This is a genomic window from Streptomyces sp. NPDC093109 (assembly GCF_040701725.1).
GTDB lineage: Bacteria > Actinomycetota > Actinomycetes > Streptomycetales > Streptomycetaceae > Streptomyces.
Genome location: NZ_JBFBEZ010000015.1, coordinates 1 through 179197, shown reverse-complemented (window position 1 = coordinate 179197; position 179197 = coordinate 1). Strand labels below are relative to the sequence as shown.

Annotated in this window: 148 protein-coding genes, 1 tRNA gene, 4 pseudogenes and 2 riboswitches; of the genes and pseudogenes, 61 read left to right on the top strand and 92 right to left on the bottom strand. The window is 71.0% G+C overall.

The features are described from left to right. Positions 1–121: 121 nt before the first annotated feature. Positions 122–619: a peptidylprolyl isomerase gene (locus tag AB0389_RS17180; RefSeq protein WP_366396207.1), complete on the bottom strand. Its 498-nt coding sequence runs from the start codon at positions 617–619 to the stop codon at positions 122–124. A 162-nt stretch (positions 620–781) separates the two neighbouring features. Here AB0389_RS17180 and AB0389_RS17175 point away from each other — a divergent pair, with 162 nt between their 5' ends. The 3 genes from AB0389_RS17175 to AB0389_RS17165 all read left to right on the top strand — a co-directional run bounded on the left by AB0389_RS17175 (position 782) and on the right by AB0389_RS17165 (position 2504). Beyond that, complete coding sequence (locus tag AB0389_RS17175) at positions 782–1189, top strand: hypothetical protein (RefSeq protein WP_366396206.1); 408 nt, start codon at positions 782–784, stop codon at positions 1187–1189. Between the two features lie 158 nt (positions 1190–1347). Then, positions 1348–1731, top strand: a complete 384-nt coding sequence (locus tag AB0389_RS17170) for a DCC1-like thiol-disulfide oxidoreductase family protein (protein ID WP_366396221.1) — start codon at positions 1348–1350, stop codon at positions 1729–1731. Positions 1732–1838: 107 nt separating this feature from the next. Continuing rightward, positions 1839–2504, top strand: a complete 666-nt coding sequence (locus AB0389_RS17165) for a TetR family transcriptional regulator (protein WP_366396220.1) — start codon at positions 1839–1841, stop codon at positions 2502–2504. Between the two features lie 21 nt (positions 2505–2525). On the opposite strand, the gene AB0389_RS17160 is transcribed toward AB0389_RS17165, so the two are convergent. Together AB0389_RS17160 and AB0389_RS17155 are read right to left on the bottom strand one after the other, a co-directional pair. Next, the gene (locus AB0389_RS17160; protein ID WP_366396219.1) at positions 2526–3833 is read right to left on the bottom strand and encodes a metallophosphoesterase; all 1308 of its coding nucleotides are present in this window, start codon (positions 3831–3833) and stop codon (positions 2526–2528) included. Between the two features lie 11 nt (positions 3834–3844). Next, positions 3845–4102, bottom strand: coding sequence for a hypothetical protein (locus tag AB0389_RS17155; protein ID WP_366396205.1), 258 nt, complete (start codon positions 4100–4102; stop codon positions 3845–3847). Positions 4103–4187: 85 nt separating this feature from the next. Between AB0389_RS17155 and AB0389_RS17150 the strand changes: the two genes are divergently transcribed. After that, positions 4188–5456, top strand: coding sequence for a D-alanyl-D-alanine carboxypeptidase (locus tag AB0389_RS17150; RefSeq protein WP_366396204.1), 1269 nt, complete (start codon positions 4188–4190; stop codon positions 5454–5456). On the opposite strand, the gene AB0389_RS17145 is transcribed toward AB0389_RS17150, so the two are convergent. Further along, entirely contained in the window at positions 5404–6342 is a 939-nt protein-coding gene (locus AB0389_RS17145) for a YihY/virulence factor BrkB family protein (RefSeq protein WP_366396203.1), read from the bottom strand. The genes AB0389_RS17150 and AB0389_RS17145 overlap by 53 nt on opposite strands. Before the next feature lie 146 nt (positions 6343–6488). On the opposite strand from AB0389_RS17145, the gene AB0389_RS17140 reads away from it, so the two are divergent. Together AB0389_RS17140 and AB0389_RS17135 are read left to right on the top strand one after the other, a co-directional pair. Continuing rightward, a complete protein-coding gene (locus AB0389_RS17140; RefSeq protein WP_366396202.1) occupies positions 6489–7943 on the top strand; it encodes an FAD-binding oxidoreductase in 1455 nt (484 codons plus the stop codon). Between the two features lie 56 nt (positions 7944–7999). After that, a complete protein-coding gene (locus tag AB0389_RS17135) occupies positions 8000–8776 on the top strand; it encodes a decaprenylphospho-beta-D-erythro-pentofuranosid-2-ulose 2-reductase (protein WP_366396218.1) in 777 nt (258 codons plus the stop codon). Positions 8777–8844: 68 nt separating this feature from the next. Here AB0389_RS17135 and AB0389_RS17130 read toward each other — a convergent pair whose 3' ends face one another. Continuing rightward, the gene (locus tag AB0389_RS17130; protein WP_366396201.1) at positions 8845–9432 is read right to left on the bottom strand and encodes a 2'-5' RNA ligase family protein; all 588 of its coding nucleotides are present in this window, start codon (positions 9430–9432) and stop codon (positions 8845–8847) included. An 89-nt stretch (positions 9433–9521) separates the two neighbouring features. Continuing rightward, on the bottom strand, positions 9522–10535 hold the full coding sequence (gene trpS, locus AB0389_RS17125) for a tryptophan--tRNA ligase (RefSeq protein ID WP_366396200.1): 1014 nt from the start codon (positions 10533–10535) through the stop codon (positions 9522–9524). Between the two features lie 247 nt (positions 10536–10782). On the opposite strand from trpS, the gene rocD reads away from it, so the two are divergent. Together rocD and AB0389_RS17115 are read left to right on the top strand one after the other, a co-directional pair. Continuing rightward, positions 10783–11991 (top strand): ornithine--oxo-acid transaminase, encoded by a 1209-nt coding sequence (rocD, locus tag AB0389_RS17120; RefSeq protein WP_366396217.1) that lies wholly within the window; start codon positions 10783–10785, stop codon positions 11989–11991. A 138-nt stretch (positions 11992–12129) separates the two neighbouring features. Beyond that, positions 12130–12951, top strand: coding sequence for a hypothetical protein (locus tag AB0389_RS17115; protein WP_366396199.1), 822 nt, complete (start codon positions 12130–12132; stop codon positions 12949–12951). 34 nt (positions 12952–12985) lie between these two features. On the opposite strand, the gene AB0389_RS17110 is transcribed toward AB0389_RS17115, so the two are convergent. After that, positions 12986–13375 (bottom strand): VOC family protein, encoded by a 390-nt coding sequence (locus AB0389_RS17110; protein ID WP_366396198.1) that lies wholly within the window; start codon positions 13373–13375, stop codon positions 12986–12988. A gap of 109 nt (positions 13376–13484) precedes the next feature. After that, positions 13485–15017: a PLP-dependent aminotransferase family protein gene (locus AB0389_RS17105; RefSeq protein ID WP_366396197.1), complete on the bottom strand. Its 1533-nt coding sequence runs from the start codon at positions 15015–15017 to the stop codon at positions 13485–13487. Positions 15018–15064: 47 nt separating this feature from the next. On the opposite strand from AB0389_RS17105, the gene AB0389_RS17100 reads away from it, so the two are divergent. Beyond that, on the top strand, positions 15065–15553 hold the full coding sequence (locus tag AB0389_RS17100; protein ID WP_366396196.1) for a carboxymuconolactone decarboxylase family protein: 489 nt from the start codon (positions 15065–15067) through the stop codon (positions 15551–15553). A gap of 269 nt (positions 15554–15822) precedes the next feature. On the opposite strand, the gene AB0389_RS17095 is transcribed toward AB0389_RS17100, so the two are convergent. The 6 genes from AB0389_RS17095 to AB0389_RS17070 all read right to left on the bottom strand — a co-directional run bounded on the left by AB0389_RS17095 (position 15823) and on the right by AB0389_RS17070 (position 20255). Next, on the bottom strand, positions 15823–16431 hold the full coding sequence (locus AB0389_RS17095; protein ID WP_366396195.1) for a hypothetical protein: 609 nt from the start codon (positions 16429–16431) through the stop codon (positions 15823–15825). Next, positions 16428–17738, bottom strand: coding sequence for a hypothetical protein (locus tag AB0389_RS17090; RefSeq protein WP_366396194.1), 1311 nt, complete (start codon positions 17736–17738; stop codon positions 16428–16430). Before AB0389_RS17090 ends, AB0389_RS17095 begins: the two co-directional genes overlap by 4 nt. Continuing rightward, positions 17735–18475, bottom strand: a complete 741-nt coding sequence (locus AB0389_RS17085; RefSeq protein ID WP_366396193.1) for an ATP-binding cassette domain-containing protein — start codon at positions 18473–18475, stop codon at positions 17735–17737. The genes AB0389_RS17090 and AB0389_RS17085 overlap by 4 nt, the downstream gene beginning before the upstream one ends. Before the next feature lie 225 nt (positions 18476–18700). Then, positions 18701–19102: a hypothetical protein gene (locus tag AB0389_RS17080; protein ID WP_366396192.1), complete on the bottom strand. Its 402-nt coding sequence runs from the start codon at positions 19100–19102 to the stop codon at positions 18701–18703. Positions 19103–19548: 446 nt separating this feature from the next. After that, on the bottom strand, positions 19549–19791 hold the full coding sequence (locus AB0389_RS17075) for a hypothetical protein (RefSeq protein ID WP_366396191.1): 243 nt from the start codon (positions 19789–19791) through the stop codon (positions 19549–19551). Between the two features lie 8 nt (positions 19792–19799). Further along, entirely contained in the window at positions 19800–20255 is a 456-nt protein-coding gene (locus AB0389_RS17070) for an ATP-binding protein (RefSeq protein ID WP_366396190.1), read from the bottom strand. Positions 20256–20521: 266 nt separating this feature from the next. Between AB0389_RS17070 and AB0389_RS17065 the strand changes: the two genes are divergently transcribed. Together AB0389_RS17065 and AB0389_RS17060 are read left to right on the top strand one after the other, a co-directional pair. Beyond that, complete coding sequence (locus AB0389_RS17065; protein WP_366396189.1) at positions 20522–21403, top strand: helix-turn-helix transcriptional regulator; 882 nt, start codon at positions 20522–20524, stop codon at positions 21401–21403. A gap of 4 nt (positions 21404–21407) precedes the next feature. Next, on the top strand, positions 21408–21605 hold the full coding sequence (locus AB0389_RS17060) for a DUF397 domain-containing protein (protein ID WP_366396188.1): 198 nt from the start codon (positions 21408–21410) through the stop codon (positions 21603–21605). Positions 21606–22169: 564 nt separating this feature from the next. Here AB0389_RS17060 and AB0389_RS17055 read toward each other — a convergent pair. Continuing rightward, positions 22170–22931, bottom strand: a complete 762-nt coding sequence (locus AB0389_RS17055) for a GntR family transcriptional regulator (RefSeq protein WP_366396187.1) — start codon at positions 22929–22931, stop codon at positions 22170–22172. Between the two features lie 197 nt (positions 22932–23128). Between AB0389_RS17055 and AB0389_RS17050 the strand changes: the two genes are divergently transcribed. Both AB0389_RS17050 and AB0389_RS17045 read left to right on the top strand, forming a co-directional pair. Then, positions 23129–23266: a hypothetical protein gene (locus AB0389_RS17050; protein ID WP_366396186.1), complete on the top strand. Its 138-nt coding sequence runs from the start codon at positions 23129–23131 to the stop codon at positions 23264–23266. Positions 23267–23277: 11 nt separating this feature from the next. Continuing rightward, positions 23278–24576 (top strand): asparagine synthase-related protein, encoded by a 1299-nt coding sequence (locus tag AB0389_RS17045; protein ID WP_366396185.1) that lies wholly within the window; start codon positions 23278–23280, stop codon positions 24574–24576. Between the two features lies 1 nt (position 24577). Here the strand turns inward: AB0389_RS17045 and AB0389_RS17040 are convergent, their stop codons facing one another. The 11 genes from AB0389_RS17040 to AB0389_RS16990 all read right to left on the bottom strand — a co-directional run bounded on the left by AB0389_RS17040 (position 24578) and on the right by AB0389_RS16990 (position 38289). Beyond that, complete coding sequence (locus tag AB0389_RS17040; RefSeq protein ID WP_366396184.1) at positions 24578–25390, bottom strand: GNAT family N-acetyltransferase; 813 nt, start codon at positions 25388–25390, stop codon at positions 24578–24580. 302 nt (positions 25391–25692) lie between these two features. Then, entirely contained in the window at positions 25693–26220 is a 528-nt protein-coding gene (locus AB0389_RS17035) for a VOC family protein (protein WP_366396183.1), read from the bottom strand. 74 nt (positions 26221–26294) lie between these two features. Then, positions 26295–27260, bottom strand: coding sequence for a glycine betaine ABC transporter substrate-binding protein (locus tag AB0389_RS17030; RefSeq protein ID WP_366396182.1), 966 nt, complete (start codon positions 27258–27260; stop codon positions 26295–26297). A gap of 1 nt (position 27261) precedes the next feature. Beyond that, positions 27262–29244: an ABC transporter permease subunit gene (locus tag AB0389_RS17025; RefSeq protein WP_366396181.1), complete on the bottom strand. Its 1983-nt coding sequence runs from the start codon at positions 29242–29244 to the stop codon at positions 27262–27264. After that, on the bottom strand, positions 29241–30452 hold the full coding sequence (locus tag AB0389_RS17020; RefSeq protein WP_366396180.1) for a betaine/proline/choline family ABC transporter ATP-binding protein: 1212 nt from the start codon (positions 30450–30452) through the stop codon (positions 29241–29243). The genes AB0389_RS17025 and AB0389_RS17020 overlap by 4 nt, the downstream gene beginning before the upstream one ends. Next, positions 30449–32026, bottom strand: a complete 1578-nt coding sequence (locus AB0389_RS17015) for a GMC oxidoreductase (protein ID WP_366396179.1) — start codon at positions 32024–32026, stop codon at positions 30449–30451. Before AB0389_RS17015 ends, AB0389_RS17020 begins: the two co-directional genes overlap by 4 nt. 91 nt (positions 32027–32117) lie before the next feature. Then, positions 32118–33620: an aldehyde dehydrogenase family protein gene (locus AB0389_RS17010; protein ID WP_366396178.1), complete on the bottom strand. Its 1503-nt coding sequence runs from the start codon at positions 33618–33620 to the stop codon at positions 32118–32120. Between the two features lie 229 nt (positions 33621–33849). Next, on the bottom strand, positions 33850–34839 hold the full coding sequence (locus AB0389_RS17005) for a malate dehydrogenase (protein WP_366396177.1): 990 nt from the start codon (positions 34837–34839) through the stop codon (positions 33850–33852). 248 nt (positions 34840–35087) lie between these two features. Next, complete coding sequence (locus AB0389_RS17000; protein WP_366396176.1) at positions 35088–36314, bottom strand: XRE family transcriptional regulator; 1227 nt, start codon at positions 36312–36314, stop codon at positions 35088–35090. 467 nt (positions 36315–36781) lie between these two features. Next, positions 36782–37390 (bottom strand): DUF3017 domain-containing protein, encoded by a 609-nt coding sequence (locus tag AB0389_RS16995; protein WP_366396175.1) that lies wholly within the window; start codon positions 37388–37390, stop codon positions 36782–36784. 32 nt (positions 37391–37422) lie between these two features. Then, positions 37423–38289, bottom strand: coding sequence for a bifunctional methylenetetrahydrofolate dehydrogenase/methenyltetrahydrofolate cyclohydrolase (locus tag AB0389_RS16990; protein ID WP_366396174.1), 867 nt, complete (start codon positions 38287–38289; stop codon positions 37423–37425). Positions 38290–38538: 249 nt separating this feature from the next. On the opposite strand from AB0389_RS16990, the gene AB0389_RS16985 reads away from it, so the two are divergent. After that, on the top strand, positions 38539–39153 hold the full coding sequence (locus AB0389_RS16985) for an RDD family protein (protein WP_366396173.1): 615 nt from the start codon (positions 38539–38541) through the stop codon (positions 39151–39153). Positions 39154–39243: 90 nt separating this feature from the next. Here the strand turns inward: AB0389_RS16985 and purH are convergent, their stop codons facing one another. Together purH and purN are read right to left on the bottom strand one after the other, a co-directional pair. Continuing rightward, on the bottom strand, positions 39244–40806 hold the full coding sequence (gene purH / locus AB0389_RS16980; RefSeq protein ID WP_366396172.1) for a bifunctional phosphoribosylaminoimidazolecarboxamide formyltransferase/IMP cyclohydrolase: 1563 nt from the start codon (positions 40804–40806) through the stop codon (positions 39244–39246). Further along, on the bottom strand, positions 40803–41441 hold the full coding sequence (purN, locus tag AB0389_RS16975; RefSeq protein WP_366396171.1) for a phosphoribosylglycinamide formyltransferase: 639 nt from the start codon (positions 41439–41441) through the stop codon (positions 40803–40805). Before purN ends, purH begins: the two co-directional genes overlap by 4 nt. Positions 41442–41728: 287 nt before the next feature. Between purN and AB0389_RS16970 the strand changes: the two genes are divergently transcribed. Beyond that, a complete protein-coding gene (locus AB0389_RS16970) occupies positions 41729–42736 on the top strand; it encodes a hypothetical protein (RefSeq protein ID WP_366396170.1) in 1008 nt (335 codons plus the stop codon). Here AB0389_RS16970 and AB0389_RS16965 read toward each other — a convergent pair. Further along, the gene (locus AB0389_RS16965) at positions 42726–44459 is read right to left on the bottom strand and encodes a DUF6350 family protein (RefSeq protein WP_366396169.1); all 1734 of its coding nucleotides are present in this window, start codon (positions 44457–44459) and stop codon (positions 42726–42728) included. The two genes, AB0389_RS16970 and AB0389_RS16965, sit on opposite strands and share 11 nt — an antisense overlap. 125 nt (positions 44460–44584) lie before the next feature. On the opposite strand from AB0389_RS16965, the gene AB0389_RS16960 reads away from it, so the two are divergent. Continuing rightward, positions 44585–45934, top strand: a complete 1350-nt coding sequence (locus AB0389_RS16960; RefSeq protein ID WP_366396168.1) for a helix-turn-helix domain-containing protein — start codon at positions 44585–44587, stop codon at positions 45932–45934. Between the two features lie 130 nt (positions 45935–46064). Here the strand turns inward: AB0389_RS16960 and sucD are convergent, their stop codons facing one another. The 5 genes from sucD to AB0389_RS16935 form a co-directional block, all read right to left on the bottom strand. Continuing rightward, entirely contained in the window at positions 46065–46949 is an 885-nt protein-coding gene (gene sucD / locus AB0389_RS16955; RefSeq protein ID WP_366396167.1) for a succinate--CoA ligase subunit alpha, read from the bottom strand. A 21-nt stretch (positions 46950–46970) separates the two neighbouring features. Continuing rightward, complete coding sequence (gene sucC, locus AB0389_RS16950) at positions 46971–48146, bottom strand: ADP-forming succinate--CoA ligase subunit beta (protein ID WP_366396166.1); 1176 nt, start codon at positions 48144–48146, stop codon at positions 46971–46973. Positions 48147–48384: 238 nt separating this feature from the next. Further along, complete coding sequence (locus tag AB0389_RS16945; protein ID WP_366396165.1) at positions 48385–49629, bottom strand: VWA domain-containing protein; 1245 nt, start codon at positions 49627–49629, stop codon at positions 48385–48387. Beyond that, positions 49626–52109 (bottom strand): DUF5682 family protein, encoded by a 2484-nt coding sequence (locus AB0389_RS16940; protein ID WP_366396164.1) that lies wholly within the window; start codon positions 52107–52109, stop codon positions 49626–49628. Before AB0389_RS16940 ends, AB0389_RS16945 begins: the two co-directional genes overlap by 4 nt. Then, on the bottom strand, positions 52106–53254 hold the full coding sequence (locus tag AB0389_RS16935) for an AAA family ATPase (RefSeq protein ID WP_366396163.1): 1149 nt from the start codon (positions 53252–53254) through the stop codon (positions 52106–52108). Before AB0389_RS16935 ends, AB0389_RS16940 begins: the two co-directional genes overlap by 4 nt. Positions 53255–53423: 169 nt before the next feature. Between AB0389_RS16935 and AB0389_RS16930 the strand changes: the two are divergent. Further along, positions 53424–54371 (top strand): annotated as a pseudogene (locus tag AB0389_RS16930) (SWIM zinc finger family protein); the annotation flags it as partial. 36 nt (positions 54372–54407) lie between these two features. Beyond that, positions 54408–56093, top strand: coding sequence for a DUF5691 domain-containing protein (locus tag AB0389_RS16925; protein ID WP_366396162.1), 1686 nt, complete (start codon positions 54408–54410; stop codon positions 56091–56093). Positions 56094–56260: 167 nt separating this feature from the next. Here AB0389_RS16925 and AB0389_RS16920 read toward each other — a convergent pair whose 3' ends face one another. Then, on the bottom strand, positions 56261–56674 hold the full coding sequence (locus tag AB0389_RS16920) for a cobalamin B12-binding domain-containing protein (protein WP_366396161.1): 414 nt from the start codon (positions 56672–56674) through the stop codon (positions 56261–56263). 402 nt (positions 56675–57076) lie between these two features. On the opposite strand from AB0389_RS16920, the gene AB0389_RS16915 reads away from it, so the two are divergent. Beyond that, complete coding sequence (locus AB0389_RS16915) at positions 57077–58813, top strand: peptidoglycan DD-metalloendopeptidase family protein (RefSeq protein ID WP_366396160.1); 1737 nt, start codon at positions 57077–57079, stop codon at positions 58811–58813. A 97-nt stretch (positions 58814–58910) separates the two neighbouring features. On the opposite strand, the gene pcrA is transcribed toward AB0389_RS16915, so the two are convergent. Beyond that, on the bottom strand, positions 58911–61424 hold the full coding sequence (gene pcrA, locus AB0389_RS16910) for a DNA helicase PcrA (protein ID WP_366396159.1): 2514 nt from the start codon (positions 61422–61424) through the stop codon (positions 58911–58913). Positions 61425–61712: 288 nt separating this feature from the next. Beyond that, a riboswitch (cyclic di-AMP (ydaO/yuaA leader) is annotated at positions 61713–61885 on the top strand. Here pcrA and AB0389_RS16905 point away from each other — a divergent pair. From AB0389_RS16905 to AB0389_RS16895, 3 genes are all read left to right on the top strand, one after another. Beyond that, entirely contained in the window at positions 61884–63350 is a 1467-nt protein-coding gene (locus AB0389_RS16905) for a C40 family peptidase (protein WP_366396158.1), read from the top strand. Its footprint overlaps the riboswitch before it by 2 nt. Before the next feature lie 258 nt (positions 63351–63608). Further along, positions 63609–64685 (top strand): NlpC/P60 family protein, encoded by a 1077-nt coding sequence (locus AB0389_RS16900; protein ID WP_366396157.1) that lies wholly within the window; start codon positions 63609–63611, stop codon positions 64683–64685. 170 nt (positions 64686–64855) lie between these two features. After that, the gene (locus AB0389_RS16895) at positions 64856–65236 is read left to right on the top strand and encodes a hypothetical protein (RefSeq protein WP_366396156.1); all 381 of its coding nucleotides are present in this window, start codon (positions 64856–64858) and stop codon (positions 65234–65236) included. 26 nt (positions 65237–65262) lie between these two features. On the opposite strand, the gene AB0389_RS16890 is transcribed toward AB0389_RS16895, so the two are convergent. From AB0389_RS16890 to AB0389_RS16880, 3 genes are all read right to left on the bottom strand, one after another. Continuing rightward, a complete protein-coding gene (locus AB0389_RS16890; protein WP_366396155.1) occupies positions 65263–68427 on the bottom strand; it encodes a glycoside hydrolase family 2 TIM barrel-domain containing protein in 3165 nt (1054 codons plus the stop codon). A 134-nt stretch (positions 68428–68561) separates the two neighbouring features. Further along, on the bottom strand, positions 68562–69287 hold the full coding sequence (locus AB0389_RS16885) for a response regulator transcription factor (protein WP_366396154.1): 726 nt from the start codon (positions 69285–69287) through the stop codon (positions 68562–68564). Between the two features lie 284 nt (positions 69288–69571). Continuing rightward, positions 69572–70870, bottom strand: coding sequence for a PspC domain-containing protein (locus AB0389_RS16880; protein ID WP_366396153.1), 1299 nt, complete (start codon positions 70868–70870; stop codon positions 69572–69574). A 157-nt stretch (positions 70871–71027) separates the two neighbouring features. On the opposite strand from AB0389_RS16880, the gene AB0389_RS16875 reads away from it, so the two are divergent. Beyond that, positions 71028–72401: a PspC domain-containing protein gene (locus tag AB0389_RS16875; protein ID WP_366396152.1), complete on the top strand. Its 1374-nt coding sequence runs from the start codon at positions 71028–71030 to the stop codon at positions 72399–72401. Then, on the top strand, positions 72388–72651 hold the full coding sequence (locus tag AB0389_RS16870) for a hypothetical protein (RefSeq protein WP_366396151.1): 264 nt from the start codon (positions 72388–72390) through the stop codon (positions 72649–72651). Before AB0389_RS16875 ends, AB0389_RS16870 begins: the two co-directional genes overlap by 14 nt. Here the strand turns inward: AB0389_RS16870 and AB0389_RS16865 are convergent. The 4 genes from AB0389_RS16865 to guaA form a co-directional block, all read right to left on the bottom strand. After that, positions 72558–73085, bottom strand: a complete 528-nt coding sequence (locus AB0389_RS16865; protein ID WP_366396150.1) for a DoxX family protein — start codon at positions 73083–73085, stop codon at positions 72558–72560. The genes AB0389_RS16870 and AB0389_RS16865 overlap by 94 nt on opposite strands. A 141-nt stretch (positions 73086–73226) precedes the next feature. Beyond that, positions 73227–74492: a hypothetical protein gene (locus AB0389_RS16860; protein WP_366396149.1), complete on the bottom strand. Its 1266-nt coding sequence runs from the start codon at positions 74490–74492 to the stop codon at positions 73227–73229. A gap of 138 nt (positions 74493–74630) precedes the next feature. Next, positions 74631–75242 (bottom strand): Uma2 family endonuclease, encoded by a 612-nt coding sequence (locus tag AB0389_RS16855; RefSeq protein WP_366396148.1) that lies wholly within the window; start codon positions 75240–75242, stop codon positions 74631–74633. A gap of 134 nt (positions 75243–75376) precedes the next feature. Next, positions 75377–76960, bottom strand: a complete 1584-nt coding sequence (gene guaA / locus AB0389_RS16850) for a glutamine-hydrolyzing GMP synthase (protein ID WP_366396147.1) — start codon at positions 76958–76960, stop codon at positions 75377–75379. Between the two features lie 378 nt (positions 76961–77338). Between guaA and AB0389_RS16845 the strand changes: the two genes are divergently transcribed. Together AB0389_RS16845 and AB0389_RS16840 are read left to right on the top strand one after the other, a co-directional pair. Next, positions 77339–77632: a chorismate mutase gene (locus tag AB0389_RS16845; RefSeq protein ID WP_366396146.1), complete on the top strand. Its 294-nt coding sequence runs from the start codon at positions 77339–77341 to the stop codon at positions 77630–77632. A 366-nt stretch (positions 77633–77998) separates the two neighbouring features. Further along, complete coding sequence (locus AB0389_RS16840) at positions 77999–79129, top strand: LPXTG cell wall anchor domain-containing protein (protein WP_366396145.1); 1131 nt, start codon at positions 77999–78001, stop codon at positions 79127–79129. A 145-nt stretch (positions 79130–79274) separates the two neighbouring features. On the opposite strand, the gene AB0389_RS16835 is transcribed toward AB0389_RS16840, so the two are convergent. The 6 genes from AB0389_RS16835 to AB0389_RS16810 all read right to left on the bottom strand — a co-directional run bounded on the left by AB0389_RS16835 (position 79275) and on the right by AB0389_RS16810 (position 92417). Continuing rightward, positions 79275–81128: a GMC family oxidoreductase gene (locus AB0389_RS16835; RefSeq protein ID WP_366396216.1), complete on the bottom strand. Its 1854-nt coding sequence runs from the start codon at positions 81126–81128 to the stop codon at positions 79275–79277. A 36-nt stretch (positions 81129–81164) separates the two neighbouring features. Beyond that, the gene (locus AB0389_RS16830; RefSeq protein ID WP_366396144.1) at positions 81165–82832 is read right to left on the bottom strand and encodes a succinic semialdehyde dehydrogenase; all 1668 of its coding nucleotides are present in this window, start codon (positions 82830–82832) and stop codon (positions 81165–81167) included. An 81-nt stretch (positions 82833–82913) separates the two neighbouring features. After that, complete coding sequence (locus AB0389_RS16825; RefSeq protein WP_366396215.1) at positions 82914–84566, bottom strand: serine/threonine-protein kinase; 1653 nt, start codon at positions 84564–84566, stop codon at positions 82914–82916. Between the two features lie 169 nt (positions 84567–84735). After that, positions 84736–87975: a protein kinase gene (locus AB0389_RS16820; protein WP_366396143.1), complete on the bottom strand. Its 3240-nt coding sequence runs from the start codon at positions 87973–87975 to the stop codon at positions 84736–84738. Positions 87976–88249: 274 nt separating this feature from the next. After that, positions 88250–90208, bottom strand: coding sequence for a protein kinase (locus AB0389_RS16815; protein ID WP_366396142.1), 1959 nt, complete (start codon positions 90206–90208; stop codon positions 88250–88252). 502 nt (positions 90209–90710) lie between these two features. Then, positions 90711–92417 carry a glycerol-3-phosphate dehydrogenase/oxidase gene (locus AB0389_RS16810; RefSeq protein ID WP_366396141.1) on the bottom strand — a complete coding sequence of 569 codons (1707 nt, stop codon included), beginning with the start codon at positions 92415–92417 and terminating at the stop codon, positions 90711–90713. 292 nt (positions 92418–92709) lie between these two features. On the opposite strand from AB0389_RS16810, the gene AB0389_RS16805 reads away from it, so the two are divergent. Continuing rightward, entirely contained in the window at positions 92710–93972 is a 1263-nt protein-coding gene (locus tag AB0389_RS16805) for a nucleotide sugar dehydrogenase (protein ID WP_366396140.1), read from the top strand. 72 nt (positions 93973–94044) lie between these two features. Here AB0389_RS16805 and AB0389_RS16800 read toward each other — a convergent pair whose 3' ends face one another. From AB0389_RS16800 to AB0389_RS16785, 4 genes are all read right to left on the bottom strand, one after another. Beyond that, positions 94045–95169, bottom strand: coding sequence for a GuaB3 family IMP dehydrogenase-related protein (locus AB0389_RS16800; protein ID WP_114661101.1), 1125 nt, complete (start codon positions 95167–95169; stop codon positions 94045–94047). A gap of 120 nt (positions 95170–95289) precedes the next feature. Next, positions 95290–96792, bottom strand: a complete 1503-nt coding sequence (gene guaB / locus AB0389_RS16795) for an IMP dehydrogenase (protein WP_366396139.1) — start codon at positions 96790–96792, stop codon at positions 95290–95292. Between the two features lie 118 nt (positions 96793–96910). After that, entirely contained in the window at positions 96911–97486 is a 576-nt protein-coding gene (locus AB0389_RS16790) for a sigma-70 family RNA polymerase sigma factor (RefSeq protein WP_366396138.1), read from the bottom strand. 256 nt (positions 97487–97742) lie between these two features. Beyond that, the gene (locus AB0389_RS16785; protein WP_003948568.1) at positions 97743–98354 is read right to left on the bottom strand and encodes a response regulator transcription factor; all 612 of its coding nucleotides are present in this window, start codon (positions 98352–98354) and stop codon (positions 97743–97745) included. A gap of 403 nt (positions 98355–98757) precedes the next feature. Between AB0389_RS16785 and AB0389_RS16780 the strand changes: the two genes are divergently transcribed. The 3 genes from AB0389_RS16780 to AB0389_RS16770 all read left to right on the top strand — a co-directional run bounded on the left by AB0389_RS16780 (position 98758) and on the right by AB0389_RS16770 (position 100683). Then, positions 98758–99093 (top strand): WhiB family transcriptional regulator, encoded by a 336-nt coding sequence (locus AB0389_RS16780; protein ID WP_366396137.1) that lies wholly within the window; start codon positions 98758–98760, stop codon positions 99091–99093. A gap of 60 nt (positions 99094–99153) precedes the next feature. Further along, positions 99154–99834: an MOSC domain-containing protein gene (locus AB0389_RS16775; RefSeq protein ID WP_366396136.1), complete on the top strand. Its 681-nt coding sequence runs from the start codon at positions 99154–99156 to the stop codon at positions 99832–99834. A gap of 75 nt (positions 99835–99909) precedes the next feature. After that, positions 99910–100683, top strand: a complete 774-nt coding sequence (locus AB0389_RS16770; protein WP_366396135.1) for an SDR family oxidoreductase — start codon at positions 99910–99912, stop codon at positions 100681–100683. 71 nt (positions 100684–100754) lie between these two features. Here the strand turns inward: AB0389_RS16770 and groL are convergent, their stop codons facing one another. The 3 genes from groL to AB0389_RS16755 form a co-directional block, all read right to left on the bottom strand. After that, positions 100755–102380 carry a chaperonin GroEL gene (groL, locus tag AB0389_RS16765; protein ID WP_366396134.1) on the bottom strand — a complete coding sequence of 542 codons (1626 nt, stop codon included), beginning with the start codon at positions 102378–102380 and terminating at the stop codon, positions 100755–100757. Between the two features lie 98 nt (positions 102381–102478). Then, entirely contained in the window at positions 102479–102787 is a 309-nt protein-coding gene (gene groES / locus AB0389_RS16760) for a co-chaperone GroES (RefSeq protein WP_023539274.1), read from the bottom strand. Positions 102788–103095: 308 nt separating this feature from the next. Continuing rightward, positions 103096–104103, bottom strand: a complete 1008-nt coding sequence (locus AB0389_RS16755; protein ID WP_366396133.1) for a polysaccharide deacetylase family protein — start codon at positions 104101–104103, stop codon at positions 103096–103098. A 109-nt stretch (positions 104104–104212) separates the two neighbouring features. Between AB0389_RS16755 and AB0389_RS16750 the strand changes: the two genes are divergently transcribed. Next, positions 104213–105538, top strand: a complete 1326-nt coding sequence (locus AB0389_RS16750) for a class I SAM-dependent methyltransferase (RefSeq protein ID WP_366396214.1) — start codon at positions 104213–104215, stop codon at positions 105536–105538. 26 nt (positions 105539–105564) lie between these two features. Here the strand turns inward: AB0389_RS16750 and AB0389_RS16745 are convergent, their stop codons facing one another. Together AB0389_RS16745 and AB0389_RS16740 are read right to left on the bottom strand one after the other, a co-directional pair. Next, positions 105565–105942 (bottom strand): hypothetical protein, encoded by a 378-nt coding sequence (locus AB0389_RS16745; RefSeq protein WP_366396132.1) that lies wholly within the window; start codon positions 105940–105942, stop codon positions 105565–105567. Between the two features lie 70 nt (positions 105943–106012). Beyond that, the gene (locus AB0389_RS16740; RefSeq protein WP_366396131.1) at positions 106013–106654 is read right to left on the bottom strand and encodes a hypothetical protein; all 642 of its coding nucleotides are present in this window, start codon (positions 106652–106654) and stop codon (positions 106013–106015) included. A gap of 167 nt (positions 106655–106821) precedes the next feature. Between AB0389_RS16740 and AB0389_RS16735 the strand changes: the two genes are divergently transcribed. After that, entirely contained in the window at positions 106822–107331 is a 510-nt protein-coding gene (locus AB0389_RS16735; RefSeq protein ID WP_366396130.1) for a DinB family protein, read from the top strand. Between the two features lie 30 nt (positions 107332–107361). Here the strand turns inward: AB0389_RS16735 and AB0389_RS16730 are convergent, their stop codons facing one another. Beyond that, positions 107362–108012 (bottom strand): hypothetical protein, encoded by a 651-nt coding sequence (locus tag AB0389_RS16730; RefSeq protein ID WP_366396129.1) that lies wholly within the window; start codon positions 108010–108012, stop codon positions 107362–107364. Positions 108013–108110: 98 nt separating this feature from the next. On the opposite strand from AB0389_RS16730, the gene AB0389_RS16725 reads away from it, so the two are divergent. Together AB0389_RS16725 and AB0389_RS16720 are read left to right on the top strand one after the other, a co-directional pair. Further along, positions 108111–108680: a potassium channel family protein gene (locus AB0389_RS16725; protein WP_366396128.1), complete on the top strand. Its 570-nt coding sequence runs from the start codon at positions 108111–108113 to the stop codon at positions 108678–108680. Between the two features lie 69 nt (positions 108681–108749). After that, positions 108750–109181, top strand: a complete 432-nt coding sequence (locus tag AB0389_RS16720; RefSeq protein ID WP_366396127.1) for a hypothetical protein — start codon at positions 108750–108752, stop codon at positions 109179–109181. Between the two features lie 330 nt (positions 109182–109511). Here AB0389_RS16720 and AB0389_RS16715 read toward each other — a convergent pair whose 3' ends face one another. Next, positions 109512–110906, bottom strand: a complete 1395-nt coding sequence (locus AB0389_RS16715) for a cystathionine beta-synthase (protein WP_366396126.1) — start codon at positions 110904–110906, stop codon at positions 109512–109514. Positions 110907–111068: 162 nt separating this feature from the next. On the opposite strand from AB0389_RS16715, the gene AB0389_RS16710 reads away from it, so the two are divergent. The 3 genes from AB0389_RS16710 (at position 111069) to AB0389_RS16700 (ending at position 114714) form a co-directional block, all read left to right on the top strand. Continuing rightward, a complete protein-coding gene (locus AB0389_RS16710; protein ID WP_366396213.1) occupies positions 111069–112166 on the top strand; it encodes an SGNH/GDSL hydrolase family protein in 1098 nt (365 codons plus the stop codon). A 138-nt stretch (positions 112167–112304) separates the two neighbouring features. Then, positions 112305–113525, top strand: coding sequence for an acetyl-CoA C-acetyltransferase (locus AB0389_RS16705; RefSeq protein WP_366396125.1), 1221 nt, complete (start codon positions 112305–112307; stop codon positions 113523–113525). 277 nt (positions 113526–113802) lie between these two features. Next, positions 113803–114714, top strand: coding sequence for a hypothetical protein (locus AB0389_RS16700; protein WP_366396212.1), 912 nt, complete (start codon positions 113803–113805; stop codon positions 114712–114714). Here AB0389_RS16700 and AB0389_RS16695 read toward each other — a convergent pair. From AB0389_RS16695 to AB0389_RS16685, 3 genes are all read right to left on the bottom strand, one after another. Continuing rightward, positions 114698–115033 (bottom strand): hypothetical protein, encoded by a 336-nt coding sequence (locus AB0389_RS16695; RefSeq protein ID WP_366396124.1) that lies wholly within the window; start codon positions 115031–115033, stop codon positions 114698–114700. The genes AB0389_RS16700 and AB0389_RS16695 overlap by 17 nt on opposite strands. Positions 115034–115152: 119 nt before the next feature. Beyond that, positions 115153–116016 (bottom strand): Bax inhibitor-1/YccA family protein, encoded by an 864-nt coding sequence (locus AB0389_RS16690; protein WP_366396123.1) that lies wholly within the window; start codon positions 116014–116016, stop codon positions 115153–115155. 184 nt (positions 116017–116200) lie between these two features. After that, positions 116201–116283: transfer RNA gene (locus tag AB0389_RS16685), tRNA-Leu, on the bottom strand. A 381-nt stretch (positions 116284–116664) separates the two neighbouring features. Between AB0389_RS16685 and AB0389_RS16680 the strand changes: the two genes are divergently transcribed. Next, entirely contained in the window at positions 116665–117435 is a 771-nt protein-coding gene (locus tag AB0389_RS16680; protein ID WP_366396122.1) for an ABC transporter ATP-binding protein, read from the top strand. A 99-nt stretch (positions 117436–117534) separates the two neighbouring features. After that, positions 117535–120099, top strand: coding sequence for an FtsX-like permease family protein (locus AB0389_RS16675; protein WP_366396121.1), 2565 nt, complete (start codon positions 117535–117537; stop codon positions 120097–120099). 64 nt (positions 120100–120163) lie between these two features. Here the strand turns inward: AB0389_RS16675 and AB0389_RS16670 are convergent, their stop codons facing one another. Further along, positions 120164–121459 carry a cyclopropane-fatty-acyl-phospholipid synthase family protein gene (locus tag AB0389_RS16670; protein ID WP_366396120.1) on the bottom strand — a complete coding sequence of 432 codons (1296 nt, stop codon included), beginning with the start codon at positions 121457–121459 and terminating at the stop codon, positions 120164–120166. A gap of 256 nt (positions 121460–121715) precedes the next feature. Next, complete coding sequence (locus AB0389_RS16665; RefSeq protein ID WP_366396119.1) at positions 121716–123101, bottom strand: NAD(P)/FAD-dependent oxidoreductase; 1386 nt, start codon at positions 123099–123101, stop codon at positions 121716–121718. A gap of 413 nt (positions 123102–123514) precedes the next feature. On the opposite strand from AB0389_RS16665, the gene AB0389_RS16660 reads away from it, so the two are divergent. The 3 genes and pseudogenes from AB0389_RS16660 to AB0389_RS16650 all read left to right on the top strand — a co-directional run. After that, entirely contained in the window at positions 123515–123976 is a 462-nt protein-coding gene (locus AB0389_RS16660) for a prevent-host-death family protein (protein ID WP_366396118.1), read from the top strand. A 41-nt stretch (positions 123977–124017) separates the two neighbouring features. After that, positions 124018–124329: a hypothetical protein gene (locus AB0389_RS16655; RefSeq protein WP_366396117.1), complete on the top strand. Its 312-nt coding sequence runs from the start codon at positions 124018–124020 to the stop codon at positions 124327–124329. Between the two features lie 117 nt (positions 124330–124446). Next, positions 124447–125062: pseudogene (locus tag AB0389_RS16650) on the top strand (oxidoreductase); the annotation flags it as partial. A gap of 120 nt (positions 125063–125182) precedes the next feature. Here the strand turns inward: AB0389_RS16650 and AB0389_RS16645 are convergent. From AB0389_RS16645 to AB0389_RS16605, 9 genes are all read right to left on the bottom strand, one after another. Continuing rightward, positions 125183–126139, bottom strand: a complete 957-nt coding sequence (locus tag AB0389_RS16645; protein ID WP_366396116.1) for a Ppx/GppA phosphatase family protein — start codon at positions 126137–126139, stop codon at positions 125183–125185. Then, positions 126136–126690, bottom strand: a complete 555-nt coding sequence (locus AB0389_RS16640) for a DUF501 domain-containing protein (protein ID WP_366396115.1) — start codon at positions 126688–126690, stop codon at positions 126136–126138. Before AB0389_RS16640 ends, AB0389_RS16645 begins: the two co-directional genes overlap by 4 nt. Positions 126691–126746: 56 nt before the next feature. Beyond that, entirely contained in the window at positions 126747–127223 is a 477-nt protein-coding gene (locus AB0389_RS16635; RefSeq protein WP_366396114.1) for a septum formation initiator family protein, read from the bottom strand. Positions 127224–127329: 106 nt separating this feature from the next. Next, on the bottom strand, positions 127330–128619 hold the full coding sequence (gene eno / locus AB0389_RS16630) for a phosphopyruvate hydratase (RefSeq protein ID WP_114661071.1): 1290 nt from the start codon (positions 128617–128619) through the stop codon (positions 127330–127332). Between the two features lie 230 nt (positions 128620–128849). Continuing rightward, positions 128850–129578 (bottom strand): transglycosylase family protein, encoded by a 729-nt coding sequence (locus AB0389_RS16625; protein WP_366396211.1) that lies wholly within the window; start codon positions 129576–129578, stop codon positions 128850–128852. 6 nt (positions 129579–129584) lie between these two features. After that, positions 129585–129758: riboswitch (cyclic di-AMP (ydaO/yuaA leader) on the bottom strand. A 362-nt stretch (positions 129759–130120) separates the two neighbouring features. Beyond that, a complete protein-coding gene (locus AB0389_RS16620; RefSeq protein ID WP_366396113.1) occupies positions 130121–130945 on the bottom strand; it encodes a transglycosylase family protein in 825 nt (274 codons plus the stop codon). Positions 130946–131081: 136 nt separating this feature from the next. Next, the gene (locus tag AB0389_RS16615) at positions 131082–132371 is read right to left on the bottom strand and encodes a cytochrome P450 (RefSeq protein ID WP_366396210.1); all 1290 of its coding nucleotides are present in this window, start codon (positions 132369–132371) and stop codon (positions 131082–131084) included. A 142-nt stretch (positions 132372–132513) separates the two neighbouring features. Beyond that, positions 132514–133521, bottom strand: coding sequence for a nucleoside triphosphate pyrophosphohydrolase (locus AB0389_RS16610; RefSeq protein ID WP_366396112.1), 1008 nt, complete (start codon positions 133519–133521; stop codon positions 132514–132516). A gap of 116 nt (positions 133522–133637) precedes the next feature. Beyond that, the gene (locus AB0389_RS16605; RefSeq protein WP_366396111.1) at positions 133638–134294 is read right to left on the bottom strand and encodes a SurA N-terminal domain-containing protein; all 657 of its coding nucleotides are present in this window, start codon (positions 134292–134294) and stop codon (positions 133638–133640) included. Between the two features lie 211 nt (positions 134295–134505). Here AB0389_RS16605 and AB0389_RS16600 point away from each other — a divergent pair. Then, positions 134506–135591: pseudogene (locus AB0389_RS16600) on the top strand (acyltransferase); the annotation flags it as partial. Here AB0389_RS16600 and AB0389_RS16595 read toward each other — a convergent pair. The 4 genes from AB0389_RS16595 to AB0389_RS16580 all read right to left on the bottom strand — a co-directional run bounded on the left by AB0389_RS16595 (position 135557) and on the right by AB0389_RS16580 (position 140590). Then, positions 135557–136063, bottom strand: a complete 507-nt coding sequence (locus AB0389_RS16595; protein ID WP_366396110.1) for a GtrA family protein — start codon at positions 136061–136063, stop codon at positions 135557–135559. The pseudogene AB0389_RS16600 and the gene AB0389_RS16595 sit on opposite strands and share 35 nt — an antisense overlap. 99 nt (positions 136064–136162) lie before the next feature. Continuing rightward, complete coding sequence (locus AB0389_RS16590) at positions 136163–137773, bottom strand: serine/threonine-protein kinase (protein WP_366396109.1); 1611 nt, start codon at positions 137771–137773, stop codon at positions 136163–136165. Further along, positions 137770–138330: a hypothetical protein gene (locus tag AB0389_RS16585; protein ID WP_366396108.1), complete on the bottom strand. Its 561-nt coding sequence runs from the start codon at positions 138328–138330 to the stop codon at positions 137770–137772. The genes AB0389_RS16590 and AB0389_RS16585 overlap by 4 nt, the downstream gene beginning before the upstream one ends. Positions 138331–138451: 121 nt before the next feature. Further along, positions 138452–140590: an N-6 DNA methylase gene (locus AB0389_RS16580; protein ID WP_366396107.1), complete on the bottom strand. Its 2139-nt coding sequence runs from the start codon at positions 140588–140590 to the stop codon at positions 138452–138454. Positions 140591–140849: 259 nt separating this feature from the next. Here AB0389_RS16580 and AB0389_RS16575 point away from each other — a divergent pair, with 259 nt between their 5' ends. Both AB0389_RS16575 and AB0389_RS16570 read left to right on the top strand, forming a co-directional pair. After that, positions 140850–141677 carry a DUF4190 domain-containing protein gene (locus tag AB0389_RS16575; RefSeq protein WP_366396106.1) on the top strand — a complete coding sequence of 276 codons (828 nt, stop codon included), beginning with the start codon at positions 140850–140852 and terminating at the stop codon, positions 141675–141677. 251 nt (positions 141678–141928) lie between these two features. Beyond that, positions 141929–143206, top strand: a complete 1278-nt coding sequence (locus AB0389_RS16570; RefSeq protein ID WP_366396105.1) for a hypothetical protein — start codon at positions 141929–141931, stop codon at positions 143204–143206. A gap of 21 nt (positions 143207–143227) precedes the next feature. Here the strand turns inward: AB0389_RS16570 and AB0389_RS16565 are convergent, their stop codons facing one another. Next, positions 143228–143983: an HNH endonuclease family protein gene (locus AB0389_RS16565; protein WP_366396209.1), complete on the bottom strand. Its 756-nt coding sequence runs from the start codon at positions 143981–143983 to the stop codon at positions 143228–143230. A 220-nt stretch (positions 143984–144203) separates the two neighbouring features. Between AB0389_RS16565 and AB0389_RS16560 the strand changes: the two genes are divergently transcribed. The 8 genes from AB0389_RS16560 to AB0389_RS16525 all read left to right on the top strand — a co-directional run bounded on the left by AB0389_RS16560 (position 144204) and on the right by AB0389_RS16525 (position 159700). Beyond that, positions 144204–144587 carry a hypothetical protein gene (locus AB0389_RS16560; protein WP_366396104.1) on the top strand — a complete coding sequence of 128 codons (384 nt, stop codon included), beginning with the start codon at positions 144204–144206 and terminating at the stop codon, positions 144585–144587. After that, positions 144584–145114 (top strand): BMP family ABC transporter substrate-binding protein, encoded by a 531-nt coding sequence (locus AB0389_RS16555; protein WP_366396103.1) that lies wholly within the window; start codon positions 144584–144586, stop codon positions 145112–145114. Before AB0389_RS16560 ends, AB0389_RS16555 begins: the two co-directional genes overlap by 4 nt. A gap of 263 nt (positions 145115–145377) precedes the next feature. Continuing rightward, positions 145378–156030 (top strand): LamG-like jellyroll fold domain-containing protein, encoded by a 10653-nt coding sequence (locus AB0389_RS16550; protein ID WP_366396102.1) that lies wholly within the window; start codon positions 145378–145380, stop codon positions 156028–156030. Between the two features lie 75 nt (positions 156031–156105). After that, entirely contained in the window at positions 156106–156705 is a 600-nt protein-coding gene (locus AB0389_RS16545; protein ID WP_366396101.1) for a DUF4265 domain-containing protein, read from the top strand. Positions 156706–156830: 125 nt separating this feature from the next. Next, the gene (locus AB0389_RS16540) at positions 156831–157559 is read left to right on the top strand and encodes an IS701 family transposase (protein ID WP_366396100.1); all 729 of its coding nucleotides are present in this window, start codon (positions 156831–156833) and stop codon (positions 157557–157559) included. A 2-nt stretch (positions 157560–157561) separates the two neighbouring features. Then, positions 157562–158167: a hypothetical protein gene (locus AB0389_RS16535; protein ID WP_366396099.1), complete on the top strand. Its 606-nt coding sequence runs from the start codon at positions 157562–157564 to the stop codon at positions 158165–158167. 271 nt (positions 158168–158438) lie between these two features. Further along, positions 158439–159029, top strand: a complete 591-nt coding sequence (locus tag AB0389_RS16530; protein ID WP_366396098.1) for a hypothetical protein — start codon at positions 158439–158441, stop codon at positions 159027–159029. 353 nt (positions 159030–159382) lie between these two features. Then, the gene (locus AB0389_RS16525; protein ID WP_366396097.1) at positions 159383–159700 is read left to right on the top strand and encodes a hypothetical protein; all 318 of its coding nucleotides are present in this window, start codon (positions 159383–159385) and stop codon (positions 159698–159700) included. A gap of 227 nt (positions 159701–159927) precedes the next feature. Here the strand turns inward: AB0389_RS16525 and AB0389_RS16520 are convergent, their stop codons facing one another. From AB0389_RS16520 to AB0389_RS16510, 3 genes are all read right to left on the bottom strand, one after another. Beyond that, a complete protein-coding gene (locus AB0389_RS16520) occupies positions 159928–160200 on the bottom strand; it encodes a DUF397 domain-containing protein (RefSeq protein WP_366396096.1) in 273 nt (90 codons plus the stop codon). 114 nt (positions 160201–160314) lie between these two features. Beyond that, the gene (locus AB0389_RS16515) at positions 160315–160629 is read right to left on the bottom strand and encodes a hypothetical protein (protein ID WP_366396095.1); all 315 of its coding nucleotides are present in this window, start codon (positions 160627–160629) and stop codon (positions 160315–160317) included. A gap of 111 nt (positions 160630–160740) precedes the next feature. Next, complete coding sequence (locus AB0389_RS16510) at positions 160741–161097, bottom strand: hypothetical protein (protein WP_366396094.1); 357 nt, start codon at positions 161095–161097, stop codon at positions 160741–160743. 225 nt (positions 161098–161322) lie between these two features. Here AB0389_RS16510 and AB0389_RS16505 point away from each other — a divergent pair, with 225 nt between their 5' ends. The 4 genes and pseudogenes from AB0389_RS16505 to AB0389_RS16490 all read left to right on the top strand — a co-directional run. Beyond that, positions 161323–161691 carry a hypothetical protein gene (locus AB0389_RS16505; protein ID WP_366396093.1) on the top strand — a complete coding sequence of 123 codons (369 nt, stop codon included), beginning with the start codon at positions 161323–161325 and terminating at the stop codon, positions 161689–161691. Positions 161692–162560: 869 nt separating this feature from the next. Beyond that, positions 162561–162716: a hypothetical protein gene (locus AB0389_RS16500; protein WP_366396091.1), complete on the top strand. Its 156-nt coding sequence runs from the start codon at positions 162561–162563 to the stop codon at positions 162714–162716. A 150-nt stretch (positions 162717–162866) separates the two neighbouring features. Beyond that, complete coding sequence (locus tag AB0389_RS16495; RefSeq protein WP_366396090.1) at positions 162867–163871, top strand: alpha/beta hydrolase; 1005 nt, start codon at positions 162867–162869, stop codon at positions 163869–163871. Positions 163872–163970: 99 nt separating this feature from the next. Beyond that, positions 163971–164771, top strand: a pseudogene (locus AB0389_RS16490) (MFS transporter); the annotation flags it as partial. On the opposite strand, the gene AB0389_RS16485 reads toward AB0389_RS16490, so the two are convergent. From AB0389_RS16485 to AB0389_RS16455, 7 genes are all read right to left on the bottom strand, one after another. Then, a complete protein-coding gene (locus AB0389_RS16485) occupies positions 164705–165106 on the bottom strand; it encodes a hypothetical protein (RefSeq protein ID WP_366396208.1) in 402 nt (133 codons plus the stop codon). The pseudogene AB0389_RS16490 and the gene AB0389_RS16485 overlap by 67 nt on opposite strands. Positions 165107–165406: 300 nt before the next feature. After that, on the bottom strand, positions 165407–166852 hold the full coding sequence (locus AB0389_RS16480) for an aldehyde dehydrogenase (RefSeq protein WP_366396089.1): 1446 nt from the start codon (positions 166850–166852) through the stop codon (positions 165407–165409). 168 nt (positions 166853–167020) lie between these two features. Beyond that, positions 167021–168052: a 2-dehydropantoate 2-reductase N-terminal domain-containing protein gene (locus tag AB0389_RS16475; RefSeq protein WP_366396088.1), complete on the bottom strand. Its 1032-nt coding sequence runs from the start codon at positions 168050–168052 to the stop codon at positions 167021–167023. 74 nt (positions 168053–168126) lie between these two features. Beyond that, positions 168127–169356 carry a cytochrome P450 gene (locus AB0389_RS16470; protein ID WP_366396087.1) on the bottom strand — a complete coding sequence of 410 codons (1230 nt, stop codon included), beginning with the start codon at positions 169354–169356 and terminating at the stop codon, positions 168127–168129. A 27-nt stretch (positions 169357–169383) separates the two neighbouring features. Further along, the gene (locus tag AB0389_RS16465; protein ID WP_366396086.1) at positions 169384–170592 is read right to left on the bottom strand and encodes an FAD-dependent oxidoreductase; all 1209 of its coding nucleotides are present in this window, start codon (positions 170590–170592) and stop codon (positions 169384–169386) included. Then, positions 170589–170786 (bottom strand): ferredoxin, encoded by a 198-nt coding sequence (locus AB0389_RS16460; protein WP_366396085.1) that lies wholly within the window; start codon positions 170784–170786, stop codon positions 170589–170591. Before AB0389_RS16460 ends, AB0389_RS16465 begins: the two co-directional genes overlap by 4 nt. Before the next feature lie 146 nt (positions 170787–170932). Next, positions 170933–171679, bottom strand: coding sequence for an NADPH-dependent F420 reductase (locus AB0389_RS16455; protein ID WP_366396084.1), 747 nt, complete (start codon positions 171677–171679; stop codon positions 170933–170935). A 143-nt stretch (positions 171680–171822) separates the two neighbouring features. On the opposite strand from AB0389_RS16455, the gene AB0389_RS16450 reads away from it, so the two are divergent. Continuing rightward, positions 171823–172431 carry a helix-turn-helix domain-containing protein gene (locus AB0389_RS16450; protein WP_366396083.1) on the top strand — a complete coding sequence of 203 codons (609 nt, stop codon included), beginning with the start codon at positions 171823–171825 and terminating at the stop codon, positions 172429–172431. 15 nt (positions 172432–172446) lie between these two features. On the opposite strand, the gene AB0389_RS16445 is transcribed toward AB0389_RS16450, so the two are convergent. Together AB0389_RS16445 and mfd are read right to left on the bottom strand one after the other, a co-directional pair. Continuing rightward, entirely contained in the window at positions 172447–172563 is a 117-nt protein-coding gene (locus tag AB0389_RS16445) for a hypothetical protein (RefSeq protein WP_366396082.1), read from the bottom strand. Positions 172564–172810: 247 nt separating this feature from the next. After that, on the bottom strand, positions 172811–176353 hold the full coding sequence (mfd, locus tag AB0389_RS16440) for a transcription-repair coupling factor (RefSeq protein ID WP_366396081.1): 3543 nt from the start codon (positions 176351–176353) through the stop codon (positions 172811–172813). 272 nt (positions 176354–176625) lie between these two features. On the opposite strand from mfd, the gene AB0389_RS16435 reads away from it, so the two are divergent. Continuing rightward, positions 176626–177072, top strand: a complete 447-nt coding sequence (locus tag AB0389_RS16435) for a nitroreductase family deazaflavin-dependent oxidoreductase (protein WP_366396080.1) — start codon at positions 176626–176628, stop codon at positions 177070–177072. 150 nt (positions 177073–177222) lie between these two features. On the opposite strand, the gene AB0389_RS16430 is transcribed toward AB0389_RS16435, so the two are convergent. Beyond that, positions 177223–177531, bottom strand: a complete 309-nt coding sequence (locus tag AB0389_RS16430) for a hypothetical protein (RefSeq protein WP_366396079.1) — start codon at positions 177529–177531, stop codon at positions 177223–177225. A 149-nt stretch (positions 177532–177680) separates the two neighbouring features. Here AB0389_RS16430 and AB0389_RS16425 point away from each other — a divergent pair, with 149 nt between their 5' ends. Both AB0389_RS16425 and AB0389_RS16420 read left to right on the top strand, forming a co-directional pair. Beyond that, positions 177681–178532 carry a helix-turn-helix transcriptional regulator gene (locus tag AB0389_RS16425; protein ID WP_366396078.1) on the top strand — a complete coding sequence of 284 codons (852 nt, stop codon included), beginning with the start codon at positions 177681–177683 and terminating at the stop codon, positions 178530–178532. Between the two features lie 13 nt (positions 178533–178545). Further along, complete coding sequence (locus tag AB0389_RS16420) at positions 178546–178764, top strand: DUF397 domain-containing protein (RefSeq protein WP_366396077.1); 219 nt, start codon at positions 178546–178548, stop codon at positions 178762–178764. The last annotated feature ends 433 nt before the right edge of the window (positions 178765–179197 follow it).

Here is a 179197-nt window from a genome sequence, read left to right as displayed (position 1 = left end):
CCAGCGCGGCGCTTCCATCGTCGGCTGATCCGGGCCCCCCAGCGCCCCGCCCCCCGGATACGCCCGCGCGCCCCGCCGGCCAACGGGCCGCCGCCGGCGCGCGCGCAGTCTGCCGGTACGGTCAGAGCTGGCCGGAGGCGGAGATGGTGATCTTGGCGCTGGTCGCGCCGGAGCCCGAGCCGTAGCCCTCGATCTTCTTGACGAGGGCCATGCTCTCCTCGTCCGCGACCTCACCGAACACGACGTGCTTGTTGTCGAGCCAGCCGGTCACGATGGTCGTGATGAAGAACTGCGAGCCGTTGGTGTTCCGGCCCGCGTTGGCCATCGAGAGCTGGCCCGGCTTGGTGTGCTTGAGCGTGAAGTTCTCGTCGGCGAACTTCTCGCCGTAGATGCTCTTGCCGCCCGTGCCGTTGCCGGCGGTGAAGTCGCCGCCCTGGAGCATGAAGTCCGGGATGACCCGGTGGAAGGAGGACCCGGCGTAGCCGAAGCCCTTCTCGCCGGTGGCGAGGGCGCGGAAGTTCTCGGCCGTCTTGGGCACGACGTCGTCGAACAGGTTGAAGTTGATCCGTCCGGCGGGGACGTCGTCAATGGTGATGTCGAAGTAGACCTTAATCGTCATGTCACCATCCTGACATCTGCGCCTCCCGCCGCGCGTACACCCCCCTCGTCCCGCGCCTGTCACCGCGCGCCGCACGGCCCCCACGCCACTTGAACATGTTCAAAAAGAGGTCTACAGTCCAGGACATCAGCTTTTTGAACACGTTCAAAGGGAGTGTGGGGGATGGACCTCACTGTTGTCGCGTATGTGATCTACCTGCTGATCAGCGTCGCGCTCACCGTGTGGGTGGCCCGGACGCTGAGCAGCAACGGACGGATCTTCCTCGCCGATGTGCTCAAGGGCGACGAGAAGCTCGCGGACGCCGTCAACCATCTGCTGGTGGTCGGCTTCTACCTGGTCAACCTCGGCTTCGTCACGCTGTACCTGAAGGCCGCCGACACCGTGACGACCGCGCGCGGGCTGTTCGAGGCGCTCTCGGTAAAGCTCGGGGTCGTCCTGCTCGTCCTCGGCGTCATGCACCTGGGCAATGTGTACGTACTCAACAAGATGCGCCGGCGCGGGCTCCTGGAGCGCCACCAGACCCCGCCGGTACCGCCGCAGGCGTGGACCACGCCGGCCCCCGGGATGTGAGCCCGATGGCCGCCGAACCCCTGCGGAGCCTGCCCCGGGACCTCATGCCCGCGGTACGGACGCCCGCCGCCCGGCCCCGGGCCAGGACGCAGACCGGGACACCGGCCCGGACACAGGCCCGGACGGCCGGCAGGCCCGTCCCGCACCCGCGGCCCGTCCTGCGGCTGACCGTGCTGTACGACCCGGACTGCCCGCTCTGCGCCCACGTACGGGAGTGGCTCGGCCGGCAGCCCCAGCTCGTCCCGCTCGGCTTCGTACCGGCCGCTTCGCCGGAGGCGCGGCGGCGCTATCCCGACCTCGACCACGCCTCCACGCTCAAGGAGATCACCGTCGTCGGGGACGGCGGCCAGGTCTACCGCGACACCGCCGCGTGGATCGTCTGCCTCTGGGCGCTGGCCGAACACCGGCCCCGGGCGCAGTGGCTGGCCACCCCGGCGGGCGCGCCGTTCGCCCGGGTCAGCGTGCTCGCCGCCGCGAAGTACCGCGCGCTGACGGCCGCTCCCTGCGACGACGCGTGCGAGCTGCCCGCGCCGCCGGATTAGGCTCGGGCACCGTGACGGACGAGAAGGACACGAAGCCCCTCCCGAAGAGCGAGAAGAGCGAGAAGAGCGAGAAGTCTCTTCCGAAGAGCGAGCAGACCCGCACGCTCATTCTCGAAACCGCGCTGCGGCTGTTCAAGGAGCGCGGTTACGACAAGACGACGATGCGGGCCATCGCCAAGGAGGCCGGGGTCTCCGTCGGGAACGCGTACTACTACTTCGCGTCGAAGGAACATCTCGTCCAGGGCTTCTACGACCGGATCGCCACCGAACACCGGCTGGCGATCCGGCCCGTGCTCGACCGCGAGACCGGTCTGGAGGAGCGGTTCGGCGGGGTGCTGACGGGATGGCTCGACATCGCGGAGCCGTACCACGGGTTCGCCGCGCAGTTCTTCAAGAACGCGGCGGATCCCGACAGTCCGCTCAGCCCCTTCTCCCCCGAGTCGGAGCCGACCCGCGAGGCGGCGATCGCGGTCCACCGCGAGGTGCTGGCCGGCTCCCGGACGAAGATCCCGAAGGAGCTGGCCGACACGCTCCCCGAGGTGCTGTGGCTGGCCCAGATGGGGCTGGTCCTGTACTGGGTGTACGACCGCTCGCCGCACAGCGCGCGCACCCGCCGGCTCGCCCTGCGCGGCGCCCGGCTGACCGCCAGGACGATCGCGCTCTCGCGCTTCCGGGTGCTGCGTCCGGTCGTACGCGAAGTGCACGACCTGTTCACGGAGTTCCTGCCGGGGATGGCCGAGACGGCCGCGGCGCGGGCCGGCAGGAACTCCTGAATCGTCGGCTCGTACGCGGGCTCAGGCCCCGCGCGAGGCGAGTTGTACGACGGTGATGTCCGAGGGCGCGCCGACGCGTACGGGCGGCCCCCAGGCGCCGGCCCCGCGCGAGACGTAGAGCTGGGTGTCCTCGTACCGTTCCAGGCCCGCGACGGTGGGGTTGGCGAGTTCGGCGATGAAGTTGCCGGGCCAGAGCTGGCCGCCGTGGGTGTGGCCGGAGAGCTGGAGGTCGACGCCGTGGCGGACGGCGTCGTGGATGACCACGGGCTGGTGGGCGAGGAGTACGGACGCCCTGGCAGGGTCGCGGTCGCCGAGTGCCTTGACGAAGTCGGGTCCTGATCCCTCGCTCTCGCCCGCGATGTCGTTGACCCCGGCGAGGTCGAAGCCCTCGATCTCGACGCGTTCGTTCTCCAGGGGCCGCAGGCCCAGTTCGCGTACGTGGTCGACCCACTCGGCCGCGCCGGAGATGTACTCGTGGTTGCCGGTGACGAAGAACGCCCCGTGCGGCGCTTCGAGGCCGGCGAGCGGCTCGGCGGCCGGGCCCAGGTTCTTGACGGTGCCGTCGACCAGGTCCCCGACGACGGCGATCAGGTCGGGCTTGGTCGAGTTGATCGTGTCGACGATGCGCTGGGAGTGCGCGCGGCCCAGGATCGGGCTGAGGTGGATGTCGCTGACGACGGCGATACGGAACCCGTGCGCGGCGCGCGACAGCTTGGCCAGCGGCACGGTGACGCGCTTGACGCGCGGGCCGCGCAGCACGCCGTACGTGCCGTAGCCGACCGTGGCGAGCGCGGCGGTCGCGGCGGCGCCGCCGACGACGCGGGAGACGAAGAGCCGCCGGGAGGGCGCGAGTACGGACGCGGGCGGCTCCGGCTCGGGCGCGGGCTCCGGCGACGCGGGCGCGGCCTCCGAGGACGCCGGCGCGGGCGCGGGAGGCGACGCGGGCACGGTCACCGGGGCGGGCTCGTCCGCCGGTACCGACTCCGTCGCCCCGTCCGGCTCGCTCTTCGCGCGCCGCTGCGGCAACATCCTGAACAGGGGCCGTACGGCCTCCCCGACCAGCAGTGCCAGCAGCAGATACATCAGCACCGCCAGCCACAGATAGCCGGGCCAGGCCACTATCTGCTGCACCCGGAAGGGCGCCCACCCACGCGCGCTGAGCGCCACGACGGAGAGTAAGGGCAGCGCCACCGCGGCGACCGTACCCGCCTTACGGGCGAGGCCGCCCGGTGACGTGGTGTCGCGTACGAGACGCCGCCACAGATACCAGTGCGCCCCGGCGAGCAGCGCGACCGCCGCGAGTACCAGCAGAACGACGACGACCACCACGGACGAGCCCCTCAATCCTCTTGATCTTTGTTGTGCTCACGGAACGCGCGTACACCCCGGAACCCGATGACGCCAATGGCCGTCCCCAGAAGAAAGGACACGATGGCGAGGGTCAGATGCACCCAGAAGTACGCCGTCGGATCACCGGCGTCGTCGAAGGCGAGTCCGCTGCCGTCCTGCCACAGGTTCTTGATGAAAGTGACCCAGATGAACCAGCTCCACACCCCGAACACGAGCAGGAACCAGGACACGGGGCGGCTGAGCTTCATGGAGTCAGTATCGCGTCCGCCGCTCGCGGGGCGGCGGCGGGGTCCCGCGGACGGGTCGTTGGGCGCGCCCTGTACCTTCACGGGCGTGCCCGCTCTGAAAAAGACCGTCCTGACGGTCCTCGCCGCCGCGCTGCTGCCCGTTCTGACCGCCGTGCCCGCCTCGGCCGCCCCCGTGCCGCTGTACGCGAGGGCCGACGGCGCCGACACGAAGCAGCCGAAGCCGCCCGCCTCGATGTCCACACTCGGCGGGGCGAAGCTGGGGCTCGCGGGTACGCAGGTGAACATGGCGGCGGGGGTGCCGGTACTGCCCAAGAAGCTCAGCGGGCGGTCGTGGATCGTCGCGGACGCGGAGCACGGCGATGTGCTGGCCTCCCACAACGCCCACTGGCGGCTGCCCCCGGCGTCGACGCTCAAGATGCTCTTCGCGGACACACTGCTGCCCCGGATGCCCAAGAGCGAGACGTACAAGGTGGCGCCGGCGGATCTGGAGGGCATCGGCTCGGGCAGCAGCATGGTGGGGATCAAGGAGGATCTGACCTACACAGTCCACGATCTGTGGCTGGGCGTGTTCCTCAAGTCCGGGAACGACGCCGTGCATGTGCTCTCCGCGATGAACGGCGGCGTCAAGAAGACCGTCCAGGACATGCAGAAGCACGCCGACAACCTCCAGGCGCTGGACACACATGTGGTCTCGCCGGACGGGTACGACGAGAAGGGCCAGGTCTCCAGCGCGTACGACCTCACCCTCTTCGCCCGCTCGGGGCTCCAGAAGAAGGACTTCCGGGAGTACGCGGCGACGGCGACGGCCAAGTTCCCCGGTGAGAAGAAGAAGGGGAAGAAGCGCGAGACCTTCGAGATCCAGAACACCAACCGGCTGCTGACGGGCGCCAACGGGGTCGCGCAGTACCAGGGCATCGCGGGCGTGAAGAACGGCAGCACCACCCACGCCGGTACGACCTTCACCGGCGTCGCCGAGCGGAACGGCAAGAAGCTGCTGGTCACCGTGATGAACCCGTCCTCCACCGAGCCGCACGCGGTGTACCAGGAGACGGCGCGGCTGCTGGACTGGGGCTTCGCGGCGGCCGGGAAGGTCGAGCCGGTCGGTGAGCTGGTGCCGCCGAAGAACGCCGTGTCGGACAGCGGCTCGCCGAGCCCCACGCCGGTGAGCGGCGAGTCGGCGCCGGCCACCGCGCCCGCCGAGGCGGTGGCGACCGCGAGCAGCGGCGGGTCGAGCGGGATGGGGATCGCGCTGGCGGTGGCGGGCGGGGTGCTGATCGCGCTGGCGGGGGCGGTGTTCCTGGTCAACCGGCGCTGGCCGCTGCCCGATCTGGTCCGTCGCCGCCCGCGTCCGTAACCGCTTCCGCCTCTTCTGTCTCTTCGACGGAAGACTCCGCGTTCCGCGTCGCCGTCCAGGCGGCGCAGAACAGCAGCAGTTTCGCCGTGAAGTTGATCCACAGCAGCAGCGCCACCGGCACCCCGAACGCGCCGTACATGCTCTTCCCCGCCACGCCCCTCATATAGCCGCCGAGCAGCAGCTTGAGCGCCTCGAAGCCGACGGCCCCGATGAGCGCGGCGACCATCAGCCGGCGGCGCGGCGGCTCGACGCGCGGCAGCAGCGTCAGCACGTACAGGAGCAGCAGGAAGTCCGCGCCGACCGCGACCACGAGCGCGGCGATCTGGAGGAGTACGCCGCCCGCGCCGCCCTCCGGGATGCCGAGCCGCTGGGCGGTCCAGCCGACGGCCGTGGAGCCGAGCCCCGAGACGCCCAGGGAGGCGAGCCCGACGGCGCCGAGGCCGAGGAGGACGAGGCCGTCCTTGCCCTTGAGGACGAGCGGGTTGCCCTGTTCGCCGTCGTCCAGTTCCCAGACGGCCCGCAGGCACTCGCGCATCGAGCCGATCCAGCCGATCCCGGTGAAGAGCAGCAGCGCCCCCGCGACCACGCCGATGGTGCCGGCGTTGGCGACGAGGGTGTTGAGGTCGAGCTGGCCGGAGATGCCGGGAACCTGCTCCTCGATGCTGTGCTGCGCCCGGTCGAGCTGATCCTTGCTGAGCAGCGCGGCCCCGACCGCGGCGCCCACCGTGATGAGCGGGAAGAGCGAGAGGAAGCTCAGGAAGGTGATCGCGGCGGCGAGCCGCGACCAGTGGACCCGGTCGAGTCTCTCGTACGAGCGCCAGGCGTGGGTCCGCATCAGCCGGGCCACGAACGGACCGATGACGGGAAGGTTTTTCAGCCAGTCCATGGCGAAGTCTCTACCCGGCGCCCTGTCCCGGCGGACACCGAACATGCGTGAGCCGCCTCACCCGTTCCGCCGCGTTCATCCAAGCGGAGCAACAAAGGCGACATTGATGACAAAGATTGAGGTATAGGGGCGATACGGTCACCTCCATGTCTGTCGACACCGCCGAGCACGGCTATTACGACGAGGACTCCGTCGTCTCCCTCACCGGCCGGGGGCGCACCTCACCCACGACCGCCCTGCTGCTGCGTCCCCGCTCGCCCGACGAGGTCGCCGCGGCCGTCCGGGGCAGCCTCGCCGGGGAGCGCGGCGCCATCGCCCGCGGGCTCGGCCGGACCTGCGGCGACGCGGCGCAGAACGCGGGCGGTGCGGTCCTCGACATGACGGGTCTTGACCGGATCCGCGCGCTCGACGTGACCGCGGGCGTCGTGGTGTGCGAGGCGGGGCTGAGCCTGCGCCGGCTGCTGGAGGTGCTGCTGCCGCTGGGCTGGTGCCTGCCGGTGACCCCTGTGTCCGGGGGGTACGGGGTGACGGTCGGCGGCGCGATCGGCGCGGACGCCGAGGGCGCGAACCATCCGGCGGCGGGGTCGTTCTCCGCCCACGTATCGGCACTTGAGCTGCTCACGGCGGACGGTGAGCGGCGGACGGCGGTGCCGGGCACCCCGCTCTTCGACGCGACGGCGGGCGGTCTCGGGCTGACCGGGGTGATCCTGTCGGCGACGCTGCGGCTGCGGCGCGTGGCGACCTCGCTGATGGTCGTCGACACGGAGCGGGCCACGGACCTCGACGACCTGTTCGCGCGGCTGACGCTGGGGGACCCGGCGGCTCCCGCCGTGCTGGCGGCGCCGGAGTGCGACAGCGCCCCGGAGTACCCGCGCGGCTACGCGGTCGCCTGGCTGGATCCGCTGGCGCGCGGGGCGGAGCTGGGGCGCGCGGTCCTCGTACGCGGGGAGCACGCGCCGCTGAGCGCCCTGCCCGCGCGGGCCAGGCGGCGCCCGCTCCTCTTCCGTCCCGGGCGCCGGGACGGCCTGTCCGCGCTCGTACCGCCGCCGGGGCTGCCGGGGCGGGCGGCGGCCGGTCTGGTCAACGGGGTCTGGTACCGGACGGCGCCCCGGCTGCGCACCGGTGAGCTGCGGCGCTTCCCGGTGTTCGGCCGGCCGCCGGGGGACGCGGTGCCCTGGCACCGGCTGCCGGGGCCCGGGCGCGGCGGCTTCGTCCGGTACCGGTTCACCGTCGGGTACGGGCGGGAGGAGACCCTGCGCCGGATCGTCGAACGGCTCGCGCTCCACGGCGGCCCGGCCTTCCCCGCCGCGCTCACCCGCTTCGGCACGGCCGGTGCCGGGTGGCTGTCGTTCCCGGCGCCCGGCTGGTCGCTCACCGTGGAGCTGCCGGCGGACCCGGCCGGTCTCGGACCGCTGCTCGACGGCCTGGACGAGGAGGTCGTGGCGGCCGGGGGCCGGGTCGCTCTGGCGCAGGACGCCCGGATCCGTCCTGAGCTGCTGGCCGCGATGTATCCGCGGCTGGCGGACTTCCGGGCGCTGCGGGCCGAGTGGGATCCGCGGTCGGTGTTCACGTCGGACCTGTCGAGACGCCTGTCCCTGTAGTCGTCGTAGTCGTCACGCCGTACTGCCCCCTTCCCCCCACCCAAGGAGCGATGAACGTGAAGGACGCCTTCGGCACCCCGCAGTCCCTGCTGATCCTCGGCGGGACGTCGGAGATCGGGCTGGCCACCGCGCGCCGGCTGATCGCCCGCCGCACCCGTACGGTCTGGCTGGCAGGCCGCCCCTCCCCCGCCCTGGAGACCGCCGCCGAGCGGCTGCGGGCGCTGGGCCCGGCCGGCGTGGACGTCCGTACCGTCGCGTTCGACGCGCTGGATCCCGGCACGCACGAGGAGGTGCTCGGGAAGGTCTTCGCTGAGGGCGACATCGACCTGGTGCTCGTCGCCTTCGGGATCCTCGGCGACCAGGCGCACGACGAGGCGGAGCCGCTCGCGGCGGTGCGGGTGGCGCAGACCAACTACACCGGCGCGGTCTCGGCGGGGCTGGTGTGCGCGGGCGCGTTGCAGTCGCAGGGGCACGGCTCGCTGGTGGTGCTGTCCTCGGTGGCCGGCGAACGGGCGCGGCGCGCCGACTTCATCTACGGATCGAGCAAGGCGGGCCTCGACGCGTTCGCGCAGGGGCTCGGGGACGCGATGCACGGCACGGGGGTGCATGTGATGGTCGTACGGCCGGGTTTCGTACGGACGCGACGGACGGCCGGGCGCCCGGAGACGGCGCCGGTCACGGTCACCGTCACGACGCCGGAGGCGGTGGCGGTGGCCATCGAGCTGGGGCTGCGGCGGCGCGCGGAGACGGTGTGGGTGCCGGGGGCGCTGCGGGCGGTGATGGCGGGGCTGCGGCATCTGCCGCGCCCACTGTTCCGCAGACTGCCGGTCTGAGGCCGGTCCGGTCCGGTCCGGTCCGGGGCTCCGGGCCCCGGACCGGCAGAACCGGGCCCTCAGGGGTCTCAGGGATGCACGGCGGGCCGGTCGGCCGGGGTGGACTGGGAGGGCAGCGACGAGGTCTCCCCGCCGCCCCCGAACGCGTACTCGTGCAGCTTCCGCCACACGAGGTCCGCGCCCTGCTCGTACAGCGCGAAGGAGGTGCAGCTCCACTGCGCCTCGTACTCGGACAGCTCCTCGTACGCCCGGTCCATCGCCTCCTCCGCGATGCCGTGCGCGACGGTCACGTGCGGGTGGTACGGGAACTGCAGCTCGCGCACGAGCGGCCCCGACGCGTCCCTGACGCGCTGCTGGAGCCAGGCGCAGGCCGAGGTGCCCTCGACGACCTGGATGAAGACGACCGGCGAGAGCGGCCGGAACGTACCGGTGCCGGAGAGGCGCATCGGGAACGGCCGGCCCGCCGCGGCGACCGTGGCGAGATGCGCCTCGATCGCGGGCAGGGCCGACGCGTCGACCTCGGTGGGCGGCAGCAGCGTGACATGGGTGGGGATGCTGTGCGCGGCGGGATCACCGAAGCCCGCACGCCGCTCCTGGACGATGCTGCCGTACGGCTCCGGGACCGCGATCGAAACGCCGAGCGTTACGGTCCCCACATCTGCTCCTCAGTAGTCCGTAGGTCGGGTCGGGTGGCTTGCTGGTACGTCGGGACGGGCGGCCTGACGGCCTGGCGGGCCGGGCGGCCTCAGTGTTTGGCGGGCAGGAAGCCGACCCGCTCGTAGGTCTGGGCGAGCGTCTCGGCGGCGACCGCGCGGGCTTTCTCCGCCCCCTCGGCCAGGAGCGCGTCCAGGGTCTCCGGGTCGTCCAGATACTCCTGTGTGCGCGCCCTGAACGGGGTGACGAAGTCGACCATGACGTCGGCCAGGTCCGTCTTCAGGGCACCGTAGCCCTTGCCCTCGTAGCCACGTTCCAGATCGGCGATGGAGGTCCCCGAGAGGGTGGAGAGGATGGTAAGGAGGTTGGAGACGCCGGGCTTCTCCGCGGGGTCGAAGCGAATCTCCGTGCCGGTGTCCGTGACCGCGCTCTTGATCTTCTTCGCGGTGGCCTTCGGCTCGTCCAGCAGGTTGATCAGGCCCTTGGGCGAGGACGCCGACTTGCTCATCTTGATCGCCGGGTCCTGGAGGTCGTAGATCTTGGCGACCTCCTTGACGATGTAGGGCGACGGGAGGGTGAACGTCTCGCCGAAGCGGCCGTTGAAGCGCTCGGCGAGATCGCGGGTCAGCTCGATGTGCTGGCGCTGGTCCTCGCCGACCGGGACTGCGTCGGCCTGGTAGAGCAGGATGTCCGCGACCTGGAGGATCGGGTACGTGAACAGCCCGACCGTGGCGCGGTCCGCGCCCTGCTTGGCCGACTTGTCCTTGAACTGCGTCATCCGGGACGCCTCGCCGAAGCCCGTGATGCAGTTCATCACCCAGCCGAGCTGCGCGTGCTCGGGCACATGGCTCTGCACGAACAGCGTGCAGCGGTGCGGGTCGAGACCGGCGGCGAGCAGCTGCGCCGCGGCGAGCCGCGTGTTGGCGCGCAGCTGGGCGGGGTCCTGCGGAACGGTGATCGCGTGCAGGTCCACGACCGGGTAGAAGGCGTCGTGGGTCTCCTGGAGCGCCACGTACTGGCGCACCGCACCGAGGTAGTTCCCGAGGTGGAACGAGCCTGCGGTGGGCTGGATCCCGGAGAGCGCGCGGGGAAGAGCAGAGGCCATGTTCACCATTCTCTCAGGTGCGACCGACAGGTCCGTGACGTCGCTCCCCTACGGGGAGCACGACGGCGGCAGGGGGAGGATACGACGCCACGAAACGGGGGAATCACCTCAGGAAGGTAATAAATTCCCTGATACGTCCCCGTATGAGCCCCGTACGGGCCCCGTACGAGCGCAACCGATCGGAGGGCTCATGGAGAGCCTCGTGGAGCCCACCCCACCCGTGCGGCCCGTGCCACCCGTGCCGCCCGTGCCGCCCGCGACCGCGCGCGCCATTGCCTCCGTGGAGGCCCACGGCGCGCACAACTACCACCCGCTCCCCGTCGTGGTCGCCTCCGCCGAGGGCGCGTGGATGACCGACATCGAGGGGCGGCGCTTCCTCGATCTGCTCGCCGGGTACTCGGCGCTCAATTTCGGCCACGGCAACCGACGGCTGATCGACGCGGCGAAGACCCAGCTGGACCGGGTGACGCTCACCTCCCGCGCGTTCCACCACGACCGGTTCGCCGAGTTCTGCGCGCGGCTGGCCGAGCTGTGCGGCATGGAGATGGTCCTGCCGATGAACACGGGCGCGGAGGCGGTGGAGACCGCCGTCAAGACGGCCAGGAAGTGGGGCTACCGGGTCAAGGGCGTGCCGGACGGCATGGCGAAGATCGTGGTCGCGGCGGACAACTTCCACGGCCGTACGACGACGATCGTCAGCTTCTCGACGGACCCGGAGGCACGGGCGGACTTCGGCCCGTACACGCCCGGCTTCGAGATCGTCCCGTACGGGGACCTCACGGCCATGGACGCGGCGCTCACGGAGAACGCGGTGGCGGTGCTGCTGGAGCCGATCCAGGGCGAGGCCGGGGTGCGGGTCCCGCCGGCCGGCTATCTGGCCGGGGTGCGGCGGCTGACGCGGGAGCGGAACGTGCTCTTCGTCGCGGACGAGATCCAGTCGGGCCTCGGCCGGACGGGGAAGACGTTCGCCTGCGCGCACGAGGGCGTCGTACCGGACATGTACGTCCTCGGGAAGGCGCTGGGCGGCGGGGTGGTGCCGGTCTCGGCGGTGGTCTCCTCGGCCGCCGTACTCGGCGTGTTCCGGCCGGGCGAGCACGGCTCGACCTTCGGCGGAAACCCGCTCGCCTGCGCGGTGGCCTTGGAGGTGCTTGCCATGCTGCGGACGGGCGAGTTCCAGCGACGGGCCGCGGAGCTGGGCGACCATCTGCACCACGAGCTGGGCCGGCTCCGGGAGACGGGCGCCGTCGTGGAGGTGCGCGGGCGCGGCCTGTGGGCGGGCGTCGACATCGCGCCGGAGCGCGGCACGGGCCGGGAGGTCTCGGAGCGTCTGATGGAGCGGGGCGTGCTGGTGAAGGACACGCATGGCCCGACGATTCGGATCGCGCCGCCGCTGGTGATCGGGAGGGAGGACCTGGACTGGGGTCTGGAGCAGCTGCGGGCGGTACTGGCGGGCTGAGGGGGCGCTGCCGGGCCCGGCGGCTGCCCGCCCGGCGGCCGGCCCGAGACGGCCCCCCACAGACAGCTGCCCACGGACGGCTGCCCGCCGACCCCGCGCCGACGGGACAGGGCCTACAGTCCCCCTGTGCTTCTTGGGATGATTTGCGCACTCGGCTCCGCGGTCTGCTTCGGCACCGCCTCCGTCCTCCAGGCCGTCGCCGCGCGCGCCGCCGAGCCCGGGACGGGCTCCGGGGTGGATCCGGCGCTGCTGCTGCGGGCGCTGCGCCAGTGGCGGTACGCGGCCGGGCTGGGGCTGGACGGGGTGGGGTTCGTCCTCCAGATCGTCGCGCTGCGCTCGCTGCCGATCTACGCGGTGGGCGCGGCGCTGGCGGCGAGTCTCGCGGTGACTGCGGTGGTGGCGGCTCGGCTGCTGGGGGTGCGGCTCAGCCGGGCCGAGTGGGGCGCGGTGGCGGTGGTGTGCGGGGGGCTCGCGCTGCTGGGGCTGGCGTCGGGGGCGGAGGGGCACGGCGCGGGGTCGGCGGCGCTGGGCTGGGTGATGCTGGCGGTGGCGGGCGCGGTCCTGCTGGCCGGTACGGTCGCGGGCCGCCTCCCCGACCGGCCGCGCGCGCTGGTGCTGGGCCTGGGCGCCGGGTTCGGCTTCGGGGTGGTGGAGGTCTCGGTCCGGCTGATCGACGCGCCGGACCCGGCCAACCCCGCCGTCTACGCACTGCTGCTGGGCGGCGGCGCGGCGTTCCTGCTGCTGACGTCGGCGCTCCAGCGCGGCTCGGTCACGACGGCGACGGCGGGCATGGTCCTCGGCGAGACGATCGGCCCGGCGCTGGTCGGCGTGGTCTGGCTGGGCGACCGTACGCGCGGCGGCCTGGAGTGGCTGGCGGTGGCCGGCTTCGCGGTCGCGGTGGCCGGGGCGCTGGCCCTGGCCCGCTTCGGCGAGCCGCCGGTGGCCGAGGACACCCCGTAACGACACGTTGAGGAATGCCCCCGGCAGGGGTCGGCTAGCTGACGAAACCGCCGTACGGCCGGGTGATCGCCTCCAGCGCGTGGCCGGACGGGTCGAGGAAGTAGACGCCGCGTCCGCCGTCGTTGTGGTTGATCTCGCCGGGGTGCCTCTGGTGCGGGTCGGCCCAGAAGTCGAGCCCGGCGTCCTGGATCCGCCGGAAGATCCCGTCGAACTCCGCCTCGGTGACCAGGAAGGCGTAGTGCTGCATGGTGATCGACTCGGCCGGGATGGTCGCGTAGTCGAGAGTGACGCCGTTGCTGAGCTCGACGGGGACGAACGGGCCCGCTTCCCGGCCGACTTCGAGGTCCATGATGTGCGCCAGGAACTCTGCGGATTCCCGGTTGTCCCGGGAGTGGACGATCGTGTGATTCAGCTGAACAGACACAGTGGATTGCCTCCGTAAGGCAGTCTCACGGGCACCTCCATGCCTCACCCGACCGGTGACCGACACGCGATGCCTTACCCGCGAGCCTAGAACGGACCGGCGCCCGCTGTCATGTCGGAAGGACGCGCCGCAGCGTGTCCAGCGCGCCCGCCCACGCGCTGTCGGGCGGCGTCCCGTACCCCACCACCAGCGCGTCGTACGACGCCGACGGGTCGGCCGTGGCGGCCGGAGCGGCCGGAGCGGCCGGGTGCCGGAACCAGGACAGTCCCTCCAGCCGGAGCCCCTGCCGCCGGGCCGCCGCGAGCGTCGGCCGCTCGGTGCCCGGCGGGAGCCGGACGACGGCGTGCAGTCCGGCCGCGATGCCGGTGACGCGGATGTCCGGGGCCAACTCCGCGAGCGCTTCGACCAGTTGGTCGCGGCGGCGCCGGTAGTGCCCGCGCATGGCGCGGATCTGGCGGTCGTACGCGCCCGAGGTGATGAACTCCGCCAGCGTCAGCTGCTCCAGGGTGCTCGACGCCCAGTCCGCCTGCCCCTTCGCCGCCGCCACCTCCGTCACCAGCTCCCGCGGCAGCACCATCCACGCGAGCCGGAGGCCGGGCGCCAGCGACTTGCTCGCCGTGCCCATGAACACCACCCGCTCGGGGTCGAGCCCCTGGAGGGCGCCGACGGACTGCCCGTCGTACCGGAACTCCCCGTCGTAGTCGTCCTCCAGGATCAGCCCGCCGGCCGCGCGCGCCCAGTCGACCGCGGCGGCGCGCCGCTCGGGGTGGAGGGCGCCGCCGGTGGGGAACTGGTGGGCGGGCGTGAGCAGTACGGCCCCGACGCCGGCCGCCGGCCCCGACGCCGCTGCCGGCCCCGCCGCCATTGCCGTCCCCGCCAGCTCCTCCGTACGGCTGCCGCGCGCGTCGAGCGGCAGAGCGGGCGTGCGCAGTCCGGCCGCGGCGAGCAGGTCGCGGTGCACGGGCATCCCGTACGCGTCGACGGCCACCGCCCGCACCCGGCGCGCCCTGAGCACCTTCCCCAGCAGCATCAGCCCGTGGGCCGTGCCGGAGCAGACCACGATCCGCTCCGGCGAGGCGTCCACGCCGCGCGTCCGCGCGAGATACCCGGACAGGGCGGTGCGCAGCTCGATCCGGCCGCGCGTCTCGTCGTACGCGCACCCGAAGGCGTCGTACGGCGCGACGGTCAGCGCACGGCGGGTGGCCCTGACCCACGCCGCGCGCGGGAACGCGGAGAGATCCGGCGAGCCGGGCAGCAGGCTGTACGCGGGCCGGTCGGCGGTGGCCGGATGCGGCGCGGCGGCGCTCGCGGGCGCCCCTCCCGTACCCCGCCGGGGCGCGGGCCGCGCCGGCACGGCCCGCGCGGCGACCCGCGTCCCGGAGCCCTGGCGCGCGGTGAGCCACCCCTCGGCGACGAGCGCGCCGTACGCGTCGGCAACGGTGTTGCGGGCCACGCCCAGATCGACGGCGAGGCTACGGGACGACGGCAGCCGCGTCCCGGGCGCGAGCCGCCCGCCGCGCACGGCCTCGCGCAGCGCGTCCATGAGCCTGGCCCGCAGCCCGGAGCGCGCCCCCGGGCCGCCCCTCAGATCCAGATGGAGATCGACCCCGCCGACGCACGTATTGGCCCAGGATTCCGTCACGGAAGTGGACCATACCCCTGCGCCACTGACGGCGTAGCGTCGTACGTATGACGAACGAATACGCAGCTCCGCACACCCCCCGCCTGGAGTGGACGAAGTCCTCCCCCGCGGTCTACAAGGCGATGGTCCAGCTCGACCGGGCGGCCCGTGAGGGCGTCGATCCGGTCCTGCTCGAACTGGTCAAGATCCGCGCCTCGCAGCTCAACCACTGCGCGTACTGCCTCGACATGCACACGAAGGACGCCCTGGCGGCGGGCGAGACCGTACAGCGCATCGTGCAGCTCAGCGCCTGGGAGGAATCCCGGCACTTCTACACGGCGCGCGAGATCGCGGCCATCGAACTGACCGAGGCGGTCACCGTCCTGACGGACGGCTTCGTCCCGGACGAGGTCTACGAGCGGGCCGCGAAGGTCTTCGACGAGACCGAACTGGCCCACCTGATCGCCTCGATCAACGTCATCAACGTCTGGAACCGCTTCGCCGTGACCACCCGCATGGTCCCGGGCGCCTACGAGGCCGGCGCCTTCAAGCACTGACTTCTACTTCTTGGGCGGCACCGGCTGGACGGGCTTGGTTTCTGCGTGCATTCGGTACGACTGGATCCTGTACGACCGTGCGCCCTATGCGGACCGTGGGTATGGGGAGTTACGTTCGTGGCGCCCTACCAAGCAGCGGCCCGGATGATGGGTGAACTCCCCTACGAGGGGGCGCCGGAGTGACCGAAGCCCAGGGGTGCCAGAAGCGTACTTCTTCGAGATCCCCCACTTGGGCGGCTACGGCCTCGAAGCGGACCTCATGACAGCCGTCACGCGGCCTGTCCTCGCAGGACCCGGTCTCCGACCAACGAGAAGACCCCGGCTCCCGAGGCCCAGAGCAGTGCGGCGACAACGCCCGCGGCAAGGTCGTGGTTCGGAGCGAGGAGCCATGTCCACAGCCATGCGGCAGCCGGCTCGACCCCGAGTGTCAACGCGAGCCCCGCGAGCAACAGAGGCGGCAGCCAGGCTGTCGCCACCCCCGTCACGGCACAGGTCAGCAGACCGATGCCGCACAGGGCGACGACGTTCCGTGCAGCCGCCACGTCGCCCCGGCTGTCCAGGATCTCGTCCGGGAGCGCGATGAGTGCGCCCACCGCGGCCACCACGGTGAGCAGCGCGGCCTGGGCGAACCGGGCTCGCGGGATTCGCCCCGTGTCCAAGCGGTCCCAGATGTACATCGGACTGTGAGCCGATGAGGCCACCAGCGCTCCGGCCGCGGCGGGCAGGAGAAGCAGGGCCGCAGGGATGCTCTGGGCCGTCCCTTGGCCGACCCTGACCAGGTTGCCACTGGTGAGACCGCCGACCGCGGTGAGCAGCATCAGCAGTCCGGACGCCGTGAACATCCTCCGGCTGCGGCAGAAAAGCAGCATCGTCCTCATGACTTCTGGAAGTCTGCCGCGCCGAGCCCGCACTGGGAAAACTTCGTCCACTTGCTTCCCAGCCATCGGCTCGCCTCCTCGTCGGACGCCTGGTTGAAGAAGCGCTCGGCTCGCTTCATCGCGTCAGTCGGCGCGGCGAACCCAGGAATCGACGCTGCCGAGGTTTCGCCCTGGGCGATCCACTGCTGGGCGATGCGCGAAAGTGCCTCGTTCTGTTGATCGGCTTGAATACAGCTCTCCGGGTCGAGCAGGTAGGCGATGAAGTCTCCAAAGGTCTCATCCTGCCATCCGGGCCGCAGCGAGGTGATGTACACGGACCGCGGCTCCCCTGTCTGCCCGTAGCTGCGTTGCACGAGCCGGTCGAAACGTGCCGGAGTCTCCTCCAGACGCTGCCGTATCGGCCCACCGAAGTGCTGTTGCAGCTCAGGAAGGGCGGATCGGTACGCCGGGTGAACGCATACGACGGGCGTTCCCCCTGAGGTGCAGGAGGTGGCGAGGGTCGCCGTGTCGGTCCGCTCACCGACGGGCGCCTGGAGCCGTCCGCCGTGTCCGCCGAGCAGGACGATGCCGACCCCCGCGACAGCGACGGCCGGCACCAGCACCACCGCGAGTGTCTTGCGCCCCGCCGTCCCGAGCAGCGCGACGCAGGCCACGACGAGAATCAACCCGGCGAGCCACGTCGCCTGCGCGGCATAGACACCGGCCCCGGGGACGACATACGGGTCGACGAGTTCGTCGAGGAACGGCGACATCAGGTATGCGATGCCGGACCAGTCATAGCTCAGGACGTAGAAGCCGTAGGGCAGAACGGCGGCGATGGGGGGAGCGAAGCGGCTCGGCCATGCCCGGCCGATGGCGTATCCGACGGTCGTCCATACCAGGATCCCCAGGCACCCCACAGCCAGACCGCTGACACTGAAGTGACCGCTGGGGTCCAGGAAGAGAGTGCGGACGCCCGCGGCCAGCGCCACAACGCCGTACAGGACGATGCTCCACAACCACAGGGCGAAGAGCTGTGCCGCCGGAATCCACCACGCAGGGATGCCGGCCATGCCTCGCAGCGGTATCAGGGACAGCCGTCGTTCTCTTGATCCCGCCCAGGCGGCCAGACCGGCCATACCGCAACTGCCGAGAATGCCGGCCAGGATCAGAGCGTGCACCGTGGCGGGCCAGAAGCCGACTCCTGGGACCAAATTGCCGAAGGCGTTCCAGACTTCGATGAAGATCAGCAGGGGCACGGCCCAGATCTGCCCCCAGCCGGAGAACTCAAGTCTGACACCACGAAGGAAGTCCAGAGCCTGCCTCACGACTCGCCCTCCCCGGACGCGAGCGGGTCGCCTGCGGAAGAATGACGAGGTGCTGTGTCCCGGTCCCGGTACAGGATTGCGTTGTAGCCGCGTTCCAGATCGTTGTCGCCCAAGTCGTCAGCCCTGCCGGTGTCCACGAGCCTCTGCGGCGTCCCCTGGAAAGCGATGTTCCCTTCCGCCAGAACGAGAACCGATCCACACATTGCGGAGACATCATCGGTCAGATGTGTGCTCAGTAACACCGGTGTCGTGTCGGCCAGCCGCCTGATGAGACTGCGGAACTCCGCCCGCTGCCGGGGGTCGAGGCCGACTGTCGGCTCGTCGAGGACAAGCAGCTCGGGGCGGTGAACCAGGGCGGCGGCAATGCCTGCCCGCTGGAGCATTCCGCCGGACAGCTTGCGCATACGGGTTCCCGCGCGCTCGTCGAGATCCACGAGTTTGGTCGCGTCCTCGACGGCCTGCCGTGCCCGCGCCTGCTCCATGCCCTTGGTCCAGGCCACGTACGTGAGGAACTCCGATACGGTGAAACCCGGGTGGTAACCGAACCGCTGTGGCAGGAATCCGATCCGCCTGCGCACCTCTTTGCGGCCCGCCCTGCTGCCCAGCTCTTCCCCGAGGACGGCGACACGGCCATCAGCCGGTGGGAGCAGAGTGACCAGCGTTTCGAGGAGGGTGGTCTTCCCCGCCCCGTTGGGTCCCAGTAGCCCGGTGACTCCGCTGCCCAGAGTGAAACTCACGCCGTGGAGAACAGTGCGGCGGCCTCGCCGTTGCACCAGTCCCTCGACTTGCGCTGTAGCCATGCTCGTATCCCTTTCCCCAGCCTGACGCCGACTGCCGCATCATGACTGAGCGTTGTGCATACCGTCGGCAGACCGGGTGCCTCCCCGCCGATGCTCGCGGGAAGGCACCCGGACCGGCGCCACCACGCTGTGGCGTGGTGGCGCCGGGTGTTCAACGCTCGATCAGCAAGCGGTGATGTGCCGCGGCGTGGTGTCGTGGTACTTACCGCCGGACCAGTAGCTACGGGCGTAGTAGCTGCGCCGGTTACCGTTGTCGCACGTGCCGACCGTGGTGCTCCAGGAGCTGCGCGAACCGGTCTGGCTGTTCTTCGCGGTCAGCGGGTCGGGCAGCAGGTTCTTGTCCCACTTGATCTCGATGTACAGCGTGCCGCTGACAGTTTTGGAGCACGAAGCCGTGCCCTTGCCCGTCAGGTAGCCGGACGACGAGTTGGTGAGACTGACGCTCGGCTCGGGGCAGCCGCTCGGGGTGGCCGCCCAGGCCGGAGCCGCCGCGACGAGCCCACCCAGCAAGGCCGCACTGACCGAGGCAGCGGCTATGCCGCTCTTCTTCCCAAAACGCTTCATGGTGTTCCCCTCCCCATGTGCCTTCGGAAGACACAAAGACAAGCTCCCGCTGTCGCGGAAGCCCTTCAAACACGGCAACCGGCCTTGACGGGCCAGACAGAGAGCTGGTCAGGCCGTGCCGGCGCCATAGCGATGACCGCTGACCAGGTACTGCTGGTCCGGCGGCCACGGCCTCAAAACTCTCACGCCCCACCAACCGCGTCAAACACTCTTTACAAACGGAATTCCCCTCAAGTGGCCAGCCCTCAGGGCTCGTTGGTTGACCCGACCCACCGACCGTGACGGCCCCGACGAACTCACCACCAGCGATTCCGAAGCCACCAGCAACCTGCCCCTTCCACCTCTCCGGCCCGCTCACCCCCTGGAAAGCTCGAAGCACTCCGGACCTCAGCCACCCCGCCGGTCCGGGGACTCGGCGAACACGGCGGCACGCGTCCGGCGCGGCGCTACGGCAGCCAGCGTCCGCGACCGAATATGCGGGGGATCTGGCGGGTGCGGACGGTGATGTGCACGGGGTCGCGGTGGCAGTAACAGGTATAGGAGTACGTCTCCTCCGACTCCACCCACAGGGGCGGCGGCGGCTCGTCCTCACCCGCTCGCGCCCCGGCCGCCGCGTAGAGCACGCCGAGCACCAGCACGGTGAAGCTGACGGCCAGGGCGACCACGCCCCAGAAGGTCCGCTCGTCCATGACGGCGGTCACCGCGTCGGCGGCTTGAGGTCGATCTCGGCGAACACCGTCTTCCCGACCGTACGGGGCTCAACACCCCACCGGTCGGCCAGCCCCGCGACGATGGCCAGCCCCCGGCCGAAGCAGTCCCGGTCGTCCGCAACGCGCGGAACCGGCAGCCGCTCACCACGTGCGTCACTGACCTCGATCCGCAGGACGTCCGTACGAAGGGTGACGCGCACCAGGAAGAGCCGCCCGCGCAGACAGCCGTGCAGCAGCGCGTTGGTGGCCAGCTCGCTGACCAACAGGGCGGCCGACCAGGCGAGTTCGGGCCTCCCCCACTCCGCGACCACCTCCCCGGCCCGCCGCCGCGCGAGCGTGACGCTGCCGGTGACGGGGGCGTAGCTCAGACAGTCCTCATGGAGGACGACCGACGCCGCCTCGGCGAACTCCTGCGGCCCGGAGGCCCCTTGGGCTGCGGTCATGGACGCGCACCTCCTTGTGCGGTGGGTTGTTGCCCGTACGGGGCGCGGTCGGCGGTGGCAGTACCGCGGGGGCCGCTGCGGCTGAGGCAGGGCAGGGCGGTGCACTTCCACCGATCGGCGCCGCCGTGTGAGCGGTTCGTCACCGAAGGTAGCGTCGAAGGTCGTCGTGATTCAAGTCACGCTCAAGAATATGTTCCTGGAATCCGCTCACTTGGTTGCCGCACGTACTCTCTTGCACACTGAGCGACACAGGGAGGTGGGGCCGCGTGGCACCGAGACAGGCTTCTGCGCTGGGAGGGACATCGACTGTCCTCGGCCGCAAGTTGGGCGGCGAACTCCTGCGGTTGCGCGACGCGTCGGGCAGGACACAAGCAGCTGCCGCCGATGAACTCAGCGCGACGGCGACGAAGATCGTCAAGATCGAGCGGGGCTGGGTACCGGTCAGGGACCCGGATATCAAGGCGCTCTGCGAGTTCTACGGCGTGACGGACCCCGCGCTCGTGCGGGGTCTGCTGAACCTCGCCAAGACCGACCGGGAACGCCGCCGGGCCCGCGGATGGTGGGACCAGTACCCGGAGTTGCTCGCACAGGTGGAGTACGTCGCCCTCGAAGACGTGGCCGTACGGGTTCGCACCCTCCAAGTCACGGTGATCCCCGGGCTCTTCCAGACACCGGACTACGCGCGCGCCCTGCACGTGGGAGCGGGGCTCTGGGAAGACCCGGACGAGATCGAGCGCTACGTCGAGACCCGCGTCGCCCGCCAGGAACGGCTCACCGACGACCGGCCCATCCAGATCTGGGCCATCGTCGCCGAGGGCGTCCTGCACCAGGAGGTCGGCGGCCGCGACGCGATGCGGGCCCAGCTCGAACATCTGCTGACGCTGACGGAACGCCCCAATGTGCAGCTCCAGGTCCTGCCTTATGCGGCCGGCGCGCACGCGGGCATGTCAGGCGCGTTCAGCGTCATGTCCTTTGCCGAATCCGGCGCGATGGACGTGGTCAACCTTGATGTGCGCTCATCTATCGTGTGGCTGGAGAGCGAGCGCGACACCGCGCACCACGTGAACATTTTCGACCGCGCCGCGCGGCAGGCACTCGCGCAGACCGACTCCCGGTCGCTCATCCGACGCATCATCAAGGAGAGCTAGGACAGTGCCCCCCTTCACCTTCGTGAAGTCCTCCTACAGCGCGGCGGGCGGCGAATGCGTCGAGGTCGCCACCAACGCCCCCGACACCGTCGCCATACGCGACTCCAAACACCCCACCGGCCCCATACTCCACCTCACCCCCACCACCTGGACCACCTTCCGCGAAGCGGTAGGCGCACCGGCGGACGCACAAGGACTCTGAGTTGCCACTCGTGAGGAAGTCCTGCGAGTGCGACACGAGGTCGCTCCTGCTGAGTGGATGAGAGGGAAGGCTGGACGGGCGAACGCGATTGAACCCTTGATGGCGCATCGCCACTCCCAAGTTGCTCATATGGAAGGGTAGTTGGCGGCTATACGACTTGATTACCGCGACGGAGAACACCGTACGCAACCAGGAATCAGCCCCTGCCAACACGAACACCGCCGACCGCACGAATCGTACTGATCGCCACCTCTGGCGCCGCTACAAGGATCGGCCGCCCCTCGTCCCGGGATGATCTGCGGCTACGAAATCTCACCGGAGCCATCCAACTCCGTACGCCGAGGCTCAGACCCCGGACACTGTCTCGCGGTGGTACTCCCTGGGAGAAGGCGCGTAGGGGGTTCGTCGATGGCGCGTGCGCAGCGGGTGCAGTCTGCTGCGGCGTCAAGCTGAAGCCCCAGTGCCTGAGTCCGTTCTGGCACCGGGCGCTTCCCCCCTCTGCGAGAAGAGGGAGGCACCCACGCGGAACATAGCCGGGACACGACAGGCGGCCTGTTTCCGCAGCTACCTGGGCGGTTCGGCGGAGGGGTGCCGGGTGACGGAGTATCCGATCTCGAATTCGTCGGCCGACATTCGGGTGTCATTGACCTCCAGTACCTGTCCGTCGGGGCTGGTCGTCGTCCGCATGATCCGCAGCAGCGGGACGCCTTTGGGCAGGGCCAGCCGGACGGCCTCGGTCGGGGTCGGCATGCGGGCGCCGACCGATTCTTCCCAGACCAATGGCCCGCGGCCCATGGCTTCCAGGAGGTCGTAGATGCCGCCCGGGCCGGTGTCTTTCTCGGCGAGGCGGCTCCCGCGGGCGAGCGCGGCTGGCAGGAAGCTGGTCGCCAACTGGAGCGGCCGCCGCGTCTGAGGGTCGCCCATGATCCGGTCGCGCACCAGCACTTCCTCTTCCGGCCCGGCGCCGAGGACTGCGGCCACGTCGCGCGGGGCCGGCTCCCAGCCGATGGCAGGCGCCTCCAGCGCGATCCAGGGCTGGGCGGTTGGGTCAAAGTAGTAGCCGCGCTCGTCGCGGAAAACTTGCCGGGCCCGGGTGAGTCTGCGTTTGACCTGGCGGATGCGGACGATGGTTCCCCGGCGGCGGATCACCTCCACCAGGCCCTCGGCCTCCAGTTCGGCGACGGCCTCACGGGCGGTCTGCTTGGCGATGCCGGCGTCGGCCGCGATGTCGGTGATCTTCGGCAGTGCGGTTCCCTGGGGATACCGCCCCCGCTCAATGGCCGCCCGAAGGTCGGCGGCGACCTGCCGGTAGGCGGGGTCGTTCATCAGCGCCCTCCTCGACGTCCCTGGGCTGTTGCCGGACAACTTACTCCTAGCCCTATTGACACGCTCACCCGCCCCCGTGAAGATAGTCCTAGGACTAATGACCTGTCAGGGTCATGAGGCCGCTTGTCCCGGGGTCTCCGGGCAGGAAATGCACAGCGCGGTCCGATCGGGGCCGTGCGACGTTCAGGGGAGGGTTCGTGTCCACCAAGTCCACGCCCGGCGACGGGCAGCACGGCAAGGGCAGCAAGGGTCTGCCGTCCGGTGACGCACAGCTGGGCGCCCGGGAGTTCGCCAAGGGCCTGTTCCGCGGGCTGACGGGGCTTCGCCGCCGGTGATGCTCCAACCCGTGTTCGAGGACGGGGCCGGCACACGGTCAGCGGATCCGCTGGCTCTGTCCGGCCCCGTTCCCGTCGTCGATCTGTCCGCACTCGCCCTGCTGCTGGCTCCGCCGGCCATGCTGGGCGAGTTCGCGCCCGCCGCACCCTGGCGAGGCATCCACCGTGTCCCCTTCACTCCGCCGCCAGCCGAGCCAGGCTCCCTGCCCGACGCCTTCACCACCGCAGTCGCCCAGCAAACCGAGGGCGCCGAGACGATCGGCGTGCTGGTCTCCGGCGGTCTGGACTCCCTGGCCGTCCTCGTCCACGCTCTCCACGTCGCCGCCGGCCGCCGCGTGATCGCCCTGACCACCGACTTGGTCGACGACACGGGCGTCGGCGCCGCCGAGGTCGTGCGCCGACTCCTCGCCGCCCTCAGCCTGCCCGCCGAGCTGGTGGTACTCGACCCGGCCGTCGACCGGGCCGAGCCCGTCTGGTCGGCGGCCGGTCCCCGGCTGGACGCGCTGCCGGAGATCAACGCTGCCGCATCGGCGCGGGCGGCCGAACTCGGCGCCCAGGTGCTGTTATCGGGCGACGGCGCCGATGAGCTCCTCGGCGTCCCTCGTTTCGCCACCGCCGCCGTTGTCCGGCGGCGCGGGCCGACGGCCGCTCTGCGCTATGCGGCCGATGTCGCCTCCTCCGGGCCGGGGCTGCCCGGCGAAGTCGCCGCGCTGGCCGCGCGTCTGCTGCCCCGTCGTGCCCGGGCCCGGGCCTACTGGGCGGCGAACTGGCCTGCCTGGGCCGACCCGGTCGCGCCCGCGGTCCTGGCCGAGCCGTTCCGCCAGTACGCGACCGACTGGGCTCGCAGCTGGGTGGACGAGCAGGTTGCCGGGCACGCGGCCGCCGGCCGGACCTGGGCCGAGGCGGACGCGCACGACGCCCTTTTTCCCAGGGAGGCGATCGCGTCAGCCGGAATCCTGCCCGAGTCCTCGCCGTTCCTGGCCGAGCCCTTCCTCTCCGCGGCCCTCGCCATGCCGGTCGGCGATCGCTACCACCCGCGGCTGCCGAGCGCCTACCTGCGCTGCAAGGCCCAGGTCGTCCGGCTGCTGCCCCCATACGCGCTTGCGGCGCTGCCGCGGCGCAAGCAGTACTTCACCACCGCACTGGCCGGCCAGTCCGCCACCGGGCAGACGGCTCCGGTCTGCGTCGCGGCCGGGCTGATCGACGCGGACGCGCTCACCGCCGAGCGTGATCCGGCGGTGCTGCTGGTGGTCGCCGCGCTCGAACACTGGCTCATCGGGGCTCTGCGGCACGACGCCGACGTCCGCTGATTCAGGGGCGGCGGCTGAAGGAGAACAGCCGGTCGACCTCGGCCAGGCCGGCGCGGTCATACATCCGGTTGGCCGCCGCCCGGCTCCGCTCCGGATCGTCGGCCGGGGCATCGTCGTCGACGAACAGGATCACCTCGCGAGCACCCAGGCCCTGCAACAGGTCCAAGCCGGACCCGAGCAGGGCCGGACCCAGACCGCGGCCACGCGCCGCCGGGGCCACGCTGATCCACCACAGCACGCCGATCCCGGCCACCGGCCGGCCGATGGTCGCCTCGGCGAGCAGTTCACCGTCCTCGCGGACCTCCAGGCACTTGCCCGGCGGATCCTCGCAGTCGCGCACCTCATAGTGGGAGGCATGCGGCAGGCCGACGATCGGCAGCCCGGCATGCATATAGCGCCACAGGTTCCGGCCCGAGAAACCCGCCGCCTCAAGGGCCCGCCGGGTCGCGGGCCGGTGGCCGGCGGGCAGACCTTCCAGGCCCAGCGAGAGGGCTGAGGCGAACTCGAACGCCGACACCGTCCGCTTTCGGCCCATCGTGGCGAGCGCGTGGTCGATCAGGGCACCAACCACGGCCGGGGTCTCTCGGCCATGCATCCACAGGATGAACCCGGTGTCGTCCGATCGCCGCACCGCACAGGAGACAACTCCCAGCACCGTCCCGGCGACGTCGTGAACGACGTCGGTAACCGGAGCGTCGAGTCCGGCCCACCAGCCGGAGTCGACCGGCGAGCGCCCGGCCAATGCCTCGGCCAGCATCGACGATGTCGTCGCCGGCTGCCCTTCGATCCGGTCGGCATTGACCAGAGCGAGCACCGCGGCCCGGTCCCCGGCCTCGTACCGGCGGACCGGCAACTCGATCGCCGGGCCCGTCAAACTCCCCACAGACAGTGCCTCCTCACGCCATCGCCCCCCGTGGACAAGCCTGCCCGTCCCGAACGTTCCACACCAGCACCCCGACACCCCACGAGGCGGAGGTAGGACCGCTCCCGGCCACGGTCGAGAGCGATGCCGTACCGGCCGGAGAACACCTTCTCCGCCGCGGCCACCTGCTGAACGGTCCGCCCAGGCCCACGTCTCCCGAGTGCCCCGACACCGTCGCCGTATGCCGAAGGCGACTACGACGTAACGCCCGGCGCCGGAATGGAAACGCCCACGCCGCCGCGCGTGTCCGCTCCGTACCGGCGGATCTCGCGGTCGAGGTCCAGGGGCTCTATGCGGCTCCGGGCCGCGCGGGCCTCGTCGTCGAGGAGGTGTGCCGGGATGATCCAGGCGACCTCGAACTCCAGGCCGTCCGGGTCGTGCGCGTACAGGCTCTTCGTGGTGCCGTGGTCGCTCGCGCCGACCAGGGCGCCCGCCCCGGCGAGTCTGGCCCGGTACTCCTCCAGGTCGGAGAGGGTCTCGACCTCCCAGGCCAGGTGGTACAGCCCCACCGTGGTGCGCCCGGCGGGGCTGTCGCCGGCCTGGTCGCCCAAGGCGAACAGGCCCAGGTCGTGGTCGTTGGTGGAGCCGGGGGCCTGGAGGAAGACCGCCCGGCCCGCCATGGACATCACCTCGCGGAAGTCCAGCACGTCGCGGTAGAAGGCGGCGCTGCGCTCGACATCGCGCACGTACAGGACTGCGTGGTTCATGCGGTTGATGGCCATGGCGACACCTTTGATCCGACCGGAGATGATTGCTTGAACCTTAAAACTTTATCAGCTCTCCCCGGTCCGGCGCCTCACTTCCCCAGCCACTTCTCCCACGTCGGCCCGTGCGCCTTCACCCACTTCTCCGCCGCCTTCTCCGGCGACAGCTTCTGGTCCGCGATCAGCAGGGCGACCTCGTTCTGGTCCTCCGTCGTCCAGTGGAAGTTCTTCAGCAGCGTCGCCGCGCCGCCACCGCTCTTCGCGAAGTCCGCGTTCAGGTACTTCTGGAGCGGAGTGTGCGGATACGCGCAGGCGACCTTCTCCGGGTCGGCGTCGCAGCCCTCCTTGTAGGCGGGGAGTTTCACCTCGGTCATGGGGACCTTCTGGAACAGCCACTGCGGGGTGTACCAGTACGTGAGGAAGGGCTTGCGCTCCTTGGCGAACTGCTTGATCTGGGTGATCTGCGCCGCCTCCGAGCCCGAGAAGACGACCTGGTAGTCGAGGTCCAGGTTGGTCACGAGCGCCTTGTCGTTCGTGACGTACGACGGTGAGCCGTCCAGCAGTTGGCCCTTTCCGCCGCTCTCCGGTGTGCGCATCTGCCCGGCGTACTTGTTGAGGTTGCGCCAGTCGGTGACATCCGGGTGTTCCTTGGCGAAGTACGTCGGGACGTACCAGCCGATGTGGCCCGTCACCCCGAGGTCGCCGCCGGGCGCGATCGTCTTCTTGTCCTTGACGTAGCGCTGCTCCTGGTCCGGGTGGCCCCAGTCCTCCAGGATGGCGTCGACCCGGCCCTGGCTGAGCGCGTCCCACGCGGGGACCTCGTCGACCTGGACGGTGTCGACGCGGTAGCCCAGCTCGTGTTCCAGCAGATACGCCGCGACCGCGACGTTGGCCTGCGCGCCGACCCAGGACTGTACGGAGAGGGTGACGGTCTTCGCGCCGCCCGCGTTGGCGTACGGGGACGCCTGCTTGGTCATGTCGGCCGCGCCGCAGCCCGTGACGGCGAGCAGCGCGCCCGCCGAGACGAGGGCGGCGGCCAGTTTCGGGTACGTACGCATGTCAGGCTCCCTTCCGTCGTACGCGTTCGGCCGGCTGGGTCACCCGGTCGAGCATCAGCCCGAGGCAGACGATGGCCGCGCCCGCGACCAGCCCGGTCGCCAGGTCGCCCTGCGCCAGCCCGTACACCACGTCGTAGCCCAGCGCCCCGCCGCCGACCAGCCCGCCGATGATCACAACGGCCAGTACGAGGACGACGCCCTGGTTGAGCGCGAGCCGCAACGCCGGTCCGGCGAGGGGTAGTTGGACCTGGCGCAGCTGCTGGACACCGGTCGCCCCGAGGGAGCGCGCCGACTCCAGCGCGGCCGGGTCGACCTGCCGCAGCCCCTGAGTGGTGATCCGTACGACGGCAGGCAGCGCGTAGACGACGGCGGCGGCGACCGCCGGGGCGCGGCCCACGCCGAAGAGCGCGACGACCGGGATCAGATAGACGAACTGCGGGAGCGTCTGGAACACATCCAGCACCGGCCTGAGCAGCGCCTCCACCCGCGCGCTGCGCGCCGCCGCGATCCCCGCCGCGAAGCCGATGACGAGTGTGACGGCGACGGCGGCCAGGACCTGCGACAGCGTGTCCAGCGACGGCTTCCACACACCGAGGACACCGATCGCGGCCAGGGCGAGCACGGCGGTCAGCGCGGTCCGCCACGTACCGATGAGCAGCGCGAGCGCCGCGACCACCAGCAGCAGGACCCACCAGGGCAGCGCCTGGAGGCCGCCGCGCAGCGGGTCGAGGATCCAGGTGGTGAAGTGGCCGGCCCAGTCGGCGGTGCCGCCGACGACCGGGACGCCGGAGTAGAGGTGGTCGGTCATCCAGTCGACGACACGGTTCACCGGCTCGGCGATCGGCACCGTACCGCCCGCGGGCCATTCCAGGCGGCCCGCCAGCCGACCTGCGACGGCCACCAGGAAGACTCCCAGCGCGACCACGGCCCAGCCGCGTCGGCCGCCGCGGATGATGTCAACGCCACGACTCTCGGTGCGTGTACCCGCGCCCGCCGCCGCTGTCGTACGGTCCAGTACCACCGCCAGCAGTACGATCGGCAGCCCCGCCGCGAGCGCCGCGCCGACATCGACCGAGGCCAGCGCCTGGTAGACCCGGTCGCCCAGCCCTGCGGCGCCGATCACGGACGCGATCACGGCCATGGAGAGCGCCATCATGATCGTCTGGTTGAGGCCGAGGAGCAGCCGCGGCCGGGCGAGCGGCAGCCGGGCCGTCAGCAGCCGCTGCTTCGCCGTCGCGCCGAGCGAGGACACGGCCTCCATCACCCCGCCGTCGGCCTCGCGCAGCCCGAGCGCGGTGAGGCGCGCCATCGGCGGGGCCGCGTACACGACGGTCGCGAGGACGGCCGCCGGGACGCCGATGCCGAAGATCAGCACGACGGGCAGCAGATACGCGAACGCGGGCAGCACCTGCATCGTGTCGAGCAGCGGGCGCGTCATGCGGTAAAGCCGGTCGGAGAGCCCGGCGGCGAGGCCGAGCAGCGCGCCGAGCACCACGGACGCGGTGACGGCCACGACCATCAGCGCGAGCGTCTGCATGGTCGGCACCCACATGCCGAGCCCGCCGCACACGGCGAACGCGACGGCCGCGGTGACGGCGAGCCGCACGCCCGCGACCCGCCACGCGATCAGCCCCGCGCCCGCTGTCACGCCGGCCCAGCCGATGGCAAGCAGCAGCAGGTAGACGCCGCGTACGGAGAGCACGACGGCGTTGCTGATGTGCCCGAAGAAATAGAGGAAGAGGGGGTGGTGGTCGCGGTTGTCGATGATCCAGTCGCTGGTGCGGCCGAGCGGACCCGACAGATCGACGGTGAGCGCGTCGGGCCAGGCGGTCGATCCCGACCAGCGGGTGAGCGCGAGGGGGACGAGGACGGCGGCGAAGACGGCGAACGGCAGCAGCTTGCCGAGGACGACCGTACGGTTCGTCAGCAGGCCCGCCGGGAACGGGGTGGCGGCTGTGGCCGTGGCCGGGGATGCGGAGGTCATCGCACGACCCCCGCCGTTCCCAGCTCCGCCGTTCCCGCCCCCGCCGTTCCCAGCTCCGCCGTCCCCGCCACCACACCGAGCAGCCGCTCCCGGTCGACGACGCCCAGGAGGCTCCCCCGGCCGTCGACCACGCGGGCCGCCGCGTCACCGGAGCGCGCGACCGCCTCGATCGCCTCGGAGACGGTCGCGGTCGGCGCCAGCTCCGGGCCCGCGTCGCCGTCGCCCGGCCCGGCGGCGCGCATGGCGCTGCCCACCGTGATGACCTGCTCGCGCGGCACGTCACGGACGAAGTCCCGTACGTACGCGTCGGCGGGCCGGCCGACGATCTCCTCCGGGGTGCCGAGCTGCACGACGCGGCCGTCACGCATCAGCGCGATCCGGTCGCCGAGGCGCAGCGCCTCGGTCAGGTCGTGCGTGATGAAGACCATCGTGCGCCGCTCCTCGCGGTGCAGCCGGATGACCTCCTCCTGCATGTCGCGGCGGATCAGCGGGTCCAGCGCGCTGAACGGCTCGTCGAACAGCAGGACTTGAGGATCCACGGCGAGCGCACGCGCCAGCCCCACGCGCTGCTGCTGGCCGCCGGAGAGCTGGCCGGGCCTGCGGTCCTCCAGCCCTTCGAGGCCGACCTTGCCGACGACCTCGGCTGCCTTCGCCCGGCGTTCGGCGCGGCCCATGCCCTGGATCTCCAGGCCGTACGCGACGTTGTCGAGCACCGAGCGGTGCGGCAGCAGGCCGAAGTGCTGGAAGACCATGGCGGCGCGGTGGCGGCGCAGTTCGCGCAGGCGCGTCCTGTCCATCGACAGGACGTCCTCACCGTCCATGGCGATGGCGCCGGAGGTCGGCTCGATGAGCCGGGTGAGACATCGTACGAGCGTGGACTTGCCGGAGCCCGACAGGCCCATGACGACGAAGACCTCGCCCTTGCGGACGTCGAAGGAGACGTCCCGTACGGCGGCGGTGCAGCCGGTGCGGGCCCGCAGTTCGACGGGGTCGAGGGCGGTGAGGGCGGGGTCGTGGGGGACGGCGTCGGCCTTGGGGCCGAAGACCTTCCACAGGCCGCGGACGGCGAAGACCGGTGGTCGTTCGGCGACTTCGGGGGCTTCTGGGACTTCTGGGACTTCGGCGACTTCGGCGACTTCATCGGGGGCGGGACTCCCACCCGTATCCGCCACGCCTTTGCTTCCGCCGCTCACGCTGTTCTCGGTCATCGGTTCAGCCCCTCGTCGTCGCCGGTCTCGCCGGTCCCACCGGTCAGCAGCTCCGCGCACTTCTCGCCCACCATCAGGACCCCGATCATGGGGTTGACCGCGGGCATCGTCGGGAAGACGGAGGCGTCCGCGATACGGATCGAGTCCAGCCCCCGGATCCGCAGATCGGGCCCCACGACGGCCTGTTCGTCGGTCTCCGCGCCCATCCGGCAGGTGCCCGCCGGGTGGTAGACGGTGTGCGCGCACTTACGGGCGTACTCGCTCAGTTCCTCGTCGGAGGTGACCTCGGGCCCCGGGGCGACCTCCCGTTTCAGCCAGTGCGCCAGCGGCTCGGCCGCCGCGACCCGGCGCGCGATACGGATGCCGTCCACGAGGGTACGGCCGTCGTAGTCGTCCTCGTCGGTGAAGTAGCGGAAATCCAGGGCCGGTTTGACCTCGGGGTCCGCGCTCGTCAGGAAGAGCCGGCCACGGCTGCGCGGCTTGGGGATGTTCGGGGTCATGGACACGCCGTGCGCGGGGCGTTCGTACCCCAGCCGCTCCGGATTGTCCGTGAACGGGATCTGGTAGAAGTGGAACATCAGGTCGGGCCCGTCGGCTGCCGGGTCGCGCCGTACGAAGAGACCCGCGTCGGAGTCCATCGCCGAGTTCTCCGGTATCGGCCCGTCCGTCTCCCACACGATCACCGACTCGGGGTGGTCGAGCAGGTTCTCGCCGACGCCGGGCAGGTCGTGGACGACCGGGATGCCGAGCTTCTCCAGATCGGCGCGCGGGCCGATCCCCGAGTGCAGCAGCAGGCGCGGCGTGTCGATGGCGCCCGCGCAGACGATCACCTCGCGGCGCGCGCGGACCAGCGTCTCGGTGCCGTCTGCCGACCGTACGCGTACCCCGGTGGCGCGCGGGCGCGTGTCCGGCGTGCCGTCGAAATCCAGCCGGTACGCCCACGTCTCCAGCAGAAGGTGGAGGTTGGGGCGGTCGAGGAAGGGGTGGAGGTAGGCGACGGAGGCGGAGGAGCGCTTGTTGTTCTCCGGGTGGTAGGCGAGATCGAAGAAGCCGGCGCCCTCGTGGAAGGGCTCCCGGTTGAAGCCCTCGACGCGCGGGACGTCCAGCGCGCGCAGCGCCGCGTCGACGAAGTCGCGGGCGATGGCGTTGCGGTCGCGCTCGTCGACCGGGACGACGTTGTTCCGCAGCCGGTCGAAGTACGGGTCCATCGCGCCCGCGTCCCAGCCCTCGGCGCCGGCCGCCGACCATTCGTCCCAGTCGGACGGCAGTGGCTTGAACGCGATGAGGGTGTTGTGCGAGGAGCAGCCGCCGAGCACCCGGGCCCGGCTGTGCCGGATGTGCGAATTGCCGCGCGGCTGCTCGGTGGTCGGATAGTCGTAGTCCAGCTCACCGCCGAGCAGCCCCATCCAGCGCCGCAGCGTCAGCACGTCGTCGCGGCCGACGTCGGAGGGGCCGCCCTCGATGACGGCGACGTCGAGGTCCGGATTCTCGGTGAGCCGGGAGGCGATCACCGAGCCCGCTGTGCCGCCCCCGACGACGACGTAGTCGTACTCGTACTCGACCGTGGATCCCATGGGTCTCCTGCTCCTTCGCTGAAGGTGTGCGGTGGATACGTGGGTCTGCGGGGGCGGTGCGGGCGCCCGTACAGCCATGCCGGCGGGCGGCTCAGCCCGCGAACCAGCGCACCGGGCGCGGTTCGAGGTTCTGGTAGATGTGCTTCGCCTCGCGGTACTCGGCCAGCCCGGCCGGTCCCAGCTCCCGGCCGACGCCGGACTTGCCGAAGCCGCCCCACTCGGCCTGCGGGAGGTAGGGGTGGAAGTCGTTGATCCATACGGTGCCGTGCCGCAGCCGCCCGGCCACCCGCCGCGCGCGCCCCGGATCGGCGCTCCAGACGGCGCCGGCGAGGCCGTACTCGGTGTCGTTGGCGAGGGCGACGGCCTCGTCCTCCGTACGGAACGTCTCGACGGTCAGGACCGGGCCGAAGATCTCCTCCCGTACGACGCGCATCTCGCGGTGGCACTGGTCGAGGACCGTCGGCCGGTAGAAGTAGCCGGCCGCCGGGCGTGCGTCCGACGGGTCGGGGCGGACGCCGCCCGCGCGCAGCACGGCGCCCTCGGCGAGCGCGGACGCCACGTACTCCTCGGTCCTGGCGAGCTGCCGGTCCGATACGAGCGGTCCGCACTCCACGCCAGGTTCTGTGCCGCGGCCGAGGCGGATGCGCCCGGCGCGGCGGGCGAGTTCGGCGACGAAGCGCTCGCGCAGGGACTCCTCGACGATGAGGCGCGAGCCGGCGGAGCAGACCTGGCCGCTGTGGATGAACGCGGCGTTCAGGGCCTGGTCGACGGCGGTGTCGAAGCCCTCGTCGGTGGCGCAGGCGTCGGCGAAGACGACGTTGGGGTTCTTGCCGCCGAGTTCGAGCGCGACTTTCTTCACACCGGGCGCGGCGGCCTGCATCACCTTCGTACCGCTGCTCAGGCCGCCGGTGAACGAGACGAGGTCGACGTCCGGGTGCGCGGACATCCGGGCGCCGACCGGGTCGCCCGCGCCGGTCACGAGGTTGGCGACGCCGGGCGGCAGACCGGCCTCGGCGAGCAGGTCCATGAGGTCGACGGTGGAGAGCGGGGTGAGCTCGCTCGGCTTGATCACAAAGGTGTTGCCCGCCGCGAGCGCCGGGGCGATCTTCCAACTGGCCTGGAGCAGCGGGTAGTTCCAGGGCGTGATGAGCGCGCAGACCCCGACGGGTTCATGCACGACCACGCTGTGGACGGTGGCGGAGCCGGCGTCGACGACCCGGCCGCCGCTCTCGTTCATCACGAGGTCCGCGAAGTACCGGAAGGCGTCGGCGACGCAGTCGACGTCGACCCGGCCCTCCTCCAGGGTCTTGCCCGCGTCCCGGCTCTCCAGCAGGGCGATCTTCTCGCGGTTGCGTACGAGCAGCTCGGCGGTACGGCGCAGCAGCGCCGCCCGTTCGGCCACGGGGGTACGGGGCCACGGGCCCTCGTCGAACGCCCTGCGCGCGGCGGCGACGGCCGCGTCGGCGTCCTCGGCCCCGCCCTCGGACACGACGGCGAGCACCGTCGCGTCGGCGGGGTCGAGGATGTCGCGTGTGGCGCCGGACGCGGCTTCACGCCACTTTCCGTCCACATGAATCGTCTGTTGTGCCGACACGTCGCGTATTGCCTTCCCTTACCGGAATCCTTTGCCGGAATCCCGACCGGAACGTTCTCCACCAGCGAGGACTGGGGATTCCGGTGCCTGCCCCGGTGAGCGGAAACCATGCGCATGGCGTGACGGAAAGTGCGCCGGGTCACGCGTGTCGGGGGAACTCGTACGCACGGAGAACGCCCCCGGCGCGGATGCCGGGGGCGTTCTCAGGAAAGGGGAGCGTGCGAAGTGCTCAGATCAGGCCCAGCTCGCGCACCGCGTCGCGCTCCTCGGCCAGCTCCTTGACGGAGGCGTCGATCCGCGCGCGCGAGAAGTCGTTGATCTCCAGGCCCTGGACGATCTCGTACGAGCCGTCCTTGGTGGTGACGGGGAACGAGGAGATCAGGCCCTCCGGCACACCGTACGAACCGTCCGACGGGATACCCATCGAGGTCCAGTCGCCCGCGGCGGTGCCGTTGACCCACGTGTGGACGTGGTCGATGGCCGCGTTGGCGGCGGAGGCGGCGGAGGAGGCGCCACGGGCCTCGATGATCGCCGCGCCGCGCTTGGCGACGGTCGGGATGAAGGTGTCGGCCAGCCACACCTCGTCGTTGACGGTCTCGGCGGCGTTCTTGCCGGCGATCTCCGCGTGGAAGATGTCCGGGTACTGGGTGGCGGAGTGGTTGCCCCAGATCGTCAGCCGCTTGATGTCGGAGACGGCGGCGCCGGTCTTCGCGGCGAGCTGCGAGATGGCGCGGTTGTGGTCGAGGCGCGTCATGGCGGTGAAGCGCTCGGCCGGTACGTCGGGCGCGGCGGAGCGGGCGATCAGCGCGTTGGTGTTGGCCGGGTTGCCCACGACGAGGACCTTGATGTCGTCGGCGGCGTGGTCGTTGATGGCCTTGCCCTGCGGCTTGAAGATGCCGCCGTTGGCGGCGAGCAGGTCACCGCGCTCCATGCCCTTCGTACGGGGGCGGGCGCCGACCAGCAGGGCGACGTTCGCGCCGTCGAAGGCGACGTTCGGGTCGTCGGTGATCTCGATGCCGCTGAGCAGCGGGAACGCGCAGTCGTCCAGCTCCATCGCGGTGCCCTCTGCGGCCTTGAGACCCTGCGGGATCTCCAGAAGGCGCAGCTTGACCGGCACGTCCGAGCCGAGCAGGTGGCCGGAGGCGATGCGGAAGAGCAGCGCGTAGCCGATCTGGCCGGCCGCGCCGGTGACGGTGACATTCACGGGAGTGCGGGTCATGGCGATCTCCGTAAGACAGCTGGCGGTGGCGGGGGTCCCTGCCCCTGGGTGCGGGACATCTCCCCGACTCCGACAACCGGCCCATCGCTGGACTGAATCTTGACGTGAAGAGATATCCAGCGGTCAGGCTATCGGACCCGGGCGAGCCCTCACCCACGCCCCCGTTGTGGCACGGCTCACGCAGGGCTCGCGCGCGGCTTCCGGGGGCGCGCACGCGGGGTACGCCGGGGTGGTGAGCCCCCGGCCGGTCACTCCGCCGTCGTGCACCCCTTCGTACCGTTCACGAGCGTCGCGCAGGCCTTCGCGCTGTCGGCGTCGGGAACGGCGGCCATGGGCGTGTACGCGTCCGCGGTCGTCTCCACCGTGCCGGTCTGCTCCTCGCCGGTGGCCCGGAGCGAGCTGATCCGCACCTCGTCGCCGATCGCCGCCTGCGTGATCCTCGCCCAGGCGGCGCCGCAGGTCTTGCTGTAGCGGACCTCGACCAGGGTCGTACCGACCGTGGCGCTGGAGACGGTCTCGGCGTACTGGCCGCCGCAGCCCATCTCCTCCGGGTCCTTGCCCGTGCAGTCGTCGCCGGAGCACTCCACCCCTTCGGGCAGGACGGGCTTGCTGGCGGACGGGGTGGGGGTCGGGGACTGGGCGACGGTCTTGTCGGTGTCGCCGTCACCGCCGAGGTTCAGCATCAGCAGCGCGCCGCCCGCGACCACCAGCGCGCCGACGATCGCCGCGCCGAAGACCAGCGCACGGCGCCGCGGACGCCCGGGTCCGGGGCCGGCAGGGCCGCCGGGCCCGCCCTGTCCACCGGGACCGCCCGGGCCGCCTTGGCGCGCCGGGCCCTGGACCGCACCGGGGGCTCCGGCGGGGCCGTAACCGCCGTACCCGCCGTACGCCTGGCCGGGAGCGGCCTGTCCGGTCCCCCCGGGGCCCCGCTGCTGCGGTACGGCGCCAGGGCCCTGGCCCAAGCCGGGTCCCTGGACCGGGCCCACGCCCGGCCTGCCGCCGCGCGCGCCGGCGCCGAAGTCGATGGTCGCGCCCGCCGCCCCCGGCGCGCGCCCCCCGCGTCCGCCGGAGCCGGGCTTGGGCTTGGGTCCACCGGAACCGTCCGGGCCACGGGTGCTGCCGGCCGCTCCCGGGCTGAACTCGCCGAGCGCCTGCCGCGCCTGGGAGATCCGTATCGCTTCCATCGTCATGTCGTGCCGCATCTCGGAGCGGCTCCAGGCCCGTTCCGCCAGCTCCCACATGGTGATCAGATGCGCCTGATGCGTGCCGGTGACCTCGGCCAGGGCGACGATCGCGCCCTTGGGCGCGAGCAGCCGGCCGTTGAGATACCGCTCCCACGACGTCTTGCTGTAACCGGTCCTGTCGCCCACCGCGGCGATGCTCAGACCACTGCGGTCGACCAGCCCGCGCAACTGAAGCGTGAATTCGCTGACTTCCGGGTCCAGTTCCTCCGGAAGCGCCTTCCAACGAGGCATTCTGCCTCCCCCTTGTCCCCCCGCACGTGCCTGATGTGCCCCGCGCCGTACATCCCCCTGCCGCCTCCGCGCTCACCGCCCCCGGTTCTCGTCGGCGGAGCCCCACGGCGCTCCGGTCCCCGAGCCGGCCGCGCCGGGACCGACTCGCGTCGGCCCGTACGGATCCACCTCACGGACTACCCACAGGGATGTTCCGAGCCAGGATGCCAGTTCCCTCACCAGCAGCGCATGGAAGCAACCGGAGCCGTCTTCGCGCGCCGTCGCGCGCCCCCGGCTTCGATCACCGCCTCAGTCTCCCATCCGTTCCGTGCCACGGGCCACCTCCTGACCTGGAACGCCCCCTCGCGGTCCGTGACGCTGATCTCACCGCCGTACGGGAACGGCGCCCGTCCTCGTCCCGGGGGAACCCGGAGGAGAGAACGGACGCCGTACGGACGCCGTTACGGACGCCGTGAGGAGCGACCCGGCTACGGCACGGTCGAGTGGACGATGTCCTCCAGGAACGGGATCTCCAGCCACGGCTTCGGCTGCGTCATCAGGGACAGCAGCACGATCGCGACCCCGAGCAGGCCGTACGTCAGCATGTCGGTGAAGCGCGACCGGACGGCGAGCATCCCGACGGACGGCAGGACGCGGCGCAGGACCGCGGCGGCGATCAGGGCGACGCCGATGAGGATCGTGCCGATCCGGACGGCCTCGGCGAAGGGGTGCAGACCGACGATCAGCAGCCCGAGCCCGATCGTGCCGAGCACGGCGAGCAGCGGCCACTGCCGGACCGGCGCGGCGGCATCGCGGGGGGCCGCCCGGCCGCCGCCCTCGGGGCGCGCCGTGTCCTGGGTGAGCGAGAAGCGGCTGCCGGGGTCGTCGGCCGGGTCCGGGCGCGTGTCGGCGCGCGCGGGCACAGGCACGGGCGTCGCACCCGCGGCCTCGGTGCTTTCAGCGTCAGCGCCAGCGCCAGCGCCGGCTCCGGCTTCGCCTTCGCCTTCGGCAGCCTCGGGACCGCCATCCCCGTCGTTCTTCACAAGGGCCTCGTCCGGTTCACCCGGGCCCGGCTCTACGGGCCTACTCGCACCCATGGTGTGGTGCCCCTTTCCGCTTCGGCCCGCGCTCAGCCCGCGTCCGCGGCAACGGTGCGTTCGGCCGCCTCGACGACATTGGCCAGCAGCTGGGCGCGGGTCATGGGGCCGACCCCGCCCGGGTTCGGCGAGATCCAGGAGGCCACGTCCGCGACCCCCGGGTGGACATCGCCGACGATCTTGCCGTCCGCGTCACGGCTGACGCCGACGTCGAGGACGACGGCGCCCTCCTTGACGTCCTCGGGGTTGATGAGGTGCGGCACGCCCGCCGACGCCACGATGATGTCCGCCTGCTTGAGCAGCGCGGGCAGATCGCGGGTGCCGGTGTGGCACTGCGTCACCGTCGCGTTCTCCGTCCGCCGGGTCAGCAGCAGCGGCATCGACCGGCCGACGGTGATCCCGCGGCCCACGACCACCACATGCGCGCCCGCGATCTCGACGCCGTGGTGGCGCAGCAGCTGGATGATGCCGTACGGGGTGCAGGGCAGCGGGCCCTCCTCGTTGAGCACCAGCCGGCCGAGGCTCATCGGGTGCAGCCCGTCGGCGTCCTTGGCCGGATCCATCAGCTCCAGCACGCGGTTGGTGTCGATGCCCTTGGGCAGCGGGAGCTGGACGATGTAGCCGGTGCACTCGGGGTTGGCGTTCAGCTCCGCCACCACCGCCTCGATCTCCTCCTGGGAGGCAGTGTCGGGCAGTTCCCGCTCGATCGAGGCGATGCCGACCTGGGCGCAGTCGCGGTGCTTGCCGTTCACGTACCAGCGGCTGCCCGGGTCGTCGCCGACGAGCAGGGTCCCCAGGCCCGGCGTTATCCCCCGCTCCTTGAGGGCCGCCACGCGGACGGTGAGATCGGACTTGATCGCGGCTGCGGTGGCCTTGCCATCGAGAATCTGGGCGCTCATACCCCCATCCTCGCGGATTACCCCTCCGCTGTTCCAATCAGGCCCGGATCCGGGCCCGTACCGGGGCAGGAGGTTGCACTTGCACAACAGCTGCCGAAAGCCACTGGACAAGAATGTGCCGTTAATACCACCATTACCGCGCAGCGCGCGGCCGGCATGATTTCGGGGGGCAGACCGCTCAGTAGTACCTGAGAAGTTCCTCCATGCGGGCCTCGTCGTCCCCAGCACCACCAACGGAGGAATTTCCCCATGAGTTTCGGCGACCCCAACAACCCGTACGGCCAGCAGGGCCAGCCGGGACAGCCGCAGCCGGGACAGCCGCCCCAGCCCGGTTACGGCTACCCGCAGCAGGCCCCCCAGGGCGTACCGCCGCAGGGTTACGGCTATCCCCAGCAGCCGGGCCAGCCCGGTCAGCCGTACGGCGCCTACCCGCAGGGCCAGCCCGGCTACGGCGGCGGCATGCCGGAACTCGCCCACTGGGGCCTGCGGGTCGGCGGCAAGATCATCGACGGTCTGCTGTACGTGGTGCCGTACTTCATACTCCTCGCCGGCGGCAACTCCGACGGCGGCATCGGTCCGGTCCTCGCCCTTGTCGGCGGGCTCGGCATGCTCGGCATCTTCATCTGGCAGGTGATCCAGGAGGGCTCGACCGGTCAGACGGTCGGCAAGAAGGTCGTGGGGATCCGGCTGCTGCGCGAGAGCGACGGCCAGCCGATCGGCGCCGGTATGTCGTTCGTCCGCGGGCTCGCCCACTTCCTGGACAACATCGCCTGCTACCTCGGCTGGCTGTGGCCGCTGTGGGACCAGAAGAAGCAGACGTTCGCGGACAAGGTCTGCTCGACGGTCGTCGTCAAGTCCAAGTGAGCAACGCCTGATCAACGGCTCGAAGGCCGCGTTCCCCGGAGGGAACGCGGCCTTCGCCGTGGGTGGGCCCGCTCAGTGGCAGGACTGGACTCAGTGGAAGAAGTGGCGCGTTCCCGTGAAGTACATCGTCGCGCCCGCCTTCTTCGCCGCCTCGACGACCAGCTCGTCACGGACGGATCCGCCCGGCTGCACAACCGCCTTGACGCCGGCCGCCAGCAGGATCTCCAGGCCGTCGGGGAACGGGAAGAACGCGTCGGACGCCGCGTACGAGCCGCTCGCCCGCTCCTCCCCCGCCCGCTCGACCGCGAGCTTCGCGGAGTCGACGCGGTTGACCTGGCCCATGCCGACGCCCACCGAGGCACCGCCCTTGGCCAGCAGGATCGCGTTGGACTTGACCGCGCGCGACGCCTTCCACGCGAAGGCCAGTTCGCGCAGCTCGTCCTCGCTCAGCGCCTCGCCGGTCGCGAGGGTCCAGTTGGCCGGGTCGTCGCCGTCGGCCTGGAGCCGGTCGGTGACCTGGAGCAGCGCGCCGCCGTCGATCAGCTTGACCTCGGCCCGCGCCGAAGGGGCGTCGGGGCAGCGCAGCACGCGGATGTTCTTCTTACGGGCGAGCACCTCGACGGCGCCGTCCTCGTAGCCGGGCGCGACGATGACCTCGGTGAAGATCTCGGCGACCTGCTCGGCCATCGCGACGGAGACCGGCCGGTTGACGGCGATCACACCGCCGAACGCGGACAGCGGGTCGCACGCGTGCGCCTTGCGGTGCGCCTCGGCGACATCGTCACCGATGGCGATCCCGCACGGGTTGGCGTGCTTGATGATCGCGACGCACGGCTCGGCGTGGTCGTACGCGGCACGGTGGGCGGCGTCCGTGTCCGTGTAGTTGTTGTACGACATCTCCTTGCCGTGCAGCTGCTCGGCCTCCGCGAGACCGCCCTCGGCGCTGGTGTAGAGCGCGGCGGGCTGGTGCGGGTTCTCGCCGTAACGGAGCACGTTCTTACGGGAGTACGTGGCGCCGAGGAAGTCCGGGAAGCCCGAGTCGTCCGGTGCGGCGTAGTCGTCGGCGAACCAGAGGGCAACAGCCACGTCGTACGCGGCGGTGTGCTGGAACGCCTCCGCCGCGAGGCGCTTGCGGGTCGTGAGGTCGAACCCGCCGTTCTGGACGGCGCCGAGGACGTCCGCGTACCGCTCGGGGCTGGTGACGACCGCGACGGAGGGGTGGTTCTTGGCGGCGGCGCGGACCATGGAGGGGCCGCCGATGTCGATCTGCTCGACGCACTCGTCGGCGGAGGCGCCGGAGGCGACCGTCTCGCGGAACGGGTAGAGGTTCACGACGACGAGGTCGAACGGCTCGATCTCCAGCTCGGCGAGCTGCTCGCGGTGCGAGTCCAGCCGGAGGTCCGCGAGGATGCCCGCGTGGACGCGCGGGTGCAGCGTCTTGACCCGGCCGTCCAGGCACTCGGGGAAGCCGGTCAGCTCCTCGACCTTGGTGACCGGCACGCCCGCGGCGGCGATCTTCGCGGCGGTGGAGCCGGTCGAGACCAGGGTGACGCCCGCCTCGTGCAGTCCACGGGCCAGCTCTTCGAGGCCGGTCTTGTCGTAGACGCTGACCAGAGCCCTGCGGATAGGGCGCTTCGTACCTTCGGCGGTCACTGGATCGTTACCTTTCGTCCCTCAATGCGATAGCCGTGCCGGGCCAGACGCCCCACGACCTCGACGAGCAGCCGTCGCTCGACTTCCTTGATGCGCTCGTGAAGAGCGTCCTCATCGTCCTCGTCCCGTACCTCGACCACGCCCTGCGCGATGATCGGGCCGGTGTCGACGCCGTCGTCGACGAAGTGGACGGTGCAGCCGGTGACCTTCGCTCCGTAGGCGAGCGCGTCGCGCACACCGTGGGCACCGGGAAAGCTGGGGAGCAGGGCGGGGTGCGTGTTGACGGTCCGGCCGGCGAATCGGGCGAGGAACTCCTTGCCCACGATCTTCATGAAACCGGCCGAGATCACGAGATCCGGTTCGTACTCGGCGGTCGCCGCGGCGAGCGCGGCGTCCCACTCGTCCCGCGTTCCGTAGTCCTTCACGCGCCGGACGAAGGTCGGCAGCCCGGCGCGCTCGGCGCGCTCCAGACCGGCGATCGCGTCCCGGTCGGCACCGACGGCGACGACCGCCGCCCCGTAACCGGCGGGGTCGTCGCCGATGGCGTCCAGCAGGGCTTGGAGGTTCGTACCGGAGCCGGAGACGAGAACCACGAGCCGGGCGGGGGCCGTCCGGCCGGAGGGAGGGGAGGCCACAGCGGGCGCCTTTCTTGGAGCTTTGTGCGGTCGTACGAACGAGTCGTGCCCCCCGATACGGGGAACTCTACGAAGAAGCCGACCGGCAGCAACGATACCGGCAGCCGGCCCGGCCCCCTCGGGACGGGGGCCGGGACCCCTGCGGGGCCCGGTGCACGGCAAGGGGCCTGGACGACAAGACCTGGGCCGGGAGGTAGCGTCTGGGGACGGGCCCGTCTCCAGGACGGACCATGACGTGACGAGACAAGACCCCCGCGCGCAGGGTCTGAGGGGAAGACGTTCACCAGATGCCGGACCGACGCCGCCGCACAGCTCTCCACCTCCCGCCGCCCGCTGGACCGGTGCTGCTGCCACGGGAACGCCAGTCCTCCTCCACCGGTTCGCCGGGGGCCTCGGACTCCTCGGATTCCCCGGAGCCCTCGGAGCCCTCCGATTCCGCGCCTTCCGCGCCTTCCGCGCCTTCCGCGCCTTCGGGGAGCACCCGCAAGCCGTCGGGCGCCCCCGAGGACAATCCGTTCGCACCGCCGCCCGAGGGCACGCCCGACCGGCCGTGGCAGCCGCGCCTCCCGGAGAACGGCGGCTCCACCGACGAGGGCTCCGGCCGGAGCGGCTGGGGCAGCCAGTGGAGCAGCCGCCAGCCCGGCCGCTCGTCGGGCGGCTTCGGCAGCCGGCCCGGCACCCCGCAGGGCCAGGGCGGACAGCCAGGGCAGGACGGCGGCCAGGACAGCCCCGACGGCGGTCGCGGCGGGCTGCGCTGGGATCCGACGGACGTGTCCCAGCGCCGTGCCCGGTACGCGCTGCTCGCCGGGATGTGGGCCCTCTTCTTCGTGCTCTTCCGGCTGCCCGAGGCCGCGCTCCTGCTCGGCTCGCTCGCCGTCTACTGGGGCGCCAGCTCGCTCCGTAACAAGCAGAAGGCGACGACGGACAAGCCGGAGGACGCGAAGGGAGACGCGCAGGGGGATGCCAAGGGAGACGCCAAGGGGGACGCGAAGAGCGCGGTCACCGATGGCTCCTCCGGTGCCGTCGGCGCCTCACCCGCTCCGGTGCGTATGACAAAGACCCCGCCGCCGGACAAGGGCGCCGCACCGTCCACCCGGCCGCAGCGGACGGCCGCGGTGACCGGCCTGGTCGCCGCCGCGCTCGCGCTGGTCTTCGTCGCGACGACCTTCGGCGTGCGACTGGCCTACCCCGACTACTACTCCTGTGTGAACGACGCGCTCACCAAGACCGGCCAGCTCTCCTGCAACGAACTGCTGCCGCACTCGGTGGAGCGCCTCTTCGGCGTCAAGGAGTAGGAGCGGGCCCTGCCACCGGCCGCTCGTCCCGCTCGCCCCGCTCACCCCCCGTCAGCTCCGGCCCCGCCGGAGCGGGGGTGAGGGTGGCGGCGGGGGCGGGGGCACCGGAAGGTGCCGGGGCTCCCGGGAAGTCGGCCATCAGCCCGCCCGACGCCTCCTTGAACGCCGCCCACCGCACCTGGCGCGCCCCGCGCTCGTGCCACGCGGCGGCCGGCAGGACGTCGTACGGCACGGAGTCGGGATCGGCGGCCGGTACGCCCGTGCCCGTGCCCGAGCCCGCGTCCGCGTCCGCGACCGCTTCCCTGGGCGTGCGGCGCCGCCAGGGCGCCCGCCGCCGGCCGCCACCCGCCGTCGCCGCCCCCGGATCCCCGGCCCCCGGCACCTCCGTCCCCGGCTCCGTCTCCGCCTCCGTCTCCGTCTCCGGCAGCGCGTCCGCCCGCCGCTCCCGCAGCCGCCAGGCCCGCAGCAGCAGGGCCAGCGGCACCCCGAGGACCACCGTCCAGCCCAGCGCCGCCGCGCCCGTCAGCCACCACACCGGGCCGAAGGCCGCCAGCTCGGCATTGCCCAGCGGCCCGCCCGACAACGCCGCCAGACCCGCCGTCAGCACGGCGCACACCCCGCCGCCGAGCCCCGCCGTCAGCGCTGTCTCGCGTACGCCCCACGCCTCGTCCCGTACGGAGTACGGGGGCGCCGCCGTACGGACCGTGAACCAGGCGACCGCCAGCCCCGCCGCCACCGGGACCGCCCCGGCCGCCCAGTTCACGGCGGTCCCGGGGCCGACGCCCGGCACCGCCGCGAGGAGCGGGAAGGACGGCAGCGCGGGGGTGCCGACGACCCCGAGGGGGGTGGCCGTCGCCGCCGTACCGAGCGCGAAGCCGGGGCCCAGGCCGTACGCCGCGCCCCAGACCGCCGCGTTCGGCACCAGGGCCAGCCCGAGCAGCAGGACGGCGAACCGCCCCGACCAGTCCCCCGCCAGGCTCACGAACGACGCGTGCGCCGGGTCCATGTGCCATCCCAGCGACACCCCGACGAGCAGCGCGCCACCGCCCAGCAGCAGCAGTACGGCCGCGGCCCCCGCCCGCGCCGCCACCGCCGCCCGTCTCCGCGCGCCGGGCGCCCACACCGTACGGACCAGCGCCGTCCGTACGAACCCGGGGAGCCGCCGCGGCAGCGCGCCGCGCCGGTGGCCGCCCGCCCGCCACACCCCGGCCACCGCGGACACCACCGTCAGGACCGGCAGCGCGACGGCCGCGCGCGACGGCGCCCCGATCAGCGGGCCGCGCGCCGCGAAGACCACGGCGGCGGCGCCGACCAGCAGATATCCGCAGCAGACCGTGGACACCGCGCCGAACGCGGTGAGCCGTGGCCGCCCCTCGTCCGGTTCGAGCGTGTCCCGCACCGTCCGGTACACCAGCCAGACCGGCAGCGCGACGAGGAGTATCGGCACGACACCGAGCGGCGCCGGGGTCCCTGACAGGGTGTCGGGACGGATCAGCTCGACTCCGTGCGCCAGCAGCCAGAGCCCTGCCGCCACCCGCAGGGCCCCGCCGGCGCCGCTGTCCGGGTACGGCGAGATGATCCACGCCGCCATCACCAGCACGGCGAGCGCGCCGAGTCCGAGGCCCGCGGCGATGGCTCCGCGGAGGAAAGAGGCGGTCAGCGCGGCGGCCCGGCCCCGCTCCACCGCGGAGGCCGATGACAACGGCGTGCTGCGCTCGGTCATTTGGGTCACAGCTTCATGCTGCCCACGACACGCGCCGTATCCACGTAACAGGCGAATACTCGCCGTGTCGCCCAATATACGTTTATGTGCTTTTTTACCCAGTATCGTGCTGCGGGGAGCCCCACATGACGCAGAACACCACGCAGAGCGCCACCCTGCCGCCTCCCGAGGAACGCCGCAGGCTGCGTGAGGCGAAGCCGATGACGGAGAAGCAGATCGCGACGGCGATGGGGGTCACGCGGTCGACGATCAGGTCCTGGGAGACCGGCCGTACGACTCCCCGGGGCCGTAAGCGGGAGTCGTACGCGAAGCTGCTGGCCGGGATCGAGGCGGAGCTGCGGGAGCGGGCGGAGCTGGCGCTGCGAACGGAGCGCGCGGCGGTGAAGGCCGCTCAGGAACGTACGGCGGCCCGCCTCCTGAGCACCCACGACGCGCCGCTCCAGGACCGCCCGGAGCAGCACGCGGAGCCGGTGGCCGCCGCGGCCGTGCTCGTGGCGCCTCCCGACGGCGGAGCCGACGCGGCGTCAGCGGCCCGGCGCGAAGCGGAGACCGAGGTCGCGGTGGATGCCTCGGATGCGGCGGCGGAAGCGGCGGTGGCCGAGGCCGAGGCAGCCGCGCGGGCCGCCGCCGCGAAGGCCGCCGAGGCAGCCGCCCTCGCCGCCGCGACCACCCCCGAGGAAGCGTTCGACGTGCTGTACACGCACACCGGACCCGCCCTCGCCCGGCAGACGTTCCTGCTCACCGGACGGCGCGCCCTGTCCAAGGAGTCCGTCGAGCAGGCGTTCCACCTGGCCTGGCGGCGCTGGCCCGAGGTCGCCGTCGACCGCGATCCGCCGAGCTGGGTACGGGTCGCCGCGTACGAGTACGCGATGTCGCCCTGGCACTCGATGCGCCGCGCCCACCGGCACCCCGATCCGGCGACCCCCGGCGAACTCCAGGGCCCCGGCGCCCGGGCGCTGCACGAGGCGCTGCTCGCGCTGCCGCCCGCGTACCGCCGCACGCTGCTGCTCTACGACGGTCTGCGGCTCGATCTGCCGGAGACCGCCGCCGAGACCGAGGCGAGCACCCCGGCCACCGTCAACCGGCTGACGTACGCCCGCGACGCGCTCGCCGCGCACCTGCCCGAGCTGGCCGATCCGGCGCTGCTGCACGCGCGCCTCGACGCGCTGGCCGGCGCGGTCACCCCGCCGTCGCTCGCGCCACCGGGGGCCGTACGGACGCGCAGCGAGCGGCGGGTCCGGCTCTGGACGCGGGCCGCCATCTCCTTCACCACGCTGATCGTCGGCGCGACGGCCTTCACCGTGACCACCGCCCCGACCCAGTACCACGCGCCGGTGGCCGCCGGTGAGCGGGTCGGCGGCGTCCCCGCGGCGGCCGGGCCGCAGCGGCTGACCCCGCAGGACGTGAAGCTCCGCGCCCATCTCCGTGCCCAGCCGGCGACCGGCCCGTACCGCCTCGTGCCACGCGCGGAGTAACCGGAGTAACCGGAGTAACCGGAGCGAGCCGTCCGGCACGGCGGACCGCGAAACGCGCGTGGGCCCGTACCCCCCGAAAGGAGTACGGGCCCACGCGCGGGTGCCGTGACCGTTGGTCTTCCGACCGGTGTCAGCCGGCGAGGATGGCGCGGGCGAGCCCGGCCGTCTCGGTCGGGGTCTTGCCGACCTTCACACCGGCGGCCTCCAGGGCCTCCTTCTTCGCCTGGGCCGTGCCGGAGGAGCCGGAGACGATGGCGCCGGCGTGGCCCATGGTCTTGCCCTCGGGCGCGGTGAAGCCCGCGACGTAGCCGACGACCGGCTTGGTGACGTTCTTCGCGATGTAGTCGGCCGCGCGCTCCTCGGCGTCGCCGCCGATCTCGCCGATCATCACGATCAGGTCGGTCTCGGGGTCGGCCTCGAACGCGGCGAGCGCGTCGATGTGCGTCGTACCGATGACCGGGTCGCCACCGATGCCGACGGCCGACGAGAAGCCGATGTCGCGCAGCTCGTACATCATCTGGTAGGTCAGCGTGCCGGACTTGGACACGAGACCGATACGGCCGGGCTTGGTGATGTCGCCCGGGATGATGCCGGCGTTGGACTGACCGGGGGTGATCAGGCCGGGGCAGTTCGGACCGATGATGCGGGTCTTGTTGCCCTTGCTGCTCGCGTACGCCCAGAAGGCGGCGGAGTCGTGGACCGCGATGCCCTCGGTGATGACGACGACGAGACCGATCTCGGCGTCGATCGCCTCGACGACGGCGGCCTTGGCGAAGGCCGGCGGCACGAAGACGACGGAGACGTCGGCGCCGGTCTTCTCGATGGCGTCGGCCACCGACCCGAAGACGGGTACGGAGGTCTCGCCGAACTCGACGGACGTACCGGCCTTACGGGGGTTCACGCCGCCGACGATGTTGGTGCCGTCGGCGAGCATGAGCTTGGTGTGCTTCATGCCGGTGGCGCCGGTCATCCCCTGGACGATGACCTTGCTTTCCTTGGTCAGGAAAATAGCCATGGTGTTGGAGTCCCTGTCCTTTTACTTGGCCGCGGCCAGCTCGGCGGCCTTGTCGGCCGCGCCGTCCATGGTGTCCACGCGCTGCACGAGCGGGTGGTTGGCGTCGGACAGGATCTTGCGACCCAGCTCCGCGTTGTTGCCGTCGAGCCGCACGACCAGCGGCTTCTCGACCTTCTCGCCCTTGCTGGCGAGCAGCTCCAGCGCCTGGACGATGCCGTTGGCGACCTCGTCGCACGCGGTGATGCCACCGAAGACGTTGACGAACACGGACTTGACGTCCGGGTCGCCGAGGATGATCTCCAGGCCGTTCGCCATGACCTCGGCGGAGGCGCCGCCACCGATGTCGAGGAAGTTGGCGGGCTTCACGCCGCCGTGCGCCTCACCGGCGTAGGCGACGACGTCGAGGGTCGACATGACCAGACCCGCGCCGTTGCCGATGATGCCGACCTCGCCGTCGAGCTTGACGTAGTTGAGGTTCTTCGCCTTGGCGGCGGCCTCCAGCGGGTTCGCCGCGGCCTTGTCCTCCAGCGCGTCGTGCTCCGGCTGGCGGAACTCGGCGTTCTCGTCGAGCGAGACCTTGCCGTCGAGCGCGATGATCTTGCCGTCGCCGGACTTGATCAGCGGGTTGACCTCGACGAGGAGGGCGTCCTCCTTGATGAAGACGGTCCACAGCTTCTGGAGCACGTCCGCGACCTGGTCCGCGATCTCCGCCGGGAACTTCGCGGCGGCGACGATCTCGGCGGCCTTCTCGGGCGTGCAGCCCTCGTTGGCGTCGACCGGGATCTTGGCCAGCGCGTCGGGGTTCTCCTCCGCGACGACCTCGATCTCCACGCCGCCCTCGACGGAGGCCATGGCGAGGAAGGTCCGGTTGGTGCGGTCCAGCAGGAAGGAGACGTAGTACTCCTCCGCGATGTCCGCGGTCTGGGCGAGCATGACCTTGTGGACCGTGTGGCCCTTGATGTCCATGCCCAGGATCTGACCGGCCTTCTCGACCGCGTCCGCCGCGTCGGAGGCCAGCTTCACGCCGCCGGCCTTTCCGCGGCCACCGACCTTGACCTGTGCCTTGACGACGGCCTTGCCGCCGAGACGCTCGGTCACCTCGCGGGCGGCCTCAGGCGTTTCGATGACTTCACCGGCCAGCACCGGTACACCGTGCTTGGCGAAGAGGTCCCTCGCCTGATACTCGAACAGGTCCACGCGCGTCCGTCCCTTGTCTTTTAAAACCGCAGCCTGGTGATCGCGGGTTCGTTGTCTGCGTGGGCGTGCCGCGAAGGGCAACGTGACTGCACTGTCACTGAGGGAGGCGTACACGCTGTCCGGTACGCGGCATGTCCGCCTCGCAGGTTATCCCCGTGTGCCGTGGGTCCCTAAATCGCGGATCACACATGAGCGGTGATACCTGTCACAGAGCGGTGATACCCGTCACGTCGCGCCCTCACAGACCGGTGTCAGGCACCGGAATCGGACGTTTCTCCAGTGCCGCCGCCATCACCTCGGGGAAGAGGTCGGGCGTGCACGCGAAGGCGGGCACGCCCAGCGCGGAGAGGGCCGCCGCGTGCTCGCGGTCGTACGCGGGCGCCCCCTCGTCCGAGAGCGCGAGCAGCGCCACGAACTCCACGCCGGACGCCTTCATCTCCGCGACGCGGCCGGTCATGCCGTCGCGTATCCCGCCTTCGTAGAGGTCGCTGATGAGCACGACGACGGTGTCGGCGGGCCGGGTGATGCGGGAGCGGCAGTACGTGAGCGCCCGGTTGATGTCGGTGCCCCCGCCGAGCCGGGTGCCGAAGAGCACGTCGACGGGGTCGGCCAGCTGATCGGTGAGGTCGGCCACGGCCGTGTCGAAGACGACCAGCCGGGTCGCCAGGGACGGCACGGACGCCAGGACCGCGCCGAAGACGGCGGCGTGGACGACGGAGGCGGCCATCGACCCGGACTGGTCGACGCAGAGGATGATCTCCTTGCGCACCGCCCGCGACGCCCGGCCGTGCCCGACGAGCCGTTCGGGAACGATCGTGCCCCGCCGCGTACCCCGGTCCGTGCCCCGCTCCGGCAGCCGGTTCTTGAGGTTGGCGCGGATCGTCCGGTCCCAGTCGATGTCCCGGTGGCGCGGCCGGCTGATCCGCGCGGAGCGGTCGAGCGCGCCGGTGAGCGTGGTGCGGGTACGGGCGGCGAGCCGCCGTTCGAGGTCCTGGACGACCTTGCGGACGACGGCGCGGGCGGTCTCCCTCGTGGTCTCGGGCATGGCTCTGCCGAGGGAGAGCAGGGTGGCGACGAGATGGACGTCGGGCTCGACCGCCGCCAGTGTCTCCGGCTCCAGGAGCAGTGAGGCGAGCCCGAGCCGCTCGATCGCGTCCCGCTGCATGACCTGGACGACGGTGCTCGGGAAGTACGTACGGATGTCGCCGAGCCAGCGCGCCACGGACGGCGCGGAGGCGCCGAGACCACCGGCGCGCCCGCGCCCGCTCCCGCTATCCGCGCCGGCCCGGCCGGCCGCCGCCGTTCCTGCTCCGGTTCCGTTTCCGATTCCGTCTCCGTACAGGGCGGTCAGCGCGCCGTCCATCGCCGCGTCCGTGCCGGCCGGGGTGTGTCCCGTCCCGTCGGCGCCGTCCCCGCCGAGCACCATCCGCCAGCGGCGCAGCCGCTCGCCCTCGGCTCCGCCGGTGTCCGGGTCCGTGGTCATCCCCTCACCTCCGCGAGATCGAGATCGTGGGCCTTGTCGAGGATGAGCGCGAGCACCGGCAGTACGGCGTCGGCGCGGGCCTTGTCGAGTCCGGGGCCGAAGCCCGGCGCGGCGGGCGCGGGCCCGGCCTGACCAGCGCCGCCGCCCGGTCCGCGCCGTACACGCTCGCCCAGGGTGCGGCGTACGCCCGGTTCGTACGCGGAGAACGTACGGCGCAGCAGCGGCAGTACGTCCGTGAAGGCACCGGGCGCCACGCCTGTCAGCCAGGTGTCGACGAGGCCGAGGAGGCGTTCGTCGTGGACCAGGATCAGGCCGCCGCCGGGAGCGCCGCCCAGGAAGCCCTCCATCCAGGCGGCGGCCTCCGGGGGCGGGACGCCGGGTGACAGGGCGAGCCCCATCAGGACGGCGGCCCGGTCCTGGGCGAGGCGCCCGTCGTCCAGGAGCAGCCGGGCGGCCCGGCCGCGGACCGTGCCGGCCACGGTGTCCCGTTCCGCGAGCTTGCGCAGGACGCTCTCCCAGCGCCCGTTCAGCCCCGCATCCCCGGCCTCGGCGGCCTCGGCGGCCTCGCCGGCAGGCGCGGCCGGGCCCCGGCCGCCGGTCAGCAGGCGGATGGCGGTGTGCGCGCGGTCGAGATGGCCGCGCATCTCGGTGGCGCCGTCCGCGTCGAGCCCGGCGCAGGCGGGCGGCAGCCCCACACAGACGCGTTCGGCGAGCCCGGCCGCGACGTCGGCGAGGGCGGCGGCCCCGGTCCTGGTGCCGGTCCCGGTGGCGGTCCTGGTGCCGGTGCCGGTTCCGGTGCCGGTTCCGGTGCCGGTTCCGGTGCCGGTGCCGGTCCCGGTGGTGCGTACGTCTCCGTATCTCGCCGCGCGGGCCAGCGCCGGGAGCGCCCGCGCGAGCCGGCCGACATCGGTGTCGAGGGCGGCGCGGTCGGCGAGGGCCCGCATGACGACGGGGAGGGCGTCCGGCAGTACGGCCGGGAGGCAGCTCTCGGCCAGCTCCGTGACCTCGGCGAGCGTGGCCGCCGAGCGGGCCAGGGACTCGGCCCTGGCGGTCGCGGCGGCGAGCACGGTCGTGCCCCAGACGCCGGCCTCCGCGACCCGTACGGCCAGTTCGGGCTCCCAGCGCAGCCGCCAGCCCTCCCGGAAGGTGCCAGTGCCCGTACGGCCCGCGACGGGCTCGCCCCAGCCGACGCCGAGGAGCCGCAGCCGGTGCAGCAGCGCGCTCTTCGCCGCGTCGCCCTCTTTACGGAGGTCGAGATCCAGCTCGCGCTGCTCCGCCTGCGGCTTGAGGCGCAGGGAGCGCTGGAGCCGGGTGAGATCGCGCTGGAGCGGCACGGCGGGCGCCGTGTCGGGAACCGCGCCGAGCACGTCACCGACGACGAGCCGGTCCCTGATGAGCCCGAGCGGTACGTCGGAGCCCTCGCACAGGACGGCCAGGACCGCGTCCGTGGTCTCGTCGAGCCCGGCGAGCGGCCGGCCGCGCAGGGTGGCGAGGGCCTCGGCGAGCCGTACCGCTTCGATGACGTGCGCGGGCGAGACGGGATGGTCCTCCGCGCGGAGCAGCCCGGCGACCTTGGTGAGCCAGCGCTCCACGGGCCGGTCCTGCGCCTCGAAGAGGTGCCCGTACCAGCCGGGGGCGTCGATGCCCGCGCCGTAACCGCTGTGCCGGGCCAGCCTGCGGTGGGTCCAGGGCACCCAGGTGATGTCGGTCCTGACCTTCGGCAGCCCCTTCAGCAGGGCGCGGTCGGCGGCGAGGGTGGTCCGCTCGCGCAGCGCCGGCACGTGCCAGGCGCCGCAGACGACGGCGACGGCCTCGTCCCCGTACTCCGCGAACTCCTTGCGCGCCGCCCGCAGCTGGAGCCGCATATGGGCCTCGCGGACGCGATCGCGCGGGTCTCCGCCGTCGCCGTACTCCTCGCGCAGCGCGGCCATCGCGTCGGCCACGGCGTCGAACGGCGCGAAGGGGTCGCCGGGCCCGGTCCCCGCCCTCCGGTGCTCGACGACGTCCTCCCACCAGCGCTCGGGGCTGTCGTGACCGGCGGCCTCGGCGAGCGCGGCCAGCGGATCGAACGGATCAGGCTGATCGGGCGGACCGGGCGGATCGCCGTCCGCTGCGGGCCGCGCCGCCAGGGAGTGCGCGGCCGGCAGATCGATGAAGCGGGCCGGTACGCCGTGGTCGAGCGCCCAGCGCAGGGCGACCCACTCCGGGGAGAACGCGGCCAGCGGCCAGAACACCGCGCGCCCCGGATCGTCCACGGCGTGCGCGAGGAGCGCCACGGGAGGCCGCATGGCCCGGTCGGTGGCGAGCGCCAGCAGCGGGTCAGCCTCGGGCGGCCCCTCGATCAGTACGATCCGGGGCGCGCCCGCGTCGAGCGCGGCCAGGACCGCCCGCGCGGAGCCGGGGCCGTGGTGCCTGACCCCGAGCAGCAGCGGCCCGCGCCCGGTCGTCTCGCGCGCGGTGGTCACGCGCCCGGTGGTCACGCGCTCACCTCGCGGCAGGCGCGGTAGAAGTCCTGCCAGCCGTCGCGCTCGCGGACCACCGTCTCCACGTACTCCCGCCAGATCACCCGGTCCGCCGCCGGATCGCGGACGACCGCGCCGAGGATGCCCGCCGCCACATCGCCGGGGCGCAGCACGCCGTCGCCGAAGTGGGCGGCGAGCGCGAGGCCGTTGGTGACGACGGAGATCGCCTCGGCGGTGGAGAGCGTCCCCGAGGGGGACTTGAGCCTCGTACGGCCGTCGGCCGTGACGCCGTCGCGCAGTTCGCGGAAGACCGTGACGACCCGGCGGATCTCGTCGATGCCCTCGGGCCCGCCCGGCAGACCGAGCGAGCGCCCCAGCTGGTCGACGCGGCGCGCGACGATGCCGACCTCGGCCTCCTGGCTGGCGGGCAGCGGCAGGACGACGGTGTTGAAGCGGCGGCGGAGCGCGCTGGACAGCTCGTTGACCCCGCGGTCCCGGTCGTTGGCCGTCGCGATCAGGTTGAAGCCGCGGACGGCCTGCACCTCCTGTCCCAGCTCGGGAATCGGCAGGGTCTTCTCGGAGAGGATCGTGATGAGCGAGTCCTGCACATCGGCGGGGATACGGGTCAGCTCCTCGACGCGCGCGGTCATCCCCTCCGCCATGGCGCGCAGCACCGGGCTGGGGACGAGCGCGGCACGGCTGGGTCCTTCGGCGAGGAGCCGCGCGTAGTTCCAGCCGTACCTGACCGCCTCCTCGGGCGTGCCCGCCGTGCCCTGCACGAGCAGCGTCGAGTCGCCGCTGACGGCTGCCGCGAGATGTTCGGAGACCCAGGTCTTGGCGGTGCCCGGCACGCCGAGGAGCAGCAGCGCCCGGTCGGTGGCGAGGGTGGTGACGGCGACTTCGACGATCCGGCGCGGTCCCACGTACTTCGGTGTGATCAGCGCCCCGCCGGGCAGCGTGCCGCCGAGCAGATAGGTGGCCACGGCCCACGGCGAAAGCCGCCAGCCGGCGGGCCGCGGCCGGTCGTCGGCCGCGGCCAGGGCCGTCAGTTCACCGGCGAACGTGTCCTCGGCGTGCGGGCGCAGGATGTCGCCGCCGCCGGGCAGGGCGTTCTCGGACGTGGTCCCGGTCTCGGTCTCGGTCAGGTTCTCGGTCACGGTCATGGCTCCCCCTCCGGATCGTTCGACCCGATGTGGGTTTCCACGGTGCACCACGCCACTGACAATCGGCCGTGTCCGCAGGTCAGAGCGATTGTCAGTGGGGGGCTCTAACGTCGTGGTCATGAATCGGACGGGGGAACGCAGCATGGTGGAACAGGTGCCGGCCCGGGCTCCTGACGCCGCGTCACGCCGAGCGGAGTCGCGGGCCGCGCGGATCACGGCGGGCACGACGGAGCTGGAGCGGCGGCTGACGGATCTGCTGCGCGGCGGGCTGGCCGCGGGCGAGCAGTCGGGGTACGGGGTGTGGGAGGAGACGGCGGCCCGGATGGTCGACGCGCAGGCGCCCGGTCTGGCGAGCCGGGTGCGGGAGTTGGGGGCGATCCCCGGTTCGGGCCCCGGGTGGCCGGCGCGGCTGCTGGAGGAGTCCGCGATGCTGCATCTGCTGAGCACGGCGTGGCAGGGGCGCGACCGGCTGCCGGAGCCACTGGCGGCCACGGTCCGCACCCGGGTCGGCCTCCCGTCGTCCGCCGGGGGCCCGCCGATCCGGGACCACTGGCTGGTGCTCGCGCAGTACGACACGTCCGACGGCAGGCTCGTCACGCGCAGGATCCGGCTGTACGGGCGGGACTCGGGGCGCTCGGCGCTGGTGCTCTCCTTCGGCGCGGCGGGCCGGGCCCCGGCGCTGGAGCTGCCGGTGGGCCTGGTGGTCGACGCCGAGATCGTGCCGCATCCGGGCGCCGGGCAGCTACGGGCCGACTGGGGCGAGCAGTTCAGTGCGCCGGGCCCCATGGTGGAGCCGCCGCCCGGCGGCTCCACGGAGGCGGCGATCGAGGCGTACGGCGCGGCGCTGCCGGCCGATCCCTGGCTGGACGCTGTGCCGGTGACGCTGTGCCGGGTCGTCCCGGTGCCGGGGGCCGGGGGCGGCTGGCAGGTGGCGGACGCGGCGGGCGGGGCCGCGCTGCCCCTCGCGTCCGCCGGGCTGTCCCGCTCCGGGCTGTGGAAGCTAGCGGCGCTCTCCGGCGGCGAACCGGTCACCGTCTTCGGCGAGTTCGGCCACCGCGGCTTCCTCCCGCTGACGGCCTGGGCGGAGGACATACCGGGCCCGGTGCCGCTCACCTGACCGAGGACCAACCCGCTTACGGAGGAGAAGCCGCCCATGACCACCACGTCCCGTGCGACCAGCGGCGCCGCCACGGCCCTCACCACGTCCTGGGAGCAGCTCGTCGTCTCGGCGCTGCTCGGTACGGACCGCCGCCCTCCGCCGACGGATCCGCCGGCCGACGGTCCTGACGCGCCCGTGGCGCTGCTGGACGCCGCCGCGCTCCATACCGTACGGCGCAGGGCAGGACTGCGCCCCGCGCGGGCCGGGCGGCCTCCCGAGGCCGCTCCGTACGACGGCCGGCGGCCGGTGCCTGAGGCGGCCGGGAGGCGGCTCGTGCAGTTGCTCGCCGACCGGTCGGCGGGGGCCGGCGGGGGCCGCCGGGGCGCGGCGCCGGACCTCGGCGAGCTGCTGCCGCAGTGGCTGGCCGCCGCCAACGAGCGCGGCTACCGCGCGCCCGCCGCCGTACTGCCCGCGCTGCTGGACGCCGCCCGCGCGCGTACCGATCTGCGGCCGGGGGCCCTGCTGTTCGCGGGGGTGCGCGGGCGGTGGCTGGCCCGGCTCAACCCCGAGTGGCGCTTCGCGCTGCGCGACGCGTCGGGGGGCGGCGCCCTGCCGGCGGCCCGGGACGCCGAGTCGGTCCGGCGGCTCTGGGCGGAGGGCCTGTTCACCGAGCGGCTCGCGCTGCTGTCCGCCGTACGGGCCGAGGACCCGGCGGCGGCGCGGGAGCTGCTGGCCTCGGCCTGGTCCACCGAGCGCGCCGAGGACCGGCTGCTGTTCCTCGACTCGCTGCGTACCGGGCTCTCCCCGGCGGACGAAGCCTTCCTGGAGGAGGCGTTGTCGGACCGGAGCCGCAACATCCGTGCCACGGCTGCCGAGTTGCTGTCCGCGCTGCCCAACTCCGCGTTCGCGCGCCGGATGGCGGCCCGCGCGGCGACCTGCGTGAGCATGGACCGAACGGGCGGCGGTCAGGTCGTCGCGGTCGAGGCGCCGCATGAGTGCGACGCGGACATGCGGCGCGACGGTGTGGTCCCGACGGCGCCCGCGGGACGGGGCGAACGGTCCTGGTGGCTGGGCCAGTTGGTGGAGGCCGCGCCGCTGGCCACCTGGCCGGCCAGGCTGGGCGGCCGGACTCCGGCGGAGATCGTGGCGCTGCCCGTCCTGGACGACTGGGCGGACGACCTGCACGCCGCCTGGTGCCGGGCGGCCGTCCGGCAGCGGGACGCGCTCTGGTCCGCCGCGCTGCTGGGGCGTGTCGCGGAAGCGGCACCGCACGCACCGGGCCCGCCCACGGCCGCGCCGGCCACCGGACCGGGCACCTTGTCCCTGGCCGAGCGGGCGCGGCTGCTCGCCACGCTGCCGTCCGCCGAACGGTCGGCATGGATCGCCGCGTTCATTTCGGCGCACGGCCTGTCGGAGGCGTTCCAGCTGCTCGGAGTCTGCGCGGTGCCCTGGCCGGAGCCGGTCGGCCGCGCGGTCGTGGACGCCCTGGGCACCGCGCGGGACGAGGGCGGGTACCCATGGAGCTTCAGCGGGGTCATGGGCCTCGCGGAACGCTGTCTGGACCCGGTGGAGGCGGACCGGCTCGCCCTCCTCACGGCCGCGCCCGACCAGCCGGAGGACGCGCGGCACGGCGCGGACGGCTACTGGTCGGAGGCGTTCCAGCGGCTGGCCGCCACGCTGCGGCTGCGCGCGACCCTGCTGACGGAGCTGGCCGGCCCGGACGGTCCGGTGCCTCCCTGACGGGGGCGCGGCGGCCGGCCCTCGCCCGCGGCCGTCACCCCGAGCCGCCACCCCGTGCCGTCACCCCGTGCCGTCACCCCGTGCCGTCACCCCGTGCCGTCACCCCGTGCCGTCACCCCGTGCCGTCACCCCGAGCCGTCACCCCGTGTCGACCCTCTGTCTCCCCGTCACATCCCGGCCGGCTGGCGGAGGTTGGCGTTGACCCAGGCGACGATCGATGTCGTCGTCGCACCCGGAGTGAAGATCTCCGCGACGCCCAGCTCCTTCAGCGGCGCGATGTCGTCCTCGGGGATGATGCCGCCACCGAAGACCTTGATGTCCGCCGCGTCCTTCTCCTTCAGCAGCTCGATCACCTTCGCGAAGAGCGTGTTGTGGGCGCCGGAGAGGATGGAGAGGCCGATCGCGTCGGCGTCCTCCTGGATCGCGGTGTCCACGATCTGCTCGGGCGTCTGGTGCAGGCCCGTATAGATGACCTCCATGCCCGCGTCGCGCAGCGCCCGCGCGATCACCTTCGCTCCTCGGTCGTGACCGTCGAGGCCCGGCTTGGCCACCACCACACGAATCGGACCAGCCACACCCATCACTGCCTCCACGTCGACGGCGCCGTAGTGAACGAACGTTATCCTCAGCATCCCGCAACGCGCGGTTCCGCGGAGGATCCCGAGGGGGAAATCACACCCGGGACATGTCCGCTCCGCGGTGTTCCGAGGCCCTGCCACTCGTGCCGCTCCCGGCCTCTTTCCCCTTCACCCCACGGCAGTTGATCGAACATTTATCGAACGTACGGCCAAGGCTGCGTCCGCGGAGCGCCGAAACACGGCCGAATGCCCGTTTCCTCAACGCGCAAAACCCTCGGAAGATTGTCGCCGTCGCATACCGCCGGGTACAGTCGCGGCCACTGCTTTCCTCCGGGACCCTTCCGATCAGGACGAGTTCCGGACAACCCTGGTTCTGCTTCTGCTGCCGAGGCGAGAGAGAAGTTGGTGAACGACCAGCACGCCCACGCCGGGTACGCCGCACATGACGGTTACCAGAACGGCAGCTACACGCCGGATCCCCTCTTCGGCCACCTTCCGGACGGCTCGGCCGGCCCGGTCGACCAGACCGGAGTCGACCACTCCGGATACGGGACCGGCGGATACGAGAACGCCGGCTACGAGACCGGCGCCACCGGCTATGAGACCGGCGGATACCAGACGGTCACGGCGCCCCCCACGGCGTACGGCACAGGACCGTACGAATCCGGGCAGTGGGACACCGGCGGCAATCCGGTGGCCGGATACGACGTGTACGCGACGCCGCAGTACGACACGAGCGGCCAGTGGGCCACCGCAACCGCCACCGCCGACTCCTCCGGGCAGTGGAACGCGGACAGCTGGACACCGGCGGCTCAGCCGAACGAGTCCGGCGGAACCGGCCAGTTCGACAGCGCGCCGTTCGACAGCACGCACTTCGAGAACGGCCAGTTCGAGAACACGCAGTTCGAGAACACGCAGTTCGACAGCGGCCAGTTCCAGAACGTGACGGTCGACAGCGCCGAGAACACCCAGTTCGGGTACGACCTCCCGGCCCAGTTCGAGACGGCCCAGTTCGACGCCGAGCAGTTCCAGTCCGTGAGCGCGCCCCTCGACTACGAGGCCACCGCCGTATGGACGGCCCCCGCGTACGACACCCCGTACGAGACGGAACCGGCCTCGCAGTACGGCCCCGACGCCGACTACGGCGTCCCGGGCCCGGAGCCTGAACAGGTGTACGGCACCGAGGACGGCGTCGAGCACGCCGCCGCCACGGGCACGCCGGGCGACCAGGACGAGCAGACCGACCATCCCGGCCCTGCCGCCGACCCGGACCTCGCCCCCGAGAACGCCCCCGAGGCCGAGTCGCTGCACATGGCGGCGACCATGGCCGTCCCCACCATCAGCGTCACCCCCCGCACGGTGAGCCGGGCCGGCGGAAGCGGTGGCCGAGGCCGCCGCCGTACCCCCGCCAAGCGCTCCGCACTCCTCACCATCGCCGTTCCCTCCGCCTGTGTGATGGGCGTCGCCGGAATCGCGGCGGCCTCCGTCAGCGGACTCGGCGGCGGCGAGGACGTCAAGGACGACAAGGCGACCACCGCGTCGGCGGCCGACGCCGCCACCGAGAAACCCGCCACCACCGTCGCCGCCAACAAACAGCTCGACACCCAGATCACCACCGCCAGCGCGGGAGCCCGCGACTTCGGCGACCGGGCCAGCCGTACGCAGGAGCGCATCGACCTCCAGGCCCGGCAGGAAGCTGACCGGAAGAAGCGGATCGCTGAGGAAGCACGCAAGGAGGCCGAGCGCCCCAAGTTCGTGCTCCCCGTCTCGCAGCACGGCCTCAGCGCGTACTACGGACAGGCCGGCGTCAACTGGATGTCCGTACACACCGGCATCGACTTCCCGGTGTCGTACGGGACGCCCGTGATGGCCGCGACGGACGGCACCGTACGGACGCAGTACAACAGCGCCTACGGCAACATGGCCATCGTCACCTCCCCCGACGGCACCGAGACCTGGTACTGCCACCTCAGCACCACCAAGCTCCGCTCGGGCTCGGTCAAGGCCGGTGACGTGATCGCCTACTCGGGCAGCTCCGGCAACTCCACCGGACCGCATCTGCACTTCGAGGTACGGCCGGGCGCGGGCTCCGCGGTCGACCCGCTCCAGTGGCTGCGCAGCCACGGCATCGACCCGTCCTGAGCGACGCGAACGACATGAACCGAACGACCGAATCGGGGCCTCCCTCAGGGGGCCCCGATCGGCGTACCGCCCTCCACTTGCCGCTGGAGACTTACCGCTAGAGCTTCTCGACCGGTGCGTAACGCAGCAGCAGCCGCTTGGGCTTGGCGTCCCCGAAGTCGACCGTCACCTGCGCGTCCGCGCCCGTACCCGTCACCGCCATGACCGTGCCGAGGCCGAACTGGTCGTGGGTGACCCGGTCCCCGGTGGCCAGCGAGATCACCGGCTTGTCCGCCGTACGCCGGGTGGCGAACCCCGAGGGGCCGCCGGTCCGCGACCGCGCGGCGGCCGAGGACGACAGCGAGGACGCGATGCCCTGCGTCGGACCCGCCGGGATCTGCGCGCCGGTGCGCTTCCACTCCAGATGCTGTCCCGGGATCTCCTCCAGGAACCGCGACGGCGGGTTGTACGAGGGCTGCCCCCAGGCGCTGCGCATCGACGACCGCGTCAGATAGAGCCGTTCCCGCGCGCGCGTGATGCCGACGTATGCGAGGCGCCGCTCCTCCTCCAGCTCCTTCGTCTGGCCGAGGGAACGCATGTGCGGGAAGACGCCGTCCTCCATGCCGGTCAGGAACACCACGGGGAACTCAAGCCCCTTGGCCGTGTGCAGCGTCATCAGCGTGATGACCCCGGAGCCGTCCTCGTCCTCGTCGGGGATCTGGTCGGAGTCCGCGACGAGCGCGACCTTCTCCAGGAACTCGGCGAGGGTCGGAGTGGCCGCGACAGCGGGGGTGTCGTCCGTGTCGGCCGTCTCCCCTTCGCCCTCGCCCTCGCCGCCCGCCGCCTGGCCGCGTTCCTGCTCGAATTCGAGCGCCACGGCGGCCAGTTCCTGAAGGTTCTCGATCCGGGTCTCGTCCTGCGGGTCGGTCGACGCCTGCAGCTCGGCCAGATACCCGGTCCGTTCGAGCACGGCCTCCAGGACCGTCGCGGGCCCGGCGCCCGACTCGACGATCGTGCGCAGGTCCTCCATCAGCGTGTTGAAGCGCTTGACGGCGTTGGCGGAGCGCGCCGCCATCCCGTACGCCTCGTCCACCCGCCGCAGCGCCTGCGGGAACGTGATCTTCTCCCGGAGGGCGAGCGCGTCGATCATCGCCTCCGCCCGGTCCCCGATGCCGCGCTTGGGCACATTGAGGATCCTGCGCAGCGGTACGTTGTCCTCCGGATTGGCCAGAACCCGCAGGTAGGCCAGCACATCGCGGACTTCCTTGCGCTCGTAGAAGCGCACCCCGCCGACGACCTTGTACGGCAGGCCGACCCGGATGAAGATCTCCTCGAAGACACGCGACTGCGCGTTCGTCCGGTAGAAGACGGCGACGTCGCCCGCCTTGGCGTCGCCCGCGTCCGTCAGCCGGTCGATCTCCTCCGCGACGAACTGCGCCTCGTCGTGCTCCGTGTCGGCGACGTACCCGGTGATCTGCGCGCCGGCGCCCGCGTTCGTCCACAGGTTCTTCGGGCGGCGGCTCTCGTTGCGCTCGATGACCGCGTTGGCGGCGCTGAGGATCGTCTGTGTGGAGCGGTAGTTCTGCTCCAGCAGGATCGTCGTCGCGTCCGGGTAGTCCTCCTCGAACTGGAGGATGTTGCGGATCGTGGCGCCCCGGAACGCGTAGATCGACTGGTCGGCGTCGCCGACGACGCACAGCTCGGCCGGGTCGTGCCCCTCGCCCGAGGGGCCCACCAGCTCGCGTACGAGTGTGTACTGCGCGTGGTTGGTGTCCTGGTACTCGTCCACCAGGACGTGGCGGAAGCGGAGCCGGTAGTGCTCGGCGACGTCGGGGAACGCCTGGAGCAGATGGACGGTGGTCATGATGATGTCGTCGAAGTCCAGGGCGTTGGCCTCGCGCAGCCGGCCCTGGTACATCCGGTACGCCTCGGCGAGCGTCTTCTCGAAGCCGTCAGCGGCCTGGCCGGCGAAGGTCTCCTCGTCGATCAGCTCGTTCTTCAGGTTCGAGATCTTGGCGCTGAACGCCTTGGGCGGATAGCGCTTGGGGTCGAGATCGAGATCACGGCAGACCAGCGCCATCAGCCGCTTGGAGTCGGCCGCGTCGTAGATCGAGAACGACGAGGTGAAGCCGAGCCGCTTCGATTCCCGGCGCAGGATCCGCACACAGGCGCTGTGGAACGTCAGCACCCACATGGCGTTGGCGCGCGCGCCGACGAGGTCGCCGACCCGCTCCTTCATCTCGCCCGCGGCCTTGTTGGTGAAGGTGATCGCCAGTATCTGGCCGGGGTGGACACCGCGGCTGCCCAGCAGATGCGCGATCCGGTGCGTGAGGACCCGCGTCTTGCCGGATCCGGCGCCGGCCACGATGAGCAGCGGCGTGCCGGTGTGCACGACGGCGGCGCGCTGCTCGTCGTTCAGCCCCTCCAGCAGCGCGGCGGGGTCCACGACCGAGCGCGGACTGCCGCCGCGGTGGTACGGGTCGCGCGGCGGCGGCGCGTCGAACACGCCGCCGAACAGGTCGTCGGGCACCTGCTCGGGGGCGTGCTCGTCCTCCTCCTCGGGCGGCGGCGGGTGCGCGTCGCCGGAGGGCTGGAGATCCGCCAGGAAACTGTCGTCAAAGAGGCTGCTCATCGCTTTCCGAGTCTAGGCGGCCACACTGACAGTCCGCGCCCGTCTTCCGATTCGGTCCGCGCCCGTCTCCGCATTCGGTCCGCGCCCCTCGTCACATTCGCCGCCACGCGACCGGGTAACTACCAAGCGTGACGCTATACCCTCCATTGACGCCGCTCGCACCTCACTCCAGCAAATGGTCACGAAAATGTTCCGGGCATATCGACCATCCACCTTCACATCAGCAGCACAACTTGGCTAGCGTGCTCGATCAGGCAGCCCGTAACCCCCTGGCGATCCACGCCAAGCGGGCGGCCCACGCCGAATTCGGCCTCCTCCCAAGGAGGTCCGGAACCGGGGACCCACTCTGCATCACCGGGGTGAATCGGGCCGTACGTCCGCCGTACACCAGGCCCGTAGGGCAGCCTTCCGTTCCGCCCGAACCCGACAGCTAACCCGGTAGGCGGTCCACGGAAGGAGATGCCGACCTTGGCGTCGCATCGCAAGTCGCGCAACCGTAGCGGCGTAGGCACCAACTCCCCCGCCGTCGGGGTCACTACGGCCGCCATCGCCTCGGTCACGCTGCTGTCGACGCAGAGCGCGGGCGCCGCGCCCGCCGAGCCGAACCCCTCGGTCGAAGAGGTACAGAAGAAGGTCAACGACCTGTACCGCCAAGCCGGCGGCGCCACCCAGCAGTTCAGCAAGCCGAAGCCCAGTACGACGAAGGAGAAGCGCACCGTCGACCGGGTGCGCGACAACGTCGTCAAGGGCGCCGACAAGCTGAACGAGGCCCGCCGTACGCTCAGTCCCCAGTCCCCCGCGCAGTTCCGGGACGGCGGCCCCGCCCCGGCCGGCACGCTGATGTTCACGGACCGGACCGCGGACCGGACCGCCGGGCGTCCCCAGCAGAGCGCGCCGCCGCGGCCGACCCAGCCGCCGGTGCCGCGGGTCGCTCCGGTCATACCGGCCGTACCGAACGTACCGCCCGCGCCGCCCGCGCAGCCCGCGCCGCCCGCGCAGCCCGCTCAATCCGTGGCCGGCCCGGAGGAATCGGCCGACCCGCAGGACAACCCGCAGGACCCGCAGGACGACGCACAGTCCGACCCGCAGTCGTCCCTGCGGAACAACAAGGAAACCGTCCAGAAGAAGCTGGCCGACGCGCGTGCCCTGCTGTCGAAGGCGACATCGGGTGAGCAGGCGCGGCTGGCCGCGCTGGAGCGCCTGAAGCAGGAGCGCGAACAGGAAGAGGAAGAAGCCCGCCGCCGGGCGGAGACACAGGCCCAGGCACAGGCTCAGGCGCAGGCCCAGGCGCAGATCGAGGCCCAGGTCCAGGCCCGTGCCCAGGCCCAGGCGGCAGCCGAGGCGCGCGCCGCCGCGGAGGCCGCCGAGTGGGAGCGCCAGGAGCGTCAGGAGCGTCAGGAGCAGCAGGGCCGGCCGGACGCGATCGCCGCCGCGGGCGCGGTCACGGGCCGGGTCACGGCCGCGGGCACGAGCACGGACCCGGGCGCCGGCGCCGGCGCGGACGCGGACGTGGTCGCCACCGCGGGCACGACGGGTACGGGTACGGGTACGGCCGCCGCGCCCGGCAACAGCTACGCCACCAAGGCGGCGAAGGTCCTCGCCTTCGCCCGCGCCCAGATCGGCAAGCCGTACGTGTGGGGCGCCTCGGGCCCCAGTTCGTACGACAGCTCGGGCCTGACCCAGGCCGCCTGGAAGGTGGCCGGCGTCGAGCTGCCGCGCACCACCTGGGATCAGGTCAACACCGGCACCCGCGTCGCGACGGACGATCTCCTCCCCGGTGATCTCGTCTTCTTCTACGACGACGTCAGCCACGCGGGCATCTACATCGGTGACGGCATGATGATCCACGCGCCCAAGCCGGGCGCGAACGTCCGCGAGGAGTCGATCTACTACCTGCCGATCTTCGGCAGCGTCCGCCCGGCCTGACCGGCGGTCCACGCACGGACCCGACCGGCGGCGATATCCACGCCGGTCGGGTCCGGAGCGTGGTGATCAGGTCGGCGCCATCCCCGGAAGCATTCCGATCGCAAACCGCTACGGAATCACCACCTCCGGCCAATATCGCTCCGCCGATGCCGGACCGTGACCTTTCCCTTTAGCGTCCTTCTCCAGGCGGCCCGAATCCGTACCGCCCACCCGCATGGACAGCCATGTGGACATGGACAGAAGGACGAGGACGCCCCCGTGGCAGCGCACCGCAAACCCAGAAGGCGCCCGCTCTCCGGCCAGGGCGGTGCGAACGGTGCGACCCGTACCGCCCGCACCGTCCGTACGGCGGCCACGCTCGCGCTCGCGGGGGCCGCCACCGCGACCGCCGCGGGCGCTCCCGCGCACGCCACGCCCCGGCCCACGGCCGCGCAGGTGAAGGCCGAGGTGGACCGGCTGTACCAGCAGGCGGAGACCGCCACGGAGCGGTACAACGGCGTGAAGGTGAAGGCGGACGAGGCCCGTACCTCACTGGCCCGCCTGCGGGACGAGGCCGCCCGCCGGACGGAGCGGCTCAACACCTCGCGCGACGCGCTCGGTTCCGTCGCCGCCGCGCAGTACCGCTCCGGCGGCCTCGACCCCGCCGTACAGCTCGGTCTCAGCTCGAAGCCCGAGACGTACCTCGAAGGAGCGTCGCTGGCCGAACTGGCGGGCACCCGGCAGGCGGCCATGATCACCGGGATCCGCGGAGAGCTCGGGCAGCTCGCCGGGCTGCGCGCGCGGGCCGACGAGCGGATCAAGGATCTCGGGGCGCGCAGGGCGGAACTGGCCCGGCACAAGGCCACCGTCCAGAAGAAGATCGGCGCCGCCCAGCGGCTGCTGGACCGGCTCTCCGCCGCGCAGCGCGCCGACTACGACGGACAGCGGCAGGGCGCCGACGGCGGCGGTACGCCGGAGCGGCCGGCCGGGAGCGCGCCGGCGCCGAACGCCCGGGCCGCGGCGGCGGTCGCCTTCGCGTACGGCGCGATCGGCAAGCCGTACGTCTGGGGCTCGACCGGGCCGGGATCGTTCGACTGCTCGGGGCTGACCCAGGCGGCGTGGCGCGCGGCAGGGGTCTCCCTGCCCCGGACCACTTACACCCAGATCAACGCGGGGCAGCGCGTGAGCCGCGACCGGCTCGCCCCTGGTGACCTGGTGTTCTTCTTCTCCGGCGTCAGCCATGTGGGGATCTATGTCGGGGGCGGGCAGATGATCCACGCCCCGCGCCCCGGCTCGGCGGTCAAGCTCGCGCCGATCGACCAGATGCCGTTCGCGGGCGCCGCCCGGCCCGCGTAACGCCGGCCGGGTGCGCAGCCGCTCCCGCTTGGCCCGTACGGACCACTCACGGGCCCGTCGGAGTGCCCCGCCCCCTGCCGCGCGCCACCATGAGCGGCAGGGGGAGCCGGAGAGAGGTGCCGCCCGTGAGAGCCATGAACTCCGTGAGCTCCATGAGAACCGTGCGAACCGTGCGACGCGCCACCGCCCTTCGTGCCACCGGTCTCGTCGTGGGGTCGCTCTTCGTGCTGGCTCCCGTCGGCGTCACGCCCGAGGGCTGCGGCGAGCTCTCCGGCGGGCGGCTCTGCGTCGAGGGGCCGATCGGCGGCGCGGGCACCTTCACCACCCGTTACGTCCAGCGCCCGGGCCGCCCCGGGGTCTCCGTACGCCTCGGATACCAGCGCAAGGACGACCGGATCACCGCGTTCCCCGGGTGGTTCGGTACGCGGACGACCCGGCAGGGGCGTGCCGAGCTGACCGGCGCGCTCGACACCGAGCCCGGGGAGTGCGTCCGGGGCCTCATGGAGGACGACCAGGAGCGGCTCTACGTGACCTCCTGGCGCTGCTCGTAGCCGGCTGAGCAGCCGCTACGTAGCCGCTAATCGGCCGCACCACCGCCGTCCGGGAGCACGTCCGGTACGTGGAGCAGCGTCACCCGCTGCGCGCCGTTCGCCTCGCCCGGGTGCGCACTGGTCATCTCCAGCCGGATCCGGGAGCCGGTGACCCGGTCGAAGGTGATGACCGTCGGATCGCCGGAGGCGGTGGCCCAGGTGACGCTCTGGTGCCGTACGGCGGCGTACCGGTCCCCGTCCCAGTAGGAGACGGTGATCGAGGCGGGCAGGGTGTGCCGTGCGCCGAGGGTGAAGGTGACCTCGACCGAGTCGAAGGTACGGGCGCCGGGCCAGGCCACGGATATCCAGTCGGCGGGGCGGGCGCCGCTGAAGGCGGGCAGCAGGGCGGTGGCCGCCTTGGTGAAGGCGTTGGACCAGGCGGTGTCGGGGGAGCCGTCGAGCAGGGCGGCGGGCAGGGTGTCGGTCGCCCCGGAGTAGCTCGCGTCGGCCACCGGGCCGCTGGGCGCGTCGGGTCCCGGCTCGGGCGCGAAGGTACGGGGCGGGGTCGTCGACGCGTCGCGGGCGGCCGTGGCGCGCACGGTCGCCGTGGCGGTGCGCAGCCCGTCCGCGCGGACGGTGAGCGTGACCGGGCCGGCTTCCGTGCCGGCGCGGACGATGGCGAGGGCCTTGCCGTGGAAGGCGGTCCTGGTGGCGGCCTGGTAGCGCTCGGCGCTCTCCTGGCGCCCGTTGTCGAGACCGGCCAGGGAGCCGCCGGTGACCGTGAAGGTGAGGAGGTGGCCGGCGTCGGGCACCACCACGCCGTGGTCGTCGATGACTTCGGCGGTGACGAAGCAGAGGGCGCGGCCGTCCGCGTCGAGGCGGGTGCGGTCCGGGGTGAGACGTACGGTGTAGGGCCGTCCGGCGGTGCGCAGCACGTCCGTGGCCACCGTACGGCCGTCGCGCCGGGCGACGGCCTTCAGCACGCCGGGCGCGAAGGGGACACGCCAGCTGAGGTGCAGCTTGCCCGCGCTGCCGTTGGGGCTGGTGTAACTGCCGGGGTAGGGGCCCGAGGTGACCGTACGGTCGTCGCCGGTGGCCTCGGTCGTCTCCAGATAGGCCCGGCCGTCGGTGGTCTTCTTGGTGTCGAAGCTCCGCACGCCCAGGGACACGCCGTTGAGGAACAGTTCCACCGACTCCGTGTTGGCGTAGGCCCAGACCTCGACGGTCTCGCCGCGCCGGTGGCCGGTCCAGTCCATGGGCAGCAGATGGACCATGGGCCGGTCGCTCCACTGGCTCCGGAAGAGGTGGTACATGTCCTTGGGGAGGCCGGCCGTGTCCATCGCGCCGAAGAACGACGCCTTCACCGGGAACACGTTGTACGGGGTGGGTTCGCCGATGTAGTCGATGCCGGTCCAGAGGAACTGCCCGGCGAAGAACCGGCGGTCGCGGTCCTTCTTCAGCCCGTACTCGCCGCTCATCGTCCAGGAGGAGAGGTTGTTGTCGTAGCTGGAGGTGGCGCGCCGGCCGGGGGTGTGGTTCTCCCCGGTGTTGAGGTGTTCCGGCTCCTGGTAGGTGCCCCGGGTGGAGGTCTGGGAGGAGGATTCGGACTCGAAGAGGAAGAGGTGCGGGTAGCGCGCGTGCAGGGCGTCGACCGACGCGGCCGTGTTGTAGTTCAGGCCGAGGCCGTCGAGTTTGGCGAGCATCAGGTCGGCCGCCGAGCCGACGGCGGGCAGGGAGCGGTACTTGTCCGAGCCGATCACCACGGGCCGGGTGTCGTCGAGCGCGCGGACGCCGTCGATGAGGCGCTGTGCCATGTCCAGGCCGGCGGTGCTGGTGGAGTCGGTGATCTCGTTGCCGATGGACCACATCACGACGGCGGGCGAGTTGCGGGCGGCGCGGACCATCTCGGCGATGTCGGCGTCGCTGTGGGTGTCGAAGAAACGGGCGTAGTCGTAGGTGGTCTTACGGGTGCGCCAGCAGTCGAACGCCTCGACCATCATGATGATGCCGAGCCGCTCGCAGGCCCTGATCAGCTCGGGCGAGGGCGGGTTGTGCGAGGAGCGGTACGCGTTGACGCCCATGGACTTCATCAGGGTGAGCTGGCGGACGATCGCGTCCTCGTGGGTGGCGGCGCCGAGCGCGCCCAGGTCGTGGTGGAGGTTGACGCCCCGGATCTTGGTGTACGCGCCGTTGAGGGAGAACCCGGTGGCGGGGTCGATGGTGACGTACCGGAATCCGAAGGTGGTGCGGTCCGTGTCGAGGGTGTCGCGGCCGGACCGCAGCTCGGTGTCCAGGGTGTAGAGGCGCGGGGTGTCGAAGGACCACAGCTGGGGCCGGACGACGGTCATCTCCAGCTCGGCGGTGCCCGGTGCGTGCGGCTGGGTGGCGAGCGGGGCGGTCGCCCGGGCGACGGTGCGGCCGGCCGGGTCGCGGACCGTGGTGACGACGGTGACCGGGCGGGCGGCGGCGGACTCGTTCATGATCTCGACGCGGGCGCGGACGGTGGCGTGGCCGTCGCCGATCGTCTCGGCGAGGCCGGGCGTCGTCACGTACGTACCCCAGCGCCGTACGTGTACGGGGTCGGTGACGACCAGCCGGGCGCGGCGGTGGATGCCGCTGCCGGAGTACCAGCGGCTGCTGGGGAGCCTGTTGCGCACTTCTACGGCGATGACGTTGGCGGTGGTGCCGTCGGTGTGCAGCAGATCGGTGAGGTCGAGGGCGAACCCGGTGTAGCCGTAGGGGTGGTTGCCGACGAGGATGCCGTTGCAGTGGACGTTCGCGTCCATGTAGACGCCGTCGAACTCGACGGAGATCCGGCGTCCCGCGAGGGCGGGCGGCAGGGTGAACGTGTTGCGGTACCAGCCGAGGCCGCCGGGGAAGAAGCCGGTGCCGGAGGTGGTGCCGGAGCCGGCGGTGGGGGCGAGTTCGATACTCCAGTCGTGCGGCACCTGGACCGCGCGCCAGCCGGTGTCGTCGTAGCCGGGCTGGGCTGCGGTGGCGAAGGCCCCGGTCGGATCGGTGATGCCGGCGGGGTTGGCGAGGGCGAACCGCCAGCCGTCGGTGAGTTCGATGGTCCTGACGGGGGTGGTGCGCGGGTCCGGCGCGGGTAAGACGACCGCGCCGTGGGCGGCGTTCGCGGTTCCCGGGGCGAGCGCGCCGGCCAGCGGAGCGGCGGTGCCGGCGATCAGAAGCGTCCTGCGTGGAACCGTCAAGGTGTTCTCCCTCGGTAGGCGCGCGCGACACCACACAGGGCATCAACCGGCGCCGACCTCGGTCAAGAGGCGCGCACCACGTTTCCCCATGGACATGCCACGGGGGTCGCGTGGCCGGGCTCCGGCCGGTCCGCTCAGACCAGCCTGCGGGCCGTCGCCCAGCGGGTCAGCTCGTGCCGGTTGGAGAGCTGGAGCTTGCGCAGAACGGCGGACACATGCGACTCGACGGTCTTCACCGAGATGAAGAGCTGCTTGGCGATCTCCTTGTACGCGTATCCGCGCGCGATCAGCCGCAGCACCTCGCGCTCCCGCTGGGTGAGCCGGTCCAGGTCCTCGTCCACCGGCGGTGCGTCCGTCGACGCGAAGGCGTCCAGTACGAAGCCGGCGAGCCGCGGCGAGAAGACCGCGTCGCCCTCCTGGACCCGGAAGACGGAGTCCACCAGATCCGTGCCGGTGATCGTCTTGGTGACATAGCCCCGGGCGCCGCCCCTGATCACCCCGATGACGTCCTCGGCCGCGTCGGAGACCGACAGCGCCAGGAACCGCACCGGGTTCTCCACGGCGCCCATCAGGGGCGCGCAGCGGCGCAGCACCTCCACACCGCCGCCGCCCGGCAGATGGACATCGAGCAGCACGACCTCGGGACGGGTCGTGTTGATCACGGTGACCGCCTGGTCGACATCGGGCGCCTCACCGACGACCTCGACGCCCGTCACCTCCGTACGCCCGATCTCGGCCCGCACTCCGGTGCGGAACATGCGGTGGTCGTCGACGAGCACGACCCGCACGCGCCGGCCGTCGCCCGGCTGCTCCCCGTCGCTCGCCCCGGGAGTGGATCCGGCCTGTACGCCCTCGCTCATGGTCTCTGCCCCTCGCCCTCGTCGCTCCGCCGCCCGTGCGGCACGCTCTCGTACGGTACGGGCCCGCCGCCAGTGCTGTGACCGGAAAGGTTCACCGGCTCGCGACGCCCGGCACGGCGCCTCGCCGCGTTGTCGGAGTCGGCCAAGTACGTCCAGTACGAGGCCGATCCTCCGCCTTGCGACGCACCGCACCGGACGCCGCGAGCCCACGGCAAACCTTTCCGGCCCTAGCGACCGGAACCCACCGGCCCGACCCCACCCGGCCGGCCCTCACCCTGCCTCCCTCACTCGGCCCGCTCCATCTCCAGCTCGACCTCCGTACCACCGCCGGGGGCCGCGGACAGCCGGGCCGAGCCGCCGTTGCGCTGCATGCGGCCGATGATCGACTCCCGTACTCCCATCCGGTCGTCGGGCACCGCGTCCAGGTCGAACCCGGGGCCGCGGTCGCGTACGGAGATGAAGACCGTGCGCCCCTCCACCTCGGCGAACACCTGCACCGCGCCCCCCTCGCCGCCGTACTTGGCTGCGTTGACCATGGCCTCGCGCGCCGCCTGTATCTGCGCGGCCAGCTTCTCGTCGAGCGGGCAGTCGCCGACGACCACCACCTCGATCGGCACCCCGTGGTAGTCCTCCACCTCGGCCGCCGTGCGCTTGACCGCCTCGGCGAGGGTGCTGGGCTCGTCCTCCTCGTCCTTGCCCGTGCCCTCCGGCCGGTAGAGCCAGGCGCGCAGCTCGCGCTCCTGGGCCCGGGCGAGCCGGCGGACCTCGCCCGGCTCGTCGGCGTTGCGCTGGATGAGGGTGAGGGTGTGCAGCACGGAGTCATGGACATGCGCGGCGACCTCGGCGCGCTCCTGCGCCCTGATCCGCATCAGCCGCTCCTCGGAGAGGTCCTGGGTCATCCGTACGAGCCAGGGCCCGCCGAGCAGCGCCACCCCGGCCACGACTGCGATCGCGCCCGTCAGCACGTTGCCGAACTGGGCGGCCGAGCCGCGCACCACCATGAACACGGCCAGCCCGAGGCCGACCAGGGCGACCCCCGCGACCCCGCGCGCCAGCTGGAACGCCCGGCGGCTCCGGCCCACCTCGGCCCAGCGGGCGCGACGCGCGTTGTCCGCCTGGCGCCAGACCAGGACGATGCCCACGCCGATCAGCAGCGCCGGCCATATGTAGCGGTCGGCCTGGCTGCGGCCGAGGCTGACGTTCCCGATAAAGGTGCCCGCGCTGACGACCAGCGCGATCAGCGCGAAGATCTGTCCCTTGTCCGGCTTGCGGAGCCGGCGTCTGCCGTCGGGGCTGATCTCGAAGACGGAGCGCGCCTCGGCCGCCGTACCGCCCACACCGAGCGGCACGACGATCCAGAAGACCGCGTAGAGCAGGGCGCCGAGTCCCTGCGTGAAGAAGAGGATGAGGAAGACCATCCGCACCCAGATCACCGGCAGCCCGAGATGCCCGGCGAGCCCGCGGGCCACCCCGCCGAGCAGCCGGCCGTCCGCGCTGCGGTACAGCTTGCGCGCCTGCGGCTCCTCCGGCGCTGAGGCACGGGAGGAGGAGGTCGCGGCGGCACGAGGCGGAGCGGCTGGCATGTCACCGATGGTCACACGGCGGATGGCGCGAGGGCATCAGGGTCGTGCCCCTGACGCGACCCTGATCCGGCCCCGAGGGGGTCCGGGGAGCAATATCAGGGACAGTCCGGGGTCGGTGCGGCTGGAGCCGGGGCGCCCGCACCCCCACCATGGACATATGAGCCAGCCGCCGCCTCCGCCGCCCCCCGCGCCTCCTTCGGCGCCGGGTTCCGCTTCGGCCTCCGCGTCGCCTCCGCCCGGTTCCGCGCCCGCACTCACGCAGTTGCGCCGCAGCCCGCGGCAGAAGGTGTTCGCCGGGGTCTGCGGCGGGCTGGGCAGATACTGCGAGATCGATCCGGTCATCTTCCGGATCGTGATAGGCGTGCTCACGGTCACGGGGGGCATCGGGCTGATTTTCTACGGCTTCGCCTGGCTGCTCATCCCGCTGGAGGGCGACGAGGAGAACGAGGCCCGCAGGCTGCTGTCCGGCCGGGTCGACGGCGCCTCGCTGATCGCCGTGCTGCTCGCGCTGATCGGCTGCGGGCTGTTCCTGTCGATGCTGGGCAACGGGGAGACGCTGAGCTTCGCCGGGCTGCTGTCCATAGCTGTCGTCGGGGCGGCCGTCTGGTCCCAGCGCCGCCACGGCGCCCCGGCGGACGGCGCGCCGCTCGACCCGGCCTCGGCCCACACGGTGGCGGAGGCCCCCCCGGAGACCATGGCTCCCCCGGCGCCCGGCACGTACTCGTGGTGGCGGGACCCGATCGTCAAGGACGGCCGGACCGGTTGGGGCCAGGGAAGCTGGGGTCCGGTCGGCACGGACTATCTCTGGGGCCCCGACGGCTCGGGCGTCACGATGCAGGCGCAGCCGTGGGGCTGGCACCCGAACGCGGCCTCGGGGGCGAGCCCGTTCCGCCCCCGGGGTCCGCGCGGGATAGCGGGCCCGGTCTTCCTGCTCGCCGTGCTGGCGGTCGCGCTGGGCGCGGGCCTGTCCTGGCGGAGCCATCCGTTCGGTACGAGCATGGAGATCGGTCTGGCCGCCGGGCTCGCGGTCTTCGGGCTCGGCCTGGTGGTGAGCAGCTTCCTGGGGCGTACCGGCTTCGGCACGATCCTGCTGGCGGTGATCACGGCCGGGTTGCTGGCGGGGGCGTCGGTGGTCCCGAAGGACATCACCACCCAGTGGCGCGAGCCGCGCTGGACGGCGTCCTCGGTAGCCGCCGTCCAGCCGCGCTACCAGCTGGGTTCCGGCCTGGGCACGCTGGATCTGAGCGGGTTGACGGTCCCGAGGGGGACGACGGTCAGCACCTCAGCCAGGGTGGCCGCCGGGCAGTTGAAGGTTGTCGTACCGGAGGGAGTGACCGTGCGGGTGAAGGCCGCGGCGACATTCGGGGCCATCCGGTTCCCCGGGGATCCCAAGGAGAACATCGAGATCGCGAACAACCTGAGCCGGCAGCGCACCATGACTCCGGAGACGGACGCGGCGCGGTCCGGCACTCTGGACCTGACCCTCGAAGTGGGCTTCGGCCAGGTGGAGGTGGCTCGTGCCGCGTCATGACTTCAGGCCGGGCCGACTGGTCGTGGGGCTGACGGCGCTGGGCGCGGCCGTGCCGTATCTGGGCGACGCCGCCGGTGCCTGGCGGGCGCCGTGGTTCACGGCGTTCGCGGTGATGTTCTGCGGCCTGTTCCTGGCGTCCCTGGTGACCTGGGTGGCCTATCTGATACGGCGGCGCCGCCCGGCCAGGACGGCGTCCAGCGAGAACGCCGGGGCACCGGCGAGCACGAGCGGCAGCCACGCCATCAAGTAGATGAGGTCGTTGCCGTAGTAGTACGGGTCGCTCTGCCAGCTCACGGTCAGCCACAGGCTGAGTGAGATGAGGGCGCCACCGAACGCGGCGAGCCGGGCGAACACCCCGAAGAGGGTGCCGAGTCCCACGGCCAGTTCGCCGAGCGCGATGGCGTAGCCGAACCCGGCCGGGCTCTTGAGCGCCAGGTCCACCAGGGCCGGGATGGCCGACGTGTCCCGTACGTTGCGCATCAGCTCGCCGACCGACCCCGTCCCGGTGGCGGCGAAGAAGCCGCCCTGGGTGAGCTTGTCGATCCCCGCGTAGATGAAGGTGATGCCGAGGAACAGCCGCAGCGGGAGCAGCGCGTGCCGCGCCGCGCTCTCGCGCAGGCCACCCCGGTCACCGCCGCCTCCGACGCCCAGCCCGTAGGTATCCGTCCGGTAGCCATACGTCATCGCCGGTCCACCTCTCGCCTGTCCGTCCGCGCGTACGCACGGACACGTCAGGTGCCCAGTGAACCAGTCCCGGCCGGATCCGAAGAACAACCGTCCGAATTCGTTCAGTTGTATTCACCGAGGGGGAAAAATGGATCAAGGTCAGTCGAGGACTTCGACGATCACCCGGTTGGTCTCGACCCCGGCCGCCGTCACGACCTGCACCTCGACCGCCCCCGGTTCGACATCCACCGGGACGGGCACGGTCAGGCAGGTGTCCGAGGGGTTGGCGAAGCCGCCCGGGACGGGCACGAGCGGCACATGAACATGGACCGCGCCGATCCGCACGACCATCCGCGCCAGCCGGTCCGGAGTGCCGGCCCCGGGCGGCACGAAGCCCGCGCCGCGGATCTCGATGTCGTCGCCGGTACGGATGGGGGCGTCCAGATCACCGGCCTCCCTGGCCCGTACGACCGACAGGACGACGGGCCGCCCGCCCTCCGCGTACTTCCCGGCGAAGTAGGTGGCGGCGGAGACGGCGACGAGCAGGGCGAGCGCCCAGGGCAGATCGGGCAGTTGCTCGGGCCGGCGGGCCAGCCGGACGGCGGCGAAGAGCACCGCGACGCCGTTCACCAGGACGTACTGCACATCGGTGAAGCTGCCGCGCCCGCCGTCGTCGCAGAGCAGATCGGCCGGCCGGGGCCGCTCGGCCCGTACCTTCTGGAGCCGCTGCCCCAGGACCCGTACGGAGACCACACGGCGCACGACGACGGCGATGGCGCAGACCACGGCGAGGACGGTGACGATGCCCGCGCCCCGGGCCAGTTCGAGTCCGGCGATCAGTTCGTCGCGCCGCGCGTGCCCGGACGCGCCGGCCAGCTGGAGCGCGAGCACCAGCACGGCGTACACCACGAGCAGCACCCAGGCGGAGGCGACGGTCCGCGAGGTGGAGAGCCGGTTGTCCTCCCCGATCAGCGGTGCGAGCAGTCCGCCGCGGGCCCGGTGCAGCAGGGCGGCGGCGGTCAGCGCCCCCGCGACGGCCACGGCGGCGACCAGTCCGGCGGTGCGTGCGACCGACCAGCCCGCCCCGATCGCGGTGGCCGTCTGGACGAACGCGAGCGCGACGACCGCGCCCCACGCCGCCAGCAGCGTACGGCGCCGGACCGTGTGCAGCCAGGCGTCGCCCGCCTCCCGGCTCCGGTCGGCCACGGCGCGCGCGGACTGGGTCAGCTCGTCGGACACCCACTGCCTGGAGGCCCCCACCGAGTGCGCGACCGCCCCGGGCAGCCCCTCCCCGGCGGCGTACCCGTCACGCTTCGCCAGGAACTCGGCCACGGCCCGCCGGTGCCCCTCCCGGGCCCCGTGCGGACAGTCACCGCAGCCGCAGCCACCGCCGTGCGCGCTCCGCCTCGCCTCTTGCACAGCCACGCCGGTTTCCGCCCTTCCCGCCCCGTGAGTGAACTTCCTTGCAACGCAAGGGAATTGTCCCGCACAGAGGGAGAAGTATGCGAAGTTTGCCCGGCCGGAGCGGGTGACAACATCATTACGGTGTTGAACCCGCCGGGCTCAGCCCTCCGCGGAACGACGCCGGTTGACCGCCGTCAGATCGATCTCGATCGGAAACGGCTCTTTCAGCTCAAGTCGCTCCCGGTGGATGCCGGTCGGGACATAGACATGCGTGGCCGGGTCGAGTTCGTAGCTGTAGACGACGGGCAGACCGCGCTCCTCCTCGACGCGCCAGAAGTGGCGAATGCCGGCGGCGGCGTACTTGCGGGGCTTGACCTCCCGGTCACGCTCCACGGAATCGTCGGACACCACTTCCACGGCGAGGACGACGACTTCGGGGCTGTACCAGGTCTGGTCAGGACCCGTATCCGCGTCGGCCTGGTAGACGATGAGGTCCGGCTCCGGCCGGTTCCTGCGGTCGATCTTGACCGTCATCTCACGCTCGACGTCCAAGAAGTCCGGAAGCTGAGACATGAGGGCATATTCCAGATGCCACATCGTGCGGGTGTGGAACTTCCGCTGCGGACTCATCAAAACAAGGATCCCGTCGATCAGCTCAGTGTGCGGCGGGAGGCCCGGAATCCGGTCGAGGTCGTCCGCGGTCCAGCCCTGGGCAGGCGGGATCGGCCACTCATAACGCGGTTCCAGCCCGTGCTCAGGTGCGGCGCTCATGATTACTCCCATAGGACGGAGTCTGACCTCTACCAGCAGCGTACCCAGGAGTTACGCCGACGCCGCCACTCAAACGAATGAGCGACGGCGTCGGCATTGACCCTCGGGCGGAGGGCCGGGAAGGCGGGGAGGGGCTACTCCCACTCAATGGTCCCCGGCGGCTTGCTCGTCACATCGAGGACGACCCGGTTGACGTCGGCGACCTCGTTGGTGATCCGGGTGGAGATCTTCGCCAGTACGTCGTACGGCATCCGTGTCCAGTCGGCGGTCATCGCGTCCTCGGACGAGACGGGCCGCAGCACGATCGGGTGGCCGTACGTACGGCCGTCGCCCTGGACGCCCACGGACCGTACGTCCGCGAGGAGGACCACCGGGCACTGCCAGATGTCCCGGTCGAGACCGGCCGCGGTCAGCTCCTCGCGGGCGATCGCGTCGGCCTCGCGCAGCAGGTCGAGCCGCTCGCGCGTGACCTCGCCGACGATCCGGATCCCGAGGCCGGGGCCGGGGAAGGGCTGGCGCTGGACGATCTCGTCCGGCAGCCCCAGCTGCTGGCCGACCATCCTGACCTCGTCCTTGAACAGCTTGCGCAGCGGCTCGACGAGCTCGAACTCGATGTCGTCGGGGAGCCCGCCGACATTGTGGTGCGACTTGATGTTGGCGGTGCCGGTGCCGCCGCCGGACTCGACCACGTCCGGGTAGAGCGTGCCCTGGACCAGGAAGGCGACGTCCTCGCCCTCCGCGCCCGCCTCGGCGATGATCTCGGCCTGGGCCTGCTCGAAGACCCGGATGAACTCCCGGCCGATGATCTTCCGCTTCTGCTCGGGGTCGGAGACCCCGGCCAGCGCGGTGAGGAAGCGCTCCTCGGCGTCGACCACCCTGAGCTGCACGCCCGTCGCGGCGACGAAGTCCTTCTCGACCTGCTCGGTCTCGCCCTTGCGCATCAGACCGTGGTCGACGTACACGCAGGTCAGCTGGGATCCGATGGCCTTCTGCACCAGCGCGGCGGCCACCGCGGAGTCCACGCCGCCCGACAGCCCGCAGATGGCGCGCTTCGTGCCGACCTGCTCACGGATCAGCGCGACCTGCTCGTCCACCACGTTCGCGGTGGTCCAGGTCGGCTCGATACCGGCGCCCCGGTAGAGGAAGTGCTCCAGGACCTGCTGTCCGTACGTGGAGTGCAGCACCTCGGGGTGGTGCTGGACGCCGTACAGCTTCCGCTCGTCGTTCTCGAACGCGGCGACCGGTACGACGTCCGTGGACGCGGTGACGGTGAAGCCGGCGGGCGCGGCGGAGCAGGCGTCGCCGTGCGACATCCAGACGGACTGCTCGGCGGGGGTGCCCTCGAACAGCGTGGAGCCGGTCTTCGAGACGCGCAGCTCCGTACGGCCGTACTCGCGCGCGCCCGTGTTGTCGACGGTCCCGCCGAGCGTGGTCGCCATCAGCTGGAAGCCGTAGCACATGCCGAAGACGGGCACCCCGGCCTCGAACAGCGCGCGGTCCACGGTCGGGGCGTTCTCCGCGTACACGGAGGACGGGCCGCCGGAGAGGATGATCGCCCTGGGGTTCTTGGCCAGCATCTCGGCCACGGGCATCGTGGACGGGACGATCTCGCTGTAGACCCGGGCCTCGCGGACGCGGCGGGCGATGAGCTGGGCGTACTGCGCGCCGAAGTCGACGACGAGAACGACGTCGGGGGCGGCGGGGGGTGCTGCTGGCACGGGGGCGGCCTTCCGGCGGTGACGTGAGAAGAGGAGGTCCGGCCAATTCTACCGGGGCCCCGGCAGGGCAGGGCCCACCTCTCCCCACCTCTCGCCACCCGCCCCCTCCCCCGCGTCCCCGGCTGTCGCCCCCGTCTCACGATCCGAACCCGCGTTGCCGGGCGCGGGCCCGCCGGGTCCATACTGGCCCCTATGCACCAGCAGCTGACGTACGTCTTTACCTATGGCACCGGCCCGTCCGGCTGCCATGGTCGTGCTGCTTGAGCTGAACCAAGCGACTTCCGACAGGCGCCCCGGGCCACCAGGTCCGGGGCGCCTGTCGCGTTTCGGGCCCGGCGGCTCTCCCCCGTACCGACCGAACCGAGAGGGACCCCGCACATGCCCGCCACGCAGCAGAACCCCGCAGCCGCCCCCGGAACCACCCCCGACGCCGAGACCGTCATCGGCGACGCGCGCGCACGCATCGACGCCCTCGACGACCGGATCATCGGTCTCGTCCAGGAACGGATCGCGGTCTCGGCCGTCGTCCAGGACGCCCGCATCGCCTCCGGCGGGCGCCGCGTCCATCTCTCACGAGAGATGGAGATCATCGGCCACTACAGCGACGCCCTCGGCAAGCCGGGCACGGCGCTGGCGATGACGCTGCTGGAGCTGAGCCGCGGCCGCGTCTGACCCGGCGCCACACCCTCGCCCGCCACTTCTCACCCGTACGGCGCGTGACCGCGACGTCCCCGCCTTCGTTGGACGTACGGGCGCGCGGATCACAGAGGACCAGCGTGGCTCCGCCGGGACGTGCGGCACACCTCACAAGTGCGCCGTGGGACCTCGTCCCGGCGCCCGTGACCGGTAGGCAGGGGACAGCAGCCCGGTCACAGCACGATCGGCCGGCCCCGGGGACGCCCGGGGCCGGCCGATCACCGACTCCGTTGATCGCGTGACGCAGGTCACTTAAAGATTCTGTGAAGAAGACCGCAACCATTCCCCCATGTCGCAGGTCTTGCATGCGAAATCAACGGCCTCACCCGTAACCACTCTCTGGTGAAGGCCCAACGACTCCGCGCCGCTCCCAGTGGCGCGCCGAACCTCGCTGAGGTCTTCATGAAGCTCCGCCGCGCTATGGCCGTCGCCGCAGCGACCGCTGTCATAGCCCCCGCCGCCTTCTTCTCGGCTCCTGCCGCGTTCGCGACCGGTGAGGACACCACGACGACGACCGAATCGCCGTCGCCCAGCGCCACCGAGTCCGTCCCGGCCCCCGAGGAGACGGAGGCGACCGAGACCCCCTCCGACGACACCACGGAGCCGACCGACGAGGAATCGACCATCGATCCGTCGGACGGGGCGACCGAGCCGACCGACGAGGAGTCGACGACGGCGCCGACGCCCAGCGACGACGCGTCCGTGACGACGCCTCCGACGAGCACGCCGCCCTCCGGCACCGCCAAGCCGACCACCGACCCGGGCAACGGCCTCAACGACTGCCTGGACCGGGACGAGATCGAGCTGGACCCGAACCTCCACACCAGCCTGAGCGGACTGCCGGACAAGATCGTCGCGGGCAGCGGCTTCCACTCGTTCAAGCTCAATGTCTCGAACAAGGGCAAGAACGACTACAAGCGCGTCGACCTCGGTGTCTTCACCGGCCAGATCGACGAAGAGGACTGGGACATCAGTGGCGAGCACCTGACGCTCCAGTACCAGGACCCCGAGTCCGGCAAGTGGGTCGACATCTCTCTCGACGCGTACGACGAGGGGGCCGGCTACCTCGGCTTCACCGACGTCAAGCCGAAGGAGTCGTTCTCGATCAACCTGCGCCTGAACGTGGACAAGTCGGCCCCGGCCGGTCTCGCCTACGCCATCAGCATCGGCGCGTACGTCAATGACAAGGGCAACTGCGTCATCGCGGACGACGAGGCGTACTACGAGTTCACCATCGTCGCCGCCGGCGGGAACGCGGGCGAGCCCAACGAGGCCAAGCCGCAGGGCGGCAAGAAGCCCCTGCCCGCGAAGCCGGTCGGCAACACGGAGATCAAGCCGGTGGGCAGCCTCGCCCAGACCGGCTCCTCCTCGATGATGCCCGCGCTCGGCATGGCCGGCGGGATCGCCATCGTCGCCGGTGCCGGCGTGGTGTTCGCGCTGAAGCGCCGCCGCAGCGGTGACGCCGCCGCGTAACGGCGTCGCGCGTAACCGCGTCGCGTAACCCACAAGCTCGCGTCTCGCACGCGACAGAGAGAGGCGCTGCACTCGGAGGGGGGTGCAGCGCCTCTCTCATGCCCGCACCCCCTCACGCCTCACGCCCTCACGCCCCTCATACCTTTCATGGCTCGCGCGGCGGGACCGGCGGTACGGCCAGGAACGGCAGGCGCAGCGCGCCGAACGCCTCCGGCGGGACCACCGGGGCGGACGGTACGACCGGGGGCAGCCGTACGTACGGTGTCGTCCCGTCCGCGCGCTGTCGCGGCCGGGGGTCCCGCTCACCCTTGTTCGGCCAGAAGGACATCGCACGCTCCGCCTGGGCCGTGATCGTCAGCGACGGGTTAACGCCCAGGTTCGCCGAGACCGCCGAGCCGTCGACGACCGAGATCCCGGGGTGGCCGTACAGCCGGTGGTACGGATCGATCACGCCCTCCGCCGCCGACGCGCCGATCACGCAGCCGCCCAGGAAGTGCGCGGTGAGCGGGGTGCCCATCAGTTCACCGATGTTGCTGCCCGGAAAGCCGTTGATCTCCGCCGCGATGAGGCTCGCGGCCCGGGTCGCCTCCGGTATCTGCTTCGGGTTGGGAGCGCCGTGGCCCTGGCGGGCGGTGAGCAGGCCTTTCCCCACACCGCCCGGCTTCCGGTACGTCGTCAGGGAGTTGTCCAGCGACTGCATGACCAGGCCGATGATCGTACGCTCCGACCACTTGCGGTAGGAGAGCGAGCGGAGGAGCAGCACCGGGTGGCGCGCGGCGCCGGCCAGCCAGTCCCGTACCCGCCGGTCGCTGTACGGCACCTGGAGGATGGAGAGCAGGCCCATCGCGTTGGACCCCTTGCCGTACCGCACCGGTTCGATGTGTGTCGTGTCGTTCGGGTGGATCGAGGACGTGATGGCGACGCCCTGGGTGAAGTCCGCTCTCGGCGCGCCATGGCGTGCGCGGTAGCGCCTGTCATCGGTCTGCGCGCCCACCAGCGCCTCGGAGTTGGTACGGGTCAGCTCCCCGAGGCGCGCCGACAGCCGGGGCAGCAGCCCCCGGTCCTTCATCGTGTGCAGGAGCGTCTGGGTGCCGTACGTACCGGCCGCGATCACCACGCGGGGCGCGCGGAAGACCCGCACCCGCACCCGCGCACGCCCGCGCCTCGCGTCCGTCGAGACGGTGACCACCCGGTATCCGCCCGGCGCCCCCGTCGCCCCCGTCGCCTCCGTGACCGCTCTCACCGTCGTCATCGGGTGGATGACCGCCCCGGCCCGCTCCGCCAGATGCAGATAGTTCTCGTTGAGGGTGTTCTTCGCGCCGAGCCGGCAGCCCGTCATGCACGCGCCGCACTCCGTACAGGCCCTGCGCCCAGGGCCCGCGCCGCCGAAGTACGGGTCGGGCGCCTCCCCGCCGGGCCGGGCCGTGACCGTACCGCCGGCGTCCGCGCCGTCCCCGAAGAAGACCCCGACCGGTGCCGCGTGGAAGCTGTCGCCGACGCCCATCTCCTCGGCCACCGCCTTCAGATGAACGTCCGAGGGCGTCACCGTCGGGTTGAGCCGTACGCCGAGCATCCGCCGCGCCTGGTCGTAGTACGGCGCCAGCTCCCGCTCCCAGTCGGTGATGCCCGCCCACTGGGGGTCCTCGAAGAACGCGGCGGGCGGTACGTACAGCGTGTTGGCGTAGTTGAGCGAACCGCCGCCGACCCCCGCGCCCGCCAGCACCATCACGTTGCCGAGCAGATGGACGCGCTGGATCCCGTAGAGCCCGAGCGCCGGGGCCCACAGATAGTTCCTGATGTCCCACGAACTCCTGGGGAGCGTCTCGCGGGTGAAGCGGCGGCCGGCCTCCAGGACGCCGACGCGGTAGCCCTTCTCGGTCAGCCGCAGCGCGGAGACAGCGCCGCCGAAGCCCGAGCCGACCACGATCACGTCGTAGTCATATATATCCGCGTCCGCGTCCGTGTCCGCGTCGTGCTCCTGCTCGTGCTCCTGCTCCATCGCCATCGCTCTCCTCGTCGCGCGCCCACGCGTCCGCTACCGCAGCCGCAGCGTCCTCATCACCCGCAGGCTGCTGGTCATGAACGCCGCGTACCGCTCGTCGTCCATCCCGAACGCCGGCGCCATCGGCAGAACCCGCTGGTGGGCGACCGTCTGGGCCTCGGTGTACTTGAGGATTCCCTCGGAGCCGTGCCGCCGCCCCAGGCCGGAGTCCTTCATTCCGCCCATCGGTGACCGCACGCTGCCGTACGCCGCCGCGTACCCCTCGTTGATGTTGACCGTGCCGGTGCGCAGCCGGGCCGCGACGGCGTGGCCGCGCCGCGCGTCCGTCGTCCAGACGCTGGCGTTGAGCCCGTACGGAGTGCCGTTGACGCGGTCGATCGCCTCGTCCTCGTCGCGGAACCGGTAGAGGGAGACCACCGGGCCGAAGGTCTCCTCTGTGCAGACCGCCATGGGCGGCTCGACGCCGTCGAGGATCGTCGGCTCGTAGAAGAGCGGCCCGATGTCCGGGCGCGTGACCCCGCCCGCGACGACCTTGGCGCCCTTGGCGACCGCCTCGTCGACATGGCGCGTCACCGTCTCCAACTGGCGCTCGCCCGCGAGAGAGCCCATGTCCGAGCCGTACGTGAGGGAGTTTCCGAGCCGCATCGCCCGGGTACGCGCGGCGAACCGCTCCACGAACGCGTCCGCCACCGACTCATGGACGTACAGCCGCTCGATGGAGATGCAGAGCTGGCCCGCCGAGGAGAAGCAGGAGCGCACCGCGCCCGCCGCCGCCTTCTCCACATCGGCGTCCGCGAGAACGAGCATGGCGTTCTTGCCGCCGAGTTCGAGGGAGACACCGACGAGCCGGTCCGCCGCGCCCCGCGCGACCTCGCGGCCGGTACGGGTCGAGCCGGTGAAGGAGACGTAGTCGGCGTGGCGCACGACCTCCGGTCCTACGACCGGGCCCTCGCCCAGGACCACCTGGAAGACCTCGGCCGGCAGCCCGGCCTCGATCATCAGGTCGCGGGCCCAGAGCGCGGTGAGCGCGGTCTCGGTGTCGGGCTTCATCACCACGGCGTTGCCGGCGGTGAACGCGGGCAGCGCGTCACCGATCGTCAGCTCCAGCGGGTAGTTCCAGGGCGCGACCTGGCCGACGACCCCGCGCGCCCGGCGCAGTTCGGTGACCTTCGTGAGCACCGGGAGTGCGCCGGTGTGCCGCTTCGGCCGCAGGTACGAGGGTGCCTTGAGCCCGTAGTGCCGGGCGGCGACGGCGACGGCCTGGACCTCTTCGTGTGCGTGCAGCCGGGCCTTGCCGGTCTCCAACTGGATCAGGTCGAGCACCTCGGACTGACGGGCCAGCAGAAGATCGTGGAAGCGCAGCAGCACGCCGGCCCGCTGCCGTACGGACATGGCCTCCCAGGCCGGCTGGGCGGCGCGCGCCCGCGCGTAGGCGTTCGCCACGTCCTCGGGGGTGGACTCGGGCAGGTCCGCCAGCTTCTCCCCGGTGAACGGGGTGTGGTTGGCGGTACGGCCCGACCCGACGACCCCGCGCAGCAGCCGGACGAGCACCTCCGGGGTGACCACGTCGGCGGCGGTACGGGCACCGGCGGGGGCGGCGGCGACCGGGTTGGTCCCCTGGGAGCCGGAGGTGCGAGCCGTACCGGGGGAATCGGGGGTGCTGGGGGAAGCGGTGGCGGCGGAGGCCTTCGAGTCCGTCATGAGGCCGAGAGTATGCGGCATCCGGAGGTTTGGATACCCGGCAGTAACACTTTCCGCCGCCCCCTGGCTTCAACTGAACGGTCAGCCGCTGCCGTCGGCCGGTGGCGGCTGCCAGCTGCGGAGTACGACGTCGAACTGCTCGTGCGTGGTCGCCCAGTCCTCCTCAGGACCGGACATGTAGATCGCGTACTCCGTGTTCCCGTCGTCGGAGTAGTAGATCTGGTCGACCGCGTGGCGGGCGAACGCGGTCGCGGTGTTCTCGGTCCAGGTGAACTCCCAGCGCGCGGAGCGGGCCTTGTCGCGGAAGGAGTTGGGGGCCATGGAGATCCGCCGGTAGTCCGGCAGCCGTTGCAGCTGCTTCTCCAGGTTCACCATGTGCGTGTACGGATCCTCGAAATCGGGCGCCGATATACCTATCCGGATGAGGTGGACACCGTTGTCGGGGGTGAAGTCGATCTGCTCGCTGTCGGTCTTGCGCTCCCACCCCTTGGGGACCTTGAGGCTGAAGCCTTCGGGGGCCTCGACCTGGGTCCAGGCGTCGGCGTCGTCGGGGTTCGTGGCGTCGTCGGGGGCGGCCGTGCCGCCGGATCCGGTCGAGGGACCGCCGGAGCCGTCCAGGTACTTCAGCGCCACAAAGCCACCGCCGCCACCGAGCACCGCCGCGACGACGACGGCCACGGCCGCCGCGCGCAACCGCCCCCGGCGCCGACCGGCCGGCCGCGCGGCCGACGGGGCGACTGACGGGGCGGTCCCGCTCCCGCCCGGCGCCGGCTCCGGGCCCGAGGCAGAGCCCGCGCTTCTGGCCGTTCCCGAGCCGCCCGCGCCCACGACCGCCCCGGCAGCGGACAGTGCCGTGGCCGAGACCGTGGCCGTCCGCGCGCCGTCGTACCGTACGGGCCGCGTCGTGTCGTACGGTTCCGGGCCGGCCGGCGACCGGCCCTCCACCACCTCGCGCAGCATGCGCTCGCACTCGGCCGTGCCGGGGCGCGCGTCCGGATCCTTGCGCAGCAGCGCGGCGATCACGGGGGCCAGCGGCCCGGCGCTCCACGGCTTCTCCGGCTCGTCCGTGACCACGGCCTGCATCGTGGCCAGCGCCGATTCGCGCCGGAACGGCGACGAGCCGCAGAGCGCGGTGTGGAGCGTGGCGCCCAGGGACCAGAGGTCGGAGGCGGGTCCTGGATCGGCGCCCCGTATCCGCTCGGGCGCCAGATAGTCGATGGAGCCGACGATTTCACCGGTTCTGGTGATGGTCGCGTCGCCCTCTATGGCGGCGATCCCGAAGTCGGTGAGCAGGACGCTGCCGTCGCGGGCCAGCAGTACGTTGCCGGGCTTCACATCGCGGTGCAGCACCCCGGCCGTGTGCGCGGCGCGCAGCGCGCCCAGGACCGCGAGCCCGATCCTGGCCGCCTCGCGGTAGTCGACGGGTCCGGAGTCCCTGGCCACATCGGCGAGCGACGGGCCGTCGACGTACTGCATGACGATCCACGGCCGGCCGTCGTGTTCGAGGACGTCATGGACGGTGACGACGGCCGGATGGGTGATCCGGGCGGCGGCCCGGGCCTCGTTCTGTGTCCGCTGGTGCAGTACGGCGCGGTCGGCCTCGGAGGCGTAGCGGCCCGCCGTCAACTCCTTGATGGCCACGACCCGGTGCAGCACTTCGTCGTGTGCGCGCCAGACCCGGCCCATACCGCCGCTGCCGATGCTCTCACCCAGCCGGTAACGCCCGGCGAGCACCCGGCCGGCGCCCGCGCCTTCCGCGCTGACGCCGCTCGTGCCCGATCCCTGCGAATGTTCCACGTACCAGCCCCGCTTCCTTGGGACCACAGGTTACGGAGGGAAACCGCGCCCCCGGAACCTCGGGCGGCCCACGGAAACCGCACTGTGACACTCGGGCGAGCTTCGCTCAGCCCGTCACCCGGTATGCGGCGCTGGCCTGTTGGTAGATCTCGTCCACTTTGTCACGCCGGTCGGCCGGGCCTATCGCCTGGATCACGTGGTAGCGACCGCTGACGATCATGGCGAGGTTCCGTACGAAGACCTCGCGGCCGGTGCTGTCCTGCCAGGTGTACTGGCCCTCGGCCATGGCCTGTTTGCCCACGTCGATCCGGCGGAGGCCCGAGGCCGTGGCCCAACTGGAGTCGCGGAACGGCTGTATCTCCCGCTCCTTGTCGCGCTGATAGGCCATCGGGTCGGAGCCGTTCTGCGCGACGGTGTCCCGGCCCGGCACGACTATCAGGGTGAAGTCCCCTCCGACGTATCGGACTTGTCCGATGTCGTTGATCGGGCGCCGCTCCCATGTCTTGTCGACCGCGATACGGAACCCCTCCGCGTCGTCGCGCACGACGTATCCCTCGGCGATATCCGCGGCGGGTCCCGAGGTCTGCGGGGCGGAGGTGTTGGGCGTGCTGGAGGCGTTGGCCTCGCCGGAGCCGCCGGTCCCCGGAGCCGCCGCCGAGGAGTCCGGGCCGTCCGAGGCGGCTCCGTCCGAGGCGTGGGGCGCGGCCGACGAGCCGGGGTTCGCCTCGCCGACGCTCTGACCCTGCTGCCGGGCGTCGGTCTTGGGCATGAACATCACCGCGTACACGACGACGGCGACGAGGAGCAGCAGTATCACCAGCAGCAGGGTGCGCCCCAGGGCGTGGGGCGCGCGCTCCCGCTCGGAGCGTCCGCCGCCGCGCTCCCCCCGGTCGCCTCTCTCGTCCCGCTCCGTCAGATCGATCCCGCCGGCCCGCTCCTGGCGGTCGGACGGATCCGGGCGGCCGAAGTTCTCGAAGATCTCCGGGCGCTCGTACGTCTCCTCGGCCGCGAACCGGCCGGCCTGCTCGACCGGGCCACTCTGCGCCGCGTACTCCCCGCGCCCCTTGCCGTCCCTGCCGTCCTTGCCCTTCTTGTGGCGGTGGCGTCCGTGCTCCGTGTCGCGGGCGCGCCCCCAGACGCGCCGTCTGCGCACCAGCTCGCCCCGGCGGCGCTTGATCGGCAGCCGTGTCTCGTCCGACGGCATGGGTACGACGTCGAGACCGGCCTCCGGCTCGGGCGCCGACCGTACGAGCGACCGCAGCCAGCCGCGCAGCTCCTCGAAGTCCGGCCGCTCGGTGGGGTCCTGGCGCAGCAGGGACTCGACGACGGGGCGCAGCGGGCCGCACTCCTCGGCGAAGGCGGGCGGTTCGGCGCAGACAAGCTGCACCAGCTCGATCGCGCTCTCCTCGGGATACGGGGCGTGGCCCTGCACCGCGCGGTACAGCAGCGCGCCCAGCGCCCAGAGGTCGGTGGCGGGCCCGATGGGCGGCGCCAGCTGCCAGTTCTCGTGTACGGGCCCGGCCTGTTCGGGCGCCCAGCGCTCGGTGACCGCGCCGACCACCGCGATCCGCGCCTGCCGGGCCCGCTCGGCCGCGAGCGGGGTGGCGGGGCCGCGGTAGGCGGGGACATGGCCGCTCGCGACGACGTCGTCCCAGCGTCCCGCGCCGCCGCTCGCACCCGCCACGGCGGGGAGGTGCGAGGTGTGGCGCTGCGCGTCGGCGCGCAGGGCGTCGCGCGCGCCGCCCGGCTGTCCGCCGGCGTACGGGCTGCCGCCGCCATGGGCCGTGACGGCGGCGGGCGGCGGTGCCTGGGGGGCGCGGCGCGCCTCGCCCGCCGGTCCTCCGCCGCGTACGGGAATGCCCGCCGTACCGCCGGTCCGCGCGCCGCCCGGGGCGCCGCCGGCGCCGAACGGGCCCGCCGAGCGCGGTCCGTACGCGCTGCCACCGCCACCGCCGCTGCCGCTGCTGCTGTCGCCGCTGCCGCCTGCCGGTACGGAGCCCGACGCGTCGTTCCAGGGTGCCGGCCCGTCGCGCCAGGTGCCCGCGAGCTGGGGGCGGTAGGGCGTGGGCGGGTCGTCGTCCTCTTCCTCGTCGGCGTCCTGCTCGCCGTCGAACTGCCCCTCGAAGGCGCGCGGCTTCGCCCACCAGTCCCGGTCGGGGCCGCCACTCGCGGGCACGCCCTGGGCGGCCTCGTGGCCCGCGCTCCCCGGCGCGTGCCCCGGCGCGCTCCCCGGCTGCTCGCCGGTGCCCGGCTCCGGCAGCGGGGGCGTCGGGCTCGCGCCCTGCTCCTCGCCGGCCCGCGCGGCGGCGCGCGCTCCGGCGCGGTACGCGGCGATCGCGCCGGCGCGCGCGGCGCGGATGTCGCCGGAGGCGCTCCCGCCCGGCAGCGCGGGCCGGCCGCCGTACGGTGCGGGCATACCGGGCGGACCGTGCTGCGGCCGGGGCATCGCGCCGGACGTACCGGACGAGGTGGCCGAGGCGCTCTCGCCGTACGGGCTCTGTACGCCGGGGCCGGGCCCGAGCGCGGCCCGTCCTGGACCGCCGGGCACCCCGGCGGTGGAGCCCGGCGCGTACGGCAGGGCCCCCGTCTCCGGACCGCCGGGCCCGGGCGCGCCCGGCTCTGCGCCGTGCGGAGCGTCGAGTCCCCGGTCGTGGAGTTCGGGCCGATGGAGTTCGGGCCGGTGGTACTCCGGCTCGGGCTGGTGAAGTTCGGTCCGGTGGAACTCCGGCTCGGGAGACTCCGGTTCCTCGGGCGGCGGCTCCGGCACCGGCGCGTATCCGCACAGTGCCTCCTCCGCCGCGCCCGCCGCGAGCCCGGTCAGCACCACACGCCCGTCGTCACAGACGAGCACCGTACGGACGGTGATGTTCCGGTGGGTCCAGCCGTGCGCGTGCACCACGCGTACGGCGGTGAGCACGTCGGAGGCGATCTCGGCCGCGCGGAACGGGTTGAGCGGCTTCTCGGCGAGCAGCGCGGCGAGCGGCCTGGCCGCGACCAGTTCACTCACTATCCACAGCGAGCCCGACTCGGCGAAGACGTCGAAGACCTGGTCGAGCCTGGGGTGGTCGGGGATCTGGGCGGCGCTCTGGGCGGCCTCGATGGCGCGCCGTACGGCCGGATCCGTATGCCTGCGCTGCGTGCGCCCCGGGGCCCGGCGCGGTGCGGCGGTGCCCTCGGCGTCGATGACCTCGGCCTCGACGACCTCCGGCAGAGGCACCTGCCGGACGAGGACCTCCTGGCCGCTGTAGGTGTCGAACGCCCTGGTCTCGACGAGTTCGTACGCGTCGGAGGGCGGCAGGGGCAGGCGATAGCGGTCGGCGAGCACCCGCCCCGCGTATTCGTCCACAACGCCTCCCCGCAAACAGGCGGTCTCCCGGTCCCGGAGACCCACGAAACCGCCAATTCCGGTCGTTTACCGGCCCATTGTGGCTGCGTACGGTTCGTGAGTTCTCACGATACGTGGCGAGGGCCGAACGTGGAGCCGGGTCGCGACAACCCGCCCCGGAACGCTCGAATCCGTACCACTCCACTCCTGCCCCCGGCGGCCGGAACCCATACGTCCGGGCGGGCACCCGATACGTCGGGGCGGGCACCTGATCGGCCCGGATGCCTCCGCCGCGTCAGTCCTTCGGCTGGAACGTGGCGAAGGCGGTCTCGCGCAGCGTCCGGCACTCCTTCTCGTCCCACTCGCTCGCCTTGCAGCTCACCATGATCGAGTAACCGTGGGAGGCGTCCGCCTTGAAGCCCCGGTTGAGGACGCGTACGCGCTCGCCGTTCTGATTCCGCTCGAACAGCCAGTCGGCGACGGTGGGATAGCCGTTGTAGTCGGTCTTCTCAAGGCTGAGGCGCTTGTAGCCGCTGCTGCTTCTTCTGACGGACGGCTCCTGGCCCTTCCAGGCCGCCTCGGCGTCATCGGTCGGGGTGCTGGTGTAGTCGCCCTGGACGCGGGGGAAGCCGCCGTTCTCGCTGTATATGCCGCCGGAGTTGCTGCCGGCTATGCCGGTCTTGCGGAACCCTTCTGGCATCGCCATCGAGAAGTGGAACTGCGTGTCGACGACCGTGGCGTATCCGGCGGGCAGCCCGGCGGTGTCCCCGTCGTCGCTCTTGTCACCGCTGTCGTCCGAACTCTTGCCCTTGTCCTTGTCCTTGCCCTTGCCCTTGTCCGTCTCCTCGTCGCCGGCCGTGTCGCCGGAGCCGGCCGAGGTGTCGGAGTCCGTGACGGCATCGGAGCCGGCGGTTCCCTGGCCGGTCTGCGCCGTGGCGCCGTCCTTGTCGTCCCCGGCCGCGCTCTTGCCGGTCGCGGGCTCCTTGGAGCTGTCACCGCCGGCCCCGGCGGAAGCCGATGTGCCGTCACTCTTGGCCGACCCTGACGGGGAGTCGCTCTCCCCGTTCAACGCCACGACCAGCACGGTGGTGATGAGCGCCAGCGCCGCGACCACCGCGATGATCACCAGCGTGCGCCGGGGCACCACGTCCGTGAGCGACGCCCGCCGCGCGGCCGGCCGGTCAGCACCGGCGGGCTGGGGCACCGGGCGGGGCCCGGCAGCGGGCTGAACAGGCCCCGCGCCCCGCGGCATGCGCGACGCCGAGGACATGACAGGACCGGGAGGCGCCGGCGGCAGCGGGATGGCGCGGGTGGCGTCGGGAGCGGGCTCCGGCGCGCCCTCCGGCGCCTCGATGATGTCCTCCAGGAGCGCGCGGGCCCCCGCGTCGTCGAGCCGCTGCTCGGGATCCTTCGCCAGCAGCCCGTAGATGACCTCTTCCAGCGCGCCCGCGTTCTTCGGCGGATCCACCGGCTCGGTCATGACCGCCGTCAGCGTGGCGATGGCGGAGCCCTTGTCGTACGGCGGACAGCCCTCGACCGACGCGTACAGCAGCCCGCCGAGCGACCAGAGGTCGGCGGCGGGTCCCGGCTTGTGGCCGCGAGCGCGCTCCGGGGAGATGTACGAGGGCGCGCCGACGAGCATGCCGGTCGAGGTGACCGAGGGGTCGCCCTCGACCTGGGCGATGCCGAAGTCCGTGAGGACGACGCGCCCGTCCTCGGCGATCAGCACATTGGACGGCTTCACATCGCGGTGCAGGATGCCCTCGCGGTGCGCCGAGCGCAGCACGTCGAGGATCGCGAGCCCGACCTCGGCGGCCCGCCGGGGCGTCAGAACGCCGTCCTCGCGCACGGCTTCGGCCAGGGACTTGCCCTCGATCAGCTCCATGACGATCCAGGGCCGGTCGTCCTCGTCCACCACGTCGAAGACCGTGACCGCGCCGTTGTTGCGGATACGGGCGATCGCCTTGGCCTCGCGCAGGGTGCGGGTGATGAGCCGGCGCTTCTCGTCCTCGTCGATGCTGGAGGGAAAGCGGAGTTCCTTCACCGCGACCGTACGGCCGAGCGTCTCGTCGAGGGCCCGCCACACCGTGCCCATGCCACCGCGCCCGAGCACCTCACCGAGCCGGTACCTGCCCGCGAGGAGGCGGCCTTCCGGAGTGCCGTCGACGCTCTTCCCGCTCTCCTGCTGAGCGCTCTTCCCGGGCTCCCGCTGAGGCTCCTGCGCCGTGTCCCGCGACTGCTTCGACTCCGACATGCGTCCCCTCTGCGATCCCTGATCCTGAGCCCGCGCCCGCCGCCGCGCGGTGCCGTAACGCGCCCTGGCAGAGCCATCATTGTCCCTCACTCCGGGAAGGCCACTGCTCCCGGGTCCGGCGCCCGCCGGTACGGAGCCCACCTGAGGGACCCCCACCATGCCACTCCCCGGGGCCGGAACGGACACCGTGCAGGTCATGCACCTGTTCGAACTCGGCACAAGTGCACGCGATAGGGATGTGTTACGGGTGTGTTCTGTGTGACGCATGTGGCAGCGAAAGGCGTACGTCTTCCCCTGATATGCCTCCATGACGAGTCATCCGCACCCCGGATCCGGGGCACACCGAACCGGCCGGCTCCCCTGCCCGGCCGTCCTCCCACCCCTGGGAGGCGCCCGAAGTCTGTCCGGCCCGCGCCTGTCCGACCTCTATACGTACGTCCCCGGCCCACGGTTCAAGCGCGCCGGACCCGCCCGACGGCGGCCGGACCCGCCCGACGGCGCGTCAGAGGGGCACGATGTCCGGCGCTCCCAGCCGCGCCGCGTCCGCCGTCTGGTCGTCCGGCTGCCGCTGCGACTCCCGTTCCGCCTCCACCCGCTTCTCGTAGTGCGTCACTTCACGTTCGATCTGGTCCTTGTCCCAGCCGAGGACGGGCGCCATCAGCTCCGCGCACTCGCGGGCGCTGCGTGTCCCCCGGTCGAAGGTCTCGATCGAGATCCGGGTCCGCCGGGTGAGGACGTCCTCCAGATGGCGGGCGCCCTCGTGCGACGCCGCGTAGACGACCTCGGCGCGCAGATAGTCGTCCGCGCCGCCCAGCGGCTCGCCGAGCCCCGGATCCGCGGCGATCAGCTCCAGCAGCTCCTCCACGAGGGTGCCGTAGCGGTTCAGCAGATGCTCGACGCGGGCCACATGGATGCCGGTCCGCGCCGCCATGCCCGCCCGCCCGTTCCACAGCGCGTGGTACCCCTCGGCGCCGAGCAGCGGCACGTCCTCCGTGACGCAGTCGGCGACCCGCTGGTCGAGGCCGTGCACCGCCTCGTCCACCGCGTCCTTGGCCATCACGCGGTAGGTCGTGTACTTGCCGCCGGCGATGACCACCATGCCGGGCACCGGATGCGCGACCGTGTGCTCCCGCGACAGCTTGCTGGTCGCGTCCGACTCCCCGGCGAGCAGCGGGCGCAGCCCCGCGTACACGCCCTGTACGTCGTCCCGGGTGAGCGGCACGGACAGCACCGCGTTCACATGCTCCAGCAGATAGTCGATGTCGGCGCTGGAGGCGGCGGGATGGGCCTTGTCCAGGTCCCAGTCGGTGTCGGTGGTGCCCACGATCCAGTGGCGGCCCCAGGGGATGACGAACAGCACCGACTTCTCGGTCCGCAGGATGAGTCCGGTCGTGGAGTGGATCCGGTCCTTCGGTACGACCAGATGGATGCCTTTGGAGGCCCGGACATGGAACTGTCCGCGCTCGGCGATCAGTCCCTGGGTGTCGTCCGTCCACACCCCGGTGGCGTTGACGACCTGTCTGGCCCTGATCTCGTACTCCCCGCCGGCCTCCACATCGCGGACGCGTGCGCCGACGACCCGCTCGCCCTCCCGCAGGAATCCGGTGACCCGGGCCCCGTTGGCCACCTGGGCGCCGTAGGTGGCGGCCGTCCTGACCAGGGTGGCCACATAGCGCGCGTCGTCCATCTGCGCGTCGTAGTACTGCAACGCGCCGACCAGGGCGTCCTTCTTCAGGCACGGCGCCACCTTCAGCGCGTGCCGCCGGGAGAGATGGCGGTGGACCGGCAGCCCCCGGCCGTGCCCGGACGACACGGACATCGCGTCGTACAGCGCGACGCCCGAGCCGGCGTAGAGCCGCTCCCAGCCCTTGTGCTTGAGCGGGTAGAGGAACGGCACGGGCTTCACCAGATGGGGCGCCAGCTTCTCCAGCAGCAGCCCGCGTTCCTTGAGTGCCTCTCTGACCAGTGTGAAGTCGAGCATCTCCAGATAGCGCAGACCGCCATGGATCAGCTTGCTCGACCGGCTGGAGGTGCCGGCCGCCCAGTCGCGCGCCTCGACAAGGCCGGTCGCCAGCCCTCGGGTGACGGCGTCGAGGGCGGTGCCCGCCCCGACCACTCCCGCGCCCACCACCAGCACATCGAGTTCACGTTCGGTCATCGCCGCCAGCGCGCGGGCGCGCTCCGCCGGTCCCAGTGTCGCTGTCCTCACCGCTGCCTCCCGTCGTCCCCCGCGTGGTCGGGCTCACAGATCGATTCTGTCCGCAGTCACCGACTTCAGCCACCGGCTGTGGATAACTCCCGCCCGACCCCGCTCGCCCCTTCCCACCCCCCTACCCACCCCCGTCCCGCGCCCGGCTCCCACCCGACCCGCGGACTTCTCCGGCCACGCGATGCCGCATAACGGTCATATTTACGCCTAGTCTGACATTGCGCTCGCTCATTCTGTCCACCGGGCTTGCGCGCACCATCAGCTCCGGCTAGGGAAGGACGCGGCCACCGAAATGCCCGCAGATCTCGCCGTCATCGGACTCGGCCATCTCGGCCTCCCCCTCGCCCAGGCCGCCGTGGCCGCCGGTGTCCGCACCATCGGATACGACACCGACCCACGCCCCGTCGCGGAACTCGCCGCCGGCCACACCCCGGTCGACGGCCCGCTCACCGCCTCCGACGTCCGCCGGATGCTCTCGGGAGGCTTCCGCCCCACCACCGACACGACCGAACTGGGCCGCGTCCGTACCGCCGTGATCTGCGCCCCCACCCCCCTCGGCGCCGACGGCACCCCCGACCTCACCGCACTCGGCGACGCGGCCCGCGCGCTGGCCGCCCGGCTCCGCCCGCACACCACCGTGCTGCTGGAGTCACCCGCCGCGCCCGGCACGACGGAGGGGTTCCTGCGCACCCTCCTCGAAGAGGGCTCAGGACTGCGCGCGGGCCGCGACTTCCACCTCGCCTACTCCCCCGGCCGCCACGACCCAGGCAACCGCACCCACGGCTTCGCCAACACCCCCAAGGTGATCGGCGGCCTGACACCCGCCTGCACGGAAGCCGCCGCCGCCTTCTACGGGCGCCTCACCGACAAGGTCGTACGGGCCCGCGGCCCCCGCGAGGCCGAGACCGTCAAGCTCCTCGAAACCAACTTCCGGCATGTGAACATCGCGCTCGTCAACGAGATGGCCGTCCTCTGCCACGACCTCGGCGTCGACCTCTGGGACGTCATCCGCTGCGCCGAGACCAAGCCGTACGGCTTCCAGGCGTTCCGCCCGGGACCCGGCGTCGGCGGCCACGGCGTACCGATGGACCCCAGCCGCCTGCCGCACGCGGGCCGCACCCCCGGCCACCCGCTGCGTATGGTCGGCCTCGCCCAGGAGATCAACTCCCGGATGCCGCAGTACGTCATCCAGCGCTGCGCCGCCCTGCTGAACGAGCACGGCAAGTCCGCGCGCGGTGCCAGGGTCCTGCTCCTCGGCGTCACCTACAAACCCGACCTGGCCGACCGGGAGAGCTCACCGGCGACCGAGATCGCCCGCCGGCTGATGGACCTGGGCGCCGCCGTCAGCTACCACGACCCGTACGTCCCCCACTGGCGCGTACGGGAGCTGCCCGTTCCGCGCGCCGACTCCCTCTACGAGGCCGCCGCCCACGCCGATCTGACGGTCCTGCTCCAGCACCACCGTACGTACGACCTCCAGGGCCTGGCGGTCAAGGCACAGCTGCTCCTCGACACCCGAGGCGCGAGCCCGACGGGCACGGCCCACCGTCTCTGACAGCACCGGAAAAAGGAAAATGGCCGCCTCTTTCAAGAGGCGGCCATTTTCCAGAAATGCCTGGCGGAATCCCTAGCGGCGGTGCTGCGAGTCCGCCACCGTCACCTCGACCCGCTGGAACTCCTTGAGTTCGCTGTAGCCGGTCGTCGCCATGGCCCGCCGCAGCGCGCCGAAGAAGTTCATCGACCCGTCGGGGCTGTGCGAGGGGCCCGTGAGGACCTCCTCCGTCGTCCCGGCGATGCCCAGGTCCACCAGCTTGCCGCGCGGCACGTCCTCGTGGACGGCCTCCATGCCCCAGTGCCGGCCCTGGCCCGGCGCGTCCGAGGCGCGCGCCAGCGGAGAGCCGATCATCACGGAGTCCGCGCCGCACGCGATCGCCTTGGGCAGGTCGCCGGACCAGCCGACACCGCCGTCCGCGATGACATGCACATACCGGCCGCCGGACTCGTCCATGTAGTCGCGGCGGGCCGCCGCGACATCCGCGACGGCGGTCGCCATCGGCACCTGGATGCCCAGCACGTTACGGGTGGTGTGCGCCGCGCCGCCGCCGAAGCCGACCAGCACGCCCGCCGCGCCCGTACGCATCAGATGCAGGGCCGCGGTGTACGTGGCGCAGCCGCCGACGATGACCGGGACGTCCAGCTCGTAGATGAACTGCTTGAGGTTCAGCGGCTCGGCGGCGCCGGAGACATGCTCGGCGGAGACCGTCGTACCGCGGATGACGAAGATGTCGACCCCGGCGTCCACCACGGCCTTGGAGAACTGCGCGGTGCGCTGCGGCGACAGGGCCGCGGCCGTGACCACGCCCGAGTCGCGCACCTCCTTGATGCGCTGCCCGATCAGCTCTTCCTTGATGGGCTCGGCGTAGATCTCCTGGAGCCTGCGGTTGGCGGTCTCCTCGTCAAGACCGGCGATCTCGTCGAGCAGCGGCTGCGGGTCCTCGTACCGGGTCCACAGGCCCTCCAGGTTCAGTACGCCCAGACCACCCATCTCGCCGATGCGGATCGCGGTCCGCGGGGAGACCACCGAGTCCATCGGGGCGGCCAGGAACGGCAGCTCGAACCGGTAGGCGTCGATCTGCCAGGCGATCGAGACCTCCTTCGGGTCCCGGGTGCGCCGGCTGGGGACGACGGCGATGTCGTCGAACGCGTACGCCCTGCGGCCGCGCTTGCCGCGCCCGATCTCGATCTCAGTCACGATGTGTGGCCTTTCCTCTACGTCTGCCGTCCCAGTATCCCCGACGCCCGGCCACCGCTCGGCGCCCGCGGGGGTTCGTCACCCGCGGGCGCGGAGCGGTACAGGCTCCCGCCGGTGCTCTCAGCCCCGGGTGTAGTTCGGCGCCTCGACCGTCATCTGGATGTCGTGCGGGTGGCTCTCCTTGAGGCCCGCCGAGGTGATCCGGACGAAGCGGCCCTTGCGCTCCATCTCGTCGATGGAGGCGGCGCCCACGTACCCCATGGTCTGGCGGAGCCCGCCGACCAGCTGGTGCAGTACAGCGGAGAGGGGGCCCCGGTAGGGGACCTGGCCCTCGATGCCCTCCGGGACGAGCTTGTCGTCCGAGGAGACCTCGCCCTGGAAGTAACGGTCCTTCGAGTACGAGCGCCCCTGGCCGCGGGACTGCATCGCGCCCAGCGAGCCCATGCCCCGGTAGGACTTGAACTGCTTGCCGTTGATGAACTGGAGCTCGCCCGGCGACTCCTCGCAGCCCGCGAGCAGGCTGCCGAGCATGACCGTGCTGGCACCGGCGGCGAGCGCCTTACCGATGTCGCCCGAGTACTGGAGGCCACCGTCGCCGATGACCGGGATACCGGCCGCGATACAGGCCGCCGCGGCCTCGTAGATCGCCGTGACCTGGGGAACGCCGATGCCGGCGACCACCCGGGTGGTGCAGATCGAGCCGGGGCCCACGCCCACCTTCACGCCGTCCACGCCCGCGTCGATCAGCGCCTGCGCGCCGTCGCGGGTGGCGACGTTGCCGCCGATGACATCCACGGGAACGCTCGACTTGATCTTGGACATCCAGCTGAGCGCGTTGCTGTTGTGGCCGTGCGAGGTGTCCACGACGAGGAAGTCGACACCGGCCGCGACCAGCGCCTGGGACCGCTCCAGCGCCTCGGGGCTGGCGCCCACGGCGGCGCCGACGAGCAGCCTGCCCTCGGCGTCCTTGGCGGCGTTCGGGTACTTCTCGGCCTTGACGAAGTCCTTGACCGTGATGAGGCCCTTGAGGATGCCCGCGTCGTCGACCAGCGGCAGCTTCTCGATCTTGTGGCGGCGCAGCAGCTCCATGGCGTCCACGCCGGAGATGCCGACCTTGCCGGTGACGAGCGGCATCGGGGTCATGACCTCGCGCACCTGGCGCGCCCGGTCCACCTCGAAGGCCATGTCGCGGTTGGTGACGATGCCGAGCAGCTTGCCCGCGCGGTCGGTGACCGGGACGCCGCTGATACGGAACTTGGCGCAGAGCTGGTCGGCCTCGCCGAGCGTCGCGTCCGGGTGGACGGTGATCGGGTCGGTGACCATGCCGGACTCGGAGCGCTTCACGAGGTCGACCTGGTTGGCCTGGTCGGCGATGGAGAGATTGCGGTGCAGCACACCGACGCCGCCCTGCCGCGCCATGGCGATCGCCATGCGGGACTCGGTGACCTTGTCCATCGCGGCGGAGAGCAGCGGGATGTTCACCCGGACGTTGCGGGAGACCAGCGACGCGGTGTCCACCTGGTTGGGCAGGACTTCCGAGGCGCCAGGCAGCAGCAGCACGTCGTCGTATGTCAGCCCGAGCGTCGCGAATTTCTCGGGCACTCCGTCGACGTTTGCAGTCATGACACCTTCCCCAAATGACCTTGATCGGTGCGGATGTCCATGCTAACGGGCTCCGCGAGCCTCTCATTCCACGAACAAGATCACCGAACGGCTTCGTATATTCATACGTGCCCGGCGATCACTGCCCGGCCAGGGCCCGCAGTCTGCTGAGCGCGCGGTGCTGCGCGACCCGTACCGCACCCGGCGACATCCCGAGCATCTGCCCGGTCTCCTCGGCCGTCAGCCCGACCGCGACCCGCAGGACGAGCAGCTCGCGCTGGTTGTCGGGGAGGTTGGCGAGCAGCTGCTTGGCCCATTCCGCGTCACTGCTGAGCAGGGCGCGTTCCTCGGGGCCGAGCGAATCGTCCGGCCGCTCGGGCATCTCGTCGGAGGGCACCGCCGTCGATCCCGGGTGCCGCATGGCGGCGCGCTGGAGGTCGGCGACCTTGTGCCCGGCGATGGCGAAGACGAACGCCTCGAAGGGGCGTCCGGTGTCGCGGTAGCGCGGCAGCGCCATCAGTACGGCGACGCAGACTTCCTGCGCGAGGTCCTCCACAAAGTGGCGAGCGTCACCCGGCAGCCGGCTCAGCCGCGTACGGCAGTAGCGCAGCGCAAGCGGGTGCACACGCGCCAGCAGGTCGTGCGTCGCCCGTTCGTCGCCGCCGACGGCACGGTGAACGAGCGCACCGATCACCGTGGGCTCGTCTTCGCGCATCGGTCCATGGTGCCTTGGCGGCTGCTGATCGGCGGCGCCGCGTCCGTAGTTGTGCACCGAAGCGTTATGAGCGGGTGCGGCAGAACTCATTCCCGGCGCCCTCCCCTCGCGCTCGTCCGACTCGTCCCCGAGGAACTCCACATCTCCAAGGATGCGGCATAGCGCGGGAAACGAGTGTGTACGGGCGTACGTCGCCCCCGCCGGCCCGGTCGGCCCCGCCCGCCTCACGACGGGCGGGGGCGCACGGACCGCGAGCTCAGCGGACCAGACCCCAGCGGAAACCGAGGGCCACCGCGTGGGCCCGGTCCGAAGCGCCGAGCTTCTTGAAGAGGCGCCGGGCGTGCGTCTTGACCGTGTCCTCCGAGAGGAACAGCTCGCGGCCGATCTCCGCGTTGGAGCGGCCGTGGCTCATGCCTTCGAGCACCTGGATCTCGCGCGCGGTCAGCGTGGGCGCGGCGCCCATCTCGGCGGAGCGGAGCCGGCGCGGCGCGAGGCGCCAGGTCGGATCGGCGAGCGCCTGCGTGACGGTCGCGCGCAGCTCGGCGCGGGAGGCGTCCTTGTGCAGATAGCCCCGGGCGCCGGCGGCGACCGCGAGGGCCACGCCGTCCAGATCCTCCGCCACCGTGAGCATGATGATCCGGGCGCCGGGATCGGCGGAGAGCAGCCGGCGGACCGTCTCCACTCCCCCGAGGCCCGGCATCCGGACATCCATGAGAATCAGATCGGACCGATCCGCGCCCCAGCGGCGGAGGACTTCCTCGCCGTTGGCCGCGGTCGTCACGCGCTCGACACCGGGCACGGTCGCGACCGCGCGGCGGAGCGCCTCTCGGGCAAGCGGGGAGTCGTCGCAGACGAGGACGGATGTCATGACCGTCCTCCGCAGCTGATGCGCGTCACCTTGAGCCTCCAGGCTGGTACATATCGTCACCTGTGCGATTGACGCTCTCGGACATGTGCCCGATCGCTCATTCTCTCAACCGCCTCGCACACTCAACGATGGTCACTCGAAAGAGTTACGGGTTGGACGATCGAGTTCCGCACTCCCCGTGAGGGGGCGTACACGGAGCAGAGTGGCCGCGCGTGCCGCGTCCCCCATCCGAGGCATGCCCCATTTAGAGGCTTTTCTTCACTTTTACTGGTGTCTGTGGCTAGATTTGCCATCAGTCATATTTACATCTACTTACATATTAGATGTACGGTCGTGAGCGAGCCTGTTTCCGCTGTCGTATCCGCCGTATCCGCCTCAGCACGGTTTCAAGGGGACATGAGCAATGGCAGATTTCTCCCGCCTTCCCGGACCGAACGCCGATCTGTGGGACTGGCAGCTCCTCGCGGCATGTCGTGGTGTGGACAGTTCGCTCTTCTTCCACCCGGAGGGGGAAAGAGGCGCGGCGCGGAGCGCGCGTGAGAACTCGGCGAAAGAGGTGTGCATGCGCTGCCCGGTCCGCGCGGAGTGCGCGGCACACGCGCTGGCGGTACGGGAGCCGTACGGCGTGTGGGGCGGGCTGACCGAGGACGAACGCGAGGAGCTGATGGGCCGGGCGCGTACCCGGCTGATCACCGCGTCGGCGACACCTGACCCTCCGGGCGCGCGTTCAGGAGAGTGAAGAAACGTTCCTCCATCGGCGCGTCCGGACGTCCCGGCGCGTCCGGGCTAGCGTGCCCGTATGAAGCTTCTGACCGTGAATGTGGGCCGGCCGAAGACCGTCGAGTACAGCGACGCCCCGGGCGGCGCGACGGGAATCGACAAGCGTCCGGTGGACGGCCCCGTCCGGGTGGCGGCCCCGGGGGCGAAGGGGACGGGTGCGAGCGGGCTCGACGGTGACGCCGTCTGCGACCTGCGCCATCACGGCGGCACCGACCAGGCGGTCTACGCGTTCGCCCGGGAGGATCTGGACTTCTGGGAGCGGGAGCTGGGCCGGCCGCTGGCCAACGGCGTCTTCGGCGAGAACCTCACCACGTCCGGTCTGGACATCACCGGCGCGAAGATCGGGGAGCGCTGGCGGATCGGCTCCGAGGTGGTGCTGGAGACGACGAGCGGACGGATCCCGTGCCGTACGTTCCAGACCTGGCTGGGCGAGAAGGGGTGGGTCAAACGCTTCACCCGGGAGGCGGTGACCGGGGTGTATCTGCGGGTCATCACCCCCGGCGAGATCCGCGCGGGCGATCCGATCGAGATCGTCCACCGGCCCGGACACGAGGTGACGGTGGGGATGGCGTTCCGCGCGGTGACGACCGAGCGGGAACTGCTGCCCCGGGTGCTGGCCGCCGGGGACGCGCTGCACGCCGAGGAGCTCAGGATCGCGCGGGAGTACGTGGCCGGGCTGGGGAGGGCCGACGGGGCGTGAGGCGCGGTTGGATCTTCCGTCCGCCTACGGAACATTCACATCAAGTGCACCGAGGTAGGCACTAACGTGCCGCGTATGACGACTGCTCTGATTACGGGCTCGACGGCGGGCATCGGTGCCGCCTTCGCGCGACGGCTGGCGGCCGACGGGCACAACCTCGTGCTGGTGGCCCGCGACACCGAGCGTCTGCGCGAGCAGGCCACCGAACTGCACGACCGGCACGGCATCGAGGCCGAGGTGCTGACCGCCGATCTCGCCACCGACGGCGGTATCGAGTCGGTGGAGAAACGGCTCGCGGACCGCAGACACCAGGTCGACCTGCTGGTCAACAACGCGGGGTTCGGCAACAAGGGGCGCTTCCTCGAAGTCCCGATGACCGACGAGCTGACGATGCTGAAGGTGCACTGCGAGGCGGTGCTGCGGCTGACCTCGGCGGCGGTCACGGGGATGAAGGCGCGCGGCCGGGGCGGGGTCGTCAACGTCGCGTCGGTGGCGGCGTTCGTGCCGCGCGGTACGTACGGCGCGTCGAAGGCGTGGGTCGTCCAGTTCACCCAGGGGGTGGCGCGGGATCTGGCCGGTACGGGGGTACGGCTGATGGCGCTCTGCCCGGGTTTCGTACGCACCGAGTTCCATGAGCGGGCCGGGATGGGGACGGACAGGATCCCGGACTGGATGTGGCTGGACGCCGACAAGCTGGTGACGGCGGCGCTCGCCGACCTGGCGCGCGGCAAGGTCGTGTCGGTGCCGGATCCCCGGTACAAGGCGCTGATGGGAGCGGTGAAGCTGGCGCCGCGCGGGCTGCTGGGCGGGATCACGTCGAAGACCGGCCGCAAGTACGGCCCCCAGTGACGCGAACGGCCCGGCACCCCCCGAAGGGGTACCGGGCCATCCGCGGCGGCTGATCGGCCGCGTGAAGCAACTCAGTGGCTGTGGCCGTGGCCGCCGTGGCCCGCGTCGCCCTCGTCCTCGGCCGGCTTCTCGACGACCAGGGTCTCGGTCGTGAGCAGCAGGGAGGCGATGGAGGCGGCGTTCTCCAGGGCGGAGCGCGTGACCTTGACCGGGTCGATGACGCCGGCCTTCACCAGGTCGACGTACTCGCCGGTGGCCGCGTTGAAGCCGTGGCCCTTCTCCAGCTCCGCCACCTTGGAGGTGATGACGTAGCCCTCGAGACCGGCGTTCTCGGCGATCCAGCGCAGCGGCTCGACGACGGCGCGGCGGACGACCGCGACACCGGTGGCCTCGTCGCCCTCCTTGCCGAGGTTGCCCTCGAGCACCTTGGCGGCGTGCACCAGAGCGGAGCCACCACCGGAGACGATGCCCTCCTCGACCGCGGCGCGGGTCGCGGAGATGGCGTCCTCCAGACGGTGCTTCTTCTCCTTCAGCTCCACCTCGGTGGCGGCGCCGACCTTGATCACGCACACGCCGCCGGCCAGCTTCGCGAGGCGCTCCTGGAGCTTCTCGCGGTCCCAGTCGGAGTCCGTGGACTCGATCTCGGCCTTGATCTGGTTGACGCGGCCGGCGATCTCGTCGGAGGCACCGGAGCCGTCGACGATGGTCGTGTCGTCCTTGGTGACGGTGACGCGGCGGGCGGAGCCCAGGACGTCCAGACCGGCCTGGTCGAGCTTGAGGCCGACCTCCTCGGCGATGACGGTCGCGCCCGTGAGGGTGGCGATGTCGCCGAGCATGGCCTTGCGGCGGTCACCGAAGCCGGGGGCCTTGACCGCTACCGCGTTGAAGGTGCCGCGGATCTTGTTGACGACGAGAGTGGAGAGCGCCTCGCCCTCGACATCCTCGGCGATGATCAGCAGCGGCTTGGAGCCACCGCCCTGGATGACCTTCTCCAGCAGCGGCAGCAGGTCCTGGATGCTGCCGATCTTGCCCTGGTGGATCAGGATGTACGGGTCGTCGAGGACGGCCTCCATACGCTCCTGGTCGGTCACCATGTAGGGGGACAGGTAGCCCTTGTCGAAGGCCATGCCCTCGGTGAAGTCCAGCTCCAGACCGAAGGTGTTGGACTCCTCGACGGTGATGACACCGTCCTTGCCGACCTTGTCCATCGCCTCGGCGATCAGCTCGCCGACCTGGTCGTCCTGCGCGGAGAGCGCGGCGACGGCGGCGATGTCGGACTTGTCGTCGATCGGGCGGGCGGTGGCGAGGAGCTCGTCCGACACGGCCTTGACCGCGGCGTCGATGCCCTTCTTCAGAGAGGCCGGGGAAGCGCCCGCGGCGACGTTGCGCAGACCCTCGCGGACCAGCGCCTGGGCCAGCACGGTGGCGGTGGTGGTGCCGTCACCCGCGATGTCGTTGGTCTTGGTCGCCACCTCCTTCACGAGCTGGGCGCCCAGGTTCTCGTACGGGTCGTCCAGCTCGACCTCGCGGGCGATGGTGACACCGTCGTTGGTGATGGTGGGGGCGCCGAACTTCTTGTCGATGACGACGTTGCGGCCCTTGGGGCCGATCGTCACCTTCACCGTGTCGGCAAGCTTGTTGACGCCGCGCTCAAGGGCGCGACGGGCGTCCTCGTCGAACTTCAGGATCTTCGCCATGGCTGCTTCTCTCGTCCTCTCGCATGAACTGCGCCCCCGTCCGCCCGGCGATCGCTGGGTGGCCGAGGGCGCAGCTCAAAAGCAAAACTTTCGGTGAATTACTTCTCGATGATCGCGAGTACGTCGCGAGCCGAGAGGACGAGGTACTCCTCGCCGCTGTACTTCACTTCGGTGCCGCCGTACTTGCTGTACAGAACGACATCGCCGACGGAAACGTCGAGCGGAAGACGCTCGCCGTTCTCGAAACGGCCCGGGCCCACGGCCAGGACGACGCCCTCCTGGGGCTTCTCCTTGGCGGTGTCCGGGATGACCAGGCCAGAGGCCGTGGTCTGCTCGGCGTCGAGCGGCTGGACCACAATGCGGTCCTCGAGCGGCTTGATGGCAACCTTGGTGCTGGCGGTCGTCACGATCCGACCTCCCCCTTCGGAGATCTCGGTGCTATGTCTGGGTGGCGACCGGATAGACCCGTCGTCGCGGGTGCCGGATCTGTCGATCGCGCTTGGCACTCTCCAGTGGGGAGTGCCAGAACAGAGACTATGACCGCGATTAGCACTCGGTCAAGCGGAGTGCCAATCGAGACAGCGTGGCGCGTCTCCGGCGCGCGTCTCCGGCGCGTGCGCGCCGTAACGGAAACGCGCACCCGGATCCAGAGGTTCCGGGTGCGCGAAGCGGTGCGGGGAAGTGCGGGGCACGGGGTGCCGGGCAGATCAGCGGATCAGACGTAGTCCTCCAGCCGGGCCACCGCGTATCCCTTGTCCGTGATGCGCTTCATCGCGGCCCTGACCAGGTCGGGCATGGTCGCCTTCCAGTCCGCGGGCCCACGGAAGTGGGTGAGGATGATGTCACCGGGGTGCAGGTCCTCGTCCCACTCGCGCCACTCCATCCGGTCGGGGTACGCCTCGGCCGTCCAGAGCGGCAGCGCCTTCACGCCGCAGGTCTTGGCGGCGCGCACCGTGTCGCCGTTGTAGTTGCCGAACGGCGGCCGGAAGAGCGTGGGGCGCTTCCCGTACCGCTGCTCGATCTTGTCCTGCTGGTCGCAGATCTCGCGCCGCTGCTCCTCGTACGACAGGCCGGGCAGATACGGGTGGTTGAGCGTGTGGTTCTGGAGGGTGACGCCCCGGTCCTGCATCTGCTTGAAGTAGCCGTAGTTGTCGTTGATGACGTAGTCGCTGAGGAAGGCCGTGTACGGGATCTTCAGCTCGGTCATCATCCGCAGCAGCTCGGGGTCCTTGTCGATGCCGTCGTCGATCGTCAGGAAGACGACGCGGTCCTTGACCGGGACGGTGGTGAAGACCGGCGGGAGGTTCTCGCCCTCCTCCTCGTTCGCGATCTCGAAGCCCTTGCGGTTGGTGATCACCGGCTTGACCGCGGGGGGCGCGGGCGCGGCCAGGGGCGTCTTGTCCAGCCCCCACTTCTTCGCCGCGACGGCCCGCGCGGCCTGCGCCTTCCGTACCGCCTCGGCGTTCGCGGGCGCGTTTCCGGGCGCGTTCGCGGGACCGCCGGCACCCTCGGCCGGCGGCCCGCCGTGCAGCACTCCCGGTACGGGCCTGGCGGGCGGTTGGGCGGGCGGCCCGGCGGATTCGCCGGAGCCGGCGGCGCAGCCGGATCCGATGGCGGCGGCCACGAGCACCGCCAGCGCCACGCGCACGTGGTTCCCGGCGCGGCGGCGGGGCGCCGTGCCACGGGTTCGAGCCTTGGCCTCACCCGTACCCTTTGCGGTCATTTCTTCGTTTTGTCGTACTAGTTGCATGGCGCCGCATCCTGTCAGCGCGCGGCGCCCGCGCACGGCCGACACCGCGGCCGGGCGCGCACCGTCCCCCGGCTGGCCCACAATGGACCGGGTGACCGACCGCGCCCCCGCACCCTCCCCCTCGCCCGCCGAAACGCCCGTCGAAGCCGCCGACGGTGACGCGCGCCCGCTGCTCGCGCCGCTGCTCTCCGCCGAGGGCCAGGCCCTCCTCGCCGAGCTGCGGGACCACGACCCGGCCGGGGAGCTCGCCGTGGCGACCCGGCTGCGCCGCGACCACCCGGCCGAGCTCGTCTCGGCCGCGCTGGCCCAGGCCCGGCTGCGGCAGCGGGCAGTGGCGAAGTTCGGCGCGGACGACGCGTACCGCATGTACTTCACGCCCAACGGCGTCGAGCAGGCCACCCGCGGCAGCGTCGCCGCCTACCGGGCCGCCCGCCTCCGTACGCTCGTCGCACCGCCCCCGCCCGCGCCCTCGCCCGCGCTCGACCCGGCCGTCCGCGTCACCGATCTGTGCTGCGGGATCGGCGGCGACGCCATCGAGCTGGCCCGGGCGGGATTCGCCGTCTCCGCCGTCGACATCGACCCGCTGACCTGCGAGATCGCCCGCACCAATCTGCGCACCCTGGTCCCCGGCGGCCCGCCCGCGACCGTGACGCGCGCCGATGTGCGGGAGCACGACCTGTCCGGCGCGGAGGTTCTCTTCATCGACCCCGCGCGGCGCGGCGGCCGGGGCAGGATCTTCAACCCGGAGGCGTACTCACCGCCGCTGTCCTGGGCGATCGAGGCGGTACGGCGCGTCGGTACGGGAGCCGTCAAGATCGCGCCGGGAATCCCGCACGAGCTGGTCCCCGACGACTTCGAGGCCGAGTGGATCTCGGACGGCGGTGACGTCAAGGAAGCCGTGCTCTGGCACCATCGCGCCGTCGTCCCCGGCACCCGCCGCGCCACCCTGCTCACGCCAGGCACCCCGGCCGCCGCGCCCCTCACCCTCACCGGCCGCGGCCTGCCCGACCCGCCCGTCCGGCCGGTCGGCCGTTTCCTGTACGAGCCCGACGGCGCCGTCATCCGCGCCCATCTGGTCGCCGAGGTGGCCGAGGAACTGGCCGGCGGGCTGGTCGACGCGACGATCGCGTACATCACGGCCGACGCGGCCCGCCCCACCCCGTACGCGACCGGCTACGAGATCACCGACGAACTGCCGTTCAGCCTCAAGCGGCTGAAGGCGCTGCTGCGGGAGCGCGAGGTCGGCGTCCTGACGGTGAAGAAGCGCGGCTCCGCCGTGGAGCCTGAGGAGCTGCGCCGCCGGATGAAGCTCAAGGGCCCGCACGCGGCGACGGTCTTCCTCACCCGGGTCGCGGGCGCGCCGACGATGCTGATCGGCCACCCCGTGGAACGTCCCGACCGGCCCTGACCGGCACGGCTGCCCGACCGCGCGGCTCAGGCGAGGTCGGTCAGTTCGTCGGCGTAGACCGTGGAGAGCGGCTGCGGGCCCACGTACTGCTGGCAGTTGCACTGCCGGCGCTCGTACCGCAGCGGCTTCTTCTCCTCGTCCCACTCCACCGCGGTCTCCATGTCCTCGTGGCACTTGCCCTTGCGGTCGTGCTTGGCGAGGTGGTGCGAGCAGCCGCAGACCGGTTCCGGCTGCTTGTGGGCCTCTTCGAGCGCGAGCCGTTCTCGCTCGCGCTCCCGCTCCGCCAGCTCAAAGCGTTCGATTCTCCGCTCGTGCCGGGTCCGGAGCGCGGTCCGGCCCGTGTCGGCTATCCAGCCGAAGCCCCCGACGATGAAGAAGACAAAAACCCACCAAAGCCAGTCCATCCGCCGCCCCTTACCCCTGAATGGCGCATGCGTTCCCCCTCAGGATAGGACGGACCCGGTAGGAACGGGCTCAGCGGTGCGCTCCACCGCCCCGGCGGACCGGCACCGGGTGCAGCAGCCGACCGGCCCAGAGCTGGTGGTCGACGGCCTGGAACAGCCCCAGCAGCCCGGTCAGCAGGACGGTGACACCCAGCCCCAGCGAGTACGCCACACCGCCCAGCGTGAACGACTCCGGGGCGGTGGAGGCGGCGGTCGCCTCGGTGATCGCGACGCAGGCGGGCAGTATGGTCGCCAGCCCCAGCAGAGACAGCGCCACCGACGGCAACAGCCACCCCACGCACCGCTCGTGGACGCGCAGCCCCGGATCGGTGACGCGGTCCAGCGCCGCCCACTCGTCCAGCCGCTGCCGGACGTCCCGGCCCACGCTCAGCCACCGCCCGGCGCCGATCGCGGCCGGCACCAGCAGCACCAGCGCGAGCGCCAGCGACACGACCCCGGTCCCGAGCCCGAGCCCCCCGTCCTCCAGGCTCCGTACGGCCAGCCCCACCGCCGCCCAGCCGCCCACGGCGACCGCCCCGAGCAGCCAGAGCACCGCCAGCCGGCCGACGGAGAGCCCACGCCGCGCCAGCTCGGCCATGACCCGGTCCCGGTCGGCGAGCAGCGCCTCGCGATCCTGCTCCGGGTCCACGTCCGGATCCACGTCCGGATCCACGTCCGGATCCGACGGCGGTGGCGGAGGCAGGGGAACTCGAACGCGGCTGATCATTCGGCAGAGATTAGCGGTGCGTACAGGCGAAAACTCGATGGGGTCCGAGCACGGGCCGCCGTTAGCCTCGTGCTGCTCATCACCCTCTCGCCGACAACGGGGACAAACCAACAATGACCGCCACCGAACGCATCGGCCCCTCCGCGACCGCCGGCGAGCGCGAGATGCTCCGCGCCCACCTCGACTTCCACCGCGCGACCCTCGCCCTGAAGACCGACGGCCTCTCCGACGAGGACCTCCGCCGCCGTGCGTCGCCGCCGTCCGCGCTCTCCCTGATGGGCCTCGTCCGGCACATGGCCGAAGTCGAGCGTGCCTGGTTCCGCCGGACGGTCAACGGCGAGGACATCCCGCTCCTCTGGTCCCCCGAGGGCGACTTCCAGGCGGCGTACGACGGCGACGCGGCCACCCGCGCGGAGGCGTTCGGCGCCTGGCGTACGGAGATCGGGCACGCCCGCCGGATCGAGGCGGCGGCGGAGTCCCTGGACGTGACCGTCCACGCGCCGCGCTGGGGCGAGGACGTGTCCCTGCGCATGGTGATGCTGCATCTCATCCACGAGTACGCCCGCCACAACGGCCACGCCGACCTTCTCCGCGAGGCCATCGACGGGAGCGTGGGCGTCTGAGCTTCGGAAGCCGAACGGGGCTCAGGTCGCTCAGCGCGCGCCCGCGCCCGCGCCGTCCCGTCGCGTCGGCGCGACCAGCCGGATCGCCCAGCGGTAGTGCCCCACCGCGCGCGCCGCGCCGATCAGGCCGGCGATCCAGAGCAGGGTTCCGGCCCCCATCGCGTAGGTGACCCCTCCGTACGTGTCCTCGCCCGCCCTGGCCGCGGCCGGTACGACGAGCGCGAGCCAGAGCCCGGCCGCGCCCGCCGCGAACGACGTCAGCAGCCACGCCAGGCTCGCGCCCGCCATCCGGAACCGCGCGTCACCGGCCCGGTGGCTCGCCAGCGCCGCCCACTGCTCCATCAGCGACCGCGTCGTACGGTGCCGTTGGACCGAGAGCCCGAGGAAGATCACGGGCGCCACCATCGCGCCGAGGCCGACGGCTCCGAGGGCCGCCCTGATCAGCACGCCGAACGGCGCAAGCCCGTCGGCGCTCACGGTCAGCGCCACACCGACCACGCCCCAGCCGAGTTGCACGCCCGCGACGAGCAGCCAGAACACCACCAGCGCGGCTGCCCCCAGGCTCCGTCCGCCCAGATCCGACAGGACCGCCGCCCGGTCCGCGAGCATCGCCTCGTGGCTGGGCCAGGCACGCAGTTGTACGGGCGGCGGAGGCGGCGGCAGGGGCGGTCGGCGGGACATGCGCCCGAGGCTATCGCCCCGTCAGCAACGGCCGTACGGGGTGGCGGAGGGGGTGTGTCCTGCCATGCGTCCCCGCCCGTCCCGGTTAGCTTCGGTCCATGGCTCCGCTGTCGCCCCTCTTCCTGTTGCGCAAGCTGCTGGGCAACGAGCGGTGGCAGCGGCTGCACGTGAAGGCCGCGACGGGGGCGGGGCTCGCCTTCGTCCTGGTCCTGCTGCTCGGCTCCTGGATCATCGTCCCGTACGAGTCCCGGGCGCCCCGCGCGACCATCACCTCGTTCCCGCTCGCGCTGTGGTGGTCCGTCGAGACCGCCACGACCGTCGGGTACGGCGATCTCTATCCGGTGACCGTGCCCGGACGCGTCATCGCGGGCGTCGTGATGCTCGTCGGGATCTCGGTCTTCAGCGTCGTCACGGCCTCCCTCGCCACCTGGCTGGTCGGCAGCGCCGCGCGCCGGGCGCGGCGGGCCGCGGCGGCCCTCGAACACGTGGAGCGGGCGGGGCGGGCGGACGCCGCCCGGGAGTTGCGCGCCCTGCACGAGCGCTTCGACCGCCTCGAACACCTGCTGTCCCGGAGCCACGGCCCCGCCGGTCCCGGACCCGCCGGTCCCGGACCCACCGAACCCGGACCCGCCGGTCCCGGACCCGCCGGTCCCGGGCCGCGCCCCTGACGGCCGCCCCAGCGGAAAACGGGGGCTAGCCCCACTCCCCCGGGCCGCCCCGCTTCGTACCGTTGCCGTATGGATGCCCGTGACCCTGAGCTGAAGAAGGAACTCGACGCCACGCTCCAGGCCCGCCGGGACCTGGGAGCCGATTACGAGCCCGCGCTCGTCGAATCGTTCCTGGAGAAGGTCGAGGAGAGCCTCGACCGTACGGTCGACCGCCGCGTCCGGCAGAGGCTGGCGGAGGAGCAGATACTCGCGGCCCGGGGCACCACCCGGCCGTCCGGTGCGGCCGTCGAGGGGTTCGGCGGGCGCTTCGGGTTCGCGGTGATCTCGCTGGTCCTCGCCATCCCGCTCTCCGCGATCGCCGTGGCGAACGCCGGGATCGAGGGGCTGTTCGTCTGCTGGCTGGGGATCGTGGCGGTGAACGCGCTGTCCTCGGCGCGGCCGTGGCCCCGGGCCACCGGGCGGAAGCGCGAGCGGCGGCAGTCCTCCGACTGGGAGGAGTGAGCCGAGAGGAGTGAGCCGGGAGGAGGGAATGAACGCCGCTCCCCGGGAAAAGATAGTCGCGAGGACCGCCGCACCCCCGTTGCCGGGGGGCGGGACGACGGCGGTCCCCGCGAGGGACACGCTCCGGGTCAGGGCCGGCTGACGTGTCCGGGCGTCCATGGAGGTCCGGGAGCCGCTCCGGAAGTCCTTGACGCCGACAACAACCACTATGCAGGGCGCGTGTTAAGGCGGTGCTGCGTGGACGTGTCGCGCTCGTACCACTTGCGCGAACCCGCGAACCCGCGGATCCGGGTGGCCGGATGGCACCCCTGCGTGGCTGATTCCGTATCGCTACTTCGCGTCCTTCGAGAGGAACGCGAGCAGATCCTGCCTGCTCACGACGCCGGTCGGCTTGCCCTCCACCAGCACGATCGCGGCGTCCGACGCGTCCGAGCCGCTCAGGACCGCCATCAGATCGGCGACCGGTTCGCCGGAGCCGACCTGCGGCAGCGGCGACGACATGTGCTTCTCCAGCGGGTCGCCGAGCGCGGCGCGGCGGGTGAACAGCGCGTCGAGCAGTTCCCGCTCCACGACGGAGCCGATGACCTCGGCCGCCATCACGTCCGGGTGGCCGGCGCCCGGCTTCACGATCGGCATCTGGGAGACGCCGTACTCCCGCAGCACCTCGATGGCCTCGCCGACCGTCTCCTCGGGGTGCATGTGCACCAGGGTCGGGATGGGGCCCGCCTTGTACTGCAGTACGTCCGCGACGCGCGGCGCGTCCCCGCTGTGGTCGAGGAAGCCGTAGTCGTTCATCCACTCGTCGTTGAAGATCTTGCTGAGGTAGCCCCGGCCGCTGTCCGGCAGCAGGACGACCACGACATCATCGGGCCCGAGCCCCTCCGCCACCTTCAGCGCGGCCACCACCGCCATGCCGCAGGAGCCGCCGACGAGCAGGCCCTCCTCCTTGGCGAGGCGCCGGGTCATCCGGAAGGAGTCCTTGTCGGACACGGCGACGATCTCGTCCGTCACCGTACGGTCGTACGCGGTCGGCCAGAAGTCCTCACCGACGCCCTCGACCAGGTACGGCCGCCCGGAGCCGCCGGAGTAGACGGAGCCCTCGGGGTCGGCGCCCACGATCCGGACCCGTCCGTCACTGGCCTCCTTGAGGAAGCGGCCGGTGCCGGAGATGGTGCCGCCCGTGCCGACGCCCGCGACGAAGTGGGTGATCCGGCCGTCCGTCTGCTTCCAGAGTTCGGGACCGGTCGTCTCGTAGTGCGAGCGCGGGTTGTTCGGGTTGCTGTACTGGTCGGGCTTCCAGGCGCCCGGCGTCTCCCTGACCAGCCGGTCGGAGACGTTGTAGTACGAGTCGGGGTGCTCGGGGTCGACCGCCGTGGGGCAGACGACGACCTCGGCGCCGTACGCGCGCATCACGTTGATCTTGTCCGTGGAGACCTTGTCCGGGCAGACGAAAATGCACTTGTAGCCCTTCCGCTGGGCCACGATGGCGAGTCCGACGCCCGTGTTGCCGCTCGTCGGTTCGACGATCGTGCCGCCGGGGCGCAGCTCCCCGCTCTCCTCCGCGGCCTCGATCATGCGCAGGGCGATCCGGTCCTTCACCGAACCGCCGGGGTTGAAGTATTCGACCTTGGCCAGGACTGTCGCCTGAATGCCTTCGGTCACGCTGGTCAGCTTCAGCAGCGGGGTATTGCCAACCAGACTGATCATCGAGTCGTGGAATTGCACCGTATGTCTCCGGGGTCTCCGTGATGGTCCGGCCAGCGTATGCGCCTGCGGGTGGGATTGGGCGACGGTCCTTACGGGGCAGTTAGCTGGTACGCGTACGCGCGGGAGTCCGCGAGGAGCGGAACACGGAAGGTGGTGACCCGGACGGTGTCGAGGGCGAGGGTGGCGCGGCGGATCGCCGCGGGCGCGGCCTACGGCGGCGGCAGCATCGGGCTGCTGGGCGCGGCGGGCGTCGGGGTGCTGCTGGCGGAGGTCCAGCTCGCGAAGCGCTCGGTGGGCGGCGGTGTCGCGCCCGTACCGCCGCGCGGGGACGGCTGGTACGGGCTGGCCTTCGGCCATACGGAGCCGCTGCGGATGGGCATGCTGGGCGACTCCACGGCGGCCGGCCAGGGGGTGCGGCGGGCCGGGCAGACCCCGGGGGCGCTGCTGGCGTCGGGGCTGGCGGCGGTCGCGGAGCGCCCGGTGGATCTGCGGAACGTGGCGCTGCCGGGGGCCAGGTCGGACGATCTGGAGCGGCAGGTGACGCAGCTGCTGTCGGCGACGTCCCACACCCCGGACGTCTGCGTGATCATGATCGGTGCGAACGACGTCACGCACCGGATGTCCGCGACGGAGTCGGTCCGCTGTCTGGCGGCGGCGGTACGGCGGCTGCGTACGACGGGCGCGGAGGTGGTCGTGGGCACGTGCCCGGATCTGGGCACGATCGAGCCGGTGTACCAGCCGCTGCGCTGGGTGGCCCGCCGGGTGAGCCGGCAGCTGGCCGCCGCGCAGACGATCGTCACGGTGGAGCAGGGCGGCCGTACGGTCTCGCTGGGGGACCTGCTGGGCCCGGAGTTCGCGGCGAATCCGCGGGAGCTGTTCGGCCCGGACAACTACCACCCGTCCGCGGAGGGGTACGCGACGGCCGCGATGGCGATGCTGCCGACGCTCTGCGCGGTGCTGGGCCTGTGGCCCGAGACGGACCATCTGGACGCGTCCCGTGACGAGGACATGCTGACGGTGGCGAAGGCGGCCTCGGCGGCGGCGGCCCAGGCGGGCACGGAGGTCGCGGGGGTACGGGCGCCCTGGGCGCTGCTCAAGCACCGCAGGCGGCGGCATGTGCTGCCGACGGCGGACGAGCGGGCGGGCGCGGAGCACGGGGACCACGGCGATGACGGGGATCGCGTGGATGGCGGGGACCACGGGGGCCGCGGAGACCACGGGGGCCATCCTGAGCAAGCGCTTAGAAAAGAGTCCCGCATCACACGTCCGTGGCAGTGACCCAACCCCTACGTACGGGTAACTTCCCCCTCAGCCCCGCCTTTTCCCGCCCGCCTTTTCCCGCCCGCCTTTCCCCGCCCGACCACCTACCCGCTTTCCCGTTTCCCGCTTTCCCGTTTCCCGCCTCATGGAGCCGTGATGCCAGAAGCCGTGATCGTCTCTGCCGCCCGTTCCCCGATCGGCCGGGCCTTCAAGGGCTCGCTGAAGGAACTGCGGCCCGACGACCTGACCGCCACGATCATCGGGGCCGCGCTCGCGAAGATCCCCGAGCTGGACCCGCGCGACATCGACGACCTGATGCTCGGCTGCGGCCTCCCCGGCGGCGAGCAGGGCCACAACCTCGGCCGGATCGTCGCCGTACAGCTCGGGATGGACCATCTGCCCGGCTGCACCATCACCCGTTACTGTTCCTCCTCGCTCCAGACCTCCCGGATGGCGCTGCACGCCATCAAGGCCGGCGAGGGCGACGTCTTCATCTCCGCGGGCGTCGAGATGGTCTCGCGCTCCGTCAAGGGCAGCTCCGACGGGATGCCCGACACCCACAACCCGCTCTTCGCCGACGCCGAGGCCAGGACCGCCGCCGTCGCGGCGAGCGAGGGCGCCGGCTGGCACGACCCGCGCGAGGACGGCCTCGTCCCCGACGCGTACATCGCGATGGGGCAGACCGCGGAGAACCTGGCCCGGCTTAAGGGCGTGACGCGCCGGGAGATGGACGAGTTCGGCGTACGGTCGCAGAACCTCGCCGAGGAGGCCATCAAGAACGGCTTCTGGGAGCGCGAGATCACGCCCGTGACGACCCCGGACGGCACCGTGGTCACGGCGGACGACGGCCCGCGCGCCGGCGTCACCCTGGAGGGCACACAGGGCCTCAAGCCGGTCTTCCGCCCCGACGGCCTGGTCACGGCCGGCAACTGCTGCCCGCTCAACGACGGCGCCGCCGCGCTGGTGATCATGTCCGACACCAAGGCGCGCGAGCTGGGCCTGACCCCGCTGGCCAGGATCGTCTCCACCGGCGTCACCGGCCTCTCGCCGGAGATCATGGGTTACGGGCCGGTCGAGGCGTCCCGCCAGGCGCTCGGGCGCGCCGGGCTGACCATCGACGACATCGACCTGGTCGAGATCAACGAGGCGTTCGCCGCGCAGGTGATCCCCTCGTACCGGGACCTGGGCGTCCCGCTGGAGAAGCTGAACGTGAACGGTGGCGCCATCGCCGTCGGCCATCCCTTCGGGATGACCGGCGCGCGGATCACCGGCACCCTGATCAACAGCCTCCAGTTCCACGACAAGCAGTTCGGCCTGGAGACGATGTGCGTGGGCGGCGGCCAGGGCATGGCCATGGTGATCGAGCGGCTGAGCTGAGCCGAGCCGAGCCGCCGTCGCGGACCGTAGTCGCTCCGTACCGAAAAGCACCGTTCCACCCCACCGATCCCCAGTCGTGACTGAATCTCCCCCAGGATGTGACCTAGTCCCGGGGGAGATTCGTTTTCCCAGGTCAGCCCCGTACGCGCAGGAAACATCAGGCCCAAAGACCTGTCCATTTCGTGACGTAATGCACTGACGGTGGGCACGGGCTCACGACAAGCTGAGGTAGGAAGTCGGGGGTATCGAACGGAATCGGGAGTAGTCAGTGAGCGCCATGTCTCTTGCCCTGCTGCTGACCACGGCCGCCGCCACGGCCGTGGGCGTCGCTGCCCTGCACGCCGCTCATGTGCTGCGTCGGCAGGTCAGCGCCCTGCGCGCGGAACTGGCGGCGAACCCGGGCGGCCTGACCGCCTCCGTACCCCAGGCCAGAAGCGCGGTGCACCCCGTCGAGACGCACGCCATACGGACCGCGGTCGCCGAGGCCCTGGCCGAGGAGCGCGAGCGCGAGCTGGCGGAGGCGCGGGCCTTCTGGGCCGCGCAGGAGGCCAGGGACGCGTCCGACACCCCGCAGGCGATGCTGGGCGGGCTCGCCGGGCTCGGCACCGAGGACACGCCCTTCTACGTACCGCGCCAGGCCGACTTCGCCGGTCTGGAGGCGCCGCACCCGCACGACGGGGCCGACGCCATGGGGGCGGACTCGCTCGACGGGCTGCTGGACGAGTTCACCGACTTCACGGACTTCGCCGACTACCCGGAGCTGACCGAGGTGAGCGGGCCGGTCGAGGCCGCGGAGTACGCCGAGGACTCGGCCGAGCTGGCCGCCGCGCGCCGCCGCCACCCCTCGCACCCCGACTTCGTCCCGGTCAGGACGCCGGTCGTCACCGACCACGAGCGGACCGTCGCGCGGATGGAGGAGCTGGCCGAGACGCGGACGGCGCTCGCCGACGTCCGGCCGGGCCCGCTGGGCACGCTCGACGTCTATGTCTTCGCGGACGGTACGACGCTCTGCATGACCCCGGGCCACCGCGAGACCGCCGAGCAGCTCGCCGAGGCGGTACGGGCCGGCGCGGCACCGTTCCTGCTGGGCGGCTCCGGAATCGCCGGGGCGTACGCGCTGACCTTCGCGTGCGGGGACGACGCCGGGCACATCTACATCCTGGCGGACCGCGTCATAGCCTCGCTCTAGCCACCGCTTCACCGACCGACCGCACGGCCTCGTCCAGCTCCACCCGGGACGGGGCCGTTCGCAGTGCCTCGGCGAGGTCCTCGGCGGCGACGGTGAGCTGGTCGGCGACCACGAAGACCCCGGCGTCGGGCATGATCCGCGCCTCCCCGCCGTCCGCGTCCCCGGCCGTGCCGTCGAGCCGCTGGGCCCGTACGGAGAGCTCCCTGGCGAGGTCCAGCGCCACCGCGGCGGCGCCCTGCTGGAGCCGGCTCTGCGGCGCGCCGCGCAGCCGGTCGGCGAATCGGTCCGTGGCAGCCGTCAGCGGCGTGGTGTCGAGCACGGCCAGACCCTACGTCCGCCGGGAGGGGAAAGAAGAAGGGGCCCCCGGGCATCAGCCCGCGGACCCCTTCGGCGCTTCCGTACTTCCGTACTACCGCGCCGTCTTCACATCACCGTCGGCTAGTCGTTGCCCGAGAGGATCGTGAACAGGCGCAGCATCTCCATGTAGATCCACACCAGCGTCACGGTGAGACCGAACGCCGCGAGCCACGACTCCTCGCGCGGAGCGCCGTACGCGACGCCGTCCTCGACCTGCTTGAAGTCGAGCGCGAGGAAGCAGGCGCCGAGGATGATGCCGATGACACCGAAGAGGATGCCGAGGCCGCCGCTGCGGAAGCCGAGGCCGTCACCGCCGCCGAAGACGCTGAACAGCATGTTGGCGACCATCAGGAGCATGAAGCCCATGGCCGCGGCCATCACGAAGCCGTAGAAGCGCTGGGTGACGCGGATCCAGCGCATCTTGTACGCGAAGAGGACACCGGCGAAGACCGCCATCGTGCCCATGACCGCCTGGATGACCACGCCATCGCGCACATAGGTGCTCGTCACGTTGCTGATGACGCCGAGGAAGACACCCTCGAAGGCGGCGTACGACAGGATCAGCGCGGGGGACGCCTTGCGCTTGAACGCCTGGACCAGCGACAGGACCATCGCCACCAGGAAGGCGCCGATGGCGATCCCGAAGGACTTGCCGAGGTTGTTCTGGTCGACCGGCAGCAGGACCCACGACAGGACCGCGGTGAGCACGACCGTGCCCAGCGTCATGGCGGTACGCGTCACGACGTCGTCGATCGTCATGACGTCGGGGCGCGTGGGCGCCTGCGGGCCACCGAGCTGCGCGCCCTGCTGGGGCGCGTACGGGTTGGTCGCGTACGGATTGGTTCCTACGGCGGGGCCCCCGGCCTGCGGCGCCGCGTTGAAGCCCGCGTGGCCGTTGTCGCGGCTGAAGCCCCGTCGCGAGAAGACCGGGTTACTGCTCCTCATCTCACTCCTCCTTGGCCACCCAGCGCGGCCTTGCGTCAAGAGTAATGGGAGAGCAAAGGCTACGCTCTAGTGCTCGGGGAGGATCTTTCGCAAATCGCAACCCGGAAGGGTGACGCACATCACAACAATCCGTCACCGTCGGGGATCCCCGACGCGACGGCCACCGGTGCGGTGGCCGGTGATGTGCCCGGAGCCGGACTTGAACCGGCACGCCCCCGAGGGGCAGCGAGGTTTAAGCTCGCCGTGTCTGCATTCCACCATCCGGGCACGGCGCGCGACGCCGCGTTGGCACAGGAGCCTATCGGGACACACCACTCGAACAGCCGAGTGCCTACCCGATGTTGTCTTATTTTATTGACGTCTGAGGGTGCGTCAGGACACGTACCTGCCCATCGGCACATGCCGGGCGCCCATGGCCATCTCGTAACGAGGCTCCCAGGAATGACGAAAAGTCGCCGCCCGGTCACGCAGCAGACATCCCGGAGCGTGCCTCTCAGGGGTCGTGTCATACCCGAGGAGGAGAGCGCGGCCCGGTGGTCAGACTCAAGAGGGCTCCGGGAACGGGCACGGGGAGTGACGCTCGCGGAGCGTACGGACCGGAGGATGGAGGGGTCCTCGCAGCCGGTCCGTCCGACAGGAGATCCACCCGTGACCACCACTCAGATCGCCCCCCGTTCGACCGCGGTCGCCGCCCGCGCCTCCGAGCTGTCCAAGGTCTACGGCATGGGCGAGACGCAGGTGGTCGCCCTCGACAAGGTGAGCGTGGACTTCGGGCAGGGCGAGTTCACCGCGATCATGGGGCCCTCCGGCTCGGGCAAGTCCACGCTCATGCACTGCGTGGCCGGGCTCGACAGCTTCAGCTCCGGGTCCGTACGGATCGGGGACACCGAGCTGTCGACGCTGAAGGACAAGCAGCTCACGAAGTTGCGCCGGGACAAGATCGGCTTCATCTTCCAGGCGTTCAACCTGCTGCCGACGCTGACGGCCCTGGAGAACATCACGCTCCCGATGGACATCGCGGGCCGCAAGCCCGACCAGCAGTGGCTGGACCAGGTGATCAGCATGATCGGGCTCGCCGACCGGCTCGGCCACCGGCCCACGGAGCTCTCCGGCGGTCAGCAGCAGCGTGTCGCGGTGGCGCGCGCCCTGGCCGCGCGGCCGGAGATCATCTTCGGTGACGAGCCGACCGGGAACCTCGACTCGCGCTCCGGCGCCGAGGTGCTGGGCTTCCTCCGTAACTCCGTTCGAGAGCTGGGTCAGACCGTGGTCATGGTGACGCACGACGCCACGGCCGCCTCGTACGCGAACCGTGTGATCTTCCTCGCGGACGGCCGGATCGTCGACGAGATCCTCAACCCCACCGCCGACGCCGTGTTCGACCGGATGAAGGCGTTCGACGCCAAGGGCCGCACCAGCTGACGCACCGCCGGATCCGACGCTCCGTCAACCCGGGTGCCTCCTCGGCGCTCCCGGGTCCTGTCCCCCTGCCCCGGTCCCCTCCTCACCAGGAATCCCACCATGTTCCGTACCGCCCTGCGCAATGTGCTCTCGCACAAGGCCAGACTGCTGATGACCGTGCTCGCCGTCATGCTCGGCGTCGCCTTCGTCTCCGGCACCCTGATCTTCACCGACACCCTGGGCAACGCCTTCCGCAACCAGAGCGCCAAGAGCTACAAGGACGTCGCCGTCGGCGTCACCGTCTGGGACACCCGGGGCGGCGGCGCCGGCGAGGAGCCCGACGCCGAGGCCGACAAGGGAAGTCCCGGCGTCACCCAGAAGACCGTCGACCGGATCGGGGCGCTGGACGGCGTCGCCTCCGTCACCGGCCGGGTCAACGGCTTCGCCGGGGTCGGCGACCCCAAGGGCAAGCTGATAGGCGACGGCTGGTCCAACGTCGGTACCAACTTCGCGCCCGCCGCGGACGGCAAGGACCCCTCCTACGACTTCACCGAGGGCGCGGGCCCGGCCGCCGCCGACCAGGTCGCCCTCGACAAGGACACGGCCGCCAGGGGCGAGTACAAGGTCGGCGAGAAGGTCCGGGTGGCCACCAACGGGCCGGTGAAGGAGTACACGCTCAGCGGGATCTTCACCACTGAGGACGGCGCGGTCAACGCGGGCGGCAGCCTGGTGCTGTTCACCAAGGACGTCGCCCAGAAGCTCTTCCTGGAGCCCGGCTACTACAGTGAGCTCTCCGTCACCGCGAAGGCGGGCGCCTCGCACGACGAGATCCGCGCGCAGATGGTGAAGCTCCTCCCCAAGGACGCCCAGGTGGACACGGGCGAGCAGCTCGCGAGCAACCAGGCCAAGGACATCGAGCAGGGCCTGTCGAGCCTCAACCAGATGCTGCTGGCCTTCGCGGGCATCGCCCTGTTCGTCGGAGTCTTCCTGATCTCCAACACCTTCACCATGCTGGTCGCCCAGCGCACCAAGGAGCTGGCACTGCTGCGCGCCGTCGGCGCCTCCCGCCGCCAGGTCAAGCGCTCGGTGCTGATCGAGGCCGCGGTCGTCGGGGTGATCGCCTCCGCGGTCGGTTTCGTCATCGGTCTCTGTCTCGCGATCGGACTGCGGTCCGCGATGGGCCTGTTGGACGCGAAGGTGCCCGCGGGCCCGCTGGTGGTCTCGCCCACGGCGGTCGTCGCCGCGTTCGCCGTCGGTGTGCTGATCACCGTCCTGGCCGCCTGGCTGCCCGCCCGCAAGGCCGCGAAGATCCCGCCGGTCGCGGCGATGAGCAGCGTGCACGCGGTCGCCACCACCAAGTCGCTGGTCGTACGGAACTCCATCGGTGGCGTCATGGCCCTGATCGGCGCGGTGATCATCGTCCTCGGCGCGTCCGCCGACAACGACGGCGGGTACATCATCGGGGGCGGCGCGTTCCTGACGATGATCGCCGTCATCGTGCTGATCCCGCTGCTGTCGCGGCCCGTCATCGCGCTCGTACGGCCGCTGCTCACCTCGGCGTTCGGCGTCTCCGGCAAGCTGGCCAGCCTGAACGCCGTCCGTAACCCCCGGCGCACCGGAGCGACCGCCTCCGCGCTGGCCATCGGACTCACGCTGGTCACCACGCTCACGGTCGTCGCCGTCACGGTGGGCACGGCCATCGACAAGTCGACGTCGGATCACATCCGCGCCGACTACCGGGTGACGATGGCGGGCTTCAGCAATCTCGACGCGTCGGCGATCGACGCCCTGCGGAAGGCGCCCGACGTGGCCGCGCTCTCGCCGCAGCAGATGGCCTCGTTCGAGAGCGGGAGCGACTACTACAACACCACCGCGCTGTCCCCCGAGGACATGGAGAAGGTCTTCAGCATCCACACCGTCTCCGGCTCCCTCTCCGCCATGACGGAGAACGCGAACACGGTCGCGGTCAGCGAGGAACTCGCCGCGTCCCACGGCTGGAAGCCCGGCGACACCATCCCGGCGAAGTTCGACGACGGCAAGAAGGAGAAGCTGAAGGTCGGCGCCGTCTTCCAGAAGATCGACTTCCTCTCCGAGATCATCACCTCCACGAAGCTGGCCGACCAGCACCAGGCCAAGCCGTACATCACCGAGATCTGGGTGAAGATGGACGGCGGCGCGACCGCGGCCCACGAACAGGCCCTCGTGGACGCGCTGGGCAAGAACCCGGCGATCAGCATCAACAACATCGAGGGCATCAAGAACGAGTTCAGCGGCATGATCAACACGATGCTGAACATCCTGTACGGCCTGCTGGGGATGGCCCTGATCATCGCGGTCCTGGGCGTCGTCAACACGCTGGCGATGTCCGTCTTCGAACGGCAGCAGGAGATCGGCATGCTGCGCGCCATCGGCCTCGACCGCACCAAGGTCAAGCGGATGATCCGGCTGGAGGCCGTGGTGATCTCGCTCTTCGGCGCGCTGATCGGGGTGGTGCTCGGCACCTTCCTGGGCTGGGCGATCGGCCGGACCATCGCGGCGTCCATCCCGAACTACGCCCTGGTCATCCCGTGGGACCGGATCGCCCTGTTCATGCTGCTGGCCGGCGTGGTCGGCGTACTGGCCTCGCTGTGGCCGGCGCGCAGCGCTGCGCGGCTGAACATGCTGACGGCCATCAAGACCGAATAGCACGGCGGGCGGCGGGAAGGGCCGGGTCCGGGGAGCGAACTCCCCCGGCCCGGCCCTCTGTTGTTCAGGCGGCGCCCCACAGCCGGGACCGCAGGGGCAGCCCCGACGCGCCGCTCTCCGGGGTCTTCACCGCCAGGATCTGGTTGACCCCGATCCTGTTGCGCTCGAAGGACAGCGCGGACGCCGCCATGTAGAGCCGCCAGACGCGGGCGCGCCCGGCGGAGGTGGACCGTACGGCGTCGGCCCAGTGCTCCTCCAGGTTCGTCACCCAGCGGCGCAGCGTCAGGGCGTAGTGCTCCCTGATCGACTCGACGTCGCGGGCCTCGAACCCCGCCTCCTCCAGCGTGGCGAGGGTGCGGCCGAGCGGCGCCAGCTCCCCGTCGGGGAAGACGTAGGAGTCGATGAACGGGTCGACGTGGTAGCCGCTCTCGTCCTTCTCGGGGCGCCGGGCGATCTGGTGGTTGAGCAGCCGCCCGCCGGGCTTCAGCAGGCGGTACAGGTCGTCCGCGTAGGCGCGGTACTGGACGGAGCCGACGTGCTCGGCCATGCCGATGGAGGAGATCGCGTCGTACGGGCCGTCCCGGACGTCGCGGTAGTCCTGGACGCGGATCTCGATCCGGTCGGTGAGACCTTCCTCGGCGATGCGCTTGCGGGCGAAGGCGGCCTGCTCGCGGGAGAGGGTGATGCCGGTGACCCGGGCGCCGTACTCGCGTGCGGCGTGCATGGCCATCGAGCCCCAGCCGCAGCCGACGTCGAGCAGCCGGTCGCCCTCCTTGATACCGAGCTTGCGGCAGATCAGATCGAGCTTGTCGCGCTGTGCGTCCTCAAGGCCGGATCCGGCGTCCCAGTAGGCGCAGGAGTACACCATGGACGGGCCGAGCATCAGCTCGTAGAAGTCGTTGCCCACGTCGTAGTGGTGGCTGATGGCCGCCTTGTCGCGGCGCTTGGTGTGCAGGGACCCGGTCCGCCGGCGGATCTCCTCGGCGGGCGGGGCGGGCGGCGGCCAGGGTCCGGCGATCCGGACGAGACCGCGGGCGGCGGCCCGCATACGGGGGTTCCGTACGGGGTGGACGGTGTCCTTGGTGTCGGCGCCGCGCTCCCAGATGAGCCCGGCGAGCCTTTCGAGGGCCGCGTAGAGGTCGCCCTCGACGTCGATCTCCCCGGCGACCCAGGCGCGGGCGAGGCCCAGCTCCCCGGGCTTCCAGAGCAGCCGGCGCAGGGCACGGCGATTGCGGATGATCAGGGTCGGCGCGTCCCGGGGGCCGGACTCGCTGCCGTCCCAGGCACGGATACGGACCGGGAGCGGGGCCCCCAGCAACTCTTCGGCGAGAGTGGTGAGCCGCAGTGCGGCGTCGGCCATGGCGTCTTACCTCCGTGGTGGTGGATACCGGACGTGTCCACACCACGTAAACACCGCGAGGGGGTCGGCGCAGTCCCGACAGCGCGCAATGTGAAGGCAAATTACCTGTACTCACCACGCGTATCGGCGCGTTCCGCCGCGATCCGGCACGTTCCGGCGCGCGTTCCGCGCTCTTCCGGCCACGGCAGAAGGGCCGTCCGCACCACGGATGGCGGACGGCCCTTCCGGCAGGGTCGAACGGTGTTCCCGACGGACCTCAGGAGGCCTTGGCGGTCTCCGGCGCGGACGACGCGGCGGCCGGCGGCGGGGAGGGCTTGGCGGCCTCGTAGAACTCCTCGCGCGGCGTCTCCATGGCGCCGAGCGAGACGACCTCGCGCTTGAGGAACATGGCGAGCGTCCAGTCGGCGAAGATCCGGATCTTGCGGTTCCAGGTCGGCATGGCCAGACCATGGTAGCCGCGGTGCATGTACCAGGCGAGCCGGCCCTTGACCTTGAACTTCATCTTGCCCATGACGATCATCGCGACGCCCTTGTGGACCCCGAGACCGGCGACCGCGCCCTTGTTGGCGTGGCTGTACTCGCCCTGCGGGAAGCCCCGCATGCCGGAGATCACGTTGTCGCCGAGGACCTTCGCCTGGCGCAGCGCGTGCTGGGCGTTGGGCGGGCACCAGGCGTTCGGGTTGCCGGCCTTGCGGCCGATGACGTCCGGGACCTGGGCGTTGTCGCCGGCGGCCCAGATGTAGTCGGTGCCCTGCACCTGGAGCTTCTCGCTGGTGTCCACGTGGCCGCGGGGGCCGAGCGGGAGACCGAAGCGGGCGAGCGCCGGGTTCGGCTTGACGCCGGCGGTCCAGACGATCGTCTCGGAGTCGACCTCAAGGCCGTTGTTGAGCTTCACATGGCCGTCCACGCAGGACTCCATGCTCGTCTGGAGGTAGATCTCGATGCCGCGGCCCTCAAGGTGCTCCTTGCCCCAGGCGCCCAGCTTGGGGCCGACCTCAGGAAGGATCTTGTCGGCGACGTCGACGAGCACGAAGCGCATGTCCTCGCGCTTCACGTTCGTGTAGTACTTGGCCGCGTCGCGCGCCAGGTCCTCGACCTCACCGATGGTCTCCGCGCCGGCGAAGCCGCCGCCCACGAAGACGAAGGTCAGCGCCTTGCGGCGGACCTCCTCGTCGGTGGTGGAGTCGGCCTTGTCGAGCTGCTCCAGCACGTGGTTGCGCAGCCCTATGGCCTCCTCGATTCCCTTCATGCCGATGCCCTGCTCGGCGAGGCCGGGGATCGGGAAGGTACGGGAGACCGCGCCGAGCGCGACGACCAGATAGTCGAACGGCAACTCGTAGGCCTCGCCCACGAGCGGCGCGACCGTGGCGACCTTGCGGTCCTGGTCGATGGTGGTGACCCGCCCGGTGAGCACCTCGGCCTTGGGCAGCACGCGTCGCAGCGGTACGACGACATGCCGAGGCGAAATGCTGCCGGCGGCGGCTTCGGGGAGGAAGGGCTGGTACGTCATGTACGAGCGGGGGTCGACGACCGTGACGGTCGCCTCCCCGTAGCGCATCTTCTTCAGAATGCGACGAGCTGCGTACAGGCCTACGTACCCACCGCCTACAACGAGGATCCTGGGACGCTCCGTGGTGCTCATGCCATCGAGTATCCACCCCCCTCGGAGGGGGTGCTCGTGAGCCCCTTCACAAGGACGCACCCCCCTGGTGCTACACTGCGCGGCTCGCGTGACCCAGGTCGCACTCCACAGGGGGAACCGGATCATGGGTTTGAACGTTGTAGACCCCTTGTGAGCTGCCCCTCCGCACCTCACCCGATACCGGGCCAACTCTCCGATTCACGCCCGCGTCACGCACCCGAAACCGCCCGGTATAAGGGCGCCGGGGGGCTGCGGTCCTGACAGATGCCCCCGGACGGCGGTAAGTGGGTCCATCAGGGCCGAATTCCTTGTGAAGAACTTCACGAACTTTCTCGCGGCTGCCACGAGCGGCCATCCAGGCGCACCACCCGGAGACCTTGACTTCGGAACATATTCCGAAGTACATTCCAGACATGTCCACTCCGACCATCACGTTCTCCGAACTGTCGAAGAACTCGCGACAGGTCGCCGACACTGTCGAGCACGCTCAACGAGTCCACGTCACACGACGTGACGGCGAAGACCTCTACCTCACGACCGAACGTCATGACCAGCAGCGTGAGCGGACCGCAGACATCACCGCGCGGCTCTTCGCTGCCCTGATCAGCAGCGACGAAGGCGCTCGGGCCGTGCTGCTCGCGTTGCCGGACGTTTTCCCCTGGGTCCGGCATCTCTCCGCCGAAGAAGTACGGGAGTTCGTCATCGACCTGGTCGAGGCAACACGCGATGCCGCCGAACTCGACGTTCACTCCAACCTGAACCAGGTCGTCATCGAGTGGCTGGCCACCGCCAGGATTCTCGCGGATCCCGGGCTGACCTCCCAGCTGACCGCGCCTCTCCCCGACGAGGACCACGGTGAGGTACCCGCGCCGTGAGCCCGAAGAGAGGAGACGACGTTCCACCGCCCCCGATCGGCATGGAATGGCGTCTCCGGTTCGCCACGAACGAGGCTGCCAAAGGATGGCTCGACCTGTGCGCGGAAGCCGCGGGAAACGCTCGTCGCTGCTACGAATCTCTGCGCGACGACCCGCTCTCGACAAGCGACCCGGGGCGCCAGCACCGGCTGCGGGGTCGCCTGTCCACTGCGGTCCTCGGCGGCACCGAGTACCCCCAGTGGGAGTACGAAGTGACCGCCGGAGGACGCGTCCGCTACCTGGTCGACCAGCCACGCCGGACCGTACACCTTGTCCACGCCGCCACCCGGCATCCCAAAGACACGGACAACTGATCCCCCCGTCAGGCGACGCGGGTGTCGTAGGTCTCGAGGTTGGCGAACACCGCCAGGCTTCCGGGCGGTACCTGGACCCTGGGCGACCTGACCGTCACCAGGTTCGGCTACGGTGCCATGCAGCTCGCCGGCCCCTGGGTCATGGGCCCGCCTACCGACCGCGACGGTGCACTCGCCGTCCTCCGCCAGGCCGTCGGTCTCTCGGCATCACCCACATCGACACCGCCGACGCCTACGGGCCGCACATCACCAACCAGCTGATCCGTGAAGCCCTGCACCCGTACCGCGACTCGCTGCACATCGTGACCAAGGTCGGCGCGACCCGGGACCAGCAGGGAGGCTGGCCCCCGGCGCGCAAGCCCGAAGAGCTGCGCCGGGCCGTCAAGGAGAACCTGGAGAACCTCGGCCTCGGCACGCTGGATGTGGTCAACCTCCGGCTCGGCGACGCCCAGGGACCCGTGCCCGGTTCGCTCGCGGAGGCGTTCGAGACGCTTGTCGAACTCCAACGGCAGGGCCTGATCCGGCACCTCGGCGTGAGCAACGCGACGGCGGAACAGGTCGCCGAGGCCCGCGCGATCGCGCCGATCGTGTCCGTGCAGAACATGTACAACCTCGCCCACCGTAGGGCGACGAGCTGATCGACCAGCTTGCCGAGCAGGGCATCGCGTACGTGCCCTTCTTTCCCCTCAGTGGCTTCAGCCCGTTGCAGTCCTCAGCGCTCACGGCCGTCTCTCCGATGAGGATCTCGCCGACCTGGACAAGATCGGCCGCTAGCCCACACACCACGGCGCGTCGCGACTCCGTGATCACTGGGAAAACCCGTGCCCGTATCACCGCCTGGAGCCCACACCGCTTATGTGCGCGAGTTCCAAGTCACCTCGGGCACGCAGCTCCACGCGATGCCGTCCAGGATGTCGTGCTCGCTGACGACCACCTCGCGCGCCCCCGTCCGCTCCATGATCGCGAGCAGGATGAGGGAGCCCGCGCCGATGACGTCCACGCGGCCCGGGTGCATGACCGGGATGGCGGCGCGTTCGGCGTGGGTGGCGGCCAGGAGGCGGGTGGTGACCGCCGCGACCTGGTCGTAGGAGATGCGCGAGCGGTGGATCGCGGCCGAGTCGTACGCGTCGAGGCCCAGCACGATCGCGGCGACCGTGGTCACCGAGCCGGCCAGGCCCACCAGCGTGCGTGCCTCACGCAGCGGGACGGTCTCCTCGGCGAGGTCGAGGGCCGTCTCGACGTCCGCCCGGATCGCGGCGATCTGCTCCAGGGACGGCGGGTCGGCCACCACCCCGTCCCGTACGAGGTGGCGCTCCGTCAGCCGTACGCAGCCGATGTCCACCGACCGGGCGGCGCGCACCTCGTCGTCGCCGACGACGAACTCGGTCGAGCCGCCGCCGATGTCCACGACCAGGCAGCTGTCCGCGCCCGGCAGCTCCTTGGTGGCGCCGGTGAAGGAGAAGGCCGCCTCCTGGTCGCCGGTGATCACCTCGGGCTCCACGCCCAGGATGTCCAGGACCCCGCTCACGAACTCGTCGCGGTTCTCGGCGTCGCGCGAGGCGGACGTGGCGACGAAGCGGACGTGCTCGGCGCCGTACTCCTTGATCGCGGCGGCGTACTCCCGGCACGCGGCGAAGGTGCGCTCCAGCGCCTCCGGGGCGAGCCGGCCCGTACGGTCCACGTCCTGGCCGAGCCGGACGATCGTCATCCGCCGGTCCAGGTCGGTCAGTTCGCCCGTGACAGGGTCCGCGTCGGCGACCAGGAGACGGATCGAGTTCGTACCGCAGTCGATGGCGGCGACCCTCGTCATGCCGTTCCCTCCTCGGTGTCCGGCGCGGCCACGGCCGCGCACGGGCTCACGCAGGGGCCCTTCGCCCACCACTCGGGCAGCATCGCGAGCGCCTCGTCCCCCAGCGGGTTCACCCCGGGGCCCGCCGCCAGCGAGTGGCCGACGAGTACGTGCAGGCACTTGACCCGGTCCGGCATGCCGCCGGCGCTGGGGAAGCCCTCCAGTACCTCGATGGCGTCGCGCCGGGCGAGATAGTCCTCGTGCGCCGCGCGGTACGCGGCGGCCAGCTCGGGATCGGCCGCGAGCCGTTCCGTCATCTCCCGCATGACCCCGTTCGCCTCCAGCGTGCCGATGGCCGAGGCCGCGCGCGGGCAGGTCAGGTAGTACGTGGTCGGGAAGGGCGTGCCGTCCGGGAGCCGGGGCGCGGTCTCGACGACATCCGGCTGTCCGCACGGGCAGCGGTGCGCGATGGCGCGCAGTCCGCGCGGCGGGCGGCCGAGCTGTTCCTTGAAGGCCGCGACATCCGCCTCGGTCGGCTCGGTGCGTTCGGTCTGCGGAGGGGGCGTGTCCATGCCTGCCTTGGTCTCAATGTTCTTGCGAGTCGGTCGTGCTCGTCACTGGTTCTTCGCTAATTCTTCGGGCGGTCCGCGGTGTCCACACCGTCCAGGACGTTCGAGTACCAGGGCCGGTCCGCCGCCCCGCGGTTCTCGTCGCGCCGCTCCCGCGCCGTCTCCGGGTCGATCACGGTGTAACCCGTCTCCCCCGGCATCAGATAGTGGAGGTGCTCGCGCGCCAGCCGCTGGATATAGGCGTCGTCGCGGAGCCGCGCCTTCTCGTCGCGCAACTCCTCGACGCGCTGCTTCGCCTCGCGGGCGACCCGTTCCTGGTCGGCGATCTCGTTCCGCTGCGACACGTACTGCCGCATCGGATACGCGAGCGCCACCACCATGGTGCACACCACCAGGGCGAGGAAGGCCGCGCGCCCGGTGAGCCGGGAGCGGCGGTCCTGCCGGCGGTTCTGCGAGCGGTAGACCCGGGCGGCCGTCTGCTCGCCGATGATCCGCAGCCTGGTCGCGGTGGAGAACCGGTCCCGGTTCCCGGTCATGGCCGCCCTCCCCTCCTACGTACGTACGTCCCCGGACACGGTACGGGACCGGGGCCGGGGACGTACGGACGACGGGCGGGAGCGCCCTCGTACCTCAGGCGTAGCCTCAGGCGGAGCGGAAGCGCGGGAACGCGCTGCGGCCCGCGTACACCGCCGCGTCGTCGAGGATCTCCTCGATGCGCAGCAGCTGGTTGTACTTGGCGACGCGGTCCGAGCGGGCCGGGGCGCCGGTCTTGATCTGGCCGCAGTTCACCGCGACGGCGAGGTCCGCGATGGTGACGTCCTCGGTCTCGCCGGAACGGTGCGACATCATGCACTTGAAGCCGTTGCGCTGCGCCAGCTCCACGGCGTCCAGGGTCTCGGTCAGCGAACCGATCTGGTTGACCTTGACGAGCAGGGCGTTGGCCGAGCCCTCCTCGATGCCGCGCGCGAGGCGCTCCGGGTTGGTGACGAAGAGGTCGTCGCCGACGATCTGGACCTTGGAGCCCAGCTGGTCGGTGATGACCTTCCAGCCGGCCCAGTCGTCCTCGTACAGCGGGTCCTCGATGGAGACGAGCGGGTACGCCTCGACCAGCTCGGCGTAGTACTCGGTCATCTCGGCGGCCGAGCGCGACTTGCCCTCGAACTCGTAGCTGCCGTCCTTGTAGAACTCGGACGCGGCGACGTCGAGCGCGAGCGCGATGTCGCGGCCGGGGACGTAACCGGCCTCCTTGATGGCTTCGAGGATGAGGTCGAGCGCGGCGCGGTTCGACTCCAGGTTCGGCGCGAAGCCGCCCTCGTCGCCGAGGCCGGTGGACAGGCCCTTCTGCTTCAGGACCTTCTTGAGCGTGTGGTAGACCTCGGCACCCCAGCGCAGCGCCTCGGAGAAGGACTCCGCGCCGATCGGGGCGATCATGAACTCCTGGATGTCCACGTTGGAGTCGGCGTGCGAGCCGCCGTTCAGGATGTTCATCATCGGAACGGGCAGCAGGTGCGCGTTCGGGCCGCCGAGGTAGCGGAAGAGCGGAAGGTCCGAGGCTTCGGAGGCGGCGTGCGCGACGGCCAGGGAGACACCGAGGATGGCGTTCGCGCCGAGCGAGCCCTTGTTCTCGGTGGCGTCCAGGTCGATCATCGCCTGGTCGATCAGGCGCTGCTCGGTGGCGTCGTACCCGACCAGCTCGGGGCCGAGCTGCTCGATGACGGCGAGGACGGCCTTCTCGACACCCTTGCCCAGGTAGCGGCTGGCGTCTCCGTCGCGGAGTTCGACGGCCTCGAACGCACCGGTGGAGGCACCGGAGGGAACAGCAGCACGGCCGGTGCTGCCGTCGTCGAGGCCGACCTCGACCTCGACCGTGGGGTTGCCTCGCGAGTCGAGGATTTCCCGGGCTACGACGACGTCGATGGACGGCACGAGCATCTCCTTCTGGGATGTGACGCGTGGGCGCAAGGTCTCATTGGCCTTGCGCCATGAGCCTAACCGGCCCGGAGTGATCGGTCGGCCCCGAGGGCCTCTCGTTTGGGCCGGGCCGCCCCTATTGACCCGTACCGACCGGTAATGGGGATTTTCGGGGCTGACGGCCGAAACCCCGGCCCGGCGCGTACGGGGGTGACGCGCCGGGCCGGGGTGCTCTGGGGCGGGCGGGCGGGTCAGCTCAGGTGGAGCTGCTGGCCCGGGTAGATCACATCGGCGTCACGGACGATGTCCTTGTTCAGGTCGAAGACCTTCTTCCAGCCGCCCTTGACCTTGTGGGCGTCGGCGATCTTGGAGAGGGTGTCGCCGGACTTGACCTTGTACTCGCCGTCACCCTTCTTGATCGTGACGGTGGCGCGGTTCTGGCTGCGCGAGGCGGTGGGCTGCTCCGCGGTGCGCTGCTGGGGCGCGGCCTGCTGCGCCGGGGCGGCCTGCTGCTTGGGAGCGGCCTGCTGCTTCGGGGCGGCCTGCTGCTTCGGCTGCGACTGGGACTGGGACTGCGTACCGGAGCCGCTGGAGCCGCCGCTGTACGCCGCGCCCGACAGGTTGACGCCGCAGCTCGGCCACGCGCCCTTGCCCTGGCCGGCCAGGACCTTCTCGGCGACCGCTATCTGCTGGGACTTGGACGCCAGGTCGGCGCGGGAGGCGTAGGCGGTGCCGCCGTACGCGGCCCAGGTGGAGCTGGTGAACTGCAGCCCGCCGTAGAAGCTGTTGCCGGTGTTGATGGACCAGTTGCCGCCGGACTCGCACTGGGCGACCTGGTCCCACTCGGCCGCGGTCGCGGCCGAGGCGGAGGTGGCGCCGATCAGCGGGGCCGCGACGGCGGCACCGGTGATTCCGGCGAGTGTGGCGTAGCGGACCGCCTTGGACGGACGACGGTGCTTGGCCTTGCTGGAACGCAGCAGCATGAAGCATCTCCTCACCGACGCCTACGAGGTCAGCTGTCGGGTTCGGGCCAAGTGAGTTGCCCGGCCGCGTGCTCTCACACGCGGCTTCACCCCTAGCCGTGCCCGGACCGTCTCTCGACGGCCGGGACCGGCGCGAACCATTGGGTCCCCCGCTCCTGCCTTCGGCGCTTTACGCGACGACCACTCCCCCCGACCGACGGCAGGATTCGGCGTTTCGGTCGACGGGGCCCGCGGTGCGAGCGGTTCAGACCGTAATCACAGCCCGGGTGGTTGTTCAAAGAGGCACATCCGGGAGAAAACGCCCTTCCCGCCCTCAACGGCCTTCATGTTTCCGCAGGTGGGGACCGGGATGAGCCAACCGTCAGAGCAAATGACCCCAGTTGCGGCAAAGAGACCCTTGTCTCACTTGCGCAGAAGTGGACATACGATCCCTAACCACCCCCCGATCGCGCCATGTTTCGGATCGCGGCCGGGGCGCCGACCAGGGCCGGACGGGGCGCCGTGGACGTCAACGGTGCCCCGTTCAGCACAGGGGCGGCTCAGACCCAGCCGCCGACGACCTTCTGACTGCCGATCACGACGGAGAGGGGCTCGCCGCCGACGACGACGGACTCACCGCGGCCGGTCTCCTCGCCGCCGTACGCGTCCCCGAGGCTTCCGTCGCGGGCGGTCGCACTGCCGCGCGAGGCACGGTCGCTCGGTTCGCGCTCTTTATCCTTATTGCCCGATGCGCCGTCATCCTCCTTGGCGGGGGCGCCCCGGTGCTTGCCCGTGGCGGGCGCGGTCGAGGCGTCGGCGGTGGGCTCGGTGTCCTTGGTGTCGCTCGCGCTCGGCGACGGGGTGGCGGGGTCCGTGGAGGCCGCCCCGCCCGTCTGCGTACCGCTGTCGCCGTACCCGGGGGTCTCGGTGCCGGACGTGGCGTCCGAGGCATCGCCCGACGGGTCGGTGGTGGAGCCCGAGCCGGTCCCGGTCGCGCCGTCGACGGTGCTCCCGACGCTCTTCACGAGCCCGGAGACGACGGCGCAGCTGGACCACGCCTTCGTGCCCTGCGCCGTGAAGACCTTCTCGGCTATCTGGATCTGCTGGGAGCGGCTCGCCAGGTCGGGGCTGGCCGCGAACTCCGCGCCACCGAAGGCGTCCCAGGTCTCCTGGGTCATCTGGAGTCCGCCGTAGGCGCCGTTGCCGAGGTTGGCGCTCCACCGGCCGCCGCTCTCGCACTCGGCGACCCGGTCCCAGGTGGAGGCTTCCGCCGCGCTTGCGCCACTGGCGGCCAGGAGCGGGATGGCGATGGCCGATCCCGTCACTCCTGCCGCGACGAGAAGGGCGGGGGCCTGTCGGGGCCGGCGGTGTTTCCCGGAGCGCATGCGGTTGCCTTCCGTGTGACTGTCGGTTCGACATCAGCGTGTTGCTGCTGAGTCGTCGTGAACGTAGCGGTACTCGAACTGTTGTCACAAGTCGATGCAGCGGAGATCACGCAAAAGTCACGGTATTGGCGGGCCGTCAGGAATTCGTTCCCGGAATCCCCCCGGAATGCCCCGCACTCGCCCTTTCGGACAATGGCGTGAACTGCACCGGAAGTGTGCGCAATCCACGCATGATGAGCCCGCCGCGCCAGCGCAAATCGGCAGGATCCTCCGCAAGACGCACATCGGGCAGCCGCGTCAGCAGCGTCGCCAGCGCGGTCTGCCCCTCCACCCGGGCGAGCGGCGCGCCGAGGCAGTAGTGGATTCCGTGGCCGTATCCGAGGTGCTGATTGTCACGCCGCGCGAGATCCAGCACGTCGGCGTCGGGGAACCGCGCCGGATCCCGGTCGGCGGCGGCGAGGACGACCAGCACGGGATCCCCGGCCGCGATGCGCTGCCCGCCGAGGGTCAGCGGCTCGGTGGCGTACCGCCAGGTGGCGAGCTCCACCGGGCCGTCGTAGCGGAGCAGCTCCTCGACGCCGGTCGCCAGCAGCCCGGTCTCCCCGGCCGCGAGCGAACGCTGGAGCCGTTCCCGCTGCACCGGATTCCGCATAAGCGTGTACATGCCATTACCGATGAGATTGACGGTCGTCTCAAAACCGGCGAACAGGATGATGAAAGCCATCGCGGCGGCCTCGTTCTCCGTGAGATGTTCGCCGTGGTCGCTCGCCCGGATCAGATCGGAGATCAGGTCGTCGCCGGGATTCGCCCTTTTACGGTGAATCAGCTCGGCCAGATATCCGCGCATCTTCTTCACCGAACGCGCGACTCCGCCACGCGGCCCGCCGCCGTGTCGAATCATCATGCCGGCCCAGTCGCGGAAGTCGTCCTGGTCCTCCGGCGGGACCCCGAGCAGATCACAGATCGCGTAGATGGGGAGCGGGAACGCGAAGTCGTGGATCAGGTCCGCGGTGCCCTTCGCGGCGAATCCGTCGATCAGCCGGTCCGTCAGCTCCTGTACGCGCGGAGCGAACACGGCGACCCTGCGGGGCGTGAACGCCTTCGACACCAGCCGCCGCAGCCGGGTGTGGTCGGGCGGGTCGATGTTCAGCAGATGCGTCATCAGCTCGGCCTTGCGCTCGCCCGGGATCCCCGTCTTCCCCTTGGCGTGCGCGGAACCCGCGTGGTGCGCGGAGTCCTTGGAGAGCCGCGCGTCCGCGAGGGCCTGCCTGGCGTCCGCGTACCGCGTCACGAGCCACGCCTCGACCCCGCTGGGCAGCGCGGTCCGGTGTACGGGGGCGTGCTCGCGCAGCCAGGCGTACGCGGGGTACGGATCGGTGGCGAACTCCCAGCTGAAGAGTTCGGGGACGGGGTGGTTCTCAGACATGTCGGGCACCCACCGACCGTAGCCGCCGGGGTGAGACGGACCGGTGACGGGTCTACGGCCGGAGGCGACGGAAGGACGACGGCGGGACGACGGGATGAACGGGACCCCGGCCCCGTCCGTACTGGGTGATGCGACGACGCGCCTACGAGGTGCCGGCCGCCGCACGCTCCGCGGCATGGATCGCGTCCCGGTACGTACGGGCGGCGGCGCGCAGGGCGGTCTCCGGGTCGGCACCGGCGGCCTCCGCCCGTACCGCCAGCGCGAGCAGTTCGTACCCGATGCCCTCGCCGCCGGGCGGCGCGACCTCCAGGCCCGCGGTACGGACCCGGCTCGCGAGCTTGGCGGCGAGCGCCAGCCCCGGCTGGCCGAGCGGCACGCCGTCGGTGACCGACGCGCGCTGCTTCTCGTCCGCTTTCTTACGGAGCCAGTGCGCCTTGACGTCCTCGGGGGTCTCGGCCGTCTCGTCGCCGAAGACATGGGGATGACGGTGGATAAGCTTCTCCACGATGGTGCCCGCGACATCGTCGATGGAGAACGGCGCCTCCGGCTCCTCTTCGGCGATCCGCGCGTGGAAGACGACCTGGAGCAGTACGTCCCCCAGCTCCTCGCGCAGCTCGTCGCGGCTGCCGTCCTCGATCGCCTCGACCAGCTCGTACGACTCCTCGATCGCGTACTTGGCGAGTTCCCGGTGGGTACGGACCGACGACCACGGGCACTCCACCCTGATCCGGTCCATGACCTGGACGAGATCGAGCAGCCGCGCGCCCGGCAGATCGTACGAACCGGGCAGCAGCTCCAGCTCCGGCATCCGGACCCGGCCGGAGCCCGCCAGCGCGGCCAGCCCGTCGGTGAGCGCCCCGGAAGGGATGTCGCCGGTCCCGGCGCTCTCCCCGGCCGTCGGCAGGACCACGACCGTACGGCCGCCGGCGCAGGCTTCGACCAGCTCGCTCGCGGCGGGCGCGGCGTGCTCGACGGTGATCCCGGCCTCGCGCAGATACGGCAGCTGCGGATGGGCGGCGTCGGCGCAGAGCACCCGGTCCGCGGCGTGCAGCGTCTGCCAGGCGGGCCAGGACAGCAGGCCGGGCGCGACCCGGTGGCTGGCGGTCAGCAGGACGATACGGCCGGGCGCGGCGGGGGCTTCGTGAGTCACCACCCGAACCTACGCCAGCCGGCCGCCGCACCGACGCCCGGCCCGAACCCAGCTCGGCCCGTACCGGACGGGAATGGACCTGACCGGATCGGACCGGACGGGACCAGACCAGCCCGTCAGGCTCCCGTCGGCTGCTCCTCCGGTGCCTGCTGGGTGATCTGCTTGATCCACGGCGTCTTCGCCTCGCCCAGCCGGACCTGCTTGCTGTCCCATCTGCCGTAGCGCGGATTGACGTCGATGCCCAGCTTCTTCGACGTCCTGGTCAGGTCGGCGAGGACGATCTGCTGGCCCTCCGGCGTCGACGTGTTCGCGCCGAGCGCCTGCGCCAGCTTGTTCAGCAGCACCTCGCGGCGGATCGCGGAGTCGATCTGGCCCTCGGCGAGCGCGCCCTGCTGGAGCAGCATCTCGGCGAACTGCTTCTCGCCGCCCGACTGCGCGGCTGCCTGCTTCCTGGTGCTCTGGATCTCCTTGCGGCTGACCGTCACCCCGGCGTCGTCGGCGGACCGCTGGAGCACCCGGTCGAAGATCATGCCGTTCAGCTTGGCCTGGCTGAGCTGCCCGGTGTTCTTGATGAGCTGGTCGGCGTCGGGCGCCGCCCGCTGCGCGTCCCGTACGTCCCGTACCTCCGCCTGGAGCGCGGAGGTCTCGATCCGCTGTCCCCCGACGACCGCCGCTGCTCCGGGGTGGGTCTCACCACCGCACGCGGTGAGGAGGGGCGCGGCGGCGAGCAGCGCGGCGGATACGGCGAGCGAGGTGCGACGGCGGCGGTGCAAAGGGGCCTCCCGGCGTGATTGTGCGGCGATGCACAAGACCTTGCGATGATCGATGGTAGGCAGTTGGAGTGGCCTGGGCCACTGGTTGGACCAACGATTCACCGCCGGATTCGGGTACGCGCCCCGTTCACCCCCGGTCCATCTGTCCTGACGCGCTGTTCACCCGGCGTACGGAGCACCGTTCACCGCGCGCCGCCTAGCGTCGCTCCTTATGGAAAAAGCGACACCGGCCCGTGTCCAGGACCGGATGCGCGCCCTGGACGGCCTGCGCATCCTGGCGGCGCTCATGGTCTGTCTGTACCACTACGCGGGCCGCGGCGGTCAGATCACCGATGCGTGGGGCCGCTCGCCGAAGGCGCTGTTCCCCGATCTCTCCACGCTCGCCGTCTACGGCTGCCTCGGCGTGCAGGTCTTCTTCGTCATCAGCGGTTTCGTCATCTGCATGAGCAGTTGGGGACGCTCCCTCGGGGACTTCTTCCGCTCGCGCGTCTCGCGGCTCTACCCCGCGTACTGGGCGGCGATCGTGCTGGTCACCGCCGCGTGCCTGGTCCTCCCCGTCGTCAGCGAGCCGCTGCCCCTCAGTGAGACCCTGGTCAATCTGACGATGCTTCAGCAGCCGGTCGGGGTGCGCCGGGTGCTCGGGGTGTGCTGGACCCTCTGGGTGGAGGCGCGCTTCTATCTGCTCTTCGCGCTCTTCGTCGTGTGGAAGGGCGTCACCTACCGCCGGGTCGTGATCTTCTGCTGCCTGTGGACGGTGGCGGCGGTGCTCTCGGGCGTCACCGACGTCCCGCTCCTGGAAGCGATCGTCATGCCGGAGTACGCGCCGTTCTTCGTCGGCGGGCTCGCGCTCTATCTGATCCACCGGTACGGAAGCGATCTGCTGCTCTGGGGCATCGTCGCCACCAGCTGGCTGCTCGGCCAGCACTACGCGACCGTCGCGCTCTGGAACCCGGCGGCCACCAACGTCTTCCAGCCGCGCTCGCCGTACGTGATCCTGCTGATCGTGACGTTCGCCTATGTGTCGGTCGCGGCCGTGGCCCTGGGGTGGCTGCGCCGGGTGAACTGGCGCTGGCTGACCTTCGCGGGAGCGCTCACGTACCCGTTCTATCTGATCCACGAGCATCTGGGCTGGTTCGCGATCCGCGTCCTGCACCGCTACTTCGGGCTGCCGGCGGGCGTCACCCTCGTCGTGTCGGTCGGCTCGATGCTCGTGCTGGCCTGGCTGATCCACCGGCTGGTGGAGAAGCCGCTCGGCCCTCGGATCAAGCGGACGATGAAGCGGCAGGCCGAGCGTCTCCGTCAGACGGAGCCGGAGCCGGTCCCGCCCCCGCCCCCTCCGTCTCTGCCGACGCCTGCGCCGCTCCCCGTCCCGGTGCCGGTCCCGGTCCCGGTGCCCGATCGGGGCGGAGCATGATCGTGCGGGAGACCACGAAGGTGATCGGCACGGCCGCCGCCGCGGTGATCAGCGGCGCGTAGCGGTCGCTCAGCCGCCACACGTCCACCATCAGATAGACACCGGCCGTGGTGATGACGAAGTTCGCCGCGTTGGTGAGCGGGAAGAGCAGGAACTTCCGCCAGGTGGGCCGGGTCCGGTAGGTGAACCAGCTGTTGAGGAAGAACGAGCCCGTCATGCTGAGCCCGAACGCCAGGACGTGCGACACGACGTACGGCAGCAGCCGGTGCAGGAAGAACAGGTAGCAGCCGTAGTACGTGCCCGTATTGACCACCCCGACCAGGGTGAACCTGACCAGTTGGTTGCGGACGTTCACACGAGGAGTGTGGCACAGCCCTGGTTGTCCTTACTTGTCCCCACGCGCGCCGGGGTACGCGGGCGCGCGCGGGCAGGGGTGTGGGGCCGGCAGGGGCGCTCAGCCGCGGAACTGGCGCTGCCGGTCCAGCGCGCGCCGGATGTCGGACGGCAGCGGGTGGTACGGGCCGTAGACCCGCTCGGTGTCCCAGAGCAGGCTCTGCAACTGCTGCTCCGCGCCCGCGTGATCCCCCACCGACAGCAGCAGATTGCCGATGCGCCGGCGGATCTCGAAGGCGCGCCCCGGGTCGCCGCCCGGCTGCCGGCCGCCCTCGTACTCGTAGTACGGCAGGACCGCCCGGTACTCGGCCAGGGCCGCGATCGCCTCGCCGAGCTGCTCCAGGCAGAGCGCGGCGTCGTAGCGGAAGCCGAGCGCCTGCGGGTCACCCGGGCCCGCCTCCGCCGTCCGGTCGTCGGCGAGCCGGCGCAGCTCGGGGAGCGCGCGGCGGTACTGGCCGTCGTCCATCAGGGTCGAGGCGTACTGCTTGCGCAGGATGCGCACCACCGGGGAGTGCTCGCCGTGCTCGACGGCCGCGGCCGGGAGGATCGAGCCGAGGACGTCCACGGCGCGGGTGATGCTGCCCTCGCCGAGCAGCCGCTTCACCTCGTCGACGGCCGCCGCGACATCCGGCCGCCGCTCGGGCGCGGGTGCGGGTGCGGGGACGGGCGCGGGGACGTGTGCGGGCGCGGGGACGTGTGCGGGCGCGGGTATGCCCTGCCGGAGCGGTACGGGCCCGGTCGCCGGCGGCGGTGGCGTGGCGGCCCGGTCCGGCCAGGGCGCGTGCGGGCGGGAGAAGGGCCGGGTCGGGTCGAGCGGGCCCGTCGGCGGGCCGCCCCGGCGCGGCAGCAGCGGCGTGAGCAGCTCGTACACCTCCTGCGGTCCTGACGGGCGGTGCCGGGGGTCCTTGGCGAGCAGCCGCAGCACGAGCGCTTCGAGCGGCTCCGGCACCTCGGGTCTGATCCGGCGCACCGGCAGCGGGGGCTCGTACAGATGGCGGTGGAGCACGCCGAGCGCGGTGGAGCCCTCGAACGGGACGCTGCCGCTGAGGAGTTCGTGGAGCAGCGCGCCGAGGGCGTAGAGGTCGGTGTACGGGCCGACGGCGCCGCCCATCGCCTGCTCGGGCGCCATGTAGGCGGGGCTGCCGATGGGGGATCCGGTGTGGGTGAGCCGGGTGGTGTCCCGGTCGATGACGGAGGCGACGCCGAGGTCCAGGACCGTGACCGTGCCGTCGGGCTTGACCATCACGTTCCGCGGCTTGAGGTCGCGGTGGACGATCGGTACGGCGTGGACGGCGGCCAGCGCCGCGCAGAGCTGGGCGGCGACCGCGACGGCCCAGGGCCAGGGGTACGGGTCGTGCTCGGCGAGATGGTCGGCGAGGTCGGCGCCCTCGATGTACTGCATGACGAGGTAGAGGTCTTCGCCGTCGCTGCCCGCGTCGTGGACGGTGACCAGACCGGGGTGGTCGACCTGGGCGGTGACGCGGCACTCGCGCACGAAGCGGCGGCGCATCTCGTCGGCGGCCGTGGCGGCGGCCATCCGGTCGGGGCGCAGCAGTTTGACGGCGACGCGGCGGTCGAGGCGCTGGTCGTACGCCGTCCAGACCTGGCCCATGCCGCCCTGGCCGATGAGGGTGGACAGCTCGTAACGGTCGCCGACGACACGTCCGTTCACGTGTCGTCCCGTCGGTTTCTCAGGATGTCGCTGAGGTCGTCGAGTTCGGCGCGGACCTGGTCGATCCGGGGCTGGGACGGGCGGGGCGGGGGCTGCTGCGCCGGGTAGCCGTAGCCGAACTGCTGGGGCTGCTGGGGCGGTTGAGGCGGCTGCGGCGGCACGTAGTAACCGGGCGGCGGGGCAGGGTGCGGGGGCGGGGGCGCGTGCTGGGCGCCGAAGTGGTCGATCTCGGCGTACAGGTAGTAACAGAAGACCGCCACGGCCGTCAGCAGCGACACGATCATGGTGATGTCCGTGGCCCGGGTCGCGGGGGCGTCGGGGGGCTGCGTCGGTTGCAGACCCAGCGTGATGAGAGAGCCCGTGAAGATCACGATCGTCACACCGAACAGCGTCCAGTGCAGCCTGCTCCGCGTGACCAGCGCGAGCCGCAGCATGGTCGCCCACGCGAGAAGGCCGCAGCTGAGCAGGGCGAGCGCGGCGAAGAGCACGCGCAGGGGGACAACCCACGCGTGACGGCGCTGCGGGGGCGGCGGCGGCGCGTAGCCGGGGCCGTACATTGCTGCTCCTGGAGGCCTGGGGACAAGGCTGACGGGTGTGCTGAGCGGGAGTTACAGAGGTGAGCGTATACATCGACTGCGACAACTCGCCCCGGGTTGTGCGCAACCGGTGTTCAGTTGATCACTGCGGCGGGACGCTGCCGTCCGTCAACCCGTCGTACAGCCCCTGCACCAGCTGCTCGCCCAGCCGCCCGGCGAGCCGCAGCGCGTCCTCGAACGCGGCCAGCGCGCGGAAGTGTTCGCCGTAGCGCCGCTGGTCGGCGAGGGGCAGCCGGGGCAGCCTGAGCCGGCGCGCGTCGAGCCGGGTCGCGGTGGAGGCGTAGCTGCTGGCCCGCCGGTTGTTGGCGGTGCCGCGCAGGAAGCCGGCCAGGAACCAGGCGTCCAGGAGCGCCGGATCGGGCCGCAGGAGCTGGAGGTTGCGGCCGAGGACCGCGCCGGCCGTGGCCGCGTCGGCGACCCGGGCGACCGCTCCGCCGCCGAGGACGGGGACGACGACGTCGCCCTCCTCGATCCGTACGGACTCCTCGGCCGGGGCGCCGGGCGGCGGGTCGGGGAGCGTGCCCGAGGGGGCGCGGCCGGTCATGACGTCCTGTTCGGTGAGGACGGCGGGGGGCAGGGCCGGCACCCCGGTGGCCGCCGCTCCCGCGCCCGTACTCGCACCGGTGCCGCCGCCGCCCGTGTGCAGCGTCAGCGCGCCCGCGCGGGCGAGTTCGGCGACGGTGGTGCTCGTGGTCGTGGCGGGCGCGGTCGCGGGGGCGGCGACCACCGGGGTGAGTTCGGCGGTGCGTCGCAGCGTGTCGGCCAGCCGCTCCCGTACCCGCGCCAGTTCGGCGGCCCCGCCCCCGGCGGCCGGGGGCGGCAGATGGCGGGCGGGGGTCAGATCGACGTCGTCGTCGAGGAGTTCGATGGCGGGCACCGCGCGGCTGGCGCCGGGGCGCTCCTCGACCGTGCCGTGCCGGTCGAAGGGTTCCCAGGCGTCGAGGACGGCCGCGTGGACGGCCGGCCAGTCCGGCTTGTCGCGACCGCCACCGCCGCCGTGACCGGCTCCGGGGCCGCTGCCCGCGGCGCCCGCCGACAGTTCGGCGGTGTCGACGAACAGCAGGTCGGACGAGGCCCGTACGTCGGGGCTCGGTTTGCGCAGGATCCAGAGGTGCAGGGGGATGCCGTACGGTGGCGCGGCCCCGGCGGGCAGTGCGACGACGGCGCGCAGCGCGCCCCTGCGGAGCAGGTCCGCGCGGATGCGGCGGCCGGAGCGGCGTGACGCGGCGGCCGGCGGCATCAGGAGCACGGCCGTGCCGCCGGGGCGCAGCCGGGCCAGGGCGTGCTGGACCCAGGCCAGCTCCGATTCCGTACGGGCGGGGAAGCCGTACTCCCAGCGGGGGTCGTAGGCGAGTTCGTCGTGCCCCCAGTTGCGTTCGTTGAACGGCGGGTGGCAGAGGACGGCGTCGGCGGCGAGCCCGGGAAAGGCGTCGGCGCGCAGGCTGTCCCCGGCGTACGCCGCGACCCGGGCGTCCGTGTGCAGCGCGAGGCGCAGCGCGGTCAGCGCGGCCAGTTCCGGCGCGGCTTCCTGGGCGTACGCGGCGGCCGGGTGCGGGGCGGCGCGCAGCAGGGTGCCGGTGCCGGCGGCGGGGTCGAGGACGGTCAGGCCGGCGGCGGGGACGCCGATCGCCGCCATGAGCGCGGCGGCCTCGGGCGGGGTGGACGTGTACTGGCGCGGGTTGACGTCGAGATAGCGGCCGAGGAGGAACTCGAAGGTCTGCCGGGCGCCCAGCTCCGCCGCCAGCAGGCCGGTGGAGCGCAGCAGCGGCATGGACGGCAGCAGTTCAAGCGCGGTGGGGCTGTGAACGACGCTTTCGGCGTGTTCGTCGTCAAAGCGGGCCGCGAGGACCTTGGCCAGCGCGGCGGACAGCAGCTGCGCGAAGCGCGCGTCCGCCGAGGCGCCCATCTCCAGCCACTCCATCGGCCGGTCCCGTACGAGCAGGAGGACGCAGCCGGTGCGGACCAGGGCGGTGGGGACTCCGGCCGGGTCGCCCGAGAGATCGCGCCAGACCCGTTCCCGCAGGGGCACTTCGGCGAGTTTCCCCTGGCCCCTGAGCCACTGCTCGACCTCGTCCAGGGCGAAGGACGGGCTGGTCTCCGTGCCGCCGACGGGCTGGGGGAAGTCGGTGTGGCGGCGGCGCCAGTTGCTGACGGCGGCCCGTCCGACACCGGCGAGCCGGGCGATTCCGGCAGCCGTCACCTCTGCTGCGTTCTCCGGCACCTGGCTGTCTCCTTCGCCGTATCCGCCCCTGAACCCCTGCTGCCGCTGAGCATACCGGCGCGGATCGCGTCGTGGACCGACCCGAACACCGTGAACACTGTTGACTCGGTTCACAGCATCTGCTGTGATTGACCCATCGCTACAGGGATCGACGGAACGGCCCCACTCACGTCGCACCGCGTGCTGTTCCGCCCAATCCGCCGCGCCATTTGCCCGTGCCATTTGCCATTCATCCGCTTGTCCTCCGAAGGGCACACCCATGTCTCACGTCACTCACACGCCCCAGCCGACCCAGCCGGCCCGCAACGGCCTCGGGACCGCCGCGCTGATCCTCGGGATCATCGGCGCCCTCTCCGGGCTGATCCCGCTCTTCTTCTGGCTCGCCGGCGTCCTCGGGGTGATCGGCCTGATCCTGGGCCTCAGCGGGCGGGGCCGGGCCAAGCGCGGTCAGGCCACCAACAAGAAGGCCGCCACGGCGGGGGCCGTGCTCGCGCTGGTCTCCCTCGGCCTCTCGGTCTGGGGCATGGTGGTCACGTTCAGCGCCGTGGACGACCTGGTCAACGACATCGACAAGGCCACCTCTTCGCAGTCGGCGACGAAGGCTCCAGGCAGCGGTTCCGACGACAAGGACAGCGCCAAGGGCGGCGACAAGGGCTCCGGCGACAGCGGTAAGGACAAGGACGGCGACACCCCGGCCGGGGCGCTCGGCGCCGGTGACGCGGCCTCCTACGACGGCAAGATCTCCGTCACCGTGTCCGCCCCCAAGCCCTACACGCCCGGCGAGTTCGCGATCGGGCACACCGAAGGCAACAAGGCGTACCAGGTGACGGTCGTCATCGAGAACACCGGCAAGGACAAGTTCGACGCCACCCTGGCCACCGCCGGGGCGCGGGCCGGCGACGACGGTGTCGAGGCCGAGGCGATCTTCGACGACACGATCGGCGCCGGCTTCACCGGCAGTGTGCTGCCCGGCAAGAAGTCCACCGTCGTCTTCGCCTTCGACGCGCCCGCCGAGGCCACGTCGCTCATGGTCGAGGTCAGTCCCGGCTTCACCTACGACGCGTCGCAGTGGGAGCTGAAGCTCTGACGCACCTTGCGGGAGACCGCAGGACCGCGAGACCGCAGGACCGCAAGCTCGCAGGACCGCAGGACCGGGAGGCCGTCGGAGGGGGACGGCCTCCCCTCCGCATGACAAATGTCAGCGGAAAGCGTGTGAAACGACAGCGGGTGACCGGCCGTGCGGACCGTAGCTTCGGAGCGGGGGCAGGTGCACCGCGCCTGCTCCACCTGGCTCCACCTGGCTCCACCTCGCTCCGCCCCGCTCGAAGGAGAACCGCCATGCAGCGTTCCGTTCCGGACCGTACGTCACGTACCGCGCTCAGCCGCAGGCGCGTGGTGGCCACCGGCACCGCCCTCGCGGCGGGCGCGGCGGCGGGCGTCGCGCTCGGCGGCACCGCCCGCGCGGCCACGGCCACGACCGCCCCCGGGGCAGCCGCGCCCGTACCGCCCGTACGGCTGACGCTGCCGCGGCCGAGCGGTCCTTACCCCCTCGGGACCGTCGCCCTCCATCTCACAGACCGGAGCCGCCGGGACCCGTGGCTGCCGTCCCGGCCGGCGCGGGAGCTGATGGCGCAGGTCTGGTACCCGGCCCGCGCGACCGGCGGGGCGGGCGGCGCACGGCCGCCCCTCGCGCCGTGGATGACGGCGCGCGCCGCCGAGGTCTTCCAGCGCACGGGGTATCTGCTCCCCGAGTTCGCCACGCTGCCGCTCACCCACGCCCGCACCGGCGCGCCCGCCGACACCCGCGCCGGCCGACAGCCCGTACTCCTCTACTCCCACGGGCACGGCCAGCACCGCGCGTCCAGTACGGCGCTGGTCGAGGATCTCGTCAGCCACGGGTACGTGGTGGTCACCATCGACCACCCCTACGACGCCGGCCAGGTCGAGTTCCCCGGCGGCCGGGTGGCGGCGTACGGGATGCCGGACTTCACCGGCGAGGACGACGACCCGGTCATCCTGAAGGCGGTGGCGGTACGGGTGGCCGACACCCGTTTCGTCCTGGAGGAGCTGTCCCGCCGGGTACGGAGCGGCCGGAACAGCCGCGACAGCTCGCTCCCGTACGGCCTCGGCCGGATCCTGGACCTCTCCAGGACCGGCATGTTCGGCCACTCCCTGGGCGGGGCAACCGCCGCCCAGGCGATGGCGTCGGGGGTGCCGATCGCGGCGGGCGCCGATCTCGACGGCAGTATCTTCGGGCCGGTACTGACGAGCGGGCTGCGCAAGCCGTTCCTGCTGATGAGCGAGGACGCCGACTCCAACCCGACCTGGAGCGCGTTCTGGCCCCGGCTGCGCGGCTGGCGCCGCAACCTCCGGCTGACCGGGTCCCGGCACTTCTCGTACACGGACTACGAGACGTTCCTGCCCCAGGTCGCCGAGCGGCTCGGGGCCACCCCCGAGCAGCTGGCGGAGGTCATCGGGCCGCTGGACGGGACGCGGTCGATCGATATCCAGCGCCGCTACCTGCGCGCCTTCTTCGATCTGCACCTGCGCGACCGCCGCGCCCCGCTGCTCGAAGCCCCCTCGCCGCGCTACCCCGAGGTCCGCTTCATCGGCTAGAACCGTGGGACCGGGCCCGGCTCAGCCGCCGCACGTCTCCAGCATGGTCGCCTTGTCCTCGGTGGTGACCGGCAGTTCGTACTTCAGCGCCACCTGCGCCCAGCGCGTCGAGTACGCGCAGTGGATCTCCTCCCGCGGCGGGAGCCAGTCCGCCGGGCCCGAGTCACCCTTGGAGCCGTTGGTCGGGCCGTCCACCGCCACGAGGTTGATCGGGTCGTTGGCGATCTGCTTGCGCTTGGCGAGGGACCAGCGGGAGGCGCCCATCCGCCAGTCGTAGGAGAGCGGCATGACGTGGTCGATCTGGACCTTGGCCGCCGCCTCCTTCCGCCACTCCATCTCCTTGCCCGTGTACGGGTCGTTCAGGGTCATCGAGATGAGGATGCAGTCGGAGCCCGAGCGGTACTCCAGGTCCTTGCCGTCCCTGGCCAGTATGTCGTTCCGGGTGTCGCAGCCGTTGCCGGCGAAGGGTATGCCCTCGGCCGTGTCCTGCCAGGCGTAGCCGAACTTCTTCCGGTCGTACCCGGATCCGGAGCCGGCACGGGCCGTCGGCACCGTCTCGATCAGCTCCAGGGAGGCCTTCTTGTCGGCCTCCGCGGTGACGGGCGCGAGGCCGCGCTTCGTACCGTCGGGGTTGGTGAGCGGCAGGACGCCGTAGACGCTGCTCCCGCTGCTGCCACTGCCGCTGCCACCGCTGCCGTCACTGCCACCGCCGCTCGCGCTGCTGGACGGCGATGCCTCCGTGTCGACGTCGACCTGCACGTCACAGCTCGTCAGCAGCGCCACCGAGAGGGCAAACGCCCCTCCCGCCAGCAACGTTCGCGATATTCGATCTTCAAGTCTGCGCACACCCGCACCCTACGTGTCACACCGGACAGCCGGTGCCGGACCGTTCGGATCCGGCGTGGGATACCTGCCCACGCGGAGTGACCGTCAGACCTTTCGCCCGGACGTACGCTCAGGGAAAGTATGTCTGTCCGTGTTCGAGAGGAGACCGGTCGTGAAGCCCGTCGCCACCGCCACCGCCACCGCGCGGGTGGCCCTGTCCGTGAGGACGATCGCCCCCAGGACCGCGCTGGCCACCGTGCCCGTACTGAGCCTGGGCACGCTGGGGTTCGTGCCCTCACTGGTCATCGCCGCGCGCCGGCGCGAGCGCGCCGACTGGATCATCGGCGCGCTGTTCGGCGCGGCGACGATCGGCTGGATACTGCGGATCGCGCTCACTCCGGTGGACACCGAGGGGCTGTCGCTCCTGGCGGACTTCCTGCTGCTGCTGGTGTCCACGCTCGGCGCCTCGGTCCACGGCCTGCTCGCCTACCCGAGCCACCGGCCGGCCGCGACAAGCGAGCAGCCCGCCGACGCCACGCCGCTGGAGTCCGCGTGAGCAGGAAGTCCTGGATCACGGGCGGCGCCGCCGGCGCGCTCGTGATCGCCCTCGGGGCCTTCGCCGTATGGCAGTTCACCGGAGACGACGACGAGCCCGCGCCGCTCGACACCCGGGCGCGCGCCTACCGGGAGGTGGACGCCTGTCTGCTGACGGGTGAGCAGGGGGTCACCGCGGGAACGCCCGGCGCTCCCGTCTGGGAGGCGCTGCGCAAGGCGTCGCTCAGCACGCGCGCCCGCGTCAACTACGTACCGGTGACGGGTGAGCAGACCGCCGCGAACGCCGAGCCGTTCCTCAACACCCTGATCCAGCGCCGGTGTTCGGTCGTCCTCGCCGTGGGCGCGCCCCAGGTCGCCGTCGTCGAGTCGGGGGCCGCGCACCACCCGAAGGTCCGCTTCGTCGTGGTCGGCGGCGGCGGTTCCAGCGCGGCGGACGGCCCGGACAACCTCACCGCCGCCACCACGGGTGAAGAGCTGGAGAAGACCGTCACCTCGGTCATCCAACGCGCCGTCAAGGATGCCGAATAGACGCCGAATAGTGCGACATACCCCCCTGAGCGGGCATGAAACCCGGGACCTCTAGGTAAAGAACGATCAAAGCCAATCCCGCCGAGGGATAGCACGCATGTGCTGCGGAAATGTTTGCGAAGATCTCGTGCCCATTCCGTCAGTTGAGGTTTCGTCTCATGCGTGCTCGCCGGGTCCGTGCTACTCGCCTGTTCCCGCCCGGCCCGGCCGGCCGCCGAAGAGCGAGGGTCACGGCTCTCTCCGTCCTCGTCTCCCTCGGGCTCATGCTCACCACCGAGACGGCCGCCGCCACCGGTGCCACCCTGCCGGCGCTCTCCATGCCCGAGATGTCACTTTCCGGACTGTGGAGTTGGGCGAACGAATCCCCGCTCCACACCCCCACCCAGCAGGGCGGCTCCGCACGCGGCCGGAGCCACTCCGCCACCACCGAGGCCACCACCGCCGAGGGCGGCGCCGGCTCGAAGCCCGGCAAGGGCAAGGGCGAACTCGCCCCGTACGAACGGCCGGTGAGTACCACCGAGCGGACAAAGACCGGCCCGCGCGCCGACGCGAACGCCCACAGCTTCAGTACGAAGACCAGCGAGCGCGACGCCAAGAAGTCCACCGCCACCTCGGACTTCTACGTCAACGCCGACGGCTCCACCACCGTCCGCCACTTCACCGACCGGACGAACTTCAAGGCCGCCGACGGCACCTGGAAGCCGATCGACACCGAGCTGGTCACCAACGACGACGGCCGGTTCGAGCAGCGCGCCAACTCCCTCGCGGTCGAGTTCGCCGCCGACGCCGCCGACCAGCAGCTCACCTCCGTCGACTTCGGCTCAGGACGCTCCCTCTCGTACGCCCTGCGCGGCGCCGCGAAGGTCGAGCCCGCCACCGACGAGAACGGCACCCTCACCTACTCCGGTGTCCTGCCCGACACCGACCTCGAACTCATCTCGCTCGCCGAGGGCCTCAAGGAGAACCTCGTCCTGCGCTCGGCGGACGCCGGCAACTCCTGGCTCTTCCCGCTGAAGCTCCAGGGCCTCACCCCGCGCCTGACCGACGCCGGCGGTGTCGAGTTCACCGACGCCGACGGCCGGATCACCGCGACCATGCCGCCCGCCTACATGGCGGACTCGAAGGTCGACCCCGCCTCCGGCGAGACCGCGCAGTCCCGTGACATCCGCTACGAGCTGACCACCGTGGACGGCACCCCTGACGGCGCGCCCGCCCTGCGGATGACCGCCGACCGCACCTGGCTGGACGACCCGGCGCGCGTCTACCCCGTCACGGTGGACCCGACGATCGCCGCGAGCAACTCGACGTACACCCAGAACACGATCAGCGGGAACCACTCCACCGAGGAACAGCTCAAGGTCGGCACGTACAACTCCGGTACGGACAAGACGCGTTCGCTGCTCCAGTTCAGCTCGCTGGGCACCACGGTCAAGGGCCAGCGCGTCTCCGCCGCCAAGCTCAACCTGTGGGCGCTCTACTCCGCGACCTGCACGGCCACCGAGTTCACCGTCAGCCCGATCACCCAGTCGTGGACCCCCAGCGCCGTCACCGCCTACCCCGGGCCGACCTCCGGCGCCGCGATCGGCTCGACGACCCCGGCGGCCGGCGCCTCGTGCTCCAACAGCTCCGGCTCCACCAGCGTCGGCACCGCGATGCCGGTGACGCTCTCCACCGACTGGTTCACCAAGGTCGCCACCGGCGCCACCACCAGCTACGGGCTCGCGGTGGAGGCGGCGCTCACCGGCGTCACCTCCTGGAAGCGGTTCCACTCCGCCAACTCCGCCACCGCCGCATGGCGCCCGTCCCTGGACCTGACCTACGCGGCCAACACCGCCCCGCAGGTCAACGCCCAGTACCCGCCGGACAACTTCCAGGCCAACACGCTCCAGCCCGAGCTGCTCGTCTACGCCAGCGACGCCGACAAGTGGCCCAACACGGCGCTCAGTTACGAGTTCGAGGTGTACGACGCCGACAGCGATTCGACCACCCCGGTCGCCACCTCCGGCACGGTCGCCAAGGGCTCGTGGAAGATCCCGGCGAACAAGCTCACCTGGAGCAAGAACTACGAGTGGTACGTCGGCGTCAGCGACGGCTACGCCGAGGTGACCCACTCCGGCCGCTTCTCCACCGCCGTACCGCAGCCGCCCGTCACCTCCGGCCTCGCGCAGAACACCGACGGCCACGAGTTCGACCCCAGCGACGGCAACTACACCACCGAGGACACCGACGCGGAGGTCGAGGTCGTCGGCCCGTCCCTCTCCGTCGAGCGCTCGTACAACAGCCTCGACCCGCGCGTCGACAGCGCCTTCGGGGCCGGCTGGTCCACGGTCGTCGACATGCAGGCCGCCGAGACCCTGGACGGCGCCGGCAAGGTCGCCAGCGTAGTGATCACCTATCCGGGTGGTGAGCAGGTCGCCTTCGGCCGCAACGGCGACGGTACGTTCGTGCCCCCGCCGGGCCGCTACGCCAGGCTCCAGACCGTCACCGGTGGCTACACGCTCACCGACAAGGACTTCACGGTCTACACGTTCACCCAGGCCACGGCGAAGACCGCGGTACGCGCCCTGACCAGCATCAAGGACTACGCGGGCCGCACCGAGACCTTCACGTACAACACGTCCAAGCAGCTCACCAGGATCACCAACACCACCTCGAACCGCTCCCTGGCCCTCACCTGGAGCACCCCCTCCGGCGCGAGCGCCGCGCATGTCGCCACCGTCGCCACCGACCCGGCCAAGGCCGGTGACGCCTCCACCGTCCAGACCTGGACGTACGGCTACAGCGCCGACCAGCTCACCCAGGTCTGCCCGCCCGCCGACCCCGACAAGTGCACGGTCTACGGCTACGCCACCGGCAACCACTACCGGACGACCGTCCTCGACGCCGACCCGTTCGCCTACTGGCGGCTCGGTGAGGAGGCCGGCGCCACCGTCGCCAAGGACTCCGTCGACAACAACCAGGGCAAGTACAACGGCCTGTACCGCAATGTGACCCTGGGCGGCACGTCCGTCCTGGCCGGCTCCACCCAGAAGACCGCCACCTTCAACGGCACCACCTCGTACGTGGAGATACCGAGCGCGCCCGGCGCGACCCCCTCGTACATGTCGGTCTCGCTCTGGTTCAGGACGACGCAGGCGGGCGGCGTCCTCTTCTACTACGGCGACAAGCCGCTGAGCGTCGCCGACCCGGCCGGTACGACGACGAAGAACACGCCCGCCGTCTACGTCGGCACCGACGGCAAGCTGCGCGGCTGCCTGGCCATGTCCCCCGGGTGCATGACCACGATCACCTCCACCGCCTCCGTCAACAACGGCCAGTGGCACAACGCCGTCCTGACCGGTGTCGCCAACAGCCAGACGCTCTATCTGGACGGCGTCTCCGTCGGCTCGCTCGCCGGCACCATCAACGACTGGGAGCAGCCCTACCTCACGCTCGGCGCCGGGGTGAACATCGACGGCTGGCCCGCGATGAACGCCAACGACAAGCTCGGCCACTACAACGGCCAGCTCGCCGAGGTCTCCCTCTACTCGGAGCCGCTGAGCCAGGACGTCATCACCGCCCAGTACCAGGCGGCCAAGCGCTCCGCCGGGCTGCTCAACAAGATCACCACGCCGCGCGGCAAGATCCAGTCGTCCGTCGTCTACACCACCGCCGACGACCAGGTCCTCCAGGCCACCGACGGCGACGGCGGCACGTGGAAGCTCAACCCCGCGACCGTCACCGGCTCCTCGCAGGTCTACCGCTCGGCCGTGATGGGCTCGGCGCCGGCCGGCTACTGGCGGCTCGACGACACCAAGGGCGCGCCCCAGGCCGCGAACGAGATCCACACCGGGTTCGGTACGTACAACAACGTCACCCAGGGCGTGGCGGGCCCGTTCGGCACCGGGGACGTGACCGCCGCGTCGTTCAACGGCACCACCTCGTACGCGGAGGTGCCGTACGCACCGTGGCACGGGAGTGAGAACCGGGCCGTCGAGCTGTGGTTCAAGACGTCCAAGGCCGGGGTGCTGATCGCCGACCAGAGCCGGACCCCGGACGCGGCCGAAGGCATCGGCGGCGACTACTCACCCGTCCTCTATGTAGGCGCCGACGGCAAGCTGCACGGCCACTGGTGGAGCACCTCCGGCAGCGCCGCCACGGCGTTCGGCTCCAAGGCCGCCGTCACCGACAACGCCTGGCACCACGCGGTGCTCTCCGCCTCCGGCTCGAAGCAGACGTTGTACGTGGACGGCGTCAAGCAGGCCGACTACACGGGCGGGGCCAGAGACCAGACCAACACGCGGACGTTCATCGGCGCGGGCTTCGCCCGCTCGTGGGTCAGCTCGCCGGGCGACATCAGCTACTTCACCGGCTCGATCGCCGAGGTCTCGGTCTACGGCGGCGCGCTCGGGGCCGACCAGGTCGAGCAGCACTGGAGCGCGTACAAGGCATCCTCGGGCATCGCCCCGATCCGTACGGTCAAGCTCACCGACCCGGCCGACAAGACGCTCACGTACGTCTACGAAGCGGACATGGGCAACCGGCTGCTCGCGGCGGTCGACACCAACGGCAAGCGCACCACGTACGGCTACGACACGGCCGGCTTCCTGCACACCGTGACCGACGCGAACGGCAACCGCAGCGTCACCGGCCACGACATCCGCGGCAACACGGTCTCCTCGACCACCTGCCAGGACACCGCCGCCAACAAGTGCGCCACCGACTACTACACGTACTATCCGGACGCCACGACGCCGTTCCCGCCGATGGATCCGCGCAACGACCTGATGCTCACCGAGCGCGACGGCCGTTCCTCCGGGCCCACGGACAACACGTACCTCACCAGCTACACGTACAACACGGCCGGCAACATCACCTCCGTCACCACCCCGCCGGTGCCCGGCCACCCGGCCGGCCGGACCGCCACGACCGCCTACACCGCCGCCGACACCCCGGCGGCCGAGGGCGGCACCGCGAAGGCGCCCGCCGGGCTGGTCTCGGAGATCGTCACCCCGGGCGGCAGGCGCACGACGTACACCTACTACGCGAACGGCGACCCGGCGCAGATCACCGACGCCAACGGCGCCAAGGTGACGTACACGTACGACAATCTGGGCCGGCAGCTCACCGAGACCGAGATATCCGACGCGCAGCCGGCCGGGCTGACCACCGTCCTCACGTACGACAAGGACGACCAGGTCCGCAGCGAGACCGCCCCTGCCGTCACCAACCGGGTGACCGGCGCGGTCCACACCGCCCGCTCGACCACCGAGTACGACGTCGACGGCAATGTCCTCGCGCAGACCGTCGCCGACCTGACCGGCGGTGACGCGCCGCGCACCACCACGATGACGTACGACGCGTACAACCGCCTGGCGACCAGGACGGACCCGGGCGGCGACACCACGTCGTTCGAGTACGACGTCTACGGCAACAAGGTCAAGGAGACCGACCCGGCGGGGAACGTCAACACGTACACCTTCGACGCCGAGGGCCGGCCGCTCACCACCAATCTGCTGAACTACACGGGCGATCCGGCGAATCCGTCGTCGCCCACCACGCTGGTGCAGGAGTCCCGCGCGTACGACCCGGCGGGCCGGCTCGCCTCCGTCACCGACGCGATGGGCTGGACCACCTCGTACACGTACACCGACGACGGACTGTCCGCGAAGGTCGTACGGAGCGATCCGGCCACCGGCAAGTCCTTCACCGAGCAGGCCAACACCTACGACCCGGTCGGCAACCTGATCCAGCAGGTCACGGACGACGGCCAGACCACGACCACCTTCGCGGTGGACGCGGCGGACCGCACCACCTCCTCCGTCCTCGACCCGAACGGCGCGCGGCGCTCGACCAAGGTGTCCTACGACCCGGACGACAACGTCGTCTCGGAGACGGAGACCGACCCGGCGACGGGCGATGTCTCAACGTCGGACACCCGGTACGACAACCTCGGCAACGTCACGGGCAACACGACGCACGACGGTACGACGGCCCCGGTGGCCCGCTTCAAGCTGGACGAGACGTCCGGCACCAGCACCGCCGACTCCTCGGGCGCCAACCACACCGGCACCACCGGCAGCGGTGTGAAGTGGAACACCGACCGCGGCGGCAGCGCGGACTTCGACGGCACGGCGAACGCGTACGCGCAGACGGCCGGTCCTGTCGTCAACACCAGCGGCAGCTTCACCGTCTCGGCCTGGGTCAAGCTGAAGTCCACGACCGCCAACAACACCTTCGTCGCGCAGAGCGGCACCTCCGCGAGCGGCTTCCAGCTCTACTTCTCCACGGCGTACGGCTGGACGTTCAACCGGCACTCGTCGGACTCCACCGGCCACAGCATCATCCGCTCCTACTCCGGCACGTCCGCGGTCACCACCGGTACCTGGACCCATCTGACCGGCGTGTACGACAAGGAGGCGAACCAGGTCAGGCTGTACGTCAACGGCGCCGCGGTGGCCACCACCGGTACGTTCACCACCCCGTGGGAGGCCACCGGGCCGCTCCAGATCGGCCGCCTCCTCAACAACGGCGCGTACAGCGAGCAGACCAACGGCTCACTCGACGACATCCAGGTCTACAGCGAGGCGCTGACCCCGGCGCAGGTCACGGCCGTCCGCGGCGGCACCCTCCCGGCGGCCGGCAGCTCCGTCCGTACGGCCACCTGGAAGCTGGACCAGCGCGGACTGCCCACCGCCTTCACCGACCCGAACGGCACCACCACCGAGTACGGGTACGACGAGGCGGCCCAGCAGACCACCGTCACCGAGCCGGCCGTGCAGGCGGAGCAGAACGGCGGGACCCCGGTCACCGTCCGGCCCGTCACGATGACCGGCTACAACACCTTCGGCGAGGACACCGAGACCTCCGACCCGCTGGGCAACGTCTCGGTCACGACGTACGACGCCGAGGGCCAGGAGACCTCCACCACGCTGCCGGACTACACCCCGCCGGGCGCGAGCGCGCCGATCAGGGCGGTCTACCGCAACGAGTACAACAAGCTCGGCCAGGTCACCGCCGAGAACGACGCGCTCGGCAACCGCAGGACGTACACGTACACCCAGCTCGGCGATCTGGCCTCGGTCACCGACCCGGGCGGCGGCACCACGTCGTACGTCTACAGCACCAACGGCGACCAGCTCGTGGCGGTCCGGCCGAACGGCGCCCGCGAGGAGACCACCTGGGACTTCCTGGGGCGCGCGGTCACCAGCACGGACATCGTGCGCCAGCCGACGCAGCGCGCGTACACGGCGATCAACGAGTACGGCACGGGCGGCGAGCTGACGCGGACCGTCTCCCCGACGGGCGCGGCCGAGTCGTACAAGTACAACGCGCTCGGTGAGACGACCGAGGTCACCGACTCGGCGGGCGGCGTCTCGAAGTTCACGTACGACATGGACGGCCAGGTCCTCACCTCCACGGACCCGGACGGCACCAGCACGAAGAACACGTACGACGGCTTCGGGCAGCTCATCGCCACCAGCGACCTGGACGCGGCGGGCAAGACGCTGCGCACCAGCTCCGCCACGTACGACCGGGCGGGCAACCCGCTGACGGTGACGGACTACCGCGGCCACACGGTGTCGCTGACGGTGGATGTGACGGGCCTGGTCACCAAGGCCGTCCAGCCGGTCTCGGCGACGGAGTCGATCACCACGACGTTCGGCTACGACGCGGCGGGCAACCGCACGCGCTTCACGGACGGCCGCGGCAACCCCTTCCTCACCATGTACAACAGCTGGGGGATGCCGGAGACGGAGATCGAACCGGCGACCCCGGCGCACCCGGCCGCGGCCGACCGTACGTTCACGATGGTGTACGACGCGAACGGCCAGGCGAAGGAGGCGCGTTCGCCCGGCGGGGTCACGATCACCAACGAGTACGACGTCAAGGGCCGGCTGACGAGGCAGACGGGCCGGGGCGCTGAGGCGGACACGGTCGACCACACGTACCGCTACGACGCGGACGACCGGATCGTGGCGGTGACGGGCTCCAGCGCGGGCGCGGGTGACGACGCGAACGCCTTCACGTACGACGACCGGGGGCTGCTGCTGTCGACGAGCGGTCCTTCGGGCGCGTCGTCGTTCGCGTACAACGGCGACGGTTCGATGACGTCGCGGACGGACGCGTCGGGGACGTCGACCTTCGGGTACGACGCGGCGGGCCGGCTGAAGACGCTGAACGACGGGGCGACGGGTTCGTCGCTGACGTACGCGTACGACGAGAACAGCAACGTCAAGACGATCGACTACGGCACGGACGCGGCGGCGGCGTCGAAGCGCACCTTCACCTACGACGCCCTGGAACGCCTGACAACGGACAAACTAGCCTCAAAATCAGGCAAATCCCTGTCGGAAATAACCTACGACTACGACGAGAACGACAACGAGACCAAGAAAACAACAACGGGCCTGTCGGGCGCGGCGACCAGGACGTCCTCCTACACCTACGACTGGGCCAACCGTCTGACCTCCTGGAACGACGGGACGAAGACGGAGCAGTACGGGTACGACGCCTCCGGCAACCGCACGAGGGTGGGCGGCGACACGTACACCTACGACGCCCGCAACCGCCTCACCTCGGACGGCCACAACGCGTACGAGTACACGGCGCGCGGCACGATGAGCGCGCTGGTGGACGAGGCGGGGAAGCGGACGCTGACGAAGGCGGACGCGTTCAACCGGGTGATCAGCGAGGGCGGCCGGACGTACGCGTACGACGGCGTCGACCGGCTGCTGACGGCAACGAACAAGACGGACGACGGGTTCGCCACCCCGGCCTACTCCTTCCAGTACGCGGGAGCGGGCAATGACGTGGCGACGGACGGAGTCGCCTCGTACAGCAGGGACACGGACGGCGCCCTGATAGGCGTGAAGACGTCCTGGGCCTCCGCCCTCGCCCTCACGGACCTGCACGACGACGTGGTGGCGCAGTTCACGGGGACGGGCGAGGCGCTCAGCGGCTCGACGACGTACTCCCCCTTCGGCACGGTGGTCGACTCGGCCGGCATGCTGGGCCAGCTCGGCTACCAGTCGGGCTGGACGGACCCGGCGACCGCCAAGGTCAATATGGCGGCGCGCTGGTACTCCCCGCAGACGGGCCAGTTCAACAGCCGCGACACGGTCGGCATGGACCCGCTGCCCGCGTCGGTCTCGGCGAACCGCTACGCGTACGGCGACGACAACCCGATGACGGCCACGGACCCGACGGGCCACTGGCCGAGCTTCATCAACAAGGCGATCAAGAAGGTCACGAAGAAGGTCAAGAAGGTCACCAAGTCGGCCTGGAAGAAGACCAAGTCGACGGTCAAGAAGGCGGCCAAGGTCGTCAAGAAGGCCGCCAAGAAGATCAAGAAGACCGTCAAGAAGGTCGTCAGGAAAGCCAAGCGGGTGGTGCGCGCGACGGTCCACCGGGTGGCCGACAGCGTCCACAAGGTCAAGAGATACGTCAAACGCACGTACAAGCGGGTGAAACAGAAGGTCCACAAGGTCGTCAAGCAGGTCAAGAAGACGGTCCGCACGGTGGCCAAGGCGGTCAAACACGTAGCGAAGAAGACCGTCAAGGCGGCAAAGAAGGTCGGCAAGGCGGTAAAGAAGGCCGCGAAGGCGTCGGCCAACTTCGTCAAGCAGCACGCGGCGACGATCGCCTCGGTCGCGGTGGGCGTGGTGGTCTTCGCCGGCTGCACCGCCGCCACCGGCGGCGTGGGCGTGATCGGCTGCGCGGCCCTGGCGGGCGCGGCGGCCAACGGCGTCGGCTACATGATGAGCGACGGCCCCAAGTCGGTCGGCGGCTTCCTCGGCTCGGTAGCGGTAGGCGCGGCGACGGGCGCACTGGGCGGCGCGGCGGGCGGTTTGGCGGCGGGGGCGGCGGGGCGGCTGCTGGCCAACGTCGGCGGCAAGGCGCTCCAGAGCGCCGGCCGCGAGGCCGCGGGCAACGCCGCGGAGGAAGCGGTCGGCTACGGCATCTCCTGCGCCGCCAGCGAGGAGGGCTGCAGCGTCAGCGGCGCCGCGAAGGCCACCGCCATGGGCGCAGCCACCGGCGGCATCTTCGGCGCGAAGGGCAGCAAGTCGGGCCCGAAGTCCAAGACCAGCCCCGAAGCAAACTCCCAGCCGTCGCCCCCGTCCACCTGCCCGATATCCCGCAGACCGGTCCCCCACAGCTTCACCGGCAAAACAGAGGTCCTCCTGGCCGACGGCACCAGCAAGCCGATCCGCGAGGTCAAGGCCGGCGACACGGTCCTCACCGCCGAACCCGGCAAGAAGACCACCGAGAAGCACCGCGTCAAGGCCGTCATCGTCACCAAGGACGACAAGAACTACGTCGACGTCACCATCGCCACCAAGTCCGGCCCGAAGACCATCCAGACCACCAAGCACCACCAGTTCTACGAAGCCACCCGCAACGCCTGGACCCAGGCCTACAAACTCAAGCCCGGCCAGAAACTCCAGAACGACGCGGGCAACCCGACAGTCATCATCAACATCACGTCGTACAAGGCAGAACGCACGACGTACGACCTGAGCGTCGAAGACCTCCACACGTACTATGTCCTGGCCGGTAGCACGCCGGTATTGGTGCACAATACGAATGCTGCCTGCCCCACGCCGAGGTTTTCAGTTAATTCCAATGGCGTTGCCACTGATCTGCAGGCTGATATGTCGCGCGCGGGTAAGGTGTTTACGCCGAAGGGTAAGCGGCTCGTTATTCAAGCCAATAAAGATGCCAATGGTGGAATTGCGACTTGTGACGACTGCCTCACGCCAACAATTCCAGCAACTCGGTCGATGAGTGGAGTTCCGGTCGATCGTTTGGAGACACGCGTGGATCATATTTGGCCGCAGGCGCTTGGTGGCCCAGGGGCACCTTGGAATGGGCGCGTCACCTGCTTCAGTTGCAATGAGTTCTGGAACGATACCCCAAAGGGGCCATTGCAATAGGGGTGACAGAACTTCGAATGCCATCCCGGAGCCCTGCCTTCCAAGGCGTCTCATTTGGAATTCCATCTGATTTGAATGATTGGGGTAGTGCTCCGCAGGGCGAATGGCTGCCCCGCTCCAGGCTGGAGCGGGGCAGCTGTCGACGCGAGGGGCTCATGCAGGTGGCAGAGCGCCTGCATGAGGGTGCATACTGGTGCAGTGAAAAGTCATGAGAGCGATCCAGGTGGTCGAGTTCGCGTTACGTACAGGCTTCAGCAAGACCAAGGATGGCCACCGGTTGCCGAAGAGCGCGTCTGGGCTATTGCTCTGTCCGATAGCCTAGTGCGGATTGACAATATTCCATGGTTCATCGGAGATCTTGCGCTTAATGACCTCGTTCAAGTGGTGTCGGATTCACCTGGAATCTTGCGCCCTGTCGAAAAGGTTTCATGGGCTGGGAATTGTACGATCCGAATCATTCCATATCCTGAGAGCGGGAAGTTTTCCAGCCTTCAGGATGTCCTTGATCTATTTTCACCGCTGGGGGTTGCGGGTGAAGGTATCGATCAATTTGGAATGGTTGCTCTTGCGGTTCCGCCGACTGCAGACCTGGCTGCTGTGAAGGGGCTACTTGGTCGAGGATCCGACGTTGGTTGGTGGGATTACGAGGAGGCATGCATCGGTGGTTCCTGGTAGCTATGCAATTCCCTCGAGAAGAAAACCTATTGACCCGTACGAGAGCCCCGCAGGCTAACCCTTCAGTTGGAGATCGACTGCGCCGCTGTAGTTCGGTGATCTGTCGGTGCGGGTAACTGTCCTGTATGCAGGCGAAGTTGCTGGATGTGCCGCTGGACGTCTCGGACCTGGAGCGGGCCGAGGAGGTCGGTGACCAGTTGGAGCTTTTGTTGCTGGAGGTCGGCGGGTTGTTTCCGCGGGCGGATCTGCGGCGGCGGGCGGCGGCGTGCGTGCGGGGGTTGCTGGCGCCGCTTTCGCGTAAAAACGGCTGGCAGCTGGCCGAGTACGGGGGTGACGTTGAGCCATGGGGGCAGCAGCATCTGCTGGACCGGGCCCGCTGGGAAGCAGATGAGCTGCGGGAGTTCGTACGCCGCTACGTGGTGGCCGGCCTGGACGACGGCGGGAGTGGGCCCGGGCCGGGCGGGGCCGGGGTGCTGGTGGTGGATGAGACCGGGTTCGCGAAGAAGGGCCGGGCCTCGGCCGGGGTCGCGCGGCAGTTCACAGGAACGCTGGGCGGGGTCTTCCCCTGCCAGATCGGGGTGATGGCGGCCTGGGCGACCGCACGCGGACAGGCCCTGATCGACCGGGAGTTGTACCTGCCCAGGGAATGGACTTCGGACCGGGCGCGCTGCCGGACCGCCCACATTCCCGACGAGGTCGGCTTCGTCACCAAGCCTCGCCTGGCCGAGAAAATGATCGCCCGGATCGTGCCCGACCTGCCCGTCGGGCGGGTGTGGGTCGCCGCCGACGAGGTCTACGGCCGTGACGGCGCCTTCCGCGCATTCCTGGAGGAGCGGAGCTGCCGTACGTGGTGAACGTGCCGTCCGATCAGACGGTGCTGCCGCGTCCGGGCTGGCGGCACCTGGCCCGTCTGATCCAGCGGGTGGCCGCGGACGAGGACTGGGTCCAGTTGTCGGCCGGCCCCAGTCAGCTGGATTCCCGCTGGTGGCAGTGGTGGGTGCGCCGTATCCCTGAACCCGAGGCGCTGATCGGCACCGGCGGGCAGGACTGGGCCCGGTGGGTGATCGCCCGCCGCCGCCCGGACGAGGCGGACCCTTCCAAGCGTGACTACTACCTGGCCTGGGGACCGGAGCGGACCACCGTGGAGGAACTGGTCCAGGTGCCCGGGGCCAGGTGGCGCGTGGAGGAGGGGATCAAGCTGGCAAAGTCGGCGGCGGGGATGGCCGATTACGAGGTGCGTTCCTGGCACGGCTGGTACCGGCACATCACCCTGGCCCAGCTCGCCGCCGCGTTCCTGGCCGCCCAGACCGCCGCGGCCGGCGCGGACGACGCCCTCTCTGGCCAGGTTGACGACCCATTCGACCCGGTCACCCGGCTCGCCGAGGGTGCGGCCCAGAGAGGGGGCCCACCCAAGCCCCACCAGCAGCACCGGTCTCGCCCGGGTTGCCCTGACGGCCTATGAGATCCGGCGCCTGCTGGCGATCATGACCCCGCAGCTCGCATCAGCCCAGCGCATCCGACACGCACTGCACTGGTCGAACTGGCGCCGCTGTCACCAGGCCCTCGCGCGAACCTGCCACCGCCGCCGCAATCACACCAACCACCTCACCAGCACCGATGCACGACCACCGCCCCACCCACACCGAACTACAGCGGCGCAGTCGATCTCCAACTGAAGGGCTAGATTCGTCTTCTCGCTGGCGGTGGACCCAGAGCGCAGAGTTGCTTACCAGATGAACACCATCGATTACTTCGACCAGGGGCTCGTGACCGCTGTTCTCGAGTTCGCGAGAGAACGATATCTGGCAGAGGAATCGAGTATCAAGCCTTTCGTCATTGCGCGCGGATTCGCGGCGAAGCCCTACGGATTCGATGCCGTGGTGGCGGTTCCGGCCGCGGTACACGGATATCATTTCGGGCGAGACAACGCACTCGGAACGCGGGTCACCGGGGTCTTCCCGGCGTACAGTTGTGAGTTCTCCGGGCACGAGAATCTCGAAGAGGCGGTCCACCGCTTCAAGCGGATGCTCCATCCGACGGTGGTCAAGCGAACGGTGTCGCCGTACCTACGGATGCGCTATGAGAACACCAGGACCCGCGGCGGCAGCCTCGGAGCAGCACGGGGCTTTACGACGACGGACGTTCTGCTCAGAGAGCTGGCTCTTCTGGAGGGGGCTGCGGGGAGTTTCGTAGAGTGGGAGAATTTCCGCGGCAAAGTATGGCACGTCAGCTGGAACGAATCCTGGTACGTCAATGGTATTGCGCAGAGTGAGCCACCTTCCGAGAGCACTGTACTCAACACCCTCGGATGTGCTGAATTCTGACACCACCTTGCCGGGTGGGCGAGCGACCACTCAGGATGGAGCGGAGCGCCTGACCCAGGGCGACAACCACTTCCGAGGCCTGATGCAGCAGTACGGTGTATCTGCTCTGTCGCCCGACTGGACCTTAGAGTAATACCCCTTAACACGCCACACATCGCTTCGCCGAACGCCGACAGCCCGCCGAAGGCCGATGGGTCCTGTCTCCGCCGGGTCTCCACGGGGAAGTTCTCATGATTCCGTCAAAATATCGGCCAGGCGAACCATGGAGACCCCACCTGTTTCGGTGGCGCAATATCAGACATGATGAAGTACTACAGAAGCAACCATCCAGACCTACTGGAGTGAGGATTTCCTTGATCAGTGATCAGGTGCGGGAGTTTTTCCGTTTGGGCCATCCACTCCCGTCAGAGGATGACGACTCCGAGGAGGGCGACGAAGCATTTGAAGAAATGACTCAAGCCCTGCATGCCATCGAAAAACCTGTCACCAACGAAGAGGCCACACTCCTCATGGAATGCTTCGGGGATGACGAATGCTTCGGATTGACCTGGACACTGTTGCATATCGTGGAATCAGCCCCGTTGCCACCGGTGACCTCCCAGCCACCGGACGGTTCGAATGTCTGGATCTCCAGGCTATGGCTGCGCTATCAGAATTCGATGAGCGATTAGCGTTCACCGGAGTGGAGCGTGGGTGATAAACGGGGAGCGAAAGGAGATCTTCATGTCCAAAAATTTTCGGATGTGATGAGAATTTCAATCGCTGCCCGCAACGCTGTTAGGGCCCGATCTCAGAGCATTCTGCGACCTGCGAAGGAAACTCAGTCTCGGAGCCGGGCCATGACCGTGGCATTGTCCGAGCGGTCACCGTCCGGCGTAAGAAGGCAGGCCAACCACCGTCAGATTGCCGCACTGTCTGCGGCTTCTGAAGCGGCCAAGCCCTCCACGATGGAAACGGAGTCGGCAGCATCGGGTTCCTCAGCGAAGTGGTCGAACTCGCCTGCTTTGATGCCGAGGATGAAGGCCCGAAGCTTCTCAGGGGTGGTGGTCACGATGACATCAGGGCTGTCGCTCTCAACGATCTTGACGGTACCGTCGTCGGCTGCGGCTATGTTGATGCAGTTGCCGGCGGTTCCGCTGTAAGAAGACTTCTGCCAGTGGTAGTTGGACATATCCGGGACCTCTCAAATGGTTTGCGCGATCCAATGGATCGCATCGCGGGATTCCGCAGCCGTAAAGGGCGCACGCTTCCAGTCCTCCCTGGTTCGTCCGGCCGCGCCGGGACCTCAGCGGCTTCGCGCCGCGAGATCTCGTCGGGCGGCCCGCCATACGGTCTCGAACGCGTCGGCCGTCAACCACTCAGGGTCGTGGCCCTCCCACTCCGGCACCGGAAGCTCCGAGGTGAACCCGTACCTCCGCTCGTACTCCGAGCGAGTACCGGCGGCGTACGAGTGGTCCCATTCGGCGAGCGACGCCGCCGCGATGGGAACGAGTTCTGGGCCCTGGAGTTCGATCTGGCGAGTCACCCCGCCCTCGGCGTCGACCTCGAAGTAGAACCAGATGTCCTCGTCGTCCCAGTAGCAGCGCATCCATGTCGTCACGCTCCATCATTGCGGAGAACCGACCGCCACGGGCCAGAGCCTGTCGCATCGGTAGCCGAAGCCGTTGACCGCCGCATCACTCGTCGCGGTAACCGCCAATTGGCCACCCCCTCAGGGCCTGAGCCGGTCCTGCTGAACGTCGAAACAGACCAACCCCATGGAGTCCGCCAGGGCAGCCGCGTAGGCCGACGCCTCCTCAGCCATGCTCCACCGCATCGCAAAGTAAATGAGAGGACCACTGGCCTCGTCGATCAACGGGCCGGTCGACCAGGGTGAGGTGTCCTCCTCGTCCCCGGTGATGTCGCGCCACCGCTCAAGAAGCACCGTGACGTACGCCGCGATACGTTCGGACACAGGCTCCTCGGCCTCGCCATCGATATAGCGGTCGTACAGCTCACTGAAGACCTGGCCGGCCGTCTTGTCATCCGCCGGCCGCTTGCCTTCCCAGACAGCAAGGTCATAGCTCATCACCGGAGACTCTCACGCGGCCCTGACACACGTCTGAGCCGGTCAATAACGCTTGCCACAACCAGAGCGGCGCCCACGCGACTGCTCAGCCGAGTCGCAACCGGCCTCGAACGTGTCCTCGCCCCCGGTCACACCGCGGAAAGCCGGCCGGCTCAGGCCAGGACCTGTTTCATCAGCAGCCACCGCCTGGTACCCGCAGCGTGATCGGCCAGTACCGTCGGCCTCATGACAAAGCCGGTGCTGCGGGCGACCGAGTGGGACGGGACGTCTTGGGACGACCCGTCCGAGGTTCAACTGCACGACCTGTTGGCCGACATGAATCTGAGGTGGCGATTCGTCATCGTCGAGCGGCTCGACCTCGAACCTGCCGGCCAGCACTACATGCAGGTCTACCTCAACGACGATCTGAGCTACCAGGTCGAATACCGCGAAGGCGGCCCGGACAGACACTTCCAGGCCCACGTACCGCGCGAGCACGAGTTGTTCTCTCTGGAGCCTGTTGCCGACGTGCTTCAGGACTGGGCTTTCGGGCGGCCGGGGTGGCGTGAGGCTCTTCCCTGGGTCCCGTGGCCGCCCGTGACGCACGCGCGATGAACGTCCCGGCCGCGGGTCCGGACGGGCGCGTCACGTGTACGTCATGCGGTCCGCTCCCCGCTCAGGGCGCCGCTACGAAACCCGCGCTCCGGTCCAGCTGGAACGGGGAGCCCGCGCGGGCCGGTTCCCAGCCGTGCCCCCGTGCCTCCCTGATGGCTGAGTCAACATCCGACGGCCCGACACCGACCCTGTACGGGCCCCGGGCCCCGGGCCCCTCGGCCCCGAGGCCCGACGCCGGTAGCGGAGCCCCGCTCAGCTCAGGATCGTCGTCAGGAACTCACCCGTCCACGCCAGCAACTCCCGCCCCACCACCGGCTTCCCGCCGCTCTTCCCCGCCGTCGGGCGCGGCGGAAAGCGCGGTCGGCTACGGCATCTCGTGCGCCTCGTCCGAGGAGGCGTGCAGCGTCAGCGGCGCGGCCAAGGTCACCGCGTTAGGCGCGGCGACGGGCGGCATCTTCGGCGCGGCGGCCGGCAAGTTCGCCACCCGCAACGCCTGGACCCAGGCCTACAAACTCAAGCCCGGCCAGAGACTCCAGAACGACGCGGGCGACCCCGATGAACTATTTCGCGAGATCGCGACCGTGCATATCAAGCTTGCCAATCCGAAGACGTTTCACTGGTGGCATCACGCGGTCCCCAGCAAGGGACGGTGGCAGGCGCGGGAAACCCCGGTGACGCGGGGGAGGTTCACGGGGCGGCGCGTGGTCCAGGCGGCAAGGGACTGTCCTCGGTGGTGCCGGCCTGTGGGGCCGCACTCCGGCGTCAGGTTCCGGCCTTCTCCTCTCAATGCCAGCCGCGGACCGTGCGGCGGCGGCCTCCACCGTCTCCTGAATTCTGCCGCCCCGGGGATCGCGGTGGTGGTGGCGGGCGTGGCCGTCACCAAAGAGTGGACACCGGTCCTCGACCTGACCCTCGCCTTCGGCGCCCCGCCGGCCGGCGCCCCGGTCGGCCTGATCGCCGGCCTCTACCCGTCCCTGCGTGCGGCCCGCATGGAACCGGTCGACGCCCTCCGCGCGCCGTCGTAACGCGTGGGAAGAGGTGGAGACAGCTAATGATAGTTGACTACCGATACGAAGTAGGGTTGACTGCCCATAATCGATAGCCAGGTATCGCTTAGCGATGTCGATGTCGATGTCGATGTCGCGGCCACACAAGGAAATGCGAGGAAAGTTACGATGAGTAACATCGATGCGGGGGCGCAGGCAGAACCAGTCCGGCCGGTGCCGTTCGACCCCGAGCTCGCGACCGCGCTCGCAGCCGTGCAGGAGTTCATGCCCGCCGGGGGCCTGACGCTGGGGAGCATCCCGGACCGGCGGCTGCTCGCCGGCCAGGCGCCCACGCCTTCGCACGAGGAACTCTCCCTGGACGGCGCCTATCGCGTCGAGGAGCGCCAGGTGCCCGGCCCGCAGGGTGCGCCGGACATCAAGCTGCTGATCTGCCGGCCCGCGGAAGCCCGGACGCCGACGGCTGCCGTCTACCACGTCCACGGCGGCGGCATGATCATGGGCGACAGTCGGACCTTTCTGCCCGAACTCCTTTCAACGGTGCGGGGCATGGGGATCGCGGTCGTATCGGTGGAGTACCGTCTCGCCCCGGAAACCCCCCACCCCGGTCCGGTCGAGGACTGCTACGCGGGGCTCGTCTGGACCGTGGAGCACGCCGACGAGCTGGGGATCGACCCTGCGAGAGTCGTGATCGCCGGCGGCAGCGCGGGCGGCGGGCTGACCGCCGCGGTGGCATTGCTGGCACGGGACCGCGGCGGCCCGGAGCTGACGGCACAGATGCTGATGAGCCCGATGCTGGACGACCGCAACGACTCGTACTCCGCGATCCAGATGGCCGGCCTGGGCATCTGGGACCGCGCCGAGAACCAGGTCGGCTGGACCGCACTGCTCGGCGACGCCGTCGGCGGCCCGGACGTCTCTCCTTACGGGGCACCCGCCCGGGCGACCGACCTGTCCGGCCTGCCGCCGACGTTCATCGATGTCGGCGCGGCCGAGACGTTCCGCGACGAGGCCGTCACCTACGCCGGCCGAATCTGGCAGGCGGGCGGTCAGGCGGAGCTGCATGTCTGGCCCGGAGTGTTCCACGGGTCCCTCGGATTCGCCCCACAGGCACGGGTCTCGCAGGACACCTTCGCCGCCTACCGCGCGTGGCTCCGTCGCGTCCTCGCCCTCTGAGACGCCTTCACGTGCCGACCGCACCGGCCTCTCGGCAAGGTGCCAACGGTAGGCCGGCGCGGGCCTCTGTTCCCGATCCCCGCTCGCAGGAGCCCCCTCATGACCAGCCCTCCGCCCACCACCCGAGCCAGGGGCATCATCGTCACTCTGGCGCTCGCCGGCATCGTGGCCTCGGTCATGCAGACCCTGGTGGTGCCGCTGCTCACCGAGCTGCCCAGGATTCTTGGCACCAGCTCGTCCAACGCCTCCTGGGTGGTGACCGCGACGCTGCTGACGGGCGCGGTGTTCGGCCCGGTCGGCGGGCGCCTCGGCGATATGTACGGCAAGCGGCGCATGCTGCTCGCGTGCTGTGCCCCGCTGATCATCGGCTCGGTGGTGTGCGCGCTGTCCTCGTCGGTCGTTCCGATGATCGCGGGCCGCGGCCTGCAGGGCATCGGGATGGGCGTCGTGCCGCTCGGCATCAGCCTGCTGCGTGACGTGATGCCGGTGGCGAAGCTCGGCTCCGCCATCGCGTTGATCAGCGCGTCCCTGGGCATTGGCGGCGGCCTCGGACTGCCGATCGCGGCCGGGGTCGCGCAGTACGCCAGCTGGCGCGCGCTGTTCTGGGGCGCTGCCGCCCTCGCGCTGGTGGTCACCGCCATGATCTGGTTCCTCGTACCCGAGACCCCGGCGGGCGCCGAAGGGCAGCGCTTCGACTTCGTCGGCGCCGTCGGCCTCGGCGGCGGACTGGTGTGTCTGCTGGTCGCGGTCTCCAAGGGCGCGGACTGGGGCTGGGGCTCCGGGACCACACTCGGCCTGTTCACCGCCTCGGCGGTGCTGCTGCTCTCCTGGGGCTACTGGGAGCTGCGCACCCGTGACCCGTTGGTGGACCTGCGCACCGCCGCCCAACCGCGGATCCTGCCCCCCTGGATCACCGACTGTCCGACGCCTCCGCAGCCGATGACCGCCACCGTCGACCCGGGTTCCACGCCGGCGGTGTGCAGGGCGGCGCCGAGGCCCGTCGTCACCCCGCAGCCCAGGAGAGCGAGTTGCTCGTCGGGCAGGTCGGTCCGTACGGTCACGACCGACGCTTCGTCGACGACCATGGCCTCGGCGAACGAGCCGCAGCCACACGCCGCGATCGCCTTCCGCCCGTCGGCAAGATCGAAGCGCGGCACGTAGATCCCCGCCACACGCTCGCAGTGCTGGGACATGGCGTTCGTACACCACCAGCACGCACCGCAGGCGGGTGCCACCGAGGCCAGGACCCGGTCTCCCGCCTTCACCCGGCGCACCTCGGGGCCGACCGGCCTCGACGGTTCCGCAGGCTTCGTGGCCGGGCACGACGGGCATGGGCCTGCTGGTGTCCCGCATCATGGTGACGTCGGTGTGACGGATGCCGCTGGCCGTGATGTTCACCAGAACGTCGCGCGGCCCGATGACGGGCGTAGGCAGGTCCTCGATGACAAGTGGCTCATCGGCCTTGTACGAGACGGCGACCTTCATGGCGCGTCTCCTTTCGGATGCGTGGGGTGACGGGCCGTGTGTTCGGCCGGCTATCGGGCGAGGCCGGCGGGGATACCGATGGTGCGGCTCTCGAGGTAGCCCGCCAGTCCCTCGGGGCCGAGTTCACGGCCGAGGCCCGACTCCTTGAAGCCGCCGAAGGGAACCATCGGCATCGGTGCGTTGTGGTGGTTGATGGTCAGCACCCCGGTACGTACGCCCCGTGCGGTGGCGAGCCCTCGGGCCGGATCGCTCGTCCAGACACTGCCCGACAGCCCGTAGCGGGAGTCGTTGGCGATACGGACCGCGTCCTCGTCGCTGTCGTACGGGATGGCGCACACGACCGGTCCGAAGATCTCCTCCTGCGCGACGCGCATGGCGTTGTGCACGTCACCGAGGACGGTGGGCTCGACGTACCAGCCCCTGGAGAGGTGGCCCGGCCGGCCGCCGCCGCTGACCACCCGGGCGCCCTCCTTGCCGGCCAGTTCGATGTAGCCCTCCACGCGGGCGCGTTGGCGCTCGGCGACAAGGGGACCGACCATGGTGGCGGCATCGTGCGGATCTCCGACAGGTGTGCCGGACGCCGCGGCTTCGGCGAGGGCGAGCGCCTCCGCGTACCGCCGCCGGGGCACCAGGATCCGGGTCTGGGCGGCGCAGACCTGCCCGGAGTTGTACATGGCTCCGCCCACCAGTGCGGGAATCACCGCCGGCAGGTCCGCGTCGTCGAGGACGATCGCCGCCGACTTGCCGCCGAGTTCGAGGGAGACGCGTTTGACCTGCTCGCCGCAGAGGCTCATGATCCGCTTGCCGGCCTCCGTCGACCCGGTGAAGGCGACCTTGTCGGTCCCGGGGTGGGTCACCAGGTGCTCACCCACCTCCCGGCCGCCGGGCACGACGTTGATCACGCCGGCCGGGACACCGGCCTCGTGCAGCGCCTCGGCAAGGATGTAGTTGCTCAGCGGTGCCTCCGGCGGCGGCTTGAGCACCACGGTGCAGCCGGCCGCCAGCGCCGGGCCCACCTTCCACGCGGCCAGGTTGACCGGAGCGTTCCACGGAATGATCGCGGCGACCACCCCGACCGGTTCGGAGATCACCAGACCCGCCGACTCCCCTGCCACGACCGAGCGTTCGAACGCGAAGGTCCGGATCAGCTGCGCGTAGTAGTCGAACACCGGGGCCACCATGGCGTGGTGCATGGCGACATGGCTGACGGCGATGCCCATCTCGTCGACGGAGACCGCGGCGAAGTCGGGGACGCGCTCACGCAGCTTCGCCGCGGCACGCTCCAGCACATCGGCCCGCTCACCCGGCGTCAAACGGGGCCAGGGCCCCTCGTCGAACGCGGTCCTGGCCGCCGCAACGGCCCGGTCCATGTCCGCGATCGTCGCCACGGGCACCTCGCCGACGACTTCCTCCGTCGACGGCGAGACGACGCCGAACCGCTCGGCGGACGCCGGCTCGACCCACTGGCCCCCGATGTAGAAGCCGTTCCTGTACATCAGTTGATCGTTCACTGTGCCTCCCGGGCAGACAGATGCACGCGGACGGACAGACCCCGGCCGCGGACGGACATGGAGAGAGCGGAGAGAGAGGTGGGAGCGGGAAGACGACGAACCGCCGGCGCCTCCCGCTGAGGGGGCGTCCTGCCGCTACGCGGGGGATGGCCGCTACGCGGGGGATGCGACGCGGTTGGCCGCCTCGTGTGCCTTGAGCCGCTCCAGCAGTTCCTGCAGCGACTTCATCGGCCGGCCCTGCCGCCGGCCCTCTTCGAGGCTGTCGTACATCGCTCCGATGTCCTGCGCGCGGACCTTTCCGCCGTGGTGGAAACGGTTGAACGCCGCGAGGTCCATCGGCCGCGTTCCCCGTTCCATGTTGATCTGCACCTTCGCGTTCATACGGGGCCCCATGGCCAGGGCCAGCAGCCTGCCCCGCCAGCCGTTCCGCGGCAGGGTCATGATCTCGCGCTGGGCCGCGCAGGTGAGTTTCCAGAGCTCCTTGTTCTTCGCGACCGTGGCGAAGTCGGGCCAGCCCGCGATCTCCCACGCCGTGTAGAGCGGAAAGCCGATGGTGTTGAAGATGGAGTCCATCTCCCTGCTCATCCGGGCGCAGCGGGAGACACCGGAGCTGTCGTAGAGGGCGGCGAACCGCTTGGCGGCGGCCGGGTTGCCTGTGTCGAGGCGGAAGCCGATCCGGTTCTTCGGATGCCGGTAGCAGATGCCGGCCTGCGCCACCTTCGCCGGGTCTGTCGGCGCGTGGATGGGAAGATTTGCCGCGGACTGATGGGCGAGCATGCCGAGGAACCCGTGCAGCAACCGGTCGTCGGGTATGCCCAGGACCTCCAGGAAGTGCTCACGCACACCGATGCCGAAGGCGCTCATGATGACGGTCGCGTCGGACGGGCGGATGAGGTCGCCGAGGGCGCGCAGTGTGGCCGCGCCTCCCTCGGTGCGGGCGGTGTGCCCGTCCAGTGTGATCATGACGAACTCGAAACGCCTGCCCGTCAGTGCGGCGACGTCATCGACGGCGTGGTAACCGGTGAAGGTCTTCAGCGAGTTGTCGTCGTAGCAGTAGAGCTGTTGTGTGGCATCGATGGCGGACCTGTCGAGGTAGGTGATGTCGGCACCGGCCAGGCTGAGGTGATAGCCGATGGGCAGTCCCGTCGCGCCGGCTCCGACGATCAGGATGGAGGGCTTGTTCATGAGAGATCAATCCTGGTTGCTCGTGAGGGTTGGATTGTGGCGGGAGGACTTCTCCGCCCGTGTCGGCCGCGGCTCTACCAGGCGACCGGGAGTTCGCGCACGCCATAGGTGCTCTGGTCCGTCCGGAACATCACTTCTTCCATCGGCACCGCCAGCCGCAGCCCCGGCAGCCTGCGCAGCAGCGTGGGCAGTGCGATCTGCAGTTCCACGCGGGCCAGTGCCTGTCCCAGGCACTGGTGGATGCCGTAGCCGAAGGCGAGGTGCCCGCGGGGGTTGCGGTCGATGTCGAATTCGTCGGGCCGGTCGAAGACGGACGCGTCACGGTTCCCGGCCGGCATATTCATGACGATGCCTTCGCCTGCCCGGATGAGCTGCCCGCCGATGGTGACGTCCTCGATCGCCACGCGCAGGACCACGTCCTGGACGATGGTCAGGTAACGGAGGAGTTCCTCGACCGTGTTGGCAATCAGGGCCGGATCGTCGGTGTCGCGGATCCGGGCGAGCTTGCCGGGGTTCCGCAGCAGGGTCAGTGTGCTCAGGCCGATCATGTTGGCCGTGGTCTCGTGCCCGGCGAACAGCACCGTCAGCGCGTTCATCACCACGGTCTCCCGGGTGATGTCACCGGTGGCCACCCGCTCGTGGACCAGCCGGCTGATCATGTCGTCGGCCGGCTCCTTCTCCTTGCGGTCCACCAGTTCCATCAGATAGGCGAAGAGCGCCATGCTCGCCGCCGCCGACTCCTCGGCCGCGGCCCGGTGGGAGATGAGGGTCTCACTGTGTTTCTGGAAGAACTGGTGGTCGGCGTAGGGAACGCCGAGCAGCATGGAGATCATCACGGACGGAACCGGGTACGCGTACCAGTGCACCAGATCCACCGGCTGCCCCTGGCCGATCATCTCGTCCAGGATGCCGTCGACGACCTCCTGGATCTTGGGTCGCAGCCGCTCCATCCGTTTGACCGTGAAGTCCCCGGTGAGCATGCGGCGCAGCCGGGCGTGCTCGGGGTCGTCCATCCGCGGGAAGGCCTGAGGCATCCCCTCTTCGCCCACCTGCGACTTCGGGAAACCGGGACGGGTGACGTCCGCACTGATCCGCGGGTCACCGAGGGCCTCGCGAATGTCGGCGAACCGACTCACCATCCATACCGGCTCCCCGTGCAGCATCGCCCGCTGCAGCCCCTCGTTCTCACGCCAGCCGGCCTGCTCCGCGGGCGGATCGAAGGGACAGCGCGCGTCACGCTCACCCGGGAAGGTGGGAAGGCCGGCGTGATCGTTCGCGGGAATCGTCCTGTCGGTCGTGCTCATGGGTCACTCCAATGGTGGTGGGGGGGATTACGCGGCGGCGACGGTGTCGAGGGCCTTCGCCCAGGGGCTGCCGGCCGCGATGAGCGCCCGCCATGAGCGCAGGGTCCTCGGCGGTATGCCGACGCCCAGCACTCCGGCAAGCCGGTCTCCCGTGCGGTACGCGACGAGAAGACGTCCGTTGGGTGCGTCGTCCTCGACGACCGCCGCCTCGTCGTGGCCGCGCAGATACCCGTACGCCTGGATCTTCATCTCGTACTGGTCGGACCAGAAGTACGGCACCGGGGCGAACGGCCGCCGCAGGCCCGGTTCTTGGGCGAGCAGGTTCCTGGCGACGGCCATGCCCTGCTCGGCGGCGTTGGTACGGTGCTCGATACGCATCGCCGTTCCGAACAGCGGGTTGTGCCAGCGGGCCACGTCCCCGACCGCGTAGACACCGGGCGCGGCGGCGCTGAACTCGTCGCACACCAGCCCGTTGTCCACGGTCAGTCCACTGCTCTCCAGCCATTCGGTGTTGGGTACCGAACCGATGGCGATCAGTACGTCGTCGGCCGGGATCACACTCCCGTCGGCCAGTGCGACTCCGGTGACCTCACCGCCGACGGCGAGAACCCCGGCCACCGAGACCTCTGTGCGCAGTTGGACTCCGTGGTCGTCGTGGGACCGGGCCAGCCACTTTCCGGTGTGCTCGCCGACGGCGAGCGCCATCGGAACCGGGGCCGTCTCCAGCACGGTCACGTCCACTCCGAGCCCACGTGCGACAGCGGCCACCTCCGCGCCGATGAACCCCGCGCCGACAATCACCAGCCGCCGCCCCGCAAGGAGTCGCGCCTTCAGCGTCAGCGCGTCGTCCAGCGTGCGGAGCGTGTGCACTCCCGCCACGCCCTCGGGGCCAGGCAGGCGGCGAGGACGCACACCGGTCGCCACGACCAGGCCGTCGTATGCCGACCGGGAGCCGTCGGCCAGTGTCACCGTGCGTGCGGCCACATCCAGCCCGGTCGCTCTTGTGCCCGGGCGCAGGTCCAGCTTCAGCGCGTCGATGTCGTCCTTTCCCCGCAGCGGCAGCCTGTCGGGCTGCCACTCACCGGTCAGGATCTGCTTCGACAGCGGCGGACGGTCGTACGGCAGAAGGGGCTCGTCGCCGAGGACGGTGATGGCGCCCTCGTACCCGAAGCGGCGCAGTGCCTCCGCGGTGGCCAGCCCACCGGCCGACGCGCCGACTATCACGATCCTGTTCACGACTCCACCAGGTGGATCGCGGCGGCCGGACAGACCATGGCGGACTCACGGACGGCGTCGTACTGCTCCGGCCCGGGTTCCTCTGCCAGGAGCACCACCATGCCGTCTTCGTCGCGCTGGTCGAAGATGTCGGGCGCGACCAGAACACACTGCCCAGAAGCGACACACTTCGGAACGTCGACTTCCACTTTCATTCGCTTACCTCCTCGCGACCCCATAAGCGATAAGTGACTATCGCTTATGGGTCATCAAACCACGCCCCTTAGTGATAGTCAACTATCAAAAAATGGTCGACGGTGGCCGCCGTCACCCCGATCGCGCCGTCACCCCGATCGCGTGACTACAGGCTGGGGAACTTCCCGCCCGCGGGACCCCGGACGGCACCGGCGGCCAGTTCCCTGACCCTGGCGGCGGGTACCACCACCCCCGGGGTCTCCAGGAACCAGCGGTACCCCTCTTCCTGACCGGCCCCCTCGGGCGGCTGCCCCGGGAAGTACGGCTGGACGTAGACCGGGGTCTCGGGCTCGCTCCGCCAGCTGTCGGCCAGGGTGCCGATGTCCACGGCGTCGTAGCCGAGGATGTCCAGCAGGCGGGCCACTTCGGCCTTGGCCGCGGTGTCGTCGCCCGCGACGGGCAGGGCGCTGCGGTCGGCGGCGGCGGAGGGCCGGGCGCTGGTGAAGAGGCGGTGGAAGTCGATGTTGTTGAACGCCTTGACCACGCGGGAGTCGGCCAGGTGCCGCTGCACCAGTTCGCTGGAGGTCAGTTCCTGCGCGTCCAGCTCGTCGATGCGGCCGTCGCGCTGCGGGTAGTAGTTCATCGTGTCGATCACCGTCCGGCCGGCCAGGGCGGCGGCGGGCAGCCGGCCGTAGGCCTTCAGCGGAATGGTGGCCACGACCAGGTCACCGACCTCGGCCACCTCGGCCGGCGTGGCCGCGCGGGCGCGGGTGCCGAGTTCGGTGACGAGACCGGCGAGGGTCTCGGGGCCACGGGAATTACTGAGGACGACGTCCAGGCCGGCGGCCACCGCGAGGCGGGCCAGCGCGCTGCCGATCATGCCGGTGCCAATGAATCCAAGCGTCTTCGTCACGGTGCCACATCTCCAAGTGAGTTGATACAGCTGAAAGTTGGGAAAATGAACCCGACGTAACCGATACTCGGCTTTCACTTACCTCGGGGTAGCCAACCCTACGGCATACCGATAGTCAACTATCAACTGCTACTCTCTTGTACATGCCACCCGACACCTCACGGCGACTACGCGCCGACGCCGCGCGGAATTCCGAGAGGATCCTGCGGGCCGCGCGGGCGGTGTACGCCGAAAACGGTCCCGACGCCATGCTCGAGGACATCGCCCGGCGCGCCGATGTGGGCATCGCGACGCTCTACCGCCGCTTCCCCAACAAAGAGACGCTCGTCCGGGCAGCCATCGAACAGAGCGTCGCCGAGCAGCTCACTCCGGCCATCGAGCAGGCCCTGGCCGACGACGACCCCAAACGCGGCCTGACCACCCTGCTGGAGGCCACGCTGTCCATGGCGGCCCGCGAGCGCAACACCCTGGCCGCCGCCGACCACTCCGGCGCCCTCACCGCCGAGGTCGTGGCTCCGTTCCTCGACTCGCTGATGCTGCTCACCCTCCGGGGACAGCAGGCGGGTGTCATCCGCGGCGATCTCGTCCCCGACGACATGCAAAGAGTCATGGGGATGCTCATAAGCGTCCTGTGGAACATGGACCCACAGAGCGAAGGCTGGCAGCGCTACATCACACTCGTCCTGGACGCCCTGTCTCCCGTAGGCGCCAGCCCTCTCCCTCCCGCGACTCCGTTGTGGGAGTGCCGCTGAAGGCGATCCGGCCGGTCAGGCGTTGGAGTCGGCCGGACGCAGGGACTGGAGGGCGCCTTCGATCTCCAGGTCGATCAGCCGTCGCGCCTCCAGGGGCTGATGGTCGAACATCCCCGTGAGTTCGAGACTCACGATCCCGTGGACGCGTGACCGGATCAGGACGGCGGCGCGAAGCCCGCGCTCAGGTCCAGCTGGAACGGGGAGCCCGCGCGGGCCGGTTCCCAGCCGCACCCCCGTGCCTCACTGATGGCTGAGGCAGCATCCGACGGCCCGGCAGCGAGCTCTCCCTGTACGGGCACCGGGCGCCTCGGCCCCGAGGCCCGGCGCCGGTAGCGGAGCCCCGCTCAGCTCAGCTCAGCTCAGCTCAGCTCAGCTCAGCTCAGCTCAGGATCGTCGTCAGGAACTCACCCGTCCACGCCAGCAACTCCCGCCCCACCACCGGCTTCCCGCCGATCTTCCCCGCCGTCGGGCGCGGCACCAGGATCTGGTGGGCCGCCGGCTTGATGACCGTACGGGGGTGGAGCCGCTTCAGGCGCAGTTCCTGCGACTCGCGCAACTCCACCGGCGCGAAGCGGATGTTCGGGCCCTGGAGCACGATCTCTCCGACGCCGCACGCCCGCGCCAGCATCCGCAGGCCGGCCACCAGCAGCAGGTTCTCCACCGGCTCCGGGAGCTTGCCGTAGCGGTCGGTCAGCTCCTCGCGTACGGCCGTGATGTCGGCCTCCGTGTTCGCCGCGGCGATCGCGCGGTACGCCTGGAGGCGCAGCCGCTCGCCCGGGGCGTAGTCGTGCGGGACGTGCGCGTCGACCGGCAGTTCGATCTTGACTTCGAGGGGGGTCTCCTCGGGCTCGCCGCCGTCCACCGCCGCCCGGTAGTCCGCGACCGCCTCGCCCACCATCCGTACGTACAGGTCGAAGCCGACGCCCGCGATGTGCCCGGACTGCTCGCCGCCCAGCAGGTTGCCGGCGCCGCGGATCTCCAGGTCCTTCATCGCTACGTACATGCCCGCGCCCATCTCGGTGTGCTGCGCGATCGTCGCGAGCCGTTCGTGCGCGGTCTCGGTCAGCGGCTTCTCCGGCGGGTACAGGAAGTACGAGTACCCCCGGTCCCGGCCGCGCCCCACACGCCCGCGCAGCTGGTGAAGCTGCGAGAGGCCGAAGTTGTCGCCGCGCTCCACGATGAGCGTGTTGGCGTTGGAGATGTCGATGCCCGACTCGACGATCGTCGTCGAGACCAGCACGTCGAACTTCTTCTCCCAGAAGTCGACCACGACCTTCTCCAGCGCGCCCTCCGACATCTGCCCGTGCGCCGTCGCGATCCGCGCCTCCGGCACGATCTCGCGCAGCTTGGCGGCGGCCCGGTCGATCGACTCGACGCGGTTGTGAATGTAGAAGACCTGGCCCTCGCGCAGCAGTTCACGCCGGATCGCCGCGCCGATCTGCTTCTGCTCGTACGGTCCGACGAAGGTCAGCACCGGGTGGCGCTCCTCCGGCGGGGTGGTGATCGTCGACATCTCGCGGATGCCGGTGACGGCCATCTCCAACGTACGCGGGATGGGGGTCGCGGACATCGTCAGGACATCGACATTGGCCCGGAGCTTCTTCAGCTGCTCCTTGTGCTCGACGCCGAAGCGCTGCTCCTCGTCCACGATGACCAGGCCCAGGTCCTTGAACTTGGTCTCCGCCGAGAACAGCCGGTGCGTCCCGATGACGATGTCGACCGCGCCGTCCCGCAGCCCCTCCAGCGTCGCCTTCGCCTCCGCGTCGGACTGGAAGCGCGAGAGTGCCTTCACCGACACCGGGAACTGCGCGTACCGCTCCGAGAACGTGCCGAAGTGCTGCTGTACGAGCAGGGTCGTCGGTACGAGGACGGCGACCTGCTTGCCGTCCTGGACCGCCTTGAACGCGGCCCGCACCGCGATCTCCGTCTTGCCGTAACCGACGTCGCCGCAGACCAGCCGGTCCATCGGGACCGTCTTCTCCATGTCCTCCTTGACCTCGGCGATGGTGGAGAGCTGGTCGGGCGTCTCCACGTACGGGAACGCGTCCTCCAGCTCCCGCTGCCACGGCGTGTCGGGCCCGAAGGCGTGCCCGGGGGCCGCCATCCGCGCCGAGTAGAGCTTGATCAGGTCGGCGGCGATCTCCTTGACGGCCTTCTTGGCGCGCGCCTTCGTCTTCGTCCAGTCCGCGCCGCCGAGGCGGTGCATGGTGGGCGCCTCGCCGCCGACGTACTTGGTGACCTGTTCGAGCTGGTCGGTGGGGATGTAGAGGCGGTCGCCCGGCTGGCCGCGCTTGGCGGGCGCGTACTCGACGAGCAGATACTCGCGGGTCGCGCCCTGGACCGTACGCTGCACCATCTCCACGTACCGGCCGACGCCGTGCTGCTCGTGGACGATGTAGTCGCCGGGCTCCAGGGTCAGCGGGTCGATGGTCTTGCGGCGCTTGGCGGGCAGGCGCGCGCCGTCCTTGCCGGCGGCCTTCTGGCCGGAGAGGTCGGTCTCGGTGAGGACGGCCAGCTTGAGCCCCGGGTCGATGAAGCCATGGTCGATCGCGCCGCGCGCCACGTGGACGAGGGACGGCGTGATCTCCGCGAGTCCGCCCTCACCCGTGGGGTTGTCGAGCCGCGCCGGGATGCCCTCCCCGCTCAGCACCTCGACCGTACGGGCCGCCGTGCCGTGCCCCTCCGTGACGAAGACCGTGCGCCAGCCGTCCGCCAGCCACTGTTTCGTGTCGGCGAGGGCGCGGGCGGTGTCCCCCCGGTACGACTCGGGCGCGTGCATGCCGAGGGTGATCGCGTCGTCGTCGATCTCTTCGTCCACGGCGAACGGCGAGACGGACCACCACGCCATACCCAGCTCGCGCGCCCGGTCCCGTACGTCCGCGATGGACCACAGCGAGGCCGCGCCGACGTCGATCGGGGCCTCTCCGCCGCCCGCGCTCGCCGCCCACGACGCCTGGAGGAACTCCTGGCTGGTCGCGACGAGGTCGGCGGCCCGCCTCCGTACCCGCTCGGGGTCGCAGACCAGCGTCATCGCGCCCTGCGGCAGCACATCGAGCAGCAGCTCCATGTCGTCGACGAGTACGGGCGCGAGCGCCTCCATGCCCTCGACCGCGATCCCCTCCGCGATCTTGCCGAGCAGCTCGCCCAGCTCCGGGTGGACCTCGGCGAGGGCCGCCGCCCGCTCCCGTACCTCGGCCGTCAGCAGCAGCTCCCGGCAGGGCGGCGCCCACAGGCCGTGCTCGGCGACCTCCAGGGAGCGCTGGTCGGCGACCTTGAAGTAACGGATCTCCTCGACGTCGTCGCCCCAGAACTCCACCCGCAGGGGGTGCTCCTCGGTGGGCGGGAAGACGTCCAGAATCCCGCCGCGCACGGCAAACTCGCCGCGCTTCTCGACCAGCTCCACGCGCGCGTACGCGGCGGCGGCCAGCGCCTCCGTCACGGCGTTCAGATCGGCGCTCTGCCCGCTGCGCAGTGCGACCGGCTCCAGGTCGCCCAGCCCCTTGACCTGCGGCTGGAGCACGGACCGTACGGGCGAGACGACCACGCTGACCGGCCCGGCGCTCGGATCGTCCTTGGCCGGGTGCGCGAGCCTGCGCAGCACCGCGATCCGTCGGCCGACGGTGTCGGAGCGCGGCGAGAGCCGCTCGTGCGGCAGCGTCTCCCACGACGGGTACTCGACGACGGTGTCCGGATCCAGCAGCGACCGCAGCGCCGCCGCCAGATCCTCGGCCTCCCGCCCGGTCGCCGTCACGGCCAGCACCGGCCGCCCGGCCTCGCGCGCGAGCGCGGCGACGGCGAAGGGCCGCGCGGCGGCCGGTCCGACCAGGTCGACATGGGTGCGGTGACCGTCGGAGGCGGCCTTCACCGCTTCGGCGAGCGCCGGGTCGCGTACCACGGCGTCCAGCAGACCGTGCAGGCTCATGAAGGGGGTTCCGTCCGGGTCCGGGGGCGAGCGAGGGGGAAAGCGATGAGACAAGGCGGGGGCAGGCGGGGGCAGGCGGCGGGCATGGCTGAGAGCCCCGGCATGTCATACGGGTCATAAGGGCCGGGGGTTCTCCAGCGTACTTCCGCGCACTGACAGGCGCGGCCGGGAGCGGGAATGCCGGGAATGACAGCGGGTGCCGAGATCATTGGAACGTAACGGGTACCCCCCACGTTCCCGACGTTCCCGACCGACAGGAGAAGAGAGCAGCGATGCCACTCAAAGGCGAGTACGAGCCCAGCACCTTCCCGATGGCCCGCGACCAGGTCGAGCTGTACGAAGGCTCCGGCGGCACGGAGGGGACGACGATGCGCGGCCTCCCCGTCATCCTCCTCACGACCCTAGGCGCGAAGAGCGGCAAGATCCGCAAGAGCCCGCTGATGCGGGTGGAGCACGACGGCAAGTACGCGGCGGTCGCCTCCCTGGGCGGCGCCCCCAAGCACCCGGTCTGGTACTTCAACATCAAGGCCGACCCCCGGGTGGAACTCCGCGACGGCACCGAGCGCTGGGACATGATCGCGCGCGAGGTCACGGGCGAGGAGAAGGCGGCGTGGTGGGCGCGCGCGGTCGAGGCGTTCCCGGACTACGCGGAGTACCAGGAGAAGACGGATCGCGAGATCCCGCTCTTCGTCCTGGAGGAGTCCCCGACCCCGCACTGACGCGGACGGCTACGCCTTGTACGGGCGCCCCGGACCGGAGCAAACCGGCCCGGGGCGCGTTACTACCCGAACGAGTACAGACACGAATACGGGCTGACGGATACGGGCCGACGGGTACGGGCTGACGGATACGGGCCGACGCAGCCCCGATCAGGCGGCGGCCGGAAGCCACACCACCCGGGGCGAACACCCCTCCCCGCGCCCGAAGTACCGCGCCACGTTCTCGGGCGCCGCGAGCCGCAACCGGCCACCGCCCTCCACCCGCGTCACATCGGCCGCCCCGTCCTCGTGCGCCATCCCCCAGGCGACGACGGCGGCGTCCCGGCCCGACTCCCCCTCACCGTCGCGGTACTCCACGACGACGGCGAAGAACCGGGGCGCGGTGTCGCGGACAAGTTCGTACAACTCCTGCTCGAAATCGAACGACTCCGAGGCAGGGTCCTGCGGCGATACGGTCATCACGATCCCCTAACGGGCAGATGGGCATGGCGGATTGAGGGCGCCTTGTGGCGCGGGCCAGTTGATGTGGCCTGCTTCACACGATAATGGAGGCGCTAACATTCGCGGCACGGAAAAGTCTCATACATCAGAATGAGTGAAGGATTTCCATGGTCAGGAAGCAGCTCCCGACGATGCGACAACGGCGCCTCGGTACCGAATTGCGCAGGCTGCGCGAACAAGCAGACCTGTCCGTAACCAAGGCAGCCGCGCTCCTCGGCTCTTCCCAACCGCAGGTCAGCAGCGTCGAAACAGGCCGTTTCGCGGTGAGCGCGGACCGGGTCCGGTCCATGGCACGCAGCTACACCTGCGCGGATGAGGCCTTGATCGAAGCACTCGCCGCGATGACCGGCGGTCGAACACGTGGGTGGTGGGACGAGTACCGCGACATGCTTCCGCCGGACACCCTCGACCTGGCCGAACTGGAGCACCACGCCACCGCGATGCGGACAGCATCAGTGATCCACCTGCCGGGACTGCTCCAGACCCGAGCCCATGCTCACGCCGTGATCAGCGATGACGTACCGGCGCTGCCTCCCCACGAGGTGGAGCACCGGGTGTCCTACCGGATCAAGCGGCAGACGGTGCTCTACGGGGAGCATCCGACCCCACTGACGGCGATCATCCACGAAGCCGCCCTGCGCATGGGCTTCGGAGGGCCGGAGACTGCCCGAGCCCAGCTCAAATACCTACTCGACATGAGCGAGCGGGAACACATCACCCTTCTCGTGATCCCGTTCGGCGCGGGAACATTCCCCAGTTCCGGCCAGAGCATCTATTACATGACAGGAACGGCGCCGGCGCTGGACACGGTTCAGCTCGACTCGGACCACGGCGCCGCGTTCCTTGATGCCCAGCCGCAGTTGATCAAGTACCGAACCGTTCTGGACCGTATGGAGACTTGTACCCTCAAGCCAGCGGCGTCCCGCGATTTGATCCGCAGCATCGCGGAAGACCTCTGAGAAAGGGAGCACCGTGTCCGCCCTCAAGTGGCAGAAGTCCTCGTACAGCGCCAACGCGAACGGCTGCATCCACATCGCCGCAGCCGACGACGGCAACATCAAGCTTGTCGAAAGCGACAACCCCGACGTGATCGTCACCACCACCCCCGAGAAGCTCAAAGCCTTCATCCTCGGCATCAAAGCAGGCGAGTTCGACCACTTCGCCGAGGAACCCGACTCCCCCGACGCCTGACCGCAAGGCACACCCCCACGAAACCGCGACGGCCGATCGCCAACGGCATTGACGGGGCGAGCGCGCGAGGCGGGAGGGGGTCGCCCGGGGGGTCCGGCTGCACTGCCGGCCGGTTCGGGGTCCGGCGGCCCGGTGGACCCTGCGGGGCTGCGCACACCGTGAATGGGGCTGCCCGGCTCACCTCAGCGGCTGACGGCCGCCCGTTTACTCAGACTCAAGCCCCGCTGGTCACCGTGGGCTTGCTGTCTGCGGGTCAGTACCAAGAGGCGGACGGGGGCGGGGTGTACGGGGGCGAGAAGCTGAGCGTGGGGCGTGGGGCCGCCCCTCCTCTTGTCAGAGTCGCGCCTCCAGGGGAGGTGTAAAGGGCGCTCCTACGTCGCGTCGGCTGCGCCGACTCCGCTGCGCTACGCCCTTGACACCTCCCCTTCCGGCG

Coding starts and splice junctions, on each gene's coding strand:
- AB0389_RS17180 (WP_366396207.1), bottom strand. CDS start 619: ATGACGATTAAGGTCTACTTCGACATCACCATTGACGACGTCCCCGCC.
- AB0389_RS17175 (WP_366396206.1), top strand. CDS start 782: ATGGACCTCACTGTTGTCGCGTATGTGATCTACCTGCTGATCAGCGTC.
- AB0389_RS17155 (WP_366396205.1), bottom strand. CDS start 4,102: ATGAAGCTCAGCCGCCCCGTGTCCTGGTTCCTGCTCGTGTTCGGGGTG.
- AB0389_RS17145 (WP_366396203.1), bottom strand. CDS start 6,342: ATGGACTGGCTGAAAAACCTTCCCGTCATCGGTCCGTTCGTGGCCCGG.
- AB0389_RS17140 (WP_366396202.1), top strand. CDS start 6,489: ATGTCTGTCGACACCGCCGAGCACGGCTATTACGACGAGGACTCCGTC.
- trpS (WP_366396200.1), bottom strand. CDS start 10,535: ATGGCCTCTGCTCTTCCCCGCGCGCTCTCCGGGATCCAGCCCACCGCA.
- AB0389_RS17115 (WP_366396199.1), top strand. CDS start 12,130: ATGATTTGCGCACTCGGCTCCGCGGTCTGCTTCGGCACCGCCTCCGTC.
- AB0389_RS17100 (WP_366396196.1), top strand. CDS start 15,065: ATGACGAACGAATACGCAGCTCCGCACACCCCCCGCCTGGAGTGGACG.
- AB0389_RS17095 (WP_366396195.1), bottom strand. CDS start 16,431: ATGAGGACGATGCTGCTTTTCTGCCGCAGCCGGAGGATGTTCACGGCG.
- AB0389_RS17080 (WP_366396192.1), bottom strand. CDS start 19,102: ATGAAGCGTTTTGGGAAGAAGAGCGGCATAGCCGCTGCCTCGGTCAGT.
- AB0389_RS17075 (WP_366396191.1), bottom strand. CDS start 19,791: ATGGACGAGCGGACCTTCTGGGGCGTGGTCGCCCTGGCCGTCAGCTTC.
- AB0389_RS17070 (WP_366396190.1), bottom strand. CDS start 20,255: ATGACCGCAGCCCAAGGGGCCTCCGGGCCGCAGGAGTTCGCCGAGGCG.
- AB0389_RS17055 (WP_366396187.1), bottom strand. CDS start 22,931: ATGAACGACCCCGCCTACCGGCAGGTCGCCGCCGACCTTCGGGCGGCC.
- AB0389_RS17035 (WP_366396183.1), bottom strand. CDS start 26,220: ATGGCCATCAACCGCATGAACCACGCAGTCCTGTACGTGCGCGATGTC.
- AB0389_RS17030 (WP_366396182.1), bottom strand. CDS start 27,260: ATGCGTACGTACCCGAAACTGGCCGCCGCCCTCGTCTCGGCGGGCGCG.
- AB0389_RS17025 (WP_366396181.1), bottom strand. CDS start 29,244: ATGACCTCCGCATCCCCGGCCACGGCCACAGCCGCCACCCCGTTCCCG.
- AB0389_RS17020 (WP_366396180.1), bottom strand. CDS start 30,452: ATGACCGAGAACAGCGTGAGCGGCGGAAGCAAAGGCGTGGCGGATACG.
- AB0389_RS17015 (WP_366396179.1), bottom strand. CDS start 32,026: ATGGGATCCACGGTCGAGTACGAGTACGACTACGTCGTCGTCGGGGGC.
- AB0389_RS17005 (WP_366396177.1), bottom strand. CDS start 34,839: ATGACCCGCACTCCCGTGAATGTCACCGTCACCGGCGCGGCCGGCCAG.
- AB0389_RS17000 (WP_366396176.1), bottom strand. CDS start 36,314: ATGCCTCGTTGGAAGGCGCTTCCGGAGGAACTGGACCCGGAAGTCAGC.
- AB0389_RS16995 (WP_366396175.1), bottom strand. CDS start 37,390: ATGGGTGCGAGTAGGCCCGTAGAGCCGGGCCCGGGTGAACCGGACGAG.
- AB0389_RS16990 (WP_366396174.1), bottom strand. CDS start 38,289: ATGAGCGCCCAGATTCTCGATGGCAAGGCCACCGCAGCCGCGATCAAG.
- AB0389_RS16985 (WP_366396173.1), top strand. CDS start 38,539: ATGAGTTTCGGCGACCCCAACAACCCGTACGGCCAGCAGGGCCAGCCG.
- AB0389_RS16970 (WP_366396170.1), top strand. CDS start 41,729: ATGCCGGACCGACGCCGCCGCACAGCTCTCCACCTCCCGCCGCCCGCT.
- AB0389_RS16965 (WP_366396169.1), bottom strand. CDS start 44,459: ATGACCGAGCGCAGCACGCCGTTGTCATCGGCCTCCGCGGTGGAGCGG.
- AB0389_RS16960 (WP_366396168.1), top strand. CDS start 44,585: ATGACGCAGAACACCACGCAGAGCGCCACCCTGCCGCCTCCCGAGGAA.
- sucD (WP_366396167.1), bottom strand. CDS start 46,949: ATGGCTATTTTCCTGACCAAGGAAAGCAAGGTCATCGTCCAGGGGATG.
- AB0389_RS16945 (WP_366396165.1), bottom strand. CDS start 49,629: ATGACCACGGACCCGGACACCGGCGGAGCCGAGGGCGAGCGGCTGCGC.
- AB0389_RS16935 (WP_366396163.1), bottom strand. CDS start 53,254: ATGACCGTGACCGAGAACCTGACCGAGACCGAGACCGGGACCACGTCC.
- AB0389_RS16925 (WP_366396162.1), top strand. CDS start 54,408: ATGACCACCACGTCCCGTGCGACCAGCGGCGCCGCCACGGCCCTCACC.
- AB0389_RS16920 (WP_366396161.1), bottom strand. CDS start 56,674: ATGGGTGTGGCTGGTCCGATTCGTGTGGTGGTGGCCAAGCCGGGCCTC.
- pcrA (WP_366396159.1), bottom strand. CDS start 61,424: ATGAGCAGCCTCTTTGACGACAGTTTCCTGGCGGATCTCCAGCCCTCC.
- AB0389_RS16905 (WP_366396158.1), top strand. CDS start 61,884: ATGCCGACCTTGGCGTCGCATCGCAAGTCGCGCAACCGTAGCGGCGTA.
- AB0389_RS16885 (WP_366396154.1), bottom strand. CDS start 69,287: ATGAGCGAGGGCGTACAGGCCGGATCCACTCCCGGGGCGAGCGACGGG.
- AB0389_RS16880 (WP_366396153.1), bottom strand. CDS start 70,870: ATGCCAGCCGCTCCGCCTCGTGCCGCCGCGACCTCCTCCTCCCGTGCC.
- AB0389_RS16875 (WP_366396152.1), top strand. CDS start 71,028: ATGAGCCAGCCGCCGCCTCCGCCGCCCCCCGCGCCTCCTTCGGCGCCG.
- AB0389_RS16865 (WP_366396150.1), bottom strand. CDS start 73,085: ATGACGTATGGCTACCGGACGGATACCTACGGGCTGGGCGTCGGAGGC.
- AB0389_RS16855 (WP_366396148.1), bottom strand. CDS start 75,242: ATGAGCGCCGCACCTGAGCACGGGCTGGAACCGCGTTATGAGTGGCCG.
- AB0389_RS16845 (WP_366396146.1), top strand. CDS start 77,339: ATGCCCGCCACGCAGCAGAACCCCGCAGCCGCCCCCGGAACCACCCCC.
- AB0389_RS16835 (WP_366396216.1), bottom strand. CDS start 81,128: ATGGAGCAGGAGCACGAGCAGGAGCACGACGCGGACACGGACGCGGAC.
- AB0389_RS16830 (WP_366396144.1), bottom strand. CDS start 82,832: ATGACGGACTCGAAGGCCTCCGCCGCCACCGCTTCCCCCAGCACCCCC.
- AB0389_RS16815 (WP_366396142.1), bottom strand. CDS start 90,208: ATGTCGGAGTCGAAGCAGTCGCGGGACACGGCGCAGGAGCCTCAGCGG.
- AB0389_RS16805 (WP_366396140.1), top strand. CDS start 92,710: ATGCCCGCAGATCTCGCCGTCATCGGACTCGGCCATCTCGGCCTCCCC.
- guaB (WP_366396139.1), bottom strand. CDS start 96,792: ATGACTGCAAACGTCGACGGAGTGCCCGAGAAATTCGCGACGCTCGGG.
- AB0389_RS16790 (WP_366396138.1), bottom strand. CDS start 97,486: ATGCGCGAAGACGAGCCCACGGTGATCGGTGCGCTCGTTCACCGTGCC.
- AB0389_RS16785 (WP_003948568.1), bottom strand. CDS start 98,354: ATGACATCCGTCCTCGTCTGCGACGACTCCCCGCTTGCCCGAGAGGCG.
- AB0389_RS16780 (WP_366396137.1), top strand. CDS start 98,758: ATGGCAGATTTCTCCCGCCTTCCCGGACCGAACGCCGATCTGTGGGAC.
- AB0389_RS16775 (WP_366396136.1), top strand. CDS start 99,154: ATGAAGCTTCTGACCGTGAATGTGGGCCGGCCGAAGACCGTCGAGTAC.
- AB0389_RS16770 (WP_366396135.1), top strand. CDS start 99,910: ATGACGACTGCTCTGATTACGGGCTCGACGGCGGGCATCGGTGCCGCC.
- groL (WP_366396134.1), bottom strand. CDS start 102,380: ATGGCGAAGATCCTGAAGTTCGACGAGGACGCCCGTCGCGCCCTTGAG.
- AB0389_RS16755 (WP_366396133.1), bottom strand. CDS start 104,103: ATGACCGCAAAGGGTACGGGTGAGGCCAAGGCTCGAACCCGTGGCACG.
- AB0389_RS16750 (WP_366396214.1), top strand. CDS start 104,213: ATGGACCGGGTGACCGACCGCGCCCCCGCACCCTCCCCCTCGCCCGCC.
- AB0389_RS16745 (WP_366396132.1), bottom strand. CDS start 105,942: ATGGACTGGCTTTGGTGGGTTTTTGTCTTCTTCATCGTCGGGGGCTTC.
- AB0389_RS16735 (WP_366396130.1), top strand. CDS start 106,822: ATGACCGCCACCGAACGCATCGGCCCCTCCGCGACCGCCGGCGAGCGC.
- AB0389_RS16730 (WP_366396129.1), bottom strand. CDS start 108,012: ATGTCCCGCCGACCGCCCCTGCCGCCGCCTCCGCCGCCCGTACAACTG.
- AB0389_RS16725 (WP_366396128.1), top strand. CDS start 108,111: ATGGCTCCGCTGTCGCCCCTCTTCCTGTTGCGCAAGCTGCTGGGCAAC.
- AB0389_RS16720 (WP_366396127.1), top strand. CDS start 108,750: ATGGATGCCCGTGACCCTGAGCTGAAGAAGGAACTCGACGCCACGCTC.
- AB0389_RS16705 (WP_366396125.1), top strand. CDS start 112,305: ATGCCAGAAGCCGTGATCGTCTCTGCCGCCCGTTCCCCGATCGGCCGG.
- AB0389_RS16700 (WP_366396212.1), top strand. CDS start 113,803: ATGTCTCTTGCCCTGCTGCTGACCACGGCCGCCGCCACGGCCGTGGGC.
- AB0389_RS16690 (WP_366396123.1), bottom strand. CDS start 116,016: ATGAGGAGCAGTAACCCGGTCTTCTCGCGACGGGGCTTCAGCCGCGAC.
- AB0389_RS16675 (WP_366396121.1), top strand. CDS start 117,535: ATGTTCCGTACCGCCCTGCGCAATGTGCTCTCGCACAAGGCCAGACTG.
- AB0389_RS16670 (WP_366396120.1), bottom strand. CDS start 121,459: ATGGCCGACGCCGCACTGCGGCTCACCACTCTCGCCGAAGAGTTGCTG.
- AB0389_RS16665 (WP_366396119.1), bottom strand. CDS start 123,101: ATGAGCACCACGGAGCGTCCCAGGATCCTCGTTGTAGGCGGTGGGTAC.
- AB0389_RS16660 (WP_366396118.1), top strand. CDS start 123,515: ATGTCCACTCCGACCATCACGTTCTCCGAACTGTCGAAGAACTCGCGA.
- AB0389_RS16655 (WP_366396117.1), top strand. CDS start 124,018: ATGGAATGGCGTCTCCGGTTCGCCACGAACGAGGCTGCCAAAGGATGG.
- AB0389_RS16645 (WP_366396116.1), bottom strand. CDS start 126,139: ATGACGAGGGTCGCCGCCATCGACTGCGGTACGAACTCGATCCGTCTC.
- AB0389_RS16640 (WP_366396115.1), bottom strand. CDS start 126,690: ATGGACACGCCCCCTCCGCAGACCGAACGCACCGAGCCGACCGAGGCG.
- AB0389_RS16635 (WP_366396114.1), bottom strand. CDS start 127,223: ATGACCGGGAACCGGGACCGGTTCTCCACCGCGACCAGGCTGCGGATC.
- eno (WP_114661071.1), bottom strand. CDS start 128,619: ATGCTCGTGCCGTCCATCGACGTCGTCGTAGCCCGGGAAATCCTCGAC.
- AB0389_RS16620 (WP_366396113.1), bottom strand. CDS start 130,945: ATGCGCTCCGGGAAACACCGCCGGCCCCGACAGGCCCCCGCCCTTCTC.
- AB0389_RS16615 (WP_366396210.1), bottom strand. CDS start 132,371: ATGTCTGAGAACCACCCCGTCCCCGAACTCTTCAGCTGGGAGTTCGCC.
- AB0389_RS16585 (WP_366396108.1), bottom strand. CDS start 138,330: ATGTACGGCCCCGGCTACGCGCCGCCGCCGCCCCCGCAGCGCCGTCAC.
- AB0389_RS16575 (WP_366396106.1), top strand. CDS start 140,850: ATGTCTCACGTCACTCACACGCCCCAGCCGACCCAGCCGGCCCGCAAC.
- AB0389_RS16570 (WP_366396105.1), top strand. CDS start 141,929: ATGCAGCGTTCCGTTCCGGACCGTACGTCACGTACCGCGCTCAGCCGC.
- AB0389_RS16550 (WP_366396102.1), top strand. CDS start 145,378: ATGCTCACCACCGAGACGGCCGCCGCCACCGGTGCCACCCTGCCGGCG.
- AB0389_RS16545 (WP_366396101.1), top strand. CDS start 156,106: ATGATTGGGGTAGTGCTCCGCAGGGCGAATGGCTGCCCCGCTCCAGGC.
- AB0389_RS16540 (WP_366396100.1), top strand. CDS start 156,831: ATGCAGGCGAAGTTGCTGGATGTGCCGCTGGACGTCTCGGACCTGGAG.
- AB0389_RS16530 (WP_366396098.1), top strand. CDS start 158,439: ATGAACACCATCGATTACTTCGACCAGGGGCTCGTGACCGCTGTTCTC.
- AB0389_RS16520 (WP_366396096.1), bottom strand. CDS start 160,200: ATGTCCAACTACCACTGGCAGAAGTCTTCTTACAGCGGAACCGCCGGC.
- AB0389_RS16510 (WP_366396094.1), bottom strand. CDS start 161,097: ATGAGCTATGACCTTGCTGTCTGGGAAGGCAAGCGGCCGGCGGATGAC.
- AB0389_RS16505 (WP_366396093.1), top strand. CDS start 161,323: ATGACAAAGCCGGTGCTGCGGGCGACCGAGTGGGACGGGACGTCTTGG.
- AB0389_RS16495 (WP_366396090.1), top strand. CDS start 162,867: ATGAGTAACATCGATGCGGGGGCGCAGGCAGAACCAGTCCGGCCGGTG.
- AB0389_RS16480 (WP_366396089.1), bottom strand. CDS start 166,852: ATGTACAGGAACGGCTTCTACATCGGGGGCCAGTGGGTCGAGCCGGCG.
- AB0389_RS16475 (WP_366396088.1), bottom strand. CDS start 168,052: ATGAACAAGCCCTCCATCCTGATCGTCGGAGCCGGCGCGACGGGACTG.
- AB0389_RS16470 (WP_366396087.1), bottom strand. CDS start 169,356: ATGAGCACGACCGACAGGACGATTCCCGCGAACGATCACGCCGGCCTT.
- AB0389_RS16460 (WP_366396085.1), bottom strand. CDS start 170,786: ATGAAAGTGGAAGTCGACGTTCCGAAGTGTGTCGCTTCTGGGCAGTGT.
- AB0389_RS16450 (WP_366396083.1), top strand. CDS start 171,823: ATGCCACCCGACACCTCACGGCGACTACGCGCCGACGCCGCGCGGAAT.
- mfd (WP_366396081.1), bottom strand. CDS start 176,353: ATGAGCCTGCACGGTCTGCTGGACGCCGTGGTACGCGACCCGGCGCTC.
- AB0389_RS16435 (WP_366396080.1), top strand. CDS start 176,626: ATGCCACTCAAAGGCGAGTACGAGCCCAGCACCTTCCCGATGGCCCGC.
- AB0389_RS16430 (WP_366396079.1), bottom strand. CDS start 177,531: ATGACCGTATCGCCGCAGGACCCTGCCTCGGAGTCGTTCGATTTCGAG.
- AB0389_RS16425 (WP_366396078.1), top strand. CDS start 177,681: ATGGTCAGGAAGCAGCTCCCGACGATGCGACAACGGCGCCTCGGTACC.